Below are 224,568 nucleotides of genomic sequence, written 5' to 3' on the forward strand. Positions count from 1 at the left end.
AGCGCGACCGTTTCCGAATCCGCATCGTCGTCGCGCGGTGCGCGCGCCAGTTTCAGCCAGTGGTATTCGATGTCGCGCGGATCGCGCCCCGATACGATTTCGACGCCCTGCAGCGTGCCGGTGCCCTGGTTCGTCACCTTCAAGCCGCGCACGTCGTCGGCCGGCCGCGCCGGGAAATTCACGTTGAGGCACGCGTCGCTGTCCCAGCCGGCCGCGACCAGCCGGCGAATCACGTCCGGCGCATGCGTGAGCGCCGTATGCCACGGCACCGCGTTGCGGTCGCGGAAGGCCTGGCTCAGCGCGATCGCCGGCACGCCGACCAGCATGCTCGTCATCGCGGCGCCGACGGTGCCCGAGAACACCGTTTCGGTGCCGAGGTTCGCGCCGCGATTCACGCCGGACAGCACGACGTCGGGCCGCGCGTCCTTCATCAGGTGGCTGACCGCGATCGCGACGCAATCGCCCGGCGTGCCGCGCACGGCGAAGCGGCGCTCGCCCTTGCGAAGCACGCGCAGCGGTTCGTGCAGGCTCAACGAGTGCGAGGTGCCGCTCTGGTCTTCCGCCGGGGCGACGATCCAGACTTCGCGTGCCAGTTGCGTGGCGACCTGTTCGAGCACTTCAAGGCCGGGGGCGTCGATTCCGTCGTCGTTGGTGAGCAGGACGCGGTCGAACAGCGGGCGGGTTTCTTGCATCGGGATGATCCTCGCAGGCAGGCAATGAGGGGGAAGGCATCGCGGGTACAGCCGCAAGGCTAGCATCCCGTCGTGACGCGTGCCGTGTCAGGCAGCGCCGCGGCCGGCGCGCGGATGCGAAAACGGGCGCATGGCGCGCCCGTTTTCCGGTTCGAGGTGCCGCCCGCGCGGCGCTCGGAACCGCGTTGGCCGATTACCCGAGCAGATGCCGCAGCAGGCCGGCCGATACGACCCCGATGATGACGGTCGGCAGGATCGACAGGCGGGTCGCCGCGATCAGCGTGACGGCGAGTGCGAGCAGATCGGCCGGGCGCGTCGATACGAAGGCCGGCGCGATCACCGAGATCAGCACGCAACCGGGCACGTTCTCCATCACCGACGCCATCCGCGGGCTCAGCGTGCGGTTGCGCAGCAGCGCGTAGCCGAGCACGCGCGACAGGTAGGTCGTCGACGCCATCAGCACGATGGTCGCGACCGTCGCGAAATCAGGCAGCATCGCGCGGCTCCCACAGCAGCGCGGCGATCAGTCCCGCGCACGCGCCGGCCGGGACGTACCACGCGCCGGGCACGGCCAGGTGCGTGGCGGCGGCGACGACGAGGCTCACGAACCACGGACGGCTCGCGCGCATGCCTTTCCACATCCCGCGCAGCAGCACCAGAAACACGGCCGTGAACGCCATGTCGAAGCCGTACTGCTCGACGTTGCCGATCGTCGGGCCGACCGCCGCGCCGAGCGTCGTCATCGAGATCCACGTCAGGTACAGCCCGGCGCACACGCCCGCGTAATAGGGAACGCTGATGTGCGTGGCGGAGCGCGAACGCGCGTCGGCGAGCGACATCGCCCAGCTTTCGTCGCACATGAAGAACAGCGCGGCGAACGCGCGGCGGCGCGGCAGGCGCCGGACGTACGGCGCGAACGCCGCGCCCATCAGGATGTGGCGCGAATTCACGAGGAACGACATCGCGACGATCAGCGCAATATGTGGCGGCGACGTCCACAGATGGATCGCCGCGAATTCGGAGCCGCCGCCGAAATTCAGGCCCGTCATCATCGGGACCTCGAACAGGCTCAGCCCTTTTTGCGCGGCCTGCGCGCCGAGTACCAGCGCGAACGGCACGAAACCCAGCATGACGGGCAGCGCCGCGCGCAATCCGCGGCCCATCTCGGCGACATAGGCGGGCTTGTCGCGAAGCCCGGACGACGTTGAAACGCTACTGCTCATTACTCCTCCTACGGGGAGGAGGATTGTCTGCTTTTTTGACTCGAATCGGGTTGCGTTGCGGATCGATATTCTCGAGAATTTGGCATTGAGCGAGTGATTTGCGATTTTTTTGGAATTTGATGCCAATGAAGCTTGACGCTATCGACCGGCGGATCCTGAGCGCGCTGCAACGCGACGGCCGCATGCAGAACGTGGAACTCGCGCACGAGGTCGGGCTGTCGCCGTCACCGTGCCTGCGGCGCGTGCGGCTGCTCGAGGAAGCGGGCGTGATCGAGAAATACGTTGCCGTGCTGAACCCGGCGAAGGTCGGCAAGGGGCTGACGATCTTCACGCGCGTGTGGCTGAAGGGACAGGACGCCGAATCCGTGAACCGCTTCGCGGAGGCCGTCCAGCAGATGCCGGAAGTGGTCGAATGCCACCTGATGGCCGGCGACTGCGATTTCCTGCTGCGCGTGGTGGCGGCCGACATCGACGACTACCGGCGCTTCCAGATGGAATACCTGACGCGCATCCCGGGCGTGCTGAGCGTGAAGACCGACATTCCGATGCAGAAGGTCAAGCTCACGTCGGCGCTGCCGACGTAACGCGGCACGGGCGCATGACGACGATTCGGCGAATCGTCACCGGCCGGTGACATTTGGCCGATACACTGGGGGACGAGCCGCCTCGCCGCGCGCCGGCTGCATCACGGTGCGACTTCGATGCGCAAGCAACTAACGGTCAACCGCGAAGGGATCGACGAATACGCGCGCAGCGCGATGCGATCCGCCGGGCGGTGCGTCTTTCTTGTCGAGCCATTCATGCAGCCATTCAACAATCCGTGGAATTCGCTGGAAATCGTCAAGCTCGTGCTCGGCGTGCTGACGCCGTTGTCGGTCGCGTGTCTCGGCTGGCTCGTCGCGCGCCGGCTGAAGCGGCTCGAGCTCGTGCAGTGGACCAACCAGCGGCTGATCGAGAAGCGGCTCACGCTGTACGACACGGTCGCGCCGCAGCTCAATGCGCTGCTGTGCTTCTATACGTGGATCGGCTACTGGAAAGACATCTCGCCGGACGACGTGATCCGCGCGAAGCGCGAACTCGACCGCACGTTTCACATCTACCGCTACCTGTTCGACGACGACGTGTACGACGCGTATCACACGTTCATCCACGCGTTGTTCGAGATGCATACGGGGCCGGGGCGCGACGCGCGGATTCGCTCGCTGATCCAGTCGCCGGACGGCGACCGCAGCGTGCACGGCACGTATGAGTGGAAGGCCGCGTGGTCCGAGCGGTTCTCGACCGCGAACGTGACGGACAAGGCCGATGTGGTGCGGCACTACACACGGCTGATGGAGCGGCTGCGCGTGGCGCTCGGCGCGAATCGCTGACGATTGCCGACGCGGCATCGTCCGGGTTTTGAACAACGGTGGTGACGCGCGGGTCGCCCGAGCGACGGGCGGCCGGGAGCGATGAATCAAGCGAACGCCACCGCGCCGATCACTGTTTCCTGCAAGCCACCTGATAATCGATCACGGTATTCGCCGACGGCGTGTCCGGCTCGCCGCCGGCCGTCGTCACACCGAGCACGCCGGCCGCGCTCCGATACCGCAGCGCGCAATACCCCATGCCGGTGCCCGAGCACGCTTCGGCTTCGATGATCCCGTGCTTCGCGAGCGTGGCCGCGCCGTCCAGCGGGTCCGGCTTCTCGCGCGGACGCAGCGGCTGCCAGCCACGCGAGATCAGGATCTTGCGGGCCGCGTCGAGTGGCTTGCCGTACACGTTGGGCACGACTGCACGGCCGTGGCAGTACGTGCGTTCGGCGGCGACCGCGGTCAGCCGCAAGCCGCCATGCGCTTCGCGCAACTCGCCGACGGGCGCCGACGGGCCATCGCCACCCCAGACGAGCAGCGCGCCGCTTTCCAGCAACTCGACCGAGCCGAGCTGCCAGCCGGCCGAGCGTGCCGTATAGCCGAGCGCGACGAGCGTCGTGCCGTCGAAGACGCCGACGTTTGCGTTGCGCGCGTAACAGATCGCGCTCGTCCCCGGCTTGAAACCGCTCGCGAACGTGACGACCGTGTAGCGGCCGAGCGGCGCTTCCGACGTCACGATCCAGCCGAGCTTCGCTACGTCGCGGCCGGCCGCGGTTGCGGTCTTCGCACGATATTGCGCACAGAACGCGTCGAGCGTGCCGTTCTCCGGCGAGTGCGGCAGCGCGCCGAGCGGAACCAGGGACGCGCCGGCGATATCGGAAGCCGTGCGCAGCGTCTCGGCGGACGCCGCGCCGCCGAGCGCGACACACGCGAGGGCGGCGATCGATGCGACGCGACGGGCAATCGGCTGGACAGTCATGCGACGCATGGGGAGGGTCTTCAGGAAAGAACGGACATCGACCGTTTGCGTGCGTGCCCGTCGCCAGGCATTCAAGCCTTCGCGACCACGTCGATCCGCAGCGCCTCGCCGCCGTCGACGATCGCCAGCAGACGATCGACGTTCGGGTGTGCGCCCGGGCGGTTACGCGCGTCGGCGGTGTGCTCCGCGAACACGGCGAGGCCGTGCTCGGCGGCCTTCGCGTCGAGCGTGCCGAATACCTGCTTCAGGTAGTTGTACACCGCGAGCGAGCCCTGCTTGCCCGGCTGATTCTCGATGCTGGCGACCACGTCGCCGTTCGCGCCGACGAGATCGATGCGCGCGACACCTTCGATGGCCGGCAGTTGCGCGAGGTTGTCCTTGAATACTTGGGTCGGTTGAATCACTGAAACACTCCGTCGGTTCGGTCATGGGTCAATCGGCCAGTATCTTATCCGATCGACATGCCCGCTTCGCGCGCGCGGTCGATGTCGGGGCTGCGATAGGCGCGCTCCGGAATCTCGGCGAGCCGTGACGCATGCACCTGATGCGGCGCGAGGCCATAGAACTTCTGAAAACTCATGATCAGCGGCGACCATTTGTCCGGATCGATGCGGTCCGGATGACCGTCCATCAGCAGGTCGGGATGTACGTGCACGCGCTGGATGCGCACCTCGAACACGCGGATGTGGCCGCGCAGGTCGGGCGCTTCGTCGCCGATGCCGTGCGTGGCGGCGACCACCGCTTCCAGATGCACCGGACATTCGAGCGCGCGCGGCGGTGCGATGGTCTGCGAGGCCGTTTCGGTGAGCCCGGCGGTGCCGAACTTGTCTGGTTCGTACACGTAGCCGCGTGCCTGCTTCGACTGGGGCACCGGATGCGTGCCCGTCGTGCGCGCGATGCGGTCGACGGCCTGCGCCTGCGCCGCCGACGGCAGGTTCAGCACGCATTCGCCGGTGCGCATCAGGTTGTGCGTGGTCTGCGAGCTGGCGGCGAGCCCGAGCATGCAGCGCCAGCCGAGCCAGAACGCGGACGACATTGGCGCAAGATTGGCCGTGCCGTCCGGATTCAACGTGCTGATCAGCACGACGGGCGTGCCGAAATAGAGGATGTTCGGTTCAGTGATGCGATGCGCAGCGTTCATGGTCGGTCCTTCGTTGACGGGATCAGTTCGCATGCTGATCGCGTCGCCGCCGCGCGGCGCTCCGATTCTTGTCATGTCATTCGCACGGCGCGGGCGCCCTCGGCATCGCGCGTGCTTTTCCGCTAGAGTAGGAAATCGAAGGTCGCATGTGCCGCCCACGCCGGCGCGCCGCGGCCACGTTCCGCAATTGCACACGAGGGGCCCGATGGATATCGAGCAACGCTACACCGCCAACGCGCCGACGCGCGCGGAAGTCGACGCACTGGCCGGTGCGACCGTCATCGAATTCGGCGCGAACTGGTGCGGAATCTGCGCGGGCGCGCAGCCTGCGATCGTCGCGTCGTTTTCCGCGCATCCGGCCGTGCGGCACCTGAAGATCGAGGATGGCCCGGGTCGGCCGCTCGGCCGTTCGTTCGGCGTGAAGCTGTGGCCGACGCTGGTATTCCTGCGCGACGGGGTCGAAGTCGCGCGCGTCGTGCGCCCCGCCGATGCCAGGCAGATCGAGGCCGACGGCTTCGCCGCGCTCGCCTGAGGTCGTCGTCATGCAACAGGCCATCACGCATATCGGTGTCGACGCGCGCGGCAGCGGCCTCGTCGAGTTCACGCCGCAAGTGCGCGCATTCGTCGATCAGCAGGCCATCCGCACCGGGCTGCTGACCGTGTTCTGCCGCCATACGTCCGCGTCGCTGCTGATCCAGGAGAATGCGGATCCGTCCGTGCAGCGCGATCTCGAACGTTACTTCGCGACGCTCGCACCCGAAGACGACACGCGCTACGAGCACGACACGGAAGGCCCCGACGACATGCCCGCCCATCTGCGCACGGCGCTTACGCAAGTGCAGCTGTCGATCCCGGTCGAGCACGGACGCATGGTGCTCGGCACGTGGCAGGGCATCTATCTGTTCGAGCATCGTCGCGCCGCGCATCGGCGTGACATCGTGCTGCATTTGATCGGCGAGTAAGCGGGAAACGCGCAACGGGCGGCCGGAAGGCCTGCCCGTCACGCACCGCGGCCACGCTCAGCCGAGCAGCTTCTCGAGGAGTGCGCCAAGTTCGCGCAGGTGAACGGGCTTCGGCAGGAATGCGTCGAACACCTGCTGGTTCTCGCGCAGCGCGGCCGATTCGTATGCGCTGACACCGAGAATGGACGGAAACTTTCCGTCGTCGTCCGGTTGCGCGGCCATCCGGATGCGGCGCGCGACTTCGAAGCCACTCACGTCCGGCAGTTCGAGATCGAGCACGACGAGGTCGTAATGCATATCGCCGAAACGGGCGATGCCTTCCTGCCCGGTGCCGCACAGGTCGACGTCGAGGCCGAGCGCCGAGAGCATCGCGCCGAGCGTTTCGCGCGCGTTGTCGTTGTCGTCGACCACGAGCGCGCGGCGGTTGCGATGCGCGGCGGCGGCCGGCCACGCGGGTGCGTCGCCGGTCGTTTCGCCGGCATCCGGCACCTCGGCCGGCAGCGTCACGACGAACTCGCTGCCTTCGCCGACGACGCTGCGCACGTCCACGTGGCCGCGCAGCGTCGTCACGATCTCGCGCACGACCGCGAGCCCCATCCCGATTCCGTCCACGTGCAGGCCGACCGCGTCGTTCGCGCGGTAGAACGGCTCGAAGATCTTCGACAGATGCTGCTTCGCGATACCGGCGCCCGTGTCCCGCACGGCGAGTTTCAGTTGCCGGCCGGCCGGCGCGTCGACGAGCATGATCGATACGTCGATCGATCCGTCGACGGTGTATTTCACCGAATTCTCGATCAGGTTCGACAGCACCTGACGCAACAGCTTGCGATCGGAGCGGATCGCGAGGTCGTGCGGCTCGACGCGCTGCGCGACGGCGATCCGCTTGGTCGCGATCTTCGCGCGCAGCGGATCGAGCACCTCGGCGAGCAGCGACGCCATGCCGACCGTTTCGGTTTCGGCGAGGCGCTTGGTCGAGCGCAGCTTGATGTAATCGGTGAGGTCCTTGACCAGCGCTTCGAGCGACGACGCGGAATTCTGCAGCCGCCGGATCGTCTTCAGGTTGGCGTCGGACTGCGGCCGCGCGAGCAGGATCTCGATCGAACCGCAGATCGCCTGCAGCGGCGTGCGCAGTTCATGGCTGACCATTCCGAGGAACGCGTTCTTCGCCTCGATCATCTCGAACGCGCGATCGGATGCCTTGCGCTCCGCATCGAGCGCGGCGTCCTGTCGTTCGAGCAGGTCGTCGCGCGTGCGCATCGTATAGAACAGCAGCAGGAACAGCGCGCACAGGATCACGCCGAGGATGATGCCGAGCGATACGATCGCCCGCTGCTTTTCCTTCAGCTGATGGAACGTGAAATCGCGCTGCGCCATCTCGATCGCGCGGAAGTAGTTCGCAAGGCCGTTGACCTTCGGCCAGTACGCGTTGACGTCGTCGATCACGTGCGGCGCATCGTTCGGTGCGTCGCGCAGCAGCGGCACGTCGTGCTTCAGGCGCGCCATGAATGCGCCGAGCACCGCGATTTCCGCGCGCGCGCGCGGGATGCGCAGCCAGTATTCGGACACTTCAGACGGCCGCTGCAGGAACCCGAACGACACCGACAGGCTGTCGAGCTGCATCTGCACGTGGTCGAAGTCGTCGTCCACGTGCGTCGAGTAGAGGATCAGCTGGCGGTCGAAGCGCGTGTAGGCGTTCCGGTATTGCGCGGCCGTCCAGAACACGCCTTCGCGCGGTCCTTCGAGCACGCCCTCGTTGACCGAGGTCGCGAGCAGGTCCCACAGCAGGAATGCCCATGCGGCGAATCCCAGGATCCACAACGATCCCAGGATGAGGATGATCTTTCTGTTCTTCCACCGCCCGCGCATCATGTCGCGCGTTTACTTCACGGTCAGGCCGATGATCTGCCATGCGAACTTGGCTTCGCCGAGCGGCGTCTTCAGCTCGTCGGGATACTGGTCGCGCGGATACATGATCCACAGCGGGCCGTAGTTGTCGTTGCCGAGCACCTTGCCGTTCATCGTGCGTGCGAGGATCACGCCGTACTTGTCGGCGTCCGACACGGGGATCGTGAACGTGTATTCGTCGATGCAGCGGAACTCGATCTGCGTGCCGTGTGCGTCGACGGTCTTCAGCACGTCGGACAGGCGCGGGCCGGTGAAGGTCGCTTTCGGTGTCCAGCTCGTCGACGTGACGATCGTGTGCTGCGGCAGTGCCATCAGCGCCTGCTCGGTAAAGACGAACGTCGTCTTGCCGGGCTGGTTGCTGCGGCCGATCTTGCCGTCGACGGTGAACGTGAACGACGCGGCCCAGCTCGCGGCGGCCATGCCGAGCAGGCCGGCCGTGATCAGGGTCTTGATCCAGAGGGTCGAAATTCGCATGTGTTTCCCTTTTTCGTGTTCGTGTGGTGGCCGGTTCTCGTCGTGGTCTCAGCTCGCGGCGGCGGCCGTGGCCACCGGCTGCGTGATCTTCAGTTCGCGCGCGACTTCGGCGAACAGGATCGGCAGGCGCACCGGCTTTTCCTCGCAGCGCGCGTTGTAGTGCGACACGATGTGCGCGATCTCGTCCTCGCTCGCTTCGCCGGTGGAGATCTTGCCGGTCAGCAGGAAGATCGGCGCGCCGCCGTTCTCGCTCGAGCGGATGCCGCGCACGAGCTCGGCGGCCGTCTGGTCGCCGAGCATCCAGTCGAGGATGTAGCCGTCGAAATCCTCGACTTCCAGCGCCTTGCGGAACGACGCGCCGTCATGGTACGGAATCGCGTTCACGCCTTTTTCGATGAAGTATTCGCACACGGTCTCGGCGACGTCCCGCGAATCGTCGACCACCGCGATCCGCGCCGCGTACACGGTCGGCTGGCTCGAGCGCAGTTCGATGACGTCGACCGGATAGAGGCGGCCTTCGCGCGCGTGCTGGCGTTCGGTGACGATCCATTCGCCCTGCCACTGCAACGCGACGAAATCCGTTTCGGTCTGGCTGCTGGCCTTCGCCGAGATCGCCGCGCGGCAGCGGAAACGGCGCGACTCGATCACGAGCGTCGCGTCGATCATCTCGGCGGCGGCCGGCTGTGTACCCTTGTCGTCGAGCAGGATCGCGGGCGGCACGCCGAAGTGCGTCGCGATGTCCTGCAACTGCGACAGGTTCCACGGGATCAGGCCTTTCATCTTGCGCGTGACGACCGAGAAACTGAGGCCCAGCACGTTCGCGATCGTCGTGTTGTGACTGCGCGGCGGAATTCCGTTGCGCGTCAGCAGATCGCGTACCTTGGTTGCGGTAATGAGATCGGCATTGGCCTGCTCGCTATTGGACATCTCGACGGGGTCTCCTGGTTTTAGCGACGAAGAGCATATTCAAAAGTGACGCGATACGCAAACTTTGAAATCACGAATCACCTTGACATGCCATTTTTCTCCATTATTATTGCTCACCACGTCACTATTGTTTGCCGCGTCAGGTTGAGGCGCCGGTGTCGACAACGGTCGGCCCAGCGAAAAGCGGCAGCCAGCGCGTGACTGAACGATACGAAGAGAGCCTGAGAGAGCCTTGGACCGCGTGTCGGCGTGGGTGAATTGTATTCTCCCCGCCGCGCGCGAGCCGGGTACGCGCTCGCGGGGGTGAAATAGCGCGAAGCAGTGCGGCGCAAATATACCGTGGGAAAAACAAGAATGGTTCGCCGTTTTCCGGCACCGGGGCCGTTGCCGTTGGCCGCGTGCGCGCAGGATCCGTCCGTCAACGGCAACTCGATTCGTATCTGCGATGACACCGGAGGTTCCGATCGCCCTAAAGATCAGGTTTCCTATTTAAAAAGGGGCGATCGCGAGGATCTGCGCATGCGCTCGGCCGTGCAGATCGCGGCGTCGGAACGCAGCGCGACGGAGACCAACTACGGCGCGGCGCTGGGCGGCCTGGGCGGTGGCGTGGGCGGCGGTCTCGCCGGCTTCTCGACGACACCGTAAGGCAAGGCGCGCGTGCCAGTCTGTGCGGCACGCGCGTGAGAACGACGGCCTGATCGGATCGAAGCGGCCGTCCACCGGGAATCGGCAAGAGGCGGCAGACCGGCGAGGCATGCGCGACGTCGGCGTGCCGCATCGCGCGATCAACCTTCCCGAAAAATCCCGCTATATGCACTCAACGCCGGCACCCCGCCAAGGTGCGCGTACAGCACCTTCGACCCCGGCTCGAATTCCCCGCGCCGCACGTGGTCGATCATCCCGTGCATCGATTTCCCTTCATAGACGGGATCGGTCAGCATGCCTTCCAGCCGCGCACACAGACGAATCGCCTCCAGCGTGCCATCGTTCGGCAGTCCGTATTCCGGCCCGGCATAGCGCGTGTCGAGCACCACGTCCTTCTCTTCGATATCGCGCCCCAGCCCGACCAGCTCGGCCGTGTGCCGCGCGATGCGCGTGATCTGTTCATGCGTGCGCTCGGGCGTTGCCGACGCGTCGATGCCGATCACGCGGTCCGCGCGTCCGTCGGCCGCGAAGCCGACGACCATCCCCGCCTGCGTGCTGCCCGTGACCGAGCAGACCACGATGTAATCGAACTTGAAGCCAAGTTGTGCTTCCTGCTCGCGCACTTCTTCCGCGAAGCCGACGAACCCGAGTCCGCCGAGCGGATGCTCGGAACACCCGGCCGGAATCGGATACGGCTTGCCGCCCGCCTGCCGCACGCTCTCCATCGCTTCTTCCCAGCTGCGGCGAATGCCGATGTCGAAACCGTCGGCAACGAGCCGCACGTCGGCGCCCATCATTCGTGACAGCTGGATGTTTCCGACGCGGTCGTACACCGGATCCTCGTAGTTGACCCAGTGCTCCTGCACGAGCACGCACTTCATCCCGAGATGCGCGGCGACGGCCGCGACCTGGCGTGTCTGGTTCGATTGAATGCCGCCGATCGACACGAGCGTGTCGGCGCCTTGCGCGAGCGCGTCGGGGACGAGGTATTCGAGCTTGCGCGTCTTGTTGCCGCCGAAAGCGAGGCCGCTGTTGCAGTCCTCGCGCTTCGCATACAGCTCGACCTTGCCGCCGAGGTGCGCGCTCAGACGCCTGAGCGGCTGGATCGGCGTCGGGCCGAACGTGAGCGGATAGCGGGGGAAACGTTGCAGGTTCATCGACAAGCTCCGAAAGGCTGTGGGCGGGAATTCGCATCGGACGGGGGCGGCCGGCACGCCGTGTCCCAATGGAAAAATGATAGGCAGGACGGCGAGAAATGAGCTTGCGAAATTAATAACGAGGGCCTACGTTGTCGATGAGATGCGGATCAGATAGATAATTTTCGTTCGCAAGCAGTCCAGGAGACGCAATGAAATTAGATCGTGGCAGTGCCTTGCCGGCCGCCGCCGCGCCGGTGCTCGACCGCATCGACCGCGCGATCCTGCGGCAGTTGCAGCAGGACGCGTCGATCTCGAACGTGAGCCTCGCCGCGAAGGTGAAGCTGAGCGCGCCGGCGTGCCTGCGGCGCGTCGAACGGTTGAAGGAGATGGGGCTGATTCGCGGTATCGTCGCGCTGCTCGACCCGAAGCCGCTGGGTGCCGGGATGCTGGTCGTGATCGGCTTCGTACTCGATCGTTCGACGCCCGAGGCGTTCGCCGAATTCGAGAAGGCCGCGCAGAAGGTGTCGGGGTGTGTCGAATGTCACGTGGTAACCGGCGAATTCGACTACTTCATGCTGGTCCGCACGCGCGACAACGAGAGCTTCAACCGCTTGCACGCGGAACAACTGCTGTACCTGCCCGGTGTGCGGCAGGTGCGTTCGTTCATGGTACTCAAGGAGATTCTGTCCACGCATGCACTGCCGGTGTAGCGCATCGCGATGTGATCGGCCGCGCAGGCTGCGTTGACGGCATGCGGGCCGGGAACGCGCGGCCTCGCAGGGCAGTTCCGTCGAGAAAACGACTGGCGTGCCGCGCTCTGCGTTGCCACGGTGCCGCGCCCGTCCGCCGCCGCGTCGCTGCGTCGCCGCGCGTGATGCTCGCATCGTCACGACGCCGCGCGGCACGATCGCGTATGCTCGTCCCGTCAGCGGCGACGGCGGCTGCCGTAGCCGGATCAATCGTGTAACGACCGATCAATGAGCGAGGGCATGATGGCTAGACAGACGATGGCGGAATACCTGGCGAAGACGCTGGCGGCAGCGGGCGTCGAGCGCATCTGGGGTGTGACGGGCGATAGCCTGAACGGGCTGTCGTTCAGCCTGAGCCAGATCGGCTCGATCCGCTGGATGCATACGCGGCACGAGGAAAGCGCCGCGTTCGCGGCCGGCGCCGATGCCGCGTCGACCGGCCGGCTCGCGGTGTGCGCGGGCAGCTGCGGCCCCGGCAACCTGCACCTGATCAACGGCCTCTACGACTGCCATCGCAATCACCAGCCGGTGCTGGCCATCGCCGCGCACATCCCGTCGACCGAGATCGGCCTCGGCTACTTCCAGGAAACCCATCCGCAGGAGCTGTTCCGCGAGTGCAGTCATTTCGCGGAACTTGTGACCAACGCATCGCAGTTCCCGCGCGTGCTCGCGCGCGCGATGCGTACCGCGATCGAGGAACGCGGCGTCGCGGTGATCGTGCTGCCGGGCGACATCGCGCTCGGCGACGGCCCGGAAGAGGCGCCCGCGTGGAGCGGTTCGGCGCCGCCGTCGATCCTGCCGGCCGACGCCGATCTCGACCGGCTCGCGGCGCTGCTCGACGCGTCGGACGCGGTCACGCTGCTGTGCGGCAGCGGCACGCAGGGCGCGCACGACGAAGTGATCGCGCTGGCCGACACGCTCGGCGCGCCGGTCGTGCATGCGCTGCGCGGCAAGCAGTTCGTCGAATGGGACAACCCGTTCGACGTCGGGATGACGGGGTTGATCGGCTTCAGCTCGGGCTATCACGCGATGGAATCGTGCGACACGCTGCTGATGCTGGGCACGGACTTCCCTTACCGGCCGTTCTATCCGACCAACGCGAAGATCGCGCAGATCGACTGCAAAGGCTCGCAGCTCGGGCACCGTGCGCCGCTTGCGTTGGGGCTCGTCGGCACGGTGAAGGAAACGATCGCTGCGCTGCTGCCGCGCCTCACGCGCAAGACGCAGCGGCGCTTCCTCGAGAACGCGCTGAAGCACTACGCGGCCGCGCGCAAGGGGCTCGACGATCTCGCGGTGGCCGAGCCGCCGGGCCGCGCGATTCATCCGCAATACCTGACGAAGATCGTCGACGACGTCGCGGCCGACGACGCGATCTTCACGGCCGACGTCGGCACGCCGACGCTGTGGGCCGCGCGCTACCTGACGATGAACGGCAAGCGCCAGCTGCACGGCTCCTTCAACCACGGCTCGATGGCGAACGCGATGCCGCAGGCGCTCGGCGCACAGGGCGCGCATCCGGGGCGGCAGGTCGTGTCGCTGTCGGGCGACGGCGGGCTGTCGATGCTGCTCGGCGATCTGCTGACCGCGCGCCAGCTCAACCTGCCGATCAAGATCGTCGTCTACAACAACAGCCTGCTCGGCTTCGTGTCGATGGAGCTGAAGGCGGCCGGCTATCTCGACACCAACGTCGACCTGAGCCCGACCGACTTCGCGGCGATCGCGAAGGGCGCGGGCATCTTCAGCGTGCGCGTCGAACATTCGGAGAACGTCGAGCAGGCATTGCGCACGGCGTTCGCGCATGACGGTCCGGCGGTCGTCGACGTCGTCACGTCGAAGTACGAACTCGCGATGCCGCCGAAGATCGAGATCGCGCATGCGAAGGGCTTCAGCCTGTTCATGCTGCGCGCGATCCTGAGCGGGCGCGGCGACGAGATCGTCGAGCTGGCGAGGACCAACCTGCGGTAAGGCGGGGCCGCGTGCGATGCGGCGTGCCGTTCGTTCCCGAGCGGTTACGCTGCTTCGCTCCCGTCGGCGGCCCGCTCACAGATGCGGCGGCGCGGGCTATCAGCGACAATCTTCACGTCGCCTTAAGTTTGCGTTTCCTAGAATCGATTTGATCGTCGCTCTTCCTGCGACGGAACGATTCGTCCAGGAGGATGCACGTGAAAGACCCCCGTGTCGCCGCAGTCCTGTTTCACGAAGTCATCGGCACGTCGAAGCCGACGGCGCAACCGCTCAAGGCGGGCCAATGATCTGGCCGAACGCGTGGCGTGTCTCGGCACTGTTCGTGCGCGAGTGGGTCGGCCGCCCGGCCGCGGTGGGCGCGCTGTGTCCGAGTTCGCGGCATCTGGCGCGCGAGATGGCCGACGCGGTGCCGGACGGCGACGGGCTGGTCGTCGAACTCGGCGGCGGCACCGGCGCGATCACCGCGGCGTTGCTCGAACGCGGCGTCGCACCACGTCGCCTCGTCGTGGTCGAGCGCTCGCCGGCGTTCGTGCAGCACCTGCGGCGACGCTTTCCGGACGTGTCGATCGTGTGGGGCGACGCGCGGCAGCTCGAACGGCTGCTGCCGCCCGCCGCGCGGGTCGATGCGATCGTGTCGTGCCTGCCGTTGCGCACGCTGCCGCGCGAGGACGTGACGGCCATCGTCGATCAATGCAGCCGCGTGCTGTCGGCCGACGGCGTGATGATTCAATTCACGTACGACTTGCGCACCCCCCGCCGTCATCCGCTGGGCAATTCGGCATTTGTTGCCTGCGGCAGCCGTATCGTCTGGGCAAATATTCCGCCTGCGCGCATCGTGACCGTACGCAGCGCCGCCGCCGAACACACCGGTTGACGCGACCGCGCGCAGCGCACCCGAATGCGGTGCCGCGCCGGTTGCTTTCATAAGTCATACTGACCCTTCCATTTTCCGTTCGCATTGCCGTCGCATCGGGTTCCTGCCCTCACCCGGCGCGTGTGCCCGACGACGCGCTAGAAGCGCGCGCCGTCGGGCACACGCGCCGCGGGCCGCGACGTGATTCGTTTGATGAAGCGGTCGAGCGGTGTCGCATAGCCGCGTGCGATGACCGTGCTCAAGCCGGCCGACAACATCAGATACGCGACGAGCAACGCCAGCTTGCCGTCACCGTGCGTGGCGGACGGCGGCCAGAACGTGCGCAGTGTGCCGAGCACGATCAAATGAAACAGATACAGCTCGTAGCTGAGCCGCCCGCTCCAGCGCAGCGGCGCGAGCATGTGGCCACGCGTGCGTTCGCGTTCCGCATGCGCGCCGATCAGCAGCACCGCCGTGCCGAGCGCCATCGCGGATACCCCGATCACATGGCTTTGTGCGATCGGCCACGCGAGATAGAGTGCCGTCATCGCCGCTGCCGCGAGCCATTGCACGGGCGCGGCCGCGAGCACCTGCCAGCGCGCGCGTTCGGCGAGCAGCGCGGTGCAGCAGCCGATCGCGATGCCGTCGAAACAAGCGAAGTACGCATAGAGGAAGCCGCCTTCGTCGCCGGGATGCGTGAAGCGGTACACGGGGCCGATCGCGGCGATCAGCAGCCAGAACGCGAACAGCCGCGAGTCGCGGCGCAGCGCGATGCACAGCAGCGGAAACGACAGGTAGAACACCTCTTCGACCGATAGCGACCACAGCACGCCGAGCGCGTAGTTGACCCATCCGTATGCGCCGATCAGCACGTTCATCCAGAACGTGAGCGATGCGAGATTCACGAGCCAGAACGACACGGCGATGCCCTGCGGCGCATGGTTCGTGAAGATCGGCACGCCGGCCGCCGCGAGGCCGTTGACGAGCGCGAGCAGCAGAAGCAGGCACGGGACGATGCGCGCGACGCGCGACACGTAGAACGCGCGCACGTCGAGCGCGCCGAGGCTGCCCCAGCGGCGGCGCGCATTCGACGTGATCAGATAGCCCGAGATCGCGAAGAACATCGTCACGCCATAGTTGCCGTTGCGCACGATCGCGTGGACGGTGTCCCAGCCGAGCACGCGCGCGAGCGCCGTATCGCGCAGTGGATACGCGATGTTGAAGTGATGCAGCAGGACGAGCAGGATCGACACGCCGCGCAGCAGGTCGATCCGCGCGTTGCGCGGGCCGGTGCTCATTGCGGGCTGCCGGGTTCGGCGAGGGCGGAGCGCGCGGCCGGGAGGCCGGCTGCGGCTGCGGACTGGGTGCGGCGCCAGTGCTTCAAGTGGCACTCCTTCGGATCGGGCGGCACACAGTGTATCGAAGGATCGTCGGCTGTCGACCTGTCACGGTTGACGGGGCGGCTGGCGTTTCATGACACGGGATGAACGATCGAACCCGGATATCCACGGATATCGTGCAGTCACGGGGCAATGCGCCGTTGCTCAATATCCTGCAAGGACGTAATAGATCCCGAGGCACGCAACGGCGAGTAGCGGGAGCGCGATGACGATGAAGGCAATACGACGGATGCCGTGCAGGCGAGTCACGCCGACATACAGGCTGAGGGATCCGAAAAAAAGCGTCACCGGCCAGTAGATGGCGCCGTAAAGGACCGGGATGACCCAAATAGGCAGGTCGATGCCGATGTCACTCATTCAGGATGCTCCGGTGTATGTGTGGACGTGCGTTCCGTCGTGTTCAGCTGGCGCCGCGATCCGACGTGGCGACTCCCGACGAGCGTTTCGCATGGGCCTGCAATCGCCGCAATCACTGGCCGCGTGCGCTGGCGTTGGCATCGTTGATTCCGCAGTGCGTCCTTCGCTTTCGTCCGGTGGACGGCCATGGCTCGATTGGTTGAGAGGCGGTCACGCTTGCATCATCACGTCGACCCGGTGCCGAAGGCCGCAGCCCATTCGGCAGGCGAGTGCCTCATGAAAAACTGGTTTCGCCACGTCGCAATGCCAAGATTGACTGCGCGGACACTCACCACGTTGACGAGATCCTGCTGCCGCAGCCAGGGCGATGCAGAAAGCGCTGCGTGTGCAACAGCGGTCGCCTCGGCCTTGTTCAGCATCGTCGGCGTGCTCGTGGCCACGGTGATGGTGACGACCGTTTTCGCCGTCTGGCCCGCTGGGCCGAACGCACGCACGTTGCCGATCCAGACGCCGCTCTGGCGCACGCCCGGAACGGTGGATGCAGCACGCTGGATCTGTTGGATATCGGCCAGGCGATCATCATCGATCAGCCGCATTGCCGCGAAACGACTGCCGACGAACAAAATCAGGCCAAGGACAGCCAGGATCGCCCAGTGCTTTCGGCCAAGCGGCGCGGCATCCTCGACGGGGGCCGCGACTCGCACGACCCTGCTGGCGGTGAGCAGATCCTGTACGGACTGGCGGCTCGGCCTGTTGAACACGAGCAGATACAGCAATGCCATACCCCAGAAGAACATGGTCGCGCCGTTTGCGGTGGCGAGCCATTCCATGCCCGGCTCGTGAAGCGCGGGCAGGTCGATGAAGGCGATGCCGCCGAGTATCAGCGGAACGGCGATCAGCGCGTACCGTGCCCAGGCGCGAAGGTACCCGGGACCGGAGCCGTCAGGGGCGGCGCTATCGGCAACACGGATCTGCATCACCCGCTTGCCGAGCGACTGGTGTCGATTCCCGCCCTCGAGCAGGCCAAAGTAAATGGAACCGATCAGGAAGCCGATCAGCCTTCCCCATTCGCCAATCGTCGAAAGGGCATCGAAGAACAGGATCGCGATCGCCAGCCCGATCAGTCCGAGAATGATTGAATCGATCGAAAAGGCGGCGGTCCGTCGCCAGAAGCCGGCAGCGCCGTGCGATTTAGGGTGTTCGTTGTGCTCCATTGCCGTAGCCCCCGATGTGTTGTGTTCGTCGAGCCATTTGGGCTCTTTACGGCGCGTGGCCGCAGGATTGCCTATGCCCATACCGCCACTGTGGTGACAGGCCGATCATATCGACCGGCCTGACGTGGAATTGCAAACGATTGTGAGCAATGCGCAGGCGCGAGCGTCCTTCATCCCGCAAGCAGCTTGTCTACGATCGCCCCGAACGCGGTACGGCGTGCGCTGCCAGACGGACAGCGCACGCCCTGCGAGCGTGTTGGCCGAGCGCCGGATCGAGACAGGCAACGACGGGCATGAAAGGCTGGAAACGATTGTCGTGGATTTTCATGAGGCCGTCGAACGCGTATGTCCGGCCTGGCGAGGCAGCCGATGTCGCGCACGCGCTCCGGCATCCGGCGACGAACCATGAAAAAGCCCGCCGGCAGGCTTGCGCTTGCGGGCGGGCAAAGACACCTCGGGCAGACCGGCGCGGGTGTCGCGTGAAGAACGGAGAACCGGGTTGCGTCAGAACTTGTGGCGCAGCGCGAGGCGCACGGCCACCTGGTTCGACGTCGACGACGGCGCATCGGTGCCGGGGATGAACGCGTTGTCGAGGATCGAGTTCGTCTTGTCGCCGGCGATGTGCTGATACGCGGCCTGCACGTACACGTCGGTGCGCTTCGACAGGTTGTAGTCGGCCATCAGCCCGACCGAGTGGATCTTCGGCTTCGCGTCGCCGGTCGATGCGTCGTACTTCTCGAGCGACAGCACGTATTGCGCGCCGACCATGAACGCCGGCGTGATCTGGTACGCGCCGTTCACTTCGAAGTTCTGGTACTTGATCGCGCTGACCGTCGCCCCCGGCGCGATGATCGCGCCCGGCGTGCCGAGGTAACCGTTGCCGGTCGGGTTCTTGTAGTTCGAGTTCGTGTACGCGAAGCCGACCGTCGCGGGCCCGAACGTGTAGTTGATGCCCGCGCCGAACACGCGCATGCGCTCGGCGATGTAGCTTGCGTCGTTCGCCGTGATCGCGCCGGCCGAACCGTTGCCCGGATGGTTCGCCTGCAGGTACGCGGCGCCGATCAGCAGCCCGTTGTTCTGGTATTGCGCGCCGAAGCTGTACGCGCGGTTGTCCGAGAAGCTCGTGCTGTTGCTGAAGCTGTATGCGCCGCCGAACTGGAAGCCGCCGAAGTTCGGACTCGCGTACTTCACCGTGTTGTCGAGGCGGAACGAGTTGTCGGTGTTGTCGTTGTCGAACGGGTGCGCGAGCAGGTAGCCGCCCCAGTTGCCGTTGGCGGTGGTCGGCGCGAGATAGTCGACCACCGAGTCGTACTGGCGGCCGAACGTCAGCGTGCCGTACTGTGCCTGGCTCAGGCCGACGTACGCCTGGCGGCCGAACATGCGGCCGCCCTGGTTGAGCCGGCCGCTGTTCACGTCGAAGCCGTTCTCGAGCTGGAAGATCGCCTTCATGCCGCCGCCGAGATCCTCGCTGCCCTTCAGGCCCCAGCGGCTGCCCTGCGCGTAGCCGCTGGCCATCTCGTAGACGTGGCCGGTGCCGACGTTGTTCGTGTAGTTCAGGCCTTCGTCGATCACGCCGTACAGCGTGACGCTGCTTTGCGCGAACGCGGGCGACGCGAATGCGGCCATTACGGCGAGCGCCGTCAGTTTCTTGTTCATTGAGAGATCTCCGGGGTATCCAGCTTGTATCGGTTGTCGTGAGCGCGTCCGGCGAGGCGCGTCCCGTCATCCGGGGCGACCCGGCGCAGCGCGCGCGGCGCCGGAAACGCGCAATGCGCGGCGGCGCGGCGACCGGCGGTGTCGGGTCGTGTCTCCTCCGATGACACCGCGCATTCTTCCGAAGCCGAAACGGAATCGAAAGCGAGTAATTTCGATGGATGGGATCGGGATCGCCAATGGGGGCGCGACGGGTGGTTTCGACAGCCGAAACGGCGTGCGCGCGGCTGTGATCCAACGCCTGCTGGACAGCCGGCGAACGGAGGCGCGACGCAGCCCGCGCCGGCTCGTCAACGGTCTCGGGAAATCGGCCGCGAGCCCCGTCCGGCGGGCTTGGCGCGGTGGCCGGCGATCGATTGGCGCTGCCGATCGCAATGATCGGAATTACTCGTTTCCCTAAACAAATTGGCGGTTGAAACATGCAGGCTGACCGGACGTGGAGGGATTCGCGATTCGCCGGTCGCCGCGCATGCCGCGACGCACAAACAACAGATTCGATTTGGAGACGACCCACCATGCAGATTCGACGACTGAAAACGGTCCTTCTCGCCGCCGCGGCGATCCTGTCCGCGCCCGTGGCCCATGCGGCCGGCGGCGCGTGCGCCGACGGCAAGACGGTCCATTTCGCGGGCATCACGTGGGAGAGCGGGTCGTTCGCGACCGAAGTGCTGCGGCAGATCATGGAGAAGGGCTACGGCTGCAAGACGGATGTCGTGCCGGGCAGCACGGCCGCGACGGAAACGGCGCTCGCGCGCAACGACCTGCAGATCTGGGCCGAGCAGTGGACGGGCCGCAGCGAGATCACTGCGAAGGCCGTTGCGTCGGGCGCCGTGAAGCTGATCGGCGACACGCTGCCGGGCGGCACGACGGAAGGCTGGTTCGTGCCCGAATACGTGGTGAAGGGCGATCCGGCGCGCAACATCAAGCCGGTCGCGCCGGGGCTCGTATCGGTCGACGATCTGCCGAAGTACAAGCAGGTGTTCGCCGACGAGGAGGAACCGGACAAGGGCCGCTTCCTGAACTGCCCGACGGGCTGGGACTGCGAGCGCGTGAACACGCGCCTGTTGCGCGTGCTGAAGCTCGACCAGTCGTACACGAACTTCCATCCGGGCACGGGCGCGGCGCTCGACGCGGCGATCGCGTCCGCGTACCAGCGCGGCGCGCCGATCGTTTTCTATTACTGGGGCCCGGCCGCGCTGATGGCGAAATACAAGTTCGCCGCGTTGAAGATGCCGGCCTATAACGAAGCATGCTGGAAGACGCTGCGCGACGAGAGCAGCACGCACCAGTGTGCATCGTCGTACATGGTGTCGCGGCTGACGGTCGGCGTGTCGAAGCCGTTCGCCGATGCGAACCCCGATCTCGTCGGCGTGTTCGGCAAGGTGCGCTTCCCGATGGACTTCCTGAACCAGACGATCCTCGAGATGACGACGAAGAAGATCGACGGCGCGGCGATGGCCACGCAGTTCCTGAAGACGCGTCAGGACATGTGGAAGCAGTGGGTGCCGGCCGACGTCGCGCAGAAAATCGCCGGCAGCCTGAAGGGCGCGTAACCTGCGCGCGGCAGCGGGCCCGCGCCCGCCGCCGCCGTCACGCGCCATGGCGGCGCGACGGAGATTCAACATGAATGGCTTCTTTCTGCACCTGTCGATCGCCGACTGGGTCAACAGCGCGCTCGAGACTTTCGTCGCGCAATACGGCGACAGCTTCCATCACTTCAGCACGATGCTGCTGCGCTATCTGCTCGTGCCGCTCGAAGGCGCGCTTCGCGTGGCGCCGCCGTGGTTCGTGCTGCTGGTCGTCGGCGCGATCGCGTGGAATGCGACGCGCCGCATCGGCCTCGGCGTGCTCTTCATGCTGCTGCTCTACGCGATCGGCTGCTTCGGCCTGTGGGACAAGCTGATGCAGACGCTCGCGCTGATGCTCGTCGCGACGGTGCTGTCGGTCGCGCTCGGCGTGCCGTTGGGCATCCTCGCGTCGCGCAGCGCGTGGCTGCGCCGGATGCTGCTGCCGGTGCTCGACGTGATGCAGACGCTGCCGAGCTTCGTGTACCTGATTCCGGTGCTGATGCTGTTCGGCCTCGGCAAGGTGCCCGCGATCCTCGCGACGATCATCTACGCGCTGCCGCCGCTGATTCGCCTGACCGATCTCGGCATCCGCCAGGTCGATCCGGACGTGACGGAAGCCGCGCGCGCGTTCGGCACGACGCGCTGGCAACTGCTCGTCAACGTGCAGTTGCCGCTGGCGCGGCCGAGCATCATGGCCGGCATCAACCAGACGACGATGATGGCGCTGTCGATGGTCGTGATCGCGTCGATGATCGGCTCGCGCGGGCTCGGCGAGGACGTGCTCGCGGGCATCCAGACGCTCGACGTCGGCAAGGGCACGCAGGCGGGCCTCGCGATCGTGATCCTCGCGATCGTGATCGACCGGATCAGCCAGGGGTTCGGCCAGGAGCGGCGTGCGCGGCGGCGGCTCGCGCAGCAGCGCCGGCAGAAGGGCGCGTCGCGCGTGCCGTACCGGCTGCCGCGCAAGGCGCAGTCGGCGGGCGTCGATTCGAATCAGGCGACGCAATCGTCGCGCGCATAGGAACGGAGGCAGACATGGCGACCATCGACGTCAAACACGTGTACAAGCTGTTCGGGCCGCAGGCCGCGCACGCGCGCGTGCTCGACTTGCTGCGCTCCGGCAAGCGCAAGGCCGAGGTGCTGGCCGAAACGGGCTGCAACGTCGGGCTCAACGACGTGAGCCTCGGCATCGAGTCGGGCGAGATCTTCGTGATCATGGGGCTGTCGGGTTCCGGGAAATCGACGCTCGTGCGGCACTTCAACCGGCTGATCGAGCCGACGGCCGGCGAGATCGTGATCGACGGCAGCGACGTGATCAAGCTCGACGCGCACGGGCTGCGCGAGCTGCGCCGCTACAAGGTCAGCATGGTGTTCCAGAACTTCGGGCTGCTGCCGCACCAGACCGTGCTCGACAACGCCGCGTATGCGCTGCGCACGCGTGGCGAGAAGCGGCACGATGCCGCCGACGCGGCGCGCAACTGGCTGACGAAGGTCGGGCTCGACGGGTACGGCGATCATTATCCGGACGAATTGTCGGGCGGGATGCGGCAGCGCGTCGGGCTGGCGCGCGCGCTGGCGGCCGACACCGACGTGCTGCTGATGGACGAGGCGTTCTCCGCGCTCGATCCGCTGATCCGCACCGAGATGCAGGATCAGTTGCTCGAACTGCAGGCGACGCTTTCGAAGACGATCGTGTTCATCACGCACGATCTCGACGAGGCATTGCGCATCGGCGACCGGATCGCGATCCTGAGAGACGGCACGCTCGTGCAGGTCGGCACGCCTGACGACATCCTGTCGCGTCCGGCGGACGACTATGTGAGGCGGTTCGTGGAGAAACGGACGAGCGTGACCTGAGCTGGCGCGAGAACGGTCAACGAAGCGCCGGGCGCCACGCCTGCGTTTCGGGCGGCAGCCGGCGGCCACCCCGCACACGGTCGAACCGCCGGTGACCGATGGGCTCCGTGCGGTGCGCCGCAGCGCGATGCGCGGCGCCATTGCATAGCGCCTGCCGGCCGGAATCCTCGTTCCGGCCGATCACCCGACCCGCGCGCCCACGCTCGCCGCTGACGGGATCCGAAGAAAAGGCGTCCGATCACAGCCGAAACATTTCCGAATGGCGCTTAATGCGGGTTTTTGACGCCCTGGCGGAATGAATGCGCGCGCGTCCTTGCCGGGCATGCGTTTGTGATCGAGATCGACTATCCGGCGCTACGGGGATACCCGGACGCAACCGGATGGCCGGCTCAAAAGTGAAACATGCCGCGCTTGCCGGGCGCGCCGTGGGTTGATCGGGCAGGCGGCTGAATACAAACGGGAAATCCATCCGCACATACGGATGTCCGAGCACCGTGCCGGTCGGCACGTTTCAGACTTGAAACATAAATCGCGTGCCGGAATCGGGCGGGGCGGGCGATGTCGCGTGAAGAATCCGGCGGTCTCCTGGTATTCGGGCTGCTGGCGGGGTTGGCACTGCCGATGCGTGGTGTCGTCCGGATTGGTGCGGTCGGCCAAGCCGTTCCTCGTTACTTCAGGAGGATTTCATGCGTAAGACTTTATTGGCGTCCGCTGCGCTTCTCGCCTTGGGATGCAGCGGCTACGCGATGGCAAATCCATGCAGCAGCGATACCAGTTCGACTTGCAGCCAGAAAGCCGATGACGGATCGAACACACTCACCAACACAGTCAACTCAAGCCAGGCCAGCAACACCGGTTCCAATGCAAATGAAGTCTCGCCCGGTGCGAGTGTCTATCAGGATTCGTACAACAGCACCAAGGTCGTCGCGATCAGCAAACTCGACGGGTACGTGAGCAATGTCCAGGTCTGGGGCATCGGCAATCAAGCGACCAACTCGGGCAGCGCGGCCGGCGGAAGCGGCGGCAAGGGCGGCAACGGGTACGGCTACGGTGGCATCGGCGGTAACGGCGGCAGCGGCGGCGCGGGCGGCGCCGGCGGCAGCGGTGGCAGCGCGCACAACGGCAGCGCCACGGCGGGCAATGCCAGCAATGGCAGCGCGACGGCCGGCACCGGCAACGGCGGCGGCGGCGGAGCCGGCGGTTCGCCTGTCGCCAGCGGCGGGAGTGGCGGCAATGCCACTGCGAGCGGCGGCTATGGCTCCGGCAAGGGCGGCGGCGCGATCGCAGCTTCGGTCGGGGTGGGCGGCGCCGGCACGGGCAGCGGCACCGGCTGGGGCGGCGGCACCGGCACGGCCGATCCCGGTTCCGCGTGGGCCAGGAATCATGGCGCCGGAAGCGCGTCGGCATCGGCCGGCAGCGGTACCGGCACCGGCACGGGTACCGGCACTGGCTCGGGTAGCGGCATGGGCGGCGCAGGGTCGGCGGGTACGTCGACCGCTTCGGGCGGATCGGGCTCGGGCACCGGCGGCTCGGGTGCGGCGGCGGGCGGCAACGGCGGCGCGGCGGCGGCCACGGCGGGCAACGGCGGTGCCGGCGGCGCGGGCACGGGCGGCAGCGCGACGAACGGCGGCGCGACGACGACGGCCAGCAACGGCAGCGCAACCGCGGGTAGCGGCGCGGTGGGCGCGATGGGCGGCGCGGGCGGCGCAGGCGGCACCGGCAACGGCGGCGTCGGTAACGGCGCGGTCGGCGGTGCGGGTGGCGCAGGCGGAGCCAATGCGGTCAACGCGGGGACGTTCAACATGTCCAACGCGATGGCGAGCGTCGGACAGACTGCGGCGGGCATCATGGTCGCCAACCAGAACAGCGGCATGGCGTCGCTCGTTCAGCAGGCTGTGACCGTGCAGGCGAACCTGACCGTAGGACGTTAGAGCGGCTGGCCGGTCCTGGCGAGCCGGATGCATTGACGCGGGCGCAGGCGATCCTGCGGCTTGCATTCCATCGCCGATGGACAGGACTGCCGGCGAGGGCGGGATGGCCGAGCGGCCGTCTCGCTCTCGTTGACGCAGGCCGGGCCGATTTCCGTCGATCGACGGTCACGCGGATTCCGCTCCCTGTGCGCCGGGTTCGAGCCGGCTCGCGCAGGGACCAAGGAGACAGCCATGCGAATCCGAACGGCACTTTCGCTGGCGATATTGCCCGCGGTGCTGCTGCCGGGCCTGACGGCCCATGCCATGGGTGACGGGTCGCAAACCGTCGCGGCGGAGGCAGCCGTCGGCGTTGCGCCGGCAACCGCACCTTCCCCATCCGCCGCACGTGCGGATCAGGCCGATCCGGCCGCGGCCGTCGCACCCCCTGCGACAGCGACATCCGCTGCGACCGGCGCCGCGACCGCGCAAGCGGGCGGCTTCGGCGTCGCGATGACGCCCGATCAGCTCGACGAGCATCGGGGCGGCGATGCGCTGATCGGCCAGAATTATCTGACCGGCGCGGTGACCGACAACGTGGCGAACCGGGTGTCGACCGGCTCGAATTCGATCGCCGACGGCTCGTTCGCCAATGCGAGCGGCCTGCCGACGGTCATCCAGAATACCGGCGCCAACGTGCTGATTCAGAACGCGACGGTGCTCAACGTACGCTTCGGGAACTGAGCGATGAGACAGGTTGCCGCAGCGTGCATCGCGGCGCTCGCGTACGCGCTAGCCGGCCAGGCTGCACAGGCGGACGAGATGACGGTCGTCGATCCGGCGGGCGCCGGTTATACGATGCATGTCACGAGTCTCAAGGAGGCGCGCTTCAAGCGCACCGTCAAGCAGCAGTTCGATTTCAGCTGCGGGTCGGCTGCCGTCGCGACGCTGCTGACTTATCAGTACGACTATCCAATGACCGAGCAGACCGCCTTCGCCCAGATGTGGGAGAACGGCAATCAGGAGAAGATCCGCCGGCAGGGCTTCTCGCTGCTCGACATCCGGCGTTTTCTCGACGCGCACGGCTTCGTCGCGGACGGCTACGAGCTGCCGCTGCAGACCCTCGCCAAGACGCACACGCCGGCGATCGTGTTGATCACCGAGCACGGCTATCACCATTTCGTAGTGGTGAAGGGGCTGCGTGACGGGCGTGTGCTCGTCGGCGATCCCGCCACCGGCACGCAGCCGATGTCGCTGGCGAGTTTCGAGCAGAAGTGGGAAGACCATGTGATTTTCGTGATCCACAACCGGCCCGAGCTGGCGGTGTTCAACGACCCGCGTGACTGGCGCGTCGCGCCCAGCGCGCCGCTCTACACCGGCATCGCACGCGACGGCCTGTACAACGTCGTGATGCCGAAGCACGGCCCGGGCGACTTTTGAGGACCGTCATGAGATCCGAGACCAGGAAGATCGCCGGCATCGCCGCGATGGTGTGCGGCGGTGTGACGTCCGTGAGTGCGGCGGCGATGCAGGACGGCGCGCCGGCCGCGACCGTCGAGCCTGTCGCGCAGACGAGCGGCGTCGTGCCGGCATCCGCCACGAGCGCGGGCGCCGATACGGTGCCTGTGGAGTCGCGGGCCGGGGGGGCGCCGATCCTGCGTGCCGCGCCGCTCGCGATGGCGGAGTGCGCGGCCGGGCCGCCGGCCCCGGAACCGGGCGGCGCGCAGGAACGGAACTGGCCGGCAGCCGGCGCGATCGCGCTCAGCGACGCGCGCCTCGATGCGATGCGCGGCGGCTTCGATATGCCGAGCGGCCTGAAGATTTCGTTCGGCGTGTCGCGCGTCGCGTTCGTGAACGGCAATCTGGTCACGACGACCAACTTCAACATCCCGGACATCAGTCATATCACCGCGCAACAGGCGCAGGCGCTGGCGGCCGCGAACGCGGGCGCGCTGATCCAGGTCGGCGCCGGCAACGCCGCGCAGCCCGCCGCGCTGCCGGCGCTGACCGGCGCGGTGATCCAGAACACGTTGAGCAACCAGCAAATCCAGGCGATCACGACGATCAACACGACCGTCAACACACTGTCGGCGTTCAAGAACCTGAACGTGATGTCGACGCTGAACAATGCGCTGATCGGCGTGTTGCCGGGACGATGAAGCGGCGCTGAGCGACCCATGAACGACAGATGAGCGGGCCGTGGCACGCCGCGGCCGGCGTGCGTCGCGCGGGCCGCCGTCGGCACATGCGGGCGGTCAGAATGCAATCGGCACGCGCAGCGTCATGACCACGTCCGGCGTGTCGCGCGTGAGGCCGGCGCCGATCGACAGATTCAGCGTGGTTTTCGGCGACAGCCGGTACGAATAACCGAGGAGCAGCGAACCCAGGATCACGCGTACCGAGCTGGGCACCGTCTGGCCGTTCTGTTTCGTGGGCAGCACGATGCTCTGGTCGTAGCCGAGGCTCACCGACGCCTTCTCGTTCAGAGCGAGGCCCATGCCGATATTGAAACCCCAGATGTCGCCGGGCTGCACTTTGCCGATGAAGTCCTTCTGCCCATCGCGAATCGTGAGGCTGAGATTGTCGCGGCTGAAGCTGTGCAGATAGCTCACGTTGCCGAAGAACACCACCGGGTCGGACGGAAAGAGCCACGTCAGGCCCGGCTGGATCGCGTAGAAGCCGGAGCCCGTCGGCTGCTCGAGCGGCAGGCCGGTGCCGGTGGCGTTGCCGACGCAGCGCGTGACGCAATCGGTGACGACGTCGAACGGGCTCTTGCCGGTGGCGGTCTTGAAGCGCAGCCAGCCGATGTAATAGAACTTGTCGGGGCCGCCGGTATTGAACTGGTAGCGCAGCGTCATTTCGACGTCGCCGAGGCTTTTGCCGTGGCTGTTGAACGCGTTGTCCTGGGCGGTGCCGGTGAAGATCTCGCGGCTGATCGTGTCGTTCGTCGAGTACACATAGGGGACGCGGACTTCGACTTCCATCCGGTTGGTGATCCCGTAGCGCACCGCGACCGCGCCCGTCAGCGTGGTCGTCTTGACTTCCCGCACGTCGACCAGGCCGATCAGCAGCGCCGGGATGATCGTGTAGCCGACGAGTGCGACGCGGTCCGACGACGAATAGCTGAACTGGAACGACGGCTCGACGACGAACTTGTGCTTCGGCGTCAGCACGCCGGGCTGATCGAAGATCGGCGCGACGGGCGGCGGTGCGGTTTCCGCCACCGGCGCCTGGCCGACCGGCTGGCTCGGCGGCGCGGCGGACCCGGCCGCGGATTGCACGTTGCCTGGGGCGTTGCCTGCCGTGCCGGGCGCGCCGCCCGGGGCGCCGGTAACGGCCTGCGTCGCCGCGTCGCCGGCGCCGCCGGCATCGCCGGGGCCCGCGCCGCGCCGGGCCGCGAGTTCCCGGTTGTCCAGCGCCCGGCTCAGGCGCGAGAGATTGGCTTCCTCGTCGGCCAGCTTGCGCTTGAGCGCGTTCAGTTCCTGCAGATGGTGGTCGACTTCCTGGCGCAGCGCGGAAATGTTCTCCTGCGTCGACTGGGCGTCCAGCGACTGCGCCTGCGTTTGAGCCTGAAAGAGCAGCACGCTTGCATAGCTGATGGCATGGATGCAGCGAAATGGCATGCGTTTCACGGTGCGTCTCCACGATCGGGCCTGCGGTTCCCCCGGTGCACACCGACGGCAGGCCGGCGCGCGCGTTGCCCCGGATCGCTTCGCGCCACGTCAAGCGCTTGCTGAACGCGCGTCACATCGCACGCGAGCCAAAGGATGTCTCTGGCGGCATCGATGTGCGTGATCGAACGCGATGAAACTTCGGCAACGAGGCCGCGCGCCGACACCGTATTGTCGTGTGCACAACGTCACCACATCGTCACGTCCCGCCGGCCGAGCGACGCGGGGGCAGACCTCACGAGGCTAGTGCAGGCCGGCATCGAAAGCCAACCAGACAAACCCTTGCTCGCGTACGGCGGACAACGGACGACACGGCGACACCCGTTTCGCGGGGACTTTCGTCACAACCGAATGCACGTTTCGAGCCTGTGTACGCCGGCTGTGCGGCGTGTTCATGGCAGTGTTTTCCCGTGTGCCGGCGGGCATGGTTCCGACCTGACGAGGCATGGCGCCGCCCGCCGTTGCCGGAGACGCGATCGCACGGAAATCGCGCGCTCCCTTCCTTCCGCGGGGCGCGTCGATTCCGCTGGAAACGGTTCGCGCCAGGGTTCGCGCGAGCGTCGGGCCGCCGCGTCACTGCGGGACGGTTTCGCGGGTGCGCATCGGCACGCCGGCGGTTTCCGCGCGTTGCGCGTCCGCCAGAATCAGATCCGCGCCTTTCTCCGCGACCATCATCGTCGGCGCGTTGATGTTGCCCGACGTGATGTTCGGGAACACCGACGCGTCGACGATCCGCAGCGCCTGCAACCCGTGCACGCGCAACGATGCATCGACGACCGACGTCGCCGCATCGGGCCCCATCGCGCACGAGCCGCACAGGTGGTAGATCGAACCCGACTGCTCGCGGAAGTACTGCAGCATCGCTTCGTCGGAGCCGACCTGCGGCCCCGGCGAGATTTCCTCGACGGTCATCGACTTCAGCGCCGGCGCGCGCATCAGCGCACGGATCACCTTGCTGCCCTGCACGGCTTCGTCGAGATCCTTCTGCGTGGTCAGTGCGTTGATGCGGATCTTCGCGGCGTCTTCCGCGCGGTTCGTTGCGATCTCGATCGTGCCGCGGCTCGTCGGCCGGCACGGGTTGAACGCGATCAGGAAACCTGAATACGGCTCGGGCTTGATGCTCGCGCGGTCGCTCTTCGGAATCCGGTACGACAGCGGGTTGAAGTAGAGCTGCAGGTTCGGCTCGCGCGTATCTTCCGCGCCGCGGAAGAAGCCGCCGGCCTGGTTCACGCTCATCGCGAGCGGGCCGCGTTTCGTCAGCAGGTAGCGCAATCCGATCTTCATCTTGCCGAGCAGCGTACCCATCTCGTCGTTCAGCGTGGGCCGGTTCGCCTTGAAGTAGAAGCTCACGCACAGGTGGTCCTGCAGGTTGCGGCCGACCGCCGGCAGCGCATGCACGAGCGGCACGCGCTGGCGCGCGAGCAGCGCCGGATCGCCGACCCCCGACAATTGCAGCAGCTTCGGCGTATCGACGGCGCCGGCCGCGAGGATCACCTCGCGCGCGGCGACGAGCGTCTCGTCGCCGTTTGCGCCGGCCACGACCACGCCGGTCGCGCGCGTGCCGTCGAACGTCACGCGCCGCACCAGCACGCCCGAGCGCAGCGTGAGGTTCGCGCGGCCCAGCGCGGGCCGCAGGTACGCGAAGCTGCTCGAACAGCGTTCGCCGTTCTTCGTGTTCAGGTCGTAGATGCCCGCGCCTTCGAACTGCGCGCCGTTGAAGTCGTCGGTGCGCGGCAGGTTCAGTTGCGCGCAGCCCTTCAGGAACTCGTGGACGAGCGGATGCACGTCGGCCTTCATCGACGTGATGTGGATCGGCCCCGTCGTGCCGTGATGCTGCGGGTCGGTCGCACCGGCGGCGTGGGTCTCGAGCTTGCGGAAGTACGGCAGCACGTCGTCGTACGCCCAGCCCGGATTGCCGGCGTTCGCCCAGTCGTCGTAATCGCTGCGCTGGCCGCGCACGTAGACCATCGCGTTGATCGACCCCGATCCGCCGACCACCTTGCCGCGCGGGCAGTACAGCTTGCGCTCGGCGAGCTGCGCTTCGGGCTCGCTGTAGTACATCCAGTTGTAGCGGCGGTTGTAGTAGGTCTTCGTGAAGCCGACCGGCACCTTGAACCAGAACGACGCGTCGCGTTCTCCCGCTTCGAGCAGCAGCACCGAATGCCGGCCCGATTCGCTGAGGCGGTTCGCGAGGATGCAGCCGGCCGAGCCCGCGCCGACGATGATGTAATCGTAAGTCATGGTCGCGTTTTTCCTGGTCAGCCCTTCGCGGGGGCGAGATCCTTCACGTCGACGGGCTTCTCCCCCATCTGAAGGTGCAGCCGCTCGCCCGTGTACGGCGTATGGCGGCGCACGACGTCCATATCGAGCTCGATGCCGAGGCCCGGCTCGTTCGACGGGATGATGTAGCCGTCTTCCCAGCGGATCGGCGTCTTCACGACTTCGGCATGGAACCCGCCCCACGTCATGATGCTTTCCTGGATCAGGAAGTTCGGCGTGCAGGTCGCGAGCTGGATGCTCGCAGCCGCGCCGACCGGCCCGTTGTACAGGTGCGGCGCGATCTGCGCGTAGTGCACTTCCGCGAGCGTCGCGATCTTCTTCGCTTCGAGCAGGCCGCCCACGCGCGCGACGTTCAACTGCAGGATCGACGCGCCGCCCGCCTGCAGCAGCTTGTGGAATTCGTACTTGGTCGTCAGGCGCTCGCCGGTCGCGATCGGAATCGACGTGTGCTTCGCGACTTCGGCGATCGCTTCTTCCTGGCCCGGCGGCACGGGTTCCTCGAACCACAGCGGGTCGTATTTCTCCAACCGCTTCGCCAGCCGGATCGCCGACGACGGCACCATCTGCCCGTGCGTGCCGAACAGCAGGTCGGCCTTGCTGCCGACGGCCTCGCGCACGCGGCGGCAGAACAGCTCGCAACGGTCGAGCACTTCGAGCGACAACTGGTGGCCCGAATAGGCCGTATACGGGCCGGCCGGGTCGAACTTGACGGCCGTGAAGCCGAGCTTCACGTTCTCGGCCGCGCATTCGGCCGCGAGATCGGGATCGTCGTAGTCGTATTCGCCGTTCGCGTTTTTCGGATACAGGTACGTGTACGAGCGCAGCCGGTCGTGGATCTTCCCGCCGAGCAGTTCGTACACGGGCTTGCCGGCGGCCTTGCCGACGATGTCCCAGCACGCCATCTCGAGGCCGCTGACGACGCCCATCATCGTGAGGTCGGGCCGCTGCGTGAAGCCGCTCGAATACGCCTGGCGGAACAGCCGCTCGACGTGATGCGGGTCGTGGTTCAGCAGATAGCGGTCGAACACGTCGTCGATGATCGGGCCCATCGCCTTCGGGTGGAACGTCGCCGAATAGATCTCGCCGACGCCTTCGATTCCATCGTCGGTCTTCAGCTTCACGAAGATCCAGTACATCCCGCCGACATGCGGCGGCGGCACGGAAACGATGTGGGTTTCGAGCGAAACGATCTTCATACGGACTCCTTGATGCTGTTGAGGCGATATTTGAGGAACGCGGCCGCGCCCGCGCCGCAGAGCGCGATCGCCGCGATATAGCCGAAATAAAGCTGGTAGCCGTGCGCGCCTGGCCAGGTCTGCGTCACGTAGCCGTTGATCAGCGGCACGAACACGTCGGGCGAATAGCCGAGCACCGAGATCAGGCCGATCGCGAGGCCCGCGCAATGCGTCGGCACCTTGCAGTCGTCGAGCAGCGACCAGTACAGGCCGCGAATCGCGTAGGTGAGGATGCCGATGAACAGGACGAGCACGACGAGCATCGCCTGCGGGCTGTGCGGCGGCGCGGCGATCAGCCCGACGAGCGACAGCGCCGCGAGCGTGAGCGCCCAGAACAGTACGGACACCTTCGATACGCGGTCGCCGAGGAAGCCGCCGCCGATCCCGCCGACGGGACGCATCCACAGCTTGAGCGTCGTGATGAAGCCGGCCGCCGTCGCGCTGAGCCCGAAGTTGCCTTCGTGCAGGTACGCCGAGAAGCTGTAGGTCGCCCAGAACACCTGGTAGCCGCAGAACACGATCGCCGCGACGAGCCACAGCTCGGGAATCGCCGCGAGCGTCTTCAGGTCGGTCAGCACGCTGCCGGTGCGGCGCTGCCGGGCCGCCGCGCGATCGCCCGCGCGCGATTGATCCTTCACCAGCGCAAGCACTACGCCGAGCGCGATGCAGAAGAACGCATACAGGTGCACGACGAGCTTGAAGCCGGCCGCATCGGTGCCGCCGTGCGCCTGCGTCACGTACGCGAACAGCGTGATCGCGATCGTCGCGAGCAGCGCCTCGACGAGCCCGCGGCCGCCGTCGAGCAGCCCGAAGAAGCGGCCCTGTTCGTCTGGCCCCGCGATCATGTTCACGCGCTTGATCACCGCCGCCCAGAACGTGAGGCCGGTGGTGAGCCCCCAGCCGCCGAAGATCGCCACGAGCGTGTTGAACGACGGCCCGGTCGCATAGACGAGCCCGAGCGCGCCTGTCGCGAGCAGCGAGAAGCAGATCAGCCAGCGCGGCGACAGGCGGTCGGCAAGCCAGCCGCTCGGCAGGTAGCTGATGAGGAAAATCGTGCCGAGCGACGAATACAGGTAGCCGAGCTGCACGTCGTCGATACGGAAGAACTGCAGCATCGTCGGCTGGTACACCTGCCGCAGGTACAGCATCGGGTAGATGGCGCCCGCGGCGATCACGAGCAGGAGCAGTTGCAAGTAGCGTTGCGCGCGCGAGTGTTGCGACGCGTGTGCGTCTTGCGTTTCGTCCTGCAACGCGAGCGACGCGGCGGGTGTCGACGGTTGGGTCGGCATGATGTCTTCCTCCATCAGACTTCCTTCAAGCGGAGGTCTGCAGATATGTTTTGTGTTTGATCGGATCGGGGGCGGCGCGCGCGGCGGTGTCGTGGCCGCGCGCGCCCGGGTGCGTCAGTACTTCATGACGACGAGGCGCGTCTGCGTGAATTCGAGCATCCCGTGCTTGCCGTCGTCGCCGCCGAGGCCCGAACGCTTCCAGCCGGCGTGGAAGCCCTGGTACGGATCGGCCGGCGTGCGATTCACGTACAGCTCGCCCGCCTCGATCGCGTTCGCGACGGTCATCGCGGTGCGGTAGTTCTCGCTGTACAGCACCGACGACAGCCCGAACTGGTGGTCGTTCGCGAAGCCGATGGCCTCGTCGATCGTCCGGTAGCGCAGCACGGGCATGATCGGGCCGAAGGTTTCCTCCTGCACGATCTCCATGTCCTGCCGGCAGTTCGTCAGCAGCGTGGCCGGGTAAAAGAAGCCGGGGCCGTCGGGGATCGCGCCGCCGGTTTCGAGCGTCGCACCGGCCGCGACCGCGCGTTCGACCATCCCGTGGATGTGCGCGCGCGCCGATGCGCTGACGAGCGGGCCCATGTTCGACGGATCGGCTGCGCGGCTGCCGCTGCGTACCGCGCTCATCTTTTCCTTCAGCAGCGCGACGAAGCGGTCGTGCACGCTGTCGTGCACGTACACGCGTTCGATGGCCGTGCAGAGCTGGCCGCAGTGCGTGGTTTTCGATGCGACGAGTGCGGCGGCCGCGCGTTCGAGGTCGGCATCGGGCTCGATGATCGCGGGCGTCTTGCCGCCGAGTTCGAGCGACGGCTTCGCGATGTTCGCCTTGCAGTAGTCGAGCACCTTGCGGCCAGCGTTTACGCTGCCCGTCAGCGTGATCATGCCGACCGCCGGATGCGTGCACAGCGCCTCGGCCGTCGCGTGGTCCATCGTCAGGATGTTGACGACGCCCGGCGGGAAACCCGCGTCGTCAGCGGCCTTCGCGATCTCGAACGCCGACACCGGCGTGTGGTTGCTCGGCCGCACGACCACGGTGTTGCCGGTGATCAGCGCGGGCGCGACCTTGCGCAGCAGCGTGTAGACGGGATAGTTGAACGGGATCAGGCACGCGACGACGCCGATCGGCTCGCGCTGCAGGAACAGGTTCTCGTCGGGCGCGTCGCTCGGGATGATCTCGCCCTCGATCCGGCGCGCCCACTCGGCGTGGTAGCGCGTGATCTGGCCGGCGTAGACGGCTTCGTTCGATGCGTCCTCGAGGCTCTTGCCGGATTCCTGCGCGAGCGCCGCGCCGATCTCGGGTGCGCGTGCGGTCAGCGCGTCGGCGAAGCGGTGCAGGTACGTGGCGCGCTCGGCGCTCGGCAGCTTGCGCCAGGCTTTCTGCGCGGCGGCCGCGGCGTCGACGGCGGCGAGCGCGTCGGCCGGCGTCGCGGCCGGTACGCGCGCGAACGGCGCTTCGGTGGCGGGATTGTGGACGACGATGGTCGCGTCGCTTTCCGGGACGACGAAACGCCCGTTGATGTAGTTGCGTTCGATGCGCATGAAATGACTCCTCCGATGGATGCAGGCGGATCGCTTCGGGTGGCGAAACGCGCGGCACGGGACAGAAGCCATTCTGTTCATGCGTTTAGCGCACGACAAACGACTTATTTTCGCGTCGAGCATGAGAAAAACGCACGTTACTCGACGAATCGGCCGGATTCGCCCGTCCGGCAAGGCCGGTGCGGTGGTGGGGGCAGGGGCGGGCGGCGGCCGCGCCGCATTTTCCGATTGATCCGGATGCGGACGGGCGTGGAAGCCGGTAAGGTGTCGCGCGTTGCCGGCGGCCGGGGGGGACGGGGCGGGGCGGCGCTGGGGCTTGGGTCGGCGCTGAGGCCGAGGCTGGCCGGGGGCGGATCGTGCGCTAGGCCAGCGGCACCTGCGGCAGCGGCGACGACGGTTCGAGGTGGCGCTTCGCGAGCCACACTTCCTGCTGCAGCCAGTCGCGGAACTGCACGATGTGCGGCAGGTTCGTCTGCTCGGGGCGCGTGACGAACCAGTACGACTGGTGGCCGTCGACGTGCACGTTGAGCACCTGCATCAGTTGCCCGGTCGCGAGCTCGCGCGCGACCATGTGGCGATCGGCGATCGTGATGCCGAGGCCGTCGATCGCCGCGCGGATCGCATGGTCGAGCAGGTCGAATTCGTAGCCGCCGCGCGTGTCGACGTCGGCGATGCCGGCCGCCTTCAACCAGTGTTGCCAGGTCAGGTAGCGCTGGTCGTCGGTCGCGAGCACGTGCAGCAGCGTGAAGCGGTTCAGGTCGATCGGCGCGCCGTCCTGTTGCAGCCGCGCATACAGCGCGGGCGCGCAGACGGCGATATGCTGCTCCTGCATCAGCAGCGCGTTGTCGAAGCCGTCCCATTCGCCGTCGCCGAACCGGATCGCGCAGTCGAGCACGCGCGATTCGCCGAGGCTGTCGTGAATGCGGGTCGTGAGGCTCAGCTCGAATTCAGGATGCGCGTCGCGTAGCCGGCCGAGGCGCGGCATCAGCCAGCGCGCGGCAAAGGTTGGCGGCACGTTCGCGCGCAGGCGGTTCAGGTGGGTTTTTTCCTGCAGGCTGCGCACGGTCAGCTCGATCTTGTCGAACGACTGCTGCAGCGCGCGCAGCAGCACGCGGCCGGCCGCCGTCAGTTCGAGCTGGTGATGGCGGCGCTCGAGCAGGGTTTCGCCGAGCTGGCCTTCGAGCTGACGAACCTGACGGCTCACCGCGCTCTGCGTCACGTTGAGCAGTTCGGCCGCGCGCGTGAAGCTGCCGGTGCGGCCGGCCATCTCGAAGGCTTTCAGCGCATTCAGCGCCGGCATCTTGCGTCTCACGGGGCGGTGTCGTGTGTGGTGCGGGATGCTTATTGTAGGTGGGCGGCGGGCGAGACGGGGACGATGAATGATGCGGCGGGTGCACGTCGCCGCGCGCGCCGGACATCGGGGTTTTCACGGCCTGACGGGCGGCGCGCTTTTCTGCGATAAAGCTGCCCGCGGAATTGCCGGCAGGGCCGGCCGACAGCCGGACGAAAGAGAGGAACACACATCATGCGACGCCTGCCATCGTTGATCGCGCTGCGATTTTTCGAGGAGACCGCGCGTCACCTGAGCTTCAATCGCGCGGCGGTGTCGCTGTGCGTGACGCAAGGCGCGGTGAGCCGGCAGATCCGGCTGCTCGAGGAAGCGCTCGGCACGCGCCTGTTCGAGCGCGATCACAAGGGCGTGCGCCTGACCGATGCGGGCCAGCGGTTGCTGCCGTTCATCGGGCAGGCGTTCGACACGATCGAGCGTGGTGTCGGCGAAATCGCCGCCGCGCGGCCTGGCGCGAAGCGGCGCCTGATGGTGTCGCTGCCGCCGACGTTTGCGACGCAGTGGTTTTCGCCGCGGCTCGGCACGCTCGCGGAGGCGTTGCCGGACGTCGAGCTGTCGATCCGCACGGAGCCGGCCGACGATTGCCATTGCCACATCCGCTTCGGGCGCGCGGCGAGGCCCGGCATGCAATCGGAGTTGCTGATGATGGAGCGGCATGCGCTCGTCGGCGCGCCGCGCTATCGTGGCGACGCGCTCGATGCGCTGTTCGGCCGGCTGCCTTCGCTGCATGTGCTGCACGAAGGCAGGCGCCTGATGCTGTGGGCCGACTGGTGCGAGCAGGCAGGCGTCGACGTCGCGCGGATCGGCGACGGCATCGAGTTCTCGACGCTCGAACAGGCGATCCGCGCGGCGCGCAAGGGCGCGGGGCTCGCGGTCGTCGACCTGAACATGATCGAGGAGGAGATCGGCGAGGGCAGCCTCGTGCGGCTGTCGCCGGTGCAGCCGATCGGGCCGTTCGGCTATTGGCTCGACGTCGAGCCGGAGAGCATCGCGGTCGAGCATGTGGAGGCGTTCGCCGCGTGGTTGAGGGGGCAGGCGGCGCGGAGGGGGTAGGCGTGCGTGCGGATGGCCCTTGGATCGTGATGCGGCATCGATCATGGCGACGAAGTTCGTCGATCGCTCACACGGAGATTCCCCCCAAACTGTCAGAGAGTGTCACCAACTGCGGAGTACAGGTCGGGATCCAGGCCGAAATGCATGAAAGTCTCCCGGCCACCGATGGCCTTGGCCTCGGCTTCCGAGATGATGGGCAACTTGCACTTCGACGGATCGATGCGTCCCACGTTGAAGACTTTCCTTGGCAGCGGGGGCACCGGCTCGCTGGCGGGCCATGCGGCCGACTCGAGGGTGGACGTACGCGCGAGACTGCGACGGAGTTCGTTCGCGAGGAGTTCCTCGATGAGTCGCCTCATTTCCGCGCGCCAGACATGACGATTCCCGCTCACGCGACTGCGCGCCACCGGCGGTCGTACGATCCGGAACCCCGCGATTGGATTGCGTTTTTCTGTCATCCGTAAATCCCCTTCTCGATCAAGTAATCCCGCAGTGTCAACACGGATGCGCGATGCGGCGCAACGTCGAATGTCACCCACCGATGTGATCCGGCGACTCGCCAGAAAGCTCGCCCGAACGGGGTCGCATAGAGTGTGCGCAGGGAGCGAAGCGACCCATCGGCCAACCCGACCGGATATCCCTGGAAATACTGGAACAGGGCTGCTTCGTCTGCGTGCGCGCCAGGAATGGGGGCATCGAAGCCGAACCTCGGCCACGGGTAGTATCCCTGCAGCCGTGGCCCACCAGGTTCCGGCGGTGATTTGCGGCCGCCCATTGCCAAAGCGGTGATTCGGGCGATGCCCAACGTATCACACGCCCGGACGATTCGCCAAAGCATTGCCGCGCCGAGTCCGGCTATTGCGCCGTCGGCCAGATCGATTGCACGGAGTTCGAGCACCCGCGTATCGGCGGTTCGGAATACGGATATCCGGTTTTCCGATCGGATCAACGTCGGGTGGGTGACGGCGAATGTCAATTTGCCGGCGCTATCGAGATAGGCCTGAACATCCGACCCGGCCGGCGCGCCGCATAACGAGACAAGAAATGCGTCCGGAATTTCGTTATCCACGCCAAGCAATGATGGGATGTCCAGATCGTTTCGTTCGATCGCCAGCCGATCATCGAAAAACGTCGCCTCGTAAGGCAGTGCGTGACTGAGATCGACATGATGGGCGGGCATGGCTGCTGACGAGGAACGCAAAGCCCCAGCATATCGTCGTGAACCCGGCCGGCCGAGTCCGCCGAACGGCCAAGTCGAACGCGCGGAGACCCACGCCCCCGTCTGCTTTACGACCCGTCGAACGTCCGCAACGCAACGCGGCCGACCGGTTCGTAGAACAAAGGAATCCAGTCGGCGTCCATCGCACGGTACGCCCGGCCGGTCACGCCGGCGATGAGTAGATGAATGCAACCTTGCCGTCACGAATCGACCGCCGACAGGTCGATCGACACGAGCGGATGCAGATGACGCGCCGGCGCGGCAGCGGGCTCGGCGAACACGTCGGCGTCGGACGGATAGGCCTTCAGGCCAGGTTGTGGCGCGACGACGTCTTCAACCATGATCGGTGTTCGCACGGTGAGGGTCCGGCAACGCTGTGCGAGAGAAGGCGATCGCCTGACGAATGCCCGGTGCCGCCGCAGTCTGCCCGTCGCGCGTCCCGTCCATCCATCCGCCCGATCGGCGGCACCTGCATGCAGGCGCACCGACCCGTCTGGAGTTCATCCCCTTGATAACAGTTGATAACCAGGTTACGCTGCATGCATCGAATTCAACGCAGTCGGGAGGTCGACATGATCAGTGCCGAACTCGGCCAGCAACTGGAGGCTTACGTCGCGAAGCTGGTCGAATCGGGGCGCTACGGCTCCAAGAGCGAAGTGCTCCGGGAAGGCGTGCGCCTGATTCAGGATCGCGAGGCTCAATTGAATGCGCTGGACGCGGTGATCGCGCGCAGCCTCGCCGATGCGGAAGCCGGACGCGGCGCCGATGCGGAGGAAGTGTTCGATCGCCTCGACGCGAAGTATCGGGCCCAGGCGGATCGTCAGGCATGATCGTCCGCTTGTCGGACTTCGCGATCGCCGAACTCGAAGCGATTGCCGATTTCATCGCGCGTGACAATCCGCAACGGGCCGTGACTTTCGTGCGCGAGATTCGCGACAAGTGTCTGGGCCTTGCCGGGATGCCGTTGGCGTTTCCGCTGGTGCCGCGCTTCGAGCGCCACGGCGTGCGGCATCGCGTGTACGGCAACTATCAGATCTTCTATCGGGTCGTCGGCGATCCGCCGACGCGGATCGACATTCTTCACATCCTGCACGGCGCGCGGGATTACGCGTCGATTCTGTTCTGAGCGGGGTCGCGAGCCCGGTCTTCTCGCCGCGAACCCGAAAAACCACCGGCCAGCACGCAAGAACCCGGCCTCGGCCGGGTTCGTTCAAATCGTATTCCGCATCACCGCATCACCGCGGCGCACGCGCTGTGCGTCGATGGTGTGTCGATGCGAAAGCTTGAGCGCGACGGCGCAGGCAAGCACGAAGCCTGCCTCCATCGTCAATGCCCCGACGCCTCCTCCAGCGTCAGGTGCTTCGTCTCCGGCGCCCACGCGATCGACACGATCATCCCCACCAGCAGCACGCCGGCCAGCGCGAACATCGTCGCGTGAAAGCCGAGCGTCGCGATGCCGACCGGCAGCAGGAAGGTGCCGATCGCCGAACCGAGCCGGCTGCACGCGATCGCCAGCCCGACGCCGCACGCGCGCACCTCGGTCGGAAAGCACTCGGGCGGGAACACGCCCACGAGGTTGCTGAACGCCGACATCGTCAGCGTGAAGATCGCGAACGCGACGATCATCGCGAGTGCGGCCGACGACGGCAGCACCGCCAGCGCGACGAGCGACGCGCACGTCACCGCGAACGAGCCGATCAGGAAGCCACGCCGCGACAGCCGGATCGTCAGCCAGATGCCGATCAGCGCGCCCAGCACGAGGAAGCCGTTCAGCAGCAGATCCGCGCCGAAACCTTCGGCGAGGCCGATCGTCGTCAGGATCGTCGGCAGGAACGTGTAAATCGCGAAATACGGAATCACGAGACACACGAAAAACGCGCAGTTGAAGATCGTCCGGCGGATCAGGTCGCGGCGGAACAGCCGCGCGAAGCCGCCATGCGCATGCGGCTCGGCCGAGCCATCGAGCATCACGTGCGGCCCGAAATGCTTCGCGACGATCGCGCGCGCCTCCTGCACGCGGCCTTTGCCGAGCAGCCAGCGCGGCGATTCGGGCGTGCCGATCCGCAGCACCAGCACGATCAGCGCGGGCAGCGCGGCCGACGCGAGCAGCCAGCGCCATGCATCGGGCGCGGCGTCGCTGTATGCGAGGCCGAGCACGTTCGCGGCGACATAGCCGATCGTCCAGATCACGCTGAACGAACCGAGCAGCGCACCGCGATGCTTGCGCGGCGAGAATTCGGCGAGGATCGCGTGGCCGACCGTGAAGTCGCCGCCCATCCCGAAGCCGATCAGCACGCGCAGCACGCACAGCTCGAGCGGCGAGCTCACGAAGAACTGCGCGAACGCGGCCGCGGTGATGATCACGAAACTCGTCAGGAAGATCTTCTGCCGGCCCATCCGGTCGGACAGCCAGCCGAACACGAGACTGCCGAAGAAGATGCCGATCAGCGCCGAGCTGCCGATCATCCCCATCCAGAACGCGTCGATCGGCATCTGCCGGCCGAGTGCGGCGAGCGCATAGCCGATCGTGCCGAGCGTGTAGCCCTCGGTGAAATGCGCGCCGAACGTCAGGCCCGCGATCTTTATGTGGAAACGGTTGAGCGGCACGTCGTCGAGCGCGACGGGGCGGTGCGGCGCATCGGCGCCGCGCGACAGCGGCAACGCGCGCGCGGTGCCGGATTGAACGTTGGCTTGGGTCAAGCTGCCTCCGGATTGGTATGCATGCGGCGCGCGGGCGTCGTGCGACGTCGCGAGAGCCGTGCGGGGCGCCGCGCGGCGCGGATCGACCGCGGAGAGCGGTCAGCGGTCAGCGGCCGAGGCCGGCCATCAGCGTGTACTTGAGTTCCACGTATTCGTCGAGGCCGTACTTCGAGCCTTCGCGGCCGAGCCCCGATTGCTTGACGCCGCCGAACGGCGCGACTTCGGTCGAGATGATCCCGTCGTTGATGCCGACCATCCCGCTTTCCAGCGCACCCGACACGCGCCACGCACGGCCGAGGTCGCGCGTGTAGAAATACGCGGACAGCCCGAACGGCGTGTCGTTGGCCGCGGCGATGGCTTCGTCCTCGGTCGTGAAGCGGAAGCAGCCGGCGACGGGGCCGAAGGTTTCCTCTTCGGCGATCAGCATGTCGGGCGTCATGCCGGTCAGCACGGTCGGCTCGTAGAACGTGCCGCCGAGCGCATGGCGCTTGCCGCCGACGAGCACGTTCGCGCCCTTCGCGGTGGCATCCGCAACATGCCGCTCGACCTTGACGAGCGCCGCTTCGTTGATCAGCGGCCCCTGGTCGACGTCGCCCGCCAGCGCGTTGCCGACGCGCAGCTTGCGCACGGCATCCGCAAGCTTGCGCGTGAACGCGTCGTACACGCCGTCCTGCACGAGGAAACGGTTGACGCACACGCAGGTCTGCCCGGTGTTGCGGAACTTCGATGCGATCGCGCCAACGACCGCCGCATCGAGATCGGCATCGTCGAACACGATGAACGGCGCGTTGCCGCCGAGTTCGAGCGACAGCTTTTTCAGCGTGTCGGCCGACTGCTTCGCGAGCAGCTTGCCGACCCGCGTCGAGCCCGTGAACGACAGCTTGCGCACGACGGGCGAACTCGTCAGCGTCTCGCCGATCGCGACCGCATCGCCCGACACGACGTTGAACACGCCGGCCGGAACGCCCGCGCGCTCGGCGAGCACCGCGAGCGCGAATGCCGACAGCGGCGTTTCCTCGGACGGCTTCAGCACCATCGTGCAGCCGGCCGCGAGCGCGGGGCCGGCCTTGCGCGTGATCATCGCGAGCGGGAAATTCCACGGCGTGATCGCCGCGACGACGCCGACCGGCTCGCGCGTGACCACGATCTGCGCGTTCGGCTTCGGGCTCGGGATCACGTCGCCGTACATGCGCTTCGCTTCTTCCGCGAACCATTCGAGAAAGCTCGCCGCGTACGCGACTTCGCCGCGCGCTTCCGCGAGCGGCTTGCCCTGTTCGAGCGTCAGCAGCTCGGCGAGTGCGTCGCGGTGTTCGAGCATCAGTTCGCCCCAGCGCTTCACGCGGGCGCCGCGCTCCTTCGCGGTCAGCGCGCGCCACGCGGGAAAGGCGCGGGCTGCCGCATCGATCGCGTGCTGCGTGTCGTCGGCGCCGCCTTTCGCGACCTTCGCGATCGTCTCGCCGGTCGCCGGGTTCAGCACCGGATAGGTCGCGTCGCTCGCGCCGTGCGATTCGTGCCATTCACCGCCGATGTAATGGCCGGTCCTCAGAAATTCGTTCATCGTCTGTTGTTCCTTCAGTGCCTTCAGTGCCTTCAGTGCCTTCAGTGCCTTCAGTGCCTTCAGTGCCTTCAGTGCCTCGATACTTCAGTCCGCCGCGAAACTGCCCTGCGCCGGGCGCGACTCGCGCGCGATGCGCTTGCCGGCCGTGTAGTCGTTGATCAGGTCGCACGGCGTGTAGTTGCGTTCCAGCTCGTGCAGTTCCTCGTCGGTGAGTTGCGTTTCGAGTGCGCCGAGCGCGCTGTCGAACTGCGCGACGGAATCCGCACCGACCAGCATGCTCGCGATGCCGGGCCGGCTCAGCACCCACGCCTGCGCGATCTGCGCGGGCGGCACGCCGCGCCGCTTCGCGACCTTCGCGACCGATTCGGCGATCGCGAGCGACGACGCATCGCCATACATCTGCGCGGTGAAGAAGTCGGTCTGGTTGCGCGTCGACTGCGGCTCGCAGGTCAGCAGGCCGCGCGCGAGCGGGCTGAACACCGACACGCCGACGCCCTGGTCGATGCAGTACGGCACCATCTCGCGCTCTTCCTCGCGATACGCGAGGTTGAGCTGCAGCTGCATGTTGATCGGCTTGTCCCAGCCGTTGCGCTCGCACGCCTGCATGATCTTCGCGAACTGCCACGTGTACATCGTCGATACGCCGATGTAGCGCGCCTTGCCCGCGCGCACGATGTCGTGGAGCGCGCTCATCGTTTCCTCGACGGGTGTGTTCACGTCGAAGAAGTGCAGCATGAAGATGTCGACGTAATCCATCCCGAGCCGCTTCAGCGACCCGTCGATGCCGTCGAGCACGTGCTTGCGCGAATGGCCGCCGGCGTTCGGATAACTGCCCATGTCGTAGCCGACCTTGGTCGTCACGACGAGCTCCTCGCGGCGCGCGTTGCGCTTCAGGATGCGGCCGACCACTTCCTCGCCGACGCCCGTCGAATAGAAATCCGCGAGATCGATGAAGTTGACGCCGGCGTCGAGCGCGCGGCGCACGATCGGCTCGCTCTGCGCTTCGTCGAAGATCCACGGCTTCCATTCGGGGGTGCCCATGTTCATCGTGCCGAGACACAGGCGGGACACCTTCAGGCCGGACTGGCCGAGGCGGACGTATTCCATGCTTCCTCCTGGTGCGGCCTTGCCGGCCGTTCGTTGTCTGTCAGTTCTTTTTCGGCGTGTAGAACGGGTTCGACACGTCGCGCGCGGCGGCGAACACCGCGTCGCGATGCGGCAGCCCTTCCATCGCGGCGACGATCGCGTTACGGCACGCGCGGTAGTTGTTCTCGAACACGGCGTCGAGATCGTCGGTCTGCGGGTTGACCCAGTTCGCCGATACGACGACCCAGTCGTTTTCCGCTTCGGGCGGCAACGTGCCGTTCTCGAGCGCTTCGGCCACGGCCTTCGCGATGCCGGCCTGCGATGCGCCCCACGTCGCGTTGCCGTGGAAGTCGCCGGCGATCTGCGCCTTGTTCACGTACAGCGTGAGCGGCTTGGTCGGCACGCCCGGCTGCGCGATCACGACGAACGGCGCGTGGCCGGCCGACGGCGTTGCGAGCGCGGTCGCGAAGGCCTGCCCGGCCGGGCCGTTGCGCGGGCCGACCAGCACGTTGATGTGCGCGAGGTTGACGCCGGGGCCTTCGAAGCCTTCGCCGATGTAGAGCTGCCTGGGTTGGGGTGCGGTCATTGCGGTGTCTCGTCGATGAGGTTGGGTGTGAGGCGATTGTGGTGGGCCGCTCGGCGGCCGGTGAATCGATGTTTCCTGATCGGGTTATGAGTTTTCGTCGTCTCCGGGAAAGCCCCTGGCCCGGCGCGCAAACGCCCGCCGGGCGTGCCGCGGCCGCCGCCGCGACGGCATGCGGGGCGGGATCGGCGGGCGGTTTTTCGCGTGCAGGCTCCGGGTTTGTCATACCCGGGCAGGGGTTGGAGGGCCGAGTGCATCCGGACAACAATCGGCGTACTCCGAGCCCTATCTTTCGTCTTCCCATTTCTTTTCGAAAGCGAGTAATTCCGATGGCTGCCATTGAGAAACCTGTCGCTTCGCGCCAGCCCCCTCGAGCGGGGCACGCCCCCAAGGGGACTTCCGTCGGGGCGGAAAACCTTGGGCGGCCCGGCGTTTTCTCGAAGCCGGACTGGTCGAAGCTGACTTCGCTCGATCCGGAGCTGATCCGGGCATTCGTCGCCGTCGTCGAAAGCGGCGGCTTCACCGCGGCGGCCCGGCAACTGCATCGCACGCAGTCGACGATCAGCCTGCGCATCCGCACGCTCGAGGAGCGGCTCGACACACACCTGTTCATGCGCAACAGCCGGCGGCTCGAACTGTCGCGCGACGGCGAGAATTTCCTGATTCACGCGCGGCGGATCATTCAGGTGCAGAACGACGCGATCATCGCGCTGAAGCAGACGAGCAGCGACCGCGGCATCGTGCGTTTCGGGCTGCCCGAGGACTACGCGGAGCTGTGGCTGCCCGACCTGCTGAAGTCGTTCTATGCGCTGCGGCCGGGCGCGCGCCTGCACGTGCATTGCCGGACGTCGCTCGAACTGCTCGAACGGCTGCAGGCCGGCGAGCTCGACGTCGCGCTCGTCGTTCGGCATGGGCAGAACGCGGGCGGGCGGCTGCTCGGCCGTCACGACGTCGTGTGGGCCGCGCACCGGGATTTCGCGCTCGGCCCGCATGCGTCGGTGCCGCTCGCACTGTTTCCCGAGACATGCTGTTACCGGCAGCGCGGGCTGCAGGCGCTCGCGACGGCCGAGCGGCCGTATCACGTCGTCTATACGAGCCAGAGCCCGACCGGCATCAAGATCGCGGTGAACCACGGCGCGGCCGTGACGATGATCGATCGCTGCACGCTGCCCGAGAACTGGCGCGTGCTCGATGACGCGGACGGGCTGCCGCCGCTGCCGGCGGCCGATCTCGAACTGCATCGCTCGCCCGGCATCTGCGACCCGCTGACCGACGACCTCGTGTCGCTGATCGAATCGATGGTCGACGAGCGGCGGCGCGCATCGCTCGAGGCGTTCGCGTAGCGGCGGGACCGGGGCGCGGGCGAGCCTGACGCGAAGGGCGCGATCCTGGCGCGTGTGCGTCCACCGTGCGGCCCGCTGACGGCGGGCCGTGGCCCGCATGCCGTTTTTTGCACTGCGGCGCCGTTTTTTTGCATGACGTTTACGCGGTCTCTTCTAAGCTGGGCATGTGTCGAACAGCCGAGACGGCTTCCGTCCGCTCCATGACCTTCATTCATCCCGTTCCCGCCTTCGACGTCGCCGGCCGCCAGTTGCGCGCCGGCGCACGCGACAACGTCATTCCGTTCCTGCCTGCGCGCCCGCGCCTGCAGTTGCCCGTTACGCTGAATGCCGACTCCGGCGAACCTGCGCGCGCCCGCCTCGCGGCGCTGCTGCATTCTCCGCTCGGCGTGTATGTCGTCAGCGCGCGCGCCGTGCGCGACGTGATCCATGTGTGCTTCGAGATCGCGCCGGAGGATCTGGACTTCACGCTGCACATGCTGATCGCGCAGCAGGCCGATGCGGTGATCGGGCCCGTCGCGCGCCGGTTGCGCATCGGGCCGCAGGCCCGGTGAGCCGGGAACGGTTATTGCGCGTTCGTTGCCTGTTGCTCGATTGATTCGCCGCCGGATCGCCGGTCGCGGTGCTGTCCGGCCGCCCGCCGGCGGCGGATGTTCGTGCGCCGCGTCGCGCGCGGCGCCGATTCTGAATACGGAGTGTCCATGTACTTCACGGAAGAAGTGCGGCTCGCGCGGCCGGCAAATCGCCGCGTGCGGACGGCGTCGCTGCCGTCGGGGCGGCAGCTCGCGCGGCAGCTCGTGACGACGGTCCGCGTGGCCGAAGTGCTGCTGCATCAGGCGATCGTCGTGCCCGACGGCCATCAGTGGTCGGTCGACACCGAGAGCGTCGACGCAGCCGGCGGGCCGCTCGCGGCCTGGGAGACCTGTGTGACGTTGCGGATCGGCAAGGCGTTCGCGCTGGCGGTCAGTCCGGCCGGGCGGGTCAACGATCCCGATCAGGTCTCGGTCGAGATCCGTCTCTGTCTGCCCGAGCAGGCGTACCTGGACGAGCGGCGCGTGAGCATCTTCGGCCGCCGCCACGGCAACCGGTTCGGCGCGACGCTGTCGGTCGCGTCGGGCGCGCAGTGGGGCCGGCAACGTGCGGAGCATGTCGCGCCGGAACACGCGCACGTGCGCGGCGATACGCTCGAAGCACTCGTCGATGCGGTCGCGGCGAACATCAACGCGGCGCTGGCCGCGGCGGGATTCGGCGCGACGCGCTGATCACGCGTCGGCGGTTTGCCCGGTTTGCCGCTGCAGGTCTTCCATCAACTGCTCCGCGAGAAAGTCGCACGGCGGGCGCTTCGATTTCGTGCTGCGCGCGAGGATCAGCTCGAGCGGCGGCAGATCGGGCAGCCCGTGTGAGCGGCCGAGCATCGACAGCTGCGCGGGGATCGCGCAGCGCGCGAGCGGCGCGACCGCGAGCCCCGCCTCGACCATGCTGAGCAGCCCGAGCAGGCTCGGGCTTTCATAGGAGGTGCGGTACGGCACCTTCGCGCGTTCGAGGCTGCGGATCGCGTTCTCGCGCGCAACGCTGCCCGGCATGAACACCGCGATCGGCAGCGGCCGTTCTTCCCACACGCGCGGCCCGTTCGTCATCGCGGCCCATGCCATCGGCTCGTGGCGGATGAAGTCGCCGGTCAGCCCCTTGATGCGCGTGCCGCACACGAGATCGACGGTGCCTTCCTTGATCAGCGGCGCGAGCGCGCTGCTCGGCAGCCCCATCACCTGGATCTCGACCTTCGGGTAGGTCGCCGAGAATTTCTTCAGGACCGACGGCAGCAGCGACGACGCATAGTCGTCCGGCACGCCGATCACGACCTTGCCGGTCACTTCCGGCCGCACCACGGCCGCCCACGCCTCGTCGCGCAGCGCCAGCATTCGTCTGGCGAATCCCAGCAGCACCTCGCCTTCGCGCGTCAGCACGATGCTGCGCGGCTTGCGCACGAACAGCGGCCGGCCGATCGCGTCTTCCAGGCTCTTGATCTGCATGCTCACGGCCGACTGCGAGCGGTTCACCGCTTCGGCGGCGCGGGTCATGTTGCCGGTTTCCGCGACGGCGACGACGGTGGCCAGCACGTCGTGATCGAGCATCTTCATGGGTATCAGGAAAACTGAACGTAACGATCAGCATTATGCGTTTTTATTGTTGCTGTGTGTCTGCCATAGTGGCATCGAGCCTGCCGTATCGTTCGATGCGGTGCGGCCAACACGCCGGCGAGCCCGGCACGCAGCGTTGAACAGGAAGAGTGGTATACCAATGATGGATCATCCGTTGCGCGCCGCGCTGGCCGCGGAATTGCATGCCCGGCCGTTCCTGCGGCTTGCCGAAGCCGTGTCGCTCACGCATTACGCGATCTACGCGGACGGCCAGCCCGATATCCACGAAACGCTGCTGCACGCACTGTGCCGTGACACCGGCATTGCCGTGCCGCAGGACGGCGCGACCCACCTTGCGGTGCAGTCGCCGTGCGGCTGGCATCTGAAGTGGGAGCGGCACACCGAATTCTCGACGTTCACGTTCGTCGCGCCGCGTCGCGACACCGGCTACTTCGACGATCTCGCGATCGAAGGGATTCCTGCCGCGTGGTTCGCGCGGCTCGCGGGCATCCGCTTCGTCGCGGTGCGCATGGAGCTGCTGACGGGCGACGCCGCGCGGCTCGTGTGCGGCGACCTGCGCCGCTGGATCGACGGCCCCGCGCTCGTCGGCAGCAACGTGCTCGGCGGTGGCAAGGTGTACTGCGACTGGCACGTGCGCGACGACGGCTTCATGCGCTTTCTCGTCGTCGACGAGGATTTTCGCGAGGAGCAGGGCGGCCGACTGCTGCAGCGCCTGTATGAAATCGAGACGTACCGGATGATGGCGCTGCTCGCGTTGCCCGTCGCGCGCCGGATGAGCCGCGAGCTCGACGAGATCCACGCGGCGCTGCACGCATTGATGCAGCGGATGGACGCGAGCGGCGCAGACGGCGACGACACGGCGCTGCTCGTCAAGCTCACGCATCTCGCGGTGCGGGTCGAATCGCTGTCGGGATCGGGCGCACGTTTCAGCGCGTCGCGTGCGTACGAAAAGCTCGTGCTGGCGCGCATCCACGAATTGCGCGAGGAACGCATCGAAGGGATGCCGACGATCGCCGAATTCATGGAACGCCGCTTCGCGCCGGCGATGGAAACCTGCCGCAGCGTATGGGCGCGCCACGAGCAGATCGCCGCACGGATCGCGCGAGCGGTCGACCTGCTGCGCACGCGCGTGAATCTCGCGCAGGAAAAGGACGTGACGCGCTTGCTGGCCGGCATGGAGCGCACCGCGCGCAATCAGCTTCATCTGCAGCACGCGGTCGAAGGGTTGTCGGTGGCGGCCATTTCGTACTACGTGCTGTCGCTCGCGACGGCGGCGTTCAAGGCCCTGCACGTGATGAACCTGCCGGTCGATCCCGAACTGGCGGAAGGCCTGCTGATCGCGCCGGTCGTGTTCGCGGTGATTCACATCACGCGGCGCACGCGGGCGCAGCTGGCGCGATCGGAGGCGGCGCACGATGGCATGCCGGTGCAGGCGGCGGCATTGAAGCAAGTTGGTTAGAACATCGAAAACATAAACAGATAAAACAGGTAAAGGAGTGGAGATGACTTTTTCGCAGAAGCAACCGGGGTTTTACAGCGATTTCGATGCCGCGTTCGACGAACCGGCACCGGATGAGCCGGGCGCGCCGGAAGCGCCGCGCGTGACCTCGTATCAGGCCGTGCTGCAGGAGCCGATGACGTCGCTCGTCGGGAATACGCTCGACCGGCCGGACGTCGCGGCGGTGGCGATTCTCGGGTACAACTGACGCGGGGCCGGATGCGGTTGGCACCCGGTCGCGTGTGCGGCCGGGCGGGCTTGCTGATTGGCGTGGTGTGTACTGCTCAGTCGCCGGAGAGGTCGCCGATCGACGCGCCGTGCGGAATCTGGCCGGACGTGACCTGCCTGACGTATTCGTCCTGCGCATCCTTGATGTTCTTCGATACGTTGCCGAGGACTTTTTTCACGTAGTCCTTCGCGGCGTCGGTCTGGCGTGCGATCCAGCCTTTCTCCTCGATTTCGCGCAGTTGCATGAATACGCCGTCGCCGAGCGACACGTTGTTGAATGGCGTGATCGTGTTGTGTACGAAGTTGTCGAAGAACGCGATGACTTCCGGTGACAGTTTTGGCGGGTGCACCCATGCGGTGGCCAATGCGCGCACGGTCTTGTCCGAGATGTCGTCGACTGTCCGGCGTTCGCCGAAGGTGAACTGCGGGACTTTGGAATTCGGATCCTGGCTCTTGTAGTACCAGTCCCGGCCCTCATAGTTTGGCAAGCCGCCGCCGTGCGGGAAGACCGCGTTGTAGACGTCGGCGTCCACGGTGTTGATGAACAGGCTGTTGCCGGTGCTTTCGTGCGCGGTGCGATCGTGGACGTAACGTGCCCATGACACGAACAGCTTCTGGTGCTCGAGAAAATGCGTTTCGAGCGGGCCGCTCGATTTCGGCAGCATCGCGGTGTAGGCCGCGAAGAGGTCATTGACCGTGAGATTCTTGCCGTTGACGTTGACGGTTTTTCGAAACTCGAATTCTCTCGCGAACGTGGGATTGACCTGGCGAAGTTTGGCTAGCGGTTGAAGTGGCACGCCGGCAGCCCATGCCCGATCGAGCATGTTGCGTGCGGATATGCGTGCCAATTCGGCCGACTTTTGATCGTCGCCTTCTCGAAAGCCGCCACCGACATCCGACTGGCTGCCTGGATAGACGATTTCGAGCAAGTTCTTATGATCTGGCGATTTCCTCGGAGAATCTAGGTTCTTGTAAAACCGCAATTCCGTTGCCGCAACATGATGAACGATCGACTTGAATTCCTTCTGGATATCGAATTCTCCAAGCGATTGCTTGGATAGGCTGAGAAACAGGCTCAGTCCCTTGATGCCGATACTAAGACCTTTTCCTCCAGCTGGCACGACGCCCAGGACGGGAGCGACAGCCTTGGTGAAAATCGAATCGGCAAAGGATGTTGAAACACAATCGAAGAGTCCCATAAAATCAAATTCGACTGGGATCCCTTGATATGTCACTTTGCCGTCTTTCTGCTTACATACCTTCCCAATCAAATCGTTCGCGAATTTCCGGGCCATGGCACCGCCGCGGTCATATCCGAAAACTGCCACGCGGATGCGCTTGATTTCTCGAGGGTCGTTGTCGTGTGCTCGTTTGAAGTTGGCCTCGAAGTCGGCGAGGGCTTGTCGCACGCGGATATCGAAGCCAGTTCCCATATAGGCAGCCGAGAATTCGCTGTCGCGTACAGATGGAACTGAGTCGGCGACGATCGTTATGCCCTGCCCGAGGAGGTCGAATCCGACCTTCTTGATCGTCAAAGACTCCTTTATCGTGGCTTTGAAAGTGCTGGGGGCATTGCTGATGGCATTGTGGATCACGGATGTACCGTGAGCGACAATTGTCTGTTCTCCCCGACTGGCAAGCGCATTCTTGCCGGCTTCGGTGACAATTTTCTTACCGGGATCCTTGATAAATTTGTCCTGTGCTTCCTTGCTTAATGCGGACGCGGTATCGGTTGCCACCTTCTTGAGGGTACCGGTTGTTTGAGTCGACAGGTCTCGACCCATTCCCTCGTAGTACGTCGCGTAGATGCCTAGCTCATCGCTGCTTTTTGCGTGGGCGTTATAGAGTCGACCAATATTCGAAAGATGATCTAGGTCGTCAAGGCTTTGTCCGAATCCATCAAAAAAAAAGCTCAGGTAGATTTCTTGAACACAACGAAAACATGGTGTCGGCGGTTCAGGCGGAAGTTGATTGCTGACACTGGCGGCTCGGGCAACACGTGATGCACCGGATGCGGAGTCAGGCTGACCGGGTGCAGCGCTTTGCGCATACGCAGTTTCGTTCGACATCCTTCCCTCGCTATCCTAGTTGGTATTCGGAATATGCGGCTTCGTCGGCAGTTCGACCCACTTGGCGTCGATTTTTCTGTCCGGCAAGAAATGAAATTCGATGTATCCGTCGTGTTTGTTTGGCAAAGAGGGAACCGGGATATCTGTTTCGTATACGTCGTTAGGCAAATCTTTTTTGTACTGCTCCTGGGTCAGTTCGTAGACGATCTTGATATGCCATGTCTTTCTGTTTCGTGGCACGCTCATGCAACATACCGTTCCTCCGCCTCCGCCGGATTCATGTGCGTTGGAACCGCCGGCACCAAAGCCATCGATCGTGAAAAGCGCAATGCTTCGATCTGTATAGTTGTAGCCCGTAACGCGATAAGGACCGTAGCTCGTTGTCTGCGCATGCACCCACCACGCCCCGCCGAGCAGGAGCACCGCGACGACGATCGGGTTGCGAATGAGACGGCGAAGAAAATTCAGCATGTCGATGTTCCTGTCATTCAGTTCGTCGTGGACGACGCGTTGCTCGTGGTATTCGGGTTGCGCGGACCGGTCGGGTATTCGACCCATTGGGCTTCGATTTTGCGGTCGGGCAGGAAATGGAACTCGATATAGCCGTCGCGTTTGGTTGGCAGCTTCGGGATGGCAATGTCCGTCTCGTAGATTTCCGGCGACAGATTCCTGGCATCTTCTTCAGGCGTCAGGTCGTATGTGACCTTGAGGTGCCAGGTCTTCTTGTCGCGCGGCACCTCCATGCAACAGGCCATGCCTCCACCGCCGCCGAATTGACGGGCGTGCACACTGCCGGCACCGAAACCGTCGACTACGAAGTTGTACACACCCCGGTCGGTGTAGTTGAAACCCGCGACGCGATACGGCCCGTCGCGCTCGGCATGTGCCTGCATACCCCACAGGCCGCCAGCGATCGCGATCCCTATTGCAGCCACCCGACGCATTCCCCTCAACATCCGCCTCTCCCGCCACTCAACCGGCTTCGGGCTGCGCAACCACCGCCGCCGTCATTGCCTGCTGCCGCTCGGCCGCATAACCCGCCAGCGGATGCCCATCTTTTCAGAGAAAACGAGTCTTTTATATTGTTTTTCGCTGTAGTGCCAGCGGCAGCGGTACCTTCGAGAATCGCGGATCTGGCTCGGGTCAGTAGACCTTTGTCGCCGGCGTCGTTCATTGCCCGTTTTCGGATATCGTCGGCGACGGCCTTGGCAGGCCCTTTCAGAAACTTGTCGCTCGCCATCTTCTCGGCGGTGGACGCGATGTCGCTTGCCACCTTCTTGCCGGTGCCGACCGTCTGGTTGGCAAGGTCGCGGCCCATCCCGTCGTAGTACATCTTGTAGATGCCGCGCTCATCGTTTGTTTCTTCGTGTGCATTGAACAGTCGAAGGATATTCGACGGGTGATCGACATCCTTTAGCCCTTGCGCAAATCCATCAAAAAAGAAGGATTGGTAGATTTCCTGATGGCAGCGAAAGCAAGGGCTTGGCGGTTCGGGGGGAAGCTGCGCGCTGACGCTCGCTGCGCGCGATGCACGGGAGGCACCGGAGGCGGAATCGGATTGGCTTGAGTTGGCGCTTTGGGCAGGACTGGTTTCGTTCGACATGCTGCGCTCGCTATCTTAGTTTGCGTTCGGGATGTTTGCCTTGATTCGACGTTCGACCCACTGCGCCTCAATCTTTCGATCGGGCAGAAAATGAAATGCGATATACCCGCCATGCTTGTTTGGCAGAGGGGGAACGGGAATGTCGGTTTCGTAAACCTCATTCGGCACATTCTTTTGAGCCTGCTCTTTGGTCAAGTCATAGATGATCTTGATATGCCAGGTCTTTTTCCCTCGAGGGACATCCATGCAGCATACGATGCCACCGCCTCCTTGGGATTCGTGCGCATATGATCCCCCTGCGCCGAAATCGTCGATCTGAAAGCTGTAGATGCTTCGATCCGTGTGGTTATAGCTAATGACCCGATACGGTCCGTATCCTCCTGTCTGCGCATGCACCCACCACGCCCCGCCGAGCAGGAGCACCGCGACGACGATCGGGTTGCGAATGAGACGGCGAAGAAAATTCAGCATGTCGATGTTCCTGTCATTCAGTTCGTCGTGGACGACGCGTTACTCGTGGTATTCGGGTTGCGCGGACCGGTCGGGTATTCGACCCATTGGGCTTCGATCTTGCGGTCGGGCAGGAAATGGAACGCGATATAGCCGTCGCGTTTGGTTGGCAGCTTCGGGACGGCAATGTCCGTCTCGTAGATTTCCGGCGACAGATCGGGGATTGTGTCGTTAGGCATGCTTTCCTCCCGGTTACTGCAAGTTCGGATTGTGAGGGTCAGTCGGCAGTTCGGCCCATCGCGCTTCAATTTTCTGTTTCGGCAAGAAATAGAATTCGATGTATCCGCCATGCTTGTCAGGAAGCGGCGGAATAGCAATGTCCGTCTCGAAGATGTCGTTGGGAAGGTTGTTTTTGTATTGTTCTTGAGTCAGCTCATACTTGAGTTTGATGTGCCAGGTTTTCTTGCCCCGAGGTACATCCATACAGCATACGGTTCCACCGCCACCGCCTGGCTTATGCGCACGCACGTTACCTGCGCCAAATTCGTCGATCTTGAAACTGTAGATACTGCGATCGGTGAAGTTATAACCGATGACGCGGTACGGGCCGAAATCTGTGGTTTGCGCATGCACCCACCACGCACCACCGAGCAGCATCACGGCGATCGCGATCGGGTTGCGAATGAGACGGCGAAGAAAATTCAGCATGTCGATGTTCCTGTCATTCGGTTCGTCGTGGACGACGCGTTGCTCATGGTATTCGGGTTGCGCGGACCGGTCGGGTATTCGACCCATTGGGCTTCGATCTTGCGGTCGGGCAGGAAATGGAACTCGATATAGCCGTCGCGTTTGGTTGGCAGCTGCGGGATGGCAATGTCCGTCTCGTAGATTTCCGGCGACAGATTCCTGGCATCTTCTTCAGGCGTCAGGTCGTATGTGACCTTGAGGTGCCAGGTCTTCTTGTCGCGCGGCACCTCCATGCAACAGGCCATGCCTCCACCGCCGCCGAATTGACGGGCGTGCACAGTGCCGGCACCGAATCCGTCGACTACGAAGTTGTACACACCCCGGTCGGTGTAGTTGAAACCCGCGACGCGATACGGCCCGTCGCGCTCGGCATGTGCCTGCATACCCCACAGGCCGCCAGCGATCGCGATCCCTATTGCAGCCACCCGACGCATTCCCCTCAACGTCCGCCTCTCCCGCCGCTCAACCGGCTTCGGGCTGCGCATCCACCGCCGCCGTCATTGCCTGCTGCCGCTCGGCCGCATAACCCGCCAGCGGATGCCCATCCAGCAACTCCGTCCACACATCAGCGTCGACAGCCGCAAGGGTGTCCGACAATGGCGGCGGATCGTCCCCGCGCGCCGCAATCTGCTCGGCGATCGCCGGATGCACGTCGAACGCCGGATGCACGTTCATCCCGACCAGCACGAAATACGCGAGATCGTTCTCGTTCGCGAGCCCGTACCGCTCCCGCGCCCGCGCGACCAGATCCTTCACATAGCGAATGCCCCAGCGGTCCGGCACGGCCGACATCGGCGGCAGGAATTCGTCTCGCAACTGGAAATAGAGCGTTTCCGCGAACCCTTCGCGCGCGAGCGCGTCGTACTGCGAGTCCGTGAACACGATCGGCGTCGCGGCGGGCGCGGGCAGCGGCCCATGTTCCTCGCCGGCCACCGCCTCCCACGGATCGAACCGGTAACGCAGCTCGACGAATGCGGCCAGCAGTTCGCGCCGTTGCGCAGGCGTCAGGACCGGCACGAGGATTTCGAGGATCGACGGATCGTAGTAGCGCAGCAGCGCCTGGCGCGTATCGGGCAACGTCGCCTCGGCAAGCGGGTGCAGATAAGCGGCGAGCTCGGGCAACGCATGGCCGGTCGCGAGCCAGACGACGAGATCCGAATCGCCGCCGGCATTCAACAGGTCGAGCATCGTCGCGCGCGATGCGTCGTCGTCTGTGGTCAGGTCGAGCAGGAACGGGCCGATTTCAGGCCGCGACGCCTCGAGCATCGTGGTGGGATACAGCGACTGCCACGCGATGCCCCGCGCTCGGGCCGCATCGAGCATCGTGTCGTCCAGCGCGCCGTCGACGAGCGCCAGCAGGCGCAGCGGGCGCGTGTGAGCGGCTTGCCGCGTGCGATGCCAGTCGCGCAGGCCGTCGTGCCGCTGTGCGGCGGTCGTGCGCGGCCACTGCGCCGGCAGCGGCAACGCGCGCGTCAGATCGTGAAACGGTTTCATGGAGGCGGCGGATTTCATGTGCGGGGCGTCAACGCGGACTTCATTTTCGCAGCGCTGCGCCGGCATTCCGAACACACGCCTTCGGGCAGGCGCGGCAGTGGGTAGTCGGTACTGGCCGGGCCCGAGAAGCTGTGGTTGCCACCCTTGAAATCCACCTTGCCGGGCGCGTGGATCTCGATGTTGCCGTTGCCGATGCGGATATACGCGCCGCCGGACGTCAACAGGATCGGCTGCTTTGACGCGAGGTCGATCTGCGCCGTGGCGGCGACGATCTTCACGGTTTTCTGCGCGGTGAGTTCGACATCGTCGTCGTGCGCGCGGATCTCGATCTTGCCCTTGCCGGCGAACAGCTTCATCCCGGCGTTCTGCGCGAACAGGCTGATCGACGAGATCACGCTCGCGACCAGCGATTTCCCCGCCGCGATATGGGTGTTCTGGCCGCTGACGACGTTGACATGCCGGTCGGCAACCATCTGCAGCGATTGCTGGCTGGCCATCCCGATGCCGGCCGGGCTGCCGAACAGCATCACGGGCTGCGTGAACGCGTTCGCGTTGCCTGTGCCGCCGCCTGCCGTGCGTCCGCCCGATGCGGTACCGGGCACGCTCTGCTGGGTCGCGTCGGTGAACGTCTTCAGCGCGTCGCGACCGGGTTTCAGCGTGTCGGCCTGATGCGTCTCGCTCACGTCGGACAGCGATTCGAGCAGGCTTTCGCCGCCGACGAGCTGTTGCTGCGTCTCGCGCACGTCGAGCGGCTGGCTCGACACGGTCTGCGGATGCGTCGTCACATACAGGCCCTGGTTCGCGCGCACGGCGCCGTATGCATCGGTCCTCAGGTCGAAGCCGCTGCCGACGTACGCGCCGCGCGTGTTGCCGGACTGTTCGATCAGATAGCCGACATGCAGCAGGCTGTTCGCCGTGCTGCTGTAGAGCTGTGCGCGGTTCTGCCCGGTCGCGTCGTCCATCACGAGCTGGTTGTAGCCGCTGCCCGCGTATTCCTTCGAGCGGAAGCCGGACAGCAGCCCGTTCGTGTGCCACTGCGGTTGGGTCGTGCCGTTGTAGAGCCGTGCCGTGACGATCGGCCGGTCACAGTCGCCGGACATCCAGTCGACGACCACTTCCTCGCCGATGCGCGGCACGTGCACGCTGCCGTACCCGCCGCCCGTGTCCGACGACGCGACGCGCAGCCAGCACGACGCGCGCTCGTCGCCTTCGTTCAGGCGATCCCAGTGGAACCGGACCTTGATCCGGTTCAGTTCGTCGGTATGCACTTCCTCGCCCTTCGGCCCCGCGACGGTCGCGGTCTGCAGGTGCATCTCGGGTTTCGGATGCTCGAACGGGCTGCGGAACGGCACCGTCTGGCGCTGCGCTTCGATTTCGACGAGATAGAAACCCTCGCTGCCATCGGCGTGGCGCACGGTCATCGCGCCGGCCGCGTCGCCGAGCTGCGCCTTCATCGCGTCGAACTGCGCAGCCAGCCCGTGCGGAAAATGCGTCGGCGTGGCCGGGATGTTGTTCCTGATCCACCAGACCGTCTCGACGACGGCGAACCGGTTGCCGTCCTGTTCGGCGGGCGGATGGGCAGGATGGTCGGTCAGTTCGAACACCCGGCCCGCGTCGATGCCGCGCATGCCACCGATCCCGTGAAACCGCTTCGCGCGCGATTCCCATTCTTCCATCCGGATGGTCGACTGGCGGTTGCCGTCACCTTGCGCGCCGTATGTATAGGCGCCCGTGTACGTGTAGACCTCGGCCTGGTCCGGCAGGTCGCCCTGGTTCGGCCTGGCCGGGATGTCGGTGCCTTTCGGATTGAGCGCGGAGCCGGGCGACTTGTAGTCGAACGTGCGCGTCGTGTAACGGCTGCTTTGCAGTGTGCGCGTGCCTGACCACTGGATCAGCGCCTGGGTCTCGTCGCCGGCGGCCGCGCGCTGGAATGGCACGCGCGACGGTACCGCGGCGGGCAGCGAGTGGAGCGAATCGGTGATCACCAGCGTGTGGTGGGAGCCGTCCGGGGCCTGCTCGAAATAGCCGAACAAGCCTTCGTCCTCGAGCAGGCGATGGACAAAATTCCAGTCGTCCTCGAATTGCATGCAGAACGAACGGTTTCGCAGCGGCGCGGAGAGTGCAAAACGGAACATCCCGCCGGCTTGCGGATGCTGATTGAATACGTCGGTAATGATTTCGTCGGCAGTGCGGTCCTGCCAGATGCGCTGGTCGCGGCGATACCGCAGGAAGCCGAGCCACGACATGAAACGGATCTGGTATGCGGTGATGCCGCCGTCGAAGCCGAGCCGGCGTGCGGTCTGCACGTAGCCGTGCCACGGCAGGTATGCGTCGCCGTGCGGTTCGACCCATAGCGTGACGGGCTGCGCGATCAGCTTCTTCAGCTCGATGTTGTCGCGGGTCGAGACGGCATCGACCGTCATCGAGAAATCGCGGCCGAGCCGCGACGCGCCGTGAACTGTCTGGGGCAGCAGCACGTTCTGGCCCAGCGGTGTATCGAGCCTGAGCAGGCGACCTTGTTGAAACAAGCCGCCGCCGATTGCGCGAACGAGTTCTTGTGAATTCACCGTCGTGGCCCTCTTGGATCGAGAACGATGAGCGGCGTCTCTCTCGCCGGATTTATCGTAGGAATGCTCTCGGTTGGCGATTTTACCGGATAAATCGGAATATTTCGGCATCCGGGTGGCTGCTTGTATATGGGGACATAGTCGGCTGACTGAGTGCTTCGTGGTGACGCTGCCGCTGGTCGTGTTCTCGCGCGTGCGGCTGGAGCCGAATCCGGAGATGAACGCGCCGGCGACGCGGTTCATCACGGCGGTGACGATCGGCGTGAACGTCGTGAACCAGATGCTGATCGCGCACGAACGGTGCGGGGTGGCCGACTTGAAGGCGGCGTTTGCTGCGGCTCGAGCGGGCTCCCGGCGTCACGAAGCGGCGGGCTCCGTATGTGCCCGTCGTTTGGATGGTCGTCAAGATCGGCACGGTCTCGCGCTGCGGGCGAACGCGCTATAGTCGTGCGACGCCCGCCGCGAACACTGCACGTTCGGCGGCTCATTCACGCACGTCTCCATTCCATGACCGCGCATCCCGCCGTTTCCCTTCAGCTCACCGACGCCGAACAACCGGCTGCCCGCGATTTCATCAGCCGCAAGCTCGGCGAATTCAACCACGCGATGACGGGCCGCAGCGACACGGCGGCGCTCGACATCTACGTGACCGATCCCGCGACCGGCGAGGTCCTGGGCGGGCTCACCGGCCGAACCTCGCTCGGTCTCTTCTTCGTCGACCTCTTTTATCTGCCGGAATCGCTGCGTGGCGGCGGCTTCGGCAGCCGGCTGCTGCGCGAGGCTGAAACGGAGGCGAAGCGGCGCGGATGTGCCCGCGCGGTGCTGTACACGATTACGTTCCAGGCGCCGGATTTCTACCGCAAGCACGGGTACGAGGTGTTCGGCGAAGTGCCGTGCGAGCCGGAAGGGGCGGCGCGTGTGTTCATGGTCAAGACGCTATGAACGACGTTGCCTGACGTCACCGCGCCGGCGTCGCGCGCTCGACGATCATGTCGTACAGCGCCTGCGCCGCGGGCGACAACTGCGCGGCCCGGCGCTTGACCAGCACGAGCGTGCGCGACACCGACGGCTCGACGAGCTCGATCGTGCGGATCATCGGATACGCGTTCTTCTGGATCGCGAGCTTCGGCACCACGGCCGCGCCGAGGCCTTCGGCGACGAGGCCGAGCGCGGTCGAACTGCGCTGCACTTCGTAGAACGAATGCAGCGTCACGCCGCTCGTCTTCAGCGCACCTTCGAGCAGCCCGCGATTGCCGCTCACTTCGCCAGCGAAGATCAGCGGATGCGGCTGCAGCGTGGCCCAGCGGATCCGTCGACGCTTCGCGAGCGGGTGATCGTCGCGGCAGACGAGCACGTACGGATCATGCGTGAGGGGCACGCTGACGAGTTCGGGGTGCTGGTCGCCCGCGATGCTGATCCCGAATTCCGCTTCGCGGCGCAGCACGGCCTGCAATACCGACGCCGACGCGTGGTCGAGGATCTTCACGCGATCGTGCGGCCGGTGCCCGGAAAACGCACGCAGAATACGGGGGAGATACTGAACGCCGACCGTCGGCACGCACGCGATCGTCACGTCGCCGCGCTGGCTCAGGCCCGTTTCGCGGATTTCGGTCAGCGCATCCGACAGCTCGTTCAGCAGCCGGCGCGCCTGCGGCAGGAAACGCCGGCCGATTTCGGTGAGGGTGGTGCGGCGTGTCGTGCGCTCGATCAGCGCGACGCCGAGAAACGACTCGAGCTTGCGCAGCCGTTGCGTGATCGCCGTTTGCGTGACGTGCAGCGTGTCGGCCGCCTGCCTGAAGCTGCCGCCGTCGGCGATCGCGACGAAAGCCTGGACACCGAGCGTATCGATTTTCATCAGAAACATGAATCAATAACGATATTAAATTCATTTTACTGAAGAACAGCGAGATCGCAGAATGCGCTGCATCGATGGCTGTCGGTATTCCGGCACCGTCCACGCCGACCAGGAGGCTTACCGTGACGACCCCACTCGATCAATACGCCAACCAGTACGTGCGATTCGAAGACGAACGCACGCGGCCCGTGCGCGACCTGCTGGCCGCCGTGCCGGATACGCGGATCCATACCGCGATCGACATCGGCTGCGGGCCCGGCAATTCGACCGAAGCGCTGATCGCGCGCGCACCCGACGCGACGGTTCGCGGGATCGACGCGTCGCCGGACATGATCGCGGCCGCGCGCAAGCGCCTGCCCGCGCTGCGTTTCGATCTCGCGGATGTCTCGGTCTGGGACGATCCGGGCGGCTACGACCTGATTCTGTCGAACGCGGTGCTGCAATGGGTGCCCGCGCACGACACGCTGTTTCCGTCGCTCGTCGGCCGGCTCGCGCCGGGGGGCCATCTCGCGGTGCAGATGCCCGACAACCTCGACGAACCCGCGCACCGGCTGATGCGCGAGGTCGCCGCGGGCGGGCGATGGGCGGACAAGCTCAAGGGCGCGGCGCGCACCGAACGGTTCGACGCACGGTATTACTACGCGCTGCTGTCGCCGTTGTGTTCGCGGGTGGATGTCTGGCGCACGACTTACTACCATCCGTTGCGCGGCGGGGCCGATGCGGTCGTCGAATGGTTCAAGGGCAGCGCGCTGCGGCCGTTTCTCGCGGCGCTGGACGAAAGCGAGCGCGACGCATTCGTCGCGCGCTATCGTGATGCGCTCGCTGGTCCGGACGGCTATCCGCTGCTCGACGACGGCACCGTGCTGCTGCCGTTCCCGCGCCTGTTCATCGTCGCGACGCGGAAGTAAGACGAAACCAGGACCGGGGCGGTGCGGCGGCCGGTCGTCGGTCAGGACAGCGGCCGCATCGATTCCGGATCGACCGTCCGGCTCTTCGCGGACTGCCCGTCACGCAGATCCTTGTACCAGAAGAGGGCGACTTCCCCGTCATTCGCGCCGTCGGCGTACAGGAAGCGGTCGTGGCCGCCGATGACGAAGCCGGCGCGCGCGTACGTGCAGCAGGCCGCGACGTTGTTCGCCTGCGTTTCCAGCCGCATGAAGCCGAACCCGCGGTTGCGCGCCCATGCTTCCGCGGCCGCCAGCAGGAACTGGCCGATACCTTGCCGCCGGCAACCGCGGTCGACCGCGAGTTCCGCGATCTCGGCCATCCCGTTCCAGCTTTCGGTGATCGCGACGAATCCCGCGAGGCGCCCGCCCGCGCTGGCGCGGAACAGCGCGGTGCCGCCGGACGCCTCGCGCGCCCAGCCGGCCGGGTCGAATCCGTAGTCCTTGCGCCGCACGGGCAGCGCGCGCAAATCGAGCAGATCCTGGTACGGCGCATTCAGCTCCCACGCGATCTCGAACGAAAAGTCGCATCCGTTCAGTTCGTCGGCGGGCAGATCGCCCGCCTGTTCGATGCTGATGTGCTCGGCTCGGTCCATGTGTCGGTGTCCTGTCTTCAGCGGGATTGCCGGGTATTCCCCCGGGGCGAGCGCCGCCGCCTTGCGGCGAGCCGGATCGCGCCCGTTCCTGATTCGAATTGCTGCGCTCGCACAATGCTTCCCTTCGCGGCGCGGTTCAACGCCCGATTATGCGGGATATCGGCGGCGACGCCGCACCTGGAGCGGGTATGCAACCACGCCATGCATCGGCGCGGAACGCGAGATAGTCGGCGGTGCGTATCGAAATGATGATCGACTGCACCGACCGACATTCACCGGCACGGGAACACCATGTTGAATTCGACGCAGCGGGAAGCCGTCGGCGAAGCGTTTTCGCTCGACGCGATGCGGCACGCAAGAACGATGACGTGGCACGCCGTCGACGCGATCGCGGATACGGGGCATCGCGACAGCGATTTTCCGCACGCGATCCACAAGGCGGGCAATCTCGGCGATTTCGGCGGCGCGCCGGCCACCGGGCCGTGGATCCTGGAAATCCGAAAACGCGCATCCGACACGGCGGTTCGGCGCGCTCTACGAAGACTTGCTGATGCGAGCCCCGGCCGAGCGACGCGCGCAGTGAGCGCGCGTCGCCGGCCGCTCGTCAGATGCTGATCGCGACCGGGCCTGCCAGCGGCGTGTAGCCGTCGTCGAAGAGGAACCACGCATCGTACTGGCCCGACGCCAGCGCGCTGTTCGCCGTGGACGAGAAGAGCAGCGAGCCCGTGCTCTTCGGCAGATACGCCCACGACTTGTAGCCGCCCTTGGTCGGCTGCGCGCCGCGCGGGTAGATGCCGACCCAGTTCTTCGGGCTGTGGCGCCAGGGTGGCACCACGTAGTCGAACCGCAGCGTGCCGTACGACGACCCCTGCGACGACAGCGCGGGCACGAACTTCCCGTTCGTATTGCCAATCGCCGAATCGGTCAGCAGCGCGCCCGCTTGCGTCTGCACGCAGCCGGCCACGCGGCGCAGGAAGTTCGGATCGTTCGCGTCGCGGATGCTCGCGTCGAACCAGCCTGCGTCGCCGTACCACGTGACGGCCTGCGTCGCGCCGGCCGGCACGCTGACCGACTGCGGCGTGTTCATGCCGTACGCGTTGTCGACGAGCTGGAACGTCGTCGGGCTCGATCCGGCGGTGTTGTCGAGCGTGATCTGCACGTTGCCGTTCTGCACGTCATAACAAAGGCTCACTTCGGCCGACGAACCGGTATTTCCCGACGCGCCGACGTTGCCACGGAACGTCTGCAGGAATCCGTTCGGCCCGTAGACCGAATAGTCGTAGCCGCCGGCCGAATTCAGCGCGAGCGAATCGGACAGGGTCGTGCACGCGTTCGCGCCGGCGCCGATCGTGTATTGCCGCGGGATCGTGCTGGTGCCGTCGACCCACGCCTGCAGATGCACGCCCGCCGTGCCGGTATTGGTCATCGTCAGCGCGAGCGTCTTGCCGGACCGGTTGACCTTGCCCTGCACGAAGAACTCGTACGGCAGCCGGCATGCCGCATTGCGGCCGGTCGTTTGTGCCGGCACCGCGGTGGTGGTCGCCGGCGGGATGACGACCGTCCAGCCGTTCGGGTCCATGTTGCTGGCCGGGCTCGGGATCGCAGGCACCGTCTGGTCGGGATTCGTGAAGTCGAACGCCGACGTGAGGTCCCCGCACACGGTGCGCCGCCACGGCGTGATGTTCGTTTCCTGCAGCCCGAAACGCGTTTCCAGAAAGCGGATCACCGACGTGTGATCGAACACCTGCGAGTTGACCTTGCCGCCTTTCGACCACGGCGAGATCACGAACATCGGCACACGCGGGCCGAGGCCGATCGGCACGTCGCCGCTGGCCGAGCCGTCGGACGCCGCGCCGCTGCTGCCGACGAATTCGGCCGCGGTCGAGACCGTCGACAGGCCGGTGCCCGCGTATGCGCTGGATGGCACGGCGGGCGGCACGTGATCGAACAGGCCGTCGTTCTCGTCGTACATCACGAGCAGCACCGTGCTGGCCCAGACCTTCGGATTCGACGTCAGCACGTTGAGGACGTTGCTCACATACCATTCGCCGCCGCTCGCGGCCCACGACGGATGTTCGCAGTACGCATAGGGCGCGGCGATCCACGATACCTGCGGCAGCGTGTCGTTCGCGACGTCCGCCTGCAACTGGCTGAACAGGCGCGTGTCGTATTCGGTGCCGCCACCCGTCGGGTCGATTTGCGTGCCGTTGAGCGCCGGCGCAAGCGGATCGTTCGCGCCGAGGTTCTGGTACTGCCTGAAGTTGAGGATGACGTTGTCACCGTAGTTGCCGTTCCACCAGAGATCCTTGCTGGAGCCGTTGTATTCGCCGTAACCGTGAGCGGCATCGAGCCCGTTGCCCTTGTCCTGATAGAACTTCCACGTGACGCCGGCTTCATTCAGCCGTTCCGGCATCGTGGTCCAGCCGGTGCCGGTCATCGTGTTGGTCGTGTACGGTGAATAGCCGGGCACGTTGCCGCAGCAACCGGTCCACAGATACAGGCGGTTCGGGTCGGTCGGCCCGAGCATCGAGCAGTGGTAGCTGTCGCACACGGTGAAGGCGCTCGCCAGCGCGTAATAGAACGGGATGTCGTTCTGCGTGAAGTAGTACATCGTGCCGCTGGTCTTCGCGCCGGCCCAGTTGTCGTAGCGGCCGTTGTTCCATGCGCTGTGCGTGCCGTTCCAGCTGTGGTCGAGGTCTCCGTAATAGGTGTCGCCGTTCGCGCTGCCGGCCGGCGGCGACGGGTTGAACGGGAACACGTACGACAGCAGCCACGGCTGGCGCCAGACCGGATACCCGCTCGAGATCACGACGGGGCGCGGATCGCCGAAGCCGCGCGCGCTGCGCAGCGTGCCGAGGTAGTGGTCGAACGACCTGTTTTCCTGCATCAGGATCACGACGTGCTTCACGTCCTGGATCGTGCCGGTGACGGTTGCAGCCGGAATCGACTGCGCGCGGAGGATGCTCTCGGGTAGCATGCCGGTGACTGCTGTGGCGCCCGCGAGCTTCAGCGCATCGGCCAGGAACTGACGTCGTGTCGTGGATTTGTTTTGCATGTTCGCTCTCTGTCATGAATGGCCGGACGCCGCCGCGCTTCAAACGCCGCGCGTTGCAATGGCAGTCGCGCCGGACAAGGGCAGGTGCCCGTCAGTGGCAAGCCGTGGCGCAATGCAGGACCGGCGCGGCGGCCGGGCCCGATGCCGATGCGCGGTTCGCGGCGAGGTTGCCGGTCGCGCCGGAATCGCCATCGCCGCAACCGGCCAGCGTGCAGAGGAGTGCGATCATCAAAGCGCCGCGCCAGTGCGGAAAATGACTTTCCTTGCCGGCGGGCGGAGCGGGGTTGTCGCGACTCGATTCAAGTCGGATTCCTGAGTGATTGACGTGCGTCGTTCCTGTTCCTGCTTTCATTGCCCCTCCAGAAATGAAATGAGCAGCGGAGAATAGCGCCCGTATCAGAACAACTTCATGACAGGCCATCCGCGCGTGCCGGCGACATGCGACAGCCTTGCATCGGGATTGGTCGCAACCGGATGCGTGACGTAGTCGAGCAACGGCACGTCGTTGATCGAATCGCTGTAGAAGTAGGTTCGATCGAAATCCGACGGCGCGTAGCCGAGCGAATCGAGCCAGGCGTTCGTGCGCACGACCTTCCCTTCGCGAAAACTCGGCACGCCGGTGCTGCGTCCGGTGAACCGTCCGCCCGGCGTGTCGTCGTCGGTATCGAGCTCGATGCCGAGTAGATGCTCGATTCCAAACTCGGCGGCGATCGGCCCCGTCACGAATACGTTGGTTGCGGTGACGATGCAGCAGAGATCGCCGCTCTCGCGATGGCGATCGACGAGCGCGCGCGCCTGCGGCGTGATGGCCGGCCGAATCACCTCGTCCATGAACTGCGCGTGCCAGCGTTCGAGCTGCGCCCGTGGATAGCGGGTGAGCGGCGCCAGCGTCACCGCGAGATACGCGTCCATGTCGAGCGTGCCGGCCGCGTAGCGGCCGTAGTGCTCGTCGATCAGCGCCGCGTGCGTGTCGTCTTCCAGCGAACCGACCCGAGTGATGAAGCGGCCCCAGGCCTGATCGCTGTCGAGCGGCAACAGCGTGTGATCGAGATCGAACAGCGCGAGATTCCTGTGCATGTGAAAGTCCTTGTATTGCGTGCCTGCTGGCGTGCTCATGCGCCGATGAGTTTCTCGATCGCGTCCTTCGCGTTCTTCCCGTCGATGGTCGTGACGCCGTCGAGCCACTTCGACAGCACGCCCGGGTTCTTCCTCGCCCATTCCTTCGCGACCGCGACCGGATCCGCGTGATTCATGATCGGCACCATCAGCTGGTTCTCTTCGTCGGTCGTGAATTTCAGGTTGGTCAGCAGGCGGCCGACGTTCGGGCAGCGTTCGAGGTAGCCGGGCGTGACGAGCGTGTAGACCTTCGCCGAGCCGTAGTTCGGGCCGAACACGCCGTCGCCGCCTTCCAGGTACGCGATCTTGTAGTTGATGTTCATCGGATGCGGCTCCCACGCGAGGAACACGATCATCCGGTGTTCCTGCACCGCACGCGTCACCTGCACCAGCATCCCGGCCTCGCTCGACTCGACGAGCTTGAAGCCGCCGAGCCCGAATTCGTTCCTGTCGATCATCCGCTGGATCAGCGCGTTACCGTTGTTGCCGGCGCCGATCCCGTAGATCTTGCCGTCGAGCTGGTCGCGGAACTTCGCGATGTCGGCGAAGCTCTTCAGGCCCTTGTCCGATGCGTATTGCGGCACCGCCAGCGTGTAACGCGCGCCGACCAGGTTCGGCTGCGGCAGCAGGTGCACGGCGCCGGCGTCGACGAACGGCTTCACCGTCGGCGTCATGCTCGGATCCCAGTAGCCGAGAAACGCATCGATCTGTGCCTTCTTCACGCCGGCCAGCACGATCGGCGGCGACGCGATCGTCTTGCTGGCTTCGTAGCCGAGCCCGTCGAGCAGCATCATCGCGACGCCGGTCGTGGCCGCGATGTCGCTCCAGCCGACATCGCCGAGCGTCACCTTCCTGCAGACGTCGCCTTCGGATGCGTGAACGGGCGCCGTCGCGATCGACGCGAGCAGCATTGCGGCCAGCATCCATGCCTTCTTCATCATGTTGGTCTCCTAAGCAAGTGTTCCGGATCGGGTTGCGTGAGTGGTCCGACGATCGATCGTATTGATCGGATGAAACGAACGAACTTGGGTCTAGCCGTGCGGTTTTTCGTAACGTATATTAGAAAGCACAAATTCGCAAGTTCGCACAAATATACAACCTGCGGCGCGTGCGAACCGTCAGCCGGACGAAAGCAGGGCAGGTCGGGCGGCGGTCCGGGCGCGTCGCGTTTCATCAAGTCGGTCGAAGAATGGAGGCATCGCATGATCAGTCAGATGGAAATCATCTCCCGCCTGTTGCTGGCCGCGCTGCTCGGCAGCATCATCGGCATCGAGCGCGAACGGCTGTCGTGGGCGGCCGGGTTGCGCACGCACATGCTGGTAGCCGTCGGCGCGGCGCTCGTGATGGTCGTGTCGGCGTTCGGCTTCGCCGACATCCAGAACGCGAAGAACGTGTCGCTCGACCCGTCGCGGGTCGCCGCGCAGGTCGTATCGGGCATCGGCTTTCTCGGCGCCGGGTCGATCATGCTGCGCGGCGAGATCATCCGCGGGCTGACGACGGCGGCGAGCCTGTGGGTCGTCGCGGCGGTCGGGCTGGCGGTGGGCGGCGGCATGTACATCGCCGCGATCGCTGCAACGGCGATCGTGCTGACGATCCTCGCCGGCCTGAAGCCGATCGAGAAGCGCTTCTTCGCCGCGCGGCAGCGCTGGGGCGTGCGCATCCTCGCGAGCCGCGGCGCGGTGAAGCTGACGTCGCTGCAGGCGATGCCCGGGATCGACCAGGCGCGCATCGTCCAGTTCGTCATCGAACAGGACGACGCGACACCGGACGACGACCGGATCCATGTGGTGTTCTCGAAGATGACGAGCCGCGAATTCCAGGTGGTCCGTCAATCCCTGCAGACCCTCGGCGGGGTCAAAAAGATGGAGGAGAGCGCCGCGTAGCCGCGGTTCGAATACCATTGACGTTCATTTCCAAGGACATTTCATGTGGCAAGAAGAGCGATATCAGAGGATCCGGCTTCTGTTATCGAAGATGCAGCGTGTCTCCACCGACCGGATCATGGCCGATCTGAACGTGTCGCGGGAAACCGTGCGCCGCGATCTCGTCGATCTGGAGGCGATGGGGGAGCTGAAGCGCGTGCACGGCGGCGCGGTGCAGGTGGGCGACGAAGCGCCGATCGCCGAACGCGCGCAGACGCACGTGAAGGCGAAGCAGGCGATCGCGCGCGCCGCGGCGCGGCTCGTCACGGGCTCGCAGACGCTGTTCATCGACGCGGGCACGACCACCACGCTGCTGGCCGAGGAGCTGGCGAAGCTGTCCGGCCTCACGGTCGTCACGAATTCGATCGACGTCGCGTTGAAGATGCGCTCGAGCGACCCTGGGCAGGCGAAGAACGAAACGATTCTGCTCGGCGGGATGATCGGCAGCCGCGCGGCCGCGACGGTCGGCGACGGGACGATCGCCGAGATCTTCCGCTATCGCGCCGATCTCGCGTTGCTGTCGCCGGTCGGCGTCGACCACGTGCGCGGCGCGACGAACTACGATCGGATGGAAACGGAAGTCGCGCGCGCGATGGTCGCCAACGCGGCGGACGTCGCGATCCTGGCCGACTTCAGCAAGCTCGGCACGAATAGCCGGATCGGCTTTTGCGAACCCGCGCGGATCGGCACGCTCGTGACGGACCAGAAGGCGGAGTCGGTCGACAGCTACCCGAGCATCAAGAAGGTCATCCGGAACATCGTGCTGTCGTGATGCGCGCGGCGGCGCGCCGCGTCATGTGAAGCGGCTGGCACGACGCGCTTGCGCCGCAGCATCGACAGTGACTGCGCCGCGGGTGCGGCCGGATCGTCGGTCGATGCCTGCACCGTCCGTTCGATCGCGCTCGCCTCGGCGCGCAGCGCTTTCACCATCGCCATCAAGTCGTCGAGCCGCGCGCGCATCGCACGCGCGCTTGCCTGTTGCGCTGCGATCCACTGTTCCGCCGCCTCGCGGCGGCTCGCGTGCAGCGGCAACCGGGTCGTCGTGCTCGGCACGCAACGCTGGCATGTCCATGCCACAGGCCGCACGTACGACGACGACTGGGTGCATCTGTTCACGATCGAAAGCGGGAAGATCGCGACGTTTGTCGAGTATCACGATACCGAGGCCGAAGCGGCGGCACATCGACCGTGACGACGCCGTATTCGCGCACGGACATCGTCATCATCGGAAGCGTGCATCGCATGCTTCGGCCGGCCGCCCCGGTCAATCGATCGCGCGCATCGCGTGGCGCAGTTCCTGGTAGCTGCGCAGGCCCGTCACGCCGAGTTCGCGTCCGATCCCGCTGAGCCCGAAACCGCCCCAGCACACGTGCGGGTAGATGAGCTGCGGTGCGTTGATCCACACGAGCCCGGCGCGCAAGCGTGCCTGGAACTGCTTCGCGATTTCCGCGTCGCGCGTCACGACGGTCGCGACGAGCCCGTAGCGCGTGTCGTTCGCGAGCGCGATCGCCTCGTCGTCGGTGCGGAACGACTTCACGCACGCGACCGGGCCGAACACCTCGTCAGTCCACAGCAGGTTGTCGACGGCGGGTTCGGCGACCACGACCGGCGCCATGAAGAAGCCGTTGCCGCCCCCCTCGGCGACGCACCCGCTGAACGCGACGCGGGCGCCGGCCGCGATGCCTTGCTCGAGCATCGCCTCCACGCGCGTGCGCTGCGCGGCCGAGATCAGCGGCCCCATCGCGACGTGTTCGGCGGAAGGCGGCGCGACGACGAGCGCGCGAACGGCCGTCTCGAACGCGGCCATGAAGCGGCGGTACACGCTGTCGTGCACAAGGATGCGCGTGGTGGCCGAGCACATCTGGCCCGCGTTCGTGAACGCACCGGCCACCGCCAGTGACACCGCGACGTCAAGATCGGCGTCGTCGCGCACGATCAGCGACGACTTGCCGCCGAGTTCGAGCGTCACGCGCTTCATGTCCTCGGCCGCGGCCTGCATGACCTTGCGGCCGGCGGCCGTGCTGCCGGTAAACGAGATCTTGTCGACCAGCGGATGCGCGGTCAGCGCCGCGCCGACTTCCGCGCCGCCGTTGACGACGTTGACGACGCCGTCCGGCACGCCGGCTTCGGCGATCAGGTCGAGCAGTGCGTGCTCGGTCGGCGACGTCAGTTCGGACGGCTTCATCACGACCGTGCAGCCTGCCGCCAGCGCGGGCGCGAGCTTCCACGCGGTCGTGACCATCGGGAAATTCCACGGCATGATCAGCGCGGCCACGCCGACCGCATCGTGAAAGCGTTCGGCCGTGACCGTGTCGCTCGGCAGCGCGACCGGCTCGGCCGCGAACAGCGCAGGGTTCTCGCACAGCTGCGCGTAGTACGCGAACGTCGCGGCGACGTCGTCGACGTCGGCGTCGGCCTCGAACGGCGGCTTGCCGCTCACCTGCATCTGCAGCGCCGCAAGGCGTTCGCGGCTGGCGTCGATGCGCGCGGCGATCGTCGCGAGCAGGCGGCCGCGCTCGGCGGGCGGCGTGTCGCGCCAGCCGGCGAACGCGTCGTGCGCGGCGCGGACCGCGGCGTCGACGTGCGCGGCCGTCGCGAATTCCTGCCAGCCGATCGTCTCGCCGGTCGACGCATTGAAGATCGGCGCGCCGGCTTCAGCGGAATGCGTGTGCACGGATCGGCCGGCGATGCGCGCGGCGGGCAGCACGATGGCGGTGGCGGAAGGGGAAAGCTCAGCGGTGGACATGAACGTTTTCCTGTCGATCGGGTTAGCGGCAGGCGACGCCCGGCATCACGCAGAGCATCTCGAACGCGAGGTTCGCGCCGACGAGCGCGGTGGTGCCGGTCGGATCATACGGCGGCGACACTTCGACGAGATCCGCGCCGACGATGTTCAGCCCCTTCATCCCGCGAATGATCTCGAGACCCTGCTGCACCGACAGCCCGCCGATTTCCGGCGTGCCGGTGCCGGGTGCGAACGACGGATCGAGACCGTCGATGTCGAAGCTGAGATAGACCGGCGTGTCGCCGATGCGTTCGCGCACCTGCGTCATCAGCGGCGCGAGCGACGTGTTCCAGCATTCCTCCGCCTGCACGACCGTGAAGCCCTGCTGGCGGCACCAGTCGAAATCGTCCGCGTGGTAGCCGGTGCCGCGCAAGCCGATCTGCGTGACCTTGTCGCATTGCAGCAGGCCGTCCTCCACCGCGCGGCGGAACGGCGTGCCGTGCGCGATCTTCTCGCCGAACATCGTGTCGTTCACGTCCGCGTGCGCGTCGACGTGCACGACGGCGACCTTGCCGTACTTCTTGTGCAGCGCGCGCAGGATCGGCCATGCGATCGTGTGGTCGCCGCCGAGCGTGATCGGCCGGCAGCCGTTCGCGACGATCTCGTCATACGCTTCTTCGATGCGGCGCACCGAATCCTTCAGGTCGTACGGGTTGGTCGCGACGTCGCCGATGTCGGCGACCTGCAGCGAATCGAACGGTGCCGCGCGCGTGGCCATGTTGTACGGGCGAAGCAGCACGGACTCGGTGCGGATCTGGCGCGGGCCGAAGCGCGAACCCGAGCGGTTCGACGTGCCGAGGTCCAGCGGCACGCCGACGAAGCACACGTCGAGGCCGTCGGTCGTGTCGGCCTGCGGCAGGCGCATCATCGTGGCGATGCCGCCAAAGCGCGGCATCTCGTTGCCGCCCATGGGTTGGTTCAGTTCGCGGTGCATGGGGCCGTCTCCTCTTTCTGGTGAAAAGCGATCGGCCGATGGTAGATGAGAACGCGCACGCGAAGATCGCGAAGTCGCAACGTTTACATCGACGGGGCTCGATGCGAGTGGCGCCGCCGCATCGAAGCGGCGTGACCGTCGGCAGACTGTCGACGTCGGACCGGATCAGCGCGCGATCGCGGGCGGCGGCGCGCCGTCGCCGTCGTGGGCCGCGGCCACACGAAACGCCGGCGCGGCCGAGCCCCATGCAGCAAGCTCGCGCTTCGTGCGCACACCGAGCTTCGCGAACGCGCGCTTCACGTACGACTCGGCCGACGCGACCCGCACGCCGAGGATGTCGGCGGTTTCCGGCACGGTCTTGCCGGAGATCAGATGCTTGCAGGTTTCGTATTCGCGCTTCGACAGCTTCACGCCGTCGGCCGCGATCCGCGCATCGAACTGCGCGAGCGGATGCACTTCGGGTGTCGGATGCGCGACGCGCCGCGCGGCGGTAGTCGACGCGTGCAGCTCGAGCAGCGGGAACAGCACATCGCTGACGTTGCGAAAGCGGTTCATCTCGGCGAGCGTGAACGGCGGGCGGTCACGGCCGCGTTCCAGCGCGATCGAATGCTGCGCGTAGCGCGTGCCGCGCGCGAGCACGCATTCGTGGCCGATACGCACGTCGTCGAACAGCCGCTGGCGGAATTCGCCGGGCGGAATCGCCGCGATATCGCGCACGACCAGCATCGTGCCCGTCTTGCCGCGCAGCCCCGCGAACAGCGGGTCGCTGTCGAGAAAGCGCTCGTAGTAGAGCGTCATCACGTCGGAGATCGCGGCGGTCGCGGTGCCGATGCCGCTGCTGCCGATCCATTCGCAGCGGTAGCCGGTGGGCATCGTGCCGTCGACGCGCGAACGTTCGACGTGCGCCACGTCGAGCGGTACCACGTCGTTCAGCAATTGCGTGAGACGCGGCACGAAGTGCGGCGTGCCGACCGTCTCGATCAGCTCGCCCAGCGCCTTGAACGACACGACGAAGCGGTCGGTGTCGCGGTCTGAGGGGTTCACGTTGAGCAGCATGCGGTTCCCCGGTGAAAAGCGGCCGCGATTTTAGCGTCCGAAGTCCGAAACGTCATTAAGGGGAAATGCGGTATGGCGTCCTGCGATCTGGCGCACCCCGGAAAACGCGACTTGTCCCCCCCGAAGGGGGGCATACCGGCGCAGTGTAAATGAGTAACTTTGTCTCTGCTTTTTCAATCCAGAGACGAAAGATTCAGATGACCAAACTGATCAAGGACATCCTGCCGCTCGGCGCAGGCATTGGCGAATTCACGAAGCTCGACTTCGGGATGGACGAAAGCGACTGGCGCGCGGCCGAAGGCAAGAGCGGCAGCTATCTCATCGGCTGGTGGGAAGGCAAGGTCGGCTCGGTGGAGTTTCCGGAAACGGCGGCGGACGAGGCGGTGTGGCTCGTCGAGGGCCGGATCGCGCTGACCGACGTTGAAGGCAACCGGAAGGAATTCACGCCGGGCCAGGGGTACCTGCTGCCGGCCGGTTTCGCGGGCCGCTGGGAGACGATCGAGGACGCGAAGAAGTTCTACGTGCTGCTCGAGAAGTCGTGATGCGAGCGACCGCCGCCGGGGTGTCGTCGTCGGATTGACGCGGGCCCGCCGGCGGTTGCGTTTTCGATCGACCGCTAGCGAAGTCCGTCGCGTTTTTGCCGACGGGACGCATCGCGACTTGCGGTGCATGCGCCGCAAGTCGCCATCGGCGAAATCGGCGAATGCGGCACGCCGCGCACGCTCGACCCGTGCGGGCCGCGATCACGTGGAATGGCTGGGATCATGGAAATGGAAGTCAACGAAGCAACACGGGCCGCACCGGCGCACGCGCACGCACACGCCGCGCGTCGCGCACCGGTCGCACTGAGCGCCGCCGAGGCGCTCGCGAATACGAAGCTGTTCCCGTACTGGCTCGACAACCCGGCCGCACCGGCCACCGAGCCGGAGCTCGTCGGCGACGCGACGGCCGACCTGCTGATCGTCGGCGGCGGCTTCACGGGGCTGTGGGCGGCCGTGCAGGCGAAGGAGCAGATGCCGCACCTGAACGTGGTGCTGATCGAGGCCGGCAAGGTCGCGCACGGCGCATCGGGCCGCGCGGGCGGGATCATCTCGACGTCGGTGATGCACGGGCTGCCGAACGCGGTGCGCGTGTTCCCGAACGACATCGCGCAGCTCGAGGCTTTCGGCCATCGCAACCTCGACGGCTTCGAGGAAACGCTGAAGCGCTACGACATCGACGCCGACGTCGAGTGGAACGGCGAGATGACGGTGGCGGTCGACCCCGAGCACCTCGCGCACCTGAAGGGCGATTACGACCTGCATCGCGAATACGGACACGACGTCGTGCTGCTCGATCGCGAGGAGACGCTCGGGCAACTGAATTCGCCGCTGTTCGCGGGCGCACTGTGGTCGCGCAACCGCAGCGGCATCGTGCATCCGGCGAAGCTCGCGTGGGGGCTCAAGCGTGCGGCGCTGTCGCTCGGCGTGAAGCTGTACGAACACACGCCGCTCACCAAGGTGACCGACGAAGGCGGCACGGTGTACGTGAAGACGCCGAAGGGCAGCGTGCGCGCGCCGCGCGTCGTGTTCGGCAGCGGCACGGCGAAGGTCGGCATTCCCGACATCAACCGCCGGGTGATGCAGGTGCGCGACCACGTGCTCGCGACCGAGCCGCTCACCGACGAACAGCTCGCGCGCATCGGCTGGAAGAATCGCCAGGGCGTGTACGACACGCGCACACAGCTGAACTATTTCCGGCTGACGAAGAACAACAACATCATCTTCGGCGGGCTGGTCAGCTATCACTTCGACGGCGATCCCGAGCCGCACCAGGACGGCGAGCGCGAAACCTACTACCGGCTCGCGGAGGCGTTCCACCGCACGTTCCCGCAGCTCGCCGACGTGCGCTTCTCGCACGCGTGGGGCGGCCCGATCGACTACTGCTCGCGCGGCTCGGTGTTCGCGAAGCGCTATCTCGGCGACAAGGCCGTGTTCGTCGCCGGCTACACGGGTTTCGGCGTCGCGGCGAGCCGGTTCGGCGCGTTCATGGGGCTGAACATCCTGTTCGATCGCGACAGCCCGGAACGCAAGCTCGACATCGCGAACCAGAGCCCGAGCTACATCCCGCCCGAGCCGATGCGCTGGGTCGCCGCGAAGATCACGTTCCATGCGTTCGACGGCGCGGATGCCGAAGGCGGCTGGAAGCGCGCGTGGATAAACGGGATCAAGGCGATGGGCTTCCCGATGTAGGCGACGCGCGATGTCCGCGAGCGACGCGTATGGCGCGTGCCGTTGCCGATGGCGGCACGCGTCCGGCAAGGTTCATCGGCAAAGACGGCCGGTATCGCGCCGGCCCGACAACGCGCTCAGGCGCAGCGGCTCGAAGCATGTTTTCGAATACCACCGATCTCGATCTCCGGCTCATCCGGGTCTTTCTCGCCGTCGTCGACGCACGCGGCATCACGGCCGCCGAGGCATCGCTCGGCGTGCGGCAGTCGACGATCAGCACGCAGCTGTCCGCGCTGGAAGCGCGCGTCGGTTTCAAGCTGTGCGATCGCGGCCGCGGCGGCTTTCGGCTGACGTCGAAGGGTGAACGCTTCGCGGCCACGGCACGCACGCTCGTCGCGGCGACGTCCGAGTTCGTCGCGCGTGTGCGCGACATCGACCGCAAGCTGGTCGGCACGCTGTCGATCGGCCTGATCGGGCAGGCGCCGCTCGTCGAAAACGCGCGCCTGGCCGATGCCATCGGCGCGTTTCGCAAGCGCGACCAGGCCGTCACGTTTTCGATGAAGGTCGCGTCGCCGCAGGAACTCGAGGAAAGTCTCGTCAACAACCAGCTCGATCTCGCGATCGGGTATTTCTGGCACCGTGTGCCGGGGCTCGACTACACGCCGTTGTTTACCGAGGAACAGGTGATCTACTGCGGGCGCGGCCATCCGCTGTTTCATGCGTCATGGCCGGTGTCGGCCGACGACCTGCAGGCGCACGACTGGGTATGGCGCACTTATCCGGTGCCGGAGGAGCAGTATCCGCTGCCGGAGCGGCGCGTGACCGCGAGCGCGGACAGCATCGAGGCCGCGACGATCCTGATCCTGTCGGGCGGCCATCTCGGCTATCTGCCCGCGCATTACGCGGAGCCGTTCGAGCAGCGCGGGCTCGTGAAGGCCATCGGCCGCGCGACGCTCAGCTTCGACGTGCCGCTGCATCTCGCGATGAAGCGCAGCGCGAGCGACAGGCCGATCGTCGACGCGTTCTGCGAGGATTTGCTGCGCGCGTTCAACATCAAGGCGGTCGCGCTGGCCGCGTAGCGCGGCACCTGCTCAGGCATCGATGCGCTCGACCTTGCCGACCAGCAGCCCGTACGACAGGCTGCCCGCGATCACCCATCCCGTCGACGTGACGTAGTTCGCGCCGATGATGCAGGTCGAGATCCTGGCCACATGCGCGGCGGCAATCGATGCGCAGCACGCGACCAGCAGCGCGCAGCGCAGGAGAAGCGGTTGGAATCGCGCAGCACGCGTCATGGGCGAAGCGCGAACGCGCGAGATGTAAACGCGTGCCGGGCAGGGCGGGTTACGTGCTTGCGCTGTCGTCGCGATATCCGCTCTTGCCGTCGAAGATTTCCTTGAGCGCGGCACGCAGCACGACCGGATCGTGCTCGCCGGGCGCGAGATGAATCACGTAATGTGTGTTGCCGTCGAGACGCGCGGCGGTGCGCTCATCGAGCTTGACTTCGATCGTGTCGCCCGTGAGGCGCACCGTCAGATCCTTCACGTGCGCGGTGAGCTGGTCGAGCACCATCACCTCGATCGACGTTTCCTCCGGAAAGCGCAGCAGCGAGAAGCAATAATTCTGCGCCGCGTCGTGGCAATAGATGTTCGCGCAACTTTCGTCGTCGTCGATGTCGGACGTTGCCGCGCCGACGGTGGCATGTAGTTCCATGATGTTTCTCTCGATGAGGGGTTATCGGGGCAGCTCGGCTTCCGCTTCAACCTCGCAGTGCGCATCGCGCGCCTTCAGCCACAACCCGAACTCGCGCATGACGTCGACGACGGGCCGCAGCCGGTCGCCGTCCGCGGTCAGATCGTACTCGACGCGCACCGGCACTTCCGGATACACGGTGCGCCGCACGAAGCCGGCGTCCTCGAGCGCGCGCAGATCGAGCGTCAGCATGCGCTGCGAGATGCCCGGCATGTCGCGGCGCAGGTCGCTGAAGCGCTTCGGTCCGTCGAGCAGATACGACACGAGCAGCAGCCGCCAGCGGCCGCCGAGCAGGCGCATCGCTTCTTCCACGGAACATCCTGTCGCACTCGTTTTCATCCTGCTGAACCCCGGTAGGTAACTTTTTTGTGACTACGGCACAAACGACTGCCTTCTTCTCAGCGCTGCACCGATGCGAGATATTAGCGCCCGCGTCGCGGCGAATCGAGAGTCGAACCACCCAACCAAGGAAACACATGAAGCTCTATCACGCTCCCGGCAGCTGTTCGCAGGCGATTCGCATCGTGCTGCGCGAAGCGGGCATCGACGCGAAGATCGTCACGGTCGACGCGCGGAAGCACCGGATCGAAGACGGTCGCGATTATTACGACGTCAACGAACTCGGCTACGTGCCGCTGCTCGAACTCGACGACGGCACGATGCTGCGCGAAGGACCGGTGATCGCGCAGTATCTCGCCGACCTGCGCCCCAACGCGGGGCTCGCACCCGCGTACGGCACGCTCGCGCGCTACCGGCTGATGGAATGGCTGACCTTTCTCGGCACCGAGATCCACAAGGGCTTCATCCCGCTGCTGTACGCGGTGCAGGCGGGGAAATACGTCGACCCGGCGCGGCAGAAGCTCGACGGCCGCTTCGCATGGATCGACCGCCAGCTCGACGGCAAGAGCTTCGTCACGGGCGACACGTTCACGATCGCCGATGCGTACCTGTTCGCGCTGACGGGTTGGGGCAAGGCTGACTGGATGCGTTCGGTGTACAACGCCGACATCGACTTGAGCCGGTACACGAATCTGCGCGCGTGGTACGAGCGGGTGCGCGCGCGGCCGGCCGTGCAGCAGGTGCTGCAGGCCGACGCCCGGCCCGATGTGTCGTGATTGAAGCGCGTCGCGCGTTCAGCGCGTCAGCGTCACGAACAGATAGCCGACATACCCGGCCCCGTTTGCCAGCAACGCCCAGATCGCGAGCCCGCGCGCGCGGGCATTGACGCGCAGCCACACCGCCGCCGCGAGCGTGATGATCACGCCGGTCAGCACTTCGGGGCGCGGTTCCCACGGCGTCAGCATGATGCCGATCGCCGGCAGCAGCGTGCCCTGGAACACCATCGCGCCGGTGATGTTGCCGAACGCGAGCGTGTCCTTCTTGCGGCGGATCCACAGCACGCTGTTGACCTTTTCCGGCAATTCCGTCGCGATCGGCACGATGATCAGCGACAGCAGCAGCGCGGAGATGCCGAGCAGGTGCGACACCCCCTCGACGCCGTGAATGAAGCCCTTCGCGCCGCCGACGAGCAGCGCGACACCGAGCGCGAGTTGCAGCGCGATGGTCGCCAGGTTGGTCGGCAGCCCGACGCGCGACAGGAACATCGCGTGCGGCGCCTCGGTGCCGTGCCCGGCATCGACGAGTTGCGTCGACGCGCGGAACGTCATCAGGACGTACGTCACGTAAATGCCGACCAGCATCGCGGCGAGCAGCGCGCGGACCGCCCACACGTGATGCGGAACGAACATCGCGATGGTGGCGAGTGCGAATGCGGCGATGAAGTAGTTCAGGTCGCGCACGAAGCCGGTGCGCTCGGGCGCGATCGTGCCGGTCAGTCCGCGTGAGCGGATCACGGCGAGCGTCATCAGGAAGGTCGTCAGCGTCGCGAGCATCAGCGGCGCGCCGAGAATCGCGCCGACGCCGATTTCCTCGTTCACGGCCGCGTTCGACGTGCCGCCCGCGAGCGCGAGCAGCGGCACCATCGTTTCGGGAAGCGCGGTGCCGACGGCGGCGAACAGCGAGCCGGTCACACCTTCCGAAATCTTCAGCCGCTCGCCGAGATGTTCGAGCGCATTCGTGAAGAGTTCGGCGGCGATCAGGATGACGATCAGCATGACCGCCAGTTCGACGAGCATCAACGTCATGCGGCACCTCCGCAGGCAGGCACGCAGGCAGTGGCGGAACGGACGCAGCGGACAAAACGCACGGGGAAGTCTGGAAGGAACATGGGGACTCCGTGGTCGGACGTGGACGAACCATGACGCATCTGCCGACGTCCGACCAGGAACGACGCGATGCGTCGATGGTCTCGCCAGACCGATTAGGCCGAACGCGCCACGGCCGCAGGCCGAGTGTGTTGACGCGTTCGCTTTCCGGGGGATGGAAAGCAGGCTACTCCCCAAAGACGAAGGGCAGTCTAGCCGAGCTGGCCGCTTTCGGCAAGCGCGTGCGGTCATATCCGTTCATGCGTGCGGTCAAGCCGCCTTGTGACGGATGCCCGTGCAGTATCGGGAAGCATCGGCATGCTCGCGCGACGGCGTCATCCGCGTGTCACGAAACGCGGGCCGGGAAGTGAAGCGCGAAGGTCGTCCGTCCGTCGCGGCTCACGACTTCGACCTTGCCGCGATGCAGCTCGACGATCGACTTGACGATCGCGAGCCCGAGCCCGGTGTTGCGCGCCGCGCCGTGCCGCGACGAATCGATCCGGTAGAAGCGCTCGAAGATCCGCTCGATCTGTTCGGGCGGAATCGCGACGCCGCGGTTCGTGACCTCGACGACCGCGTAGCCGGGCCGGGTCGATACGGCCAGCTCGATCGTCGATCCGGCTTCCGCGTGTTCGAGCGCGTTCGAGACGAGGTTGCTGACGGCGCGCCGGAACAGTGTCGCGTCCGCGACGACCGGTGCTGCGCCGTGTACGTCGAGGCGCACGCCGGCCTCGTCGGCCAGCGCCTGGAAATACGACGCGAGCCGACGCAGCTCGTTGCCGGCGTCGAGTTCCGCGGTCTTCAGGTGCTGCCGCGCATTGTCCGTGCGCGCGAGAAACAGCATGTTCTCGATCATCCGCTGCAGCCGTTCGCATTCCTCGATGTTCGAATCGATCAGCGATTCGTATTCCTCGGTGGTGCGGGCACGCGACAGCGTGACCTGCGACGCGCTGATCACGTTCGCGAGCGGCGTGCGCATGTCGTGCGCGAGATCGGACGAGAACTGGGACAGCCGCACGAACGCGCGCTCGAGCCGGTCGAGCATCCGGTTGACCGACGTGGCGAGCTCGCGCAGCTCGATCGGGCCGCCGCGCGCATCGAGGCGCGCGGCCAGGTTGTGCGCCTCGATGCGCGACGTCTGCCGGCCGAGGCTCTCGACCGGACGCAGGCCGCGGGACGCGACCGCGTAGCCGAGCGCGCCGACCAGGAGCGCGCCGAGCGCGGCCGCGAGCCAGATGTCGACGCGATAGCTTTCCAGCAGCGACTGGCGGTCCGCCGCCGTGCGCGCCAGCGCAACCTGAATGGTTTCGCCCGACGGCAGCGTGGCGCGCGCACGGACGCAGCGCGACGTGCCGATGCCGGGCGGCGAGCACGTGAATGGGCTGGCCGCCGCGCCCGCTGCACCGGCCGGCTGCGGCCGCGCGATCACCGACGCGAGCGTGTGGCCGGCTTCGTCGGTGTGTTCGACGAGCGGGCGGTTCGCGCCGTCGTAGATGCCGAGATAGACGCCCGGATGCGACAGCAGCACTTCATGGAAGACGGCCGGATCGGCGCGCACGGCGGCGGTCGAACCGCTCGCCCGCGCGAGCTGCAGGAACTGGTTGAGCTTGCCGGCGATCTCGATATCGTCGCGTCGGGTCAACTCGGCGGACAGCGAGCGATACAGGTACGCGCCGGTCAGCGCGAACACGAGCGCGGCCACGACCGCGAACGCGAGCGTCAGGCGCCGGAGCAGCGAATAGGGCGCGGGGCCGCCTTTCATGCGCGATCCTCGAGCACGTAGCCCATCCCGCGGATCGTGTGGATCAGCTTCTTCTCGTATGCGTTGTCGATCTTCGCGCGCAGGCGCTTGATCGCCGCATCGACGACGTTCGTGTCGCTGTCGAAATTCATGTCCCAGATCTGCGACGTGATGAAGGTGCGCGTCAGCACCTCGCCCTCGCGTTCCGCGAGCAGCTGCAGCAGAGCGAACTCCTGCGCGGTCAGGTCGATGCGGGCGTCGGCGCGTCGTACGCGGCGCTTGATCAGGTCGACTTCGAGATCGGCGATGTGCAGGATCTCTCGGGAATTGCGCGGCACGCGCCGCAGCAGCGAACGGATGCGGGCAAGGAACTCCGCGTACGCGAACGGTTTGAGCAGGTAGTCGTCGGCACCCAGTTCGAGCCCCGTGACCTTGTCCTCGATCGCTTCCCGGGCCGTCAGCAGCAGCACCGGCGTCTGCTTCTGCGCGCGCAGCCGCCGGAGCACCTCGAAGCCGTCCAGTTCCGGCAGCATCACGTCGAGCACGACGAGATCGAAATCCTCGTGCAGCGCGAGGAACAGCCCGTCCTGGCCGTTCTCGGCCACGTCGACCGTGTAGCTTGCCTCCGTCAGCCCCTTGCGGAGGTACGACGCCATCTTGGGTTCGTCTTCGACTATCAGTATCCGCATGGTGGAGCAGGCGTTCGTGATTCCAGCCGGTCAGTGTAACGCGTGAGCTTACGGCGCAGCGCGTGCGCGAAAGATGACCGCCGGATGACGGAATTTTCATGAAGCGTGCGTGCGATGCGTCGCCGTACTTCATGAAAATTCCGTCATATTTCGGCCATGTCGTCGTCACGCCGGCGGCGATAAGCTGCGGCCGTCTTGTATCCGGCGCGCGTCGTCGCGGCGCCGCTCCCGTTCATCCGGTCATCGTCTGCCTGATTCCGCATCCATGTCGTATTGGCGCAAATTCATCCTCGTTGTGCTGCTGGCGCTGTGCGTGCCGATCCAGTCGTTCGCGACCGTGTCGACGCAGTGCGCGGGTGCCGCCGCGCCGCATGCGGGGGCCGGTGCCAATGCCCAGGCTGCGTCGCATGCGATGCCGAGCGCGCACGGCGAGCGGCATGAGCACGGCGACCACGCACGGCACGAGGCGCCTTGTTCCGCCTGCGGGTCCTGCTGTTTGGGCTCGGGCATGGCGGAGGTGCCTGCCGTGTCCGTTACGTCGGACGTCGGCCTCGCGGTCGTCACGTTCGCGCCGTCGACGGTCGTCGTGTCGTTCTTGACCGGCGGTATCGACCGGCCGCCGCGCCGGATTCCCGTCTAGTCCGTGTCCGCGGCCGACCGGCCGCGATCCGCAAACCGTGCCGGCGAACGCTCGACATCCGCCGCACGACTCACGACGAGAACCATCCATGCGATTGATTACTGCGGCGCTGCTTGGCGCGGCGGCGCTCGTGCCGTCGCTCGCGCCCGCGCAAACCGCCTTTCCCGATCCGGCCGACGCGGCTGCGCCGGTGCCGGACGTCACGGTGACGTCCGCGTTCGACGGCTACGTGCCGTATCGGGACGACGCAGGCCCGGGCTGGAAGCAACTGAACCGGGACGTGACGGCGCGGCCCGCGAAGGGAGGCGCCACCGGACACGCGAAACCCGAAAATGCGGCAGCCGGCGCGGCCCATTCGATGCACGGAGGGGCCGCGCAATGACGAGACTTGCGATTTCACCGCGGTTCGGCGCAACCGTGCTCGTGCTGGCATTCCTCGCCGGCTGCACGACATTCTCGAAGGACGGCGGCTTCGACGCCGTGTCGTCCGTCGCATCGGAGCGCATCGGGAAGGTCGCCGTCATCGTCAGGACCGACGCCGACCGTGCAGCCGTCGACAAGCGGACGAAGGAACTGCTCGAGAAACCGCTGTCGATGGACGACGCGGTGCAGCTCGCGCTGCTGAACAACCGTGGCCTGCAGGCGTCGTACGCGGAACTCGGGCTGTCGGAGGCCGATCTCGTGCAGGCCGGCCGGCTGCCGAACCCGCGCTTCTCGTTCAGCCGCACGCGGGCCGGTGACGGCGAACTGAGCCTCGGCCGCACGTTCTCGGCCAACGTGTTCGCGCTGCTGACGCTGCCGCTCGCGACGAACATCGAACGCCGCCGTTTCGAGCAGACTCGGCTCGAAACCGCCGACGCGATGCTGAGGGTCGCGGCCGACGCGCGCCGCGCATATGTCGAAGCCGTCGCGGCCGAACAGGCCGCGAATTATGCGCAACAGGTCCGCGACGCCGCGAGCGCCGGAGCCGAACTCGCGCTGCGCATGCGCCAGGCCGGCAACTTCAGCCGGCTCGACTACGCGCGCGAACAGGCGTTCCATGCGGATGCTGTCGCGCAGCAGGCGAAGGCGCGGCAGCAGGCCGTGGCCGCGCGCGAGAAGCTCACGCGCGCGATGGGGCTGTGGGGCGAGCGCACGCGGTACGCGCTGCCGGAGCGCTTGCCCGACCTGCCGAAGGCACGCCCCGATCTGCCCGATCTCGAACGCTATGCGATGAGCAACCGCCTCGACATCCAGGCCGCGAAGCTGCAGACGCGGGGCGTCGCGTCGTCGCTCGGGCTCAGCAAGGCGACGCGCTTCGTCAACGCGGTCGATCTCGGCTACGTGAACAACTACGAGACCGCCAAGGGGCACGAGCACGGCTACGAGATCAGCGTCGAGATTCCGCTGTTCGACTGGGGCGGCGCGAAGGTCGCGCGGGCCGAGGCCGTCTACATGCAGTCGGCGAACCGGCTCGCGCAGACGGCGATCGACGCGCGCTCGGAAGTGCGCGAATCGTACGCGGCATACACGACGAGCTACGACGTCGCGAAGCACTATCGCGACGAAGTCGTGCCGCTGCGCAAGACGATCTCGGACGAGTTGCTGCTGCGCTACAACGGGATGCTCGCGAGCGTGTTCGAGCTGCTGGCCGATGCGCGCGACCAGGTCGGCGCGGTCAACGGCTACATCGATGCGCTGAAGGACTACTGGCTCGCCGAAACCGATCTGCAGGCGGCCGTTGGCGGCCGGCTGCCGACCGCGCAGCCGACGCAGCCGACGCAGCCAACGCAGCCAACGCAGCCAACGCAGCCAACGCAGCCAACGCAGCCGACGCAGCGCGCGGACGCGCCCGTCGCACCCACGACCGACGCTGCACCGCAGCCGGCTTCTTCACCCGTGGCGCAACCGGCGCCCGCAACGCATCCGGAAGGTCATTGACATGGTGTCCCGTCGACAATTTCTCAGCGGCTCGGGCGCCGCGCTGCTCGGTGCGGCGATGGTCAGCAAGGGCGGCGCGGCGTCGCTGCCCGAAGCGCCCACGATGGCGAAGGCCGGCACGCAGCCGCCGCTCGTGCCGCCCAACGGCCGCCCGTACACGCCTGTCGCGACGCTGAACGGCTGGACGCTGCCGTGGCGAATGAAGAACGGCTGGAAGGAATTCCACCTGACGGCCGAGCCCGTCGTGCGCGAGATGGCGCCCGGGATGAACGCGAACCTGTGGGGCTACAACGGCCAGTCGCCGGGCCCGACGATCGAGGCCGTCGAAGGCGACAAGGTCCGGATCTTCGTGACGAACCGGCTGCCCGAGCACACGACGATCCACTGGCACGGGCTGCGGCTGCCCAACGGGATGGATGGTGTCGGGGGCCTCACGCAGCCGCACATTCCGCCGGGCAAGACCTTCGTCTACGAGTTCCAGCTGGAGGCGCACGGCACGTTCATGTATCACCCGCATGCCGACGAAATGGTGCAGATGGCGATGGGGATGATGGGCATGTTCATCGTGCACCCGAAGGATCGCGCGACGATGCCGGTCGATCGCGACTTCGTCTTTCTGCTCGCCGCGTACGACATCGATCCGGGCAGCTACACGCCGCGCGTGAACGAGATGACGGACTTCAACATGTGGACGTTCAACTCGCGCGTGTTCCCGGGCATCGACCCGCTGCCGGTGCGGGCGGGCGACCGCGTGCGGATTCGTTTCGGCAACCTGACGATGACGAACCACCCGATCCACCTGCACGGCTACAGCTTCGAGGTGGCCGGCACCGACGGCGGCTGGATTCCGCCGGCGGCGCGCTGGCCGGAGGTGACGGCGGATGTCGCCGTCGGCCAGATGCGCGCGATCGAGTTCACCGCCGATCGCCCGGGCGACTGGGCGTTCCATTGCCACAAGTCGCATCACACGATGAATGCGATGGGGCATCAGGTGCCGAACCTGATCGGCGTGCCGCAGAAGGACCTCGCGAAGAAGATCGGCAAGCTCGTGCCCGACTACATGGCGATGGGCAGCACGGGCGGCGCGATGGGCGGCATGGAAATGCCGCTGCCCGACAACACGCTGCCGATGATGACGGGCACCGGCCCGTTCGGGCCGCTGGAGATGGGCGGCATGTTCACGGTGCTGAAGGTCCGGCAGGGGCTCGGCCGCAACGACTATCGCGATCCGGGCTGGTTCCGGCATCCGAAGGGCACCGTCGCGTACGAATACACCGGCGAATTGCCGGACGGTTGAGCCGAGGGCAGCATGCGGCGGCCGTGACGATGCGGCCGCCGGTTTTCGTTTCATTCACTCAGGAGCACGCACGATGAAGAAGGAACTGGTTTCGATTGCAACGGGTTGCATGCTGGCGTTGTCCGCCGCGTCGTACGCGGCCGGCGACATGGCCGGCATGGATATGAGCGGCGGCGCGATGCAGGGCGCCGCCGCAAAGCACGAGATGTCGCACGGCGAGATTCGCAAGATCGACACGGGCACGGGCAAGCTGACGATCAAGCACGGCGCGCTGGACAACCTCGGGATGGACGCGATGACGATGGCGTTCAAGGTGAAGGACCCGGCGATGCTGTCGCAGGTGAAGGTGGGCGACCAGGTCGACTTCGTCGCCGAGGACGTGGGCGGCGCGTTGACCGTCGTCGAGCTGAAGAAGCCGTGACGCCGGGCATGACCATGAAAATCACCACGCTCGGGCGGCTGGCCGCCCTCGCCGCGGCCGGCGCGATCGCCGCCGCCGTGCCGGCCGCGGCATTCGCGCACGGCAAGCTGGAAAGCGCCGCACCGGCGACGGGCAGCGCGGTCGACACCGCGCCCGACACGTTGCGGCTGACGTTCAACGAAGACCTCGAACCGGCGTTCAGCTCGGTGAAGGTGTCGGACGCGAACGGCAATGCCGTCGCGCACGAAAAGGCGAAAGTCGATGCGTCGAATCCGCGCGTGATGACCGTCGGGATACCGAAGCTTTCGCCCGGTGCGTACACGGTGCAGTGGGTGGCGATGACGGCCGACGCGCATCGCACCAAGGGCACCTATTCGTTCAGGGTGAAGGGGTGAACGAGGGCCTCGTCGGCCTTCTGCGGCTCGTGTCGGTGGCGATCCAGAACACCGGGTTCACCGTCATCGTCGGCGCGCTGCTCGGCAGCCACTGGCTCGCGCGCGGCGAGTCGGCGTGGCAGCACGGCATCGCGCGGCGTCTCGTCGCGACGCTGCGCATCGCGTCCATCGTGTCGCTGCTCGCGAGCATCACCGCGTTCTGGGCGCACTGCGCGCTGATGAGCGACGTGTCGATGCTGGACGCCTGGCCGGCTGTCCGCGCGATGCTCGCCGGCACCGGCTTCGGCCACGCGTGGCTGGCCGGCGCGGTGTTCACGGCCGTCGTCGTGCTGCTGTCGTTGCTCCGGCGTGCGAACGACACGCGCTTTCCGTTCGCGATGTGGGCCGCGCTCGCAGGTGTCGCACTCGCGCGCAGCAACGGCGGGCATCCGGTCGACGCGGGCCTGTTCAGCGTACCGGTGTGGGTCGACTGGCTGCATCTGCTGGCAATCAGCGCGTGGGTCGGGCTCGTGTTCGTGACGGCGTTCGGCGTGATGCCGCGTCTTGTCGGCATGCCCGCGAGCGAACGCACGACCGGCGCATCGTTCGTGCAGTCGCTGTCCGATGCGTCGACGTACGCGTTGATCGTGCTGTTCGCGACCGGCGCTTACAACGGCTGGCGCGGTGTCGATACGCCCGCGAACCTGCTCGGGTCGACGTACGGGCAGATCCTGCTGTTCAAGCTCGCGCTCGTGCTGATCGCGGCGGCGCTCGGCGGACACAACCGGTTCTTCGAGATGCCGAAGCTACTGGCCGCGCTGAAGGACCCGGCGGCCGCGACGCCGGCCGACCTGTTGCGACGGTTCGGCGCGGTGTTGCGGATCGAGGCGGTTGTGCTGGCCGGCGCGCTGATGGTGGCCGCCGTGCTCGTGTCGAGCGCGTTGCCGGGGACGGTTTAGCGCCACGGTCGGCAGGCGAAGCCGGTATCGGGAAATCGTCGGAACAGCGGCGGTTTTGATCAGACGATTTCCCGCTTTCCGACCGTGAGCGCGATGTCGGATTATTACATCCATCTATCTTCTGGTTACTAACAACTGTCATCGAGCGCCGCTAAGCTTTCGCCATCCTCACAACCGGGATTCCCCGTCATGCGCTCGACAATCCGCCTGTTTGCCCCGCTATTGCTGCTGCCCACGCTTGCCGCACCGGTCTTCGCCGCCACCGCCGCTCCCGTCAGTCCGAACTGCGGCGGCAGCACGACGCCGATCGCCGACATCCAGGGGCCCGGCGCGCCGTCGCCGCTCGCCGGCCAGAACGTGTCGATCGAAGCGGTCGTCACCGCCGATTTCGGCGGCACGGACGGCTTCGGCGGCTTCTTCGTCCAGCAGGCCGACGCGCAGCGCCGCAACCAGCCGGGCGTATCCGAAGGCCTGTTCGTCTATGCGCCGAAAGTGCGCGCGAAGGCCGGCGATCTCGTGCACGTGACCGGCAAGGTCGAGGAAAAATACGGGCAGACGCAGCTCACGCTGTCGGGCGCGATCGCGGTGTGCGCGAACAACCAGACGGTCACGCCGGCGACGCTCTCGCTTCCGGTCGACAACCCGAACGCGTTCGCCGCATATGAAGGAATGCGCGTGCGCCTGCCACAGACGCTCACCGTCACCGAAAATTACGAACTCGGCCGCTACGGCAGCGTGTTGCTGAGCAACGGCCGCCTGCGCACACCGACGAGCGTGGTGCCGCCGTCGCAGGCGCAGACGCAGATCGATGCGAACGCACGCAACCGGCTGGTCCTCGACGACGGCTCGAACAAGCAGAACCCGGCGACCGTGCCGTATCCGGCGCCGGAACTGTCGGCCGCGAACACGTTGCGCTCGGGCTACACCGTGCGCGACGTCCAAGGCGTGCTCGAGGTGCGCTACGGCGCATGGCGCGTGCAGCCGCTGCCCGGCGCGGCCGCGCCTGCTTTCGACACGCGTTCGAACCCGCGCACCAACGCACCGGCGCGCGATCCGAAATCGAACCTGCGCGTCGCGTCGTTCAACGTCCTCAACTACTTCAACGGCAACGGTCTCGGCGGCGGCTTCGATGATCCGAACAACCGCGGCGCGAAGAACTACCAGGAATTCCAGCGCCAGGAAGCGAAGATCGTCAGCGCGCTGAAGGCGCTCGACGCCGACGTGATCGGCCTGATGGAAATCCAGAACAACGGCTACGGCGAACTGAGCGCGGTGCGTCAGCTCGCGGCGAAGCTCGGCAGCAACTGGCGCGTCGTCGATCCGGGCACGTCGCGCCTCGGCGGCGACGCGATCACGGTCGCGATGATCTACGACAGCCGCGCGGTCGAACCCGTCGGCCGCGCGTCGACCCTCGCGATCGACGACAAGAACCGCCAGCCGCTCGCGCAGTCGTTCCGCCGGATCGGCGGCAAGCAGGCGTTGACGATCGCGGTCAATCACCTGAAGTCGAAGAACTGCCCGGACGCCGCGAACGACGACCTCGACCAGGGCGACGGCCAGGGCTGCTGGAATCCGACGCGCACGCGCGCGGCCGCGAAGCTGGCCGACTGGCTCGCCGGCGCCCCGACGGGCGTCGCAGGGCAGGGCACGCTGCTGATCGGCGACTTCAACAGCTACACGTATGAAGACCCGATCCGCCTGCTCGAATCGCGCGGCTACCGCAACCTCGTGTCGCGCTGGATCGGCGCCAATGCGTACAGCTACGTGTACAACGGCGAAGCCGGCTACCTCGATCACGCGCTCGCGTCGCTGCCGCTCGCATCGCACGTGAAGGCCGTGCACGAATGGCACATCAACGCGGACGAGCCGCTCGCGCTGCAGTACACGCTCGCGTACAAGTCGGCCGAGCAGCAGAAGACGTTCTACGCGCCGGATGCGTATCGTTCATCGGACCACGATCCGGTGCTGATCGATATCGCGTTGCCGGGCAACGGGCGCTGATCGCTGAATCCAGTGTCTGAAGTACGGCGTGCGACGTTGCCGCACGCCGTCGCGCGGGCGGTGCTTGTGCCGCTCGCGCTGCCTCTCTCCCCCTCGGCCGTCAGGTGCCCGATTCGCGATCGCTGTCATGCGATCCGGAATGCGTGGCGCGAATGACGGCTTCTTCATTGCGAATGCCTTCGCATTACGCATCAATGCCGTTTGGCGCACTCCGCGGTTTAATTCCGATGTCGGGTAAATAATTCCATTGCGTGTTCGGGAGATAATCGGAATCGGTATTTTTTGGACAGTGCCGATTTTTATTCAATGAATCGCGCCAATCGATTCGGGATAATTAAAATGAAAGAAAAATCCTGTCGATCTGAAGGGCGTCCATGCGCAATGCGAAGTGTGGAAGGGTTGCCCAACATGCGGAAACGCCATCGCATTTCAATAAAATTGACTCATATAACAAACCAGGCGCGAACAATCGTGTTTTCTTTCAAATACCAGACACTGATCGCCGTTTGCATCATAAGAGATTTTTTAATATCGGAATGATCTTTGACAACGCAGCGCAGCACCACCTATTTTTGTGATGTCGTAAATTTTGGTCATACGATAAGTCGTTGAAACTGCAAAGGGGGCGGCGTTACCCGCATCATTCTCCGCCAGCAGTTTGCTGTGTCTGTATCAAGTTCAGTCTCTCGAAGAAATCCAGTCCCCAACCGCCGTCTGCCGACCGTGCAACGCGAGTGGCGGGTATGCCTGCGCGTTTTTCGCCGGCGATGGCGGCCCGTGTGAAGCGGTATCCGACCCAAGGACAGAGATGAAACCAGACAGGAGCAGTACCGGCAGCCGCCGCGCGCGTCGCGGCTGGCCGGCCGGGCTAGGCGCATTGACCGTCGTGACGCTCGTGCTCGCGGGCTGCGGCGGCGACGATTCGTCGTCGGTCGGCGCGTCGAGCCTCGCGCAGGCCACCGCCAGCCAGCAGGCCAGCGCGCAAGCGGCGGCCGACAGCCAGTCGCCGGCGGCGAACCAGCCTTACGTCGACCCCGTCGCCTATTCGATGAACGCGACCGACGGCCTCGCGGCCGCGCAGGTCTCGGAGAAGGCGGCGGTGATGCATTACCAGTGGAAATCCGGCGGCACGACGGTCAGCTACACGACGACCACGGGCCACCTGACCGCGCAGGACGCGAACGGCAACGCGGAAGCGTCGATGTCATACGTCGCGTACACCGCGCCGAGCACGAACGGCAAGCCGCGCCCCGTCACGTTCGTCTATAACGGCGGCCCCGGATCGTCGTCGATCTGGCTGCGCCTCGGCTCCTTCGCGCCGACGCGCGTCGCCACGCCCGATCCGCTGTTCGGCAACAACTGGCCGAACTATCCGCTCGTCGACAACGCGGAAAGCCTGATCGACACGACCGACCTCGTGTTCATCGACCCGCCGGGAACCGGGCTGTCGGAAGCCGTGCTGCCGAACACCAACCAGAAGTACTGGGGTTCGGACGCGGACGTCAACATCATGCGCGACTTCATCCAGCGCTACCTGAACGTCAACAGCCGCGGCACGTCGCCGATCTACCTGTACGGCGAGTCATACGGCACGCCGCGTACCGACATGCTCGCGCTGGCGCTCGAATCGGCCGGCGTGCACCTGACCGGGATCGTGCTGCAGTCGTCGATCCTGAACTACTTCGCCGATGTGGTGGAAGCGGTGGCGATCACGCAGTCGACAGAAGGGCTGCTGCTCGAGACCGATACCGTGGCCGGCTACCTGCCCGGCTATGCAGCGGTAGCGGCGTACTTCAACCAGGTGTCGCCGGCGCCGGTCAACCCGTATCTGTATGCACTGCAGACCGAGTTGTTCACGACGCTGATCTACAACCAGTTGCAGCAGTACTCGCAGTCGTGGGTGCTGAGCCAGCTCGGTATTCCGGATGCGCTCGGCACGCCGGTGTTCCCGAGCGATGCGACGCTGAATCTGTGGTCGCTGCCGTCGAGCCTCACGCAGCAGGCGCTGCGCGGCTACTTCAACGCGAATCCGTTCGGCACGAGCCTGCTGCCCGGCACGACGATCGGCCGCTACGACGGACGTGTGTCGTTGCCGAACTCGGATCCGCGACTGCAAACGGACGGCGATCCGTCGGACATCCTGATCTCGCAGCCGTTCACGAACGCGCTCGCGACGCAGATGCCCGACTACCTCGGCTACACCGCGCCGTACGCGACTTACCTGCCGCTGAACGACAACATCATCCAAGTGTGGGACTTCTCGCATGACGGCCAGCCGATGCCCGACTCGATCCCCGATCTGCTCGGCGCGCTGCAGCTCAATCCGAAGCTCCGGGTGCTCGCGGAAAACGGCCTTCACGATCTGGCGACGCCGTTCTTCAACACCGAGAAGCAACTCGCGCGGCTGCAGACCGTGAAGGGCCTGAACCCGAAGCTGCAGGTGAACTTCTTCCAGGGCGGGCATATGACGTATCTGGATGACGTGGCCCGTCCGCAGATGAAGCGCGACCTGAAGATCTTCTATCAGGGCAGGCGGATTCCGACGGCGCTGACGCTGCGCACGCTGCCGCCGCCGTGGCCGGACGAGAATCCGGCCGGCACGCCGACCGGCAGCGTGCCGGGCGCGACGGCCGCGACGACGCTGGCGGTGGCACCATAAACGACGGACTCCTTGCGAAAAGGAACCCTCTATTCATCCATTGAATGCGAGTGATCATGTCCCTAATCAACTTGATGCGGCGTATGTCTGCGTCGATCGTCCTCGGTGCCGTGATGAGCAGCGCCCATGCACTGCCGCCGCAGGCGGTGGCACCGGTGAAGCTGCCGCACGGCGGGCACGGTGTCGACGGTCCGTTCTTTCCTTCGACCCGCGTGGCGCCGGTATTGCCGTCGACCGGCGCGACGCTGCAGCAGCAGGCGCAGCGGCGCGTCGACGCCCGGCTCGGCGGCAACACGGTGCTGAGCAACGGCGCGGCGGTGACGAAAGCGCAGGCGCAGAGCAGCGGGCTGGGCTTCGTCGCGAAGCACTTCGACGAGATCGATGCGAAACACACCGGTCGCGTGACGATGAGCGACGTGCGGCAGTTCATCCAGCAGCGGCAGGTGCAGGCGGAGCAGGAACAGCAGGAGTGACGGCGTAGCGAGGTCGTGCGCAGGGTGGTGGCCGGTGCCGGCCGCCCCCTGCTGCGGCGGCCTGCTTTCAACCCGCCGCGGCGCAAGTCCGGCCGCGGCTTTCTTCATGGAAGCTCGGTTCATGCGCAGGCAACGCGAAGCCGCGTCACGTATCGCGTGATCGATGTTCGGCTTCCCGGTGCGCGTAACGCCGCGCCGTCGCCGACGGCAACTCGCCGAACATCGCGCGGTAGTCCTGCGCAAAGCTGCTCAGGTGCCAGAAGCCCCACTTCGTCGCGGCCGACGTCACGGACCCGCCGAGCCGCAGCTCGCGGCGAACGTGATTCAGCCGGACGGCGCGCAGATAGGCGATCGGATTCAGGTTGAGCGTGTCGTTGAACGCGTATTGCGCGGTACGCCGGCTGATGCCGAGCTGCACGCACAGTTCGGCGATCGACAGCGGGCACGTCGACGCATCCTGCAGCCGCTCCTGCACCGCGTTCACGAGCGACCAGTACTTCGTCCGCCGCGTCGCGAGGGCGTCCGCGTCCGGCGCGGGCATCGTCATCGCTTCGGAAATCGCATACAGCACGGTCCGCTCGAGCAGTTCGATCCGCTCCTGCGTCGTCACGTCCTCGATCGGCGTGCTTTTCGCGGCCGCGGCCATCGTGTGGCGCAGCAGGTCGCGCAAGCGGTCCGCGATCTGGGGCGTCATCGGGATCAGCGGCGCGAAGGTACGCGCGCGCAGCGACGCGGCGAGTGTGCGCATCGCCTCCGTCGACAGCTTGTCGGGTTCGATCTCGACGTTCACGAGCACGTGCCGGTCGGGCGAATAGAACTCGAACACGGGCTGGCTCGAGAACACGTGCAGGCTGTCGCGCCCGCTCTTCTCCCCGCACATGCGTGCATGGCCTTCGAGTTCCAGCGGCACGGCCACCGCGATGCGGTCGGACGGCACCGCGCCCTGCTGCAGGATCACCTTGTCGAGGTCCTCGACCAGGAGCCGGATGCCGCCGAGCGACACGATGGACGACGAGCCATGAAACAGGCCGCCCGAGATCTGCGTGTAGTTGAGATCCCAGCCGTCGAAGATCCGCGCCTGTTCCTCCACGTCGGTGAACGCGCAGAACGCCACCGTTCGCGCAAACGGCGGGGCGCCAGAAAAATCGCTCGGATCGGCGGACGGCGTCATCGGAGTCGGGAAGGGGCGGGCCGGATCGATGCATTGTAGCCGCTGCACGAGCCGGTCAAAAACCCCGATGGCCCGATTCCCCGAAGAAACCCTCGCTTGCCGAAATCCGATAGTGAAAAGCCGGCTGGCGCAATACCTTTGGCACGAACGGAACACAACGCATCGCATCGCGCCGGCGCCGGGAGCATCCCGCTTCGTTGCCGGACGAACCGAACACGGCTGCCGGCGTGGGACCGGCGGCACACTTCTGGAGAGACGTCGATGGAGCTTCCACGTGGCGGATTCTGGCGGAACTGGGTGGGTAATCAGTCGTGCGTTGCCGCGCACATCGCGTCGCCGACCAGCGAGGCGGAGATCGCCGAGCTGGTGCATGCGGCGACGCGCCAGGGCAAGAACGTCCGATGCTCGGGATCGGGACATTCGTTCACGCCGGTCGTCGCGACGAGCGGCCTGTTGCTGTCGCTGAAGGACCACCAGGGCATCGTCGCGGTCGACGAGCAGCGAAAGCGCGTCACGGTGAAGGCCGGCACGCGGATCAACGCGGTGACGCGTCATCTGAAGGACATCGGCTTCTCGCTCGTCAACCAGGGCGACATCGATTCGCAGGCCATTGCCGGTGCGCTCGCAACCGGCACGCACGGCACGGGGGTGACGCTGAGCAATCTGTCGTCGCAGGTCGTCGGGATGCGGATCGTTCGCCCCGACGGCTCGATCATGGAGGTGAGCGACAGGCAGGACCTCGAACTGCTGCACGCGACGCAGGTGAACATCGGCCTGTTCGGCGTGGTGTCGGAGCTGACGCTGCAGGTGACCGACGCGTTCTGGCTGCACGACCGCGTGTGGCGCGAGGACTTCGAGGCGCTGATGGAAAAGTACGACGACCTCGCGGCCACGCACCGGCATTTCGGTTTCTTCTGGTGCCCGACGTCCGAAAGCCGCCACCTGTACTGCCTGCCCGACACCGCGAAGGTGTCGAACTCGAAGAAAGACTACGACGTGTGCGAAATCAAGGTGATGGACATCACCGACGAACGCACCTTCTTCGAAGGCGAGCACGAGAAGATCGCGTACAGCGCCGAGGTCTATGCGATTCACTACGTCGCGAACTTCCACGAACTCGAATACGCCGTGCCCGCCGAACACGGCAAGGAAGCGCTGCGCCGCGTGCGCGACCTGATCCTCACGAAGCATCGCGACTGCATCTTCCCGGTCGAGTACCGCTTCACGAAGGGCGATCCGGCGTGGATCAGCCCGTTCAACAATCAGGACAGCGTAACCATCTCGTGCTCGGGCGGGCCGAACGGCGTCGACTACTGGCCGTTCCTGAAGGACGTCGACGACATCCTGCGCGACTACGGTTCGCGTCCGCACTGGGGCAAGCTGCACTTCACGAACCGCGATGACGTGGATCGCTGGTTCCCGAAGGCCGAAGCATTCCGCGAACTGCGCCGCAGCGTGGACCCGGAAGGCCGTTTCCTCAACGATCATCTTCGGACGCTGTTCAGCTGAGCGGTCCGAACGAACCAGACTGGAGAGCGACGAATGAATGCCAAGATTGACGGACGCCTGGCCGGCAAGGTCGCCATCGTGAGCGGCGGCGCGGGCGGATGCGGCGGCGCCGCGTCCGAACTGTTCGCCGCGCAGGGCGCGAAGGTGGCGATCATCGACCGCGACGGCGACGCGGCCGAAACGCTCGCGTCGCGGCTGCGCGATGCCGGCTTGCAGGCGTTGGGCGTCGGCGCCGACGTGTCGAAGCAGTCGGAGGTGCAGGCGGCGGTCGACGCGGTGCGCCGGCAATATGGCAATGCGGACATCCTGTTCAATCACGCGGGCACGCTGATCGTCAAACCGTTCCTCGACATCGAGGAGTCGGAATGGGACTGGCTGATGGGCGTGAACGTGAAGAGCATGTTCCTGATGACGAAGGCGGTCCTGCCGCAGATGCTGGAACAGGGGCGCGGCAGCATCGTCTGCACGTCGTCGATCTCGGCCGTCTGCGCGACGCCCGGCGAGGTGCTGTATGACGCGACCAAGGGCGCGTGCCACATGTTCGCGCGGGCGATCGCAGTCGAATACCGCGACCGCGGCATCCGCTGCAACGCGCTGGCGCCCGGGTTCATCCGCACGCCGCACGGGATGCGCGAGCTCAAGGATCTGCAGGCGATGGGCGTGGACGCGACCGAAGCGGCTATCGCGGTGCAGCAAGGCCGGCTGTGCGAGCCGTCGGAAGTGGCCGCAGCCGCGCTGTTCCTGGCGTCAGACGAATCGAGCTTCGTCAACGGTACCCATCTGTTCGTCGACAACTGTTTTTCCGCTGTTTAGGCCCCGATATTCGCAGGAGGCCGAAGGGCAGGCACGAATTCTCCAGGAGCGGCAGGTCCCGTCGAAGGTTCCGCAGCGATGCGGGCCTTCGATTTTTTTTGCGGGTTCGCCGCGCGATGCGTCCTAGCGGATTGTCGTAATCCTTCTATCTGAACGAATTTGCGTCTGTTGGAATGGCAATGCCGAATCACCGTTCAGCCGGCATCGCGGGGCGGCATGGTTGATGACGTCATCGAGCGCCGGTCCGGCGCTCGGCTTCGCGGGTCCGGGCAAGTCCGGCATACCAGGGTCAATCCATCACTTTCTTTTGATCAATCATCATGTTCAATCGCACTACCAGCACCGTCGCCAACGTCGATCCGGAACTCTGGACTGCCATTCAGGACGAGAACCGCCGCCAGGAAGAGCACATCGAGCTGATCGCGTCGGAAAACTACACGAGCCCGGCCGTGATGGCCGCACAGGGCTCGCAGCTCACGAACAAGTACGCGGAAGGGTATCCGGGCAAGCGTTACTACGGCGGCTGTGAATACGTCGACGTGGTCGAGCAGCTGGCGATCGACCGCGTGAAGCAGCTGTTCGGCGCGGAAGCGGCGAACGTGCAGCCGAACTCGGGTTCGCAGGCGAACCAGGGCGTGTTCTTCGCGATGCTCAAGCCGGGCGACACGATCATGGGGCTGAGCCTCGCGCACGGCGGCCACCTGACGCACGGCTCGCCGGTGAACATGTCGGGCAAGTGGTTCAACGTCGTGAGCTACGGCCTGAACGAAAACGAAGACATCGACTACGACGCAGCCGAGCAACTGGCGAACGAACACAAGCCGAAGCTGATCGTCGCGGGCGCGTCGGCATTCGCGCTGAAGATCGACTTCGAGCGTCTGGCGAAGATCGCGAAGTCGGTCGGTGCGTACCTGATGGTCGACATGGCGCACTACGCGGGGCTGATCGCGGCGGGCGTGTACCCGAACCCGGTGCCGCACGCGGACTTCGTGACGACGACGACGCACAAGAGCCTGCGCGGCCCGCGCGGCGGCGTGATCCTGATGAAGTCGGAATACGAGAAGCAGATCAACTCGGCGATCTTCCCGGGCATCCAGGGCGGCCCGCTGATGCACGTGATCGCGGCGAAGGCGGTGGCGTTCAAGGAAGCGCTGTCGCCGGAGTTCAAGGCTTACCAGGAGAAGGTGGTCGAGAACGCACGCGTGCTGGCTGAGACGCTGGTCAAGCGCGGGCTGCGGATCGTGTCGGGCCGTACGGAAAGCCACGTGATGCTGGTGGACCTGCGCGCGAAGAAGATCACGGGCAAGGCGGCGGAAGCGGCGTTGGGCGCGGCACACATCACGGTGAACAAGAACGCGATTCCGAACGATCCGGAAAAGCCGTTCGTGACGAGCGGGATCCGTCTGGGTTCGCCGGCGATGACGACGCGCGGCTTCGGCCCGGCGGAAGCGGAGATGGTCGGCAACCTGATCGCCGACGTGCTGGAAGCGCCGGAAGATGCGGCGACGATCGAGCGCGTTCGTGGCCTGGTCGCGGAGCTGACCAAGCGTTTCCCGGTCTACGGCTAAGACGCGGCAATCGGGTTCGACCGCCAACGCGGTTGAACCTCGTTCGCTACGACGCGACTAAAAAAATCCGGCTCGCACACCGCGAGCCGGATTTTTGCGCTGTGCGCGAATCGGTGTCGCGTCACACGCTCGGATCGACATTCGCCTCGAGTTCGCGAATGCGCGCGTCATTGCGCGTGTCCTTGAGCATCGGCGGCCCGGCGAAGGTCGTGCGCACACCGAAGCCGTACCAGATGACCATCAGTACTGCCACGAACGCGACGAGCACGTAGAGCACCTTCTCGTTCGGCGGCTGGATGCCGACGTACGCGAGCACGCAGGCGCCCACCAGCGCGAGCAGCGCGCACGGCTTCGACCAGATGCCCAGCCGGAACGGGCCCATTTCGGTCCACGTGCGCCCTTCGGCAAGCATCCCCGAGCCGATCGGCATCGCATACGAGATGAACAGGAACACGGCACTGCCCGCGCTCAACACCGAGAACGCGTCGCCGTACAGCGTGACGACGATTGCGAGCACCGCGCAGGTCCAGATCGCGGGCCCGGGCGTCCGATGATTGTGATTCACGCTGCGCAGCAGCTTCGACGCCGGCAGCCCGCCGTCGCGCGCGAACGCATACATCATGCGCGACGTCGACATGATCGCGGCGAGTCCGCACACGTAGTTGATGAAGAACATCGCGAGCTCGAGGCACACGCGCAACGTCTTCGGAATCGGCGCGAGGATGGCTTCGAAGAAGCCGGTGCCCTGCTTCATCGCGGCGGTCAGGTCCGGCATGACCAGCACGAACGTGCACACCATCACGTAGCCGAACGCCGCGGACCAGAACACCGAGCCGATGATGCCGCGCGGCACGTTCTTCGCCGCGTCGTGCGTTTCTTCCGACGTGTGCGCGGATGCGTCGAAGCCCGTGATCGTGTAGGTCACCAGCAGCAGGCCGGACAGGAACGCGAGCGGCATGCTCTGTTTCGGCCAGGCGCTGCCGTCGACGTGCGTGTAATTGGTGAAGGTGACGAGCCGATGCAGGTCGAACGCGACCGGTGAGTAGACCAGGAGCGACACGACCAGCGCGATCGTCACGACGAAGATCAGGTAGCCGGACAGGTCGGTGATCTTGCTCGCGATCCTGATGCCGCGTGCGTTCAGGATCGCCTGCGACAGGGTGATGACCGCGATGAACGCGGTCTGATGCCACCATGTCAGGCTGTCCGGACTGACGCCGAACATCGGTGCGATCAGCGTCTTGAAGAACGGATCGTAGGTGCCGAAGTTGATCGCTGCGATCACGAAGATCAGGCCGATCAGGTTGAGCCATGCCGTCATCCACCCCCATTTCTTCCCGCCGAGGATGGCGCCCCAGTGATAGAGGCCGCCGGCGGTCGGAAACGCGGACGCGATCTGCGACATCGATACCGCCACGATCAGCGCGAACAGCGAGCCGAGCGGCCAGCCGAGGCCGATCGATGCGCCGCCGGCCGCGGAAAACGCCAGTTGAAACGCCGTGATGCCGCCCGACAGAATGCAGATCACCGAAAACGACACGGCGAAGTTCGAGAAGCCGTTCATGCGTCTCGACAGCTCCTGCGCGTATCCCATCTTGTGGAGAAGGCTTACGTCACTGTCGGTGCCCAAGTCAGGCTGGATTTTCGCGTCCATGTTCGCTCCGTCACGAATGTCCTGCATGGCAGGACCGTCATCGCTGCCCGGGCCCGGCACGGCAGCCCGCTCCTGGAATTCGTCGGCGGCACGCGACGTCATGGGTGAATGACGAGTCGCTTTCCGGTCCGATGCGGGAACGTTATGAAGCCAAATCTCGCGGCGCTATCGGATTTCGGCAATGCACCCGAAACTCCGGGCGGATGCACGTTTCGGGGGCATCGCATGCCGGGTTGAAGTTTTGTAAGAAATCCGTACGGATCGCGGATGATCCGTGCTTGTCGAACCTCGATACCCGGGGAAAAAATGCCCGCTGGAGTGGCATCAATCCGCGTGGCGAAGCGGGTTGACGGAAGATGCGGCTTCAGGAGACGGGCAGATGGATGCGGAACGGCGCAGTATCGGATTCATCCGGTCACCGATTGGTACGGGGCGCCCGCGCGACGCTTCACGATCCTGTTCAGCGTGAACATTCAGGTGACGGTGCTCGTGCCCGCGCGATCGCGCACCGTGCCGTCGGCTTCGTGCGCGATCGCGGGCGATGCCCGGTTACATACGGGTTGCGCTCAGACCGTTGCGGTCCGCCGCGCCGTCAGGCGATTCCACAGCATCCCGGCGCGGCTCCCGCTTCGGCAATACGCGAGCACCGGCTTCGGCAGCGCATCGACCAGCGCGCCGAACGCATCGACTTCCGCATCGCCGATCCGGTCGCGTTCGACCGGCAGATAGCGCGCGTCGAGGCCGAGTTCGCGCGCGGCGGCGGCGATTTCCTCGAATGCCGGCTGATCGGCGCTTTCGCCGTCCGGCCGGTTGCAGATCACCGCGCGAAAGCCTGCGTTGCGAATCGCCTTCAGGTCCGCCGGCGTGATCTGTCGCGATGCGGCGAACCCGGTCGCCGCCGCGGCACGGCATTGCTCGAGCGCGCGCGCGAAACACGCGATCGCGAAATCGACGTCCTGCTCCGTCGTGAAGCGGCCGAAGCTGATGCGCACGGTGCGGCCCGCGGCTTCGGCGTCGAGGCCGATCGCGGTCAACACGTGGGACGGCGCGCCGCTGGTCGAGTTGCACGCGGAGGTCGACGACACGGCGAGCGAATCGCCGAGCATGAACGGGAAGAAGCCCGGCACGTTGACCGTGAGGCTCAACGTGTGCGGGATGCGGCGTGCCGCCGCCGCGTTGTGCGTGACGCCGCCGAGCGCGAGCAGCGCGTCCTTCAGGCGTGCGCTGAGCGCCGCGATCCGCACGGCTTCGCGCTCGAGTTTTTCCGCGGCCAGTTCGCAGGCGGTGCCCATGCCGACGATCTGGTGCGTCGCGAGCGTGCCCGAGCGCAGGCCGCGCTCGTGTCCGCCGCCGTGGATCTGCGGCGCGATAAGGTCGGCGATCTCGCGGCGGACGAACAGCGCGCCGATGCCCTTGGGGCCATACACCTTGTGCGCGGACATCGACAGCAGATCGATGCCGAGCGCGCGCACGTCGATCGGTGTCTTGCCGAGCGCCTGCGCGGCGTCGACGTGCAGCAGCGCGCCGGCCGCATGCACGATGCGCGAGATCGCGCCGATGTCGGTCAGCGTGCCGAGTTCGTTGTTGACGAGCATCAGCGACACCAGGCCCGTGTCGGGGCCGATCGCCGCGGCCACGGCGTCGACGGTGATTTCGCCGTCGGCGGTGGGCGACAGGTAGGTCGCGGTCATGCCGCGCTTCGACAGGTTCGCCATCGTGTCGAGGATGGCCTTGTGTTCGATGCGGCTCGTGATCAGGTGGCGCTTGTCGGTCGCGGTCTCCGCATAGCCTTTCAGCGCGAGGTTGTTCGATTCGGTGGCGCCCGACGTCCAGACGATCTCGTCGGCATCCGCGCCGATCAGCGCGGCGACCTGCGCGCGTGCGTGCTCGACTTTTTCCTTGGCCAGCCGGCCGGCGGCGTGCGAACTCGACGCGGGATTGCCGAAGATGCCGTCGGCGCCCAGGCAGGCCGTCATCGCTTCGATCACGCGGGGATCCGCGGGGGTGGTGGCCGCGTAGTCGAGGTAGTGCAGCGGGGTGGTATCGCTCATGTCCTTCTCTGGCTCTTTCTTTTCGTAACGGGAGAAATGATACGAGGAGGAGCGGGGAAAAAGGATCCAAAATGGGTTGGCTCTTCGCTGATGCGTGGAAAAATATTCCATCGACGTTGATTTAATTGGAATCGTATCCTGTTGTCTCCCGGTGGCACCCGGCAACGATCGGCCGATGTCCATGAGGGATTCCCCCGGTGACGCACGCATTCGCGCCGTTTCGTCCGTGCCGCCGCGCGTTCCGCGCCTCCGGCTGACGCCTCCCGCACCGATGCCCCGATTATTTGCGTTTCGCGAATGGCGCGTTCGCCGGATGTTCCATACCCGATTTGCGCGCGCGCACCTATCGTTCGGGCGTCGGCTGATTGAATTCGACGCCTGCAACCGGAAAGGCGGCCGCCACTTCCTCGCGACGCACGTCGCATCGCACACACAAGACAACGGACCTGGCTCATGCGCGGACGCCCCCGGCGCGTGCAGGCGGACCGGTCCACGGAGACGGACATGAAAGCAAACGAGTGGGATACCTCCTATGAGTGGAAGGCGGTGACGCTGCTGGCGCTCGGTTTCGGGCTGGTCGGCCTCGACCGCTGGCTCATCGCGCCGCTGTTCCCTTCGATCATGAAGGACCTGCACCTGACCGCGCAGGACGTCGGCAACTGCATCGGCGTGCTCGGCCTGTCGTGGGGCATCTTCGCGGCGCTGATGGGCGGCATTTCCGACAAGGTCGGCCGCCGCAAGGTCCTGATCCCGGCGATCATCGCGTTCTCGCTGCTGTCGGGCTTCTCGGGGCTCGCGGGCGGGCTGCTCGGGCTGATCGCGATTCGCGCTCTGATGGGCGTCGCCGAAGGCTCGTTCTGCCCGACCAGTTTCGCGGCCACCGCCGACGCGTCGCATCCGCGGCGGCGCGGCCTGAACCTCGGGCTGCAGCAAAGCGGCTTCGCGCTGTTCGGGCTCGCGCTGTCGCCGATCATCGCGACGCAGCTGCTCAATGTCGTGTCGTGGCGCTGGGTGTTCGCGCTCGTGGCGATTCCCGGGCTGATCCTCGGCGCGATCATGTTCTTCGTGATCCGCGAACCGAAGCGCGCGAGGGAGGTGGTGTCGGAACACGCGCCGGCGTCGCTCGGCCATGTGCTGAAGAGCCGCAACATCCTCGTCGCGATGGGCGCGCTGTGCTGTGCGATGACCGGCGTGTTCGTGCTCGGCGCGCTGCTGCCACTGTACCTGACGGATTACCTTGGGCTCGGCACGCAGAAGATGGGCCTCGTGGTGTCGGCGATCGGCTTCGGCGGCTTTCTCGGGCAGTTCGGGCTGCCGGGCCTGTCCGACCTCGTGGGCCGCCGCCTCGCGAGCATCGTCGGTTTCGCCGGCACGGCGGTGATGCTCTACGTGTTCCGCGGGCTGGGTCCGCAGCCGCTCGTGCTGTTCGCGGTGCTGTTCGTCGCATCGTTCTTCACGCTCGGGCTGGTGTCGCTGCTGTCGGGCCCCGTGGCGACCGAAGCCGCGCCCGTCGGCCTCGTTTCGACGTCGATCGGCGTGGTGGTCGGTTGCGGCGAGATCTTCGGCGGCGGCATCGCACCGGCGATGGGCGGCTACGTTGCCGCACACTTCGGGATCCAGAACATTCTGTGGCTGCCGATGGGGGCAGTGCTGCTCGGCATCGTGGTCAGCTTGCTGCTGCGGGAAACCGCGCCGGCCGTGCTGCAGCGTCGCGTGGGCTTGCAGCCGGAGCTGTCGGCAGGCAAGCAGCCGTAACGTACCCTCGGTCATGCTCGTGCCGGGCTGTCGGCGGGATTGACACCCGCCAGGTGACAGTGTGACGCGTTCGGCATGACCCAACCGGCCGGCAGGTGCGGTTAGACTGCCGGTTTCGCTTTCGGAAAGGGCGCGGTATGGACCGGTTTCTGAGCATCGAAGCATTCGTCAGGGTTGCGGAGGCGAGCAGTTTTGCGGAAGCGGCGCGACAGCTTGGGGTCACCAGTTCGGTCGTGACGAACCGCATCCAGCAGCTGGAGAAGTTCGTCAACGCGCCGCTGTTCCATCGCAGCACGCGCCACGTGCGCCTGTCCGAAGTCGGCGAGACCTTCTACCGCGAATGCGCCGAGGTGGTCGGGCGCGTCAACGAGCTGACCGACCAGATGCGCGAACTGCGCGCGACGCCGACCGGGCGGCTGCGGATCCAGATGCTGCCCGGTTTCGCGCTCGATCACTTCGGTGTGCCGCTCGCCGAATTCAATCGCCGCTACCCGGGCATTCAGCTCGACATCATCGTCAATGACCGTGTCGTGGACCCTGTCGAAGAAGGGTTCGACATCGCGTTCCAGATCTTCCCGCCGATATCCGAGTCGCTGATCGAGCGGCGCCTGTTCGTGGTGCGACGCCTTTTCTGCGCGTCGCCGGCCTACCTCGAAGCGCATGGTGCGCCACAACATCCGCGCGAATTGCTGCAGCACACCACGGCGCTGTATTCCGGCTATCCGTCGCGCAACCGCTGGACCCTGACGCGCGGCGACGAGGTCGTCGAGATGGAGTTGCCCGGCATGATCCGCTCGAACTCCGTGCACCTGCTGCGCGAGTATGCGCTGACGGGCGGTGGTGTCGTCTGCCTGCCCACGCTGGTTGCGAGCGACGCGCTCGTCGCGGGCCGGCTGGTGCCCATCCTCACCGATTTCCAGATCGCGCCGCTCAGCTTTGCCGCCGTTTATCCTGCAACGCAGCGACAGGCGTTGAAGGTGAAGGCGCTGGTCGAATTCCTCGTCGAATACATCGGCGACGAGTCGCCGTGGGACCGTCCACTGCTGGAGCGCGGCTGGGTTCGCTGAACGAAGCGATTATTCGCGAATCGCAAATGCCGTAGTCGCGCTCCGTTGCCTTGTTGAGGGGCGCCCTTGCCCCTAGAGTTGAATCCAACAAGCGGTTCAACTCAGGAGACAGCAATGACCGACGCGGCATTCCACACCGTCTTTGGCTCGCTCGACAGCCATATCAAGGGCGAGATCGAAATCACCAGCGGCAGCGCAAAACACTACGCCTTCTCGAACGTATTCGAGATCGCATCGAAGTCGGCTCCCTACGAAAAGATCGTCGCCGGCAAGAACCTCGAATACGTGATCGAAGTGCTGCGGACCGACGGCGAGTCGCCTTGGTTCGCGTGCGCGCACGACGAGTTCGCGATCCAGATGGATGGCGAAGTCCGCATCGAATTCATCAAGCTCGACAACCCGCCGACCACCGGCCGCGGCACCGTGAGCGCCGGCACGCAGCCGGCGGGCCGCGAGATGGGCTACGTCGTCCTGCGCAAGGGGCATCAGGCACTGCTGCCGGCCGGCTGCGCGTATCGCTTCGCCGCCGGCAAGCCGGGCGTCGCGCTCGTGCAGACCGTGCTCGGCGAGCTGTCCGTCGAGAAGTGGGCCGACATCTGCCTGAGCTGATCCATCCGACTGCCCCATTCAAACATTCCAGGAGACACGTTATGGCCACCCTCGAGACCCTCGATCTTTCCGCTGGCTTTGCCGCCGATCTGGTGCAGGCCACGGAAGCCGATGCCGTCACCGGTTACCGCCGCTTCCGGCTCGGCGAGTTCGCGTTCCAGCGCGACGAATACTTCGTGAAAATCAGCTGGCCTGCGAAAGGCCGCACGCGCACGCATGCAATGCCCGCGGACGCGTTTCTGCGCGCGATGATGCGTGACGTCGCATGGGGCTTCTTCTACGGCTGGGTGAACTTCGATCACGTGTTCGGCACGCGCAATCACTACGGCAAGGTCGACGTCTATGCGGGCACGTTCAACGGGATCCTGAAGGAAGCCGGCGTCGACTACACCGAGACGTTCGAAACACCGACGATCATGGCGACCTTCAAGGCCATGCTGCACGACTGGACCAACGAAGGCTTCGATCCGTTCGCCGCACCCGAGGAAACCGGCACGGCATTCGGCCGCAAGCACGGCGAGAACGGCGCGGCGATCGAACGCACGCGCATCGCGACGCGCCGCATGCCGGGCCTCGAAGGCGACTCGCCGCTGCGCGACGATCTGCCGGTCAACCGCGCGTTCCTCGACGTCGGCCAGGACGAGCCTGAAGTGCATGTGAAGCCGGGCTTCGAAGGCGAACTGCACGCGTTCAACCTGTTCAAGTACCTGTCGCGTTCGGACGTGACGTGGAATCCGTCGGTCACGTCCGTGTGCGGGCGCAGCCTGTTCTGCCCGACTACCGAGGAATTCATCCTGCCGGTGTTCCACGGCAACGACCGCGTCGAATGGTTCCTTCAGTTGTCCGACGAAATCGTATGGGACATCGGCGACAAGAACACCGGCGCGCCGCGCGCGCGCATCACGATGCGGGCCGGCGACATCTGCGCGATGCCCGCCGACATCCGCCACCAGGGCTATTCGACGAAGCGCTCGATGCTGCTGGTCTGGGAAAACGCGACACCGAACCTGCCGCAGCGATACGAGAGCGGTGAGCTGGCGCCGTATCCGATCGAGTTTTAAGCCGCACTTCAGCAAAAAATCGAGGACGATTCATGCAAACCCAACTTTTCATCGACGGGCGCTTCGTTGACGCCGTCGAGCGCGGCACGATCGACGTGCTCAATCCGCACGACGGCTCGCTGATCACGAAGATCGCCGCCGCCACTGCGGTGGACGTGGACTTGGCGGTCGAAGCCGCGACCCGGGCGTTCCCGGCGTGGTCGGCCATGGCGGCGGCCGAGCGCGGCCGGTTGCTGCTGCGCCTCGCCGACGCGATCGAAGCCAACGCCGAGGAACTCGCGCAGCTGGAATCGCTGGACACCGGCCACCCGATCCGCGATTCGCGCGCGCTCGACGTGCCGCGCACGGCAGGATGCTTCCGCTACTTCGGCGGCATGGCCGACAAGCTGCAGGGCTCGGTGATTCCCGTCGAAACCGGCTTCCTGAACTATGTGCAGCGCGCGCCGGTCGGCGTCGTCGGCCAGATCGTGCCGTGGAATTTCCCGCTGATGTTCACGAGCTGGAAGATGGGGCCGGCGCTGGCGGCAGGCAACACGGTTGTGCTCAAGCCGTCGGAGATCACGCCGCTGTCGACGCTGCGCATTGTCGAACTGATGGCCGAGGTCGGGTTCCCCGCAGGTGTCGTCAATATCGTCCCCGGCTACGGTCATACGGCCGGCCAGCGGCTCGCCGAGCACCCCGGGGTCGGGAAGATCGCGTTCACCGGTTCGACGGCAACGGGCCGCCGGATCGTCGAGGCCTCGCAGGGCAACTTGAAGCGCGTGCAGCTGGAACTCGGCGGCAAGGGCGCGAACATCGTCTTCGACGATGCGAACCTCGATGCCGCCATCAACGGCGCCGCGTGGGCGATCTTCCACAATCAGGGGCAGGCGTGCATTGCGGGTTCGCGCCTCGTGCTGCATGAACGCATCGCCGACGAATTCCTCGAGCGCTTCGTGTCGCTGGCTTCGTCGATCCGCGTCGGCAACCCGCTGGACCCGGACACCGAGATGGGCCCGCTGACGTCGAAGCAGCACCTCGACCGCGTGCTGTCGTTCGTCGACGTCGCGCGCGAGCAGGGCGGCCGCGTGCTCGCGGGCGGCAGTGCGCCGCAGGATGCCGCACTCGCCAACGGCTACTACGTGCGCCCGACCGTCATCGAAGCGAAGCATGCCACCGATCGCGTCGCGCAGGAGGAAGTGTTCGGCCCGTTCGTCACCGTGCTGCGCTTCGGCACCGACGAGGAAGCGCTGTCGATCGCCAACGCAACCGAATACGGGCTCGGCAGCGGCCTGTGGACCAACGATCTTTCCCGCGCACACAAGATGGCGTCGCAGATCGACGCGGGCATGTGCTGGATCAACTGCTACAAGCGCGTCAATCCGGGCAGCCCGTTCGGCGGTGTCGGCAAGTCGGGCTACGGCCGCGAGATGGGCTTCGAGGCGATGCACGACTACACGGAAGCGCGCTCGGTGTGGGTCAACGTCGACGGCAAGGTGCCGCCGCACTTCAAGCGTTGAGGCCGGGATGGAGCGCTTCGTCTATCAGGGAACGCCGTCCCGCGTCGTGTTCGAATGGGGTGCGCTCGAACGGTTGCCGGACGAGTTGTCCGCGCTCGGCGCGCAGCGGGCGCTGATTCTGTCGACGCCGGAACAGCAGCCGCTCGCAGAACGGGTCAGGGGCGTGCTCGGCGAGCGCGCCGCCGGCGTATGCGCGCAGGCCGTGATGCACGTGCCGGTCGAAGTCGCGCGTGCCGCACGCGAGATGGCCGCCGAACTCGGCGCGGACTGCTGCATCGCGATTGGCGGCGGCTCGACGATCGGGCTCGGCAAGGCGATCGCGCTCGAGTCGTCGCTGCCGATCCTCGCCGTGCCGACGACTTACGCGGGCTCGGAGATGACGCCGATCTTCGGGCTCACGGAAGGCCGGCTGAAGCGCACCGGGCGCGATGCGCGCGTGCTGCCGCGGACGGTGCTCTATGACCCGTCCCTGACGCTGTCGCTGCCGCCGGGGATTTCGGCGGCGTCGGGCGTCAATGCGATGGCGCACGCGGTCGAAGCGCTCTACGCGGAAGATGCGAACCCGGTGATCAGCCTGATGGCCGAGGAGTCGATTTGTGCGCTCGGCGAGGCACTGCCCGCGATCGTTCGCGCGCCCGACGACCGCGAGATGCGCAGCCGCGCGTTGTATGGCGCATGGCTCGCCGGCACGTGTCTCGGCGCGGTCGGCATGGCGTTGCACCACAAGCTGTGTCATACGCTCGGCGGCACCTTCAACCTGCCGCATGCGCAGACGCACGCCGCGATGTTGCCGCATACCGCGCACTACAACCATGCCGCGGCGCCCGACGCGCTGCGCCGTGTCGCGCGGGCGCTGGGCGGCACCGACGCGGCCGACGCCGGCCCGCTGTTGTTCCGGTTGAATCGGCAACTGGGCCTGTCGGCTGCGCTTGCCGACATCGGGATGCCGGAAGCGGGCCTCGACGAAGCCGCCGACCTCGCCTGCCGGAATCCGTATGCGAACCCGCGGCCGATCGAACGTGCGCCGATTCGCGAATTGCTTCAGCATGCGTGGGAAGGGCGCGAGCCGCATTGAGCGGCCAGCTGCATCACAGGAGACGAACGTGACGAATGAGCATCATGATGACGGCGATACGCGGCTGACCGAGCAGGTCGTCGCCAGCTTCGACGGTACGTCGAACCCGCGCTTGCGCGTGCTGATGCAGAGCCTCGTGCGGCATCTGCATGCGTTCGTGCGCGAGACGGAGCTGACCGAGGCCGAGTGGATGGCCGCGATTCGCTTCCTGACCGAAACCGGGCAGATGTGCGACGACGTCGTGCGCCAGGAATTCATCCTGCTGTCGGACACGCTGGGCGTGTCGATGCTGGTCGATGCGATCAATCATCGCTTCGCCACCGGCGCGACGGAAACGACCGTATTCGGCCCGTTCTACATCGAAGGCATGCCCGAGCGCGCGTATGGCGAGAACATGGCATTCACGCCCGGCACGCCCGTCGTCGTGCATGGCCGCGTGCTCGACACCGACGGCGCGCCGGTGCGCGGCGCCGTGCTCGACGTGTGGCAGACCGCGGAGAACGGCATGTATTCCGGGCAGGACAAGGCGCAGCCGCACGGCAATCTGCGCGGCCGCTACCGGACCGATGCAGAAGGCCGTTATGCGATCACGACGATTCTGCCGGTCAGCTACCCGATTCCGACCGACGGCCCGGTCGGGAAGATGCTCGATGCCACCGGCCGTCATCCGTGGCGGCCTGCGCATCTGCACTTCATGATCGACGCGCCCGGCTACCGCAAGCTCGTCACGCATCTGTTCGACGAGGAGGACGCGTATCTGAACTCGGATGCCGTCTTCGGCGTGAAGCCGTCGCTGATGGTTGCCTATCGTCCGCGTGCGGCGGGCGATGAACTCGCGCGCCGTGTCGGAGTGAGCGGCGCATACCGCGAAGCGACGTACGACTTCGTGCTCGACCGGAACTGACCAACATGGCGCGATTCTTTGCAGTGTTTGCGACGGACCAGCCCGGGATGCGCGAAGTGCGCGACCGCGTGCGGTCCACGCATCGGACCTATCTTCGCGCCGCCGCGCAGCACGGCGTGTATGTGCGGCTCGGCGGGCCGACGCTGGATCCGCAGGGCGATGCGATGAACGGCACGCTGCTCGTCGTCGAGGCGGACGACATCGATGCGGTGATGCAGTTCGTCGGCAACGATCCGTACGTGAAAGAAGGGCTGTTCTCGCGGGTGGAGGTTCGACCGTGGGACTGGAGCCTTGGCAATCCCGAGCGGAGAGCGTGAGTCATGGGTGACGCGCAACTCTGCCGCTTCTCCGATGTGCCGGATGGCGGGGCACGGGTCGTCGACGAAGCGTGCATCGGGCATCCTGTCATCGTCGTGCGGCGTGGAGAACAGGTGTGGGCTTACGTGAACCGTTGCCCACATTTCTCGGTTCCGCTCGACTTCGTGCCGGGCAACGTTTCCTGTTACCGATCCCAGGTGCTGATGTGTGCGCATCACAGCGCGCTGTTCAGGTTCGACGATGGCGTGTGCATCGACGGACCGTGTTCGGGTGCCGGGCTGGAAGCCGTGGCTGTCGAGGTGGATTCGGCGGCGTGGGTGATTTGTCGGAGCGCTTGATTCGGAAGGTCGGATTGCCCAGCGGAAATCGGGCCGTGCGGTAATCGCATCACGCGGGATGAAATGGAGAATGAGCGTGACTTCATTCGCTCAATTCAATCAGTAAAGCTAATCGAATACCAGTTTTTCCGACCTGGATGAATGCGAAGCCGGGCCGGGGAAGTCGTTGTTTCACGAAGCATCGGGCGAGTACCCGCGAGACAGTGGGCGACCGGTTCGCATTGACAGAAAAAAGACGGAGACACAATGAAACTGAGGTTTGGAGCAGTCGCGATGCTTGTCATCGCGCAGGGTGCATACGCGCAGAGCAGCGTGACCATGTTCGGTCTGATCGACAGCGGCATCTCGTATGTCAGCAACGAGGCTGGTGGAAAGAACGTCAAGTTCGACGACGGCATCTTCACGCCGAACCTGTTCGGCTTGCGCGGCACGGAAGATCTCGGTGGCGGATATCACGCGACGTTCGCGCTCGTGAACCAGTTCTCGATGGCGAACGGCAGCATCGTCGGGACCGGACTCTTCGGGCGTAACGCATACGTGGGCATCGAGAGCGACCGGTTCGGCGGCGTCAGGCTGGGTAATCAGTACGACTTCATGGTGGATTCCCTGTTTGCGAAGGGGAACGCGATCTCGATGGATCTTACGGGGCTGTACGGGTTCAGGAATGGCCCGTTCCAGCGTCTCGCGCTGCCGGGCAATCCGACCGGCGCATTCGACTGGGACCGCACGGCGGGCAGCAAGCCGGTCGCGAATTCGGTCAAATACAGCTTGCCGACGATTGCCGGGTTTTCCGGGGGCGTGATGTATGCGTTCGGCGGTGTGGCCGGTTCCGTCGGCGCGGACAATACCGTGAGTGCCGGGCTGAACTACGAAGCCGGGGCGTTCGGTGTCGGTGCGGCCTATACGAACGAGAAGTATGGTCCGGCGCCCGGCACACCGTCGACCAGTGTGCGCAACTGGGGCGTCGGGATGCACTATGACTTCGGCGCGGTCACCGCGAAGGCGCTGCTGACCACCGTACGCAATTCGTTCAACGACGCAGGCGTGTGGATGGCCGAAGCGGGTGGGGTGTGGCGCATCCGGCCGGATGTCTTTCTCGGCGCGAAGTACATGTACATGAAGGGCAATGAAGCTGTGAACGACAACCACGCGCATCAGGTCAGCGTCGCGCTTCAATACCTGTTGACGAAACGGACGATGGTTTATGTGTCCGCGGATTATCAGCGCGCGAACAGCGGGGCGAACGCGCAGATCAACGGCGTGCTCGATCCGAACGGGGCGTCGAGTTCAGCGAGTCAGGCCGTGGCGCGCGTCGGGGTGCATACGATGTTTTGACGGGTTGCGGGGCGGAACACGCATCGATGTCCGCCCCGCACCGGACTATCTCGCAGCGGACGCCGCCTCCTTGGCTTTGTCCTGCTCTGCCGCGAGTGCCGCATCTGCCGCCTGCGCGCGCTGGATGGCCGGGCGAGCCAGCACGCGATCGATATAGGCGCGAATGCGCGGCGTCTCGGGCACCAGCTTGAACATCGTGGTCCAGTTCAGCGCAGAGCCCCACAGCACATCTGCCGCCGTGAAGCGCTCGCCCAGCAGCCAGGGCCCCTGTGCCAGTTGCGCATCGATCGCGTTGATGACGGCATCGAAGTCGCCGTAGGGTGACGTCGAGTAAGCCGCGGGCGGACGATTCATCGAGCGGTCGACGATGGCCGGCTCGAAGCACGAGCCATAGAACGTCATCCAGCGCAGGTACGGGCCGCGCAGTGAATCGCCCGGCGCCGGCGACAGGCCGGCTTCCGGATACAGTTCCGCCGCGTACATGTAGACGGCGGCCTGCTCGGTCACGATCACGTCGCCGTGACGCAGTGCGGGCACCTTGCCCATCGGGTTGATGCGGAGGTATTCGGCGTCGTGATGTTTGCCTGCGGAGAGGTCGAACGCGTGCAGTTCGTAGTCGGCGCTCAGTTCCTCGAGCAGCATCCGCGCGCCGGCCGATCGGCTGCGCGGCGAGTGGTACAGGGTCAGGTGACGGTCTTGCGGCATCGCGGGCTCCGGTGTGCGTTCGGGACAGGTATTCCAATGTAGGACGGCCGTGCGGCTTCGTCTTGGAAAAATCCGCTGTGGCGGTGCATCATCACGCCGTCACCTCAACGGTTCGTCACCATGGCCGACTTGCGTAACGTGACCGAGACGCCCAAAGGCGTCGTCGGCCCGAAAGCCTTCAATCAGCGCTTCCGGCTGAATCGCTATTACCCGTGTGCCGAACTGGCCGGGGTGCTGGATCACCACTGGATCGTCGAATGGGATCTGCGCGACCAGCCGCCGTATGTGCAGCGCACGCTGCCGTATCCGTGCGTCAACCTGGTGTTCGACCGGCGGCAGACGGGGATCTTCGGTGTGGTGTCGGGGGCGTTCGAGACGACGCTGACCGGCGCCGGGAGGGTGATGGGCTTGCGGTTTCGGCCGGGGGCGTTCCGGGCGTTCTTCGGCAAGCCCGTGCATTTGTCGACAGACAAGGTGCTTCCCGTGTCGACGCTGCTCGATTGTGACGATGCGCAAGCCGAAGACGCCGTGCTCGGTGCCGAAGCGGATGCCGGGATGGTGGCCGCCGCGGAGGCGTTGCTGTTGCGGGTGCTGCCGCCGGCCGATCCGCAGGTCGAGCGCATTCATGCCATCTTGGAGATGCTGCAGCAGGACCTCGGGCTCACGCAGGTGCGCGATCTGGCCGAGCGCGCGGGGTTGAGCGAGCGCACGCTGCAGCAACTGTTTTCCAACTATGTGGGCGTGTCGCCGAAGTGGGTGATTTGTCGTTATCGCCTGCATGAGGCTGCGGACAAACTCGCCGGCGGCGAGCCGGTCGATCTCGCGGAACTGGCTCAGGCGTTGGGGTATTTCGACCAGGCGCATTTCACGCGCGATTTTCGGAAAATGGTGGGGAAGGCGCCGGCGGAGTATCGGCGGGGGGATGGGCGGGGATGAGGGGCAGGCTCTTGATCGGCGACCGCACCATGGGTAACTTCAAACGGTGGGTGCGCTGCCGGTCATTCCACCCTATAGTGCTCGTCGTTGACCGATCTGCGAAAAAATCAGGAGTTCGCCGTGCTTCACATCAAATCCGAGTTGCGTCGTTCGAACTTCGCGTGGGTCGTCGCCTCGGCGATGATGCTGGCGCCAGTGGCGGCGCATGCGGAGGCGGAGGCTGTCGACGGCACGGCGCGCATCGCGCCCGTTGCCGATCACGAGACCTCGCCCAGCCGGCCGATTGTCGGCGACGATCCGGTTGCAATCCGGGATGCGCTGAAGAAGCAGCACGTCAGCGCCGCCGCGCCGTCCTTGAGTGCACGGGTTCGCGGCCTGGTCTCCAGCGCCACCGATCGGCATGGCCCGAATCCCGACCTGGCAGCCGTCGATCTCGATCGTGACGTGACGTTCGTGGTGCCGGTGCGGTACGGGCTGAGGTACCGGTCGCAGCAGCACCTGCTGACGCTGGACGTCGACCTGTTCGACGCGGAGCGCGACGACCGGACGAGCATCCTGCTCAGAAAGGTCACGACGGGGCCGCGAGGACGAGGGCTCGTGATTGCACCCGAAGCGAAGGCAAAAGGGTACATCCAGCAGGTCGACATCATCGAACTCGAGTCCGGGCAAGGGAAAAAGACCACGGTTCGCAGCCGCATGCGGCTTTCGCCCGCCGTGTACGCCCAAGCGCATGGCGACTTCGCGCTCGTTTTTTCCGGGCGCCTTGTTCGGCCTTACCTGACCGAACAAGTCGAACATGCCGAACCGAGCATCGAGGAGCCAACCGACATTACGACCCGGATCTCCACGTTGCACATGGATCTCCAGTCCATCCGGCTGGTGAGCCCGTCGAGCGGTGTCGTGCTGTCGAAGAAGCTGAGTTTGTCGAAGTAGCGATTTTCTTGTGCGAGGCGATGATTCCGATGGGGCGCCGGCGTGGCCGTCGCTGCCGACGCACATTGGTTCTGGTTACGGGTAATCGCAAGTTCCGGTTACGCCGCTGAGCGAGGCCTCCAGGGGAAAGGCACGTTCAGGTGGCAGCAGGTCCGCTTCGCTGGACGCAAGAGTTGTAAGTGAAAACAGGGCAAACAAGAAACCGACGGCAGCGTGCAACGCACGCTGGAGCATGCGCCTGGTTCGGCACGTGCGTGTCGAAGCCAAGCTTCGTCTGGTTGGCAGCCGTTGCCCTCCTTCGCATTCACGGCGCAGGCTAACCACGAGGGTAAGCCTGCGCGCGTTTCATCACGCCGTCAGGATTGCTTCACCAGCTTCACGATGGTGAGCGTCCCGTTCACGCTCTCGACGCGGACCTTGACCTTGTCGCCCTCGTGAATCTGCTTGACCATCTTGGCATCCTTGGCTTTGAACGCCATCGTCATCGGCGGCATGCCGACATTCTCGAGTGCACCGTGCTTCAGCGTAACCATGCCGCTGGCAGCATCGACCTTCTTCACTTCCGCATCGGTGAGCGCTGCATTCGACGATGTGGATGCCGAAGCTTTCATCGACATGGTCATGCCGGCCATGTCATCGCCGGCGAACGCCGGAACGGCAAATACGCCGATTGCACAGACGGCGATGGTGGTGGCAAACAGCTTCTTCATCGAGTTTCTCCAGGTTGGGTAGAAGGCATTTTCATGCCGGATGGGACTGCATGGAATGTCCGCGTCTGATTCAGCTTTCGCGCACGACGGCGCTGCAGCAGGAACCAGGCAGCGGGGATAACGAACATGGAAAGGAGTGGCGCCGTAACCATGCCACCCACCATGGGAGCGGCAATACGCTGCATGACTTCGGAGCCGGCACCGTGGCCGACCATGATGGGAATCAGACCGGCCAGCACGACCGCAACCGTCATGGCCTTCGGGCGCACACGCAGCACGGCGCCTTCGCGAATCGCATCGAACAACAATGCCTCCGTGAGAAGCTCGCCGGCTTCCAGCCGGCGGTTCAGCGCGCCTTTCAGGTATAGCAGCATCACGACGCCGAATTCGGCTGCCACACCAGCAAGCGCGATGAAGCCAACCGACGTCGCGACGGAAACCGCGTGCCCCAGGCCCCAGATGAGCCAGAATCCGCCAACGAGCGCGAACGGCACGGTCGACATCAGCAGCAGCGCGTCTGCTGCCGAATTGAACGTCAGGAACAACAGCACGAAGATGACGAGGAGTGTCACCGGAATGACCGTGCGCAGCTTGGCGGCTGCCCGCTGCAGATACTCGAACTGTCCGGACCAGGCGATTGAATAGCCGGGCGGAAGCTTGACCTGTTGCCCAACGGCCTTCTGCATCGCCTGTACCGCAGACTGAAGGTCCGTATTGCGAATATCGACATACACGTAACCGGACAACCGCGCGTTCTCGCTCCGAATCATCGGTGGACCGTCGGCAATCGTGATGTGCGCGACATCCCCGAGTTGGATTTGCGCGCCACGGTCTGTCACGACGGGCAGTTGCCGCAGCCTCTCGAGCGAGTCGCGCACTTCACGCGGATAACGGATATTGATAGGGAAGCGCTCCCGGCCGGCAATCACCTCGCCGACGTTTTCGCCGCCGACCGCCGACGACACGACCGACTGGACGTACGCGACCGACAGGCCATACCGCGCGGCCGCGAGCCGGTCGATATCAACGTCGATGTACCGGCCCCCGTTCAGTCGCTCTGCCAGCGAGGACGTCACGCCGGGCACGCTCTTTACGGCGGCTTCGACTTGCGTCGCGATGCTGTCGATTTGCATCAGGTCGGGACCGGAAATCTTGACCCCGACCGGCGTCTTGATACCCGTGGACAGCATGTCGAGACGATTCCGAATAGGCGGCACCCAGACGTTCGACAAGCCAGGCACCTTGACGGCCCGGTCCAACTCGTCGACCAGTTTCTCCGGCGTCATGCCGGGCCGCCACTGGCTGCGTGGCTTGAACTGAATCGTCGTCTCGAACATCTCGAGCGGTGCGGGGTCCGTGGCCGTGTCGGCGCGCCCCGATTTGCCGAACACTGTCGCCACTTCCGGTACCGTCTTGATGAGCCGGTCGGTCTGCTGCAGCAGTTCGGAGGCCTTTTGCGCCGAAATGCCCGGCAGCGCGGTCGGCATGTAGAGCAAATCGCCCTCGTCGAGCGGGGGCATGAACTCGCCGCCGAGACGGGAGACCGGGATGAGGGTCAGCGCCAATGCCACACCCGCCAGACCGATGGTGAGCCACGGACGCCGGAGTGTTCCCTCAAGCAGTGGCTTGTATAGCCGAATCAGCACGCGGTTGATGGGGTTCGCGTTCTCGTGTGGAATGCGGCCACGGATGAGATAGCCCATCAGCACGGGCACGAGCGTCACCGACAAGCCCGCTGCGGCGGCAATTGTGTAGGTCTTCGTAAACGCGAGCGGTGAGAACAGCTTGCCTTCTTGGCCTTCAAGCGAGAAGACCGGAATAAACGAGAGCGTGATGATGAGCAGCGAGAAGAACAGCGCAGGTCCGACCTCGGTCGCGGAGGTCGCGATAAGCTCCCAACGGTGGGCAGTCGACATCGGCGCCCCTGAATGCTCATGCTCATACGCCTCCAGATGCTTGTGCGCGTTTTCTATCATCACGATGGCCGCGTCAATCATCGCGCCGATGGCAATCGCGATGCCGCCCAGCGACATGAGGTTCGCATTCACGCCCTGGTAGCGCATGACAATGAAGGCAGCCAGGACGCCGAGCGGAAGTGACAGGATGGCGACGAGGGCGCTGCGCAAATGGAACAAAAATACCGCGCAGACGAGTCCGACGATGATGAACTCTTCGATGAGCTTGTCTTTCAGGTTGTCGACTGCACGCTCGATGAGCTGCGAGCGGTCGTAAGTCGTGACGACTTCCACGCCGGGAGGCAACGAGCCCTTCAGGTCGGCGAGCTTCGCCTTCACCGCATCGATGGTCGTCAGCGCGTTCTTTCCCGAGCGCATGACGATGACGCCGCCCGCGACTTCCCCCTCGCCGTTCAATTCGGCGATGCCGCGACGCATTTCCGGACCAATTTGGATACGCGCAACATCGCCGAGCAACACGGGCGTGCCGGCCTCGTTCGTACGGAGCACGACATGGCGGAAGTCATCAAGCGAGCGCAGGTATCCGGACGAGCGCACCATGTACTCGGACTCGGCAAGTTCGATGACGGAGCCGCCCGATTCCTGGTTGGCTTTGCTGAGCGCATCGGCCACCGTCGGCTGAGTGATGCCGTAGGCTCGCAGCTTGTCGGGGTCAAGTATCACCTGATACTGACGAACCATCCCACCGATACTCGCAACTTCGGAAACGTCCGGCACAGCCTTCAGCTCGAACTTGAGGAACCAGTCGTTGAGTGCGCGCAGTTGCCCGAGGTCGTGTTTCCCGCTTCGGTCGATGAGCGCGTACTCGTACACCCAGCCGACACCCGTCGCGTCAGGGCCAAGCGATACGGTCGCCCCCTGCGGTAAACGGCTTTGCACCTGATTCAGGTACTCCAGTACACGCGAGCGGGCCCAATACTGGTCGGTCTTATCGTCGAACAGCACGTAGACGAACGCATCGCCGAACGATGAATACGCACGAATGGTCTTTGCGCCCGGTACGCCGAGCAGCGTCGTCGTCAGCGGATATGTGACCTGGTCCTCGATGACCTGGGGAGCCTTGCCGGGATAGGAGGCCTTGATGATGACCTGCGTATCCGAGAGGTCCGGCAGTGCATCGAGCGGCGTTTCCTTTACCGAGTACACACCCCAAGCGGTGACCAGCACGGTCGCGAGCAGCACCAGGAACCGGTTATGAATGGACCAGCGTATGAGACGCGCGATCATTTGGCGCCTCCGAGCGGTTCGACGTTCATCAGTTGGTAGCCATCGTCCGATTGCTTGAAGACGAAATGCACCGTCTGCCCGACTTTCACGTCGCGGAACGCGGTGGGAGCAGGCTTGTTGAACGCCATCGTCATCGCCCCCCACCCGAGCGCTGGCACGGGCTGGTGAGAGAACGTGATGTCGGAGGCCGTCACCTTTTCGACCTTGCCAGTGGTCTCGTACGATTGCACCGCGGCCGCCGGGCCCGATGCCGGCCTCGCAGCGCTCGTGCCTGCGTTCGCTCCAAGTCTTGGCAGCACGGACTTGAGGCTCGCCTCGGAATCAATGAGGAACTGCCCCGATGCGACAACGGTATCGCCGTCGTTCAATCCACTGAGCACTTCTGTTTCGTCGCCGACGTCATTGCCGATGATGACCGAGGCGGGCTGCAGGCGACCATCGTTGTTCTTCACGATGACGACCGAGCGCTTGCCGGTGGTGATGACCGCTTCGGACGGCACGAGCAATCGTGAAACGTTCTTCTGGCCGGCAACGCGCACGCGCATCAACATGCCGGGAGTCAGTTTCAGCGACGTATTGTCGATTTCCAGGCGTGCCTGGAGCGTGCGACTGCTTGTGCTGATACCCGGCAGGATTTCGCGAATGTGTCCGGTGAAATGCTGCGTCGGGTCACCAGCGAATGTCGCATCGACCGCCATCCCGGGTTGCACGTTCAGCGCGAGCGCCTCTGGAATCTCGACGATGAGCCAGAGCTTCGAGAGCCCGGCAATTTTCGCCAGCGTCTGTCCCGGTGCCACCATCGCCCCGTCCCGAACGTTCAGTTCGCTCACGACACCTGTCTCCGGCGACGCCAGGACGACATGGGTTTGCGCTTTGCCAGTCCGGTCGAGGCTCGCAATAACCCCGTCGGGAATCGACAGCGCGCGCATGCGCGCCCGCGATGCTTCAATCAGGTTGGCATCCATCCCGCCGCGCTTGAGCGCAAGGTACTCCTCTTGCGGCGCCAACCAGTCCGGTACGAACAACGATGCAATTGGCGCGCCCTTGGCAATTCGCTGCATCGGCGCACTGGCGTATAGATGGTCAATGTAGCCGGTGACCCTCGATTGAACGACGTCCGAGCGCGACTCATCGAATTGTGTGGTGCCCACCGCGTCGAAACCGCTCGCTGTCTCTTTCCGACGAACCGTCGCGTAGCGAATCCCGAGATTTTGCTGCAGGCCCGAGTCAATCTCGATGCCGGATGGACCGCCGCCCTCGTCCGCATAGACGGGCTCGAGTTGCATATCCATGTAGGGTGACTTGCCTGGCTTGTCGAAGTGCTGGTTGGGCACCATCGGGTCGTGCCAGTACAGCACCTTCCGGCCAGTCTTCGGGTCAATCTTGTCACCTGAAGCGGCGCTGGCAACTGGAACGGCCGCCGCACGGGTCGAGGCGTGGTGAATGCCAGCGAAATAGGCCGCGCCGAGCAGCGCTGCGCCGGCGAATACCGCAAAAATGGCGCGCACCAGTGGTTTCTTTGTCATGTTGTTCTCCTTCACTGGGCTGCAGCCATCGTGGACGGCACGACTTGATATTCGAGTTGCGCCCAGGTTTGCGCTACCTCGCGCTTCAGGTCGAGCACTTGGCGTTGCGCTTCCAGTTGTGCGCGCCGGGCAGCAAACGTGTCCGCAAGCGAGCCGGTCCCGGCCCGGTAGGCGGCGTTGGCGAGCTGAACACGTTGCTCGGCGGCAGGCAGCAAGGAGTGACTCAGGTTGTCGATGCGCTCCCGGCCGCTCGCCAGCGTGGCCGATTGAGTTCGGATATCAGCCTGGACCTGTCGTAGCGTGTCTTCGTACATCAGCCGGGCTTTCGTCGCGAGTTCGGCTTTTTCAGCGACGTCGCGGTTCTGGCGGTTCTTGCGGTTCAGAGGTAAGGGGATGGTGACACCCACCGATACCATGTTCGAATACGCACCGCCGCGTTGCTGGTACGCAATCTCCCAGCTCCAGTTCGGGCTGCGCTCGCTGTTCGCGACCGCCGTATCGGCTTCCGCGACCGCGATATCATCGGCGGCTGCCACCAGCGCTGGCTGGGAAAGGCGCAGCTCGTCCGGCGGCAATGACGACACGAAGGATTCCGGTGCCGGCGGCTCACCCGTCACATCGGTAGCGGGCATAGCCGTCCAGCGTGACAGGCCGATGAGCGCGGTCCGGTAGGTCTGCTGTGCCTTCAGTACCTGGTCTTGAGTCTGCGCCAGCATGGCTTTGGCTTGAACCACGTCGGCAGCGCTCGCCTTCGCGCCACGGTACGAGGCTTTCGTGGCCGCCAACTCGTGGGTCATGTGGTCCAGCAATTCTTGTTGAAGCGCGAGCGCTTGCTTCGCGAAGATGGCGTTCAGCCAGGCCGTCGCCGTTTGCTGGCGGACATTGGCAAGCTGAGCCAGATAGCCGGCGCGTTCGCGTCCGACCATCTCGCTGGCTAGCGCCGAACGCAGGCGTCGCTTCTCGCCGGATACCCACTCCTGCTCGATGCCGATACGCCGCATCGTCATGAAATCCTGGCCGACGGTGAACCGCTGCGGTCCGTTCACCGGCAGGTTGTCGATGCCGGCTTTGAGCATCGGGTCCGGCAGTTGTCCGGCTTTGGCAGCTGCCTCCGAGCTGGCGCGCACAGACGCTTGCGCTGCCTGCATCGAAGCCGAGTGGTCACTGGCGGACTGCAGCGCGGCGTCGAGATTGAAAGTGGCTTCCTGCGCGTGTACGACACCCGCGACAAGTAGCGCGGCAAAAAGCGTATGCGCGCGCCGAAGAACACGCCGACTCCGCGGCGTGCCGAAATTGAATGTCATGTTCTTACCCCAACGGCGGAATCCAATAGGGATTCCACGTCCTGGCATAGGACGAACTTCACCGCATTTGCGGTGAAACCTGTCAGCGTGGGATTAGATGGCGCGTGGAGGTCGCCACAACCCGTTCGGGTCGCGGACCGAGAGAGAATCAGCGTAGTGGAAGACGACCGGGCGGACGAGCGCGGCAGGTCGGCTGACGTCTGCGCGACCGGTCGGATGGTAGAGGCTGCCAAACTGGCATTGGGCAGTTACCTTACAGAACACGCCCTTAACCTTGGTCTTGTCGACTGACTGGGACTTCATCATGTCACAGTGGGACATATCCGTAGACATATGCTCGCCCACATCCCCGGCCATCGATTGCTGCATCGGACACTCGCCGGTCAGACCGCTGGCTGCCAGCCCACTGAGGGGCAGCATCGCACACAGCGTCAACAGGAAAAGTGTCCGGAGGAATTTCATGGCAACAATTGTAGGGCGCCATTTTAGCCAACTTCTCGGAATTTCGGCTATGACATTTGCCGCAACGCTTCACCGGGTGTCATCTCAACTTGAACCGGTCGATGAAGCGGAGCGCCTCCTGCATTCCTCGACCCGCGCCAGCGCACGGTCCGCATCCGCCGCAGTGTTTTACGGAAGCTCTCGTCGGACATCACCCTACCTGCCAGCGCGTCCTTGAGCCCCTTCTCGGCGTCATCCAGGAGGACAAGTCGGCCGTGCTCGGCCTCGAGCGAGTGGTAATCGTTCAGCTTACGGGCATCGATAATTGCAACGTAAGCCGAACAAGGCTTGGCGGCACAAAAGGCCCTTGTAACCAAACCTAAATCGAGTGTCCGTAACTGGAATCAATGCAACTCAGCGAGCGGAAAAAACCGCACGGCTACCCTCACTCCACCGTCACCGACTTGGCAAGATTCCTCGGCTTATCGATATCCGTCCCCCGCGCCAACGCCGCGTGATAAGCCAGCAACTGCATCGGCACCGTATGCAGGATTGGCGAAAGCGGCCCGTAGTACTCGTTAAGCCGAATCACCTCGATCCCCTCACTCGGCACCAACCCGCAGTCCACATCCGCGAACACGAAAAGCCTGCCGTTGCGCGCGCTGACCTCGTGCATGTTCGACCTGAGCTTTTCCAGGAGCACGTCATTCGGCGCCACGGCAATGACGGGCATTTCGTTACTGACCAAAGCCAGCGGCCCATGCTTCAACTCCCCTGCGGGATAAGCCTCCGCGTGGATATACGAAATCTCCTTCATCTTCAGCGCGCCTTCGAGCGCGATCGGATAGTGCATCCCGCGTCCGAGAAACAGCATGTTGTCGCGTCGCGCGAGCAGCTCCGACCAGCCCATGATCTGCGGCTCCAGCGCGAGCACCTTCGACATCGCATCGGGCAGATGCCGCAGCGCACGCAGATGCGCCTTCTCCTCGTCATCGCTCAACCGCCCGCGCACCTGCGCCAGTGACAAAGTCAGCAAGAACAGCGCCACGAGCTGCGTCGTAAAAGCCTTTGTCGAAGCCACCCCGATCTCGATCCCCGCGCGCGTGACGAACTGCAGCACGCATTCGCGCATCAGCGCACTCGTCGCGACGTTGCAGATCGCGAGCGTATGCGTCATCCCGCGCTGCTTCGCGACATGCACGGCGCCGAGCACGTCGGCCGTCTCGCCGCTCTGCGACACCGCGACGACCAGCGTGCGTGGATTCGGCACGCTGTCGCGATAGCGAAACTCGCTCGCGATCTCGACGCTCGCCGGCAGCTTCGCGATGCTCTCGATCCAGTATTTCGCGGTCAGCGCCGCGTGATAACTGCCGCCGCACGCGAGCAGCAACACCGAATCGATGTCGTTGAACACGCGCCACGCGCCGTCGCCGAACAGCTCGGGCATGATCGATCCGACATCGAGCAACGTATCGGCCACCGCCTGCGGCTGCTCGAAGATTTCCTTCTGCATGTAGTAGCGATACGAGCCGAGGTCCGCCGCGCCGCTGTGCGCGGCCACCCGCTGCACCGCGCGCTCGACGCGCTGGCCGGCCGCATCGACGATCCAGTAGCGATGCAGCTGAATATCGGCGACGTCGCCATTCTCGAGGTAAGCGATGCGATCGGTGATGCCCGACAACGCGATCGCATCCGACGCCAGGAAATTCTCGCCATCGCCGACACCGACGACGAGCGGCATCCCGTCGCGCGCACCGACGATCCGGTGCGGTTCGTCGCGGCACATCACCGCGATCGCATAGCTGCCGCGCAGCCGCGCGACCGCGCGGCGCACCGCGTCGAACAAGTCGCCGTCGTACAGGTGGTCGATCAGATGCGCGATCGCTTCGCTGTCGGTCTGGCTCGCGAACACGTAACCGTGCGTCTGCAATTCCGCGCGCAGTTGATCGCAGTTCTCGATGATGCCGTTGTGCGACAGCGCGATGCGCGCGTTGTCGTCGCTCGGCGAGAAGTGCGGATGCGCGTTGAGCGTGACGGGCGCGCCATGCGTTGCCCAGCGCGTATGCGCGATGCCGGTGTAGCCGGACAGCGCGTGCGCGGCGATCTCGCGCTGCAGGTTGGCGACGCGGTCGACGCTGCGCGCCCGTGCCAGCGCACGGTCGCGATAGACCACGACGCCGCACGAGTCGTAGCCGCGGTATTCGAGCCGCTTCAGCCCGTCGACGAGGTTCGGCAGGATGTCCCGCTGGGCCACCGCCCCGACAATTCCACACATATCGCGCTCCGTAAATGTCCTGTCTGGACCCGTGACAGCGATGGTAGAAGCGGTCGAGTGGAATTAAATTTCAAAATACACAAGAAAATGAAGCAGACGAGACGTCGGCTATCATGTTGAAATTAAATTTCACGAACCTGACCGGAAGGAGCCGCCGATGGCTGGCATCACGCTCGACGACCTCGACCTGCGCATTCTCGCGATCCTGCAGGACGACGCGTCGGTGTCGAACCTGCAACTCGCCGAGCGCGCGCTGTCGTCGCCGCCGACGTGCATGCGCCGCGTGCGGCGGCTGACGGAAGCGGGCGTGATCCGCCGCCAGGTCGCGGTGCTTGACCCGGTCGCGATCGGCACGGCCGTCACGGCGTTGATCGAGATCAGCCTCGACCGGCAGACGGCGGAAGACTACGACGCGTTCGAGGCCTACGTGTGCGCGGAGCCGGCGGTCACGCAGTGCTATCGCGTGTCGCCGGGGCCGGATTTCGTGGTGGTGGCCGATCTGGCCGACGTCGCCGAATACGACGCGTTCGCGCGGCGGCTGTTCACCGGCGCATCGAACGTCCGCAACGTGCGGACGTTCTTCTCGACGCATCGCGCGAAGTTCGAGGCGAACGCGCGGGTCACGCATGCGATGCGCAAGCGCGGCGACGCCTAGACCGCACGACACACGTCGAACGGCAGGCGCGCGGCGTCAGAACGCGAACGTCTGCTGCATCGGATGGCGCTCGCCGCGCGCGAACCCGGCGCCTTCGAGCGACAACAACGCGCGTTTGCGATCGATGCCGCCTGCATAACCGGTCAGGCTGCCCGACGCGCCGATCACGCGATGGCACGGCACCATGATCGATACCGGGTTGCGGCCGACCGCGCCGCCGACGGCGCGCGCGGCACTCATCGGCAGCCCGACGCGTTCGGTGATGTCGCCGTACGACACGAGCTTGCCGAACGGAATCGCGAGCAGTTCCTTCCACACGCTGCGCTGAAACGCGGTGCCGCGCAGATGAATGGGCACCGAGAAGGTTTCGCGCGTGCCGGCGAAATATTCGGCGACTTCTTCGGCAACCTTGCGCGCGAGCGGCGACGCGTTGCGTACGTCCGCATCCGGTGCGATCCCGAGCGATGGATAGTATTTCTGGCCGACGAAGAAGAGGCCCGTCAGGGCATCGTCTTCGATACGGATGGCGATGTCGCCCAGTGGGCTCGGAATCAGATGAGCGGGAGTCATCGCGAAGCTTCTCCATGAAGGCGCCACACATGCAGTGCGGCATACGCGCGCCATGGCGCCCAGCGCCCCGCTTGCGGCGCCGATGATGCGATGCTGCGCGGACGCTCGGTGGCGGCGGCGCGCGGTGCAAGCCACGCGTCGTCTGCGGGGAACGCGTTCGGCCAGGCCATCGCACGCATCGCGACATATTGCACCGCGCGTTCGTCGAAGCCGGGCAGCGCGCGCAACGCAGCGAGCGTCGCATCGAGCGGCGCCATCGGTTCGAGCGCAAGCGTGCCGTCGGCGACTGCACGTGCGAGCGACACGATCGCCCGCGCCGCATCACGCGTCGCGCCGATCGCTTCGAGCGCCGCCGGTGGCACCCTCGCCAGCGTCGCGGCGGAAGGCAACGCATGCGTGAGCCCCGGCGGTGCGTGGTCCACCGGCGTGCCGAAGCGTTCGGCCACACGCGCCAGCACGGCGCCTGCTTGCATCGCAGCCAATCGTTCGCCCGCGATCGCACGAATCGCGATCTCGAGCCCGTCGAACGCGCCGGGCACGCGCAAGCCGGGCGAGCCGTCCGCGAGCTCGCCCAGATGCGCGTCGATCACGTCGGGGCGGCTGTCTAGATCGAACAGCCGCCGCACGCGCGCGAGCACGGCCGGGACGACGGGCGTCAGCGCGGGCGACACGGTCACCGCGAGCGCGAACCGCTGCGGCACGTGCGTGACGGACAGCCAGCCCGTCACCTGAGCGTCGCCGTGCCCGTTCGGCAGGGCGACGACGCGGGCATAGCCGTGCGCATCGATACGCTCGACGCCGTCGACCTGCCGCTGCGCGAGGAAGCGCATCAATTCGGCCCAAGCGAACGGCGGCCGGTACGGTAGCGGGAAGGTCATGTCGCCACTGGCGGATGCGCCGGTGCCCTTGCGCAGGCGCAGCGGATTGAGACCGTAGCGCTGGCGGAACAAATCGTTGAAGCGTCGTACGCTGCCGAACCCGGCAGTCGAAGCAACCACGGCCACCGGCAGCGCGGTGTCGGTCAGGAGGCGCTTGGCCATCAGCAGACGGTGCGTCTGCGCGAATTCGACCGGCGACACGCCGAACTGCGCGGCGAAGATTCGGCGCAGATGGCGCTCGGTCACGCCGACTCGCCGGGCGAGCGCATCGACGGAATGCGCGTTCAGGAAACCGTCCTCGATCAGCGAGGCGGCTGCGTCGGCGAGATTGCCGGACAGGTCGAGCAGCCCGTGGCCCGGTGCGAGCTCGGGGCGGCACCGCATGCACGGCCGAAAGCCGGCTTTCTCCGCGGCGGCGGCGGTCGGGTAATAACTGCAGTTCCGCGCCTTCGGTGGTTTCACCGGGCAAACGGGGCGGCAATACACGCCCGTCGTCGACACACCGACGAAGAACCAGCCGTCGAAGCGGCGGTTCCGCGAAAGCAGGGCGTCGTAGCAGGTGTCTGGATCGAGGTGCATGAGACGACTGTAAACCATCCGTGCCGCCGATTCCGGCTGGAATCGGACATGTGTATCGACGCGCCGGCTCGCGTCATGGCCCCCTTTCGCACACGGGAAAATCCCGAAAAAACGGTTAATGCCACTTTGCGAAACAGTCGTCTTTTTTGCGCGGCCGGATTTGAGATGACTCATCGAAATCCCCGACTGACACGGTACCGGGCCAAGCCCTATCCTTTGAAAAACGTTTTCCAGAACTCGACGGACGAGCGGCCGTGCCACGCAAGGGGCGGGCCGCCGTCCGCTCCGGCGCCCGTCGCCGGTCACGGACAGACAACATCCAGCGGCGCGACGGGCGCGGCCGCGCATCGGAGACACTCATGCAATCTGCCGTCGTCGGCGCGGTGCGCGCGGCCGCCAGCCGCTACCGCTGGACCGTCTGTGCGCTGCTGTTCTTCGCGACCGTCATCAACTACATGGATCGACAGATCCTCGGCCTGCTCGCGCCGATGCTTCAGCACGACATCGGCTGGAGCCAGGTGCAGTACGGCCGCATCGTGATGGCGTTTTCCGCGTTCTACGCGATCGGCCTGCTCGGCTTCGGGCGCATCGTCGACTGGCTCGGCACGCGCATCTCGTATGCGGTCGCGATGCTGGTGTGGAGCATCGCGGCGATGCTGCACGCGGCGGTCGGTTCGGTGATGGGCTTCGCGGCCGTGCGCGCGCTGCTCGGGATCGGCGAGGGCGGCAACTTCCCGGCCGCGATCAAGACGACGGCCGAATGGTTTCCGCGTCGCGAGCGCGCGCTTGCCACCGGTATCTTCAACTCGGGCGCGAACATCGGCGCGGTGTTCGCGCCGGCGATCATCCCGGCGATCGCGGTGGCCTACGGATGGCGCGCGGCATTCGTGATCATCGGCGCGATCGGCATCGTGTGGCTCGCGGTCTGGCTGGTGATGTATCGCACGGCCGACACGCGCGCGCTCGCCGCGGAATACGACGAGCCGCGCGACGAAGCCGAAGCGCTCGACGCGGCGAACGCGGATGCAGGTGCGCCGCGCTGGGGCGAACTGATCCGCAAGCGCGAGACGTGGGCGTTCCTGATCGGCAAGTTCCTGACCGACCCCGTGTGGTGGTTCTACCTGTTCTGGCTGCCGAAGTGGCTCAACGAGTCGCGCGGGATGGACATGCAGCATATCGGCCTGCCGCTCGTGTGCATCTATGCGCTGACGACGGTCGGCAGCATCGGCGGTGGCTGGCTGTCGTCGATGCTGTTGCGCGCGGGCTGGAGCGTGAACGGCGCGCGCAAGACGGCGATGCTGATCTGCGCCTGCTGCGTGCTGCCGATCGCGTTCGTGTCGCAGGTGCAGAGCCTGTGGGGCGCGGTGCTGATCGTCGGCCTCGCGGCCGCCGCGCACCAGGGCTGGTCGGCGAACCTGTTCACGACGGCGTCCGACCTGTTCCCGCGCCGCGCGGTCGCGTCGGTTGTCGGCATCGGCGGGATGGCAGGTTCGATCGGCGGCGTGCTGTTCTCGGAAGTGATCGGTCAGGTGCTGCAACGCACGGGCCACTACTGGGTGCTGTTCGCGATCGGCGCGCTGGCCTACCTGCTCGCGCTGGCGGTCATGCACGTGCTCACGCCGAAGATGAAGCCAGCGAAGCTCGACGCTTGATCGCGTGCCGGCAAACGAACGCGCCGCCCGGAGGCGGCGCGTTTTTATTTGCGATGCACAGCGGCGCAGTGACGACGAAGAGCCGACAGGCCGTGGACGCAACCGCGCAATTCAACCGGCCGCGGCCGTCGACGCACGCATGATCAGTCGCGGCTCGAACGTCGAATAGCTGGCGTCGGTGCGCCCGGCGAGCGCGTCGATCAGTTTCTGCATCGCGAGCTCGCCCATGTTCTCGCTCTGGATGTCGATGGTGGTGAGCGCGGGTGCCGCGTATTCGCCGTACGGCACGTTGTCGACGCCGGCGACGGACACGTCCTGCGGCAGCCGGAACCCGAGCGACGCGGCTTCCTTCATGAAGCCGAGCGCGATCAGGTCGTTGTAGCAGATCACGGCTTGCGGACGGTTCGGGCCGAGCATCACGCGCGAGCACGCGCGCTCGCCGGCTTCGGCGGTCGGCGCATGCGCATCGTGCACGTCGAGCGTGAGCCCCGCTTCGGCGAGACAGTCGCGCGCGCCCTGGATCCGTTCGTCGTTGACGCGCGCGGGGCCGAAACCGAGGTACGCGATGCGCGTATGGCCGAGATTGAGCAGGTGGCGCGCGAGCATGTAGGTCGCGAGCCGGTTGTCGATGCCGACGCTCGGAATCGGCAGGCCGGGGCTGCGCCTGAGCAGCACGAGCGGCTTGTGCAGGTCGAGCATCCAGCCGGCCTGGTCGTCGGGCATCCGCGTGCTGACGATCAGCCCGTCGACGCGCTGCGCGAGCGCCTCGATCAGCGAGCGTTCGCGCGCCTGGTTCTCTTCGGTATCGACGAGCAGCAGCGTGTAGTCGTGCTGGAGCGCGACGCGGTTCGCGCCCTTGACGACGTTCGTGAAGTGCGGGTTGCTGATGTCGAGGATCACGAGGCCGATGGTGCGCGTGCGCCCGGTGATCATCGAGCGCGCGAGCGGGTTCGAACGGTAGCCGAGCCGCTCGATCGCTTCCTTCAGCCGCGCTTCGACGGTTGGCGAAAAGCGTTGCGTGCCGTTTACGTACTTGGATACCGTCGCGACCGACACACCGGCTTCCGCCGCCACGTCGCGGATCGTCGGGGAAACTTTTTTCATCGGAAGGGTAACGTTTTCGTTCGATTGCACCGGATTGTGGCAGAAAAAGCCGGCGTCCGGCCACCGACCGATATCGGGAAAGTGCGGATGGCTGCGGGCGGATTCGACCATTGACGTTCGGCTTTTGTCCCGCGTATAGTTGGAAAACGTTTTCCGATTCCGTCGGGTTCGGACGACGTCCAGGACACTTCAGAACAGATTCAAGGAGATTCGATGAACGCCACATCCACCGGCGCACGCAAGCCGTTCGGGCGCCTGCTGCTGACCGGCGCGGCCGGCAACCTTGGCCGTCAGGTGCGCGGCGCGCTGGCGAGCTGGGCCGACATCGTGCGCGTGAGCGACATTGCCGCGCTGGACGACGCGGCCCCGCACGAGGAAATCCGGGTCGTCGATCTGGCGGACCGGCCGGCGGTGATGGCGCTCGTCGACGGTGTCGACGCGATCGTCCACCTCGGCGGCATTTCGGTCGACGCGCCGTTCGACGATCTCGTCGATGCGAACATCACCGGCACGTACAACCTGTACGAAGCCGCACGCAAGCATGGCGTGAAGCGTGTCGTGTTCGCGAGCTCGAACCATGCGATCGGTTTTCATCCGGTCACGGAAGTGCTCGACGCCGATTCGCCGCTGCGCCCCGACAGCCTGTATGGCGTGACGAAGTGCTTCGGCGAATCGCTGTCGCGTTACTACTTCGATCGCTTCGGGATCGAGACGGTGTGCCTGCGGATCGGTTCGTCGTTCGAAGTGCCGAAGAATCCGCGCATGCTCGTGACGTTCCTCAGCTATCGCGACTTCATCGAGCTGGTGCGCTGTTCGCTGCTGACGAACCGCGTCGGCCATGCGATCGTGTACGGCGCGTCGGACAACCCGGTGAAATGGTGGGACAACACGAAGGCGGGCTTCCTCGGCTTCCGCCCGCGCGACAGCTCCGAGCAGTTCGCCGGGTTGTTCCCGGTGACGGCGCCGACCGCCGACTACGACGACCCCGCGCAGCGGTTCCAGGGCGGCGGGTTCGTCGTGGGCGAGCCGATGGAGCGCAACGCGAAGTAAGCATCGCAGGCGCCGCCGGCGTCGCGGATCAGCGCAGGATGTCCGTCGCCTTGTGCCGTTCGTCCACGCCGTCGATCAGGATCAACGGGCCGCTCGCGTGCCGCGCGCGCAGCGGCTGGATCCGCCGGTAAGCATCCGATTCGTACCACGTGCGCGCTGTATCGAGATCGGGAAACGCGATCGCGATCAGGTCGCCGCGCCACACGCCTTCGCGCACGTCGGGCCGCGCGCCGTGAATCACGAAATGACCGTCGAACGGCGCGAGCGTGTCGTCGATGCGTTCGAGGTATTCGACGATGTCGTCGCACATTTCAACGTCGTGCAGGTGGGCGATGGCGTAAGCGGTCATGGCGGGCTCCGTGGCGTCGACGCGATGCGTCGATCGGTGAAGCCATGATCGACGCGCGGGCGGCGCGCGTCGATTACCTGCGACGTAAGCACATCCATGTGGCCGTGCGCGATGCCGGCCGCGCGTGGGCCGCGCATACTGCATACCGCGTGTCGCGTGTCGCGTGTCGCGTGTCGCGTGTCGCGTGTCGCGTGCCGCGTGCGGCACGTCACGGACATCGGGCGCGCGACGCACTCACGCGTGCTTGCGGATCGGCCGGGGATGCGGCACAGGTTCCGGCTCCGACTCGGCGGCTTCCTTGCACAGCTTGTCGAGCATGCGTTGCGCGGCGCCCGCGCAGTCCTCGCCGGCGGGCTTGTTCGCGATCTCGTCGATCAGCGCCTGCAGGTTGCGCCGGTTCTGCGCGAGCCGCTGTTCGAGCAGCGCGATTTCGTCGACCTTGTTCCGCAACGCCCGCAGCAGTTCGTCGCGCGGCCACGCGCCGAGATCGGGCGGCAGCACCGCGCGGATCTCGTCGAGCGCGAAGCCCGCGCGCTGCGCGCGGTCGATGATCGCGAGCCGCGTCAGCGCTTCCGGCCCGTATTCCCGATAGCCGTTCGCCTGCCGGCGCGCCGGCTCGAGCAAGCCGCTCGCTTCGTAGAAGCGGATGCGCGATGCCGCGATGCCGCTGGTTCGCGCCAGTTCGCCGATCTTCATCTTTGTGCTCCAGGGGGGGCTTGACCTTGAAGCTGACTTTAAAGTTATGGTTGGGCATCGTCAATCGAGGATGTTCACCATGAACCTGTTTGCGCCCCTCACACTGCCCAATGGCGCGGTGATCCCGAACCGGCTCGCCAAGGCCGCGATGGAAGAGAACATGGCCGATGCGGACCACGCGCCGTCCGACGCGTTGCTGCGCCTGTACCAGGCGTGGGCGGACGGCCGGGCGGGCCTGATCCTGACCGGCAACGTGATGGTGGACGGCCGCGCGATGACGGGGCCGAACGGCGTCGTGCTCGACAGCGACGCGCATCTCGACCGCTTTCGGCGATGGGCGCAGGTCGCGCGCTCCGGCGGCGCGCACGTGTGGATGCAGATCAACCATCCGGGGCGCCAGATGCAGGCGGCGCTCGGCCAGACGACGCTCGCGCCGTCGGCCGTGCCGCTCGCGCTCGGCGCGCTGTCGAAGCAGTTCCCGGTGCCGAAGGAGATGACGGAAGCCGACATCGTCGACGTGCGGCAGCGCTTCGTGCGCGCCGCGCAGCTCGCCGAGCAAAGCGGCTTCACCGGCGTGCAGATCCACGCGGCGCACGGTTATCTGCTGAGCCAGTTCCTGTCGCCGCTGACGAACCGCCGGCAGGACGCGTGGGGCGGCAGCATCGAGCACCGCGCGCGGCTGCTGCTCGACATCGTGCGCGACGTGCGCGCGACGGTGTCGCCGGCGTTCGTCGTGTCGGTCAAGCTGAATTCGGCAGACTTCCAGCGCGGCGGCTTCAGCGCGGACGATGCGAAGCGCGTCGTCGAACTGTTGAATCCGCTCGGCGTCGATCTCGTCGAGCTGTCGGGCGGGAGCTACGAAGTGCCGGCGATGCAGGGCGAGGCGCGCGACGGGCGCACGCTGGCCCGCGAAGCGTATTTCCTCGAATTCGCACGGGACATCACGGCCGTCGCGGCCATGCCGCTGATGGTCACGGGCGGAATCCGGCGCCGCGCGGTGGCCGAGCAGGTGGTCGCCAGCGGCGTGGCGATGGTCGGCATCGCGACCGCGCTGTCGATCGAGCCGAACCTGCCGCGCGACTGGCAGGCCGGCAAGGACAGCGCGCCGGCGCTGCAGCCGATCCGCTGGAAGAACAAGGCGCTGGGTGCGCTGGCCAACATGGCCGTCGTGAAGTTCCAGCTCGCGAGGTTGAGTGTCGGGCGGCGCACGCACCCGGGCGTGTCGCCGCTGCGCGCGTTGGTGTCGCAGCAACTCGCCGCGCAGTGCCAGACGCGGCGTTACCGCAAATGGATGGCCGGGCGGGCGGCGCGCTAGCCGCGAAGGCGCCGCGTTGGGCTGCCCGATGCCTGCTCACACCGGATACGCATCGTCGACCTTCAGGTTCGCGAGCCGGAACAGCGTGCGCAGCGTCTGCGGATGAATGTCGCGGTGCGCGGCGAGCGACGTCAGCATGAAGTCGAGGACCTTCGCATAGCGCAGCAGCACGAGGCAGCGCGCGAGATCCGCGTTGCCGCCGCGCATGCCTTCTGCGAAGTGGACCATCTGGGTCGACAGCGTGCGTGCCATCTCGAGTTCCATCTGCTGTTTTTCCGTCCACTCGGGCTGCGGCTGGTCGAGCAGTTTCGCGAGAAAGATCTGGAACGACGTATCGGATGAGTTGGGCAGCGCATCCATGAAGAGCCTCGTAACTTGCGTGGATCGTTCGGGCGTGTCCGATGGAGGGTCCCGATCCGGGTTCATGTCCGCGCCGATCGGCGGCGCGATTGTCATCCGACGGGAATGCACGTTCCGTACCAGCCCTGCGATCCAAGTGTTGAGCAATGTTGACGCCGGGCGCGGCAGCGGTCGTCGCGTCCCGCCGATACTGGCTTGCACGGAAAATCGAGAAGGGAATCCATACGCTGCGCGCGAGCGCGAGCGGCAGCGCGACAGGGGCCGGATGAATGAAATGCTTCAGCGATGTAACGTAACGCCGGGCTGAAACCGGCCGTGTGTTTCGGTCGACGAATCGGGGAATGTCGTGTCTCGCGCGTGCCGGTGCCGCTCCCGGCGTCGGCACGAGGTCGGGACGCTCTCGCGCGGCGAGCCGCGGCGTCACCCGCCTTACGATGAAAGCGCACGATGGATGCGCCGGATGTTTCATATCCGAGACGTCTCGTTCGCGGCCCGCCGGATGCATGCGCAACCTGTGGACGCGCGGCGCCCAACTGGCCCAGCGAATAACCGGGCAACTGTCCATGGGCAGCCGCGCCGTGTTTGCGAACAATCATCGCATCATCTCCGCGAGGTTCGACATGAGCGCCCACGCCTTCTTCTCGGCGAATCTGCTGCTGGCCTACACGGCCTATTTCGTCGGTACGGCCAGCCCGGGCCCGAGCAATCTCGCGATCATGTCGGTCGCCGCGAACCACGGCCGCAAGGCGGCGCTCGCGTTCGCGCTCGGCGTCATCTCGGGCTCGATGTTCTGGGCAACGGTGGCCGCGCTGGGCGTGTCGGCCGCGCTGCTCGCCTGGTCGCAGCTGCTGGTCGCGATCAAGCTGTTCGGCGGCGTGTACCTGCTGTGGCTCGCGTTCAAGTCGGGCCGCACCGCGTGGTCGGCCAAGGCGGCCGCCACGCCGAAGGCGACGGCCGATCGGAAGCTGTCGCGCTTCTACGCACGCGGCGCGATGCTGCATCTGACGAATCCGAAAGCGATCCTGGTGTGGGTGTCGATCGTCGCGCTGTCGTCGAACGGCGCGGGCGCGTCGCACGGCGCCGTCGTGCCGGGCTGCATCGCGATTGGATGCCTGGTGTTCGGCGGCTATGCGCTGGTGTTCTCGACGGACGGCGCACGCCGGCTGTACGTGCGCGGACGCCGCGCGATGGAAGCGTGTCTTGCCGTGGTGTTCGGCGTGGCGGGGATCCGGTTGCTGGCGTCGAACGTGTGAACGGACAACCCGCACGCGTCCAGCCAGACGAACGATCCGCCGCGCGAACACGCGGCGGATCGGCTTCGGCGCTTCAGAAAATGAAGCCCGTGTTGATGAACTTCGAGTGGTGATCCGACACGATCGAATCGAGCAGCTGCTTGCTGCCGTCGGTCTGCTTTGCCGCGACCATCGAGCGGATCGAGAACGCACGCAGCGCGTCGGTCACCGACAGCGTGCCTTCCGCCGAATCCTTGCGCCCCGCGAACGGGAACACGTCAGGCCCGCGCTGGCACTGGCAGTTGATGTTCACGCGGCACACCTGGTTGACGAGCGGATCGACGAGCGCGCCGATCTGCGCCGGATCGGAACCGAAGATGCTGACCTGCTGGCCGTGCTCCGACGTCGTCACGTAGTCGAGCGCGGTTTCCACGTCGTCGAACGGCGCGACCGGAATGATCGGCCCGAACTGCTCCTCGCGATACAGCTTCATCCCTTCGGACACCGGATACACGACGGCCGGGTAGAACAGCGTCTTGCTGAATTCGCCGCCCGAATGGTTGACGACCTGCGCGCCCCTGGCCTTCGCGTCGTCGATCGCGTCGGTCATGTACGCGGTGCGATGCATGCCCGGCAGCGGCGTGATGCTGACGCCTTTTTCCCACGGCATGCCGATCTTCAGCTGTTCGAGCGCAGCGGTGAAGCGCTTCAGGAATTCGTCGACGATCGAGCGATGCACGAGCAGCATCTTCAGCGCGGTACAGCGCTGGCCATTGAACGACAGCGCGCCGAGCAGGCACTCCTTCACGGTGAGATCGAGATCGGCATCGGGCAGCACGATCGCCGCGTTCTTCGCATCGAGGCCGAGGATCGCGCGCAGGCGGTGCGACTTCGGATGCTGCTTCTTCAGGTGATCGGCGACCTTGCTCGAGCCGATCAGCGCGAGCACGTTGATCTTGCCCGACGCGAGCATGTGCGGCACGACCACCGCGCCCGGCGCGTAGATCGTATTGATCACGCCTTTCGGGAACGCGTCGCGGAACGCCTCGAGCAGCGGCTCGAACAGCAGCGTGCCGTACTGCGGCGGCTTGAACACCACGGTGTTGCCCATCAGCAGCGCGGGGATCAGCGTCGCGAAGGTCTCGTTCAGCGGATAGTTGTACGGCCCCATGCACAGCACGACGCCGAGCGGCGTGCGGCGGATCTGGCCGATCGTGCCTTCCGCGATCACGAAGCGCGAGTTCGCGTTGTCGAGCTCCTTCAGCGCGTCGATCGTCTGCGTCATGTACGTGACGGTGCGGTCGAACTCCTTCTGCGAATCGGCGAGGCTCTTGCCGATCTCCCACATGATCAGGTTCACGACCAGCTCGCGCTGCGCGACCATCCGCTTGATGAAGTCCTGCATGCACGCGATGCGCTGCTCGACCTTCATCGTCGGCCACTCGCCGCGGCCCGAGTCGTACGCGCGCACCGCGGCGTCGAGCGCCGCATCGCTTTCCGTCTCGCTCATCACCGGATAGCTGCCGATCTCCATCTGCGCGACGCTGCCGTCCGGCTGGCGCACGCACACGGGCGACAGCACGGTCTTGGTCGCGCCGTCCCACGGGCGCAACTCGCCGTCGACCAGCGACACGCGCTGGTGGATCGGCGCGGCGAGCCGGAACTCGGCGGGGATGTCTTGATAGGCGGGAAACAGCTGCTGCAGGGAGGCGGAATCGGGCATGACGGTCTCGTTTGACGGGGTGTCCGGGAAGGACGGGCGATGCGGAATCCTGAGCTGAACGATCCTCGAACCTGAATCGGCATCATGACGCGCGGACGAAGCGGCGTCACGCGGCGGCATGGCCGAAACGCGGACTGGAACCAGTTCCATTTAAAAGGAACGCCGAACCGATTGCAAGATTTGCCGAACGCGATCGCACTCTACGTAAGCTATTTGAAGGAATGTGTCCGAATGGCGGGTATAAGTCGCCTGGTGCATGCGCAAACGTTTCACTTCGGCCGGATTGGGCGGATAATGGTCCGGCGCGGCGAAGCAAAAATTGCCCGGGAACCTGAGAGAAAACACACGCAGTGAAGAAATGAGAGAAGGTCCGCCGCGCTGCCGAAGCGAGGTCGGCTGCCCGGAGCGCCGGGTCGGGGTTGCCCGCCCGGCGCGCACCGGACTTTCGCAGCCGGCCACCCGCGTCTCCCGACCTCGCGATGCCCCGCGTTATTCGACGTCCTCGTCGTCTTCATCGTCCTCCATTTCGTTCTCGTCCCGCCCCGGCGCCGCATACGCGCTCGCCTGCTCCAGCAACCAGGCACGAAACGACTCCAGCGGCTTGCTGTGACTGAGCTCCGTCGGATAAACGAGGTAGTACGCCGAATCGCCAACCGTCGCCGCGTCGCACGGCACGACGAGGCCGAGCTGCTGCAACTGCTCCTCGACGAAGAACTTCGGCACCAGCGCGATCCCGAGCCCGGCCGCGGCCGCGCTGATCAGCATCGTGTGCAACTCGTAGCGCACGCCCTGCATGGTGCGGATGTCCTCGATGCCGTGCGTCTCGAACCATTGCGCCCAGGCGCCGGGACGCGTGGTCGAGTGCAGCAGCGGATACGCGAGCAGATCCTCCACGCGCTCGACCGGCCCTTGGAGCAGGGCGGGCGAGCAGATCGGCACGACTTCCTCGCCGAACAGGTAATCGGACGACGTGCCGGGCCAGGTCGGCTTGCCGTAGTGGATCGCGGCTTCGAAGTGCGTGTCCTCGAACGAGAACAGGTCGGTGCGGCTGCCCATGTTCACGCGCACGTCCGGCGTGCGGTCATAGAAGCTCTTGATGCGCGGGATCAGCCAATGCGACGCGAAGGTCGGCAGCACCGCGAGCTCCAGGTAGCCGCCGCCGCTGCCGTGCGCGATGATCGACAGCGTGTCGCGATCGAGCGCCTCCAGCGCGCGCCGCACCTGCGTGCCGTACAGTTTGCCGGCGCGCGTCAGCACGACGCGCTGTTTCACGCGCGCAAACAGTCGCACGCCGAGGCTCGCCTCGAGCGTCGCGATCTGCCGCGATACCGCGCTTTCGGTCAGGAACAGTTCCTTGGCCGCGTGCGTGAAGCTCTCGTGGCGCGCCGCGGCTTCGAAAGCCACGAGCGCACCCATGTTGGGGATCTTGAATTTGCGCATGATGCTCGTTTTGTCTGACGAACGGACCCGCCCGCGGCGGGCCGGAGGACGAGTGCGGAGACGGCCGATAATTCCAAAAACTCATCACGTCTCAATTTAATCTCGCTTTACGCCCCGCTGCAACCCTTTGAATAATGCATCCCACGCAAGGCCAGGCGCCCGCTGGGCGGCCGGCCAATCGAGTTGCCGGCACGCTTGCCGGCGGTCCCCCGAAACACGAGAATCCTGATGCGCAATCCGAATATCGAGAGCCTGCTGACGAAGCTGCTGGGACAGGCGAAGACCGACGCCCTGTTCGCGACCCTGAACATGCCGGCCATCCTCGACGAATGGGAAACCGACGTCGTCACGCGCGCGGAAATCGCGCAGGCGATGAACATGGCGCTGTTCGAAGGGCTGCTCGAACGTTCGGCGAACGGCCGCGCGTACACGGCCGATGCGATCGAAAACGGCGGCTCGGTCTACTTCGACCACGGCGCGCTGCGAACGGTGCGCTGGCCGCACACGGGCGCGCTGCCGCCGGGCGAAGCCGCGTTCACGCGCATCCTGCGTCCGCTCGGCTTCCGCCTGAACGGCCGTTATCCGCTCGACAAGCTCGGCATGACGGGCCGCGCGTATGCGCATGAAGACGCGCCGGACGAGATTGCGCAGTTCTTCGTCAGCGAACTGCATCCGGAGCGCTTCTCCAGGGAATTTCAGCAGGCCGTGACGAACGTCGTGAGCTCGTCGCGCGATCCGCTGTCGCCGGCGTCCGTCGCGCTGCTGTGGGAGATCGAGCGTGAAGGCTGGCTCCCGCTCGACGCCGCGCATGCGCTGCTGCCGGAGATCGTCGGCGCATTCGCTCGCCAGCACGACCTGCCGAACGAACTCGACTACGAGACGCTGCTGCTCGAATCGGCCGAGATGGCGTGGATCGCGACCGAAGGCAACGCGTTCAACCATGCGACCGATCGCGTGGCCGACGTGTTCAAGCTATCCGACGACGAGAAGGCGAAGGGCCGGCCGATGAAGCCGGAAGTCGAGCGCTCGCGTTCGGGCCGCGTGTTCCAGACCGCCTATCGCGCGGACATCGTCGAGCGCGAATTCCGCACGCGCGACGGCGGGACCGTGAAACGCAACGTGCCGGGCTCGTTCTACGAGTTCATCACGCGCCGCCGCACGTTCGACCAGGCGGCGCGCCGCTGGGTGACGGACCTGCGTTTCGACGCGGGCAACGCGCAGGGCATCTTCAAGATGACGGCGAACGCGGCGAATTAGACGCCACGCACGCAGACAAACGGGCCGGCGGCTGTTGAAAGCCGCCGGCCCGTTTGCATTGGATGGGCGGCGCGATCGTCAGAACAGGTGCGTGACCAGATAGAACAGCACCAGCACGCCGAGCGGTACGCCGAGCAGCCATGCGATCAGATATTTGCCCATGTCGTGGTCCTCCGCGTGGCCGCGATGCAGGACGCATCGCGGCGGGGTGAGGCGACGTCGCGTCAAAGGTCGCGATCGAATTCCTTCAACTGCTTCTCGGCTTCGTCGCGTGCGATCCCGTAACGCTCCTGGATCCTGCCGGCCAGATAGTCGCGGTTGCCTTCGGCGACCGCGAGATCGTCGTCGGTCAGCTTGCCCCACTTGGCCTTCAGCTTGCCGGTCAACTGCTTCCATTGACCCTTGATCTTGTCTTCGTTCATCGTGTGCTCCTGGAATAAGGGGAAAAAAGCGCGACGCTCGGCCGCGCGACGGTTCAGGCCTTCGCCTTCAGGCCGGATGCGTCGACGTGCTTCACGCCCTTGATCGAGCGCGTCACGGCGACGGCCTTCTTCACCGCGGTCTTCGACGGCAGCACGCCCGTCAGCGTGACGACGCCATCGACCGTCTTCACGTTGACGTGGACGCTTTTCACGCCATCCGTGGTCGCGAGTTCGCTCTTCACCTTGGTCGTGATCCACGTGTCGGTGACGGGCTGGTTCGATTCCGCCTTCATGCCGTCGTCGGTCGACGACGATGCCTGTGCGTTCGTGAGCGGGGCGGCGCAAAGCAGGAACGCCGCGCTGACGGCGAGCAGCGCCGACAGGTTCGAGGTCTTGTTCATGGATGTGCTCCTTCGATTGACGTGGTGGATGGGAATCGGCGCAGGCGCGCCGTGCGTTACCGTGCGATCGGCGTGTCGTAGCCGGGCTCGCGCGGCGGCATGTCGGGACGCGGCACGTCGGGCGGCAGCGGCACCGGCGGATCGGTGCCAGGCGACGGTTCGGGTGGATGGTCCGGGGCCGGTTCGGGTCGCGTCGGATCGGGTGTCTGATGCAGCTTCATCAGGGGATCCTCCTCTGCGGTATGAAAGGGCGGCGCATGGGCGCCGATGCACTACCAGCGTACCGGCGCGAATGCACGCGGACATCGCGCAAATTCACCGGATCGGCTAGTGCGTTTGCACGGGGACGGAACGAAGGAGCGGGAACGGGACGTGCGTCGTGATGCGCGTGATGCGGGATGATCGGTGCGCCAGTCGTGCCGCGCGCAGTTAGGCGGGATAGCGCACGCAGGCGGCGCGGCGTGCGAATGTACTATTGCGCATGGTGCATCCGCGCCTGTCGATTGCATCGGCCGCACGCGATCATCGCGTGCACGCGCCAGCCGGCGCGGGTTGGCGCGGAGGCGACCGGCCCGTCAACCATGTCGACCATGTGGACCACCGATCAATGGACGAACGCGTAAACGAACAGGCGCTGAAGTCGCATACCGACAGGCGCCAGCTGCACCAGATCATCGCGGGGCTCGCCGAGGGCGTGATCCTGATCGAGCCCGACCAGCGCATCGTGTGGGCGAACGAGGCCGCGCTCGCGATGCACGGCGTCACCGAGCTCGACGCGCTCGGCGCGGACGTCACCGAGTATCGCGAGCGCTTCCGGCTTCGCTACCGGAACAATCATCCGGTGCGCGACGGCCACTATCCGATGGATCGCGTGATCGCGGGCGAGGAATTCAGCGACGTGACCGTCGAAGTCGAATCGGCCGCCGACGAGAACGTGAGCTGGGTCCACCGCATCCGCAGCCTCGTGCTGACGAACGCGGCCGGTGAGCCCGACTGCCTCGCGCTCGTGCTGCACGATGCGACCGAATGGGCGAGCGCCGAGGACCGCTTCGAGCGCACGTTCAACGCGAACCCGGCGCCGGCCGTGATCTGCCGGCTCGACGACCTGCGCTACGTGAAGGTCAATCAAGGCTTCCTCGAGATGACGGGCCATGCGCGCGACGACGTGCTCGGCCGCTCCGTCTACGAAGTCGACGTGCTCGAACAGGCCGAGCGGCGCGAACTCGCGATCGAGCGGCTGGGTGAGGGCGCGACGATCCCGCAGATGGAGGCCGTGCTCAAGTGCGCGGACGGCGGCACGAAGGCGGTGGTGGTTGCCGGGCAGCCGATCGACATGAACGGCGAGGCGTGCATGCTGTTCACGTTCATGGATCTCGAGCCGCGCAAGCAGGCCGAGCTCGCGCTGCGGCAGAGCGAAGAGCGTTTCGCGAAGGCGTTCCGGATGGCGCCGGTCGCGACCGCGATCGTCACGGCCGGCCGCTTCGAGCTGCTCGACGTGAACGATGCCTTCGTCGGGATGGCCGGCCATGCGCGCGACGATCTGCTCGGCAAGTCGGCGGACGAGATCGGGCTGTGGGCCGACCGCGGGGCCCGGCAGCGCATCGACAGCCAGCTCGCGCGCGACGGCAACGTGCGCAACGCGGACGTGCAGATCCGCACGCGCGACGGCGATGTGCGCGATTGCGTCGTGTCGGCCGAACCGGTCGCGATTCACGGGCAGGATTGCCTGCTGATCGCGCTGCTCGACATCAGCGACCGCAAGCGCACCGAGATGGAGCTCGTCTATGCGATCGAAACCGCGATGCAGGACGCGTCGTGGTTCAGCCGCACGCTGATCGAAAAACTGGCGAACGTGCGGCGCGCGAATGCGCCGGACGCGGGCGCGCAGCTGTCGGACCTCACCGCGCGCGAGCGCGACGTGTTCGACCTGCTGTGTCACGGTCTCGCCGACAAGGAGATCGCCGCGCGCCTCGGGCTCGCGCCGAACACGGTCCGCAATCACGTCGCGACAATCTACGCGAAGCTCGACGTGCATAGCCGCGGCGAGGCGATCGTGTGGGCGCGCGAGCGGGGGATCGTCGGCGCGTCCGACACGAACGGCGTGCGGGGCGAGAAGGGCGCCGAGAAGGGCGGCGACAAGGGCGGCGCGAGCGGCAAGGACTGACGCCGGGCGTCGGGCCATCGGTGCGAATGCACCATGCAGGCTGGTGCATCCGCATCTGCCGCGCGCGGCGCGCGGCTGCGATCCTGTCCACTCGGCGGTGCGGCGCAGGCTGCCGTGCCGTCGGCTCTCTCTCCCAACTCATCGCAGGAGACGACCATGGACAGGAATCGCATCGAAGGCAAACTCAAACAAGTGAAGGGTTCGGTCAAGGAAGCGCTCGGCAAGGTGACGGGCGACCGCGAGACGGAAGCGGAAGGCGTGGCGGAACAGCAGGCCGGCGAGGTCCAGGAGAAGGCCGGCGAGGCGGCCGATGCCGTGCGCAAGCAGACGGGCACCGACAGGCATTGACCGGCCCCGCGTCATCGACCGAATCGCGCGATGTGCCGAGCGTTGCCGCTGCCTGATTCGGTGATGATGCTTCATCGGCATTACCCCCGCGCAGCCTCGGTGCAACGGGGCAAGCGCGCACCCCGCTGATGTTTCCGCTCCCCGGCCCGCCGTCGCGCGGGCCGCGTGCCGTCGATAGCGTCGGCACTTGATGACAATTCCTCACAACATAGTTCCGATATTTCGTTTGCTGCACGCGTATTGGCTACCCACAATCGGTTCACCTCTTTCGCGCCGACAGGTTTCCCGGAGACGGAACCGCGAAGATCGACCGGCAAGTGACGCGCCATCGGCGCCAGGCCGGCGACAGAACAATCACCGGCACGCGGGAGGTCGCCGGCGCGCGATGATCGCGCGTCGCATCCCGACCCACAGAAGAAGGATTGGCTGATGACGTTCCGCATTCGTTCGCTTTCCGGTATTGCACTGACCGCCGCGATCCTCGCATTCCAGACGGGCGCGGCCCACGCGCAGGAGACGGTCGTCAAGGTCGGCGTGGCCGTGCCGCTGACCGGCGGCGGCGCCGCATACGGCAAGGACATCGAGAACGGCGTGCGCATGGCCGTCGACGAAGCGAACGCCGCGCACACGACGATCGGCGGCAAGCCGGTGAAGTTCGTCGTCGCGTCGCAGGACGACCAGAGCGATCCGCGCATCGGCGTGCAGGCCGCGCAGCAGTTGACCGACGCGCAGGTGGCCGTCGTGATCGGCCACTTCAATTCCGGCACGACGCTGCCCGCATCGAAGATCTACGCGAAGGCCGGCATTCCGATGATCACGCCGTCGGCGACCAATCCGGACATCACGCGCGCCGGGCTCGGCACCGTGTATCGCGTGATCGCGACCGACGCGCAGAACGCCGGCAACGCCGGTTCGTATGCGGCGAGTGTGACCAAGGCGAAGCGCATCGCGATCATCGACGACCGCACCGCGTTCGGCCAGGGCGAAGCGGACGAGTTCGAGAAGGCCGCGAAGGCGAACGGCGGCACGATCGTCGCGCGCGAATTCACGAACGACAAGGCCGTCGACTTCAGCGCGCAGCTCACGAAGATCAAGAGCACGAATGCCGACCTGGTGTTCTTCGGCGGCCTCGACGCGCAGTCCGCGATGCTGGTCAAGCGCATGCGCCAGCTCGGCATCCGCGCGCAGTTCCTGGCCGGCGGCGGCGTGATGAACGCGAACTTCATCAAGCTCGCCGGCAACGCGGCCGAAGGCGCGGCCGTGTGGGAATACGGGCAGCCGCTCGCGCGTCTCGCGAAGGGCAAGCAGTTCGAAACGAAGTTCAGGCAGAAGTACGGCGTCGACATGCTCGCTTATGCGCCGTTCGCGTACGACGCGACGTGGATCGCGATCAACGCGATGCAGAAGGCGAACTCGACGAAGCCGGCCGATTTCAACGGCGCGCTGAAGGGCACGCGCTACGACGGCATCACCGGCACGATCGCGTTCACGAACACGGGCGACCTGAAGAACCCGAGCTCGACGCTGTATGAAGTGAAGAACGCCGCGTGGCAGCCCGTCACCACGCAAACGGCGGACTGAATACCCGAACGCGCGCGGACTTTCGCGGCGATGCAGGACGTGCTGAAATAGCCGAAGCGATCGGATGCGGTCGCGGCGCACGTCGGGGCGATTCGCCGGGTGGTTCGCTCGCACGGCGCCGCGCGCGACGCGGCACGAACAACCTTCGGCGCGGCCGGCCGGCCGCGCCTTTCACGTGCAACTGGAGTCAGTCGTGAGTTCTCAAGTCGTCATCGTCGGCGGTGGTGTGATCGGAAGCTCGATCGCCTATTTCCTGCGTGCTACCGATCCGACGGTGTCCGTGACCGTCATCGAACGCGATCCCACCTATGCGAGGTCGTCGTCGGCGCTGTCGGCCGCGTCGATTCGCCAGCAGTTCTCGACGCCGCTGTCGATCGAGATGTCGCTGTTCGGGATCGACTTCCTGCGCACGATCGGCGAACGGCTCGAGGTCGACGGCACGCGGCCGTCGATCGATCTGCACGAAGGCGGTTATCTGTTTCTCGCGACGCCGGCGGGCGATGCGACGCTGCGCGAGAACCATGCGCTGCAGACGAAGCTCGGTGCCGATATCCTGCTGATGGATCGCGATGCGCTGCGCGCGAAGTTTCCCTGGCTGAACGTCGACGATCTCGTGTCGGGCTGCTATGGCGTGAGCGGCGAAGGGTGGTTCGACGGTTACGGGCTCGTGCAGGCGCTGCGCAAGAAGGCGCAGGCACTGGGCGCGCGGTATGTGCCGGCCGATGTGACCGGCGTCGTTCGCGACGGTCGCAAGGTCACGCACGTGGTGACGAACGACGGCGAGCGCTACGCATGCGACACGCTCGTCAACGCGGCCGGTGCGTGGACGCGCACGCTGTCGTCGATGATGGGCATCGACATCCCCGTGTATGCGCGGCGTCGCAGCATCTTCAACGTGTCGTCGCCGGCGAAGCTGACCGATTGCCCGCTGCTGATCGATCCGACGGGCGTGTATTTCCGGCCGGAAGGGCGCACGTACATCTGCGGAACATCGCCGAGCCCGGATCGCGATCCCGACGACCTGCCGCTCGACGAGGTCGATCACGACCTGTTCGACGAGGTGATCTGGCCGACGCTCGCGAATCGCGTGCCGGAGTTCGAAGCGCTGCGCGTGGAGAACTGCTGGTCCGGGTACTACGAGTACAACGTGTTCGATCACAACGCGATCATCGGATATCACCCCGAACTCGACAACGTGGTGTTCGCGAACGGGTATAGCGGGCACGGGCTGCAGCAAGGGCCCGCGACGGGGCGTGGAGTGAGTGAACTGATCCTGGGCGGGCGGTATGAATCGCTCGACCTGTCGTCGCTCGGCTGGGAGCGTGTGCTCGAAAACCGGCCGATCGTCGAAAAGAACGTCGTGTAGCGCGGCGTGACCGCCCGGTGTGGGGTGGGCGGGATTCTCCTTGTGTCTCAATCTGATTGGCCCGGCTTTGCCGGGCTTTTTTTTTGGAGCGGGGATGCAGGATGCGCCGCTCTCGCGCGCGCAACTCACGCCAGCAGGCACGCGATCAGTTCGTGGGTCGTGCGTACCTCGTATTTCCTCAACAAACTCGCGCGATGAATATCGACCGTGCGCGGGCTGATGCTCAGTTCCTTGCCGATTTCCTTGCTGGTGAGCCCGTGAACCAGGAATGCCGCGACGTCGCGCTCGCGATCGGTCAAGGTGCTGGTGACGTCGGGATGCTTGGCGTTCTCCGACAGGTCGGTGAAGGTCCAGATGGCCAGCTCGAAGGGCCGCTTCGGGTTGTAGCCGAAGCCGCACACGGTGACCCAGAAATGACTGCCGTCGACGCGACGCATGATGCGGTCGTCGCTGAACCCCGCATGTTTCGCGAGCAGCGGCGCGAGGCGGCGGCCCGTCGTCGCGAAGTCCTTCTGCTGCGGATACAGCTTCGCGAACGACTGGTCGATGATGTCGTCGCGGGTCGCCCGGAACAGTTGCAGCGCCTTCTCGTTGCAGTCGACCATGATGCGTTCCCTTGCGACGATGGCCGCGACGGGCAGATGCCTGAAGAGATCTTCGTAGTCGAGGCTTGGCATCGTGTCGGTCATGGTCGGCATCTTGTCGACGGGTCCGAACCGTGTTCGGACGAAGGCTATCGGGCGGGTTCGCTCCCGTCGGATTGTAGCGCTTGCAACGGTTTGCGCCCGACATGAAAGACACAGCAGTCGTGTCCTTCTCCCGCGCACCGGACCTCCGAAGCATGCGCGCGCGGGCCCTTGCTCGCCGTGTCGAGCGCGGTGTCGTTGACCCAGTCCATCGCGCCGGCGAACCAGCCCGCGAACATGTAGCAGAGCTTGCCGTGCTTGTCGGGCTGCGCCAGCACGAACGACGAGTGGTGCAGATGGATGCGCGCATGCGACGTCGCCGGATCGGCTTCCGCGATGCTGAACACGCCCCAGCCGCGCTGCGACAGCCGTTTCAGATAATGTTCGAACACGGCCATGCCGCCGATGCCGTGCTGCTTCGCTTCCTTGTCGCACCAGTGATGGGCGGACTTGTAGCCGGCCGTGTAGAGAATCGACGCGTAGGCGGTGCGGCCGAGCGCTTCCTCGACGGCGACATGATTGTTCGTGAAGAAGTGACGCGGCACGTACAGCATCGGCAGCGCGTCGGTGGTCCAGACACCGGTGTCCGGATCGACGTCGATGGGCAATTGCGGTTGCATGGCGGGTGCGTATGCGTCGTGCGATTCAGGCGTTCCAGACTTCGCCGAACACCCGCAGCCAGTTCTCGCCCATCACTTTGCGGATGCGCGATTCGCTCCAGCCGGCGCGTTGCATCGCGGCCGTGAGGTTCGGGAATTCGCCGATCGTTCGGATGCCTTCCGGATTGACGACCTTGCCGAAATCCGTCAGGCGACGATAGCGGCCCTTGTCGTGCGTGATCCAGTCGAAGAACTCGGTGCTGTAGCCCTGCGTGAAGTCCGTGCCGATACCGACCTTGTCCTCGCCGATCAAGTCGATCACATATTCGATCGCTTCCAGATAATCGTCGATGGTCGCGTCGGCGCCGCGTCGCAGGAACGGCATGAACATCGTCACGCCCACGAAGCCGTTTGCTTCCGCGATCTCGCGCAGCTGATCGTCCGTCTTGTTGCGCGGATGCGCCTTCAGCGCGGACGGGCAGCAGTGCGAATAGGTGACCGGCATCTTCGAACAGGCGATCGCGTCGGACGACGTCTTCGCGCCGACGTGCGAGAGATCCACCATGATGCCGACCCGGTTCATCTCCTGAATCACTTCGCGGCCGTATCCGGACAGCCCGCCGTCGGGTTCGTAGGAACCCGTGCCGACGAGGTTCTGCGTGTTGTAGCAGAGCTGCACCACATTCACGCCGAGTTCCTTGAATACCTCGATATAGCCGAGGTTGTCCTCGAACGCATACGAGTTCTGGAAGCCGAGAATGATGCCGGTCTTGTTCTCCCGCTTCGCGCGCACGATATCGTCCGTCGTGCGCACGAGCGTGAGGATTTCGCCGTATTCGCGGATCTGCTGCTTCATTTCCGCGATGTTGTCGATCGTCTTCTGGAAGTCTTCCCACACGGAGACCGTGCAGTTGACGGCAGTGACGCCGCCCGCGCGCATGTCTTCGAACACCGAACGCTCGAATCGGGAAATGTTCAGGCCGTCGATGATGATGCTGGAGTCGTGAAGGCTGGTCATGGTGTCTGTCGATGCGTTGGATGCTTGCGGACAGGCTGCGGAAGCGGCGCCCGTGCTCAAACGGCGCCTTCGACGCCGCGCTTGGCGGACCGGGCGGCGCCCGCGATCGCCGGACCGGCTTCCTCGAGTGCCGTCTTCGACGTTTCCGGCAGGGACAGGCCGCCGATCATCGCGAAGAGCGACACGGCGATCAGGTAGTACGCGGGCGACAGGTTCGTGCCGGTCGCGGAGATCAGCCACGTGGCGACGAGCGGCGCGGTACCGCCGAAGATCGTGTAGGCGAGGTTGTACGTGATCGCCGATGCCGTGTAGCGCGTTTTCGTCGCGAACACTTCGGACATCAGCGGTGCCGTCACCACGCCCGAGAACACCGCGCCGATCGCAAGCAGCGCGACGCCGATCAGCGATTGCGACAGCACGCCCGAGCCGCCGAGCGAGAACGCCGGATAAACCGACACGATGATGAAGATGCCGGTCGTGGCGATCGTCGCGCGGCGGCCGACGAGGTCGGAGAACAAGCCGGCGACCGGGCACAGGGCCGCGGCGAAGAAGAGCGCGAGCACCGTCACGAGAAGCGACGTGCCGCGAGACAAGTGCCCGGCCACTTGAAGGTAGGTCGCGAAATACGTCGTGAACGTATAGAACGACAGCGCCGTCACGGACACGAACGCGCCGAGCTTCAGGATATTCAACGACTGCGAATGCAGCGTTTCCATCAGCGGGGCATGCGCGATGTCGTGCTTGCCTTCGAGCGCCTGGAACGCGGGCGTTTCATTCAGGTTCACACGCAGGTAGACGCCGATGAGGCCGACCGGTGCCGCGATCAGGAACGGCACGCGCCAGCCCCATTCGACCATGGCCTGCGACGACAGCGACGATTCGAGCAGATAGGCCACCACCGCCGCACAAGCGAACGACGAGAAGGTCGATACCGGCACGAAACTGCCGAAGAAGGCGCGGCGGCGGCGCGGTGCATGTTCCATCACGTACGCGCATGCACCGGCGTATTCGCCGCCTGCGGAGAACCCCTGGACGCAGCGAATGATCGTGAGCAGCAACGGTGCCCAGTAGCCGATGCTCGCGTAGGTCGGGAGCAGGCCGATCAACGTCGTCGAGCCGGCCATCATCAGGATCGTCAGCGCGAGGGTGCGCTTGCGTCCGATCCGGTCGCCGATCACGCCGAAGACGAGGCCGCCCAGCGGGCGGAATGCGAAGGCCACCGCGAACACCGCGAAAGTCTTCAGGAGCCCGATCGTTGGGTCGCCGCTGGGGAAGAATTCGCGCGTCAGGATGGTGGCGAGAAAGCCGTATGCGGCGAAATCGAACCATTCGACGAAATTGCCGATCGAGGCTGCGGCGATCACGCGTCGTAGCGTGCTGGTATCGACGTCCTGGGTGGTCATGGTCGTGTCCTCTTTATGTGGGCGCTTGGATTCGCGTCGAAAACCATGGTAAGGAGGACAATTACCTAGGTCTATACGTGTCAATTACCTAGGTAATCAGGGTGGGCTGCGAGGCTGCCGACCATTGAACCGGGCAACCGGGGTTGCCGTTTTGACGGTGTTACCGTCCCGCGAGCATGGCGCTGCGTTGTAAAAGTCGGCGCGCGGCCGATGAAGAGAAGGGCGTCAGAACAGGAGTCCCAGAATGGTCGCCTTGACCGCGGCTTCAGTCTTGTTGGTCGCATTCAGCTTGCGCATCGCATTGACGAGGTGAAATTTCACGGTGCGCTCGTCGACATGCATGATCTTGCCGATCTCGACGTAGGTTTTCCCCGCAGCAGACCATTGCAGCGACTCCCGCTCGCGAGCCGTCAACTCGACGGCATATTCGGGTGCACGCTGCGCGAGCAGATGCATGCTCATCGCGCAGTTTGCTGTGTTCGCGAGCCATGACATCTGGTATCCCTTTTCCTCGAGCTCGCACTCGTCGATCGGCTCGCTCGATCGCACCATGGTCACGAGTCCAATCGCGCCGGTGCGGCTGACGGACGGCATGCACCAGCCGTGACGCAAGCCGAAGTGATCCGCTTCCTTCCAGAATTCGAAGCTCTGAGTCGGGGTGTCGGCGCGCCAGATCATTGGCATCAACTGGCTGAGCCCGTGTCGGACGGTCGGGTCGACGGCAAAGTAGTTTTGACTCACATAGCGCTTGACCCACGGCTCCGGATAATTGGACTGCAGCATGAACTGCGGATTGGTCACCGGGAACGGAATGCGCAGGCCGAACGAACAATACTCGAATCCGAGTGCTCGCACATCCGCCGTCAACTCCAAAAACACGTCGGCCTCGGATTTTGCCGCGGCGTATCCATTCAGATACTTCTCTTTCCATGCATGCATATCGTTACCTTTGCGGTCAATCTTGCCCCAAGGGATCGTGTTCCCGGGGGCGTTGGCCGGTCCTTCAAAAGTCATTCAGGGCTGGTCTTGCGCTTCGACGTTTCAAGCGTCAAACATGACGTCGAATGCAATTTTCTATCGAATCGATTTCGGGATAGTGTAGGGAGTTGCCGTCGATTGAATTGCGCGATCTTGCATGTGGGTATGTATATATTTTGACCGAACGGAGTTCAGATTCCGCAAATCGCAAGTTCGAAAATCCTGGAATTGCTTCGTGATCGTGCGTGATCTCGATGATGCAATGGCATTTCCCGGGTGGTCTGTAATAATCGTAAATAACCTGTGCGTGATCGCAGTGGATATTCACAAGCCGTGCCAATTTTAACAGGTGCCACGTTGAGAGAACGAACATGCCAAAAAAGCTGAATGATGGATACGTGCGATTGACCCTGCCGGCGTTCTACGCGCTGCGTTTCCGTCAGCATATGTGTCAGCAAGCCCCGGATTTGTTACATGACTTATGGGGTGAGGGGATGAGCGCCGTCAATGCCGGCTACTACGAACTGGTCTGCACCGAGACGCAACCGGCCGCGAGCATCGGCTGCGTATGGTACGTGGCAGTGGGTCGGCCCGATGTGAACGTCGGGGCGGACGACATCAGCAGCAATGTCATGCTTCTCGATACGGACGGCGACGATTACGGCGCGCGATACAGCCAGGCGTTAATCCAGAACTGGCTGTGCTCGGGAGCGCGCCAACGCGAACTTGAATCGGCTATTTTTGCCGATCACTGATTTCGTGTTCAAGGCGCTTCATTATTTCTCGGCGAGTAAATAATGCTTTGGCATTAAAGTTTCGCGCCGCGCAACCGCCCGTTTCCGCCGATCGTCCTCATCGGCTTCAGCGATGATTCGATGGCGGGCACGATTATCCATACCGTGACGCGGCACCACGCGAGGCTCGCTTCGAGCCGTTCATGACAGGCGTGCTCGCGATGGTTCGTTCGACCGCCCCACTGGCCGTCGCCAGCTAAATCCATAATCCGCTTTCCCGCCGGATTGTTTCAGCGCATTCGGCGTGATGAGTCTCGTCCAAAGCGCCCACCCTGCCCATTCGGGCAGCTATGTTGTCGCGGCAATTTCGGGTTCAATCGCGCTAACAATTCTGAGATGAGAGAGAGGGCTTTCAGATGCTGACTTTGTTGTCGGGGCGAAGCGCTGATTTGAGTCGCGAGGTGATGTATCGACTTGCGAAGTTTCGGCATAAGGTCTTCATACAGGAACTCGGTTGGTCATTGCCGACCGACAACGGCATCGAATTTGACGATTTCGATCATGCTGACACTCTTTACGTTGTCGCTTTCGATCGCAACCGTGAAATTGTCGGTTGTGGTCGATTGCTGCCGACCGACGAGCCCTATCTGCTCGGTGAGGTTTTCTCGGATTTGATGGGCGACGCTTCTCTCCCCCGTGCGCGTGATGTTTGGGAGTTGTCCCGCTTCGCGATGAGCATGCCGCGCGGCGAGTCGTTGACTGCCGAGGAGTCGTGGCAAAACACGCGCGCGCTCATGTCCGAAATCGTCCGCGTCGCGCACGCACATGGCGCGAACCGTCTCATTGCATTTTCCGTGCTCGGCAACGAACGGCTTCTGAAGCGCATGGGTGTCAATGTGCATCGCGCCGCGCCGCCCCAAATGATCGAAGGTAAGCCGACCCTGCCGTTCTGGATCGAGATCGATGAACAGACGCGCTCCGCGCTGGACCTCGACGGATCGGAGTACGGCGTGCCGCTCGACATGCCGCGCGCTCCGCGTGCGTCGCATGCGTTCGGGCAAGCGGTGTGAGTGCGCGACGCGCATTGTGAACGTCTGCGGTCCGCCACGCATCCGGCGGGCCCGGGCGCTTCCGGAGTGGCGCGTGCATGCAGTGTTTCAAAGGTGCGCATGAAGATGAACAGCTTTAATGATGTGGCTCGGCAAGTCCCGGTCCGCGAGAGGAATGTGAAATGACGCTTCGAGTGGTAGTAACCGGTATGGGCATTGTGTCTCCGCTGGGTTGCGGCAAGGAATTGGTGTGGCAGCGCCTGATCGGCGGATCCTCGGGGCTTCGCCGGCTCGGTGACGATATCGTCGGCGACCTGCCCGCCAAGGTCGGCGGGACCGTACCGGCGAAGGCCGACGATCCTGACGGTGGTTTCGATCCGGAGTGCTCGGTGCCGAACAAGGAACTGAGGAAGATGGACCGTTTCATCCAGATGGCGATGGTTGCCGCGGATGAGGCGCTCGCGGAAGCGGGATGGGCGCCGCAAGCGGAACATCAACGCGAGCGGACGGCCACCGTCGTGGCGTCGGGCATCGGCGGATTCCCGGGTCTGGCCGAGGCGGTGAGAATCGGCGAGACGCGCGGCGTGCGGCGGTTGTCGCCATTCACCATTCCGTACTTTCTGTCGAACCTGGCCGCCGGCCAGATTTCGATCAAGCATCAGTTTCGCGGGCCGCTGGGCTGTCCCGTGACTGCCTGTGCGGCGAGCGTGCAGGCAATCGGCGATGCGCTGCGCCTGATCCGGAACGGCGAGGCCGATGTCGTGCTGGCCGGCGGCGCAGAAGCGGCATTCGACAAGGTGAGTCTGGGCGGATTCGCCGCGGCGCGAGCGCTGTCGACCGGCTTCGGCGATCAGCCGGTTCGCGCCTCGCGGCCATTCGACCGCGATCGGGACGGATTCGTCATGGGTGAGGGGGCCGCAATGCTGGTCGTCGAGTCTCTCGACCATGCCATCGCGCGTGGCGCCCGCCCCATCGCGGAGATCATCGGGTACGGAACCACGGCGGACGCCTACCACATGACCGCCGGGCCCGACGACGGATCCGGCGCAATGCGCGCGATGAAACTGGCCCTCGCGATGGGCGACATCGCCCCGGAGCAGGTCGACTACGTCAACGCGCATGCGACATCGACGCCAGTCGGCGATTCCGGAGAAATCGAGGCGCTGAAGACTGTCTTCGGCGTGGGTGCCGGCCCGGCGATTTCGTCGACCAAGTCGGCGACGGGGCATTTGCTCGGGGCGGCCGGCGCGATCGAAGCGGCGTTCTCCATTCTCGCGCTGCGGGATGGCGTGATGCCCGGCACGCTGAATCTCGAGCACCCCGACGAGGCTGCCGCCGGACTCGATCTGATCGGACCCTCGGCCCGGCACGTTCCCGTCGAAATTGCGCTGTCCAACGGTTTCGGATTTGGTGGCGTGAATGCGTCGGTGCTGTTCAAGCGATACCCGCCGGATCGGGCTGCAGAAACGCATTGAGCGACGCGCACCGGCTGCGCGCACGCGTCCGATTTCGCAAATACGTCGCATCGTCAGTATCCGCTGATTCTTCATCGACTCGCTGGTGACGGCGATGGCGAGGTCGCGTCACGTCCAATTCCGGTTCTTGTCGTCATCCTAAGGAAATTCTCCGTGTTAGACACCCTCATCGTTGGCGCCCGCTGCGCGGGCGCCACGCTCGCGATTCATCTGGCGCGCGCCGGCAAGCGCGTTCTGGCAATCGATGCGAGCAATCTGCCGAGCGACCAGCCAATGTCCACGCACTGGATTTCGCCCTACGGCATGGCGCTGCTTGACGAACTGTCGCTTGGCGACAAGGTGCGCCGTTTCGCGCCGCCGGTGCCCAGCATGATGTATGGGGTCGATGACATACTCGGCCGCGTCGAGTATCCCGTCGGCGGACGCTGCTCCTGTCCGCGTCGCATGGATCTCGATGCACTGTTGCTGGAGGAGGCGCGAGCGTCGGGGGCTCAGGTCCGCACGCGGACCCGGCTGGTCGGTCTGTTGCGCGACGGCGAACGGGTGACGGGCGCCGTGGTGGAACATGACGGGGTGCGTGAAGAGATCCGCGCGCGAGTCGTGGTGGGCGCGGACGGCGCGCACTCGACGATGGCGGAACTCGTCGGTGCCGAGGAGTACCACGGCTACGACTGCCCGCGTGCCATGTATTGGGCGTACTGGCCGCGGCCGGACTGGTTCGACACCGATCCGCGCTATCGCGGCGGGGCGATGAACTGCACCTTCGGCGACGATGTTGTCTTCGTCTTTCCGACCAATCGGGACCTGCTGCTGATTGGCGTGGCGTTCCCGAAAACGGAGTTGCCGGAATGGAAAGGCCGCGCGCTCGAGAAGCTCACGGAGACGCTGAAGAGCAACCCCCATACGGCCCCGCTGATTGCCGACGCGCCCGCCAGCAAGCTGCTCGGCGCATTGAAGCTGCGCTTTTTCTTCCGTCAGGCTGCAGGGCCCGGCTGGGCCCTGGTGGGCGATGCGGGCCTCTTCATGGACCCGTCGCCCGGGTTCGGGATTACCGACGCACTGCGCGATGCGCGCGCGCTCGCCCAGGCAATCGTCGACGGCGATGACCATGCGCTGGAGTGCTACTGGCGCCAGCGCGACGCAACCTCGATCGACCTGTTCGAATACTCGCGCGGCCGCGGCGCACTCGGCCACAACAATCCGCTCAGCCGGATCCTTTACCGCAAGCTTGCGAGCGACCCGGTGCTGCAGGCGCGCTTGCTCGCTTCGCAGAGTCGCCAGTGCTCGCCGTTTGCCGTATTCGATCCGAGCGATATCAAGCAGTGGGCGGACGAGGCAATTGCCGGCGGCGAAACCGGCGTGATCCAGCCGTTGATCGACGTGTCCCGGCGAGGCGAGGCGATTCGCGCCGAGATGGCGCGGCGCGTGCGTCTTGCAGAAGAGGCACGTGCCCGGCGGTCCCGCGCGCCCGGGTCGGACGAACTTGAATCGTCCGTGGCCGGCGTCGAGCGCGACGCGTCAGTCGGGGAATCCGTGTGAGCGTGCGGAACATCGGTGCGTGGTCGTTGCGGCCACGTGATTTCAAGTCGCGGCGCGGCCCGTTCGCCAATAATCAGTACTGCGTCACATCAATCGAGGAGAGAGGCCATGACCATCGCAGCCACGTTGGACAGTGACGTCACATTGTCGCGGCTCAAGCTGCCGCGGCACTTCCATCGGATCAGCTCGGTCGCCACGATTCTCTATCTGGCACACGCGCTCGCGTTCTTCCTGATTCCGGCCGCGGTGGCGTTCGCCATCGTCGATATTCCGGCGTCGGCGCCGGTCCGTATTGCGATGGCCATCGTCCTGGGTGTGATCGGCGGACATGGCATGCATTTGCTGACCTTCGTCGGGCACGAGGGGATGCATACGAACCTGCATCGCAACAAGTACGTGAGCGCCGCGCTGGCGTTGATCTGTTCGTCATTGGTGCCGGGTTTCCTGATCGTGGGCTTCAGCATGACTCACTGGAAGCACCATCGCTTCACCGGACAGGACATCGATCCGGATGTCCAGATCTATTCGCAGTACAGAACCTTCTGGTCGCGCTTCTTTCTCGCGCGTTCCAAGGGCGTGAGGATTTACACCAGGAACGCCATGCGCATGGCGGCAGGCTTGCCGTGGCCGGAGAACACGCGGCTGCCGTTCAGCCAGCGCGAAATGCGCTGGATCTCGCGGATCAACATCGCGCTGAGCCTGTGCGCGATAACAGCCTACGGATTCATCTGGCATCGCTCGCTGTGGCTCGGTTTCACGGTCATGCTGATTCCGTATATCGGGGTGTACGTATTCAGCACCATCCGCGCGTACATCGAACACACGGATACCGTGCCGGGGCGATATCGCGACAGTCGCAGCTACACGTCGCCGATCTATACCGCGCTGTTCTTCGGCAGCAACTTCCACCTTGAACACCACCAGTATCCGGCCGTCCCGTGCTATCGGTTGCCCGCGCTTCACACGTATCTGTCGTCGCACGGGCTGTTCGAGGCGGCAGGTGCGCCGGTCGAGCCGTCCTTCCTTGGCGCGCTTCGTTACACGACCGGCCGCTTCCAGTATCCCTGCGTCAGTTTGCAGTCGGCGTCGGACGAATTTCTCGAGCGGATGGCGGACGGCCGTCTTGATCGCGAGGCGGCCGGAGCAGAGGCTCGGGACGACGACCAGCTGGTCGCGGTCGCGCGCAGGTAGGACAGATCGAACGCACACGGCGACTCGAGCTCGCGTCGGGTGTGCCATATCGCCGCTCAAGTAGCAAAGTGAGGAATTATGTTTATCCAGAATGCGTGGTACGCAGCAGCACTTTCAGCGGAAGTCCAGCGGGAGCCCTTTGGTCGGACGATTCTGAACCAGAAGATCGTCATGTACCGCACGCAGGCGAATCAGATCGTCGCGCTTGAAGATCGGTGCCCGCACCGACAGGTTCCGTTGTCGCGGGGGCGGGTGGTTGGCGACGAAATCCAGTGCTGGTATCACGGGCTCAGGTACGACTGCTCCGGCGCGTGCGTCGGCATTCCGAGCCAGAGCGTGATCCCGAAGGGCGCACGCGTGCGGTCGTTCCCCGCCGTCGAGAAATACGGCTTCATCTGGCTGTGGACCGGCGAGCCCGACAAAGCCGACGAGGCGGCAATCCCCGACCACTGGGTGTGTTCGGCGCCCGAGCTTGCCGGGACGATGAGTTATTGCACGATCGCGTGCAGCTACCTGTTCGGCATCGACAACATCCTCGACATCTCGCACGCCGCCTTCGTGCATGCGAAGACGCTCGGCTCGCTCGACATCGTCGAGACGCCGCCCGAAATCGTGATCAACGACGGCGAAGTCCGCGTGCGCCGCTATTTGCGCCGCGAGAAGACGCCGCCGCTCTACACCCATATCCTGAAGCTCGACTACATCGACCGCTTCCAGGAGGTGCTCTACTGGCCCATCGGCAACACACGGGTCGAAACGAGGGCACATGCCTGCGACGATGCGAGCGGCCAGGTCTTCCATGTCTATACGACGACGATCTTCACGCCCGCCACGGATACCACGACGCATGTCTTCGTGGGCATGCATCGCGATTTCGACGTCGACAACGAACGGTTTACCGAGTTCACCGCGAAGGAAGTGTTCGCCACCGTGATGGAGGACAAGGATGTTGCGGAGAGCCTGCAGGCGAACTGGAGCCCCACGGCACCGATGATCGACATCCAGCTCGATCGGCCGGCGTTCGCCGCGCGGCGGATATTGGAGCGAATGGGTGCGAACGCATCCATTCGGGCGTCCGTATGACGCCCGTCGGGACGGAGCGCGTGCCGCACGCGCAGGAAGAAACGACGATGATCGAGAAGGAAGCGACGATGCATCACCAGGGACAGTCCAGCCTCTATGTCGGCGAGTTGCTGCGCGAACTCGGATCGTCGGCGCAGGACGAGGTCAGCTTGCTACATCCCATGACCTTCGGAGCGATCGTCGGTCGCGCCCGCGTCGAGCGTCTTGCGACTGCCGCCGCCGGCATCTTTTCCGAAGTCGAGTCGAAACACGCATGGAGCGGTGCGGACATCGGCGGGCGCGAATGGCTCGGCCATTTTCAGGGCCGTCAAATTCGCGGCGTGACGGTGGCACGCCGGTCCGGCACGCACATCCAGGTCGACATCTTCCTTGGCTCGTTTCCCGCGCCGGTGCGGCGGGCGCTGTATGACGCGAGCCGGGATCTCGTCGACCCGGACGCGTGGGTGCTGCCCCCGGGAATCGATACCGCGTTGCCGCCGATACCTGCTGACGAAGTGCTGGACGCCAAGTTGCCGTTCCCCATCATCGACGAGATGTTTCTGACCAGCCCGGTTGCCTGCAAACCGATTCGCGGCCGTGATGACGTCGAGCGCGTTTGCGGCCATTCGATGGCGGTCTACGGTGGCCGAGCGAGCGGGCCGCGTCTGTCGGAAAACGCGACGACGCTGAGCCTCTGGACAGGCGAGGTTGGCGGGTTGCCGCTGGAAGTGGCGAACGTCATCTACTGGGAAGATGCCCGGACGGTCAAGGGCATGGCAATGGCGATGCGCCCGTGGCCGGTCGTTGCGCTGTTTCAGGCGCGGATGCAGGCGCGAACGCTCCCGTTTCTCGATCCGTCGTATTTCGAATCCGAATCCGAATCGCGTCACGGTGTGACGCCCGTTCAGCTTGGCGAGGTGTAAGTCCATGAACGGACCCAGCGTGTCCGCCGCGCAGGCGCAGCCGAGCTCGATTTCGCCGTGGCCGGTATTCTGGATCGCCAGCGTGGCGGTGTTTCTCGTCTCGATCGACGTGACGGTGCTCTATGCGGCATTTCCCGCTTTGCGACGGGCGTTTCCCGATGCCGACTCTGCCGGCCTGTCGTGGGTTCTGAACGCGTACACGCTCGTCTTCGCCGCGTTGCTCGTGCCCGCGGGCCGCCTTGCCGACTTGCGCGGCCGCAAGCGCACGTTCCTGCTCGGACTCGCCATGTTCCTGGGAGGATCTTTCGGCTGTGGCGTTGCCACCCATGTCGAGATGCTCTGGGCAATGCGCGCGGTGCAAGGAGCGGGGGCGGCGCTGTTGTTGCCTGCATCGCTGTCGATCCTGCTGGCGGCGTTCCCGGTCGGCAAACGGTCAGTGGCCGTGAGCTTGTGGGGCGCAGTCAGCGGCGTAGCCGGGGCATTGGGGCCGAGCCTCGGATCGTTCTTGGTGGATCGCTTCGGCTGGCCCTGGGCCTTCTTTCTCAACCTGCCGCTCGGCGCAATCGCGCTATGGCAGGGATGGCGCATTCTCGACGAGTCGCGTGATCCCGAGCGCGGTGCACCGCTCGATCTGGTGGGGGGGGTCCTGCTGATTCTTGGCGTCGGCGCCATCGCGGTCGGCCTGGTGCGGTCCGAGGCGGTCGGCTGGACTTCGCCGGAAGTGACATTCGCAATCGCAGGCGGGATGGGCATGCTGGCGGCATTCGTTGCATGGGCTCGCCGGGTACGTACGCCGGCAATCGATCTCTCGCTGTTTCGGGATCGGACTTACTGCTTCATCAATCTTGCTTCGCTGTGCTTCGCGATCGGCTTTGCGATGATGTTTTTTCAGACGTTCCTGTTCACCACGGGTGTCTGGTCGTATTCGCTGACGCGTGCGGGACTGGCCGGCAGCCCCGGGCCGCTGCTGGTCGTTCCCACGGCGATCGTGTGCGGACGGTTCGCGGCGCGCGCGGGGCACCGGATTCTGCTGGTGACGGGCAGCCTGATCTCCACTGCGGCGAGCATCTGGTTTGCGCTGGTGCCCGGGGTCAATCCGGATTATGTGCATGCGTGGCTGCCGGGTGCGCTCCTCACCGGGCTGGGGGTCGGCATGGTCATGCCTTCGCTGTCGGCGGCGGCCGTCGCGCATCTGCCGCCGGCGCGATTTGGCGTGGGCTCGGCGGTCAACCAGGCGATACGCCAGGTGGGATCCGTTTTCGGCGTCGCGCTGACGGTTGCCATCACCGGCAATGCGATAGCGCGCCTCGCCGAATTCCGCACCCTCTGTTATCTGCAGATCGCGCTTGGCCTGGCTACCGCGATCCTGTGCGCGCCGGTCGATACCCGACCTCGAGCGCTTGCATCCGCGGCCGCGCGCTGATGCAAGCGTGTCGTCGGGCACGGGTTCGCGCACGAAGCTTTTACAACAACAACATCGATTATCCGAGGGCCTCATGATGACCGGTAGTATTCCCCCCTCCGCCGAGATGGCGGAGCGCTCGTCCCTGCTCGACATTCTTCGAGCGCGCGCCGAGCAAACGCCGGAGCGGATCGCATTTCATTTTCTTCGCGACGGCGAGGACGATGTCGTGAACTGGTCGTACGGGCAGTTCGCCGCCGCTGCCGTCCATGTGCGGGACATGGTTCTGCAGCACCCGCTGCACGAGCGGCGCGTATTGCTGCTGCTCGAACCCGGTCTGGGTTACGTCGCGGCGCTGTTCGGCATCCTGCTGGCGGGCGCCACCGCAGTACCTTCGTTTCCGCCGGCCGGCGCGCGCGCGGTGGCCCGCTTCGCGTCGATTTGTCGCGATGCTCACCCGGACGTGGTCATAGCCGGCAAGCTTCATCGCTCACTGCAGCCACAGCTCGACGCGCTCTACGGTGGTCAGCGTGACGCGCCTGCATTGCTGACGCTCGACGAAAGTGCCTTCCACGAAATCGAAGCGTCGGCATATGGCATGCGGGACGCGGTGCGGGGTGTCGACCTGGACCGGCCGGCGCTGCTTCAGTACACGTCCGGATCGACGGGCGAGCCCAAGGGCGTAGTCGTCACGCACGAGAACCTCGTCAGCAACTGCGCGGTGATCGCCGAACGGATCGGCCCGGATCGCGACCGTGTCGGGTGCACGTGGCTGCCGCCGTATCACGACATGGGACTGATGGGCGCGCTGCTGCTCGCGGTGTTCAGCGGCTTTCCGCTCGTGATCCTGTCGCCGCAGCATTTCGTCCAGCGGCCGTATCGCTGGCTCAAGGCAATCAGCGATTACCGCGTGACCACCAGCGTCGCGCCGAATTTCGCGTTCGATCTGTGCGTCGACAACATCAGCGACGAAGAGGCAGACACGCTCGATCTCGGCTCGCTGCAGCACGTATTTTGCGGCGCGGAGCCGGTGAGCCACGCGACGCTCGAACGTTTCTTCGCGCGCTTTGGCCGGTATGGCTTCGAGCGTCGCGCCGTGGTGCCCTGCTACGGGATGGCCGAGGCGACGCTCTATGTATCCGGCAAGGTGGGGCGTTCGCCGATCACCCTGATCGATGTCGACAAGGATGCACTTGCTCATGGCCGGTGCGAGCTACACGCGTCGGAATCCGATGTGCGCGGGCGTACCACGCTGGTCGGGTGCGGACCCGTGGCAGCCGGGCATCGGCTGCTGATCGTCGATCCTGAGACGAAGCGCGTACTGCCGGACCGGGCCATCGGTGAAATCTGGTTCAGTGGCCCGAACGTCGCCGCGGGCTATCTGAACCGCGACGACAGCTCCGACGTTTTCGCGGCGTCGCTCAGTGACGGAGACGGCGAGGGCGAACCCGTGCGCTACCTCCGCACGGGCGACCTCGGCTTTCTGAACGACGGCGAGCTGTTCGTGACCGGGCGGATCAAGGACATCGTGATCGTCGCCGGGCGCAATCTCTATCCGAACGACATCGAGGGATCGGTGCAATCGGCGCACGACGCGATTCGCACGAACGGCGTGGTGGCGTTTTCGATCGACGGCGGTCCAGCGGAGTCGCTCGTCATCGTCGCGGAACTCAAGCGCTCGCGCCGGCTGAATCCCGAGCAAATGCGCGAGGTGCGCGCGGCGATCACGTTGGCGGTCACGCGAGACCACGGGGTGTCGCCGGCGGTGGTGCACCTGGGCCCGACCGGCTCGATTCCGCTTACGACCAGCGGCAAGGTGCGCCGGCAAGCGTGCAAGCAGGCGTTCCAGCAAGGTTGCCTGAGCGCGCTCGAGGCACGCACGTGAGCCGCCCGCCAGCACTTCATTTCCAAATTCCATCGTCGCTTTCTTTCTTCGGAGCCAGTCATGGCTGAAGCGGATTCCTTGGCTTCGCGTACGCCGGCAGCCACGCCTGTCGCGGAAGCCGATACCGACGTGCGCGCACGCCGGCTTGCTTATCTGACCGTGGGCATTCCCGCGCTCGGTTTCGCGCTGGCGATCGCCTACACGTGGATATTCGGCGTTCGCACAACAGACTTCGTGCTGCTGGCGGTGATGTATTTCTCGACCGCGATCGGCGTCGAAACCGGCATGCACCGATATTTTTCGCACCGCTCGTTCAAGGGGCGGCCGATCGTCACCGTGATGCTTGGCGTACTCGGCAGCATGGCTGCCCAAGGGCCGATCCTGTTCTGGGCCGCCACGCACCGGATGCATCACGCGTTCACCGATCAGGACGGCGATCCGCATTCGCCGCGCCCGCGCGCGAACCGGCACGGCAAGCCGAGCCGGCTCGCGGGCCTTTGGCACGGTCACGTGGGCTGGCTGTTCACCGTGCGGCGCGAGAACTGGAGCGCGTATGCCGCGGACCTGCTGCGCGACCGCCTGATCGTCAATCTCAATCTTCGATACGCGTGGTGGGTGGTGCTCGGCCTCGCAATACCCGCGCTCGCGGGTGCGCTGCTCGCGCCCGCGGGGCAGGCCTTGTTCGGGGCCGTCGGTGGCTTCCTGTGGGGCGGTCTCGCACGAATCTTCCTGCTCGATCAATCGACATGGGCCGTCAATTCTCTGTGCCACACCATCGGCACCCGTCCGCACGCGACGCGCGACCACAGTCGCAATCTGGGCCTGCTCGCGATCGTTTCGGTGGGCGGCGCGTGGCACAACAACCATCACGCGCAGCCGGCCTTCGCCAACAACGATCACACGTTCTGGCAACTCGATCCCTCCGCCTGGATCATCCGCCTGCTCGACGCGCTGGGGCTCGTCACGGAGGTGCGCTACGCCCCGAAGCGCCGCGCGGCGGCCCCCTCAACTTCGCCGTAATCCTGTTAGCGTTTGGAGAATCCTATGAATTCGTCGATTCAGGTTGCACCCGGCGTGACTGCCGCCGGCGGGCTGTCGGCCGCCGACGGTGAGATCCCCGGTGTTTTGCCGCTAAAGGGCAGTGGTGCGCGCGTCAAGCGCTATACCGCCCTGGCCGTGATGCTGGTGCCGCTCGCCGGCTTTGCGCTGGCGGCACGCCAACTCGTGCTGGGAGACTTCACCGTCACCGATCTGGTGCTGTTCGGGGCGTTCTATTTTCTGCACATGGGCGGGATCACGATGGGCTTCCATCGGTATCTCGCGCACAAGACGTTCCGGACCTCGAAATGGTTCGAGGGACTGCTGCTGATCTGCGGGTCGATGGCCGCCCAAGGGCCGATCATGTTCTGGGTGACGACGCATCGCCGTCATCATCTGTACAGCGACCAGCAAGGCGATCCGCATTCACCGAACCTGGTCGGAGAGGGGCTGTTCGCCAAGCTGCGCGGCCTCTGGTATGCGCACATGCCGTGGATGCTGGCCGCGGACGTATCGGGCTGGACGTTCTTCGCCCCCGACGTGTTGCGCGATCGCCGTCTGTTTTTCTATCACCGTACCTATGTCTGGTGGATCGTGCTCGGTCTCGTGCTGCCAGCGGGGATCGGCGGCGCCATTGCCGGCTCCTGGCACGGCGCGTGGAACGGTCTGTTGTTCGGCGGTTTCGCGCGGATTTTCCTGGCCAACCAGGCCGCCTGGTGCGTGGGTTCGGTGTGCCACATGTTCGGTGGACGGCCGTTCAGGACAGACGACAACAGCGCAAACAACTGGACGGTCGCCGTGCTCACGTTCGGCGAAGGCCTGCAGAACAACCATCACGCGTTCCCGGCTTCATATCGCCACTCGGTGAAGTGGTACGAGCCGGATCTCAGCGCGTGGGTGCTGTGGACACTCGGCAAGCTGGGCGTCGTGTGGGACCTGCGCCAACCCGGGCCGGCCGCAATCCGCAAGCTCGCCAAGCAGCCGTATTGAAGAAAGTTGCCGTCGTGATTTCGTTCATTTCCCTCGTATAGAAGGATTATTCATCATGTCTCAAGCTGGAATTCTGGGTGGTCTGTTCGGCCGCAAGAAGGCGATGGCCGCCGATATCGGCCCCCTCACCGAAGCGTCGATCCGTAGCTGGCTGATCGACCGGCTCGCCAGGCAGTTGAAGATGGACCGGGCTGCCATCGACCCTGCGAAGCGCTTCGACGAATATGGCCTCGATTCGATCGTCGCGGTGCAGGTGTCGGGCGATCTGGAGAAGGTCGTCGAGCAGCGGCTGTCTCCGGCGCTGCTGTTCGAACACAACAGCATCGACGAACTGGCGCGCCACCTGTCGACCGAGCTCGGCTTGCAGGCTGCGTAAGCGGGAGATCGACATGACGAAAAAATACACCGTCCCGAGCGCGCCGCCCGCGCGTTTCGACGAATTCCTGCAGAAATCGAAGGCGCTCGAGGGCGTGCGGCTGACCGACGCGATTCCAAAGTCGTTGTACGAACCGCGTGCGTGGCGCGGCGTTCTCGGTTTCGTGGTGAGCTATGCCGCGTACATCGGCGCGATAGTCGGCATCGCGTACGCACCGCACTGGCTGTTCTATGTTCCGCTGTGGCTGCTCGCGGGTCTGGGCGGCTGGGGGTTGCACTGCATCGCGCACGATTGCGGGCACAACTCGTTCTCCCGCTCTCGATGGTTCAACCTGGCGATCGGTCATTTGTCGCTTCTGCCGCTGTTGTATCCGTTCCACGCGTGGCGCCATACGCACAACCTGCATCACGCGAACACCAACAACCTCGAACTCGACACGGACTGGCGGCCCATTCCCGCGCCGCTTTACGATCGCATGTCGTTCCTGAAGCGTCTCGAGTACGCCGGTACCCGCAAGTGGCTGTTCTGGGCAGGTACGGTCAGCTACTGGAGGGAATCGGGATTCCGTCCGGGCTTCTATCCGAAGCGCGAGATGCGGCGCGACGTGAAACGCTCGATTGCGTTCGTGCTGATCGCGTCGGCGCTCTACTTCCCGGCGCTGATCTACTTCACGGGCATCACGGGCCTGTTCCTGTACTTCGTCGTGCCGTGGCTCATGATTCACGCTTGGTTCAGCGCCACGACGCTGATGCACCACACGTCGGACGACATCCCGTTCCTGCCGTCGCAGCACTGGACGCCGAACGCCAGTCGCCTGCTCGTGACGACCGACTACCGGTATCCGAAGTGGCTGCATTTCATGACTCACAACATTTCGGTGCATACGGCGCACCACGTCGCGCCGATCGTGCCGTTCTACAACTTGCCGAAGGCCCAGGCGGCGCTCAAGGAGGCGTTCCCGGGAATGATCCGCGAAAAGGATTTCACGTTCGGCGATCTTTGGCACGTGATTCGTCATTGCCATTTCTACGACACCGAGTCGGGCTACTACCGGAGCCTGTCCCGGGAAGCCGTGCCCGTCGGCGCGCGTACGGCGGCGGAGGGCCGGTGATGGTGTCCGCGAACCATACGGAAGCCTCGCCGATCGCACGGCGCAAGGCGAATGCGCCATCGTTGCGCGTGCAACTGAGCCGCCGTGCGTTCCGGATGCTGAATGCCCTCGCGCCGCGCATTGCCGGGAGGCGGGCGGCCGACGCGTTCGGCTTCACGCGCGGCTACGGGCTGCCTGTCAGCGATCGGGTGCCGCTCGGCGCCACGGAGACGCCGATCGAGGGCAATGCGGATATCGACCAGGCTTATTGCTGGGAGGGCGGGGCGTCGCGCGTGCTGCTCGTGCACGGCTGGGGCACCGACAGTAGCAGCATGCTGAGCTTCGTGAAGCCGATGCAGAACCTGGGCTTCTCGGTGGCGTCATTCGACGCGCCTGCTCACGGTCGTTCGCCGGGCAAGCATACGACGATGACGCAGTTCACCCGCGCGACGGGCGCGGTGCTCGACGCGATCGAAGGCGCGCACGTGGTGATCGCGCATTCGCTCGGTTCGATCGCGGCGGTTTCCGCACTGGCGGAACGCTCGCGCCGCGCATCGTTGCGCTGCATCGTGCTGATCGCTCCGACGAGCGGGCTGACCGAGGTGCTGGAGCGCTGGGCGAGCCGCGACATGGCGCTCCCGCGCCCGGTGGTCGAGCGCATTTTTGCGGAGCTGCATCGCCGCAACGGTGTACCGGTCAGCCATTGGGACATTCTCGCGCGCGGCACGTCGCTCGATGTTCCGGTGCTGGTCGTGCACGATCCGGCCGATTCGGTGGTGCCGTACTGCGAGGCGCAGCGGGTCGTGGCCGGTCTTCAGGAGGCGACGCTGTGGCCGGCCCCGGGCGCGGGGCATGGGCGAATCCTCTCCGACGCGAGGGTGCGCGAGCAGGTGCGCGAATTTGTGACGCGACAGATGTCGAATTTTGGAGAGTTGGCGAGATGAGCACGACAGCGGTGGAGATGCGGACGTTGATGTGTCTGGTGTGCGGCTGGATTTATTCGGAAGAACGGGGGGCGCCGGACGACGGCATCGCGCCGGGAACGCGCTGGGAAGACATTCCAGCCAAGTGGAAATGTCCGGAGTGCGGCGTCGGCAAGGAAGATTTCGAAATGGTGTCGATCTGACGTGATGGAGGGGCGCGCGTCGCCTTTCCTCGCGCCCGGCAGCGCAACAGCAGGTTTTACGCGTGTGCCGGGCAGGCGCTGCGGTACCCCATCCCGGCAGGCGACTCGTGCGGCGGCGGTGCTATCCGTTCAGCCGGAACCGACCTTTGAATGGAGTGTGAAAATGGTTGCACGACAGGTAGTGATCTGCAGTCCCGTCAGAACGCCCATCGGCGCGTTCGGCGGCGCGTTGAAGGACGTTGCCGCGACCGCGCTCGGCGCAGTCGTGGTCCGCGAAGCGGTACGTCGCAGCAACGTCGATCCGGCGGAATTGGCCGCGGTCGTGATGGGCAACGTCGTCCAGGCAGGAAACAAGATGAATCCCGCGCGTCAGGCAGCCATCGGGGGCGGCGTTCCGGTGGCCGTGCCTGCGCTTACCGTGAATCGCGTGTGTGGCTCGGGTGCCCAGGCCATCGTGAATGCGGCCCAGGAAATCTGGCTTGGATTCGGCTCGGTCGCGGTAGCGGGCGGAATGGAAAACATGGACCGCGCCCCGTATCTGCTGGAAAGCGGGCGATGGGGCCATCGGATGGGGAATGCAGGGATCGTCGACAGCATGCTCGGGGACGGCCTCGTCGACGCGTTTTCCAACCGGCATTCCGGATGGCACACGGAGGACCTCGTTGCAGCGATGGGGATCACGCGCGCGCAGCAGGACCGGTGGGCGGCGCGTTCGCAGCAGCGCTTCGTGCAGGCTCAAGGACGCGGGGCGTTCGACCCGGAGCTTGTCGCGGTCGAAATCGAGGGGCGGAAACAGACCGTCAGATTCGAGCGCGACGAGCAGCCGCGGCCGGACACGACGGTCGAGTCGCTTGCCGGATTGAAGCCCGCGTTTCGCTCCGACGGCACCATCACCGCGGGCAATGCGCCCGGATTGAACAGCGGTGCGGCGGCGATGATCGTGGCGGAGCGGGAGTATGCCGAGGCGCGCGGTATCGAGCCGATCGCGACGCTCGTGTCGTATGGCGTGGGTGCGGTCGAGCCAGGCATGTTCGGACTGGGGCCCGTGCCGGCAGTCAGGATGGCGCTCGCGCGTGCCGGATGGTCGTTGAACGACGTGGAGCGTTTCGAGATCAATGAGGCGTTTGCCGCCGTGCCGATCGCGGTCGTCCGGGAGCTCGGCATCGACGAGGAACGGGTGAATGTCGAAGGCGGGGCGATTGCGCACGGTCATGCAATCGGCGCAACCGGTGCCGTCTTGACGACCCGCCTTGCGCATTCGATGCGCCGCGATGGTGTGAAACGCGGCATGGTGACGTTGTGCATCGGCGGCGGTCAAGGCATCGCCCTCGCCCTGGAGGCCGTCTGACGGCGTCTCGATCGCGACAGGAGCCGGCAACGTCCCGACCATCAGCAATCACGGAGAAGACATGGACCAGCGTTCAGCACTGGAAGACCTGTGTGCCCCTGCCGCGACCGGGCACACGACGACGCAGACGGAGCTCGCGCGCAAGTGGTTGACGCACTTCGGTGCCGACCGCGTGCAGGACCTCGACGTCGGTATGCTCGAGGCGATTGCCTGCTACGTCAGGAAGGGAGTCTCTCCTCCGGGCGAATAGCTCGCGATTCACGTGCGCCCATTGCGTGTCCGGCGCGCGTGACCGGCCGGGCCAAGGGCGCAAGCGCGGCGCAGCTTGCCCCTGGCCTGGCTCGATCCGATCGCACGCAGGCGTGCCGCCCGGCGTCATGGCGTTGATGGTGTCGCGGCGTGTGCGGGCCGGACGGACGTGGACGAAACGCGGCTCTGCCTCAAGCGCGGACGCCGCGGGCGTGCTGGGAATTCTGCGCAGACCCTGGCCACCCGCCTCGCACACAGCCCTCAACGAACCGTCGCCTCGACGCGCGCATCCCCGCCGACTTCCCGGCGCTCAGTCGCCAATACGGTGGCCGGTACATGCGGTCCCGGCACCCGGAATACGGCGACCCTGCGAATCAGATACAGCGTGATAAAGCTGACCGTCACCGCGATGCATTTCGCGGCGTTATTGCCGAGCAGTGCCGAAGCAACGTGCACGATGCCCCCAGTTAGCAGCGAACCGAACCCGCAGCTCGCCGCGAACAGCAGCGCTTCGCCGAGCTGCCGGCGGCCGGTCGTCTCCGAGCGGAATACGAAGCGGCGCGAAAGCATGTAATTCACGACGCCGCCGATCAGGTACGCCATCCACGCCGACATTCCGGCATCGATCTGCATGGTCGAGGTCAGCGCGAGGAACAGAGACCAGTCGGCGACGAGCGACAGTGCGCTCACGACGAAATAGCTGGAAAACATCATGTCCGCCCCCACTGAACAGTGCGGGCCGGGACCGCGCGCAACCCCGATGCGCCGGCTTGCGGTTCGCTGCCACTCTCGTGATATTCCGCGTCCTCATTGACGGCCCAGACGTCGCGAAGCTTGTGCCCGGCGACGATGTTCTCGACCGTCAACATCGCGGTCATCATTGCGTGATCCTGATTGTTGTACTTGTGCATTCCGTTACGGCCGACGAGATGCAGGTTCGGATAGTGCTCGGCCAGATCCGTGCGGACCTGATCCACGATGTCGCGATATTCGTCGTCGTACACGGGATATGCTTTCGGCTGACGAACGACGCGCGATCCGCGAATCTGGTCGCGCGTTGCAAGACCGATTTTCTCGAGTTCAACGATCGCGAGTTCGGTGATATCGGCATCGCTGCTTTCCCACATCGAATCGCCGTCGAAGCAAAAGTATTCGAGTCCGAGGCAACCGCCCGTCGCCGCGTCCGGCACCATCTCGGGCGACCACGACGCGAAATTCTGGATGCGCCCGACCTTGACGGACGGGTCGTGGATGTAGATCCAGTTGTCCGTGAATGTGGCGGGCCTATCGAGTATCAGTGCGACCGTGATGAAGTCTCGATACTGCAGCTTCGACGCCGCAGCCGCGGATGACGGAGCGGGTGAAATTGCGTTAAGCGTTTCACGCAGCGGCGCGGTGCACACCACGTCACGCGCGCTGATGCGATTTATCTGGCCGTCCTGGCCGAGGGTTTCGACGAGCCAGCGCTGCGCGCGGCAGTCGTAGTGCATCGCACCGGCAGCTTGTCCCATCATCAGTTGTCCGCCCTGATCCTGGAATTTCCGGGCGGCGGCTTCCCACAACATGCCGGGGCCGCGGCGCGGGTAATGGAAGGATTCGATCAGGGTCTTGACCTGGGTCTTGCGCGACCGGATGCCGAGTGAGCGCTTCACTGCACTGACGATGGCGGTAGACAGGCTCAGGCCCTTGATGCGTTGCGCGGCCCAGTCGGCCGAAATCTCGTCGCACGACATGCCCCAGACCTTTTCGGTATACGTCTTGAAGAAGATCGAGAAAAGTCGTTCTCCGAATTGATTGGCGACCCATTGATGAAAGGACTTCGGGTTCGGGCAAGGCTTGACGCGCGCTGCAAGGTACGAAAGCACGCAGCGAGTACTTTCGATGATGCCGAGATTTAGCAGGGCCTCGATTCCGTCGAGTGGGTAACGGTAGAACTTGTTTCGGTAAAAGATGCGCGAGCTGCGCGGGCGCTCGATGAAGTCGTCCGGTAGCAGTTCATGCCACAGTGCGACCACGTCCGCGGATTTGGAGAAGAAGCGGTGTCCCCCGATGTCGAAGCAGTGGCCGTTGAACCGTTCGGTACGACTGATGCCGCCGACATAGTGAGGATCCTTCTCGACGAGTGCGACCGACAGCTCGGTCTGCTTGGTCAGCAGATAGCCGGCGGTGAGGCCGCCCGGCCCCGCGCCGATGATGAGTACGTCAACCGATTGATCCATGTTGTCACCCCGAGTCTTAGGTCGCTGGTCCATTGACTTTCGTATCGGCCGCGCCAGCTGGACGGCAAACTGCCATGTCGAATCGATGATTGGGATTTCGCGTTCAAACGTCGTGTGCTGGCGTGGAGCGAGATCGGGATGCATCGTCTCGAGCGGTCGTTGGTGGTCGCGCGGGCCCCGCGTTGATCTTGTTGGCTTGTTGCGTGCTCACGAATGACGCGTTCCGAGCTGCGGCAGTCGTCCTGATGCTGCGGCAGTCGTACAGCCAGACAGTGTTGTTGGGTTCGGGTGACCAGGCGTAGCGGGTCACCAGCTCCGGGTAGCGCTGATGCGACACGATGAAATCCAGCACCGGGTCTGCACAGATGTGCTGGATGCCCGCTCGGGTCAGCGGAACGTATTCATACTTGGACACGAAAACGGTCGACTTTTTTTCCGTGCCGTTGTCGCCGCGTGGTCGCGCGGCATACGGGTCTTGTTTGATCAGTTCGACCCGCCGTACGGCCTCGAAGGTAGTCCGGCGGTGGAAGATCAGACCCGCAGCCTGTGTCGACGAGTAATAGCTCGACGTCTTCATCATTAGCCACGGATAGACGACTTCGTCCTCCGGGCCGTCCCAATAGACGATGTCGCCGCGTGCGACCGTACCTTCGAATGGCGCGAGGTCCGCGCGGTCGGCGCCGGCTTCCATGATCTTGGCCGGTTCCGAGCGCTGGTCGATATTGACAAGTCCGTAGCCCGCGAATGCGGCCAGCATGACGGGCAGGCCGATGACCGCGATGCGTTTGCGCGACAGATTGAGCATGACGAACAACGCGACCAGTGTGACGGCCAGGTGCGTGTGAATGAGCGTTTCGAGCCACGGGATGTCCAGCATCACGCTGCCGGTCGGGTATGCGGCGCGACCGACCTGATACGCGCACTGGAAGACGATCCAGACCGTCGCGGCAACGAGCGTCGTGCCGATCCACGTATAGCGAACTGCCGGGGCGAGGTCGCTGAGAAGTGCCCTCGGAGCGCCGGGTGCCGGCCGTCCGGCCGTCGCGTTGTGCGCCACGGAGATTGCCAGCGCGATGATTCCACCGCCGACGTCGAGCAGTAGCCAGCAAATCGCGAACAACCAGATCAGCGTCGGTTGCGTGTGACACTCGCGTCGCACGAGCAATATCGCCGCAGGCCATTGCATCAACGTCAGCAGCCACAGCGCGCGCCAAGGTTGCAACTGTATCCAGACCGCGTCCTGTCCGGTCAAGTCCGCGATCGTGGTTAGCGCGACACCGGCAACACCGATCAGCGTGAGGTTCGACCACAGCGTCCGGTAATCCTGAACTTGGGTCGCACATAGCGTCGCAGGAAGTGCGATAGCCCAACACACCTTGCTCCACTCAGTGAGCGACCATAAGGTCGGAAACAGGAATGGCGCGTTGTAGCGCGCGATTGACCGCCATTCCGGATCAAACGGATACAGGTGCAGCGCCTTGAACGGCGGCATCTGGACGACGGCGAAAGCGATCAGCGCGAGCGGCAATAGCCGCCACCACTTCGCCCGTGGCATCCGGCCGAGTACGACGAAGACAAACGAAGCGCCGCCGATCAGCGGATGAACGGCAGTTGCGACGATTGTCAGCGCAATGGCAATGCGATACCGACGCTCGAGCATCGACGCAAGCGCCCACAGGCCAAGCGCTTCGGCGGGAAGCCGGGCGGTGAGAAAGCCTTCGTCGTACGAGAAGATCAACCCGGCGCCGTAATCGGACGGCATGCAGGCAACAAAGAACAATGCGAGCCAATGCCATGGTTCGGGCAGCAGTTTCTTTGTCAGCCGCCACATGCCGCTCCACCAGAGTGCCTGCGCTGCGATCAGGCACGCGAGATTGCTCGCGCGGAGCCCGAACGCTGAGACGAGCTTCGCGAAGATTCGGCCATAAATCGTCCAGCGATCCTGGGAGCCATATTCAAAGAACAGGTCGTGCGAAAAATTCTCGGGATGAGCGTTATATAGCGCCTGCGCGGTATACAGGATCGCGTCGTGTCGAATGCCTGTATAAGGGTGAGTTATCAGGAACAGAACGACCAGCGAAAGCGCAAGTGCGATGACCGAATAAGGTCGTTTCTGAGTCCGATTCATGATTGAATGGAAGACTTTTATCGACGATATTTCATGAGCCCGGCAATCCGTACGCGGCGGAGCGAACCGTGGGGTTCAGGCTTCGCTGACGGCGGCGGGTACATCCTGACGGTCCGGGCCTTTCGGTGAAAGGCCGGGCGGCGCTCAGGGCGTGCGTTGCGGCTTGCAGTCCATAGCCCGCGATACGCGGGTGCTCATGCCGACGACGTGAGAGGTGGCATGGTGCGGTTGTGCGCGCACAGACTTCCGCCGTTTCTGATTCGGCGCGGATGCCTGTCGGAATGTCCGGCAACTGCCGGAGACCGCTCCCGGTGCGATCGTTGCTGCGCCGCTGCTCATCCCCGACGACGCCGCGATCGAAATGATGATGCTTGTTCTCATCGTGTCCCCCGATGCGTCCTGCACCGAAAAAGCGCTTTTACTGGTGCGTCGGACGCGGACTCTGTAGAAATTTTTGGTTAAGCGCCGGGACGGCTGGCCCAGCGCGTTTGACGCGAACGCACGGAGCGTGCCACGGCGTTCGGAGCGTGCGTTCCAGGCTGATGAGGCGGCATCGATGCGAGCCGAAGTCCCGGTTGTCGTGCGAAATGTGTCAGTCTTGAAACCACCGGATCGGCTCGGCAGTCCATCGCGGCGCGGTTGAACGTGGACGGCGGGGACATCACGATCGGTTTTGATCTTGAAGCAGAGGCCGGCGAGCGATGGCGAGACCCTCCCCCGGCGAGCGAGTCCTCGGTGTCGGGCAGGCAACTAGGCACTCGCCGACCGCGAGCATGGCGGGAATCAGCGGTCGTGTCGGCGCATGTGCGCATGGAGTGCGCCCGGACAACCGGAACGTGCGCAATGTTTCAGATTTGAAACGTTGCTTTGGAAAATGCCCTTGCGATCACGCTGAGCCGAAAGTCGGCAACGGGTCGAGAACCGCCGGTCATCTCGACCACACGGTCCACCCGGTCGCGTGTTTTCGCACCGCCGGCAAGCACCGGCCTGCTGCCGCCAATTGATGACCAAACCGCAAGACCTAGTGCATAGATATCGTTTGCCGCGGCGTTAATGACTATCGACAATTGTGGCTCGAATTCCCGCCGTTGCGCCAGAAGCGCGCGTTGGCGGGCGGCCCCTGTCGGCTATCCCGGCCGTCGCCGCCACCCAGATCACGACGACATGTACGCGTTCACGCCCTCATTCCAGAATCCCGCCGGTTCGCCGATCCGCGAGCTGTTCAAGTACCTCTCCGAGCCGGGGATGATTTCGTTCGCCGGCGGCTACCCGGCCAGCGACCTGTTCGACGTCGACGGCCTGAACACGGCTGCCGAACGCGCGTACGCGCAGCCGGTCCGCTGCCTGCAATACGGCCCGACCGACGGCCTTGCCGAACTGAAGCAGCAACTGATCGCGTTGATGGCGCGCCGCAACGTGACGTGCACGCCGGCCGAACTGCTCGTCACGACCGGCTCGCAACAGGGCCTCGATCTGCTGCTGCGCGTGATGGTCGCCCCAGGCGACGTCGTGTTGACCGAACAACCGGCGTATCCGGCGACGCTGTCGGCGATGCGCCTGCAGCAGGCGCGCATCGTGACGATCCCCGTCGACGGCGATGGCCTCGATGCCGACCGCCTCGCGTCGCAACTCGCCTCCGGCGCGATCGTGCAGCCGAAACTGCTCTACACGGTGCCGACCTTCGCGAATCCGACCGGCGCGACGCTTGCGCGCGAACGCCGCCTGAAGCTGCTGCGTCTCGCGGTGCAATACCGTTTCCTGATCGTCGAGGACGATCCCTACGGCGACCTGCGTTTCGCGGGAGAACCGGTGCCGTCGATGCTCGCGCTCGCGAACGAAGTCGAAGGCGCACGCGACTGGATCGTGCACTTCGCAAGCCTGTCGAAAATCGTCGCGCCGGGGCTGCGCGTGGGCTGGACGATCGCGCCGGCCGAAATCGCGCGGCGCTGCGTGATCGCGAAGCAGACGGTCGACCTGTGCAGCGCGCCGTGGACGCAAGCCACCGCCGCCGAATATCTCGCCGCCGGCGCGCTCGAGCGTCATCTGCCGCGCATCACGGCGGCCTACAAGCGCAAGTGCGATGCGATGTGCGACGCGCTGCGCGACGGCTTCGGCGATGCGATCACGTTTCATCGTCCCGAAGGCGGGATGTTCGTGTGGGCGCGGATCGGCGCGGTGTCGTCGGACGTGCTGCTGCAACAGGCGATCGCGAACAAGGTCGTGTTCGTGCCGGGCAAGGCGTTCTTCGCTGACAACGTCGACGCCGCTTCGCTGCGGCTGTCGTTCGCCGCGCCCGACGTCGACGCGATCCGGGAAGGCGTGGCGCGCCTCGTGCGCGCGTATGGTGCGGCGCTGGCCGCGTGAGGAGGAGAGACACATGAGCATCGTCGTCAACGACACCGCACGGATGGATGAAGCGCCGCGCATCGCCGGTATCCGTCCCGTCGAACACAAGTCGTCGCAGATCGGCGCGGGGCCGCAGTACGTCGCCGACGTGCTCGGCCGCTTCGGCGCGGATTCGACCGACACGCGCGACGCCGCACCGGTCGTCCTCGGCTACAACTGAACCGCATGGCGGGGGGCCTGCAACGCAATCCCGCCGCCGAAACGATTAAGCTGGCGTGATCGAACCACGCAGGATCGCCAGATCATCATGTCCGACATCGATATCGAATCGCTCACGGAAACGTACGACCGCCTCTGGTCGTGCCTCGAGTCCGGCGTCGGTGCACAGCGCTCGCCTTTCACCATGGTGCAGGCCGCGACGCTCGGCCTCGACGGCGCGCCGAAGGTGCGCACGATCGTGCTGCGGCAGGTGAGCCGCGCCGATCATCGGCTGTCGTTCCATACCGATGCGCGCTCGGAGAAGGTCGTGGAGCTGCGCCGCGATCCGCGTATCGCGATCGTCGCGTACGATCTCGATTCACTCGTGCAGATTCGCGCGGAAGGCGTTGCGACGATTTGCGACGACGAAGCACAACGTCGCGCGGTCTGGCAATCGAGCCGTCCGCATACGCTGCTGCTGTATCGTGCACCGCTGCGCCCGGGCACGCCGATCGAGTCGCCGGAAGACGCGCACGTCACCGCAAGCCCGGGCACGGGCACGGCGACCACCGACGACGGCTACCGCAACTTCTGCCTGCTCCACGTCACGGTGACGCGCATCGACTGGCTCGACCTCGCCCGCGACGGCCATCGTCGCGCGGTGTTCGACGTGAGCGGCGACGGCTACGAAGGCCGCTGGATCGCGCCCTGACGGCGCGGTCGCGTCCCGGCTACAAACGCGTACAAACCAGACACATCCCCGATACGTCAGACCTTTCAAATGGGCAACGCCGCGCAACCGGCGCCCGCCCGAATGAAAGCGAAGGCGCGCCCCGCCGCGCGGCATGTTCACTTTCCACTTCACGAAAGGAGATGCCGAACGATGTCTTCCACACAGTTTTCCCCGATGCGTCGCCACCTGCTGGCCACTTCCGTGGCCGCCGGCGTATCCGCGATGCTGCCCACCGCGCTGCAGGCGGCAACCGGCGGCGACGGCATACGTCCGTTTACCGCCCATATCCCCGATGAAGCGCTGGCCGACCTGCGCCGCCGCATTGCAGCGACGCGCTGGCCGGGCCGCGAGACCGTCGCCGACGAATCGCAGGGCGTGCGGCTCGCGCGCATGCAGGCGCTGCTCCGTTACTGGGGCACCGACTACGACTGGCGCAAGGGCGAGGCGCGCCTGAACGGTTTCCCGATGTTCATCACCGAAATCGACGGGCTCGACATTCACTTCATCCATGTGCGTTCGCGGCACGCGAACGCGATGCCGATGATCATGACGCACGGCTGGCCGGGTTCGATCTTCGAGCTGCTGAAGGCGATCGGCCCGCTGACGGATCCGACCGCACACGGCGCGAGTGCCGACGATGCGTTCCACGTCGTCGTGCCGTCGCTGCCGGGTTTCGGTTTTTCGGGCCGTCCGACGAACACGGGCTGGGGCTCCGATCACATCGCGCGTGCATGGGGCGAGCTGATGGCGCGCCTCGGCTATACGCGCTTCGTGTCGCAGGGCGGCGACTGTGGCTCGGTGATCTCGCACCGGATGGCGATGCAGCGCGTGCAGGGCCTGGCCGGGATTCACGTGAACATGCCGGCGACGGTGCCGCCGGATATCGCGACGCTGCTCCAGACCGACGCGCCGGCACCGGCGTCGTTGTCGCCGAAGGAGAAGGCCGCGTACGAGAAGCTCGCGACGTTCTACCGCGATAACTGCGGCTACTCGGCGATGATGGTCACGCGCCCGCAGACGGTCGGCTATGCGCTCGCCGATTCGCCGTCGGGTCAGGCCGCGTGGATGTACGACAAGATCTCGCAGTGGACCTACAGCGGCGGCGTGCCCGAACGCTCGATCCCGCGCGACGAGATTCTCGACGACATTTCGTTGTACTGGCTGACCGACACGGCGACGTCCGCGGCGCAGATTTACTGGGAGGATCACTCGAACAACTTCAACGCGGTGGACATCTCGCTGCCGGCGGCGATCACGGTGTTCCCCGGCGAGATCTACCAGGCGCCGCGCAGCTGGGCCGAGCGCAGCTATCGCAACCTGATCTACTTCAACGAAGTCGACAAGGGCGGGCATTTCGCGGCATGGGAGGAGCCGGAGCTGTTTGCCCGGGAAGTGCGTGCCGGGTTCCGGCCGTTGCGTCGCGCGTAAGCGGGGTTTGACGGGAAAACGCGGGCCGGTTGCGATGCCGGCCCGCGTTCATTGCGACGTGAGCGTCTTCAACGCGTGCGCAAACCGCTTGTCCGCCAGATACGCGACGTTGAACCGGCAATACGCGGACGGCTGATCGGCCTGCGGCGAGAACACCGCGCCCGGCGCGAGGATCACGCCGCGCTCCAGCATCGCCTGCGCCAGTGCCATCGAATCCGGCCAGCCGGGCATCGCGGCCCACAGATACAGGTTCTGCTCGCACGGCCGATAGACCTGTGCGCCGAGCCGGTCGAGCGCGTCGAGGGCGGTGCCGGTCGCACGTCGCAGCTTCTCCTGAAGATGATTCGTATGCCGGAGAAAATGCCCGTCGCTGACGATTGCGTCGAGCGTGCGCTCGCAATACTCGGAGCTGCTCACATGGGTCAGCATCTTCACGTCGGCGAGATCGCTCGCGAGAGCCGCATTGCATGCGAGGAAACCCACGCGCAGCGCTGCCGACACCGATTTCGAGAAACTGCCGATATAGATCGTGCGGCGCAACTGGTCGAGTGTCGAGATGCGCGTGAGCGAGCGTGGCCGAAGGTCGGCCAGTGCGTCGTCCTCGACGATGATCAGGTCGTGCGCCTCAGCGAGCTGCAGGATGCGGTGCGCCTTGGCCGCACTGGTATCGGTCGCGGTCGGGTTGTGCCCGACCGATTTCGTGAAGAACAGCTTCGGCCGGTAGGCGCCGATATGCTCGGCCAGCTTCGCGACATCGGGGCCGTCGATCTCGCGCGGCACGCCCACGACGTTCGCGCCGCTCAGCTTGAGCTTGCCGAACAGCGGGTAGTAGCCCGGGTCGTCGACGAGCACGGTGTCGCCGGGGCGCACGAAGTAGCGCAGCACGAGATCCATCGCCTGGTTCGCGCCGTGCGTGAGTACGATCTGCGCGGGCGGTGCCTCGATTTCGTAGCCGGCGAGCTTCTGCTGCAGCGACTGGCGCAGCGGCAGATACCCGAAGCGGCTGCCGTAGCGGAACAGCGACGCGGAACCGGTACGCATGATGCGCTGCTGGTACTGGTTCAGCCGCGTCTCCTCGAGCCATTCGATCGGCGGGAAGCCTTCGCCCAGATTGAGCACGTCGGGCTTCTCGTGAAGCTGCTCGCGCATCAGCCACACGATGTCCATCGCGCGGTCGAGCGAGCTCGGCTCATCGATGGGGGGCGCGGCCGCCGCGCGCCGCGTGACGAAGAAGCCGGAGCCGCGGCGCGGCTCGATCAGGCCATCGGCGGCGAGCAGCTCGAACGCGCTGATCACGGTGTTCTTCGAACACCCGGACGCCTCGGCGTATTCCCTGATGGAAGGCAGTTTCGCGCCGGCCGGCAACACGCCTTCCTCGATCTGTCTGGCGAGATTGTCCGCCATGGCGCCAGACAGGCTGGCTCTTGCACGCTGTTTCATCGCGATGTTCCGTCGGGCGGATTCACTGTCATGGGTGCGGATGTCCGGCTGTCTGGACGGTCTGTACCTTTTCAATGGGTACAGCGTGACTATTATTCGGCTATCCGCTGCCCGCCGCAACCGTGGCAGACCACACCGCCACCCCGAGACAGAACGACATCATGTCCATCGATTCCGCGTTGCCGAATTTCCGTGCGCTGACGCCCGCACAACGTTTGTCCCACCTCGCCGGCGTCGTCGGGCTCGGCGATGCCGAGCACGCGCTGTTCGCTTCGCCGGGCGCGCTGCCGCTCGATACCGCGAACGGGATGATCGAGAACGTGATCGGCACGTTCGAGCTGCCGATGGCCGTGGCCGGGTACTTCCGGATCAACGACCGCGACGTGATCGTGCCGATGGCCGTCGAGGAGCCGTCGATCGTGGCGGCCGCATCGTATATGGCGAAGCTGTCCCGCGCGGCCGGCGGCTTTCGCACGTCGAGCAGCGGCCCGCTGATGCGCGCGCAGGTGCAGGTGATCGGCGTCGGCGACCCGTACGGCGCGCGGCTCGCGATCCTGCGGCACGCGGCCGAACTGATCGAATTGGCGAACAGTCGCGACAAGGTGCTCGTTAGCCTCGGCGGCGGTTGTCGCGACATCGAGGTACACGTGTTTCCCGACACGCCGCGCGGTGCGATGGTGGTCGCGCACCTGATCGTCGACGTGCGCGACGCGATGGGCGCGAATACGGTCAACACGATGGCCGAAGCCGTCGCGACCCGCATCGAAGCGATCACCGGCGGGCAGGTACGGTTGCGGATACTGTCCAACCTCGCCGATCTTCGCCTGGCGCGCGCAGAGGTACGGTACTCGGCGCAGACGCTCGCGACCGACGACTATTCGGGCGAAGCGGTGATCGATCGGGTGATCGATGCATACGTATTCGCGGCGACCGACCCGTACCGCGCCGCGACACACAACAAAGGAATCATGAACGGTATCGATCCGGTGGTGGTCGCGACCGGCAACGACTGGCGCGCGGTGGAAGCCGGCGCGCACGCGTATGCGAGCCGCAACGGCCGCTACACGTCGCTGACGACGTGGGAGAAGGCCGACAACGGCGACCTCGTGGGCACGATCGAGATGCCGATGCCGGTCGGGCTCGTCGGCGGCGCGACGAAGACGCACCCGCTCGCGCGTCTCGCGCTGAAGATCATGAACGTGACGTCGGCGCAGGAACTCGGCGAGATTGCGGTCGCGGTCGGGCTTGCGCAGAATCTCGGGGCGCTGCGCGCGCTCGCGACCGAAGGGATCCAGCGCGGCCACATGGCGCTGCATGCGCGCAACATCGCGGTGGCGGCCGGCGCAACCGGCGCGGACATCGACCGGATCGCGCAACGGATGGTCGCGGCGAACGACGTGCGCACGGATTTCGCGGTCGCGTTGCTGGCAGGGCGCAGCGACGGCTGATCCGCGGTGCTCGTGCGGCATGCCGCATGACGCGCCGGTACGGCCGGCGACATATCAATCAAGGAGGAGACACATGGAACAGACCGGTTCAAGCGCCGTATCGGCGGTGCCGCCTCGCGGACGGCCGTCCGCGCATGTCGATGCGTCGGCCGACACGCTCGTCGAGGTGTGGGGCGACACGGTCGCCACGAAACACCTGGCATGGTCGGTCCTGCTCGGCGTCGCGATCAGCCTCGGCGCCTTCGAGGCCGGCCGGTTCGCACTCGCGTCGTTCGTGCAGGATGCGGCCATCGCGCGGGCTTATGCAATGCTGATCGGCCTCGGCGGCTGCCTGCTGGGCGGCGTGCTGTGCGCGTTGCTGTTCAAGCCGAAGCGCACGGTGATCGAGCACGCGGCCGGCGGCCCCGAGCGCGACGAAGCGCTCCGGCAACTTGCCGAAGCATCGGGCGGCCTCGGCTCGGCAAGCGACCTGTCACCGAGTGCGCGTGCCGAAATGGAAGAACTCGGGCTGCTCGACCTGTTCGCTTCCTACGAAGCGTCGTCCGCGCGGGCGCGCACGGGAGGCCGCTGATGGACGCATTCGTGCATGCGTTGCCGTCCGCGCTGGCGATGGGGCTGCTCGGCGCGATCGTGTTCTCGGGCATCGGCCTGATCTCCGGCACGGACGAAACGACGACGATCGCGCCGCTTACGCTGCTCGTCGCGCTGCTCGGCGTGCCGCCCGCCGGCGTGTTCACGTTCTTTCTCGCGGGCGCGGTGGCCAAGCACATCACGCATTCGATCCCGACGGCCCTGCTCGGCATTCCCGGCGACACGATGGCCGCGCCGCTGTTGCAGCAGGCGACGCTGCTGCGCGCGCTCGGCGTACCGCACATCGCGCTGCGCAAGATGATTTCCGGCGCGATCGTCGCGGCGTTCGTCGCGCTGCCGCTCGCGGTGCTGTTCGCGTCGCTGCTCGCACCGTTCGGCACGGCGATCGCGAAGGCCGCACCGTGGGTGTTCCTCGCGGCAGCGGTCGGCATCGCATATTTTTCGGCGGGGCGCTGGGCGTCGGTGCTGCTGCTCGTGCCGTTCGTGATGCTGGTGGTCGGGCTGCAGGCGCTGACCGGTCGTTACGGCGTGAAGCTGAGCGTCAGCTACTTCCTCGGGATCGCGATCGGTCCGTTGGTCGCCGACCTGTTCTCGATCCTGTCCCCGGCCGAGCGGCGGCGCATGCGCCGCGACGGGCCGTCGACGTTCGTGCTCGCGCCGGACGTGAAGGGCTGGCGCGGTTACTTCCCGAATCCGCTGAAGGTGCTCGACCGCGAACAGGTCGGATGGACGGTCGGGACGGCCGTCGTGTCGAGCGCGACCTTCGTGTTCAGCCCGGTCGCGATGACGGTGCTGATGGGCGAGATCGTCGGCGCGCGCGTGCGCCATGCGTATCAGCGCCTGACGACCGTGATCGCCGCGCGCAACGGCGTGACCGAGGCGACCTACATCGCGGAGGCGCTGATTCCGCTGATCGCGTTCGGGTTGCCGCTGAGCCCGGTGGCGGCAGGCCCGGCCGCGCCGCTGTTCAATGCGCCGCCGCGCTTCACGGTCGACGCGGCGAGCGGGCAAATTCACAACCTGCATACGCTGATGAGCTGGCCGGAGTTCCTCGGCTACGGCCTGCTGTCGATCCTGCTGGCCGCGCTGATCGCGTATCCGCTCGCGATGCATCACGCGCACCGCGCGGCGGCGTTCGTCGCGCGCAAGCTGAGCCACGAGGCGATCATCGCGACATTCGCGGGGCTGATCGTCGTGATCGGCGTGTGGGAAGGGCAGTTGCCGGGGCTCGCGGTGATCGTCACGGTCGGCCTGTTCGGCGGGATGCTGTCGCGCCTGTTTGCATTCAACACGGGCGTGCAGTTCATGGGGTATTACGTCGCGGTGCTCAGCGTGCCGGCGATCGTCAAGCTGTTCTGAAGCGCCGGCGCACGGGGTCGCGTGTGCCGCGCGGCCCCGGGACGCGCCGTTTCGCAGGTGATTTTTGAATCGCTGTATGTCGTACCGGAACACAGATACGTTGGGATACAAAGCCTCCGGATGGTTCGGATATAAAACCGGTGAAGCGATTCACAAGGGCGGCGCGGTGCCACGTGCCGCCGCCGTGAACGGCGATACCTGAACGCCCGCACGTGCCGCGGGCCACTTCCTTAGCGATCGACAATGGAGAACGCGTCATGCCTGATACCGTGAACACCCGCCGCCGCCTGATTCTGGGCACGACACTCGCCAGCCTGAGCCTCGCCGACCTCGGGTTCGGCTCGCTGGCACGCGCGCAGTCGGCGCCCGATGCGTCTGCGCCGAAGCGCGCGGCCGGCGCGGCCTCGCTCGGCAAGATCCACCAGATCGACGCGGGCGTGCTGAACGTCGGGTATGCGGATCTCGGACCGAAGAACGGCCCCGTCGTGTTCCTGCTGCACGGCTGGCCGTACGACATCTACAGCTACGCGGAAGTCGCGCCGCTGCTCACGGCGGCCGGCTATCGCGTGATCGTGCCGTACCTGCGCGGCTACGGGTCGACGACGTTCCGCTCGGCCGACACCGTGCGCAACGGCCAGCAGGCTGTGACGGCCGTCGACATCGTCGCGCTGATGGATGCGTTGAAGATCGATCGCGCGGTGTTCGGCGGCTACGACTGGGGTGCGCGCACGGCCGACATCATCGCGGCACTCTGGCCGCAGCGCGTGAAGGCGCTGGTGTCGGTGAGCGGCTACCTGATCGGCAGCCAGGAGGCGAACCGCAAGCCGCTGCCGCCGCAGGCGGAATTCCAGTGGTGGTATCAGTTCTACTTCACGACCGAGCGCGGCGCGCTCGGCTACGCGGCGAATCGCGACGCGTTCAACAAGCTGATCTGGCAGCTCGCGTCGCCGAAGTGGCAGTTCTCCGACGAAACCTACGCGCGCAGCGCCGCATCGTTCCAGAACCCCGACCACGTGGCCGTCGTGATCCACAACTATCGCTGGCGCCTCGGGCTTGCGAAGGGCGAAGCCCAATACGACGACATCGAGCGGCGGCTCGCCACCGGCCCGGCCATCACCGTGCCGACGATCACGATGGAGGGCGACGCGAACGGCGCGCCGCATCCGGAGCCTGCCGCTTATGCGAAGAAGTTCACGGGCAAGTATCAGCACCGGACCATCACCGGCGGCATTGGCCACAACCTGCCGCAGGAAGCGCCGCAGGCGTTCGCGGATGCGATCCTGCAAGTGGAACACCTGTGATGCGGGCAGACACGGGTGCGTTGCGCCGCGGCGCGCGCCGTGCGCTCGTCGCGGGCGCGCTGCTGGCGGGCGCGTGGTCGGCGAGCGGTCCGGCCGCGTTCGCGGAGCCGCCGAAGCCGGCGGCGTCGCCGATCTACGGCGTGACGATCCCGCCCGGCTACCGCAAGTGGGAAATGGTCGCGCCGGCCGAGGAAGCGGCGCCGCTCGACGAATTGCGCGTGGTCCTCGGCAATCCCGTCGCGATCCGCGCGCTCGAACAGTCGACGCTGCCGTTTCCGGACGGCACGATCCTCGTGAAGCTCGCGTACAAGCGCAAGCAGTCCGAAGAGTTTGCGCCGGCGACGGTGCCCGGCCAGGCGACGACCGTGCAGGTGATGGTGAAGGATTCGCGCCGTTACGCGTCGACGGGCGGCTGGGGCTTCGGGCGCTTCATCAACGGCGTGCCGGCTGATATCGGTCAGCACCAGACCTGCTTCGCGTGTCATCAGGCGCGCGTGAAGAATCACGATTTTGTGTTCACGCGGCTTGCGCCCTGATGTGACCTGACCGGATCGGTCAGACGGAAAGGCGTGCCGCGCGTGGCACGCCTTTTTTCATGGTGGAGGGGCGGGCGATGTGTTGGTTACCGGGTTTGTATCGCACTGTATCGGGAACCGCTGCGGAAACATCGGATTGCACAACGCCCCTGTTTCGGAAACATGCCGGATACGTGAGCGGGTTCTACTGTCGACATGCAGCAAACGTTCGGTGCGAGACGTTCGCACCGGATGCCGAGTGATCGATACCCCAACTTCCTCCAAGGAGAAATCTCATGAAAGCCGCTCGAATCCTCGCAGTTGCCGTGCTCGTTTCGATCCCCGCATTGTCGTTCGCCGATACCGGCCACGGCCTCACGCGTGCCGACGTGCGCGCCGACCTTATCCGGCTCGAGAAGGCCGGCTACAACCCCGCCGGCAGTGAAGCGCATTACCCGGACGATATCGCCGCCGCAGAGAGCGCCGCCGCCGCGGCGCAGCAGGTGGCACGCTCGGACCAGAACGGCCCGTCGAAGTCGCAGGACGACAACGTGGCTGCCGTGTCGGCGCCTGCCACCCGCTACGCCGCGGCCGACAAGCGCGCCGCACGGAACGCGCGGACGGACACCGACGATCTGTACGCACATTCGTGATGCAATCGCCGCGCCTGCCGCGCGCGGGCGCGGCCGCATCGGAAACACTTCAGATGAACGACACGACGGAAAGGAGCATGAAGATGATCGGTTTGACGAAACGGGTTCTGGTGTCCGCGGCGGTGCTCGGCGGGCTGTTCGGTGCGGTCGCGGCGCAGGCCGCGCCGAAGGACGACCTGAAAGGCACGAACGTCGTGCTCGTGCACGGCGCATTCGCCGACGGGTCGAGCTGGAACCGCGTGATTCCGCTGCTCGAAGCGCGCGGCCTGCACGTCGTGTCGGTGCAGAACCCGCTGAGCTCGCTGGCCGACGACGCAGCCGCGACGAAGCGCGCGATCGACGAACAGAAGGGCCCTGTCGTGCTGGTCGGCCATTCGTGGGCCGGTGTCGTGATCAGCGACGCCGGCAATGACGACAAGGTGAAGTCGCTCGTCTACGTCGCGGCATTCGCGCCGGACAACGGCCAGTCGATCGCCGATGTCACGCAGGGGTTGCCGGCGCCGTCGTGGGCCGGCGAGCTGCGCAAGGACGGAGGCGGTTTCGCGACGCTGTCGGACAAGGCGATCGCGCAGGATTTCGCACCGGACCTTCCGCCCGCGCAGCAACGCGTCGTCGCGGCGACGCAAGGGCCGTGGTACGGTGGCTGCATCTCGGAGAAGGTCGCGCAGGCCGCGTGGCATGCCAAGCCGTCGTCGTTCGTTGTCGCGACGCAGGACCGGATGATCGATCCGAAGCTGCAAGAGGCGATGGCGAAGCGGATCGGCGCGACGGTCACGCGCGTGAACGGCAGCCACGTCGCGATGCTGAGCCAGCCCAAGGTCGTGGCCGACGCGATCATCGCGGCCGCGGAACGTGCGAAGCAGGATGCGCAGTGAGTGAATGCGGCGCCGCGTGGCGGATGACGTGGCGCCGTCGGTGATTGTGATGTCCTTTCACGAGGAGAAGTCATGACGCAGCAACTCTGGCAACTGTCGGCGACTGAAATTGCGAAACGCGTGCGGCAACGTGAAGTGTCCGCGCGGGAAGTGGCGGATGCCGCACTGGCCCGCCTCGACGCGGTGAACCCGGCGATCAATGCGGTGGTCGAGCATCGCCCCGACGACGTGCGGCGGCAGGCCGACGACGTCGATCGCGCGATCGCCCGCGGCGACGATCCCGGCCCGCTTGCCGGGGTGCCCGTGACCGTGAAGATCAACGTCGACGTCGCGGCGTTCGCGACGACCAACGGCACGCGGTTGCAGGAAAACCTGATCGCGAGCGCCGACAGCCCGTCGGTGTCGAACCTGAGAAAGGCCGGTGCCGTGCTGCTCGGCCGCACCAATTCGCCGACGTTCGCGCTGCGCTGGTTCACGTCGAACCTCGTGCACGGCCATACGTACAATCCACGCAACCGTTCGCTGACGCCCGGTGGTTCGAGCGGCGGCGCGGCGGCTGCCGTGGCCGCCGGGATCGGCCCGATCGCGCTCGGCACCGACATCGGCGGCTCGGTGCGTTATCCGGCCTATGCGTGTGGCGTGCATGGCATCCGGCCGTCGCTCGGGCGTGTGCCGGCATTCAATGCGTCGTCGCCGGAGCGTGCGATCGGCGCGCAACTGATGTCGACGACGGGGCCGATCGCACGCACGATCGACGATCTCGCGCTGGCGCTGCGTGCGCTCGCCGCACCGGACCCGCGCGACCCGTGGCACGTGCCGGTGCCGATCGACGGTCGCCCGGTGCCGAAGCGCGCGGCGCTGTGCGTGCGTCCGCGCGGTCTGGAAGTCGTGCCCGAGGTCGAGGCCGCGTTGCGCGATGCCGCGCGACGGCTCGTCGACGCGGGATGGGCGGTCGAAGAAATCGACGATACGCCGCCGATGCGCGAGGCCGCGCTGTTGCAGGAGCAACTCTGGCTCGGCGACGGATTCGATGCGCTGGCAAACGCGGTGGCGAGCGACGGCGATCCGGGCGCGGCTGCGGTGATCGCCGCCGTGCGCGGCAAGGTGCGCGATCTGCCGGCCGACGTGATCAGCCGTGCGCTCGTGCGGCGTACGACGCTGACGCGGCAATGGCGCCTGTTTCTCGACGAATATGCGGTGTTGTTGTTGCCGGTGTCGTCTGAGCTTCCGTTTCCCGACGATCTCGATCGGCAAGGGCCGGAAGCGTTCGAGCGCGTATGGGAAGCGCAGCTCACGCTGCGGGCGCTGCCGGCGATGGGGCTGCCGGGGCTCGCGGTGACGACCGGGATCGTGAACGACGTGCCGGTGGGTGTGCAGGTGGTTGCCGCGCATCATCGCGAGGATCTGTGCTTGCTCGCGGGGCGTGACATCGAGGGGCGCGGCGCGCCGATCGTGGCAGTCGATCCGGTACGCTGATGCGGTGACGGGCGTGATGCGTCGACGATGCGCCACGCCCGTCGGCCATCGTTCCATCGAAGCGCGCCGTTCGACCCGGCGCGCGATTTCATTTCGGATTCCGTTTCAACGTGTGGCGCATCGCGCGCAGGGTGTCGCAAGTTGCCCTTTTCCGTGGCGATGCGGGGCCGCAATGGCGCTCAGCGCCCGGCCAGCATCCGCCCGCCGAGCCCCATCAGCAGCAGCCCGGCCGTCGTGTCGAGCACGGCCTTGCGCCGGATCAGCAGCCGCCGCACCGACGGGTGCGACGCGAGCAGCGCCATCGTGCAGTACCACGCGCCCGAAATGCCAATCGACAGCGCGACGACCGCGAGATCGAACCACGCCGGCGCATGGGCCGGCACCATCAACGCGAAGATACTGCCGTAGAACGCGACGGATTTCGGGTTCGTCATGCTGACCACGTAACCCTTCTTCGCGGCATGCCAACCGGAGGACGCGGCCGGCGCGGAAACGGCGAGCGGCTGGCGCGCGGTCAGCACCATTTTCAGGCCGAGCCAGATCAGGTACGTGGCGCCCGCGAGCCGCAGCGCGCTGTGCACCCAGGCGACGTGGGTGACGAGCAGGCCGAAGCCGGCAATCGCGATCGCGGCCCAGGTGCCCGATGCGGCCGCGAGGCCGAGCCCGGTCATCACGCCGGCGCGGCGCTGCGCGACCGCGGTCGACGTGACGATCACGAAGTTCGGGCCTGGGCTGGCCACGCTCAGGAACAGGACGCCGGCGAGCGGCAGCAGGAGGGCGATGGTGGTCGACATGGCTTGGGCGGCGAAGCGACGGAAGGAGCGTTCATCTTACCCGAGCGCGACGCACCGGCCGTCGCACGGCTGCGACCGCGATTGTTGACGGCGTTGGAAAGGTCCAATCCAGAAAGAGCAATAGGTGCCGCGAATATGACCGATTATTCTCCCGAGCGCTATACCGGCAGGCGGACACGAATGCTGTCGGACTGCTTACAAAATCAATCGCTCAGGGAGGCCTTTCATGAAACGCATCGTCGTATCCGGTGGTGTCGGCGCGGTATTCGTCTTGACCGCGGCATCGTCCGCATTTGCGCAGAGTTCCGTCACGTTGTATGGCCTCGTCGATACGGCGATCCGTTATCAGACGAATGCCGGCCCCGACGGGAAGGACCTGATCGGAATGACGGTCGGCCCCGAGACGCACAGCCGCTGGGGCTTGCGCGGCAGCGAGGATCTCGGCGGCGGCCTGTCGGCGATCTTTCGTCTGGAGAACGGTTTCGAGCTCGGCGACGGCAAGCTGCACGTCGCGAACACGCTGTTCAGCCGGCAGGCATACGTCGGCCTGTCGAGCGACCGGTACGGCTCGCTGACCTTCGGCAACCAGTACGCCCCGCTGTACGACACGATGGGCGACGTGTTCGATCCGATGACCGTCGGCGACTACTGGCAGGACAGCTGGGCGTACAACGGCATCGGCAATTACCTGACGGTGCCGAACTCGGTGAAGTACAAGTTCTCGTACAGCGGCTTCAGCGTCGATGCGATCTACGGGTTCGGCAATCATGCCGGCGCGATGGGCCTCGACAGCACGTACGGCGTCGAGCTGACCTACGCGCAAGGGCCCGCGTCGATCAACGCCGGCTACCAGCAGACCTCGGTGTCGTCGGTGAACGGCAGTTCGGTCAACGGCGCGAAGGTGAGCTTCGTGCACGTGAGCGGCGCGTATCAGGTCACGCCGTCCGTGCGCCTGCTGGCCGGCTGGCTGCACGGTCAGGACAAGACGGGCACGACGGACTTCAACATGCAGCAGGCCGGGGCGCCCACGCTCGGCGGCGGCAGCCCGAATCGCATCGACGATACGTTCTACGTCGGCGCGAACTGGCAGGCCACCGCGCCGCTGCTGATCACGGTGGCCGGCTATTACGGCCATGCGCGCAATGCGGAGCGGCTCGACGGCACGCTCGGCTCCGGGATCAACTACTCGGCGACCGTGCTGGCCGAATATGCGCTGTCGAAGCACACCGAGGTGTACGGCACGGTCGATTTCGCCCGCGGCAACGGCGCGTTCGCGGCCGACTATCCGGGTGCCACCAACCGGCTCACCGGCAAGGTCGACCAGATCGGCAGGACCAACAACGTCGGGGCCGCGATCGGCCTGCGCCAGATGTTCTGACGACGGCGCGCGCGGCTGGCGCGAAGCGTGCGGCGAGGAGAAGGCGGCGTGCGCCGCCTTCATCCGTCACGACGCGACGCGAATCACGACCTTGCCGAAATGCTGTCCCGACTGCAGGCAGGCATAGGCCTGCGGCGCTTCGTCGAAACCGAACACGCGATCGACCACCGGCTTGATCCGTTTTGCATCGACGAGCCGCACGACGTCGTCGAGCATCGCGCGGCTGCCGACCATGAAGCCGTGCAGCTTCCTGAAGCCGCCGATCAGCGAAAGCAGCCCGAGTTCCGGGCCGCCGAAGCTGCTGAGACCGCCGATGACCGATACGATGCCGCCCATTTTCGTCGCGGCGACCGAGCGCGCGAGCGTATCGCGTCCGCCGACTTCGATGACGAGATCCGCGCCCGCACCGTCGGTGAGCCGAAGCACTTCATGCTGCCATTCGGGTGTCGTGCGGTAGTTGATCGTTGCGTCCGCACCGAGTGCGCGGGCGCGTTCGAGCTTTGCATCGCTCGACGAGGTCACGATCGTGCGCAGTCCGGCCGCATGCGCAAGCTGCAGCGCGATGATCGATACACCGCCCGTGCCGAGCAGCACGACCGTCGCACCCGGTCCCAGCCCGCCGTCGACGAACAGCGCATTCCACGCGGTGATGCCCGCGCACGACAGCGTTGCCGCCTCGTCGTAGTCGAGATGCGCGGGAATCGCGACGAGCGCGGTTTCGTCGGAGACGAAGCGTTCCGCGAGCACGCCGTCGAAATGCGAGCCGGGTGACCCCGAGACCTTCCGCGGCGTGGGCGGCCCGTCGATCCAGCGCGGGAAATACGTGTTGATCACGCGATCGCCCGGCTTGAACCGCGTGACGTCGCGACCGGTTTCGACGACTTCGCCCGCGCCGTCGGCGACGGGTATCAGCGCTTCGGTGCCGATGCCGAGATAGTCGCCGCGCGCGAACATCAGGTCGCGATAGTTCAGTGCGGCCGAGTGGATCTTCACGACGACGTCGGTCGGCCCGACCGGGCGAAGCGTCGCGTCGACGCGACGGAGCCCGGCAATGCCGTCCCCCGGTTTGATTTGCCATGCATGCATGTCGACTCCTTTTTCGAGATGGACCGGACTATCATAGTGTTGCGCAGCGGGACGCATTGGCGAGAATTCGGCCAACGATTGTCGCCGTGGCGGACACAAACCTGTCATCCCACCGGAGCGGAATTGCATGGACGAGCGGCTGAGAGGCATCGCCGAATTTGTCGACGTCGTGGAGTCGGGCAGCTTCGCGGCGGCGGCGCTGCGCCTCGGCATGACGCGCTCGGCTGTTGCGAAGATCGTCGCGCGGCTCGAACAGCGGCTCGGCGCGCGGCTCTTGCAGCGCACGACGCGCCAGATCGGCTTGACCGACGAAGGGCTCGTCTATTACGAACAGTGTCGGCGGTTGCTGGCCGAACTCGGCGAGACGGAAGCCGCGCTCGACGCGGGCCGGCGCGAGCCGACCGGGCGCGTGCGGGTCAGCGTGCCCGTGCTGTTCGGCCGGCAATGCGTGGCGCCCGTCGTGCGGCGCCTCGTCGAGCACCATCCGCGGCTTGAAATCGACGTGTCGTTCAGGGATCGCGTCGCCGATCTCGTCAACGACGGCTTCGACATCGCGGTGCGTATCGGCCCGCTGGCCGACACGAGCGCGCTGGTTGGCCGCAAGCTTGGGGTGCAGCGCATGGGCATCTGCGCGTCGCCGACCTATCTCGATCGTCATGGCCGGCCGTCGCGGCTCGACGAACTCGCACTGCACGACGGCATCGCCTATTCGCGCGGCGGGCAGCCGACGCCGTGGCGCATCATCGGCGCGGACGGTGCGGTGCACGACCATCGCCCGGCAGGCCGCCTGCGATTCGACGACCTGCAGGCGATCGCAGACGCGGCGGCATCCGGCGCGGGCCTCGCGTGGCTGCCGTGCTGGCTGATGGCGCCGTACGTGCGCGACGGCCGTCTCGCGCTCGTGATGGACAGCGACAGCGTGTCGGGCGCCGAAGTGTTCGCGGTGCGGCCGGCGTCGCGCAACGTGCCGATGAAGGTGCGCGTCGTCATCGATGCGCTCGTTGACGAGATTCCGCGCATGCTGGCGTCGGACGACGCGGACGGCGAGCGCGTGCCGCAGCGCATCGTCCACGCTTCGTAGCCACGACGCACGCGCGCGCGTTTGCGCACAGGTTCGGCCGCGACCTGCCGACCGAAGCCGAATGGGCATGCGCGGGCAAGGCCGGTCGCGACGACGCATCGCTCGACACCCGGCTACCTCGGCGAGGAGGCATGGGAGAACACCGAGGCGGGGCCGATCCGGAACGTTTGCTACCGGGAATCGGAAGCCGCGCTGCAACAGTTGATTCGGCATCCCGCGCATCTGGAAGCGAAGGCGAAGCAGGCACACTTCCCGGACGTTCGCGTGAACGACGCACCGTTCAGTTTTCGCGTTGCTGGGCGACGTCGCGCGGCGCGTCCGTCTGCGTCGCGCGCTCCCAGATCGGGAACATCGCGTTCTGTACCGACGTCTGCGCGTCGATCACCTTGCGATGATCGATGCCGGGCAGGTCGAGCAGCCGGTCGACCGCCGCCTTCGCGCCTTCCGCGTCCTGCGGGAACGCGCAGGCAAGCTGCTTGCGCGTGTCGAACAGCATCCACCACACGTCGGACACGAACGGCCCCTGGTCGTTAGTCTCGATCGCCACCGCGCCGAGTGCGGACAGCGCGATTCCGCGTATCGCGCCTTGCGGGTCGATTGCGCTGATCTGGGTATCGGTCGCGGTGACGGTCCATCCGCCCGGCTTGCCGATCGAGCGGATCGGCACCGTGCCGGCATTCGACGCATCGGCGGCGCCGTTTTCGGCCGCGGCGGAAACCTCGCCCGCCGCGACAGCGCCTCTCATCTTGCGCTCACCGACCCACGGCAATGCCGCCGCGCCGACCATCGCCGCGATCCACAGGTAGTACCCGAATCCGAAATCGCTGATCGTTTCGACCCGTGCGTCGGTCGGCAGCGTGTGCCACGCGAGCGCGAGCACCACGACGACGCCGAGCAGCCCCGACACGGTCCGGTTCGGCTTGACCAGCGCGGCGACGAGCAGCGGATTGCCGAGCCAGGCGAACTGCAGGTCGAGCATCCCGAGCCAGCCGAGCGCGAGCACCGTGTAGCCGTGCCACCAGCTCACCGCACCGGCCCCATTGGGCGGCTCGGCGAACGCGGGCAGCAGCAGCGACGCGACATACACGGCGATGACGACGATGCGCGCGCGTTTCAGGGAAGGGGGGGAAGCGGTGCGAGTCTGCATGTCTGCCTTCTTGTTTCTTGTCGTGCAGGGGCGTGCGAAACGATGAATGCCTGACGGCCATGCCGGCATTCACAAAGCGAAGCGGGTGTCACAAGTGTCGAGTGCGATTGTGTGCGATTCGCGCGGCGATGTCGAACCACCTCAAAGCGCCTCGACCAGCAACCGGTTGCTCTTCTCGCAATACTCGTGACAAGCGGCCCGCGCCGCGATCGACGCCCCATGCACGAACTTCGGCGCGTCCGCCCGCCGCGACATCGACACGACGATCGACGGCGGCGACGGCTGCAGCGGTAGCTCGACGACCTCGCCGCTGGCGATCAACGCATCGACGAACAGCACCGGAATTGCCGCCACGCCGTAGCCGTCGCGCACGAGCTGCACGATCACCGAGATCGACGGCGAGCCGGTGATGCGCGTCTCCGACAGCGGCACGCCATGCGCGTGCGCCAGCGTGCGCACGATGTCCTCGAGCGCGCGGTGGGGCGCGGTGCCGCGACCGTAGGTCAGGATCGGCTGGCGCAGCACCTGCCGTGCGAGGCCCGTGCGCGTGGTCGGCAGCAGCCCCGCGCGCGCGATCCAGCGCACCGGATAGTTCGCGAGGGCGTCGCAGACGACCGATGCCTCGTCGCTGCCCTCCACGCGAATGATCAGGTCGAGTTCGCCGGCCATCAGCCGGCGCTGCAGCACGACGCTGACGTCGACGGTCAGGTCGATCTCCAGCTGCGGATAGTCGGCGGCGAGGCGGCGTAGGTAATGCGGCAGCCAGCTGTGCACGACCGTCTCGATCACGCCGAGCCGCAGCTTGCCGCGCAGCGCGCTTTCGCCGGCAGCGGCGGCCTGCAGCTCGTGCGTGGCCTCGACGACGGCCTTCGCATAGCCGAGCAGATATTCGCCGTTCGGCGTGAGCCGGAACTCGCGGCTGTCGCGATCGACGAGCACGGTCTGCAATTCGTCCTCGAGCGCCTTCAGGCGCTGCGAGATCGCGGCCGGTGTCGCGTGCAGCGCGGCGGCCGTCGTGCGGAAGTTGCGCAGCTTCGCGAGCGTGACGAAGGTTTCGAGGAAACGCGTGTTCATGGCGATCGGGCGGACGGTGGATGCGCAGCTTGCCGGTGAAGAAAAGTGAACGGGACCGGGGAAAACCCCGAGATCCGTTAAGAAATTCTATACACGCGGTGCAAAAAAACTCGTTGGCGACGAAATTTTTTCTTTTCTATTCTTCGCCGTATCCGCTGACGCAACCGTCATCCCGACGACATATCGATCTGCCAACGACCATCATGACGCCTACCGAATTCCGCCAGTCCGTACGCAACGGCGCATTCCGCAGCCCGACGGCCGGCCAGTGCGGCCCGTTCGCGCAAGCGAACCTCGCGATCCTGCCGGACGCGTACGCGCACGATTTCCTGCGCTTCTGCCAGGCGAACCCGAAGGCGTGCCCGCTGCTGGGCGTGGGCGAACCGGGCGCGTTCCGGCTCGACGTGCTCGGCGAGGATCTCGACATCCGCACCGACGTGCCGAGCTACAACGTATACCGCGACGGCCGCCTGACCGGGCGGGTCGAATCGCTCGAAGCGCTGTGGCGCGACGATTTCGTCGTGTTCGCGATCGGTTGTTCGTTCTCGTTCGAGGACATGCTGGCGCGTGAAGGGATCGGGTTGCGCCACATCGAGGAGGGGCGCAACGTGCCGATGTACCGCACGTCGATTCCGAATCGCCGCGCGGGGATCTTCGGCGGCCAGCTGGTCGTGTCGATGCGCCCGCTGCGCGGCGCCGACGCGATCCGCGCGGTGCAGATCACGAGCCGGTTCCCGGGCGTGCACGGCGCGCCGGTCCATATCGGCCATCCGCGTGAACTCGGCATCGCCGATCTCGGCGCCCCCGATTTCGGCGACGCGGTGACGGTGCGCGACGACGAACTGCCGGTGTTCTGGGCGTGCGGCGTGACGCCGCAAACCGCGCTGATGGAGGCGAAGCTGCCGCTCGCGATCGCGCATACGCCCGGCTACATGCTGATGACGGACATCACGAACGCGTCGCTGGCCGTGTTCTGATCCGGCTGGCGCCGGCGGCCCGCACGGTTGCTGGTCTGGCCCCGACGCGGCGGCGCGTCGCGACCGCAGACGATCCGCCCGACCGGAGGGCGGCGCGCAGCCGCGGCCCGGCGATCGCTAGCACGACGTACGACACACCACGCACCACGCACCACGCACGACACGCACGACACGCACGACACGCACGACACGCACGACACGCACGACACGCACGACACGCACGACACGCACGACACGCACGGTTTCGACCGCACATTTCGACAGGAGCTTCACCATGGAAAGCAAGACCCTCGCGGCGCCCGCCGCCGACCCCTCGGGCCCCGCGCGCAACGGCCTGTTCGGATGGTATGCGGACGCGCAGCCGCGCGAGCGACGCGCGTTCTGGAGCTGCAAGGTTGGCTACATGCTCGACGGGATGGACACGCAGATGCTGTCGTTCGTGATCCCGACGCTCGTCGCGACCTGGGGCATCTCGCTGGCGGACGCCGGCTTCATCGGCACGATGACGCTGCTCGCGTCGGCGGCGGGCGGCTGGATGGCGGGCATCCTGTCCGACCGGATCGGCCGCGTGCGCACGCTGCAGCTGACGGTGCTGTGGTTCGCGGTGTTCACCGCGCTGTGCGGGCTCGCGCAGAACTACCACCAGCTGCTCGCGGCGCGCGCGCTGATGGGCTTCGGCTTCGGCGGCGAATGGACGGCCGGCGCGGTGCTGATCGGCGAAGTGATCCGCGCGCGCGATCGCGGCAAGGCGGTCGGCCTCGTGCAGTCGGGCTGGGCGATCGGCTGGGGGCTGTCCGCGCTGCTGTATGCGCTGCTGTTCTCGGTGCTGCCGGCCGAGCAGGCCTGGCGCGCGCTATTCCTCGTCGGCCTCGCGCCTGCGCTGCTGGTGGTCGTGATCCGTCGCTACGTGAAGGAGCCCGACGTCTACGAGAAGGAGAAAGCCACGCAGGCGAAGGTGGCGGACGCGCCGCGCCTCACCGAGATCTTCGCGCCGAAGCTGCTGTCGACGACGCTGCGCGCGGCGCTGCTGACGACCGGCGCGCAAGGCGGCTACTACGCGATCACGACCTGGCTGCCGACGTTCCTCAAGACCGAGCGGCACCTGACCGTGATGGGCACCGGCGGCTATCTCGCGATGATCATCCTCGGCTCGTGGGTCGGTTACCTGACGAGCGCATACCTGACCGACCGCCTCGGCCGCAAGCCGAACTTCATCCTGTTCGCGGTCGGCTCGATGGTGATCGCGTTCTCGTACACGTCGCTGAACCTGACCAACGCGTCAATGCTGTGGCTCGGCTTCCCGCTCGGTTTCTTCGCATCGGGCATCTTCTCCGGGATGGGGGCGTTCCTCACCGAACTGTTCCCGACTCGCGTGCGCGGCTCAGGGCAAGGCTTCTGCTACAACGTCGGCCGCGCGATCGGCGCACTGTTCCCGTTCCTGATCGGCGCGCTGTCCAAACAATACGGGCTCGGCATGAGCATCGGCATCTTCGCGGTCGCCGCGTACGGCGTGGTGATCGTCGCGGCGCTGACGCTGCCTGAGACGCGCGGCCGCGAACTCGACGCTGCCTGAACGCGCACCCGCCCGCCACCGTTTTACCACTCCCTGTTCATCGAAGCCCTCACGCGGCGCGCGACGCGCGCCGTGCGGCGGCGCTCGTCTTTCGAATCAACGACGCATCGAGTTCATCGCCATGACTGATCGACACATCTTCCCCGTTTCCTCCGACGCCGCGCGCTGGCAATTCTGGATCGACCGCGGCGGCACCTTCACCGACATCGTCGCGCGCCGGCCCGACGGCTCGCTCGTCACGCACAAGCTGCTGTCGGAGAACCCCGAGCAGTATCGCGATGCGGCCGTGGCCGGCATCCGCCACCTGCTCGGCCTCGCCGACGGCGAGCCGATTACGCCCGAACGCGTCGACATGGTGAAGATGGGCACGACGGTGGCGACCAATGCGCTGCTCGAACGCAAGGGCGAACGCATTGCGCTCGCGACGACGCGCGGCTTTCGCGACGTGCTGCGCATCGCGTACCAGAACCGCCCGCGCCTGTTCGACCTCGACATCGTGCTGCCCGATGCGCTGTACGAGACCGTCGTCGAAATCGACGAGCGGATCGGCGCGCACGGCGACGTCGTCGTGCCGCTCGACGTGCAGGGTGCGCAAGCAGCGTTGCGCCGCGTGTTCGACTCGGGCGTGCAGGCACTGGCCATCGTGCTCATCCACGGCTATCGCTACACGGCGCACGAACGCGCGCTGGCCGACCTCGCGCGCCGGATCGGCTTCACGCAAGTGTCGGTGTCGCACGAGGTGTCGCCGCTGATGAAGATGGTGTCGCGCGGCGACACGACCGTGGTCGACGCGTACCTGTCGCCCATCCTGCGCCGCTACGTCGAGCAGGTCGCGCACGAGATGCCCGGCGTGAACCTGCAGTTCATGCAGAGCAGCGGCGGCCTGACGCGCGCCGATGCGTTCCAGGGCAAGGACGCGATCCTGTCCGGCCCGGCCGGCGGCATCGTCGGAATGGTGCGCGCCGCGCGCGCGGCCGGCTTCGACCGCGTGATCGGCTTCGACATGGGCGGCACCTCGACCGACGTGTCGCACTACAACGGCGAATTCGAGCGCGTGTTCGAGACGCAGGTGGCCGGCGTGCGGATGCGCGCGCCGATGATGAGCATCCACACGGTCGCGGCCGGCGGCGGCTCGGTGCTCGGTTTCGACGGCGCGCGCCTGCGCGTCGGGCCCGAATCGGCCGGCGCGAACCCGGGGCCGGCCGCGTACCGGCGCGGCGGCCCGCTGACGGTGACCGACTGCAACGTGATGCTCGGCAAGATCCAGCCCGATCATTTCCCGCGCGTATTCGGCCCGCATGCGGACGAACCGCTCGACCGCGACGCCGTGGTCGCGAAATTCGCCGCGCTCGCCGACCAGATCCACGTGGCGACCGGGCGGCGCGACACGCCCGAGGCGCTGGCCGAAGGGTTCCTGGAAATCGCGATCGGCAGCATGGCGAACGCGATCAAGAAGATCTCGGTGCAGCGCGGCCACGACGTGTCGCGCTACGTGCTGACGACGTTCGGCGGCGCGGGCGGCCAGCACGCGTGCGGCGTGGCCGACGCGCTCGGGATGACGCAGGTGTTCGCACATCCGCTCGCGGGCGTGCTGTCCGCCTACGGGATGGGGCTTGCCGACCAGACCGCGATGCGCGAGCGCGCGGTGGAGGCCGTGCTGTCCGATGAATCGTTGCCGGCGCTGAATGCCGCGCTCGACCGGCTGACCGACGAAGCCGTCGGCGCGCTGCTCGAACAGGGCGTGCCGCCGGAGCGCATCGCGACCGAGCGTCGCGTGCACCTGCGCTATCAGGGCACCGATTCCGCGCTCGACGTGCCGGCCGGCAGCGTCGCGGCGATGCAGCGGGCGTTCGAAGCCGCGTACCGGCAGCGTTACGCGTTCCTGATGCCCGGCACGCCGCTGGTCGCCGAACTGGCATCGGTCGAGGCGATCGGCCGCTCCGATGCGCCGGTCGAGATCGCACCGCTCGTGCCGCGCGACGAGGGCGCGGCGCCGCACGCGCACGGCGCCGTGCGTTTCTATTCCGGCGGCCAATGGCATGACGCGGCGCTGTACGTGCGCGACACGCTGCTCGCCGGCGACGCGATCGATGGCCCCGCGATCGTCGCGGAGAAGAACGGCACGACCGTCGTCGAACCCGGCTGGCGCGCGCGGATGACCGCGCAGGGCAACCTCGTGCTGACGCGCACGACGCCGCTGCCGACGCGCCGCTCGCTCGGCACCGACGCCGACCCGGTGCGGCTCGAGATCTTCAACAACCTGTTCATGTCGATCGCCGAGCAGATGGGGCTGCGGCTGCAGAACACCGCGTATTCGGTGAACATCAAGGAGCGGCTCGACTTCTCGTGCGCGATCTTCGACGGCGACGGCAACCTGATCGCGAACGCGCCGCACATGCCCGTGCACCTGGGCTCGATGGGCGAGAGCATCCGCACGGTGATCGAGCGCAACCGCGGCCGCATGCGCGACGGCGACGTGTTCATGCTGAACGACCCGTATCACGGCGGCACGCATCTGCCGGACGTGACCGTCATCACGCCGGTGTTCGCGGACGGCTCGGACACACCGTTGTTCTACGTCGGCTCGCGCGGCCACCACGCGGACATCGGCGGCACCACGCCGGGCTCGATGCCGCCCGATTCGACGCACATCGACGAAGAGGGCGTGCTGATCGACAACTGGCAGCTCGTGTCGGCGGGCGCGCTGCGCGATGCCGACACACGCGCGCTGCTCGCGTCGGGCCGCTATCCGGCGCGCAACGTCGAGCAGAACATGGCCGATCTGCGCGCGCAGATCGCGGCGAACCAGAAGGGCGTCGACGAACTGCGGCGGATGGTCGAGCAGTTCGGCCGCGACGTCGTGCTCGCGTTCATGCGACACGTGCAGGACAACGCCGAGGAGGCGGTGCGGCGCGTGATCGGTGCGCTGCAGGACGGCGCGTACCGCTATCCGCTCGACAACGGCGCGGAAATTCATGTCGCGATCCGCGTCGATCGCACGGCGCGCCGTGCGGAGATCGACTTCACCGGCACGTCCGCGCAGCTCGATAACAACTTCAACGCGCCGAAGGCCGTCTGCATGGCCGCGGTGCTGTACGTGTTCCGTACGCTGGTCGGCGACGACATCCCGCTGAACGCCGGCTGCCTGAAGCCGCTGACGGTGATCGTGCCGGCGCGCTCGATGCTGAACCCCGAGTATCCGGCGGCGGTCGTGTCGGGCAACGTCGAGACGTCGTCGGCGATCACCAATGCGCTGTACGGCGCGCTCGGCTGCGTCGCATCGAGCCAGGGAACGATGAACAACTTCACGTTCGGCAACGATCGCTACCAGTACTACGAGACCATCGCCGGCGGCAGCGGCGCGGGCGACGGTTTCGCGGGCGTCGGCGCGGTGCAGACGCACATGACGAACTCGCGGCTGACCGACCCGGAGGTGCTCGAGTGGCGCTTCCCGGTGCGGCTCGACTCGCATCGGCTGCGCGCGGGCTCCGGCGGCGGCGGGCGCTGGCGCGGCGGCGACGGCGCGGTGCGGCGGATCCGCTTCCTCGAGCCGATGACCGCGTCGATCCTGTCGAACAACCGGATCCACGCACCGTTCGGCGCGGCGGGCGGCGAGGCCGGCGCGCTCGGCCGCAACACGATCGAGCGGGCGGACGGCACGGTCGAGACGCTCGAGCACGTCGGCCGCGCGCAGATGGCGCCGGGTGACGTGTTCGTCGTCGAAACGCCGGGCGGCGGCGGTTACGGCGCGGCGGGCTGAGCGGCGCGGCGAGGCAATGCAACGCGCGGAAGCGGTGCGGCGGCGTGCCCGCCGGACGGTTTTTGCGCGTGGCGGCCGGGTAATCGCACCGGTTCCATCACATGCCGCCGCCGTGCCTGCGCGAGGCGGCGATATAGTCGCTCGCACTAATCGGCCCGCTATTGCACGAGTCATGGGAATAATGACGCGGATTCCCGCATGAACGGAAATGGAAATTCCCCATTCCGCGTGCCGCCCAATGCGATCCGACCCCGCGAGAACGCCATTGGGGGCAGATCGTTGACGGGCGATGGCGATTTCCCGCAAACGCCCGCCTGGCAAGGCGCGCCGAGGGATCCGCCGGCCCCGCTCAGGGCCGCTGCGAGCACCCGCGCGCCGGTCGCCGATCACGAAAAATCCCGCGTGCCAATCGAGTGCCGATTCCTTGACACCCCGTGTCAAATGTGAGTGCCAATCCTTGTCGTCATTTGATAAGATGGCTTCCATCATTCGCTTGGAAACCTGCGCGCGACATGCGCGAACGCCGGTTCGCATTGGTTGGAAACAAGTACGGAACGAGGGCCGCTGGCACAGTCATCACGACTGCCCCGCCGGGTACGCATGCAGCGCGCCCGGGGATCGGTGGCGGCCGGCTCGCCTCCGTCTACACTGTGCGTTTTTTCTGGATCGGGGCGTGTCCATGGATGACGAAAACGATAGCGCCGTGCTCGAAGCGCATCTCGGTACGCGTAGCCCATGCTGGCGTCTCGGCAGCGACAGCAATGCGCTCGAACTGGCCGCCGTTCGCGGCCTGACCAATGTCGCGGTGGCACTGACCGGCGAGCAGGCTGCGCGGATCCGCGTGCTGACCGGCGTCACGTCGCACCTCGTGCTCGAACTCGCGCTGTTCGGCGATCCGGTCAGCCTCCATCTGGTCGGCCGGAAGGTCGATACCGCCAATTGGGCCGGCACGGCCTCCGCCTATTCCGATACCGCGTCCGTCGCGAGCGACCTCGCGCACGGGCTCGCGTTCGCCGAGCAGGTCGTGTCCGAAGTGAATTCGCTCGTCGTGATCCTCGACCGCAACGGCATGGTGCAGCGCTTCAACCGTCTGTGCGAGGAAGTGACGGGCAAGCGCGAGGTCGACGTGATCGGCCGCAGCGCGTTCGAGCTGTTCATGAGTCCCGAGCAGGGTGCGCAGTCACGCAGCAACATCACCGGCTTTTTCGCGAGCAACCGCTCGTTCGCGGTCGAGCGCTACATCAACACGGTCAACGGCCCGCGCCTGTTCCAGTTCCGCAACAAGTTCGTGCAGAGCGGCAGCGGCGTCGACGAGCAATATCTGATCTGCTCGGGCATCGATGTCACCGAGGAGCGCAAAGCGCAGCAGCGGCTCACCGAGCTCGCGAATACCGACGTGCTGACCGGCTTGCCGAACCGTCATGCAATCAGCGAGCGCATTCGTGTCGCGCTGGCCGCGGACCGCACCGACGTGCGCGGCCAGGTCGGCATCCTGTTCCTCGATCTCGACAACTTCAAGCGCGTCAACGACCACTACGGGCACATCACCGGCGATCGCCTGCTGCAGGACGTGTCCGGGGTCATCGGCGGCTGCCTGCCGTCCGGCGCGACGCTCGCGCGGCTCGGCGGCGACGAATTCCTGGTGCTGTTCGAGCACGGCACGCGGCCGCTGCTCGAGGCGACCGCGCAGATCATCCTCGAGCGGCTGCGTACGCCGATCCACCTCGGGCTGGTGGAGGTCTACACGAGCTGCTCGATCGGCATCGCGATGTATCCGCAGCATGGCGATTCGCTCGAAACGCTGATCCGCAGCGCCGACACCGCGATGTACGTCGCGAAGGAAGAGGGCAAGCATACGTACCGCGTGTTCTCGCTGGAGATGAACCAGAAGGTCGCGAAGTACATGTGGCTCGACACGAACCTGCGCAAGGCGCTCGAGGAAGAGCAGTTCGTGCTGCACTACCAGCCGGTCGTCGACATCGCGACCGGCGACGTGCACAGCGTCGAGGCGCTGATCCGCTGGCAGTCGCCGGATCGCGGGCTCGTCGCGCCGATCGAGTTCATCCGTTTCGCGGAGGAGTCGGGGCTGATCGGGCCGCTCGGCCGCTGGGTGATGCGCACCGCGGCCGCGCAGGCCGCCGCGTGGAAGGCGAAGGGGCTCGGCGTGCGGATCGCGGTGAACGTGTCGGCGCGGCAGTTGCAGGACATGAACATCGTCGACCAGTTCGCGTCGATCCTCGACGGCGCGGGGCTGAAGCCGAGCCTCGTCGACATCGAGCTCACCGAAAGCAGCTTCATCGAGGACGAGGAGTCGGCGCACGAGCTGATGAAGCAGTTCCGCCAGCTCGGCGCGGAGATTCACCTCGACGATTTCGGCACCGGCTATTCGTCGCTGTCGCAGTTGTCGCGGCTGCCGCTCGATTCGATCAAGCTCGATCGCACCTTCATCACGGGCATCGACCGCAACCCGCGCTCGCAGGCGCTGGTGCGCTCGGTCGTGTCGCTCGCGAAGGCGCTGAGTTTCTCGGTGGTCGCCGAAGGTGTCGAGACGCACGCGGAAGCCGAATTCCTGAAACAGATCAACGTCGATCACGCGCAGGGGTTCTACTTCGCGCGGCCGATGCCGGCCCAGGCGTTCGAGGCCTGGCTCGCGGAAACGAGAAAGCTCAGGCTGATCGCCTGAGCTCCACCGCATGACGGGCGCCGCCGCTTTCGCGGCGGCGCTTCGCTCACATCACACCGTGCGCAGCTTCGACACGCGCCGGTTCTGCAGCATCACCAGACGTTCCATGTACGCGAGATCCTTCGGCTCGATCGTGAACGCCGCGTGAACCCATTGCTCGGTGATGTCCATCAGCTCCGAACGCGTGAGATTGAACACGCGCTCGCGTGCGCGCAGCATCGCGCGGATGCCGTTCAGCTTCGGCTTCATCACGTCGATGAAGGTGCGCGTTGCGAGATACGCGTCGCCCGCGTCGAACGTCTGGTCGATCAGCCCGCGATCCTCGTACCACTCGGCCGCATGCGCCTCGCCGGACGAGATCAGCGATTCCGCGACCCCTCGGTCCGCCTTCCGTGCGACCAGCGAATAACCGCCCATGCCCGGGAACAGGTTGAACGCGATCTCGGGAAAGCCGAGTTTCACGCCCTTCTGCGCGAGCATGTAGTGGTGCGCGAGGGCGGCCTCGAAGCCGCCGCCCAGCGCGCTGCCCTCGACCATCGCGATCGAGATCGCACCGGTGCCGAAGCCCGTGTAGATCTCGTACACGCCGTCGATGCACGAGCGCGCGTAGGCCATCAACTGGTCGCGGCGGCCGCTGCGGATCGCGTCGACGAAGAAGCTCAGGTCGCCGCCGACGTTGAACAGCTCGGGGACGAGCGAGCCCGTCACCCAGAAGTCGAACGGCAGGCCCGAGTCGCGTGCGACGCGCGCGAGATGGATGATGTCGGTGACGAGTTGCTGGTTGAAACACGGCCGCGGCTCCGATCGCAGCATCATCCACATGACGTTGCGGCCTTCTTCGTAGAACGCGGTCAGTTGCGTGAGTTCGCCGGCTTCGTAAAACGGACGGCACGCCGGATGGGATTGGAGTTGCATGGTATGTCCTCGTGAGATGTGGTTTTCAGGAACCGCCGCGGCCGGCGTCGTGGAAACATGCCCCCGGGCGGCGCCGGCCGCGAGGCACCGCCATTGTTGCGCGCGCACAAATGTCGAATTGCGCGGAGCAACGCATGAACGGGACGCGAGTGGGCAGCGCGTTCGGCGCGAACCGTGCGAGCCATGCGAATGACGCAATCGATGTGATCGTTCGGCGGGAAAACGACGACGAGGAAGGCCGGGATTGGGCGCGGCGTCCGGGGCGCGCGGCGGTGAGGGTGGTCGGTGTGACGATGCGGTGAGCGTTCGCGCGACCAGGCCGTCGGCCGGTGCGGTTACGCGGCCGAGGGGCGGCGCGACATGCCGGTCGCTTACGCGTTGAAAGCGGCGCCGCGCCGTCGGTCGCGTCTCATGGAATGTGCGGACTGGTGCGGCGGCCGGGCGTCGGCTAGCGTTAGAGGATGACGCCGCCGCGCCCGGCGTTCCGGGAGGAGACCATGACCGCATTCCAGAAGATGTGGCAGCTGCTCGTCGGAAAGCCGCTGGACCCGCTCGATCCGCGCACGCGCCACGCGATCGCCGTGACGCCGTTGCTGGCCTGGGTCGGGCTCGGCGCCGACGGGTTGTCGTCGTCGTGCTACGGCCCGGAGGAGGCGTTCCTCGCGCTCGCGCACCACACGCCGCTCGCGCTGTTTCTCGCGTGTGCCACCGCGGCGACCGTGTTCATCATCGCGCTCGGCTACAACCAGGTGATCGAGCTGTTCCCGACCGGCGGCGGCGGCTACCGCGTCTCGACCGCGCTGCTCGGGGCGAAGCCGGGGCTCGTGTCGGGCGCGGCGCTGCTGGTCGACTACGTGCTGACCGTCGCGACCTCGCTTGCGAGCGGCGTCGACGCGTTCTTCAGCCTGCTGCCGGTGAGCGCGCAGGCGTTCAAGCTCACGACCGAGATCGTGCTGATCCTGCTGATGACGGGGCTCAACTTCCGCGGGATGCGCGAATCGATCATGGTGCTGCTGCCGATCTTCATCGGCTTCGTCGTTCTGCACTTCGGGCTGATCGTGTATGGCGTCGCCGTGCACGGCAGCAACCTCGCGACGATCGTGCCCGATGCCGTGCACGAGGCGCACGGGATGTCGCAGTCGCTCGGGGTGTTCGTGATGCTCGCGTTGCTGATGCGCGCGTTCTCGCTCGGCGGCGGCACCTATACGGGCCTCGAGGCCGTGTCGAACAACGTGAACATGCTCGCCGATCCGCGCGTGCCCAACGGCAAGGTGACGATGTGGTACATGTCGACGTCGCTCGCGTTCACGGCAGGCGGCATCATCCTGCTGTACATGCTGTGGCACGCGCGGCCGGTCGAAGGCCAGACGCTCAACGCGGTCGTGTTCGGCAGCGTGATCGACCATCTCGGGCTCGGCTCGGCATTCGCGCGCCACGCGCTGCTCGCGGCCGTGCTCGCGTTCGAGGCCGGGCTGCTGATGGTCGGCGCGCAGACGGGCTTTCTCGACGGCCCGGCCGTGCTGTCGAACATGGCGTCCGATTCGTGGGTGCCGCGCCATTTCCGCGACCTGTCGACGCGCCTCGTGCGGCAGAACGGCATCATCGTCGTCGGCCTGTCGAGCCTGCTGATCCTGCTGTGGACGCACGGCAGCGTCGACGTGCTCGTCGTGCTGTACAGCATCAACGTGTTCCTCACGTTCAGCATGTCGCTGCTCGGGCTATGCACGTACTGGTGGCGCCATCGCAGCGAGCGCGGCTGGTTCAAGCATTTCTTCCTGTCCGCGCTCGGGCTGACCGTGACGGCGACCGTGCTCGTCATCACGCTGGTCGAGAAGTTCACGGCCGGCGGCTGGCTCACGGTGCTCGTGACGAGCGCGGTGATCGCGCTGTGCTTCATGATCAACCGCCACTACGCGTACACGCGCGCGCAGCTCGCGAAGGAGGACGCGCTGTTCTCGGGGGCGCCGCCGGAAGTCGACGAAGCGACCGCGCCCGGCAAGCCCGATCCATCGCAACCGACGGCCGTGCTGCTGGTCGGCAAGCATCGCGGCGCGAGCATGCATGCGCTGCTGTGGGTCAACCGGCTGTTTCCCGGGCACTTCCGCAACGTGATCTTCCTCGCGGTCGGCGAGGTCGATGCGAAGGCGTACGACGGGCACGAACATCTCGAGCGGCTGCGGCACTCGATCACCGAAGCGCTCGAATACTACGTCGCGCACTGTCGCCGCCACGGCATCGCCGCCGACTACCGGATCGCGTTCGGTACGAATCCCGTCGTGGAATTCATGAACCTCGCATCGTCGACGATCGACGACTATCCGAACGCCGTGTGCTTCGCGAGCAAGCTGATCTTCAGGCGCGTGAATTTCCTGACCGCGTGGCTGCACAACCAGACACCGGTCGAGTTGCAGGCGCGCCTGCATGTCGAGGGCAAGCAGATGGTGCTGCTGCCGATGAACGTCGGGTAGCGGTGGCGCGGCAAGCGCGTGAGCGACTGCCGGTGGCAGCCGTCAGGGTTGATGATGCCGATGCGGGCGGTTGGGCCGCCGCAGCGGCGGATGACGGAATTTGGCCCTCAGCCGGTCGCGCCCCGGACGCTTGACGAAGAACAGCACGGCGAGCGCGACGAACGCCAGCAGCACGACGATTTCCACGATCCCGTTTTCCATGGTGCCTCCTCGTCGCGAGCGGACGATCCATCGCCGTCGTTCGGCGATCGAGCCGATGCCGGCGGCCGCACGCGATGACGCTTCCATGTCTCATTGTAGGTCGGCGCGCAACGGCTTGACGCGTGCGGATGCGGCGCCCACACTGGCCGACACGAGGGGTGCGCGGTCAGCCCTGTCCGCTGCGTGACCGCGCTTTCCTTGAACCGCGACGAGGTGCGATGTGGTGCGCTTTTCTGTCGGCCTGGCCGGCTGGATGCTGGCATGCGCCGCCGCGTTCGGCGCATCGAATGCCGTCGGTGCGACGCCGGGCGCGGGCCCGGCCGTGGACGCAGCGAACGACGTGGCCGACGAAGCGCCCGTCACGCTCGTCAGCGATGTCCACGAATTCGTGATCCAGCACGACGGGTCGCTCGACGAGCACGACGATTCGACCTTGCGCGCGAACAACGCGAACGGCATCGATGCGGTCGCGCAGCGCTACGTGTGGTTCGACAAGAACCTGGAGAAGGTCGACCTGCTCGCGGCCGAGACGATCGATCGCGACGGCGTCGCGCATCCGGTCGGCCCCGACGGCATCCGCGACGTCCAGGAGCCGCGCTCGGCCGGCGCGCCGACGTTCCAGGACGGGTTGCTGCGCACGGTCGTGTTTCCGGGTGTCGAGGCCGGATCGGGCACGCGCATCGCGTTCCGCAAGTCGCGCACGAGGCCGGTCAACGCGGGTTATTTCGGCTACTACGTCGAGCCGTCGCGTGAGCCGGTGGAGAACCAGCGGCTGATCTTCGACGTGCCGGCCGACATGACGCTGCACGCGGACGCGCGCGGCTACGTCGCGCTGCCGCCCGTGACCGCGAACGGCCGCACGCGCTACGAATTCGACTACCGGCACGGCCCTTACGAGCGCATCGAGAGCGGCGCGGTCGGCTACCCGACCTACGGCGACCGGCTCATGGTGTCCACACTGCCCGACCACGCGGCGTTCGCCGCGCGCTACCGCAACGCGGCCGTCGACCCGAGCGCGAACGATCCGGCCGTCGTGCAACTCGCACGCGCGCTCACCGCCGACGCCGCGGATCCGCACGACAAGGCGCGCGTCCTGTACGACTGGGTGCAGGCGAACGTGCGCTACGTCGCGCTCTTTCTCGGCGAGACGGCCGCCGCGCCGCATCGCGTGACCGACATCCTGCGCAACCGCTACGGCGACTGCAAGGACCACGTCGCGCTGTTCGGCGCGTTGCTCGCGGCGGTCGGCATCCACAGCGAACCGGTGCTGATCAATCTCGGCTCCGTGTACACGCTGCCGTCGGTGCCCGGTTACGGCGGCGGCGCGATCAATCACGCGATCACGTGGCTGCCCGATCTCGGCCTCTACGCCGACACGACGACGGCCGGCATCGCGTTCGGCTACCTGCCGCCAATCGTGATGGATCGGCCGGCGCTGCTCGTCGACACCGGCGTGCTGTCGCGCACGCCCGCCGTGCAGCCGAAGCGCCGCACCGCGCGCGTGGCGATCGATGCCGCGCAACCGGGCGCCGCGCGGTTTCACGCGCTCGTCGAGGACGACGGCTGGACCGCCGAGCTCGAACGCACGCTGTTTCGCCGCGCAGCGCCCGACCGCATCCGGCAGCTCGCGAACGAACGCCTGCGGCAAAGCGGGCTGCGCGGTAGCGCACGGATCACGACGAGCGATCGCCGTGCGACGGGCGGCCCGTTCGATGTGACGTATGACGGCACGCTCGATCACTTCGTGTGGCCGGACGGCACGACCGCCGTGCCCGTGCTGTCGAGCCTCACGGGCGGCATCGCGACGCAGGTCGAGGGCTGGCTGGCCGAACCCGTACGCACGCAGCCGTGGACGTGCATCGGCGGCCGTTTCGAGGAGACCGGCCAGATCGCGCTGCCGGCCGACGTTGCGGTGAGCGACCTGCCGACCGATGCGGCCGTGCACGACCGCTTCGTCGACTTCGCGTCGCATTACGTGTTCGATGCGGCCACGCGCATCGTGCAGGTCACGCGGCGGATGACGGCCGAATTCGGCCGCCAGGTCTGCACGCCCGACGAATTCACGGCGCTGCGCGCGTCGCTCGAACGCATCGAACGCGACACGCAGGCGCAGATCGTTGTGCGGGCGAAAGGGCATTGAGCGGGCAGCGGCAATGAGCGCGTCGCCGTCATCGGCCGGCGCGCAGGAGCGACATCATGACGGAACGGGAACACGAGATCGCCGACCTGGCGAAGGAATTGCTGGGCCGGATCGTGCAGGGCGCGATGACGAACGGCGAGCCGGTCGATGCGCAACAGTGCGCGGCATTGGCCGTGGAGTGCGCGACGGCGCTGGTGGACAAGCTCGACGCGCACAGCGGTTGAACGCAATCGTCACGGGCGACGGCGCATCGAGCGATGCCGGCGTGACTCGGCAGGCGTTCGCTTGGCCCCGCGCTGCACGCGAAGCGTTACACGTCACACGTCGGCGTGCGTGTCGCCGTCCGCACGCACGGCCCCCGGCGGCCTGCCGACCACGCGCTTGAACGCACGGCTGAACGCGGCCAGCGAACCATAGCCGAGCCGGTACGCGACGGCTTCGATCGTCTCGCCCTCGCGCGCGATCCACTGCGCGGCGAGCCGCATCCGCAGCTCGGTCAGGTAGCGCACGGGCGTCATCCCGGTCGCCGCGAGAAAGCGCTCGGCGAACACCGAGCGCGACACGCCCGCTTCGGCGGCCAGCTCCGCGACGCTCCAGTTGCGGCCCGGGTCGCGATGCAGCGCGACGATCGCGCGGCCCAGCTTCGGCTCGCGCAGCGCCTGCACCCAGCCCGCCGCGTCGCCGCATCCGCACTCGACCCAGCCGCGCACGATGAACGCCGCGACCACGTCCGCGAGCCGCGCGAGGATGCCGGCGAAGCCCGCGCGCTCGGAGCACGATTCACGTTCCATCGCGTCGAGCATCGGGCGGATTTCCGGGTAGCGCGCGAGCAGCGTGCCGACGTGCATGAACTCGGGCATCGCGCCGACCAGCGGCTGCATGCCGCCGAGGTCGAGCTCCATGCATGCGCTGAAGATCAGCGCGTCGCCGGCGCCCGGCTCCGTCGTTGCGCAGGCCGCGGGCGACGTGCCGGCCGATGCCACCGATGCGACCGTATCGCAGATCTTCGCGGCTTCGAAGCCGTGGATCTCGAGGCACGGCGCGTCTGGATCGGACACCAGCGCATGCATGCGCCCGTGCGGCAGCAGGATTGCATCGCCGGCCTCGAGCCGCATCGTTGCGCCGGCTTCGTCGCGCAGCAGCACGGGCCCGCGCCCGACGAAATGGAACTGCGCGCGGCCCGGCGCCTGGCCGAAGCTCAGCCCGAACGGCCGTGCGACCTGGATGCGGCGGTACTGGACGCCGCTCAGGCGCATCCCCAGCAGCAGCTCGCTGACGAGGTCGTGCACGTCGGGGACGGGAGGAAGCAGGGGCTCGGACATCGCGAAATTCGGACGATCGATCAATAAGAACGGATTGTATGTCATAGACCGTCCTGTCGTCGTTCCTTACGATACGCCGTCATCAGTATTTTCCCTACACGACTCGGAACGACGCATGAATCCCGGAATCTCCTCTGCCGCCACCACGGCGGCCCCCCGCGAGCCGGCCTGGGGCGCTGTCTTCGCGATGACGCTTGGCGTGTTCGGTCTCGTTACCGCCGAATTCCTGCCCGCGAGCCTGCTCACGCCGATGGCCGACAGCCTCGGCGTGACCGAAGGCGTGGCCGGCCAGGCCGTCACGGCCACCGCGACGGTCGCGCTCGTCACGAGCCTGCTGATCTCGGCGCTGACGCGCACGATCGACCGCCGGCGCGTGCTGCTCGCATTCTCGGTGCTGCTCGTCGCGTCCAATCTCGCGGTCGCGTTCGCGCCCGACCTGACGACGCTGCTGATCGGCCGCGTCGTGCTCGGCGTCGCGCTCGGCGGCTTCTGGACGATGGCGACCGCCACCGCGATGCGGCTCGTGCCGACGGCGATGGTGCCGCGCGCGCTGTCGATCATCTTCAGCGGCGTGGCGGTCGCGACGATCGCCTCCGCGCCGATGGGCAGTTATTTCGGGCACCTGATCGGCTGGCGCAACGTGTTCCTGATCGCGGCCGGGCTCGGCGGTCTCGCGTTCGCGTCGCAGGTGATGACGCTGCCGTCCATGCCGCCGAGCGGCACGACGCGGCTGCGCACGCTCGTCGACGTGCTGCGCCGGCCGACCGTCGGCCTCGGGATGTTCGCGACGATCCTCGTGTTCACCGGTCATTTCGCGTTCTTCACGTATCTGCGGCCGTTCCTCGAACAGGTCGCCGGCGTTGGCGTGAACGGGCTGTCGGCGATCCTGCTCGGCTACGGCATTGCCAATTTCGTCGGCACGTCGCTCGCGGGCCGCGTGCTCGAACACCGGCTGCGGCCGATGCTGATCGGGATGCCCGCGCTGATGGTCGTGCTCGGCGTCGCGCTCGTCGCGCTCGGCCGCGCACCGATGATCGACGCGGTGCTCGTCGCGTTGTGGGGGATGGCGTTCGGCGGCGTGCCGGTCGCATGGTCGACGTGGGTCACGCGCACCGTGCCCGATGAGGCCGAAAGCGCGGGCGGGCTGATCGTCGCGGCGATCCAGCTCGCGATCGCGACGGGCGCGGCGGCGGGCGGCGTCGTGTTCGACGCGAACGGCGCGGGCGGCGTGTTCCTGGGCGCGGCCGCGGTGCTGGCCGTGGCGGTCGCGACGATCGTGACCGGCGTGCCGAAGCGGGTGGGCGTGGCGCCGGCGCTCGCCGAGTGAGATGCATGCGGGCGATCGACGCGAGCGCGGATCGGCCTGCTGTTCGGACCGGGGAGAAACCGGCGTATCTGGATGAACTGACGCGCGCGGGCACGCTGCACGTTGCGGCGCGCCCGCTGTCACCGCATGGCGCGCCGCGTCAGCCGCGCGTAGCCGGATCCTCCGACAGCGCGCGCAACTGCCCGCGCAACACATCGACTTCGCCCGCTGCGAACGGCCGTTCGATCTCGGCGTGCGTTTGCTGCCATAGCGGGAATGCTTCGGCCAGCAACTGATGGCCGGCCGGCGTGAGTTCGAGCAGGCGGCTGCGCTTGTCGTCCGGATCCTGCGTGATCGTGAGCAGCCCGCGCCGCTCGAGCGGCTTGAGCGCGGCGGTGAGCGTGGTGCGGTCCATCGCGAGCAATGACGCGACCGATTTCATCGCGGCCGGCTGTGGCCGGTTCAGCGACATCAACAGCGAAAACTGGCCGTTGGTGAGATCCAGCGGACGCAGCACATCGTCGAAGATGCGCGCGAGATTACGCGCCGCGCGCTGCATGTGCAGGCACAGGCAGCAATCGCGCACCATCAGCGTCGTTTCGAAAGGGAGCTGTTCTTTGCGTGCCATGTTGCAATTGTGTTGATATCAACCTATTGTGTCAAGGGCGGGGAGCGGCAGCCCGTCGTTCCCGCCATCGGACGGAGGAAGCATGAGTGCGCAACAACAGTTGTATCTCGCGGTATTCCTCGGCAGCAAGGGTAGCCCGGGCATGAAGGCGTGGATGGCGCTGCCCGAGGACGAGCGGCGTGCGCGGGAGCGCGAGGGGATCGCCGCGTGGCACGCGTGGGTCGACCGGCATCGCGATGCGATCGTCGAGCTCGGCGGGCCGCTCGGCAAGACCAAGACCATCGGCGCGGGCGGCGTGACGGACACCACCAATGCGATGAGCGGCTTCACCGTCGTGCGCGCCGCATCGCACGACGCGGCCGCCGCGCTGTTCGAAGGCCATCCGCATTTCACGCTGTTCCCTGGCGACGCGATAGACGTGATGCCGGTGCTCGCGGTGCCGGGCATGTGAGCGGCGACAGGCGCTGCGTGCGCGGTCGTCGCGGCCGATGGGCCGTCGCCTGCGCGCGGCGATTTTCCCCGACATTATCGATGGAGACATTGCGATGAAGCTTTACGGATTCGCCGGCACGCGCTCGCAACGCGCGCTCTGGGGGCTCAAGGAACTGGATGCGGATTTCGAGTTCGTGTCGGTCAACCTGCTCGAGGGCGAGCACAAGCGGCCCGAATTCCTGCGCCTCAATCCCGCCGGCAAGGTGCCCGTGCTCGTGGACGGCGACCTGGTGATTCCCGAGTCGGCCGCGATCGTGCTGTATCTCGCGGACAAGTACCCGGAGAAGGCGCTGTTGCCCGTCGATCTGGCGCTGCGCGCGCAGGCCTATCGGTGGGTGATGTTCGCGGTGACGGAGCTTGAACAGCCGCTGTGGCGGATTACGCGCCATTCGTTCCTCTACCCGCCCGAAAAGCGCTCGCCGGCCGATATCGAGCTGGCTCGTGAGGATTTCGCGACGATGGCCGCGATCCTCGACAAGCATCTCGAAGGACGCGAATTCATCGTCGGCGACGCGTTGACGGTGGCCGATTGCGTGACGGTCTACCTGATCGACTGGGCGAGCGAATGCCACCTGATCGAACCGTTCCCGCAATTGCGCGCGTATCTCGAGCGACTTTATGCGCGACCGAAGGCGCCGCAACGGATCGCGGACGCGCGCAAGGCGGCGTGAAAGGGTGGTCGGTCGTGCCGATGTGGGTGATCGACCTCGACCGCGCGAACTCGCAGCCTTGCGGGCTCGCGGTTACGACGCGTCGACGGGGCCGCCGAGCGCACGGCACAGCGCCGACAAGTCGCGAACGGTCAGATGTGGGGACGGGGCACGCCGCGCGGCGTGCTCCGCTTCCGCCCCCGGGTGGCGCACGACCCATGCTGCCTGCAGCCCCGCATTCAACGCGCCGACGATATCGAGGTGAAAGTCGTCGCCGACGTGGAGCAGTTCCGCCGCAGGCACGCCGAGTTTCGCGGCGGCCGCATGGAAGATTTCCGGCTCGGGTTTCGCGAACCCGCACGCACGCGCGCTGAGCGTTTCGCGGAAGAACTCGCCGCCGCCGGTCAGCCGAAGGTCCGCATTGCCGTTCGTCACCGCGATCAGCGGAAATCGCGCGCTCAACCACTCGAGCGCCGGCAACGCATCGTCGAAGAACTCGACCTGGTTTCGCATGGAATAGAACACGTCGTACGCGCGGTCGGTCAGCGTGACGTCTTCGTTCGCGCGTTCGAGCGCAAGCCGGATCGATCCGATGCGCAACGCACGAAAGTCGCTGACGAGGTCCGGCCGCGAGCGTTCGTATTCGTTGCGCAGCTGGCCCAGTGCCTGCGACGTGGGCACGACGCTCGCGGTACCGGGCGCGTGCGCGATCAGCCACGCATGCAGCGACGCCTCGGCCCGTTCGACGGACGGTCCGAACGGCCAAAGCGTGTCGTCGAGATCGAACGAGAGGGCGGAAACTCTGGATAGGCGCATGGCGATGGAAGATAGCACGCAGTGCCGTTCACCACGGCCACGGGATCGAACGTCCCGCGTCGTTTTCGACGGCCTGCCGGTACAGGAAACGTGCAACGGTCAGGTCCTGCAGCGCGAGTCCCGTCATGTCGAACACGGTGATCTCGTCCGGCGATCGATCAACGGGCACGGTGCCGGCCAGCACGTCGCCGATTTCAGCACGCGGCAGATCGGGCGCCCATTGGCATTCGCCGATGCTGCGCGCCTGCTCGTGATCGTCCACGAAAATGCGCGCGCGCGCCAATACGCCTTCGGGAAGCTCGCGCTTGCCCGCGGTGTCCGCGCCGACGCAGGTCAGGTGGGTGCCGGGCTGAACCGCGTCCGCGTCGAACAGCGGGCCGCCGCCCGGCGTTGCCGTGATGACCACATCGCTGTCGGCCACGGCATCGTTCCGGTCCCGTGCGACACGGATGTCGCAACGTCCGCGGAATGCCGATTCGAACACCGCGTCCGGTTCGCCGCTGACGTTCACATACTGCACCGAGCACCGTTGCGGCAGCAGACTGAGCGCGTAGTCGAGCTGGACGCGCGCCTGCACGCCGGTGCCGAACACGCAGATGCGGGTACTGTCGCGGCGTGCCAGCGCCTGCAGGCCGAGGCCGCCGGCCGCACCGGTCCGGGCGGTGGTGATCGCATTGCCGTCCATGATGCAGAGCGGACGGCCGGTGGCCGGATCGAACAGCGCGATCGTCGCCTGATGCGGCTCGCCGCCCCGGGTTCGATTACCGGGCCAGAAACCGGCTGCCTTGAAGCCGAGCAGATCCTGGCCCGCGACGTCGCCGGACTTGATGCCGAACACGCCGCCGGTGTGCAATCTTTCGCGCACGACCGGGAACACGCGCCCCGCACGTCGACTGTGCAGCACGAAGGCTTCGCGCACCGCCGCCATCACCGGTTCGGCTTGAAGGGCCGGTTCGACGACATCCCGGTCGAGAAGAAGGAGGTGGGCGTCAGTCGGCATGGTGGGAGAGCCTGTCGGATGCGATGCGATTCGCGATCTTTAAAGTTTGTATAGTTTTGGAAAAATAGTCAATTCCGATCGGGCGAGGGTGCGGTGGCCGGTTTCGTCGTTCGACATGCGCCGCTGCACCGGTCGTCGCCTTCAGGTGTCCTACCATCCGTAGAAGCGCGGCCAGGTCTGCACGGTGCCGTCGCTGCCCAGCGCGTGGTATTCCGGGTGCTGCGCACCGGTCGCGCATGCATGGTTCGGGAGGATCCGCAAACGGGTGCCGATCGGAAACCGCTTTGCGATCGCGGTGTCGGCCATTCCCGCGCGGGACACGATGCCGTGCTCCTGGTTGGCCGCGCTCATCACGTACTCGCCGAGCACTTCACCGTCTTCGGTACACACCTGCCCGTAGCCGAAATCCCGCGCCTGCCGCTGCGTGCCGCGATCGCGACTCATCGCCATCCAGCCCGCGTCGACGATGGCCCAGCCTTTTTCTTCCTGGTGTCCGATGACGGTGGTCAGCACCGACAGCGCGATGTCGGACAGCGCGCACACACCGACGTTGTGCATCACGAGGTCGAACAGCACGTATACGCCCGCGCGGACTTCCGTCACGCCGTCGAGGTGCTCCGCGGACAACGCGGTCGGCGTCGAACCGATGCTCACGATCGGGCAGGGCAACCCCGCGGCCCTGAGGCGTTCCGCGGCGCGCACGGTCCGGCTGCGCTCCTGTTCGGCGATCGCGACCAGCGCGTCGCGGGTGTCGTAGTCGTAGCTGGAGCCGGCATGCGCGAGCACGCCGCCAAGCGTCATCCCGCCGTCGACCAGCGCGCGGCCGACGTCGATCAGCAGGTCGTCGTCGGGCACGATCCCCGAGCGGTGACCGTCGACGTCGACTTCGATCCAGACTTCGAAGCGCTCGCCGTGCTCGCGCCCGAATTCGGCGATGGCGTGCGCGGTCTGCAGGCTGTCGGCGACGATCTTCAGGTCGCAGCCCTGCCGGCGCAGCGCGAGCGCCTGGCCGAGCCTGGCGGGAATCATCCCGACCGCATAGACGATGTCGCGTACGCCGCCCGCGAAGAATTGTTCGGCCTCCTTAAGCGTCGACACCGTGATGCCCTGCGCACCGGCCGCGATCTGCGCGTCGACGACATGCTGGCATTTGGTGGTCTTCACGTGCGGCCGGAACCTGACGCCGAGCGCGTCCAGATGCGCCTGCATGCGCGCGATGTTATGACGCATGCGACCGACGTCGATCAAGGCGGCGGGGGTATTCGGAAGCGGGATGCCCATGGTGCGTTGCCTCGGTGGTTTGCCGACAGCGAACACTGTAGGGTGTTTGGCCAGCAGCGTGTTTAACGTGTGCCAAATCGATCATTAAGCGCGATTTAATTGCGGGAAGCCGCTCATGCCTTGCCGCGCCACGGCGGCGGATCGAAAAATCGCGTCGCGGCTTCGAGGAAGACCCGTTGTCGCGCGGAGCGGCCGGTGCGCGACGGCAGCAGCGCGGTCACTGGCGCGGGCGGCAGATGCCAGTCGGGCAGCAGCCTGACCAGCTTGCCGCTGGCCAGCAGCGGCGCGACGTCCCACTCGGAGCGTTCGACGATGCCGAGCCCGGCCAGTGCCCAGTCGGTGATGACGGTGCCGTCGTTCGACGAAAGCGCGCCCGTGACGCGAATCACCGCCGATCGCCTGGATTCGCCCTTGCCATCGCCGGCTTGCGAGAAGCGCCAGCGCGGAACGTCCTCGTCGTTTTCGCGCAGGCACAGGCAGTCGTAGCGGGCGAGATCGGACGGATGGTCCAGTTCGTCGATGCGCCGCGCGTAACCGGGGCTCGCGCACAGGAAGCGCTCGTTGGGCGCGAGCGGATAGCCGATCCACGACGACGACTTCAGGCTGCCGACATGGACGACCACGTCGGCCCCCGACGCGCTGGTCAGCGGACTCTCCGACAGGTGCAGCGAGATTTCGAGCTTCGGATGCGCGCGTTGTACGTCACGCACGATCCGCGCGACGTACTTGCGCCCGAAGCCGAACGGCGCGACGACGCGCAGCGTGCCCTGCACGTCGCCGTGATCGCCGGAGATGTTGGCCGGCAGTGCCTCGACGCGCTCGAGAATCCCGACGGCTTCCTGGTACAGCCGCTGACCCTCGTCGGTCAATGCGATCCCTTTCGGCCGCCGCACGGCGAGCCGGACGTTGAGTCGCGCCTCCATCCGCTGCAGGCGGATCGTGACCGCGGGCGGGGTGAGGTCGAGCAGGCGCGCGGCGGATGCCAACGAGTGCGACGCGCCGATCGCGCGCACGAGTCGAAGATCGTCGAGGTCGAGCATTTCGTATCTTTTAATGCTGATGTTGCCGAGCATTAAACACCACATCGCATGATGAATCCATCGACGCATGTTCGGATATCGACAAGCGTTTGTGAGGATCGACGTGCGGGAATGCCTGCCCGGCGAACGGGGTTGGCGTTGACCGGGCCATCGCGCAGGGAAAGCGGGATGACGCTGCGTCACCCCGCACGCCGCTTCGTTCACTTCACGCGTCGAGCCCGAAAATCAACGACCGATGCGCGCCCACGCCGGCCGCGACGCCGGATGCCGACGCGAACGTCGCATTCGTCATCAGGCTCGACGCATCGCCGGCCGCGAACACACCGGGAACGCTCGTCTGCTTCCACGTATCGACGCGAATCGCCGTGCCCAGCGGCCCGTCGTCGAACGCACAGCCGAGCTGTCGGGCGAGATCGCTCGCCATCTCCGTGCGCGCGCCGATGAACAACGCATCGATCGGCACGACTTTCCCGTCGGCGAGCCGCAGTGCGTCGATCCGCGGCGCTTCGCCGAGGATCTCGACGACCGGCGACCGTTCGATACGCACGCTTCGCGCGGCGAGCAATGCGGCTTCCTCCTCGTTCGCTTCGACTACGCGTTGCGTGAACCACGTCGTCGGTCCCCAGTCAGGAATCAGGATCGCCTGATGCACGGAAAGCGGATGCGTCGCCAGCACGCCGAGTTGCCGGCCCGACACCTCGTAGCCATGGCAATACGGACAATGCAGCACGGTGACGCCCCAGCGTTCCGCGAGCCCCGGCAGCGCGGGCAGTTCGTCGCGGATGCCGGTCGCGAGGATCAGCCGCTCGGCGCTTGCACGGCTGCCGTCCGCCAGTGTCACGTGAAAGCGGCCGTTCGCATCGTGCTCGGCGGTGCGCGCCTCGCCGGCGATCCGCTGCACGGTCGGATAGGTCGCGAGTTGCGCGGCGGCTTCCTCGACGATCTGCGCAGGCGGCTTGCCGTCCTGCCCGAAAAATCCGTGCGCATGTTCGGCAAAACGATTACGCGGCCGCCCGGCATCGATCACGAGCACGCGGCGCCGTGCGCGTGCGAGCTGCATCGCGGCCGACAGCCCGGCAAAGCTGCCGCCGATCACGATCACTTCATGATGGCTCTGCATGTGTTCACTCCTTTCCTGAATCCGTATCGAGCGAAGAACGTGCTCCGATGGCGGCCAACTCATGAAACACGAGAAGTTGCATGATAGGCCGATGGTATCATTCATGCAACTTCATAAGTTTCGAGAGTGGGAGCCAACCGTCCGTGAGAACCGATAGCCGTTTGTCGCGCATGCTGCATGCGCTGATCCACATGGACCAGGCCGACGGCCCGCTGACGTCGGAGGCGATCGCGGCGATGCTGTGCACGAATCCGGTCGTCGTGCGGCGATTGCTCGGCGGGCTGCGCGACTGCGGCTACGTGCAGTCGGAGAAAGGGCACGGCGGCGGGTGGGCGCTCAGCGTCGCGCTCGACGACATCACGCTGCTCGACGTCTATCGCGCGGTGGGCGAGCCGCCGGTATTTTCCGATCTGGTGGCCGAGGATGCACCCGAATGCCTGGTCGAACAGGCGGTCAACGCGCATCTGTCGGCCACGCTGAAGGAGGCCGAAGCGGTGCTGCTTGCGCGCTTCGGGGAGGTCACGCTCGGCATGCTGTCGCGCGATTTCGAGGCGAAGGCGGCGCGCCGCCGCAAGCCGCGCTGACGCGCCGCAACATCGCGACCGTCACCCTATAGCCGGCAGTCCGACGCAATCCGGCGCGGCGCGAAACCCGCGCGCCGCCATGTTCTGTCCCCCAACTTCTGCCCGGTTTGCCCGCCACAGGGCAAAATACGGGTTTTCCGCACCCGAGAGGGCGCGCCCGAATCATGCGCCGGGCGGCGGCAGTGCGCAATCGCACGCCGCCACCGGGCGCCCAGGCAAGATGCTCGCCGTGTCGCGAGCCCACAGGAGTCCAGACCCCATGCCCGAATCCAACCTGTCCTTCTTCGGCCGGCTGTCGCTGGCCGTCGGCACGTTCTTCTCCGTGCTCGGCAACCGCGAGTTCGCGGCCGGCGTGCTGCGCGTACGCGACGGCGCCCCGGCACCGGTCGCCCCGACGCCGGTTGCGCCGGCCCCCGCCGCGGCTCCGGCGCCCGCGCCCGTGAAGGCCCCGGCCCCCGAGCTGCGCGAAGCGAGCCCGCAAGCCGCGCTGCAACTGCTCGGCCTGTTGCAGCGCGATGCGCGCTTCATCGACTTCGTCGAGGAAGACATCGCCGGCTATGCGGATGCCGACATCGGCGCTGCCGCACGCCTCGTGCACGACGGCTGCCGCGCTGCGCTGCGCGAGCACTTCACGATCGTGCCGGTGCGCGATGAAGCCGAAGGCAGCCGCGTGACGCTGCCGGCCGGCTTCGACGCGACGGCCGTGCGCGTGACGGGCAACGTGGTCGGTTCCGCGCCGTTCACGGGTACGGTCAGCCATCGCGGCTGGCGCGTGGCCGACGTGCGCCTGCCGAAGCTGACGGGCAGTCACGACGCATCGGTGGTTGCACCGGCGGAGGTGGAACTGTGAGCGATCCGCGCTATTCGATCGGTATCGACCTCGGTACGACCCATTGCGCGCTGTCGTACGTCGACAGCGCCGCGAGCGACGGCGAAAACATCACGCAGCAGGTGCTGCCGATCGCGCAGCTGACCGCGCCCGGCGCGCTGGAGTCGCGCGACCTGCTGCCGTCGTTCCTCTATCTTCCGCATGAAAGCGAGCTGACGCAGGGCGACCTGACGCTGCCGTGGACGGCCTCGCGCGGCTTCGCGGTCGGCGAAATGGCGCGCACTCGCGGCGCGGGCACGCCAATCCGCCTCGTCTCGAGCGCGAAGAGCTGGCTGTGCCACCCGGGCGTCGACCGCCGCGCGGCGATTCTGCCGAGCGATGCGCCGCCCGAGGTGTCGCGCGTGTCGCCGCTGGAAAGCTCGATCCGTTATCTGACGCACCTGCGCGAAGCGTGGGATCACGCGCATCCCGACGCGCCGTTCGCCGACCAGGACGTGACGGTCACGATCCCCGCGTCGTTCGACCCGGCCGCTCGCGAACTGACGGCGGAAGCCGCGCGTGCCGCCGGTTATTCGCGGATGACGCTGCTCGAGGAGCCGCAGGCGGCGCTCTACAGCTGGATCCAGAAGAGCGAAGGCGGCTGGCGCAAGCAGGTGCAGGTCGGCGACCTGATCCTGTGCGTGGACGTCGGCGGCGGCACGACCGACCTGTCGCTGATCGCGGTGGTCGAGCGCGAAGGCAACCTGGAACTGCATCGCGTGGCGGTCGGCGAGCACATCCTGCTCGGCGGCGACAACATGGACCTCGCGCTCGCGCACGTGGTCGCGCGCAAGCTCGCGCAGCAGGGCACGCAGGCCGATCCGTGGCAACTGCGTGCGCTGACCTACGCATGCCGCTCCGCGAAGGAAACGCTGCTGTCCGACCCGACGACCGATGCGGTGCCGCTCGTCGTGCCGAGTCGCGGCTCGAAGCTGATCGGCGGTTCGATCCGCACGGAGCTCACGCGCGCCGAACTCACGCAGACGATCCTCGAAGGCTTCTTCCCGCAGGTCGATGCAGCCGCGCGACCGGTGAGCCGCGCGCGCGTCGGCCTGACGCAACTCGGCCTGCCGTATGCGCAGGACGCGGGCATCACGCGCCATCTCGCGGCGTTCCTCGGCCGCCAGGTCGCGGCGCTCGACACGCTCGAAGGCGTGCAGCGCACGCTGCCGCAAGGCGCGACGTTCCTGCATCCGACGGCCGTGCTGTTCAACGGCGGCGTGTTCAAGTCGACGCTGCTCACGCAACGCGTGCTCGATACGCTCAACAGCTGGCTCGCCGCCGAAGGCGCGCCGCCCGCACGCCTGCTCGAAGGCGCCGATCTCGACCTCGCGGTCGCGCGCGGCGCGGCTTACTACGGTTACGTGAAGCGCGGCCGTGGCGTGCGCATTCGCGGCGGCACGGCGCGTGCGTACTACGTCGCGATCGAATCGGCGATGCCCGCGGTGCCGGGGCTGGAGCCGCCGGTGCAGGCGCTGTGCGTCGCGCCGTTCGGGATGGAGGAAGGCTCCGACGCGGCGCTGCCGCCGCAGGAGTTCGGGCTCGTCGTCGGCGAGCCGGTGCAGTTCCGCTTCTTCGGTTCGTCGGTGCGCCGCCAGGACCAGGTCGGCACGCTGCTCGACTACTGGTCGCCGGAAGAACTTCAGGAACTCGAGGAAATCCAGGCGACGCTGCCCGCCGAAGGGCGCACGGTCGGCGAGATCGTGCCCGTGAAGCTGCATGCGCGCGTGACCGAAGCCGGCACGCTCGAACTCGAGGCGATCCCGAGCGGCACGGACGAGCGCTGGAAGGTCGAGTTCGACGTGCGCGGCGCCGCCTGAGCACGATGAAGCGCTATACGGTCGGCATCGACCTCGGCACGAGCAACACGGTCGTCGCATACGTCGAGGCCGGCTCCGACGCGATCCGCGTGTTCGACGTCGAGCAACTGGTCGGCCCCGGCGCGGTGGCCGCGCAGCCGCTGCTGCCGTCGGTGCGCTATCACCCGGCGGCCGGTGAGCTCGCGGCGGACGCGTTGAGGTTGCCGTGGCAGGCGGCCGGCGCGCGCAACGCGGCCGCCCGTTCGGGTGGCGGCCGTGACGGCGCCGCTGGTGACGCGCTGCCGCCCGTGATCGGCCGCTATGCGCGCACGCTCGGCGCGCAGGTGCCGGGCCGGCTCGTGACGAGCGCGAAGAGCTGGCTGTCGCACGCATCGGTCGACCGGCTCGCCGCGATCCTGCCGTGGGGCGCGGCCGACGGCGTCGACAAGGTGTCGCCGGTCGACGCGAGCGCGAGCTATCTCGCGCATGTGCGCGACGCGTGGGATGCCCGTTTTCCCGATGCGCCGCTCGCGAAGCAGGACGTGATCCTGACGGTGCCCGCGTCGTTCGACGATGGCGCGCGCGCGTTGACGGTCGAGGCCGCGCGGCGCGCGAAGCTGCCCGCGCTGCGGCTGCTGGAAGAGCCGCAGGCCGCGTTCTACGACTGGTTGTATGGCCAGCGCGAAACGCTGCGCGACACGTTCGCCGTCGCGCGGCGCGTGCTGATCTGCGACGTCGGCGGCGGCACGACCGATCTCACGCTCGTCGATGTCGCACCGGGCGACGGCGGCGAGCCGACCTTTACGCGCGTCGGCGTCGGCAATCACCTGATGCTCGGCGGCGACAACATGGACCTCGCGCTTGCGCGCCTGGTCGAAACGCGGCTGACCGAGCCCGGCACGCGGCTGTCGGCCGCGAGCCTGTCGCAGGTCGTCGAGCGCTGCCGTGCCGCGAAGGAGCGGCTGCTCGGCGACGATGCACCGGCGTCCGTCACCGTCACGCTGCTCGGCGCGGGCAGCAAGCTCGTCGGCGGCGCGCGTTCGGCCGAACTGACACGGCAGGAAGTCGAACAGATCGTCGTCGACGGTTTCTTTCCGCAGGTCGAGGCCGGCGAACTGCCGCGCCGCGCGCGGGCGGCGATCGTCGAATTCGGGTTGCCGTATGCGAGCGACCCGGCCGTCACGCGGCACGTCGCCGCGTTCCTGAACCGTCACGCGGAAGGCCCGCTGCCCGACACGCTGCTGCTCAACGGCGGCGTGTTCCGTGCGGGCGCGCTCGCCGGCCGTCTCGCGCAGACGCTCGGCGCGTGGCGCGGCGCGCCGCTCGACGTGCTGCACAACGCGCATCCGGACGTAGCCGTCGCGCGCGGCGCGGTGGCGTATGGCCTCGCGCGCGCCGGGCATGCGCCGCGCATCGGCGGCGGTTCCGCGCGCAGCTATTTCCTCGTGCTGGACGACGGTGCCGGCGACGCAGCCGCGCGCGGCGTCTGCCTGCTGCCGCGCGGAGCGGAAGAGGGCCGCGAGATCCGGCTGGAGGATCGTACCTTCGCGCTGCAGCTCGGGCAGCCGGTGCGTTTCCACCTCGTGTCGACGGTGGCCGACACCGCGTACCGTCCCGGCGATCTCGTCGCACTCGACGGCGGCGATTTCGTGCGGCTGCCGCCGATCGCGACGGTCGTCGAGCGGCAGTCGGGCAGCGATGCGCGCGAAACGCCAGTGAAGCTCACCGCGTCACTGACCGAGGTCGGCACGCTCGAAATGCATTGCATCGCGACCGACGACGCGGCACGCCGCTGGCGGCTCGAATTCCAGTTGCGCGGCGACGCGCCGGCGCACGGCGGCGACGATGCGCCCGCGCGGCACCCGCGTCTCGACCACGCGATCGAACTGATCGAGCGCTCGTTCGGCAGCAAGGCCGCGGACGTCACGCCGAAGGACACGCGCCGGTTGCGCGCGCAATTGGAACAGGTGCTCGGCCCGCGCGAAGAGTGGGACGTCGCGCTCGCGCGCGAACTGTTCGACGCGCTGCTTGCGCGGGCGCGGCGGCGCCGTCGCTCGGCCGATCACGAACGCGCGTGGCTGAACCTCGCCGGTTATTGCCTGCGCCCGGGCTTCGGCCATCCGCTCGACGCATGGCGCATCGAGCAGCTTTGGCCGCTGTTCGACGACGGCATTCAATACGTGAACGACGGGCAGGTGTGGTCCGAGTGGTGGACGCTGTGGCGGCGCGTGGCCGGCGGCCTCGACGACGATGCGCAGACGCAGGTGCGCGACGCGATCGCGTTCCTCGAACCGTCCGACGACAAGCGGCGCAAGCTGCCGTTCGATCCGGGCAAGGTCGGCCCGGCCGACATGACGCGGCTGTCCGCGTCGCTCGAACGATTGCCCGTCGAGCGCAAGGTCGAGCTGGCCGAGCGCCTGATCGCGCAATTGCAGAAGCCGGCCGAGCGCGCGCTGTGTGCGTGGGCGCTCGGGCGCATCGGTGCGCGCCGGCCGTTCTACGGCAGCGCGCATAGCGTCGTGCCTGCGGAAGTCGTCAATGGCTGGCTCGACGCGCTGTTCGCGCTCGACTGGAAGCAGGTCGAGCCGGCCGCGTTCGCGGCCGCGCAGATTGCCCGGATGACGGGCGACCGTTCACGCGACCTGCCGGACGATACGCGCGACGCGGTGATCAAGCGTCTGTCGGCCGCGAATGCGTCGGCCGCATGGATCGACATGGTGCGCGAAGCGATCGCGTTCGACGAAGCCGACACGGCGCGCGTGTTCGGCGAAACGCTGCCGGCCGGGTTGAAGCTGCTGGCCGGGTGAGTGGCGCGATGTGCTCCGGTATCGTTCGGATACCGGAGCATTTAGCGGCGTTGCCGATGCGGGCTGACGCGCGCCGATTCAATGCCCTTCGAACAAAAAAACGGCTGCCGTTGCATCGCATCGGCAGCCGTTTGCGCTTTGTGAGCCTGTCGGTCAGATTGGCGGCGTCGTCTCGCGTGGCAATGCGGCCGACTCCGCGGCGATCGCATCCGGCACGGCCGCCCGCCGCGCGAGATGAATCCCCGCGAGCATGCAGCGCACCGATCCGCCGGCCAGTTCGATCGTCGGCACGTCGAGCGGCAGCAGCCGCGCGGAGCGCTCGATCACCGCACGCTGGTCAGGTGTGAGGCAATCGAACGCACGTCGCGACAGCGCAAGCACGCGCCCGTTGCTTCCCGACAATTCCAGCGTATTGCCTGCGAAATTCGCGATCTGCGACTGATCGAGGGCGATCACCGCACGTCCCGTTTCGGTCAGGCGTTGCGCGATCTCGACGCGGCGCCGGCCGTCGGCGATCAGGTCGAGGCCGACCATCGCGAACTCCGTCGCGACGCTCATCATCACGTTCGTATGATAGATCGGGCGCCCGTCGGCGTCGGCCGTATCGAAGCAGATCGGCTCGAAATTGAAATGCGTGCAGAAGCGTTCGAGCGCGACCGGATCGGCACGGCGCGACCGCGCGGTATAGGCGATCCGCGCGACGTGGTCGAGCACCATCGCGCCGGTGCCTTCCAGGAACACGTCGTCGTATTCGAGACCCGAATAGTCGATCACATCCTGCACGCGATACTCGGCCTTCAGCATCTCGACGATGTCCGCACGCCGCTCGCGGCGGCGGTTCGGGCTGTGCATCGGATACAGCGCGACGTGGCCGCCCGGATGCGTCGAGAACCAGTTGTTCGGGAACACGGAATCGGGCGTGTCGCACTCGCCGTGGTCGTCGAACACATGCACGCGCACGCCCGCATCGGCGAGCGTCTGCGCGGCGGCCGTGACTTCGTCGCGTGCGGCGGCGGACACCGACGACGTGTCGGTCGAGCCGCCCCCGGCCGTGCGCTGGAATGCGTTGTCGGCCGCGGTCTGCGGGTTCGGCAGGAAACGGTGCGGCCGGATCATCACGACGGCGGCCGGCGCCTGGATCGATACGAGATTCATGTAAGGCAGGAGCGAAAGGCAGGGAACCGGGCAGCGCACGGGCCGCCCGGCGATGACGGTCAGCGCGCGAATGCGGCGACGGCTTCGGTGACGAACGCCGCGTGACCCTGCGCGATCGCGGCCGGGTCGTCGATCAGCGCGAACAGGTTCTTCGGGTCGACGGCCGGCGGAATCAGCGCGATCTCGACCCCAGCGTTGTGCTGCTGCGCGAGCGCGTACAGGTAGCGCAGCGCCGAGTAGTCCTCCAGCGCGAAGCCGACCGAGTCGAACACGGTGACTTCGTCCGCGCGTTCGCGGCCGGTCGTTTCGCGTTGCAGCACGCGCCACAGTTCGGTGACAGGGAAGTCGGCCGGCATCTGCTGGATCTCGCCTTCGATGCGCGACTGCGGCTCGAATTCGACGAACACGCGGCCCGCCTGCAGCACGCCCGCTTCAAGCTCGGTCTTGCCGGGGCAATCGCCGCCGACCGCGTTCAGGTGCATGCCGGGCTCGATCATGTCGGCCGTGACGATCGTCGCGTACGCCTTGTCTGCGGTGACGGTCGTCACGATGTCGGCGCCGCGCACGGCGTCGGCGGTCGATGCGGCGCGCACGACGCGCAATTCAGGGTATGCGGCGAGGTTCTGCACGAGCTTGTCGGTCGCGAGCGGATCGACGTCGAACACGCGGATTTCGTCGATGCCGAGCAGCGTGTGGAACGCGATCGCCTGGAATTCGCTCTGCGCGCCGTTGCCGATCAGTGCCATCGTGCGCGAGTCGGGCCGTGCGAGACCCTGCGCGGCGAGCACCGACGTGGCGGCCGTGCGCAGCGCGGTCGTCAGCGTGAGTTCGGCGAGCAGCAGCGGGTAGCCGGTATCGACTTCGGCGAGCGCGCCGAATGCCATCACCGTGTGCATCCCGCGCGTCGCGTTGACGGGGTGGCCGTTCACATATTTGAACGCGAATAGCGACGCGTTCGCGACGGGCATCAGTTCGATCACGCCGTCGCGCGAGTGGCATGCGACGCGCGGCGACTTGTCGAAATCGGCCCACTGCAGGTAATCGGCGCGCAGCGTGTCGACGAGTTCGCGCAGGAACGTCGTGACGCCGGTCTTGGCGATCAGGCGGGCGGTGGCGGGAACGTCGAGGAAGCGAGTCATCGGTCTGTCTCCATTGTCTTTGCCGGTACGGGTGTCCTGGCATTCCGGTCGACCGGGCGATGCTTCGGTGCGGGCGCGGGTTTGCTGAAAAGCGGCGGCACGGCGTATTCGGCCGGTCGATGGAGTCATTATTTCCGGGAGTCGAGCCAACAAAAAGACGGCAAAAGTGG

At 66.1% G+C, this 224,568-nt stretch carries 213 protein-coding genes, 3 pseudogenes and 1 riboswitch (1 of these 217 only partly in view); of the genes and pseudogenes, 115 read left to right on the plus strand and 101 right to left on the minus strand.

Annotation, left to right across the window (positions count from 1 at the left end; genetic code table 11):
- The 3 genes from surE to LGM71_RS15995 all read right to left on the minus strand — a co-directional run.
- Positions 1-692, minus strand: the 5' portion of a protein-coding gene (gene surE, locus LGM71_RS15985; RefSeq protein ID WP_226115344.1) for a 5'/3'-nucleotidase SurE. 88 nt of this gene lie to the left of the window's left edge; only the first 692 of its 780 coding nucleotides appear in the window; its start codon is at positions 690-692; its stop codon lies beyond the left edge, outside the window.
- 193 nt (positions 693-885) lie between these two features.
- Positions 886-1,188, minus strand: a complete 303-nt coding sequence (locus tag LGM71_RS15990; RefSeq protein WP_413226882.1) for an AzlD family protein — start codon at positions 1,186-1,188, stop codon at positions 886-888.
- Positions 1,178-1,915 (minus strand): AzlC family ABC transporter permease, encoded by a 738-nt coding sequence (locus LGM71_RS15995; protein ID WP_226115345.1) that lies wholly within the window; start codon positions 1,913-1,915, stop codon positions 1,178-1,180. The genes LGM71_RS15990 and LGM71_RS15995 overlap by 11 nt, the downstream gene beginning before the upstream one ends.
- Positions 1,916-2,040: 125 nt before the next feature.
- Here LGM71_RS15995 and LGM71_RS16000 point away from each other — a divergent pair, with 125 nt between their 5' ends.
- Together LGM71_RS16000 and LGM71_RS16005 are read left to right on the plus strand one after the other, a co-directional pair.
- Complete coding sequence (locus LGM71_RS16000; protein ID WP_006486309.1) at positions 2,041-2,499, plus strand: Lrp/AsnC family transcriptional regulator; 459 nt, start codon at positions 2,041-2,043, stop codon at positions 2,497-2,499.
- 216 nt (positions 2,500-2,715) lie between these two features.
- Positions 2,716-3,285 (plus strand): hypothetical protein, encoded by a 570-nt coding sequence (locus LGM71_RS16005; RefSeq protein ID WP_059685249.1) that lies wholly within the window; start codon positions 2,716-2,718, stop codon positions 3,283-3,285.
- 109 nt (positions 3,286-3,394) lie between these two features.
- Here the strand turns inward: LGM71_RS16005 and LGM71_RS16010 are convergent, their stop codons facing one another.
- The 3 genes from LGM71_RS16010 to LGM71_RS16020 form a co-directional block, all read right to left on the minus strand.
- Complete coding sequence (locus LGM71_RS16010) at positions 3,395-4,255, minus strand: hypothetical protein (protein ID WP_226115346.1); 861 nt, start codon at positions 4,253-4,255, stop codon at positions 3,395-3,397.
- Positions 4,256-4,317: 62 nt separating this feature from the next.
- Positions 4,318-4,650 (minus strand): DUF2322 family protein, encoded by a 333-nt coding sequence (locus tag LGM71_RS16015; RefSeq protein WP_124627670.1) that lies wholly within the window; start codon positions 4,648-4,650, stop codon positions 4,318-4,320.
- A gap of 44 nt (positions 4,651-4,694) precedes the next feature.
- The gene (locus tag LGM71_RS16020; RefSeq protein WP_174910078.1) at positions 4,695-5,387 is read right to left on the minus strand and encodes a flavin reductase family protein; all 693 of its coding nucleotides are present in this window, start codon (positions 5,385-5,387) and stop codon (positions 4,695-4,697) included.
- 205 nt (positions 5,388-5,592) lie between these two features.
- Between LGM71_RS16020 and LGM71_RS16025 the strand changes: the two genes are divergently transcribed.
- Positions 5,593-5,919 carry a thioredoxin family protein gene (locus LGM71_RS16025; RefSeq protein WP_124627666.1) on the plus strand — a complete coding sequence of 109 codons (327 nt, stop codon included), beginning with the start codon at positions 5,593-5,595 and terminating at the stop codon, positions 5,917-5,919.
- A 10-nt stretch (positions 5,920-5,929) separates the two neighbouring features.
- Positions 5,930-6,349, plus strand: a complete 420-nt coding sequence (locus LGM71_RS16030; protein ID WP_059605044.1) for a secondary thiamine-phosphate synthase enzyme YjbQ — start codon at positions 5,930-5,932, stop codon at positions 6,347-6,349.
- Between the two features lie 57 nt (positions 6,350-6,406).
- Here LGM71_RS16030 and atsR read toward each other — a convergent pair whose 3' ends face one another.
- Genes atsR through LGM71_RS16045 form a run of 3 tightly spaced genes read right to left on the minus strand, consistent with a single transcriptional unit; the run spans position 6,407 to position 9,655 of the window.
- Positions 6,407-8,218, minus strand: a complete 1,812-nt coding sequence (atsR, locus tag LGM71_RS16035; RefSeq protein WP_175816259.1) for a hybrid sensor histidine kinase/response regulator AtsR — start codon at positions 8,216-8,218, stop codon at positions 6,407-6,409.
- A 9-nt stretch (positions 8,219-8,227) separates the two neighbouring features.
- Positions 8,228-8,728, minus strand: a complete 501-nt coding sequence (locus LGM71_RS16040; RefSeq protein ID WP_059605050.1) for a molybdopterin-dependent oxidoreductase — start codon at positions 8,726-8,728, stop codon at positions 8,228-8,230.
- 48 nt (positions 8,729-8,776) lie between these two features.
- Positions 8,777-9,655 carry a response regulator gene (locus LGM71_RS16045; RefSeq protein ID WP_226115347.1) on the minus strand — a complete coding sequence of 293 codons (879 nt, stop codon included), beginning with the start codon at positions 9,653-9,655 and terminating at the stop codon, positions 8,777-8,779.
- Positions 9,656-10,009: 354 nt separating this feature from the next.
- Between LGM71_RS16045 and LGM71_RS16050 the strand changes: the two genes are divergently transcribed.
- Positions 10,010-10,300, plus strand: a complete 291-nt coding sequence (locus LGM71_RS16050; protein ID WP_226115557.1) for a hypothetical protein — start codon at positions 10,010-10,012, stop codon at positions 10,298-10,300.
- 140 nt (positions 10,301-10,440) lie between these two features.
- Here LGM71_RS16050 and LGM71_RS16055 read toward each other — a convergent pair whose 3' ends face one another.
- Positions 10,441-11,457, minus strand: a complete 1,017-nt coding sequence (locus LGM71_RS16055) for a 1-aminocyclopropane-1-carboxylate deaminase (RefSeq protein WP_124903185.1) — start codon at positions 11,455-11,457, stop codon at positions 10,441-10,443.
- Between the two features lie 191 nt (positions 11,458-11,648).
- On the opposite strand from LGM71_RS16055, the gene LGM71_RS16060 reads away from it, so the two are divergent.
- From LGM71_RS16060 to LGM71_RS16070, 3 genes are all read left to right on the plus strand, one after another.
- Positions 11,649-12,149, plus strand: coding sequence for an Lrp/AsnC family transcriptional regulator (locus LGM71_RS16060; protein ID WP_124627655.1), 501 nt, complete (start codon positions 11,649-11,651; stop codon positions 12,147-12,149).
- Between the two features lie 282 nt (positions 12,150-12,431).
- Positions 12,432-14,153 carry a ubiquinone-dependent pyruvate dehydrogenase gene (gene poxB, locus LGM71_RS16065; protein WP_226115533.1) on the plus strand — a complete coding sequence of 574 codons (1,722 nt, stop codon included), beginning with the start codon at positions 12,432-12,434 and terminating at the stop codon, positions 14,151-14,153.
- 283 nt (positions 14,154-14,436) lie between these two features.
- Entirely contained in the window at positions 14,437-15,027 is a 591-nt protein-coding gene (locus LGM71_RS16070) for a class I SAM-dependent methyltransferase (protein ID WP_174910070.1), read from the plus strand.
- Positions 15,028-15,164: 137 nt separating this feature from the next.
- On the opposite strand, the gene LGM71_RS16075 is transcribed toward LGM71_RS16070, so the two are convergent.
- From LGM71_RS16075 to LGM71_RS16090, 4 genes are all read right to left on the minus strand, one after another.
- Complete coding sequence (locus LGM71_RS16075) at positions 15,165-16,304, minus strand: acyltransferase family protein (protein ID WP_226115348.1); 1,140 nt, start codon at positions 16,302-16,304, stop codon at positions 15,165-15,167.
- Between the two features lie 246 nt (positions 16,305-16,550).
- Positions 16,551-16,763 (minus strand): hypothetical protein, encoded by a 213-nt coding sequence (locus tag LGM71_RS16080; protein ID WP_226115349.1) that lies wholly within the window; start codon positions 16,761-16,763, stop codon positions 16,551-16,553.
- A gap of 224 nt (positions 16,764-16,987) precedes the next feature.
- Complete coding sequence (locus tag LGM71_RS16085) at positions 16,988-17,977, minus strand: RDD family protein (RefSeq protein WP_226115350.1); 990 nt, start codon at positions 17,975-17,977, stop codon at positions 16,988-16,990.
- 504 nt (positions 17,978-18,481) lie between these two features.
- A complete protein-coding gene (locus LGM71_RS16090) occupies positions 18,482-19,633 on the minus strand; it encodes a porin (protein WP_226115351.1) in 1,152 nt (383 codons plus the stop codon).
- 572 nt (positions 19,634-20,205) lie between these two features.
- On the opposite strand from LGM71_RS16090, the gene LGM71_RS16095 reads away from it, so the two are divergent.
- From LGM71_RS16095 to LGM71_RS16125, 7 genes are all read left to right on the plus strand, one after another.
- Positions 20,206-21,243: an ABC transporter substrate-binding protein gene (locus tag LGM71_RS16095; RefSeq protein WP_069749671.1), complete on the plus strand. Its 1,038-nt coding sequence runs from the start codon at positions 20,206-20,208 to the stop codon at positions 21,241-21,243.
- A 70-nt stretch (positions 21,244-21,313) separates the two neighbouring features.
- The gene (locus LGM71_RS16100; RefSeq protein WP_174910058.1) at positions 21,314-22,279 is read left to right on the plus strand and encodes an ABC transporter permease; all 966 of its coding nucleotides are present in this window, start codon (positions 21,314-21,316) and stop codon (positions 22,277-22,279) included.
- 14 nt (positions 22,280-22,293) lie between these two features.
- The gene (locus LGM71_RS16105; protein ID WP_226115352.1) at positions 22,294-23,115 is read left to right on the plus strand and encodes a quaternary amine ABC transporter ATP-binding protein; all 822 of its coding nucleotides are present in this window, start codon (positions 22,294-22,296) and stop codon (positions 23,113-23,115) included.
- A gap of 686 nt (positions 23,116-23,801) precedes the next feature.
- Entirely contained in the window at positions 23,802-25,046 is a 1,245-nt protein-coding gene (locus LGM71_RS16110; protein WP_226115353.1) for a hypothetical protein, read from the plus strand.
- Between the two features lie 60 nt (positions 25,047-25,106).
- Positions 25,107-25,766, plus strand: coding sequence for a hypothetical protein (locus tag LGM71_RS33410; protein WP_413226883.1), 660 nt, complete (start codon positions 25,107-25,109; stop codon positions 25,764-25,766).
- A 3-nt stretch (positions 25,767-25,769) separates the two neighbouring features.
- Positions 25,770-26,462, plus strand: a complete 693-nt coding sequence (locus LGM71_RS16120; protein ID WP_175816251.1) for a C39 family peptidase — start codon at positions 25,770-25,772, stop codon at positions 26,460-26,462.
- Between the two features lie 8 nt (positions 26,463-26,470).
- Positions 26,471-27,181, plus strand: coding sequence for a hypothetical protein (locus tag LGM71_RS16125; protein WP_226115354.1), 711 nt, complete (start codon positions 26,471-26,473; stop codon positions 27,179-27,181).
- A gap of 96 nt (positions 27,182-27,277) precedes the next feature.
- Here the strand turns inward: LGM71_RS16125 and LGM71_RS16130 are convergent, their stop codons facing one another.
- The 6 genes from LGM71_RS16130 to LGM71_RS16155 all read right to left on the minus strand — a co-directional run bounded on the left by LGM71_RS16130 (position 27,278) and on the right by LGM71_RS16155 (position 36,336).
- The gene (locus tag LGM71_RS16130; RefSeq protein WP_413226884.1) at positions 27,278-28,654 is read right to left on the minus strand and encodes an acetate kinase; all 1,377 of its coding nucleotides are present in this window, start codon (positions 28,652-28,654) and stop codon (positions 27,278-27,280) included.
- 612 nt (positions 28,655-29,266) lie between these two features.
- The gene (locus tag LGM71_RS16135; protein WP_226115355.1) at positions 29,267-30,934 is read right to left on the minus strand and encodes a GMC family oxidoreductase; all 1,668 of its coding nucleotides are present in this window, start codon (positions 30,932-30,934) and stop codon (positions 29,267-29,269) included.
- A gap of 17 nt (positions 30,935-30,951) precedes the next feature.
- Positions 30,952-32,169: a mandelate racemase/muconate lactonizing enzyme family protein gene (locus LGM71_RS16140; RefSeq protein WP_226115356.1), complete on the minus strand. Its 1,218-nt coding sequence runs from the start codon at positions 32,167-32,169 to the stop codon at positions 30,952-30,954.
- Positions 32,166-33,497, minus strand: coding sequence for an MFS transporter (locus tag LGM71_RS16145; RefSeq protein WP_226115357.1), 1,332 nt, complete (start codon positions 33,495-33,497; stop codon positions 32,166-32,168). The genes LGM71_RS16140 and LGM71_RS16145 overlap by 4 nt, the downstream gene beginning before the upstream one ends.
- Positions 33,498-33,611: 114 nt before the next feature.
- A complete protein-coding gene (gene aldA, locus LGM71_RS16150) occupies positions 33,612-35,036 on the minus strand; it encodes an aldehyde dehydrogenase (RefSeq protein ID WP_226115358.1) in 1,425 nt (474 codons plus the stop codon).
- A 361-nt stretch (positions 35,037-35,397) separates the two neighbouring features.
- The gene (locus LGM71_RS16155) at positions 35,398-36,336 is read right to left on the minus strand and encodes a LysR substrate-binding domain-containing protein (RefSeq protein ID WP_174910187.1); all 939 of its coding nucleotides are present in this window, start codon (positions 36,334-36,336) and stop codon (positions 35,398-35,400) included.
- A 225-nt stretch (positions 36,337-36,561) separates the two neighbouring features.
- Between LGM71_RS16155 and LGM71_RS16160 the strand changes: the two genes are divergently transcribed.
- On the plus strand, positions 36,562-37,437 hold the full coding sequence (locus tag LGM71_RS16160; protein WP_226115359.1) for a LysR family transcriptional regulator: 876 nt from the start codon (positions 36,562-36,564) through the stop codon (positions 37,435-37,437).
- 92 nt (positions 37,438-37,529) lie between these two features.
- On the opposite strand, the gene LGM71_RS16165 is transcribed toward LGM71_RS16160, so the two are convergent.
- The 3 genes from LGM71_RS16165 to LGM71_RS16175 form a co-directional block, all read right to left on the minus strand.
- Entirely contained in the window at positions 37,530-37,895 is a 366-nt protein-coding gene (locus LGM71_RS16165; RefSeq protein WP_226115360.1) for a hypothetical protein, read from the minus strand.
- A complete protein-coding gene (locus LGM71_RS16170; RefSeq protein ID WP_226115361.1) occupies positions 37,892-38,617 on the minus strand; it encodes a hypothetical protein in 726 nt (241 codons plus the stop codon). The genes LGM71_RS16165 and LGM71_RS16170 overlap by 4 nt, the downstream gene beginning before the upstream one ends.
- 239 nt (positions 38,618-38,856) lie before the next feature.
- Entirely contained in the window at positions 38,857-38,997 is a 141-nt protein-coding gene (locus LGM71_RS16175) for a hypothetical protein (protein WP_226115362.1), read from the minus strand.
- Between the two features lie 231 nt (positions 38,998-39,228).
- Here LGM71_RS16175 and LGM71_RS16180 point away from each other — a divergent pair, with 231 nt between their 5' ends.
- Positions 39,229-39,486, plus strand: coding sequence for a type II toxin-antitoxin system ParD family antitoxin (locus tag LGM71_RS16180; RefSeq protein ID WP_174910026.1), 258 nt, complete (start codon positions 39,229-39,231; stop codon positions 39,484-39,486).
- Positions 39,483-39,782 (plus strand): type II toxin-antitoxin system RelE/ParE family toxin, encoded by a 300-nt coding sequence (locus LGM71_RS16185; RefSeq protein ID WP_174910024.1) that lies wholly within the window; start codon positions 39,483-39,485, stop codon positions 39,780-39,782. The genes LGM71_RS16180 and LGM71_RS16185 overlap by 4 nt, the downstream gene beginning before the upstream one ends.
- A gap of 200 nt (positions 39,783-39,982) precedes the next feature.
- On the opposite strand, the gene LGM71_RS16190 is transcribed toward LGM71_RS16185, so the two are convergent.
- From LGM71_RS16190 to fae, 4 genes are all read right to left on the minus strand, one after another.
- Positions 39,983-41,317, minus strand: a complete 1,335-nt coding sequence (locus LGM71_RS16190) for an MFS transporter (protein WP_226115539.1) — start codon at positions 41,315-41,317, stop codon at positions 39,983-39,985.
- 145 nt (positions 41,318-41,462) lie between these two features.
- Positions 41,463-42,914 carry an NAD-dependent succinate-semialdehyde dehydrogenase gene (locus tag LGM71_RS16195; RefSeq protein ID WP_226115363.1) on the minus strand — a complete coding sequence of 484 codons (1,452 nt, stop codon included), beginning with the start codon at positions 42,912-42,914 and terminating at the stop codon, positions 41,463-41,465.
- A gap of 84 nt (positions 42,915-42,998) precedes the next feature.
- Positions 42,999-44,021: an aldo/keto reductase gene (locus LGM71_RS16200; RefSeq protein ID WP_174910018.1), complete on the minus strand. Its 1,023-nt coding sequence runs from the start codon at positions 44,019-44,021 to the stop codon at positions 42,999-43,001.
- A 40-nt stretch (positions 44,022-44,061) separates the two neighbouring features.
- A complete protein-coding gene (gene fae / locus LGM71_RS16205) occupies positions 44,062-44,586 on the minus strand; it encodes a formaldehyde-activating enzyme (protein WP_226115364.1) in 525 nt (174 codons plus the stop codon).
- A gap of 326 nt (positions 44,587-44,912) precedes the next feature.
- Here fae and LGM71_RS16210 point away from each other — a divergent pair, with 326 nt between their 5' ends.
- The 3 genes from LGM71_RS16210 to LGM71_RS16220 all read left to right on the plus strand — a co-directional run bounded on the left by LGM71_RS16210 (position 44,913) and on the right by LGM71_RS16220 (position 47,185).
- Positions 44,913-45,926, plus strand: a complete 1,014-nt coding sequence (locus tag LGM71_RS16210) for a LysR family transcriptional regulator (protein WP_226115365.1) — start codon at positions 44,913-44,915, stop codon at positions 45,924-45,926.
- 200 nt (positions 45,927-46,126) lie between these two features.
- Positions 46,127-46,477 (plus strand): hypothetical protein, encoded by a 351-nt coding sequence (locus LGM71_RS16215; protein ID WP_174910014.1) that lies wholly within the window; start codon positions 46,127-46,129, stop codon positions 46,475-46,477.
- A 147-nt stretch (positions 46,478-46,624) separates the two neighbouring features.
- Positions 46,625-47,185: a hypothetical protein gene (locus tag LGM71_RS16220; RefSeq protein WP_226115366.1), complete on the plus strand. Its 561-nt coding sequence runs from the start codon at positions 46,625-46,627 to the stop codon at positions 47,183-47,185.
- Here LGM71_RS16220 and LGM71_RS16225 read toward each other — a convergent pair whose 3' ends face one another.
- Positions 47,186-48,061 carry a LysR family transcriptional regulator gene (locus tag LGM71_RS16225; protein ID WP_059605089.1) on the minus strand — a complete coding sequence of 292 codons (876 nt, stop codon included), beginning with the start codon at positions 48,059-48,061 and terminating at the stop codon, positions 47,186-47,188.
- A gap of 160 nt (positions 48,062-48,221) precedes the next feature.
- Here LGM71_RS16225 and LGM71_RS16230 point away from each other — a divergent pair, with 160 nt between their 5' ends.
- Both LGM71_RS16230 and LGM71_RS16235 read left to right on the plus strand, forming a co-directional pair.
- Complete coding sequence (locus LGM71_RS16230) at positions 48,222-49,541, plus strand: DUF3422 family protein (RefSeq protein WP_226115367.1); 1,320 nt, start codon at positions 48,222-48,224, stop codon at positions 49,539-49,541.
- Between the two features lie 43 nt (positions 49,542-49,584).
- Positions 49,585-49,788, plus strand: a complete 204-nt coding sequence (locus tag LGM71_RS16235) for a hypothetical protein (RefSeq protein ID WP_124903167.1) — start codon at positions 49,585-49,587, stop codon at positions 49,786-49,788.
- 76 nt (positions 49,789-49,864) lie between these two features.
- On the opposite strand, the gene LGM71_RS16240 is transcribed toward LGM71_RS16235, so the two are convergent.
- From LGM71_RS16240 to LGM71_RS16285, 10 genes are all read right to left on the minus strand, one after another.
- Positions 49,865-51,877, minus strand: coding sequence for a phospholipase effector Tle1 domain-containing protein (locus tag LGM71_RS16240; RefSeq protein WP_226115368.1), 2,013 nt, complete (start codon positions 51,875-51,877; stop codon positions 49,865-49,867).
- 15 nt (positions 51,878-51,892) lie between these two features.
- Entirely contained in the window at positions 51,893-52,348 is a 456-nt protein-coding gene (locus tag LGM71_RS16245; RefSeq protein ID WP_059605098.1) for a DUF3304 domain-containing protein, read from the minus strand.
- A gap of 17 nt (positions 52,349-52,365) precedes the next feature.
- The gene (locus LGM71_RS16250; protein WP_226115369.1) at positions 52,366-52,833 is read right to left on the minus strand and encodes a DUF3304 domain-containing protein; all 468 of its coding nucleotides are present in this window, start codon (positions 52,831-52,833) and stop codon (positions 52,366-52,368) included.
- Complete coding sequence (locus LGM71_RS16255) at positions 52,827-53,480, minus strand: hypothetical protein (protein ID WP_226115370.1); 654 nt, start codon at positions 53,478-53,480, stop codon at positions 52,827-52,829. Before LGM71_RS16255 ends, LGM71_RS16250 begins: the two co-directional genes overlap by 7 nt.
- Positions 53,481-53,495: 15 nt before the next feature.
- Positions 53,496-53,951: a DUF3304 domain-containing protein gene (locus LGM71_RS16260; RefSeq protein WP_124903163.1), complete on the minus strand. Its 456-nt coding sequence runs from the start codon at positions 53,949-53,951 to the stop codon at positions 53,496-53,498.
- A 17-nt stretch (positions 53,952-53,968) separates the two neighbouring features.
- Positions 53,969-54,169 carry a hypothetical protein gene (locus LGM71_RS16265; protein ID WP_124903161.1) on the minus strand — a complete coding sequence of 67 codons (201 nt, stop codon included), beginning with the start codon at positions 54,167-54,169 and terminating at the stop codon, positions 53,969-53,971.
- Between the two features lie 13 nt (positions 54,170-54,182).
- Positions 54,183-54,638, minus strand: coding sequence for a DUF3304 domain-containing protein (locus tag LGM71_RS16270; protein ID WP_151047097.1), 456 nt, complete (start codon positions 54,636-54,638; stop codon positions 54,183-54,185).
- Complete coding sequence (locus tag LGM71_RS16275; RefSeq protein ID WP_226115541.1) at positions 54,632-55,060, minus strand: DUF3304 domain-containing protein; 429 nt, start codon at positions 55,058-55,060, stop codon at positions 54,632-54,634. Before LGM71_RS16275 ends, LGM71_RS16270 begins: the two co-directional genes overlap by 7 nt.
- Before the next feature lie 79 nt (positions 55,061-55,139).
- Positions 55,140-56,171: a DUF4123 domain-containing protein gene (locus tag LGM71_RS16280; protein ID WP_226115371.1), complete on the minus strand. Its 1,032-nt coding sequence runs from the start codon at positions 56,169-56,171 to the stop codon at positions 55,140-55,142.
- A 14-nt stretch (positions 56,172-56,185) separates the two neighbouring features.
- Positions 56,186-58,738, minus strand: a complete 2,553-nt coding sequence (locus LGM71_RS16285) for a type VI secretion system Vgr family protein (RefSeq protein ID WP_226115372.1) — start codon at positions 58,736-58,738, stop codon at positions 56,186-56,188.
- A gap of 166 nt (positions 58,739-58,904) precedes the next feature.
- Here LGM71_RS16285 and LGM71_RS16290 point away from each other — a divergent pair.
- Positions 58,905-59,183, plus strand: a pseudogene (locus LGM71_RS16290) (hypothetical protein); the annotation flags it as partial.
- Positions 59,184-59,245: 62 nt separating this feature from the next.
- Positions 59,246-59,680 carry a GNAT family N-acetyltransferase gene (locus LGM71_RS16295; protein WP_226115373.1) on the plus strand — a complete coding sequence of 145 codons (435 nt, stop codon included), beginning with the start codon at positions 59,246-59,248 and terminating at the stop codon, positions 59,678-59,680.
- A 16-nt stretch (positions 59,681-59,696) separates the two neighbouring features.
- Here the strand turns inward: LGM71_RS16295 and LGM71_RS16300 are convergent, their stop codons facing one another.
- Positions 59,697-60,593, minus strand: coding sequence for a LysR family transcriptional regulator (locus tag LGM71_RS16300; protein ID WP_226115543.1), 897 nt, complete (start codon positions 60,591-60,593; stop codon positions 59,697-59,699).
- Between the two features lie 122 nt (positions 60,594-60,715).
- Between LGM71_RS16300 and tam the strand changes: the two genes are divergently transcribed.
- Entirely contained in the window at positions 60,716-61,501 is a 786-nt protein-coding gene (tam, locus tag LGM71_RS16305; protein WP_226115374.1) for a trans-aconitate 2-methyltransferase, read from the plus strand.
- A gap of 41 nt (positions 61,502-61,542) precedes the next feature.
- Here the strand turns inward: tam and LGM71_RS16310 are convergent, their stop codons facing one another.
- The 5 genes from LGM71_RS16310 to LGM71_RS16330 form a co-directional block, all read right to left on the minus strand.
- Complete coding sequence (locus tag LGM71_RS16310) at positions 61,543-62,133, minus strand: GNAT family N-acetyltransferase (protein ID WP_059605117.1); 591 nt, start codon at positions 62,131-62,133, stop codon at positions 61,543-61,545.
- A gap of 604 nt (positions 62,134-62,737) precedes the next feature.
- Positions 62,738-65,188: a phosphocholine-specific phospholipase C gene (locus LGM71_RS16315; RefSeq protein ID WP_226115377.1), complete on the minus strand. Its 2,451-nt coding sequence runs from the start codon at positions 65,186-65,188 to the stop codon at positions 62,738-62,740.
- A gap of 91 nt (positions 65,189-65,279) precedes the next feature.
- Positions 65,280-65,609, minus strand: a complete 330-nt coding sequence (locus tag LGM71_RS16320) for a hypothetical protein (protein WP_226115378.1) — start codon at positions 65,607-65,609, stop codon at positions 65,280-65,282.
- A complete protein-coding gene (locus tag LGM71_RS16325) occupies positions 65,585-66,265 on the minus strand; it encodes an HAD family hydrolase (protein ID WP_226115545.1) in 681 nt (226 codons plus the stop codon). The genes LGM71_RS16320 and LGM71_RS16325 overlap by 25 nt, the downstream gene beginning before the upstream one ends.
- A 35-nt stretch (positions 66,266-66,300) precedes the next feature.
- On the minus strand, positions 66,301-67,245 hold the full coding sequence (locus LGM71_RS16330; RefSeq protein ID WP_124627625.1) for a choline ABC transporter substrate-binding protein: 945 nt from the start codon (positions 67,243-67,245) through the stop codon (positions 66,301-66,303).
- A 261-nt stretch (positions 67,246-67,506) separates the two neighbouring features.
- On the opposite strand from LGM71_RS16330, the gene LGM71_RS16335 reads away from it, so the two are divergent.
- From LGM71_RS16335 to LGM71_RS16345, 3 genes are read left to right on the plus strand one after another with little or no spacing between them, the layout of a single operon-like run.
- Positions 67,507-68,187, plus strand: coding sequence for an MgtC/SapB family protein (locus LGM71_RS16335; protein ID WP_124905974.1), 681 nt, complete (start codon positions 67,507-67,509; stop codon positions 68,185-68,187).
- A 43-nt stretch (positions 68,188-68,230) separates the two neighbouring features.
- Positions 68,231-68,998 (plus strand): DeoR/GlpR family DNA-binding transcription regulator, encoded by a 768-nt coding sequence (locus LGM71_RS16340; protein ID WP_124627620.1) that lies wholly within the window; start codon positions 68,231-68,233, stop codon positions 68,996-68,998.
- Positions 68,999-69,046: 48 nt separating this feature from the next.
- The gene (locus LGM71_RS16345) at positions 69,047-69,418 is read left to right on the plus strand and encodes a nuclear transport factor 2 family protein (RefSeq protein WP_226115379.1); all 372 of its coding nucleotides are present in this window, start codon (positions 69,047-69,049) and stop codon (positions 69,416-69,418) included.
- Positions 69,419-69,490: 72 nt separating this feature from the next.
- On the opposite strand, the gene LGM71_RS16350 is transcribed toward LGM71_RS16345, so the two are convergent.
- The 3 genes from LGM71_RS16350 to LGM71_RS16360 form a co-directional block, all read right to left on the minus strand.
- Positions 69,491-70,972 carry an aldehyde dehydrogenase family protein gene (locus LGM71_RS16350; protein WP_226115380.1) on the minus strand — a complete coding sequence of 494 codons (1,482 nt, stop codon included), beginning with the start codon at positions 70,970-70,972 and terminating at the stop codon, positions 69,491-69,493.
- Positions 70,973-70,994: 22 nt separating this feature from the next.
- On the minus strand, positions 70,995-71,945 hold the full coding sequence (gene speB, locus LGM71_RS16355; RefSeq protein ID WP_226115383.1) for an agmatinase: 951 nt from the start codon (positions 71,943-71,945) through the stop codon (positions 70,995-70,997).
- A gap of 165 nt (positions 71,946-72,110) precedes the next feature.
- Positions 72,111-73,001 (minus strand): helix-turn-helix transcriptional regulator, encoded by an 891-nt coding sequence (locus tag LGM71_RS16360; protein WP_226115384.1) that lies wholly within the window; start codon positions 72,999-73,001, stop codon positions 72,111-72,113.
- A gap of 197 nt (positions 73,002-73,198) precedes the next feature.
- On the opposite strand from LGM71_RS16360, the gene LGM71_RS16365 reads away from it, so the two are divergent.
- The 3 genes from LGM71_RS16365 to LGM71_RS16375 all read left to right on the plus strand — a co-directional run bounded on the left by LGM71_RS16365 (position 73,199) and on the right by LGM71_RS16375 (position 76,290).
- Positions 73,199-73,543: a cupin domain-containing protein gene (locus tag LGM71_RS16365; protein ID WP_059447616.1), complete on the plus strand. Its 345-nt coding sequence runs from the start codon at positions 73,199-73,201 to the stop codon at positions 73,541-73,543.
- 222 nt (positions 73,544-73,765) lie between these two features.
- The gene (locus LGM71_RS16370) at positions 73,766-75,232 is read left to right on the plus strand and encodes an NAD(P)/FAD-dependent oxidoreductase (protein ID WP_226115385.1); all 1,467 of its coding nucleotides are present in this window, start codon (positions 73,766-73,768) and stop codon (positions 75,230-75,232) included.
- 137 nt (positions 75,233-75,369) lie between these two features.
- On the plus strand, positions 75,370-76,290 hold the full coding sequence (locus LGM71_RS16375; protein ID WP_151049816.1) for a LysR family transcriptional regulator: 921 nt from the start codon (positions 75,370-75,372) through the stop codon (positions 76,288-76,290).
- Positions 76,291-76,302: 12 nt separating this feature from the next.
- On the opposite strand, the gene LGM71_RS16380 is transcribed toward LGM71_RS16375, so the two are convergent.
- From LGM71_RS16380 to LGM71_RS16390, 3 genes are read right to left on the minus strand one after another with little or no spacing between them, the layout of a single operon-like run.
- The gene (locus LGM71_RS16380; RefSeq protein ID WP_226115386.1) at positions 76,303-76,506 is read right to left on the minus strand and encodes a hypothetical protein; all 204 of its coding nucleotides are present in this window, start codon (positions 76,504-76,506) and stop codon (positions 76,303-76,305) included.
- A 49-nt stretch (positions 76,507-76,555) separates the two neighbouring features.
- Positions 76,556-76,924: a hypothetical protein gene (locus LGM71_RS16385; RefSeq protein WP_059605157.1), complete on the minus strand. Its 369-nt coding sequence runs from the start codon at positions 76,922-76,924 to the stop codon at positions 76,556-76,558.
- Positions 76,925-76,945: 21 nt separating this feature from the next.
- On the minus strand, positions 76,946-77,302 hold the full coding sequence (locus LGM71_RS16390) for a winged helix-turn-helix transcriptional regulator (protein ID WP_226115387.1): 357 nt from the start codon (positions 77,300-77,302) through the stop codon (positions 76,946-76,948).
- 137 nt (positions 77,303-77,439) lie between these two features.
- Between LGM71_RS16390 and gstA the strand changes: the two genes are divergently transcribed.
- The gene (gene gstA / locus LGM71_RS16395) at positions 77,440-78,078 is read left to right on the plus strand and encodes a glutathione transferase GstA (protein WP_226115388.1); all 639 of its coding nucleotides are present in this window, start codon (positions 77,440-77,442) and stop codon (positions 78,076-78,078) included.
- An 18-nt stretch (positions 78,079-78,096) separates the two neighbouring features.
- Here the strand turns inward: gstA and LGM71_RS16400 are convergent, their stop codons facing one another.
- From LGM71_RS16400 to LGM71_RS16410, 3 genes are all read right to left on the minus strand, one after another.
- The gene (locus tag LGM71_RS16400; RefSeq protein WP_175816220.1) at positions 78,097-79,107 is read right to left on the minus strand and encodes a sodium:calcium antiporter; all 1,011 of its coding nucleotides are present in this window, start codon (positions 79,105-79,107) and stop codon (positions 78,097-78,099) included.
- A gap of 84 nt (positions 79,108-79,191) precedes the next feature.
- Positions 79,192-79,375, minus strand: a riboswitch (yybP-ykoY riboswitch).
- A 138-nt stretch (positions 79,376-79,513) separates the two neighbouring features.
- On the minus strand, positions 79,514-80,929 hold the full coding sequence (locus LGM71_RS16405) for a heavy metal sensor histidine kinase (protein ID WP_226115389.1): 1,416 nt from the start codon (positions 80,927-80,929) through the stop codon (positions 79,514-79,516).
- Positions 80,926-81,597, minus strand: a complete 672-nt coding sequence (locus LGM71_RS16410; RefSeq protein WP_151049806.1) for a heavy metal response regulator transcription factor — start codon at positions 81,595-81,597, stop codon at positions 80,926-80,928. Before LGM71_RS16410 ends, LGM71_RS16405 begins: the two co-directional genes overlap by 4 nt.
- 265 nt (positions 81,598-81,862) lie before the next feature.
- Between LGM71_RS16410 and LGM71_RS16415 the strand changes: the two genes are divergently transcribed.
- The 10 genes from LGM71_RS16415 (at position 81,863) to LGM71_RS16460 (ending at position 92,341) form a co-directional block, all read left to right on the plus strand.
- A complete protein-coding gene (locus LGM71_RS16415; RefSeq protein WP_226115391.1) occupies positions 81,863-82,237 on the plus strand; it encodes a hypothetical protein in 375 nt (124 codons plus the stop codon).
- Positions 82,238-82,325: 88 nt separating this feature from the next.
- On the plus strand, positions 82,326-82,619 hold the full coding sequence (locus tag LGM71_RS16420) for a hypothetical protein (protein ID WP_151049804.1): 294 nt from the start codon (positions 82,326-82,328) through the stop codon (positions 82,617-82,619).
- Positions 82,616-84,157 (plus strand): TolC family protein, encoded by a 1,542-nt coding sequence (locus tag LGM71_RS16425; RefSeq protein ID WP_226115393.1) that lies wholly within the window; start codon positions 82,616-82,618, stop codon positions 84,155-84,157. Before LGM71_RS16420 ends, LGM71_RS16425 begins: the two co-directional genes overlap by 4 nt.
- A gap of 1 nt (position 84,158) precedes the next feature.
- The gene (locus tag LGM71_RS16430) at positions 84,159-85,454 is read left to right on the plus strand and encodes a multicopper oxidase family protein (protein WP_226115395.1); all 1,296 of its coding nucleotides are present in this window, start codon (positions 84,159-84,161) and stop codon (positions 85,452-85,454) included.
- Between the two features lie 73 nt (positions 85,455-85,527).
- Positions 85,528-85,875, plus strand: coding sequence for a copper-binding protein (locus LGM71_RS16435; protein WP_226115396.1), 348 nt, complete (start codon positions 85,528-85,530; stop codon positions 85,873-85,875).
- A 14-nt stretch (positions 85,876-85,889) separates the two neighbouring features.
- Positions 85,890-86,270, plus strand: a complete 381-nt coding sequence (gene copC / locus LGM71_RS16440; protein ID WP_124905986.1) for a copper homeostasis periplasmic binding protein CopC — start codon at positions 85,890-85,892, stop codon at positions 86,268-86,270.
- Positions 86,267-87,208, plus strand: coding sequence for a copper resistance D family protein (locus tag LGM71_RS16445; protein WP_226115398.1), 942 nt, complete (start codon positions 86,267-86,269; stop codon positions 87,206-87,208). The genes copC and LGM71_RS16445 overlap by 4 nt, the downstream gene beginning before the upstream one ends.
- A 189-nt stretch (positions 87,209-87,397) precedes the next feature.
- Positions 87,398-89,209 carry an ExeM/NucH family extracellular endonuclease gene (locus tag LGM71_RS16450; protein WP_226115399.1) on the plus strand — a complete coding sequence of 604 codons (1,812 nt, stop codon included), beginning with the start codon at positions 87,398-87,400 and terminating at the stop codon, positions 89,207-89,209.
- Positions 89,210-90,017: 808 nt separating this feature from the next.
- Positions 90,018-91,868, plus strand: coding sequence for a S10 family serine carboxypeptidase-like protein (locus LGM71_RS16455; protein WP_226115400.1), 1,851 nt, complete (start codon positions 90,018-90,020; stop codon positions 91,866-91,868).
- 44 nt (positions 91,869-91,912) lie between these two features.
- Positions 91,913-92,341 (plus strand): 2-oxoglutarate dehydrogenase, encoded by a 429-nt coding sequence (locus tag LGM71_RS16460; RefSeq protein ID WP_151049794.1) that lies wholly within the window; start codon positions 91,913-91,915, stop codon positions 92,339-92,341.
- A gap of 145 nt (positions 92,342-92,486) precedes the next feature.
- On the opposite strand, the gene LGM71_RS16465 is transcribed toward LGM71_RS16460, so the two are convergent.
- Entirely contained in the window at positions 92,487-93,512 is a 1,026-nt protein-coding gene (locus LGM71_RS16465) for a helix-turn-helix domain-containing protein (RefSeq protein ID WP_226115401.1), read from the minus strand.
- A 261-nt stretch (positions 93,513-93,773) separates the two neighbouring features.
- On the opposite strand from LGM71_RS16465, the gene LGM71_RS16470 reads away from it, so the two are divergent.
- The 3 genes from LGM71_RS16470 to glyA all read left to right on the plus strand — a co-directional run bounded on the left by LGM71_RS16470 (position 93,774) and on the right by glyA (position 97,402).
- Positions 93,774-95,021 (plus strand): D-arabinono-1,4-lactone oxidase, encoded by a 1,248-nt coding sequence (locus LGM71_RS16470; protein WP_226115402.1) that lies wholly within the window; start codon positions 93,774-93,776, stop codon positions 95,019-95,021.
- 33 nt (positions 95,022-95,054) lie between these two features.
- Positions 95,055-95,834 carry an SDR family NAD(P)-dependent oxidoreductase gene (locus tag LGM71_RS16475; RefSeq protein ID WP_226115403.1) on the plus strand — a complete coding sequence of 260 codons (780 nt, stop codon included), beginning with the start codon at positions 95,055-95,057 and terminating at the stop codon, positions 95,832-95,834.
- Positions 95,835-96,154: 320 nt separating this feature from the next.
- Complete coding sequence (gene glyA / locus LGM71_RS16480) at positions 96,155-97,402, plus strand: serine hydroxymethyltransferase (protein WP_226115404.1); 1,248 nt, start codon at positions 96,155-96,157, stop codon at positions 97,400-97,402.
- A gap of 121 nt (positions 97,403-97,523) precedes the next feature.
- On the opposite strand, the gene LGM71_RS16485 is transcribed toward glyA, so the two are convergent.
- Both LGM71_RS16485 and LGM71_RS16490 read right to left on the minus strand, forming a co-directional pair.
- Positions 97,524-99,056: an amino acid permease gene (locus LGM71_RS16485; RefSeq protein WP_124906190.1), complete on the minus strand. Its 1,533-nt coding sequence runs from the start codon at positions 99,054-99,056 to the stop codon at positions 97,524-97,526.
- A 566-nt stretch (positions 99,057-99,622) separates the two neighbouring features.
- A complete protein-coding gene (locus LGM71_RS16490; protein ID WP_226115405.1) occupies positions 99,623-101,107 on the minus strand; it encodes an aminotransferase class V-fold PLP-dependent enzyme in 1,485 nt (494 codons plus the stop codon).
- Between the two features lie 504 nt (positions 101,108-101,611).
- On the opposite strand from LGM71_RS16490, the gene LGM71_RS16495 reads away from it, so the two are divergent.
- The 10 genes from LGM71_RS16495 (at position 101,612) to LGM71_RS16540 (ending at position 111,068) form a co-directional block, all read left to right on the plus strand.
- Entirely contained in the window at positions 101,612-102,862 is a 1,251-nt protein-coding gene (locus LGM71_RS16495; protein WP_226115406.1) for an MFS transporter, read from the plus strand.
- 137 nt (positions 102,863-102,999) lie between these two features.
- Complete coding sequence (locus LGM71_RS16500) at positions 103,000-103,929, plus strand: LysR family transcriptional regulator (RefSeq protein ID WP_059601009.1); 930 nt, start codon at positions 103,000-103,002, stop codon at positions 103,927-103,929.
- 114 nt (positions 103,930-104,043) lie between these two features.
- Positions 104,044-104,538, plus strand: coding sequence for a hydroxyquinol 1,2-dioxygenase (locus tag LGM71_RS16505; protein WP_226115408.1), 495 nt, complete (start codon positions 104,044-104,046; stop codon positions 104,536-104,538).
- A 41-nt stretch (positions 104,539-104,579) separates the two neighbouring features.
- Positions 104,580-105,599 carry a hydroxyquinol 1,2-dioxygenase gene (locus LGM71_RS16510; protein ID WP_124906202.1) on the plus strand — a complete coding sequence of 340 codons (1,020 nt, stop codon included), beginning with the start codon at positions 104,580-104,582 and terminating at the stop codon, positions 105,597-105,599.
- A 32-nt stretch (positions 105,600-105,631) separates the two neighbouring features.
- The gene (locus tag LGM71_RS16515; protein WP_226115411.1) at positions 105,632-107,098 is read left to right on the plus strand and encodes an aldehyde dehydrogenase family protein; all 1,467 of its coding nucleotides are present in this window, start codon (positions 105,632-105,634) and stop codon (positions 107,096-107,098) included.
- 7 nt (positions 107,099-107,105) lie between these two features.
- Positions 107,106-108,173 carry a maleylacetate reductase gene (locus tag LGM71_RS16520; protein WP_226115412.1) on the plus strand — a complete coding sequence of 356 codons (1,068 nt, stop codon included), beginning with the start codon at positions 107,106-107,108 and terminating at the stop codon, positions 108,171-108,173.
- 28 nt (positions 108,174-108,201) lie between these two features.
- Positions 108,202-109,077 (plus strand): intradiol ring-cleavage dioxygenase, encoded by an 876-nt coding sequence (locus LGM71_RS16525; protein ID WP_226115413.1) that lies wholly within the window; start codon positions 108,202-108,204, stop codon positions 109,075-109,077.
- 5 nt (positions 109,078-109,082) lie between these two features.
- The gene (locus tag LGM71_RS16530) at positions 109,083-109,394 is read left to right on the plus strand and encodes a YciI family protein (protein ID WP_059504020.1); all 312 of its coding nucleotides are present in this window, start codon (positions 109,083-109,085) and stop codon (positions 109,392-109,394) included.
- A 3-nt stretch (positions 109,395-109,397) separates the two neighbouring features.
- On the plus strand, positions 109,398-109,733 hold the full coding sequence (locus tag LGM71_RS16535; protein WP_226115414.1) for a Rieske (2Fe-2S) protein: 336 nt from the start codon (positions 109,398-109,400) through the stop codon (positions 109,731-109,733).
- Positions 109,734-109,979: 246 nt separating this feature from the next.
- Positions 109,980-111,068 carry a porin gene (locus LGM71_RS16540; RefSeq protein WP_226115416.1) on the plus strand — a complete coding sequence of 363 codons (1,089 nt, stop codon included), beginning with the start codon at positions 109,980-109,982 and terminating at the stop codon, positions 111,066-111,068.
- A gap of 45 nt (positions 111,069-111,113) precedes the next feature.
- Here the strand turns inward: LGM71_RS16540 and LGM71_RS16545 are convergent, their stop codons facing one another.
- The gene (locus LGM71_RS16545; protein ID WP_059601027.1) at positions 111,114-111,773 is read right to left on the minus strand and encodes a glutathione S-transferase family protein; all 660 of its coding nucleotides are present in this window, start codon (positions 111,771-111,773) and stop codon (positions 111,114-111,116) included.
- 120 nt (positions 111,774-111,893) lie between these two features.
- On the opposite strand from LGM71_RS16545, the gene LGM71_RS16550 reads away from it, so the two are divergent.
- Both LGM71_RS16550 and LGM71_RS16555 read left to right on the plus strand, forming a co-directional pair.
- Positions 111,894-112,709 (plus strand): AraC family transcriptional regulator, encoded by an 816-nt coding sequence (locus LGM71_RS16550; RefSeq protein WP_226115417.1) that lies wholly within the window; start codon positions 111,894-111,896, stop codon positions 112,707-112,709.
- Between the two features lie 120 nt (positions 112,710-112,829).
- Entirely contained in the window at positions 112,830-113,642 is an 813-nt protein-coding gene (locus LGM71_RS16555; protein ID WP_226115418.1) for a hypothetical protein, read from the plus strand.
- A gap of 356 nt (positions 113,643-113,998) precedes the next feature.
- Here the strand turns inward: LGM71_RS16555 and LGM71_RS16560 are convergent, their stop codons facing one another.
- The 6 genes from LGM71_RS16560 to glmS all read right to left on the minus strand — a co-directional run bounded on the left by LGM71_RS16560 (position 113,999) and on the right by glmS (position 123,101).
- Positions 113,999-114,352 carry a copper-binding protein gene (locus LGM71_RS16560; protein ID WP_226115419.1) on the minus strand — a complete coding sequence of 118 codons (354 nt, stop codon included), beginning with the start codon at positions 114,350-114,352 and terminating at the stop codon, positions 113,999-114,001.
- The gene (locus LGM71_RS16565; RefSeq protein WP_124620648.1) at positions 114,349-117,555 is read right to left on the minus strand and encodes an efflux RND transporter permease subunit; all 3,207 of its coding nucleotides are present in this window, start codon (positions 117,553-117,555) and stop codon (positions 114,349-114,351) included. The genes LGM71_RS16560 and LGM71_RS16565 overlap by 4 nt, the downstream gene beginning before the upstream one ends.
- Positions 117,552-119,081: an efflux RND transporter periplasmic adaptor subunit gene (locus LGM71_RS16570; RefSeq protein WP_226115420.1), complete on the minus strand. Its 1,530-nt coding sequence runs from the start codon at positions 119,079-119,081 to the stop codon at positions 117,552-117,554. Before LGM71_RS16570 ends, LGM71_RS16565 begins: the two co-directional genes overlap by 4 nt.
- Positions 119,082-119,092: 11 nt before the next feature.
- Positions 119,093-120,385, minus strand: coding sequence for a TolC family protein (locus LGM71_RS16575; RefSeq protein WP_124620652.1), 1,293 nt, complete (start codon positions 120,383-120,385; stop codon positions 119,093-119,095).
- Between the two features lie 93 nt (positions 120,386-120,478).
- Positions 120,479-120,847, minus strand: coding sequence for a hypothetical protein (locus tag LGM71_RS16580; RefSeq protein WP_124620654.1), 369 nt, complete (start codon positions 120,845-120,847; stop codon positions 120,479-120,481).
- Between the two features lie 424 nt (positions 120,848-121,271).
- Positions 121,272-123,101 (minus strand): glutamine--fructose-6-phosphate transaminase (isomerizing), encoded by a 1,830-nt coding sequence (gene glmS, locus LGM71_RS16585; protein ID WP_124620656.1) that lies wholly within the window; start codon positions 123,099-123,101, stop codon positions 121,272-121,274.
- A 157-nt stretch (positions 123,102-123,258) separates the two neighbouring features.
- Between glmS and LGM71_RS16590 the strand changes: the two genes are divergently transcribed.
- Positions 123,259-123,756, plus strand: coding sequence for an Lrp/AsnC family transcriptional regulator (locus LGM71_RS16590; RefSeq protein WP_124901492.1), 498 nt, complete (start codon positions 123,259-123,261; stop codon positions 123,754-123,756).
- Positions 123,757-123,792: 36 nt separating this feature from the next.
- On the opposite strand, the gene LGM71_RS16595 is transcribed toward LGM71_RS16590, so the two are convergent.
- Both LGM71_RS16595 and LGM71_RS16600 read right to left on the minus strand, forming a co-directional pair.
- Positions 123,793-124,326, minus strand: a complete 534-nt coding sequence (locus tag LGM71_RS16595; protein WP_059601035.1) for a methylated-DNA--[protein]-cysteine S-methyltransferase — start codon at positions 124,324-124,326, stop codon at positions 123,793-123,795.
- Complete coding sequence (locus LGM71_RS16600) at positions 124,323-125,801, minus strand: DNA-3-methyladenine glycosylase 2 family protein (protein ID WP_226115421.1); 1,479 nt, start codon at positions 125,799-125,801, stop codon at positions 124,323-124,325. The genes LGM71_RS16595 and LGM71_RS16600 overlap by 4 nt, the downstream gene beginning before the upstream one ends.
- Before the next feature lie 341 nt (positions 125,802-126,142).
- On the opposite strand from LGM71_RS16600, the gene LGM71_RS16605 reads away from it, so the two are divergent.
- Positions 126,143-127,435 carry an MFS transporter gene (locus LGM71_RS16605; protein WP_151048263.1) on the plus strand — a complete coding sequence of 431 codons (1,293 nt, stop codon included), beginning with the start codon at positions 126,143-126,145 and terminating at the stop codon, positions 127,433-127,435.
- 111 nt (positions 127,436-127,546) lie between these two features.
- Here the strand turns inward: LGM71_RS16605 and LGM71_RS16610 are convergent, their stop codons facing one another.
- Positions 127,547-128,650 carry a LacI family DNA-binding transcriptional regulator gene (locus tag LGM71_RS16610; protein ID WP_124620660.1) on the minus strand — a complete coding sequence of 368 codons (1,104 nt, stop codon included), beginning with the start codon at positions 128,648-128,650 and terminating at the stop codon, positions 127,547-127,549.
- A 102-nt stretch (positions 128,651-128,752) separates the two neighbouring features.
- Here LGM71_RS16610 and LGM71_RS16615 point away from each other — a divergent pair, with 102 nt between their 5' ends.
- Positions 128,753-129,589: an NAD-dependent epimerase/dehydratase family protein gene (locus tag LGM71_RS16615; protein ID WP_059681075.1), complete on the plus strand. Its 837-nt coding sequence runs from the start codon at positions 128,753-128,755 to the stop codon at positions 129,587-129,589.
- Positions 129,590-129,617: 28 nt separating this feature from the next.
- On the opposite strand, the gene LGM71_RS16620 is transcribed toward LGM71_RS16615, so the two are convergent.
- Both LGM71_RS16620 and LGM71_RS16625 read right to left on the minus strand, forming a co-directional pair.
- Positions 129,618-129,938 carry a DUF1330 domain-containing protein gene (locus LGM71_RS16620; RefSeq protein ID WP_124620662.1) on the minus strand — a complete coding sequence of 107 codons (321 nt, stop codon included), beginning with the start codon at positions 129,936-129,938 and terminating at the stop codon, positions 129,618-129,620.
- A 234-nt stretch (positions 129,939-130,172) separates the two neighbouring features.
- Complete coding sequence (locus tag LGM71_RS16625) at positions 130,173-130,634, minus strand: MerR family transcriptional regulator (protein WP_124620664.1); 462 nt, start codon at positions 130,632-130,634, stop codon at positions 130,173-130,175.
- 79 nt (positions 130,635-130,713) lie between these two features.
- Here LGM71_RS16625 and LGM71_RS16630 point away from each other — a divergent pair, with 79 nt between their 5' ends.
- A complete protein-coding gene (locus tag LGM71_RS16630) occupies positions 130,714-131,949 on the plus strand; it encodes an NADH:flavin oxidoreductase/NADH oxidase family protein (RefSeq protein WP_059601803.1) in 1,236 nt (411 codons plus the stop codon).
- A gap of 36 nt (positions 131,950-131,985) precedes the next feature.
- On the opposite strand, the gene LGM71_RS16635 is transcribed toward LGM71_RS16630, so the two are convergent.
- Positions 131,986-132,309, minus strand: coding sequence for a hypothetical protein (locus LGM71_RS16635; RefSeq protein ID WP_059601050.1), 324 nt, complete (start codon positions 132,307-132,309; stop codon positions 131,986-131,988).
- Positions 132,310-132,929: 620 nt separating this feature from the next.
- On the opposite strand from LGM71_RS16635, the gene LGM71_RS16640 reads away from it, so the two are divergent.
- Entirely contained in the window at positions 132,930-133,562 is a 633-nt protein-coding gene (locus LGM71_RS16640; RefSeq protein ID WP_226115422.1) for a LysE family translocator, read from the plus strand.
- 73 nt (positions 133,563-133,635) lie between these two features.
- Here the strand turns inward: LGM71_RS16640 and LGM71_RS16645 are convergent, their stop codons facing one another.
- Positions 133,636-135,264: an NADP-dependent glyceraldehyde-3-phosphate dehydrogenase gene (locus LGM71_RS16645; RefSeq protein WP_059601052.1), complete on the minus strand. Its 1,629-nt coding sequence runs from the start codon at positions 135,262-135,264 to the stop codon at positions 133,636-133,638.
- A gap of 489 nt (positions 135,265-135,753) precedes the next feature.
- Entirely contained in the window at positions 135,754-136,704 is a 951-nt protein-coding gene (locus LGM71_RS16650; RefSeq protein WP_175814610.1) for a LysR family transcriptional regulator, read from the minus strand.
- 228 nt (positions 136,705-136,932) lie between these two features.
- Here LGM71_RS16650 and LGM71_RS16655 point away from each other — a divergent pair, with 228 nt between their 5' ends.
- Complete coding sequence (locus LGM71_RS16655) at positions 136,933-137,961, plus strand: DUF1338 domain-containing protein (RefSeq protein ID WP_226115424.1); 1,029 nt, start codon at positions 136,933-136,935, stop codon at positions 137,959-137,961.
- A 78-nt stretch (positions 137,962-138,039) separates the two neighbouring features.
- Here LGM71_RS16655 and LGM71_RS16660 read toward each other — a convergent pair whose 3' ends face one another.
- From LGM71_RS16660 to LGM71_RS16675, 4 genes are read right to left on the minus strand one after another with little or no spacing between them, the layout of a single operon-like run.
- Positions 138,040-138,189 (minus strand): hypothetical protein, encoded by a 150-nt coding sequence (locus LGM71_RS16660; RefSeq protein ID WP_156429781.1) that lies wholly within the window; start codon positions 138,187-138,189, stop codon positions 138,040-138,042.
- Positions 138,186-138,383: a CsbD family protein gene (locus tag LGM71_RS16665; RefSeq protein WP_059601059.1), complete on the minus strand. Its 198-nt coding sequence runs from the start codon at positions 138,381-138,383 to the stop codon at positions 138,186-138,188. Before LGM71_RS16665 ends, LGM71_RS16660 begins: the two co-directional genes overlap by 4 nt.
- 53 nt (positions 138,384-138,436) lie before the next feature.
- A complete protein-coding gene (locus tag LGM71_RS16670; protein WP_124620670.1) occupies positions 138,437-138,784 on the minus strand; it encodes a BON domain-containing protein in 348 nt (115 codons plus the stop codon).
- Between the two features lie 56 nt (positions 138,785-138,840).
- Entirely contained in the window at positions 138,841-139,005 is a 165-nt protein-coding gene (locus tag LGM71_RS16675) for a hypothetical protein (RefSeq protein ID WP_162840554.1), read from the minus strand.
- A gap of 386 nt (positions 139,006-139,391) precedes the next feature.
- Between LGM71_RS16675 and LGM71_RS16680 the strand changes: the two genes are divergently transcribed.
- From LGM71_RS16680 to LGM71_RS16695, 4 genes are all read left to right on the plus strand, one after another.
- Complete coding sequence (locus LGM71_RS16680; RefSeq protein WP_226115426.1) at positions 139,392-140,948, plus strand: helix-turn-helix transcriptional regulator; 1,557 nt, start codon at positions 139,392-139,394, stop codon at positions 140,946-140,948.
- 156 nt (positions 140,949-141,104) lie between these two features.
- Positions 141,105-141,296: a CsbD family protein gene (locus LGM71_RS16685; RefSeq protein WP_059601065.1), complete on the plus strand. Its 192-nt coding sequence runs from the start codon at positions 141,105-141,107 to the stop codon at positions 141,294-141,296.
- A gap of 429 nt (positions 141,297-141,725) precedes the next feature.
- Positions 141,726-142,877 carry a branched-chain amino acid ABC transporter substrate-binding protein gene (locus tag LGM71_RS16690; RefSeq protein ID WP_151048249.1) on the plus strand — a complete coding sequence of 384 codons (1,152 nt, stop codon included), beginning with the start codon at positions 141,726-141,728 and terminating at the stop codon, positions 142,875-142,877.
- Between the two features lie 193 nt (positions 142,878-143,070).
- Entirely contained in the window at positions 143,071-144,243 is a 1,173-nt protein-coding gene (locus tag LGM71_RS16695; RefSeq protein WP_059601807.1) for an NAD(P)/FAD-dependent oxidoreductase, read from the plus strand.
- Between the two features lie 125 nt (positions 144,244-144,368).
- Here the strand turns inward: LGM71_RS16695 and LGM71_RS16700 are convergent, their stop codons facing one another.
- The 5 genes from LGM71_RS16700 to LGM71_RS16720 all read right to left on the minus strand — a co-directional run bounded on the left by LGM71_RS16700 (position 144,369) and on the right by LGM71_RS16720 (position 148,963).
- Complete coding sequence (locus LGM71_RS16700; RefSeq protein ID WP_124620675.1) at positions 144,369-144,941, minus strand: PAS and helix-turn-helix domain-containing protein; 573 nt, start codon at positions 144,939-144,941, stop codon at positions 144,369-144,371.
- A gap of 35 nt (positions 144,942-144,976) precedes the next feature.
- Entirely contained in the window at positions 144,977-145,549 is a 573-nt protein-coding gene (locus tag LGM71_RS16705) for a DUF5943 domain-containing protein (protein WP_226115428.1), read from the minus strand.
- A 25-nt stretch (positions 145,550-145,574) separates the two neighbouring features.
- A complete protein-coding gene (locus LGM71_RS16710; protein ID WP_226115430.1) occupies positions 145,575-146,546 on the minus strand; it encodes a dipeptidase in 972 nt (323 codons plus the stop codon).
- A gap of 56 nt (positions 146,547-146,602) precedes the next feature.
- Positions 146,603-147,949, minus strand: a complete 1,347-nt coding sequence (locus tag LGM71_RS16715; RefSeq protein WP_124620681.1) for an MFS transporter — start codon at positions 147,947-147,949, stop codon at positions 146,603-146,605.
- 225 nt (positions 147,950-148,174) lie between these two features.
- A complete protein-coding gene (locus LGM71_RS16720) occupies positions 148,175-148,963 on the minus strand; it encodes a LuxR family transcriptional regulator (RefSeq protein WP_226115432.1) in 789 nt (262 codons plus the stop codon).
- Between the two features lie 335 nt (positions 148,964-149,298).
- Here LGM71_RS16720 and LGM71_RS16725 point away from each other — a divergent pair, with 335 nt between their 5' ends.
- The 17 genes from LGM71_RS16725 to LGM71_RS16805 all read left to right on the plus strand — a co-directional run bounded on the left by LGM71_RS16725 (position 149,299) and on the right by LGM71_RS16805 (position 166,405).
- Positions 149,299-149,682 (plus strand): DUF4902 domain-containing protein, encoded by a 384-nt coding sequence (locus tag LGM71_RS16725; protein WP_226115434.1) that lies wholly within the window; start codon positions 149,299-149,301, stop codon positions 149,680-149,682.
- A gap of 395 nt (positions 149,683-150,077) precedes the next feature.
- Complete coding sequence (locus LGM71_RS16730; protein ID WP_226115435.1) at positions 150,078-150,731, plus strand: acyl-homoserine-lactone synthase; 654 nt, start codon at positions 150,078-150,080, stop codon at positions 150,729-150,731.
- A gap of 161 nt (positions 150,732-150,892) precedes the next feature.
- Positions 150,893-152,185, plus strand: coding sequence for a beta-ketoacyl-ACP synthase II (gene fabF, locus LGM71_RS16735; protein ID WP_082728914.1), 1,293 nt, complete (start codon positions 150,893-150,895; stop codon positions 152,183-152,185).
- Positions 152,186-152,338: 153 nt separating this feature from the next.
- Positions 152,339-153,724 (plus strand): NAD(P)/FAD-dependent oxidoreductase, encoded by a 1,386-nt coding sequence (locus LGM71_RS16740; RefSeq protein WP_226115436.1) that lies wholly within the window; start codon positions 152,339-152,341, stop codon positions 153,722-153,724.
- A 15-nt stretch (positions 153,725-153,739) separates the two neighbouring features.
- A complete protein-coding gene (locus tag LGM71_RS16745; RefSeq protein ID WP_226115437.1) occupies positions 153,740-154,915 on the plus strand; it encodes a fatty acid desaturase family protein in 1,176 nt (391 codons plus the stop codon).
- Between the two features lie 78 nt (positions 154,916-154,993).
- Entirely contained in the window at positions 154,994-155,998 is a 1,005-nt protein-coding gene (locus LGM71_RS16750; RefSeq protein ID WP_124620689.1) for an aromatic ring-hydroxylating dioxygenase subunit alpha, read from the plus strand.
- A gap of 47 nt (positions 155,999-156,045) precedes the next feature.
- Positions 156,046-156,900 carry a hypothetical protein gene (locus tag LGM71_RS16755; RefSeq protein WP_226115438.1) on the plus strand — a complete coding sequence of 285 codons (855 nt, stop codon included), beginning with the start codon at positions 156,046-156,048 and terminating at the stop codon, positions 156,898-156,900.
- A gap of 4 nt (positions 156,901-156,904) precedes the next feature.
- Entirely contained in the window at positions 156,905-158,323 is a 1,419-nt protein-coding gene (locus tag LGM71_RS16760; protein WP_226115439.1) for an MFS transporter, read from the plus strand.
- A gap of 7 nt (positions 158,324-158,330) precedes the next feature.
- Complete coding sequence (locus tag LGM71_RS16765) at positions 158,331-160,187, plus strand: fatty acyl-AMP ligase (protein WP_226115440.1); 1,857 nt, start codon at positions 158,331-158,333, stop codon at positions 160,185-160,187.
- A 60-nt stretch (positions 160,188-160,247) separates the two neighbouring features.
- Positions 160,248-161,207 carry an acyl-CoA desaturase gene (locus LGM71_RS16770; protein ID WP_059601101.1) on the plus strand — a complete coding sequence of 320 codons (960 nt, stop codon included), beginning with the start codon at positions 160,248-160,250 and terminating at the stop codon, positions 161,205-161,207.
- A gap of 24 nt (positions 161,208-161,231) precedes the next feature.
- The gene (locus tag LGM71_RS16775) at positions 161,232-162,215 is read left to right on the plus strand and encodes an acyl-CoA desaturase (protein ID WP_226115441.1); all 984 of its coding nucleotides are present in this window, start codon (positions 161,232-161,234) and stop codon (positions 162,213-162,215) included.
- A 55-nt stretch (positions 162,216-162,270) separates the two neighbouring features.
- Complete coding sequence (locus LGM71_RS16780; RefSeq protein WP_174909128.1) at positions 162,271-162,591, plus strand: acyl carrier protein; 321 nt, start codon at positions 162,271-162,273, stop codon at positions 162,589-162,591.
- Between the two features lie 13 nt (positions 162,592-162,604).
- Positions 162,605-163,702: a fatty acid desaturase gene (locus tag LGM71_RS16785; RefSeq protein WP_124620698.1), complete on the plus strand. Its 1,098-nt coding sequence runs from the start codon at positions 162,605-162,607 to the stop codon at positions 163,700-163,702.
- On the plus strand, positions 163,702-164,625 hold the full coding sequence (locus LGM71_RS16790) for an alpha/beta hydrolase (protein WP_226115442.1): 924 nt from the start codon (positions 163,702-163,704) through the stop codon (positions 164,623-164,625). The genes LGM71_RS16785 and LGM71_RS16790 overlap by 1 nt, the downstream gene beginning before the upstream one ends.
- Positions 164,622-164,807 carry a rubredoxin gene (locus tag LGM71_RS16795; RefSeq protein WP_059532220.1) on the plus strand — a complete coding sequence of 62 codons (186 nt, stop codon included), beginning with the start codon at positions 164,622-164,624 and terminating at the stop codon, positions 164,805-164,807. Before LGM71_RS16790 ends, LGM71_RS16795 begins: the two co-directional genes overlap by 4 nt.
- 163 nt (positions 164,808-164,970) lie before the next feature.
- Positions 164,971-166,155, plus strand: coding sequence for a thiolase family protein (locus LGM71_RS16800; RefSeq protein ID WP_226115443.1), 1,185 nt, complete (start codon positions 164,971-164,973; stop codon positions 166,153-166,155).
- Positions 166,156-166,216: 61 nt separating this feature from the next.
- Complete coding sequence (locus tag LGM71_RS16805) at positions 166,217-166,405, plus strand: hypothetical protein (protein WP_226115444.1); 189 nt, start codon at positions 166,217-166,219, stop codon at positions 166,403-166,405.
- Positions 166,406-166,665: 260 nt separating this feature from the next.
- On the opposite strand, the gene LGM71_RS16810 is transcribed toward LGM71_RS16805, so the two are convergent.
- The 4 genes from LGM71_RS16810 to LGM71_RS16825 form a co-directional block, all read right to left on the minus strand.
- Positions 166,666-167,118, minus strand: a complete 453-nt coding sequence (locus LGM71_RS16810; protein WP_124901481.1) for a GtrA family protein — start codon at positions 167,116-167,118, stop codon at positions 166,666-166,668.
- Complete coding sequence (locus LGM71_RS16815; RefSeq protein WP_226115445.1) at positions 167,115-168,767, minus strand: NAD(P)/FAD-dependent oxidoreductase; 1,653 nt, start codon at positions 168,765-168,767, stop codon at positions 167,115-167,117. The genes LGM71_RS16810 and LGM71_RS16815 overlap by 4 nt, the downstream gene beginning before the upstream one ends.
- Positions 168,727-170,751 (minus strand): hypothetical protein, encoded by a 2,025-nt coding sequence (locus LGM71_RS16820; protein WP_226115446.1) that lies wholly within the window; start codon positions 170,749-170,751, stop codon positions 168,727-168,729. The genes LGM71_RS16815 and LGM71_RS16820 overlap by 41 nt, the downstream gene beginning before the upstream one ends.
- Before the next feature lie 848 nt (positions 170,752-171,599).
- Entirely contained in the window at positions 171,600-171,818 is a 219-nt protein-coding gene (locus tag LGM71_RS16825) for a hypothetical protein (RefSeq protein ID WP_226115447.1), read from the minus strand.
- Between the two features lie 97 nt (positions 171,819-171,915).
- Between LGM71_RS16825 and LGM71_RS16830 the strand changes: the two genes are divergently transcribed.
- From LGM71_RS16830 to LGM71_RS16845, 4 genes are all read left to right on the plus strand, one after another.
- Positions 171,916-173,115: a PLP-dependent aminotransferase family protein gene (locus tag LGM71_RS16830; RefSeq protein ID WP_174909118.1), complete on the plus strand. Its 1,200-nt coding sequence runs from the start codon at positions 171,916-171,918 to the stop codon at positions 173,113-173,115.
- 13 nt (positions 173,116-173,128) lie between these two features.
- Entirely contained in the window at positions 173,129-173,317 is a 189-nt protein-coding gene (locus LGM71_RS16835; RefSeq protein WP_226115448.1) for a hypothetical protein, read from the plus strand.
- Positions 173,318-173,404: 87 nt separating this feature from the next.
- Complete coding sequence (locus LGM71_RS16840; RefSeq protein ID WP_124901476.1) at positions 173,405-174,007, plus strand: pyridoxamine 5'-phosphate oxidase family protein; 603 nt, start codon at positions 173,405-173,407, stop codon at positions 174,005-174,007.
- A 171-nt stretch (positions 174,008-174,178) separates the two neighbouring features.
- On the plus strand, positions 174,179-175,456 hold the full coding sequence (locus tag LGM71_RS16845) for an epoxide hydrolase family protein (RefSeq protein ID WP_226115449.1): 1,278 nt from the start codon (positions 174,179-174,181) through the stop codon (positions 175,454-175,456).
- Between the two features lie 48 nt (positions 175,457-175,504).
- On the opposite strand, the gene LGM71_RS16850 is transcribed toward LGM71_RS16845, so the two are convergent.
- A complete protein-coding gene (locus tag LGM71_RS16850) occupies positions 175,505-176,896 on the minus strand; it encodes a PLP-dependent aminotransferase family protein (protein ID WP_226115450.1) in 1,392 nt (463 codons plus the stop codon).
- 161 nt (positions 176,897-177,057) lie between these two features.
- On the opposite strand from LGM71_RS16850, the gene LGM71_RS16855 reads away from it, so the two are divergent.
- From LGM71_RS16855 to LGM71_RS16890, 8 genes are all read left to right on the plus strand, one after another.
- Positions 177,058-178,344: a hydroxymethylglutaryl-CoA reductase, degradative gene (locus LGM71_RS16855; RefSeq protein WP_226115451.1), complete on the plus strand. Its 1,287-nt coding sequence runs from the start codon at positions 177,058-177,060 to the stop codon at positions 178,342-178,344.
- A 73-nt stretch (positions 178,345-178,417) separates the two neighbouring features.
- Positions 178,418-178,915, plus strand: coding sequence for a hypothetical protein (locus tag LGM71_RS16860; RefSeq protein WP_226115452.1), 498 nt, complete (start codon positions 178,418-178,420; stop codon positions 178,913-178,915).
- The gene (locus LGM71_RS16865; protein ID WP_124620720.1) at positions 178,915-180,294 is read left to right on the plus strand and encodes a tripartite tricarboxylate transporter permease; all 1,380 of its coding nucleotides are present in this window, start codon (positions 178,915-178,917) and stop codon (positions 180,292-180,294) included. Before LGM71_RS16860 ends, LGM71_RS16865 begins: the two co-directional genes overlap by 1 nt.
- Before the next feature lie 257 nt (positions 180,295-180,551).
- Positions 180,552-181,595 carry an alpha/beta fold hydrolase gene (locus LGM71_RS16870; RefSeq protein ID WP_226115453.1) on the plus strand — a complete coding sequence of 348 codons (1,044 nt, stop codon included), beginning with the start codon at positions 180,552-180,554 and terminating at the stop codon, positions 181,593-181,595.
- The gene (locus LGM71_RS16875; RefSeq protein WP_226115454.1) at positions 181,595-182,131 is read left to right on the plus strand and encodes a cytochrome P460 family protein; all 537 of its coding nucleotides are present in this window, start codon (positions 181,595-181,597) and stop codon (positions 182,129-182,131) included. The genes LGM71_RS16870 and LGM71_RS16875 overlap by 1 nt, the downstream gene beginning before the upstream one ends.
- 275 nt (positions 182,132-182,406) lie before the next feature.
- Positions 182,407-182,763, plus strand: a complete 357-nt coding sequence (locus tag LGM71_RS16880) for a DUF4148 domain-containing protein (protein ID WP_226115455.1) — start codon at positions 182,407-182,409, stop codon at positions 182,761-182,763.
- 83 nt (positions 182,764-182,846) lie between these two features.
- Entirely contained in the window at positions 182,847-183,638 is a 792-nt protein-coding gene (locus tag LGM71_RS16885) for an alpha/beta fold hydrolase (protein WP_226115547.1), read from the plus strand.
- Positions 183,639-183,710: 72 nt separating this feature from the next.
- Positions 183,711-185,114 (plus strand): amidase family protein, encoded by a 1,404-nt coding sequence (locus LGM71_RS16890; RefSeq protein WP_226115456.1) that lies wholly within the window; start codon positions 183,711-183,713, stop codon positions 185,112-185,114.
- A gap of 179 nt (positions 185,115-185,293) precedes the next feature.
- Here LGM71_RS16890 and LGM71_RS16895 read toward each other — a convergent pair whose 3' ends face one another.
- Complete coding sequence (locus tag LGM71_RS16895; protein WP_151050714.1) at positions 185,294-185,908, minus strand: LysE family translocator; 615 nt, start codon at positions 185,906-185,908, stop codon at positions 185,294-185,296.
- A 226-nt stretch (positions 185,909-186,134) separates the two neighbouring features.
- Here LGM71_RS16895 and LGM71_RS16900 point away from each other — a divergent pair, with 226 nt between their 5' ends.
- Entirely contained in the window at positions 186,135-187,286 is a 1,152-nt protein-coding gene (locus LGM71_RS16900; protein WP_124620732.1) for a porin, read from the plus strand.
- 66 nt (positions 187,287-187,352) lie between these two features.
- On the opposite strand, the gene LGM71_RS16905 is transcribed toward LGM71_RS16900, so the two are convergent.
- Entirely contained in the window at positions 187,353-188,372 is a 1,020-nt protein-coding gene (locus tag LGM71_RS16905) for a zinc-dependent alcohol dehydrogenase family protein (protein WP_059601157.1), read from the minus strand.
- Between the two features lie 127 nt (positions 188,373-188,499).
- On the opposite strand from LGM71_RS16905, the gene LGM71_RS16910 reads away from it, so the two are divergent.
- The 3 genes and pseudogenes from LGM71_RS16910 to LGM71_RS16915 form a co-directional block, all read left to right on the plus strand.
- On the plus strand, positions 188,500-189,453 hold the full coding sequence (locus tag LGM71_RS16910; RefSeq protein ID WP_226115457.1) for a LysR family transcriptional regulator: 954 nt from the start codon (positions 188,500-188,502) through the stop codon (positions 189,451-189,453).
- A gap of 11 nt (positions 189,454-189,464) precedes the next feature.
- Positions 189,465-189,560, plus strand: a pseudogene (locus LGM71_RS33415) (SUMF1/EgtB/PvdO family nonheme iron enzyme); the annotation flags it as partial.
- Positions 189,550-189,711, plus strand: a pseudogene (locus tag LGM71_RS16915) (antibiotic biosynthesis monooxygenase); the annotation flags it as partial. The pseudogenes LGM71_RS33415 and LGM71_RS16915, both read left to right, overlap by 11 nt.
- Before the next feature lie 22 nt (positions 189,712-189,733).
- Here LGM71_RS16915 and LGM71_RS16920 read toward each other — a convergent pair.
- Both LGM71_RS16920 and LGM71_RS16925 read right to left on the minus strand, forming a co-directional pair.
- The gene (locus LGM71_RS16920) at positions 189,734-190,600 is read right to left on the minus strand and encodes a hypothetical protein (protein WP_124901467.1); all 867 of its coding nucleotides are present in this window, start codon (positions 190,598-190,600) and stop codon (positions 189,734-189,736) included.
- Positions 190,601-190,741: 141 nt separating this feature from the next.
- Positions 190,742-191,674, minus strand: a complete 933-nt coding sequence (locus LGM71_RS16925; RefSeq protein ID WP_124901466.1) for a LysR family transcriptional regulator — start codon at positions 191,672-191,674, stop codon at positions 190,742-190,744.
- A 203-nt stretch (positions 191,675-191,877) separates the two neighbouring features.
- Here LGM71_RS16925 and LGM71_RS16930 point away from each other — a divergent pair, with 203 nt between their 5' ends.
- Complete coding sequence (locus LGM71_RS16930) at positions 191,878-192,651, plus strand: putative hydro-lyase (protein ID WP_226115458.1); 774 nt, start codon at positions 191,878-191,880, stop codon at positions 192,649-192,651.
- Between the two features lie 117 nt (positions 192,652-192,768).
- On the opposite strand, the gene LGM71_RS16935 is transcribed toward LGM71_RS16930, so the two are convergent.
- A complete protein-coding gene (locus tag LGM71_RS16935) occupies positions 192,769-192,927 on the minus strand; it encodes a hypothetical protein (RefSeq protein ID WP_226115459.1) in 159 nt (52 codons plus the stop codon).
- Here LGM71_RS16935 and LGM71_RS16940 point away from each other — a divergent pair.
- The 3 genes from LGM71_RS16940 to pdeR all read left to right on the plus strand — a co-directional run bounded on the left by LGM71_RS16940 (position 192,926) and on the right by pdeR (position 200,667).
- Positions 192,926-194,224, plus strand: coding sequence for an MFS transporter (locus LGM71_RS16940; RefSeq protein WP_226115460.1), 1,299 nt, complete (start codon positions 192,926-192,928; stop codon positions 194,222-194,224). The genes LGM71_RS16935 and LGM71_RS16940 overlap by 2 nt on opposite strands.
- 121 nt (positions 194,225-194,345) lie before the next feature.
- Positions 194,346-197,984 (plus strand): hydantoinase B/oxoprolinase family protein, encoded by a 3,639-nt coding sequence (locus LGM71_RS16945; RefSeq protein WP_226115461.1) that lies wholly within the window; start codon positions 194,346-194,348, stop codon positions 197,982-197,984.
- Between the two features lie 679 nt (positions 197,985-198,663).
- Positions 198,664-200,667, plus strand: a complete 2,004-nt coding sequence (gene pdeR, locus LGM71_RS16950; protein ID WP_226115462.1) for a cyclic di-GMP phosphodiesterase — start codon at positions 198,664-198,666, stop codon at positions 200,665-200,667.
- A 51-nt stretch (positions 200,668-200,718) separates the two neighbouring features.
- Here pdeR and LGM71_RS16955 read toward each other — a convergent pair whose 3' ends face one another.
- A complete protein-coding gene (locus tag LGM71_RS16955) occupies positions 200,719-201,582 on the minus strand; it encodes a crotonase/enoyl-CoA hydratase family protein (RefSeq protein WP_124620748.1) in 864 nt (287 codons plus the stop codon).
- Positions 201,583-202,079: 497 nt separating this feature from the next.
- On the opposite strand from LGM71_RS16955, the gene LGM71_RS16960 reads away from it, so the two are divergent.
- Complete coding sequence (locus LGM71_RS16960; protein ID WP_226115463.1) at positions 202,080-204,050, plus strand: APC family permease; 1,971 nt, start codon at positions 202,080-202,082, stop codon at positions 204,048-204,050.
- A 42-nt stretch (positions 204,051-204,092) separates the two neighbouring features.
- On the opposite strand, the gene LGM71_RS16965 is transcribed toward LGM71_RS16960, so the two are convergent.
- On the minus strand, positions 204,093-204,338 hold the full coding sequence (locus LGM71_RS16965) for a hypothetical protein (protein ID WP_226115464.1): 246 nt from the start codon (positions 204,336-204,338) through the stop codon (positions 204,093-204,095).
- Between the two features lie 166 nt (positions 204,339-204,504).
- Here LGM71_RS16965 and LGM71_RS16970 point away from each other — a divergent pair, with 166 nt between their 5' ends.
- A complete protein-coding gene (locus LGM71_RS16970) occupies positions 204,505-206,391 on the plus strand; it encodes a DUF3857 domain-containing transglutaminase family protein (RefSeq protein ID WP_226115554.1) in 1,887 nt (628 codons plus the stop codon).
- A gap of 56 nt (positions 206,392-206,447) precedes the next feature.
- The gene (locus tag LGM71_RS16975) at positions 206,448-206,615 is read left to right on the plus strand and encodes a hypothetical protein (RefSeq protein WP_185633696.1); all 168 of its coding nucleotides are present in this window, start codon (positions 206,448-206,450) and stop codon (positions 206,613-206,615) included.
- Between the two features lie 93 nt (positions 206,616-206,708).
- On the opposite strand, the gene LGM71_RS16980 is transcribed toward LGM71_RS16975, so the two are convergent.
- Positions 206,709-207,758, minus strand: coding sequence for an AraC family transcriptional regulator (locus LGM71_RS16980; RefSeq protein ID WP_226115465.1), 1,050 nt, complete (start codon positions 207,756-207,758; stop codon positions 206,709-206,711).
- A 70-nt stretch (positions 207,759-207,828) separates the two neighbouring features.
- Between LGM71_RS16980 and LGM71_RS16985 the strand changes: the two genes are divergently transcribed.
- Positions 207,829-209,040 carry an MFS transporter gene (locus tag LGM71_RS16985; protein ID WP_226115466.1) on the plus strand — a complete coding sequence of 404 codons (1,212 nt, stop codon included), beginning with the start codon at positions 207,829-207,831 and terminating at the stop codon, positions 209,038-209,040.
- 139 nt (positions 209,041-209,179) lie between these two features.
- Here LGM71_RS16985 and LGM71_RS16990 read toward each other — a convergent pair whose 3' ends face one another.
- Positions 209,180-209,647, minus strand: coding sequence for a MarR family winged helix-turn-helix transcriptional regulator (locus LGM71_RS16990; protein ID WP_124620754.1), 468 nt, complete (start codon positions 209,645-209,647; stop codon positions 209,180-209,182).
- Between the two features lie 82 nt (positions 209,648-209,729).
- On the opposite strand from LGM71_RS16990, the gene LGM71_RS16995 reads away from it, so the two are divergent.
- Positions 209,730-210,098 carry a hypothetical protein gene (locus tag LGM71_RS16995; protein ID WP_226115467.1) on the plus strand — a complete coding sequence of 123 codons (369 nt, stop codon included), beginning with the start codon at positions 209,730-209,732 and terminating at the stop codon, positions 210,096-210,098.
- 94 nt (positions 210,099-210,192) lie between these two features.
- Positions 210,193-210,810, plus strand: a complete 618-nt coding sequence (locus tag LGM71_RS17000) for a glutathione S-transferase family protein (RefSeq protein WP_059601195.1) — start codon at positions 210,193-210,195, stop codon at positions 210,808-210,810.
- Between the two features lie 72 nt (positions 210,811-210,882).
- On the opposite strand, the gene LGM71_RS17005 is transcribed toward LGM71_RS17000, so the two are convergent.
- From LGM71_RS17005 to LGM71_RS17025, 5 genes are all read right to left on the minus strand, one after another.
- Positions 210,883-211,605: an HAD family hydrolase gene (locus LGM71_RS17005; protein WP_226115468.1), complete on the minus strand. Its 723-nt coding sequence runs from the start codon at positions 211,603-211,605 to the stop codon at positions 210,883-210,885.
- A gap of 28 nt (positions 211,606-211,633) precedes the next feature.
- Entirely contained in the window at positions 211,634-212,605 is a 972-nt protein-coding gene (locus LGM71_RS17010) for an ornithine cyclodeaminase family protein (RefSeq protein ID WP_226115469.1), read from the minus strand.
- 150 nt (positions 212,606-212,755) lie between these two features.
- Positions 212,756-213,886: a DSD1 family PLP-dependent enzyme gene (locus LGM71_RS17015; protein WP_124620760.1), complete on the minus strand. Its 1,131-nt coding sequence runs from the start codon at positions 213,884-213,886 to the stop codon at positions 212,756-212,758.
- A 113-nt stretch (positions 213,887-213,999) separates the two neighbouring features.
- Positions 214,000-214,926: a LysR family transcriptional regulator gene (locus tag LGM71_RS17020; RefSeq protein WP_226115470.1), complete on the minus strand. Its 927-nt coding sequence runs from the start codon at positions 214,924-214,926 to the stop codon at positions 214,000-214,002.
- A gap of 205 nt (positions 214,927-215,131) precedes the next feature.
- On the minus strand, positions 215,132-216,046 hold the full coding sequence (locus tag LGM71_RS17025; RefSeq protein ID WP_226115471.1) for an NAD(P)/FAD-dependent oxidoreductase: 915 nt from the start codon (positions 216,044-216,046) through the stop codon (positions 215,132-215,134).
- Positions 216,047-216,189: 143 nt separating this feature from the next.
- On the opposite strand from LGM71_RS17025, the gene LGM71_RS17030 reads away from it, so the two are divergent.
- The 4 genes from LGM71_RS17030 (at position 216,190) to LGM71_RS17045 (ending at position 222,104) form a co-directional block, all read left to right on the plus strand.
- Positions 216,190-216,630: an RrF2 family transcriptional regulator gene (locus tag LGM71_RS17030; RefSeq protein ID WP_059601208.1), complete on the plus strand. Its 441-nt coding sequence runs from the start codon at positions 216,190-216,192 to the stop codon at positions 216,628-216,630.
- Positions 216,631-216,889: 259 nt separating this feature from the next.
- A complete protein-coding gene (locus LGM71_RS17035) occupies positions 216,890-217,480 on the plus strand; it encodes a DUF2760 domain-containing protein (RefSeq protein WP_226115472.1) in 591 nt (196 codons plus the stop codon).
- Positions 217,477-219,318 (plus strand): Hsp70 family protein, encoded by a 1,842-nt coding sequence (locus LGM71_RS17040; protein WP_226115473.1) that lies wholly within the window; start codon positions 217,477-217,479, stop codon positions 219,316-219,318. The genes LGM71_RS17035 and LGM71_RS17040 overlap by 4 nt, the downstream gene beginning before the upstream one ends.
- A gap of 5 nt (positions 219,319-219,323) precedes the next feature.
- Complete coding sequence (locus LGM71_RS17045; protein ID WP_226115474.1) at positions 219,324-222,104, plus strand: Hsp70 family protein; 2,781 nt, start codon at positions 219,324-219,326, stop codon at positions 222,102-222,104.
- Positions 222,105-222,257: 153 nt separating this feature from the next.
- On the opposite strand, the gene ctlX is transcribed toward LGM71_RS17045, so the two are convergent.
- Positions 222,258-223,259 (minus strand): citrulline utilization hydrolase CtlX, encoded by a 1,002-nt coding sequence (gene ctlX, locus LGM71_RS17050; RefSeq protein WP_226115475.1) that lies wholly within the window; start codon positions 223,257-223,259, stop codon positions 222,258-222,260.
- A gap of 59 nt (positions 223,260-223,318) precedes the next feature.
- Positions 223,319-224,398: an ornithine cyclodeaminase gene (locus LGM71_RS17055; RefSeq protein ID WP_124901451.1), complete on the minus strand. Its 1,080-nt coding sequence runs from the start codon at positions 224,396-224,398 to the stop codon at positions 223,319-223,321.
- Positions 224,399-224,568 lie beyond the last annotated feature (170 nt).

Source organism: Burkholderia sp. AU33545 (assembly GCF_020419685.1).
Taxonomy (GTDB): domain Bacteria; phylum Pseudomonadota; class Gammaproteobacteria; order Burkholderiales; family Burkholderiaceae; genus Burkholderia; species Burkholderia diffusa.

Excerpts from the sequence above, each read along its gene's own strand:
- LGM71_RS16570 (WP_226115420.1), bottom strand. The coding sequence starts at position 119,081 with ATGACAAAGAAACCACTGGTGCGCGCCATTTTTGCGGTATTCGCCGGC.
- LGM71_RS16385 (WP_059605157.1), bottom strand. The coding sequence starts at position 76,924 with ATGGAACTACATGCCACCGTCGGCGCGGCAACGTCCGACATCGACGAC.
- copC (WP_124905986.1), top strand. The coding sequence starts at position 85,890 with ATGAAAATCACCACGCTCGGGCGGCTGGCCGCCCTCGCCGCGGCCGGC.
- LGM71_RS16490 (WP_226115405.1), bottom strand. The coding sequence starts at position 101,107 with ATGAGCGATACCACCCCGCTGCACTACCTCGACTACGCGGCCACCACC.
- LGM71_RS16580 (WP_124620654.1), bottom strand. The coding sequence starts at position 120,847 with ATGAAATTCCTCCGGACACTTTTCCTGTTGACGCTGTGTGCGATGCTG.
- LGM71_RS16040 (WP_059605050.1), bottom strand. The coding sequence starts at position 8,728 with ATGCGAATTTCGACCCTCTGGATCAAGACCCTGATCACGGCCGGCCTG.
- LGM71_RS16650 (WP_175814610.1), bottom strand. The coding sequence starts at position 136,704 with ATGCGCAAATTCAAGATCCCCAACATGGGTGCGCTCGTGGCTTTCGAA.
- LGM71_RS16930 (WP_226115458.1), top strand. The coding sequence starts at position 191,878 with ATGACGCCTACCGAATTCCGCCAGTCCGTACGCAACGGCGCATTCCGC.
- LGM71_RS16705 (WP_226115428.1), bottom strand. The coding sequence starts at position 145,549 with ATGCAACCGCAATTGCCCATCGACGTCGATCCGGACACCGGTGTCTGG.
- LGM71_RS16775 (WP_226115441.1), top strand. The coding sequence starts at position 161,232 with ATGAATTCGTCGATTCAGGTTGCACCCGGCGTGACTGCCGCCGGCGGG.
- LGM71_RS16805 (WP_226115444.1), top strand. The coding sequence starts at position 166,217 with ATGGACCAGCGTTCAGCACTGGAAGACCTGTGTGCCCCTGCCGCGACC.
- LGM71_RS17020 (WP_226115470.1), bottom strand. The coding sequence starts at position 214,926 with ATGCTCGACCTCGACGATCTTCGACTCGTGCGCGCGATCGGCGCGTCG.
- LGM71_RS16670 (WP_124620670.1), bottom strand. The coding sequence starts at position 138,784 with ATGAACAAGACCTCGAACCTGTCGGCGCTGCTCGCCGTCAGCGCGGCG.
- LGM71_RS16230 (WP_226115367.1), top strand. The coding sequence starts at position 48,222 with ATGATGGATCATCCGTTGCGCGCCGCGCTGGCCGCGGAATTGCATGCC.
- LGM71_RS16945 (WP_226115461.1), top strand. The coding sequence starts at position 194,346 with ATGACTGATCGACACATCTTCCCCGTTTCCTCCGACGCCGCGCGCTGG.
- ctlX (WP_226115475.1), bottom strand. The coding sequence starts at position 223,259 with ATGAATCTCGTATCGATCCAGGCGCCGGCCGCCGTCGTGATGATCCGG.
- LGM71_RS16860 (WP_226115452.1), top strand. The coding sequence starts at position 178,418 with ATGGAACAGACCGGTTCAAGCGCCGTATCGGCGGTGCCGCCTCGCGGA.
- LGM71_RS16200 (WP_174910018.1), bottom strand. The coding sequence starts at position 44,021 with ATGGAATACGTCCGCCTCGGCCAGTCCGGCCTGAAGGTGTCCCGCCTG.
- LGM71_RS16780 (WP_174909128.1), top strand. The coding sequence starts at position 162,271 with ATGTCTCAAGCTGGAATTCTGGGTGGTCTGTTCGGCCGCAAGAAGGCG.
- LGM71_RS16145 (WP_226115357.1), bottom strand. The coding sequence starts at position 33,497 with ATGCCGACCCAACCGTCGACACCCGCCGCGTCGCTCGCGTTGCAGGAC.
- LGM71_RS16700 (WP_124620675.1), bottom strand. The coding sequence starts at position 144,941 with ATGCCGACCATGACCGACACGATGCCAAGCCTCGACTACGAAGATCTC.
- poxB (WP_226115533.1), top strand. The coding sequence starts at position 12,432 with ATGGCTAGACAGACGATGGCGGAATACCTGGCGAAGACGCTGGCGGCA.
- LGM71_RS16120 (WP_175816251.1), top strand. The coding sequence starts at position 25,770 with ATGAGACAGGTTGCCGCAGCGTGCATCGCGGCGCTCGCGTACGCGCTA.
- LGM71_RS16000 (WP_006486309.1), top strand. The coding sequence starts at position 2,041 with ATGAAGCTTGACGCTATCGACCGGCGGATCCTGAGCGCGCTGCAACGC.
- LGM71_RS16110 (WP_226115353.1), top strand. The coding sequence starts at position 23,802 with ATGCGTAAGACTTTATTGGCGTCCGCTGCGCTTCTCGCCTTGGGATGC.
- LGM71_RS16185 (WP_174910024.1), top strand. The coding sequence starts at position 39,483 with ATGATCGTCCGCTTGTCGGACTTCGCGATCGCCGAACTCGAAGCGATT.
- LGM71_RS16675 (WP_162840554.1), bottom strand. The coding sequence starts at position 139,005 with ATGAAGCTGCATCAGACACCCGATCCGACGCGACCCGAACCGGCCCCG.
- LGM71_RS16160 (WP_226115359.1), top strand. The coding sequence starts at position 36,562 with ATGCGACGCCTGCCATCGTTGATCGCGCTGCGATTTTTCGAGGAGACC.
- LGM71_RS16500 (WP_059601009.1), top strand. The coding sequence starts at position 103,000 with ATGGACCGGTTTCTGAGCATCGAAGCATTCGTCAGGGTTGCGGAGGCG.
- LGM71_RS16415 (WP_226115391.1), top strand. The coding sequence starts at position 81,863 with ATGTCGTATTGGCGCAAATTCATCCTCGTTGTGCTGCTGGCGCTGTGC.
- LGM71_RS16265 (WP_124903161.1), bottom strand. The coding sequence starts at position 54,169 with ATGCCTAACGACACAATCCCCGATCTGTCGCCGGAAATCTACGAGACG.
- LGM71_RS16985 (WP_226115466.1), top strand. The coding sequence starts at position 207,829 with ATGAATCCCGGAATCTCCTCTGCCGCCACCACGGCGGCCCCCCGCGAG.
- LGM71_RS16195 (WP_226115363.1), bottom strand. The coding sequence starts at position 42,914 with ATGAACGAATTTCTGAGGACCGGCCATTACATCGGCGGTGAATGGCAC.
- LGM71_RS17025 (WP_226115471.1), bottom strand. The coding sequence starts at position 216,046 with ATGCAGAGCCATCATGAAGTGATCGTGATCGGCGGCAGCTTTGCCGGG.
- LGM71_RS16080 (WP_226115349.1), bottom strand. The coding sequence starts at position 16,763 with ATGAGTGACATCGGCATCGACCTGCCTATTTGGGTCATCCCGGTCCTT.
- LGM71_RS16435 (WP_226115396.1), top strand. The coding sequence starts at position 85,528 with ATGAAGAAGGAACTGGTTTCGATTGCAACGGGTTGCATGCTGGCGTTG.
- LGM71_RS16990 (WP_124620754.1), bottom strand. The coding sequence starts at position 209,647 with ATGGCACGCAAAGAACAGCTCCCTTTCGAAACGACGCTGATGGTGCGC.
- LGM71_RS16550 (WP_226115417.1), top strand. The coding sequence starts at position 111,894 with ATGGCCGACTTGCGTAACGTGACCGAGACGCCCAAAGGCGTCGTCGGC.
- LGM71_RS16920 (WP_124901467.1), bottom strand. The coding sequence starts at position 190,600 with ATGCAGACTCGCACCGCTTCCCCCCCTTCCCTGAAACGCGCGCGCATC.
- LGM71_RS16565 (WP_124620648.1), bottom strand. The coding sequence starts at position 117,555 with ATGATCGCGCGTCTCATACGCTGGTCCATTCATAACCGGTTCCTGGTG.
- LGM71_RS16140 (WP_226115356.1), bottom strand. The coding sequence starts at position 32,169 with ATGAAGATCGTTTCGCTCGAAACCCACATCGTTTCCGTGCCGCCGCCG.
- LGM71_RS16635 (WP_059601050.1), bottom strand. The coding sequence starts at position 132,309 with ATGGATGCGCTGCCCAACTCATCCGATACGTCGTTCCAGATCTTTCTC.
- LGM71_RS16460 (WP_151049794.1), top strand. The coding sequence starts at position 91,913 with ATGCGAGTGATCATGTCCCTAATCAACTTGATGCGGCGTATGTCTGCG.
- LGM71_RS16615 (WP_059681075.1), top strand. The coding sequence starts at position 128,753 with ATGAACGCCACATCCACCGGCGCACGCAAGCCGTTCGGGCGCCTGCTG.
- LGM71_RS16770 (WP_059601101.1), top strand. The coding sequence starts at position 160,248 with ATGGCTGAAGCGGATTCCTTGGCTTCGCGTACGCCGGCAGCCACGCCT.
- LGM71_RS16820 (WP_226115446.1), bottom strand. The coding sequence starts at position 170,751 with ATGAATCGGACTCAGAAACGACCTTATTCGGTCATCGCACTTGCGCTT.
- LGM71_RS17005 (WP_226115468.1), bottom strand. The coding sequence starts at position 211,605 with ATGCGCCTATCCAGAGTTTCCGCCCTCTCGTTCGATCTCGACGACACG.
- LGM71_RS16295 (WP_226115373.1), top strand. The coding sequence starts at position 59,246 with ATGACCGCGCATCCCGCCGTTTCCCTTCAGCTCACCGACGCCGAACAA.
- LGM71_RS16030 (WP_059605044.1), top strand. The coding sequence starts at position 5,930 with ATGCAACAGGCCATCACGCATATCGGTGTCGACGCGCGCGGCAGCGGC.
- LGM71_RS16900 (WP_124620732.1), top strand. The coding sequence starts at position 186,135 with ATGAAACGCATCGTCGTATCCGGTGGTGTCGGCGCGGTATTCGTCTTG.
- LGM71_RS16380 (WP_226115386.1), bottom strand. The coding sequence starts at position 76,506 with ATGACGCGTGCTGCGCGATTCCAACCGCTTCTCCTGCGCTGCGCGCTG.
- speB (WP_226115383.1), bottom strand. The coding sequence starts at position 71,945 with ATGCACCGCGAACTGAACCAACCCATGGGCGGCAACGAGATGCCGCGC.
- LGM71_RS16905 (WP_059601157.1), bottom strand. The coding sequence starts at position 188,372 with ATGCATGCATGGCAAATCAAACCGGGGGACGGCATTGCCGGGCTCCGT.
- LGM71_RS16350 (WP_226115380.1), bottom strand. The coding sequence starts at position 70,972 with ATGTCCACCGCTGAGCTTTCCCCTTCCGCCACCGCCATCGTGCTGCCC.
- LGM71_RS16665 (WP_059601059.1), bottom strand. The coding sequence starts at position 138,383 with ATGAACGAAGACAAGATCAAGGGTCAATGGAAGCAGTTGACCGGCAAG.
- LGM71_RS16390 (WP_226115387.1), bottom strand. The coding sequence starts at position 77,302 with ATGAAAACGAGTGCGACAGGATGTTCCGTGGAAGAAGCGATGCGCCTG.
- LGM71_RS16405 (WP_226115389.1), bottom strand. The coding sequence starts at position 80,929 with ATGAAAGGCGGCCCCGCGCCCTATTCGCTGCTCCGGCGCCTGACGCTC.
- LGM71_RS16605 (WP_151048263.1), top strand. The coding sequence starts at position 126,143 with ATGCAATCTGCCGTCGTCGGCGCGGTGCGCGCGGCCGCCAGCCGCTAC.
- LGM71_RS15990 (WP_413226882.1), bottom strand. The coding sequence starts at position 1,188 with ATGCTGCCTGATTTCGCGACGGTCGCGACCATCGTGCTGATGGCGTCG.
- glyA (WP_226115404.1), top strand. The coding sequence starts at position 96,155 with ATGTTCAATCGCACTACCAGCACCGTCGCCAACGTCGATCCGGAACTC.
- LGM71_RS16540 (WP_226115416.1), top strand. The coding sequence starts at position 109,980 with ATGAAACTGAGGTTTGGAGCAGTCGCGATGCTTGTCATCGCGCAGGGT.
- LGM71_RS16220 (WP_226115366.1), top strand. The coding sequence starts at position 46,625 with ATGTACTTCACGGAAGAAGTGCGGCTCGCGCGGCCGGCAAATCGCCGC.
- glmS (WP_124620656.1), bottom strand. The coding sequence starts at position 123,101 with ATGTGTGGAATTGTCGGGGCGGTGGCCCAGCGGGACATCCTGCCGAAC.
- LGM71_RS16975 (WP_185633696.1), top strand. The coding sequence starts at position 206,448 with ATGACGGAACGGGAACACGAGATCGCCGACCTGGCGAAGGAATTGCTG.
- LGM71_RS16175 (WP_226115362.1), bottom strand. The coding sequence starts at position 38,997 with ATGGTTGAAGACGTCGTCGCGCCACAACCTGGCCTGAAGGCCTATCCG.
- LGM71_RS16280 (WP_226115371.1), bottom strand. The coding sequence starts at position 56,171 with ATGAAACCGTTTCACGATCTGACGCGCGCGTTGCCGCTGCCGGCGCAG.
- LGM71_RS16880 (WP_226115455.1), top strand. The coding sequence starts at position 182,407 with ATGAAAGCCGCTCGAATCCTCGCAGTTGCCGTGCTCGTTTCGATCCCC.
- LGM71_RS16340 (WP_124627620.1), top strand. The coding sequence starts at position 68,231 with ATGTGGCAAGAAGAGCGATATCAGAGGATCCGGCTTCTGTTATCGAAG.
- LGM71_RS16465 (WP_226115401.1), bottom strand. The coding sequence starts at position 93,512 with ATGACGCCGTCCGCCGATCCGAGCGATTTTTCTGGCGCCCCGCCGTTT.
- LGM71_RS16800 (WP_226115443.1), top strand. The coding sequence starts at position 164,971 with ATGGTTGCACGACAGGTAGTGATCTGCAGTCCCGTCAGAACGCCCATC.
- LGM71_RS16010 (WP_226115346.1), bottom strand. The coding sequence starts at position 4,255 with ATGCGTCGCATGACTGTCCAGCCGATTGCCCGTCGCGTCGCATCGATC.
- fae (WP_226115364.1), bottom strand. The coding sequence starts at position 44,586 with ATGACCGCACCCCAACCCAGGCAGCTCTACATCGGCGAAGGCTTCGAA.
- LGM71_RS16420 (WP_151049804.1), top strand. The coding sequence starts at position 82,326 with ATGCGATTGATTACTGCGGCGCTGCTTGGCGCGGCGGCGCTCGTGCCG.
- LGM71_RS16375 (WP_151049816.1), top strand. The coding sequence starts at position 75,370 with ATGTTTTCGAATACCACCGATCTCGATCTCCGGCTCATCCGGGTCTTT.
- LGM71_RS16690 (WP_151048249.1), top strand. The coding sequence starts at position 141,726 with ATGACGTTCCGCATTCGTTCGCTTTCCGGTATTGCACTGACCGCCGCG.
- LGM71_RS16595 (WP_059601035.1), bottom strand. The coding sequence starts at position 124,326 with ATGACTCCCGCTCATCTGATTCCGAGCCCACTGGGCGACATCGCCATC.
- LGM71_RS16530 (WP_059504020.1), top strand. The coding sequence starts at position 109,083 with ATGGCGCGATTCTTTGCAGTGTTTGCGACGGACCAGCCCGGGATGCGC.
- LGM71_RS16620 (WP_124620662.1), bottom strand. The coding sequence starts at position 129,938 with ATGACCGCTTACGCCATCGCCCACCTGCACGACGTTGAAATGTGCGAC.
- LGM71_RS16170 (WP_226115361.1), bottom strand. The coding sequence starts at position 38,617 with ATGCCCGCCCATCATGTCGATCTCAGTCACGCACTGCCTTACGAGGCG.
- LGM71_RS16005 (WP_059685249.1), top strand. The coding sequence starts at position 2,716 with ATGCAGCCATTCAACAATCCGTGGAATTCGCTGGAAATCGTCAAGCTC.
- LGM71_RS16155 (WP_174910187.1), bottom strand. The coding sequence starts at position 36,336 with ATGCCGGCGCTGAATGCGCTGAAAGCCTTCGAGATGGCCGGCCGCACC.
- LGM71_RS16370 (WP_226115385.1), top strand. The coding sequence starts at position 73,766 with ATGGAAATGGAAGTCAACGAAGCAACACGGGCCGCACCGGCGCACGCG.
- LGM71_RS16410 (WP_151049806.1), bottom strand. The coding sequence starts at position 81,597 with ATGCGGATACTGATAGTCGAAGACGAACCCAAGATGGCGTCGTACCTC.
- LGM71_RS16725 (WP_226115434.1), top strand. The coding sequence starts at position 149,299 with ATGCCAAAAAAGCTGAATGATGGATACGTGCGATTGACCCTGCCGGCG.
- LGM71_RS16935 (WP_226115459.1), bottom strand. The coding sequence starts at position 192,927 with ATGGTGAAGCTCCTGTCGAAATGTGCGGTCGAAACCGTGCGTGTCGTG.
- LGM71_RS16600 (WP_226115421.1), bottom strand. The coding sequence starts at position 125,801 with ATGGTTTACAGTCGTCTCATGCACCTCGATCCAGACACCTGCTACGAC.
- LGM71_RS16330 (WP_124627625.1), bottom strand. The coding sequence starts at position 67,245 with ATGATGAAGAAGGCATGGATGCTGGCCGCAATGCTGCTCGCGTCGATC.
- LGM71_RS16810 (WP_124901481.1), bottom strand. The coding sequence starts at position 167,118 with ATGATGTTTTCCAGCTATTTCGTCGTGAGCGCACTGTCGCTCGTCGCC.
- LGM71_RS16335 (WP_124905974.1), top strand. The coding sequence starts at position 67,507 with ATGATCAGTCAGATGGAAATCATCTCCCGCCTGTTGCTGGCCGCGCTG.
- gstA (WP_226115388.1), top strand. The coding sequence starts at position 77,440 with ATGAAGCTCTATCACGCTCCCGGCAGCTGTTCGCAGGCGATTCGCATC.
- LGM71_RS16760 (WP_226115439.1), top strand. The coding sequence starts at position 156,905 with ATGAACGGACCCAGCGTGTCCGCCGCGCAGGCGCAGCCGAGCTCGATT.
- LGM71_RS16865 (WP_124620720.1), top strand. The coding sequence starts at position 178,915 with ATGGACGCATTCGTGCATGCGTTGCCGTCCGCGCTGGCGATGGGGCTG.
- LGM71_RS16215 (WP_174910014.1), top strand. The coding sequence starts at position 46,127 with ATGACCTTCATTCATCCCGTTCCCGCCTTCGACGTCGCCGGCCGCCAG.
- LGM71_RS16210 (WP_226115365.1), top strand. The coding sequence starts at position 44,913 with ATGGCTGCCATTGAGAAACCTGTCGCTTCGCGCCAGCCCCCTCGAGCG.
- LGM71_RS16180 (WP_174910026.1), top strand. The coding sequence starts at position 39,229 with ATGATCAGTGCCGAACTCGGCCAGCAACTGGAGGCTTACGTCGCGAAG.
- LGM71_RS16075 (WP_226115348.1), bottom strand. The coding sequence starts at position 16,304 with ATGAGCACCGGCCCGCGCAACGCGCGGATCGACCTGCTGCGCGGCGTG.
- LGM71_RS16655 (WP_226115424.1), top strand. The coding sequence starts at position 136,933 with ATGCGCAATCCGAATATCGAGAGCCTGCTGACGAAGCTGCTGGGACAG.
- LGM71_RS16470 (WP_226115402.1), top strand. The coding sequence starts at position 93,774 with ATGGAGCTTCCACGTGGCGGATTCTGGCGGAACTGGGTGGGTAATCAG.
- LGM71_RS16475 (WP_226115403.1), top strand. The coding sequence starts at position 95,055 with ATGAATGCCAAGATTGACGGACGCCTGGCCGGCAAGGTCGCCATCGTG.
- LGM71_RS16785 (WP_124620698.1), top strand. The coding sequence starts at position 162,605 with ATGACGAAAAAATACACCGTCCCGAGCGCGCCGCCCGCGCGTTTCGAC.
- aldA (WP_226115358.1), bottom strand. The coding sequence starts at position 35,036 with ATGCGCATCGAACGCAACTACATCAACGGGCGTTTCGTCGTCCCGGAA.
- LGM71_RS16730 (WP_226115435.1), top strand. The coding sequence starts at position 150,078 with ATGCTGACTTTGTTGTCGGGGCGAAGCGCTGATTTGAGTCGCGAGGTG.
- LGM71_RS17035 (WP_226115472.1), top strand. The coding sequence starts at position 216,890 with ATGCCCGAATCCAACCTGTCCTTCTTCGGCCGGCTGTCGCTGGCCGTC.
- LGM71_RS16560 (WP_226115419.1), bottom strand. The coding sequence starts at position 114,352 with ATGAAGAAGCTGTTTGCCACCACCATCGCCGTCTGTGCAATCGGCGTA.
- LGM71_RS16360 (WP_226115384.1), bottom strand. The coding sequence starts at position 73,001 with ATGCTGCTCAACGTGAACCCCTCAGACCGCGACACCGACCGCTTCGTC.
- LGM71_RS16840 (WP_124901476.1), top strand. The coding sequence starts at position 173,405 with ATGTCCGACATCGATATCGAATCGCTCACGGAAACGTACGACCGCCTC.
- LGM71_RS16845 (WP_226115449.1), top strand. The coding sequence starts at position 174,179 with ATGTCTTCCACACAGTTTTCCCCGATGCGTCGCCACCTGCTGGCCACT.
- fabF (WP_082728914.1), top strand. The coding sequence starts at position 150,893 with ATGACGCTTCGAGTGGTAGTAACCGGTATGGGCATTGTGTCTCCGCTG.
- LGM71_RS16260 (WP_124903163.1), bottom strand. The coding sequence starts at position 53,951 with ATGCTGAATTTTCTTCGCCGTCTCATTCGCAACCCGATCGTCGTCGCG.
- LGM71_RS16485 (WP_124906190.1), bottom strand. The coding sequence starts at position 99,056 with ATGGACGCGAAAATCCAGCCTGACTTGGGCACCGACAGTGACGTAAGC.
- LGM71_RS16795 (WP_059532220.1), top strand. The coding sequence starts at position 164,622 with ATGAGCACGACAGCGGTGGAGATGCGGACGTTGATGTGTCTGGTGTGC.
- LGM71_RS16815 (WP_226115445.1), bottom strand. The coding sequence starts at position 168,767 with ATGCATCCCGATCTCGCTCCACGCCAGCACACGACGTTTGAACGCGAA.
- LGM71_RS16020 (WP_174910078.1), bottom strand. The coding sequence starts at position 5,387 with ATGAACGCTGCGCATCGCATCACTGAACCGAACATCCTCTATTTCGGC.
- LGM71_RS16225 (WP_059605089.1), bottom strand. The coding sequence starts at position 48,061 with ATGAAGATGCTCGATCACGACGTGCTGGCCACCGTCGTCGCCGTCGCG.
- LGM71_RS16590 (WP_124901492.1), top strand. The coding sequence starts at position 123,259 with ATGGCTGGCATCACGCTCGACGACCTCGACCTGCGCATTCTCGCGATC.
- LGM71_RS16965 (WP_226115464.1), bottom strand. The coding sequence starts at position 204,338 with ATGGAAGCGTCATCGCGTGCGGCCGCCGGCATCGGCTCGATCGCCGAA.
- LGM71_RS16455 (WP_226115400.1), top strand. The coding sequence starts at position 90,018 with ATGAAACCAGACAGGAGCAGTACCGGCAGCCGCCGCGCGCGTCGCGGC.
- LGM71_RS16960 (WP_226115463.1), top strand. The coding sequence starts at position 202,080 with ATGACCGCATTCCAGAAGATGTGGCAGCTGCTCGTCGGAAAGCCGCTG.
- LGM71_RS16980 (WP_226115465.1), bottom strand. The coding sequence starts at position 207,758 with ATGACATACAATCCGTTCTTATTGATCGATCGTCCGAATTTCGCGATG.
- LGM71_RS16890 (WP_226115456.1), top strand. The coding sequence starts at position 183,711 with ATGACGCAGCAACTCTGGCAACTGTCGGCGACTGAAATTGCGAAACGC.
- LGM71_RS16535 (WP_226115414.1), top strand. The coding sequence starts at position 109,398 with ATGGGTGACGCGCAACTCTGCCGCTTCTCCGATGTGCCGGATGGCGGG.
- LGM71_RS16790 (WP_226115442.1), top strand. The coding sequence starts at position 163,702 with ATGGTGTCCGCGAACCATACGGAAGCCTCGCCGATCGCACGGCGCAAG.
- LGM71_RS16855 (WP_226115451.1), top strand. The coding sequence starts at position 177,058 with ATGTCCATCGATTCCGCGTTGCCGAATTTCCGTGCGCTGACGCCCGCA.
- LGM71_RS16510 (WP_124906202.1), top strand. The coding sequence starts at position 104,580 with ATGGCCACCCTCGAGACCCTCGATCTTTCCGCTGGCTTTGCCGCCGAT.
- LGM71_RS16050 (WP_226115557.1), top strand. The coding sequence starts at position 10,010 with ATGGTTCGCCGTTTTCCGGCACCGGGGCCGTTGCCGTTGGCCGCGTGC.
- LGM71_RS16055 (WP_124903185.1), bottom strand. The coding sequence starts at position 11,457 with ATGAACCTGCAACGTTTCCCCCGCTATCCGCTCACGTTCGGCCCGACG.
- LGM71_RS16940 (WP_226115460.1), top strand. The coding sequence starts at position 192,926 with ATGGAAAGCAAGACCCTCGCGGCGCCCGCCGCCGACCCCTCGGGCCCC.
- LGM71_RS16610 (WP_124620660.1), bottom strand. The coding sequence starts at position 128,650 with ATGGTCGAATCCGCCCGCAGCCATCCGCACTTTCCCGATATCGGTCGG.
- LGM71_RS16830 (WP_174909118.1), top strand. The coding sequence starts at position 171,916 with ATGTACGCGTTCACGCCCTCATTCCAGAATCCCGCCGGTTCGCCGATC.
- LGM71_RS16680 (WP_226115426.1), top strand. The coding sequence starts at position 139,392 with ATGGACGAACGCGTAAACGAACAGGCGCTGAAGTCGCATACCGACAGG.
- LGM71_RS16630 (WP_059601803.1), top strand. The coding sequence starts at position 130,714 with ATGAACCTGTTTGCGCCCCTCACACTGCCCAATGGCGCGGTGATCCCG.
- LGM71_RS16300 (WP_226115543.1), bottom strand. The coding sequence starts at position 60,593 with ATGAAAATCGATACGCTCGGTGTCCAGGCTTTCGTCGCGATCGCCGAC.
- LGM71_RS16875 (WP_226115454.1), top strand. The coding sequence starts at position 181,595 with ATGCGGGCAGACACGGGTGCGTTGCGCCGCGGCGCGCGCCGTGCGCTC.
- LGM71_RS16645 (WP_059601052.1), bottom strand. The coding sequence starts at position 135,264 with ATGCCCGATTCCGCCTCCCTGCAGCAGCTGTTTCCCGCCTATCAAGAC.
- LGM71_RS16025 (WP_124627666.1), top strand. The coding sequence starts at position 5,593 with ATGGATATCGAGCAACGCTACACCGCCAACGCGCCGACGCGCGCGGAA.
- LGM71_RS16045 (WP_226115347.1), bottom strand. The coding sequence starts at position 9,655 with ATGTCCAATAGCGAGCAGGCCAATGCCGATCTCATTACCGCAACCAAG.
- LGM71_RS16710 (WP_226115430.1), bottom strand. The coding sequence starts at position 146,546 with ATGACCAGCCTTCACGACTCCAGCATCATCATCGACGGCCTGAACATT.
- LGM71_RS16750 (WP_124620689.1), top strand. The coding sequence starts at position 154,994 with ATGTTTATCCAGAATGCGTGGTACGCAGCAGCACTTTCAGCGGAAGTC.
- LGM71_RS16625 (WP_124620664.1), bottom strand. The coding sequence starts at position 130,634 with ATGAAGATCGGCGAACTGGCGCGAACCAGCGGCATCGCGGCATCGCGC.
- LGM71_RS16885 (WP_226115547.1), top strand. The coding sequence starts at position 182,847 with ATGATCGGTTTGACGAAACGGGTTCTGGTGTCCGCGGCGGTGCTCGGC.
- atsR (WP_175816259.1), bottom strand. The coding sequence starts at position 8,218 with ATGATGCGCGGGCGGTGGAAGAACAGAAAGATCATCCTCATCCTGGGA.
- LGM71_RS16450 (WP_226115399.1), top strand. The coding sequence starts at position 87,398 with ATGCGCTCGACAATCCGCCTGTTTGCCCCGCTATTGCTGCTGCCCACG.
- LGM71_RS16995 (WP_226115467.1), top strand. The coding sequence starts at position 209,730 with ATGAGTGCGCAACAACAGTTGTATCTCGCGGTATTCCTCGGCAGCAAG.
- LGM71_RS16970 (WP_226115554.1), top strand. The coding sequence starts at position 204,505 with ATGCTGGCATGCGCCGCCGCGTTCGGCGCATCGAATGCCGTCGGTGCG.
- LGM71_RS16135 (WP_226115355.1), bottom strand. The coding sequence starts at position 30,934 with ATGACTTACGATTACATCATCGTCGGCGCGGGCTCGGCCGGCTGCATC.
- LGM71_RS17015 (WP_124620760.1), bottom strand. The coding sequence starts at position 213,886 with ATGGGCATCCCGCTTCCGAATACCCCCGCCGCCTTGATCGACGTCGGT.
- pdeR (WP_226115462.1), top strand. The coding sequence starts at position 198,664 with ATGGATGACGAAAACGATAGCGCCGTGCTCGAAGCGCATCTCGGTACG.
- LGM71_RS17000 (WP_059601195.1), top strand. The coding sequence starts at position 210,193 with ATGAAGCTTTACGGATTCGCCGGCACGCGCTCGCAACGCGCGCTCTGG.
- LGM71_RS16425 (WP_226115393.1), top strand. The coding sequence starts at position 82,616 with ATGACGAGACTTGCGATTTCACCGCGGTTCGGCGCAACCGTGCTCGTG.
- LGM71_RS16270 (WP_151047097.1), bottom strand. The coding sequence starts at position 54,638 with ATGCTGAATTTTCTTCGCCGTCTCATTCGCAACCCGATCGCGATCGCC.
- LGM71_RS17045 (WP_226115474.1), top strand. The coding sequence starts at position 219,324 with ATGAAGCGCTATACGGTCGGCATCGACCTCGGCACGAGCAACACGGTC.
- LGM71_RS16105 (WP_226115352.1), top strand. The coding sequence starts at position 22,294 with ATGGCGACCATCGACGTCAAACACGTGTACAAGCTGTTCGGGCCGCAG.
- LGM71_RS15995 (WP_226115345.1), bottom strand. The coding sequence starts at position 1,915 with ATGAGCAGTAGCGTTTCAACGTCGTCCGGGCTTCGCGACAAGCCCGCC.
- LGM71_RS16430 (WP_226115395.1), top strand. The coding sequence starts at position 84,159 with ATGGTGTCCCGTCGACAATTTCTCAGCGGCTCGGGCGCCGCGCTGCTC.
- LGM71_RS16235 (WP_124903167.1), top strand. The coding sequence starts at position 49,585 with ATGACTTTTTCGCAGAAGCAACCGGGGTTTTACAGCGATTTCGATGCC.
- LGM71_RS16955 (WP_124620748.1), bottom strand. The coding sequence starts at position 201,582 with ATGCAACTCCAATCCCATCCGGCGTGCCGTCCGTTTTACGAAGCCGGC.
- LGM71_RS16685 (WP_059601065.1), top strand. The coding sequence starts at position 141,105 with ATGGACAGGAATCGCATCGAAGGCAAACTCAAACAAGTGAAGGGTTCG.
- LGM71_RS16255 (WP_226115370.1), bottom strand. The coding sequence starts at position 53,480 with ATGTCGAACGAAACCAGTCCTGCCCAAAGCGCCAACTCAAGCCAATCC.
- LGM71_RS16250 (WP_226115369.1), bottom strand. The coding sequence starts at position 52,833 with ATGTTGAGGGGAATGCGTCGGGTGGCTGCAATAGGGATCGCGATCGCT.
- LGM71_RS16240 (WP_226115368.1), bottom strand. The coding sequence starts at position 51,877 with ATGTCGAACGAAACTGCGTATGCGCAAAGCGCTGCACCCGGTCAGCCT.
- LGM71_RS17010 (WP_226115469.1), bottom strand. The coding sequence starts at position 212,605 with ATGCCGACTGACGCCCACCTCCTTCTTCTCGACCGGGATGTCGTCGAA.
- LGM71_RS16315 (WP_226115377.1), bottom strand. The coding sequence starts at position 65,188 with ATGCAAAACAAATCCACGACACGACGTCAGTTCCTGGCCGATGCGCTG.
- LGM71_RS16835 (WP_226115448.1), top strand. The coding sequence starts at position 173,129 with ATGAGCATCGTCGTCAACGACACCGCACGGATGGATGAAGCGCCGCGC.
- LGM71_RS16100 (WP_174910058.1), top strand. The coding sequence starts at position 21,314 with ATGAATGGCTTCTTTCTGCACCTGTCGATCGCCGACTGGGTCAACAGC.
- LGM71_RS16165 (WP_226115360.1), bottom strand. The coding sequence starts at position 37,895 with ATGACAGAAAAACGCAATCCAATCGCGGGGTTCCGGATCGTACGACCG.
- LGM71_RS16245 (WP_059605098.1), bottom strand. The coding sequence starts at position 52,348 with ATGCTGAATTTTCTTCGCCGTCTCATTCGCAACCCGATCGTCGTCGCG.
- LGM71_RS16850 (WP_226115450.1), bottom strand. The coding sequence starts at position 176,896 with ATGAAACAGCGTGCAAGAGCCAGCCTGTCTGGCGCCATGGCGGACAAT.
- LGM71_RS16125 (WP_226115354.1), top strand. The coding sequence starts at position 26,471 with ATGAGATCCGAGACCAGGAAGATCGCCGGCATCGCCGCGATGGTGTGC.
- LGM71_RS16275 (WP_226115541.1), bottom strand. The coding sequence starts at position 55,060 with ATGCAGGCACATGCCGAGCGCGACGGGCCGTATCGCGTCGCGGGTTTC.
- LGM71_RS16400 (WP_175816220.1), bottom strand. The coding sequence starts at position 79,107 with ATGACGTTGATGCTCGTCGAACTGGCGGTCATGCTGATCGTCATCCTG.
- LGM71_RS16320 (WP_226115378.1), bottom strand. The coding sequence starts at position 65,609 with ATGGCCTGTCATGAAGTTGTTCTGATACGGGCGCTATTCTCCGCTGCT.
- LGM71_RS16515 (WP_226115411.1), top strand. The coding sequence starts at position 105,632 with ATGCAAACCCAACTTTTCATCGACGGGCGCTTCGTTGACGCCGTCGAG.
- LGM71_RS16495 (WP_226115406.1), top strand. The coding sequence starts at position 101,612 with ATGAAAGCAAACGAGTGGGATACCTCCTATGAGTGGAAGGCGGTGACG.
- LGM71_RS16085 (WP_226115350.1), bottom strand. The coding sequence starts at position 17,977 with ATGGAGCACAACGAACACCCTAAATCGCACGGCGCTGCCGGCTTCTGG.
- LGM71_RS16640 (WP_226115422.1), top strand. The coding sequence starts at position 132,930 with ATGAGCGCCCACGCCTTCTTCTCGGCGAATCTGCTGCTGGCCTACACG.
- LGM71_RS16070 (WP_174910070.1), top strand. The coding sequence starts at position 14,437 with ATGATCTGGCCGAACGCGTGGCGTGTCTCGGCACTGTTCGTGCGCGAG.
- LGM71_RS16575 (WP_124620652.1), bottom strand. The coding sequence starts at position 120,385 with ATGACATTCAATTTCGGCACGCCGCGGAGTCGGCGTGTTCTTCGGCGC.
- LGM71_RS16325 (WP_226115545.1), bottom strand. The coding sequence starts at position 66,265 with ATGCACAGGAATCTCGCGCTGTTCGATCTCGATCACACGCTGTTGCCG.
- LGM71_RS16090 (WP_226115351.1), bottom strand. The coding sequence starts at position 19,633 with ATGAACAAGAAACTGACGGCGCTCGCCGTAATGGCCGCATTCGCGTCG.
- LGM71_RS16505 (WP_226115408.1), top strand. The coding sequence starts at position 104,044 with ATGACCGACGCGGCATTCCACACCGTCTTTGGCTCGCTCGACAGCCAT.
- LGM71_RS16755 (WP_226115438.1), top strand. The coding sequence starts at position 156,046 with ATGATCGAGAAGGAAGCGACGATGCATCACCAGGGACAGTCCAGCCTC.
- LGM71_RS16925 (WP_124901466.1), bottom strand. The coding sequence starts at position 191,674 with ATGAACACGCGTTTCCTCGAAACCTTCGTCACGCTCGCGAAGCTGCGC.
- LGM71_RS16310 (WP_059605117.1), bottom strand. The coding sequence starts at position 62,133 with ATGGACCGAGCCGAGCACATCAGCATCGAACAGGCGGGCGATCTGCCC.
- LGM71_RS17055 (WP_124901451.1), bottom strand. The coding sequence starts at position 224,398 with ATGACTCGCTTCCTCGACGTTCCCGCCACCGCCCGCCTGATCGCCAAG.
- LGM71_RS16910 (WP_226115457.1), top strand. The coding sequence starts at position 188,500 with ATGGACGAGCGGCTGAGAGGCATCGCCGAATTTGTCGACGTCGTGGAG.
- LGM71_RS16095 (WP_069749671.1), top strand. The coding sequence starts at position 20,206 with ATGCAGATTCGACGACTGAAAACGGTCCTTCTCGCCGCCGCGGCGATC.
- LGM71_RS16060 (WP_124627655.1), top strand. The coding sequence starts at position 11,649 with ATGAAATTAGATCGTGGCAGTGCCTTGCCGGCCGCCGCCGCGCCGGTG.
- LGM71_RS16520 (WP_226115412.1), top strand. The coding sequence starts at position 107,106 with ATGGAGCGCTTCGTCTATCAGGGAACGCCGTCCCGCGTCGTGTTCGAA.
- LGM71_RS16365 (WP_059447616.1), top strand. The coding sequence starts at position 73,199 with ATGACCAAACTGATCAAGGACATCCTGCCGCTCGGCGCAGGCATTGGC.
- LGM71_RS16545 (WP_059601027.1), bottom strand. The coding sequence starts at position 111,773 with ATGCCGCAAGACCGTCACCTGACCCTGTACCACTCGCCGCGCAGCCGA.
- LGM71_RS16715 (WP_124620681.1), bottom strand. The coding sequence starts at position 147,949 with ATGACCACCCAGGACGTCGATACCAGCACGCTACGACGCGTGATCGCC.
- LGM71_RS16870 (WP_226115453.1), top strand. The coding sequence starts at position 180,552 with ATGCCTGATACCGTGAACACCCGCCGCCGCCTGATTCTGGGCACGACA.
- LGM71_RS16720 (WP_226115432.1), bottom strand. The coding sequence starts at position 148,963 with ATGACTTTTGAAGGACCGGCCAACGCCCCCGGGAACACGATCCCTTGG.
- LGM71_RS16895 (WP_151050714.1), bottom strand. The coding sequence starts at position 185,908 with ATGTCGACCACCATCGCCCTCCTGCTGCCGCTCGCCGGCGTCCTGTTC.